Below are 230,686 nucleotides of genomic sequence, written 5' to 3'. Positions count from 1 at the left end.
CCAGGGGAGGCACCGTCGTGGTACGCCAGGTACTCACCGTCGATCACAACGGCTCCGGCGAGTACCGGACCATCAAGGAGGCCCTTTCCCACGCCCGCACGGGCGCGGTGATCAGCGTGCAGCCCGGTCGGTACGTGGAGAACCTGCTGGTGACCACGCAGGTCACCATCGTCGCCGACGGCCCCAAGGGGAGCGTGGAGATCACCCCGCGCCGCGACACCGCGATCACCCTGGCCGCCGAAGCGGTGATGCTCACCGACCTGCTGCTGCGCGGCGGGGAGAGCGACGTGCCCGTGGTCCATGCCGCCCGGGGCCAACTGGCCATGCGGGACTGCGAGGTGGTCGGCAAGGGCTGGACGGCCGTATCGGCCTCCGACGCCGGCTCGCTCGCCCTGCGGGACTGCCGGATCACCAACCCCGACGGGGCGGGCATCGTGGTGACCTCCGCCCAGCCGAGCGCGGTGGAGGACTCCGTCATCGAGCACTTGGGGACCTCTGCGGTCGTGGTCGTGGACCAGGGCCGGGTCAGCGTGCGCGGCTGCCGGCTGCGCGACGCGCGGGGCAACGGGATCCTGACCAACGGAGAGGCCCGTGGCACCGTCGAGAACTGCGAGATCTCCTCCACGGACAAACCGGCCGTGGCGCTGGAGGGTTCCAGCAGCGTCACCGTGCAGGACGTCACCGTCACCGGGGTGACCGTGGGGGTATACGTCACCAGCACCTCCCGCACCGTCCTGGAGAACATCCAGGTGACCGACACCACCGGTCACGGCATGGTCGTCGCCGCGGGCTCGGACCCCCTGCTGCGCCGCTGCGGCACCGCCGACACCCGGGGCAGCGGCCTGCTCGTCACCGGCAAGTCCCGTGGCACGTACGAGGACTGCGTCTTCCGCACCTCGGCGCAGGCGGCCGTACGGGTCGCCGAGTCCAGCAGTCCGGTCCTGACCGGCACGACCGTACGGGACACCGAAGACGTCGCCGTACTCCTCGTGGACGAGTCGGTCGCGGAGATCGACCGGCTCGACGTCCTTGACGTCGGCGGCCACGGCATCTCGGTACGTTCGGGGGCCAACCCGCTGCTGCGGCGGGTGCGTGTCAACGGCACGAAGGGCTACGGGATCGAGGTCGCCGAGGACGGCCGGGGCCGGCTCGAACACTGCGAGATCGAGAACACCGGTTCGGCGGCCCTGCGCATCGAGGGGCACGGCAACCCACACGTCGGCAACACCACCATCCGCGGCTCCAAGCAGGCCGGGGTGTCGGTGGGATCCCTCGGCCGGGGTTCCCTGCGGGACTGCGAGATCAGCGGGACGGGTACCGAGGGCGTGTCGGTTGAGGACGGCGGCGAGCTGTCCATGACTCGGGTGAACGTCAAGGAAGCCGGCGCCCACGGCATCCTGGTCGCGGCCGGCGCACGGGCCGCCCTCAACTCCTGCGGGTTCGCCGACAGCACCGGCGACGGCATCCGGGTCGACAGCGCCGAACAGGTCACCATCACGGGGTGCGCGGTCCGCACCAACCGGGGCGCCGGGCTGCGGCATTCACGTCCGGGCACCCGGCTCTCGGTGGACGGACTGGTGAGCACGGGCAACGGCGCCGCGGACATCTGGGAGGGCGCCCCGAAGCAGGAGATCCCCGCGGGCGGCGGGAACGGGGGCCGGGCGGAGGCCGTCCCGGGTGGCGCGACCCCGGACACGACGCCGAAGGGACCGCTCGGCGAACTGGAGGCCCTGGTAGGGCTGGAGGGCGTCAAGCACCAGGTGAGTACGCTGATCAACCTCAACAGGCTGGCCCAACAACGCGCCAGCCTGGGGATGCCCGCACCGCCCATGAGCCGCCACCTCGTCTTCGCGGGCCCGCCCGGCACCGGCAAGACCACCGTGGCCCGGCTGTACGGCAGCATCCTCGCCGAGCTGGGCTCGCTCCCCTCGGGCCACATCGTGGAGGTCTCCCGGGCCGACCTGGTGGCCCAGATCATCGGCGGTACCGCCATCAAGACCACCGAGACCTTCGAACGGGCCCTGGGTGGAGTCCTGTTCATCGACGAGGCCTACACCCTGCTCTCCGACAGCAAGGGCTCGGGGGCCGACTTCGGCCAGGAGGCCATCGACACCCTGGTCAAGCTCATGGAGGACCACCGCGACGAGGTCGTCGTCATCGTCGCCGGCTACTCCAAGGAGATGCAGGCCTTCCTGTCCGCCAACCCCGGACTCGCCTCCCGGTTCACCCGGAGCATCGAGTTCATCAACTACACCGTCGACGAACTCGTCACGATCGTCGAGAACATGTGCGTCGCCCACGGCTACCAGCTGGCCCCGGCCGCGCGCGAGGCCCTCGCCCTGCACTTCACCCGGATGCCCCGGGACGCGAGCTTCGGCAACGGCCGTGCCGCGCGCAAGGTGTTCGAGGAAATGGTGGACCGGCAGGCCCTCCGGCTCGCGTCCCGCTCCCAGATCAGCCAGGCCGACCTGGCGCAGCTCGTCGCGGAGGACGTGGGCGAGGAGGAGGCGGCCATGATCAGCTCGGGCGGCGAGGACCGGCCCGCGGACTCGGAGGTACTGGCGCGCCTCAACGACATGATCGGTCTCTCCGCCGTGAAGGAGGAGGTCGCGGGCATGGTCGACCTCCTCGCGGCGACCCGGCAGCGCCAGGCCGCCGGACTGGCCGCGCCCAGGATCAGCCACCACCTCGTCTTCGCCGGACCTCCCGGCACCGGCAAGACCACCATCGCCCGTCTCTACGCCGACCTGCTGTGCTCCTTCGGGGTGCTGCCCCGCGGCCAGCTCGTCGAGGTGGCCCGCGCCGACCTCGTCGGCCGGTACATCGGCCACACCGCGCAGCTCACCCGCGAGGCCTTCGAACGCGCCCTTGGCGGGGTGCTCTTCATCGACGAGGCCTACACCCTCACCCCCCTCGACTCTCCTTCCGACTTCGGGCGGGAGGCGGTGGACACCCTGCTCAAGCTGATGGAGGACCACCGCGACGAGGTGGTGGTCATTGTCGCCGGCTACACGGACGAGATGGGCCGGTTCCTGGACTCCAACCCCGGTCTCGCCTCCCGCTTCTCACGGCACGTCACCTTCGAGGACTACACCACCGCCGAACTGGTGACCATCGCCGACCGGCACACGCTCGAACTCGGCTACCAGTGCGCCCCCGAGACCCTGGAGGCGCTGCGCCTGCTCTTCGAGACGACTCCCCGCGGCAAGTCCTTCGGCAACGCGCGCCTGGCCCGCCAGCTCGTGGAGACCATGATGACCCGGCAGGCCGGCCGGCTGAGGGGCCTCACCGACCCCAGCCTGGAAGCCCTGAGCCGACTACTGCCGGAAGACCTGCCGTTGGACACCCCCGCCGCGCGCGGTGACCGGCAGAAGGTCCTCCAGCACGACGGGGGTGCCCGCTCATGAGCCTGTGGCAGAGCTTCCTCGGCCGACGGGTGGCCGGCAGCGGCCGGAACACCCCGACGGCCGGCGCCCAGAACCCGCCCGGGCCCGAAAGCGCCCCCGGCGTCCACCTCTTCCACCTCACGAAGCAGGCGCCCCAGTACCTGACCGACGCCGCCCATTGGCTGGGCCCCATGGCCCAGGACCACCTGGTGTTCCTGGTGGACAGCGGGGTCGAGGACACCTCCACGCTCCTCGACCAGTTCACCCCCATCCTGGCCGCCGCAGTAGGCCACCGGTTCGGCCGCGTGGCACTGGTCATGGCAGACGGCGCGGGCTCCGGCATCGCCGGGCGGATCACCGAAGCCTGGCCGGTCGAGGTGCTGGCCTGCCACGGCGTGCCCGTCGTCGGACCGGACGGCACCCTCTTCTCCCACCACGGCTGGCTGCGCTTCACCGCCGGCCGCGCCCCCGAGGTCGTCGGCCGCCGCTTCCCGGCGCCTGTCTGGCAGGCGGCGTTCTCCCGGCTGGCCGCCGACACGGCCGAGGGACACCGCATCGACCACATCCCGGCCGGGATCATCCTGCGCCCCGACCGGTACGCGGCTCCCCCGGTGCCGGCGCTCGCGCACACGGTGCCGATGGAGGCGACCAGCGCGGTCCTCCTGGTCGGCGGTCCCGGCGCCGGCGGCACCACCGCCGAGGCCGTCGCCAGCGTGCTGGCCGCCCTGCCGGACCGGATCCGCCGGGCGACCCGGCTGATCCCCTGGTCCGGGGACCTGCTGCCGGTGGCCAAGGCGGTCGCCCACCTGCTCGACACGGAGGTGGAGGTTTCGGGGGGACTGCCGCTGCTGCTCGACGCGACGGACGGCGAGCCGCCCGAGTCGCGGACCCTGCTGATCTCCTCCGAAGGGGACCCGACCTGGCACTCGTACGTGGAATCGGTCGTCTACGGGCCCCTCGACGGCCCGGTCGGGCGCCTCAAGCGCTGGCGGCCGCCCCTCGCCGGCCTCGCCCCCGGGAAGCAGGACGGGACGTACCGGCTCTCCGACGACTGGCAGGTGGCGGTGACCCGCGCGGGGCTGTGGGTGGGCCCCACCGGCCGGGTCACGAGCGCGTGGGAGCGCCCGGTCGAGGCCGAGGTCCTGGCCATCGACGTCGGACTGCCCGGCGTCGCCACGGACGACTCGCTGCTGCCCGCGCTGGACGGCATGCTCGCCGAGCTGGAGACGTCGGACCGCGAGCGCGCCATGCTCCAGATCCACGCGGACTGCACCGACGACCAGCTGACGCAACTACGCCGGATCACGGTCCGGCACGGCATCGGCCTGGCCCGCCGGGGCTGGCTGCCCGGTGTGGGCGCGAACGCGTACCTGCCGGGCCACGCCCCGGCCGTCGCGGAGCCGCCTCAGCAGCAGCCCGCGGCCGCCGTCGCCTCGGCGCCCGCCTCCCTGATGTCCTCCACAGCCCCTTCGCTGGCCCCGGCCGGGCCCCAGCCCGTGCCCGAGGCGGAGAATCCGGAGACCACGCAGGTACTGGCCCTGCCGCAGATCGACATCGCCGAGGGGCCGGGCGCGGCCGCCTCAGCCGGCGCCCTGCCGGGCTGGCTGACCTACGGCACCCCGCTCCCGGCGGCGGAGCCTGCCGGGCAGGCGGCGACAGCAGCGACAGCGCAGGCGGAGCCGGCATCGGCTCCCACCCCGGCCCCGGCGGCCGTCGAGGTCCCCGAACCGGAACCCGTGGTATCTATACCCGCACCGGAACCCGTGGTGCCTGCACCCGCACCAGAGCCCGTGGTGCCTGCACCCGCACCCCCGCCGCCGGCGCCCGCCGCCGGCCCCACCGACCTGCACACCCTCCTCGGCCCGGCGTGGGAGCGGCACCACCAGGCCGTGGTCCGCGCGCTGACCCATTTGCCGTCCGTGCGCAGCCGCGCCGACGACGCGATGCGGTCCGACCTCGTCGCCCTGCACCTGTACCTGACGGGTGAGGCGGCCGTCCTGCCGGAGGGCCGGCGCCGAGCGGCGGTCAACGCAGGCCTGCGCCGGCTCCCCTCCTACCGGGGGCCCGCGCTGCGGAGTACAGGCCCGGGCGCCGGGGCGGAGGATCCCGTACCGGGTACGGAACTGAGTTCCGACGCGCCGATCAGCGCGCTCGCCGCCGACCGGCCGCTGCCCCAGGCCGGCGGCGACCGGTACCTGATCTGGTCGGCGACCGCACGCCGGATCCGGCCGCTGCTCGATGGCGGGGCCGCGGGCGCCGACGCCGTCGAGGAGGTCGTATTCGGCGCGGGGACCCGGCTGCGCGTCCTCGGGGTACGGGACGGCTGGGCCGGTGGCCGACTGGTCCTGCTCCGGGAGCTGCCCGACTCCGCTCCACCGGCCGCACCCGGTGAACTCGACCCCCAGGACGCGCTGTTCCAGGAACGACTGCTCACGTGGCTCGCGGACTCCGAACCGCGGTGGGACGAGGCGGCCGCCTGGCCCGACCGCTGCGTCGGCCGGCTGACGGAGCGGCCCGGTGCCCGGGAGTCGGCAGCCGGTCCCGCACCAGTCCTGTCCTGAAGGGCAGGCCCGACATCCATCGACAGAGGAGATTCCAGTGGCACAAGAGGAACGGACCATGAGCCAGGGCCCTCCGGGCTCCCGGTCCGAGAGCACGGAGCGGCTGAGGATACGGCAGGCGGTGGCCCTGCACGACGCCACCGCGTCCGAACGGACCGCCTCCGGGCCGGTGTTCGTTTCGCAGCCGGCCCCTGCCGAACCCGCACCGCGGCCGGCCGCGGCCGAGCCGGCTCCCACCCGCCTGACAAGGCGCGCCAACCGGCGCTCCCGGTCCACCGCGGAGGCCCGCCCGGCGCCCCCCACGGCGACGCCGGTCGCACCGGCCTCGCCGGCTACGGCCGAGCGGGCGGACGACGACGGCTCCGCCCCCACGGGCACGGCGGCGGCCGCTCCCACGGCGGCGCCCCCGCGCGCCGCGGCGGACAGCTCGACGCCGCCGGCTCGCCAGTCCGCGGGCGGGAGCGGCGGCCAGGGCGGTCGTCCGCTGATGGCCGCGGCGGCCATCGCGGGAGCCGTACTGGTCTCCGTACCGCTGGTGGTGAACCAGCGCTCCAATGCCGAACAGGCGACGCGCGCGGTCGGCGACATCCCCGCCTCCGCCCCCGCCGCCACGCTCGGGGAGCGCGGCGGCGCCACCTGGCCCAGCGTGCAGGGCGGTACGGGCAAGAAGTTCCCGGAGCCCGCCGAACGGCTTCAGCAGCCTCCGGGGGTCCTGCCGTCCAAGACCGCTCCCGGCCTGCCGGATCCAGTGGACACCTCCGGCTACCAGCCGCCGCTGATCAGGCCCACCGACGAGAAGGCGACCGGGAAGGACAGGGCAAAGGACCGGAAGGCGGACGACGCACGGCCGGACAGACCGCTCGGGGCGATCCCGCGGCCCGTCTGGAGCAACCACGTCGACAGCAGCAACCGCCCCGACACCACGACCCTGGACTCGGGCAGGACGCCCAGGACGGTCTTGGCGGCCTCGGACACGACGGCCGACCCGAAGCCGCGTCCCGCGGTCCGGCGCACCGCTCGATCCGACTCCGGGACGAGGACCGCGACCCCGCGGGCTGCCGCTCCGCGGGTGAAGGCCGCCGCTCCGGCCCCCGCCCCGGCCCCGGCACCGGCCCCGAAGAAGAAGACCACGGCCGTACGCGCCACGCCGACGGCGAAGGAGGGTCAGACCAAGGTCCTGCACGGCACCTACGTGATCGGGCGTGGCCAGTCGGTCACCACCAACCGCATCTCGCTGACCATGCAGCAGAACGGCAGTCTGGTCATCCTCGACAGCAACGGCCGTGCCCGCTGGTCCTCGGGCACCTCCGGTCGCGGAGACCGCGCGGTGTTCCAGGGCGACGGCAACCTGGTTGTGCTGGCGGCCGACGGCACGGCCGTCTGGTCGTCCCGCACGGACGGGAACCCGGGGGCCGAACTGGTCCTGCAGAACGACGGCAACGTCACGATCCAGGCGGCCGGCGGCAGGTTCCTCTGGGGCAGCGGCACCCAGTACTGATCGCGGCGCTCACCCAAGGAAGGAAGAAGGCCTCCGTCCGGCAGCAGTTGCCGAGCGGAGGCCTTCGTGCTGTGCGCGCTGACGCACCGTCACAGGAGCTTGCGGCGCAGCGCGTACGCCACGGCGTGCGAGCGGTTGCGCAGGCCCAGCGGGTTCATCATGCTGGTGATCACGCTCTTGATGGTCCGCCCGGAGTAGTAGAGCCGGCAAGCCACTTCGACCATGTCCCATCCGCCGGCGAGGAGCCGCGGTACGTCGATCTCGCGCGAGGAGAACGCGCTGGGGGCCGACGAGGGCCCGCGCGGCGCGAGGCCGCCTTGTTGCGCCGTGTGTATCCGGTCGATGAGGGAGCGGATGCAGCTGCCCGGCAGTTCCGCCCGTCCGACCCTGCTCGACGGCATGGTGTCGCGCACCTGGGCCAGGATGACGGCGCCCCGCCTTGCATAGATGCACGTTAGGCATGGGGAACCACCTGAACCATGCGCGATCCCAGCCAACTGGCCAGATGTGTGCGTATGTGTTGGCTAATCAAATCGGTCCTCCGAACCCTCCCGCTGCCCGGGTGGACACACGTCCTGCACAAAGGGGACGGACTCGGGCCGCCGGTGCGGGGATCCCCGGATCCGCGTGCTGTGCTGAACGACGAACCGACAGGAACACGAGGCAAGGGGGCGAACACGATGGAGTCCGCTGAGGCGAGGCCCCCCCGGCAACTGGTCGGCAGAGAGAAGGAGACGGCCCGGCTGGACGCCCTCGTACACGGGCTGCCGCACGAGGACGCCGGCCAGGTGTTGACGCTGCACGGCCGGCCGGGCATGGGCAAGACCGCTCTTCTCGACGGCTGCGCGGCCGAGGCCCGGGCCACAGGGGCACTGGTGCTCCGGGCAGCGGGCGTGCGAACGGAGGTGTCCTTGCCGTACGCGGCACTGCACCAGGCCCTCTGGTCCGTCCAGGACGAGCTGGACGAGCTTCCCTGCGCGCAGCGCACCATGCTCCGGTCCGCCCTCGACACCGGCAACACCTCCTGCGCCGATGTCTTCCGCCTCTCCACGGCGGTCCTCGCCCTGCTCCGGCACTCGGCCCGGGAGCGGCCCGTACTGCTGGTACTCGACGACATCCACTGGTTCGACCCCGAGAGCCGCGCGGTGTTCGGCTTCCTCGCCCGCCGGCTGACCAGCACGCGGATCTCGCTCGTCGCCGCCACGGCGGACAGCGCCCGCCCCTTCCTCGACGACGCACGGACCGCCGCATGCCCCGTGGGCCCGCTGCCTGGGACCGACGCGGCGGCGCTGCTCGACGCGCGGCACCCCGCGCTCGCCCCCGAGACACGGCGCAGGATCATCGAGGCCGCCGACGGCAGCCCGCTGGCGCTGGCCGAACTGCCCGGGGTCCTGTCCGAGGCGCAGTTGGCGGGGCGCGAGCCGCTGCCCGCCCTCCTGCCCCTCAGCGAGCCCCTCCGCAGGGTGTACGGGCCCCCGGTGGAGGCCCTCCCCGAGGAGGTACGGGAGCTGCTCCTGCTGGCTGCCCTGGAGGCGCACGGCAGCACGCGCACGGTGTGGGCCGCCTACCGCCACGGCTGGGAGGCCGCGGGCGAGGCGCTGGTGACCGCCGAGAACGCCGGCGTCCTGCGGGTCGCCGGGGAGCGGGGGCGGCTCGTGTTCACCGAACCCCTGCTGCGTGCCGCGGTGGTTGCAGCGGCGGCGCCCGACCGGCTGCGGGCCGCGCACCGGGCTCTGGCATCCGTACTCGACGATGAACCGGATGAGCAAGTACGGCACTTGGTGGCATCGGCCGTAGGGCTCGATCCCGCCGCGGCGGGCGCGCTGGCGGCCGGTGCGGCCCGCGCGGCCCGGCACGGCTTCGAACACCTGGCCCTCACGGCGCACAGCCGGGCGGCCGACCTGTGCGGAAGCTCCCCCGAACGCGCCGAACTGCTGGCGCTCGCCGCCCACAGTGCCGGGCGCGCGGGGCGGCTCGCGCTCGCGGCAGAGCTGCTGGGTCAGGCCTCGGCGGGGGCGGCCCGGCCGGAGGGCCCGGCCTTCGCCCTCGCGCAGGCGCAACTGCTGGCCGAGCGGGACGGCGACAGCCGGGCCTCCTTCCACCTGCTCCTGGGCGCCTTCGACTCGTGCGGGGACGCGCCGGGCGCCGACTCCGGCCCCCGGGGCGCCTGGCGCGACGAGCTGCTCACCCGGCTCTTCTCCCTCGCCATGGTCTCGGGCGACGCGGAGCAGTGGCACGCGATCGCCTCCAGGCTGAGTACGGGGCCCTCCTGGGCCCGTCTCGCCAAGGAGCTGTCCGCGCCGCTCACCGACGGGGGCCCGCGGACCCCGGCGCGGCTGGACGCGGCCGTCAAGGACCTCCCCCCGGACGCCGGCAGCGCCGAGGTGCTGCGGCTCGCCCACCTCGCGCTCGCCCTGGACGGACTCGGCCCGCTCCAGGACCGGCTGCGGCGGGTGGTCGAGGCGAGCGACGAGGGCGGTGCCGTCATCGACTGCGCCGACGCACTCGGCGTCCTCGGGCTCGACCTCCTCCTGGGCGGCCTCCGGGACGCTGCCGAAGAGGCGACCTCGCGCATGCTGCGGCTCGCCGAGGAGCACGGACTCGCGCTCACGGCCCGGCGTGCCAAGGCACAGTCGGCCCTGATCGCGGCGGCCCACGGTGACGCGGGGACGGCGCGCGCGCTGATCCGCGAGTTGACCGCGGTAAACGGTCTTTCGGGGCTCACGTCCCTGATGGTTCATCAGGCGAGCGCCTGGGCCGCCCTGTCCGAGGGCGCGTACGCCGAGGCCTACACCCATGCCCTGCGGGCCTCCGGGGCGGCGGCGGACAGCGCTGCCCTGTCCCCCCTGCACCCCTGGGTGTTCCTGACCCTGGTGGAATCGGCCGTACTGACCGGCAGGGCCCACGAGGGGCACATGCACCTGGCGGCGGCCCAGGCCGCGGGACTCCCCCACCGCTCGGGCCGGCACCTCGTCCTGGTCGCGGGCGCGCGTGCCCTGCTCGCCCCGCCGCAGCAGGCGGAGTCTCTCCTCGAGGCATCGGTGGGCTCCCCTGAGCGGGAGCGGTACCCCTTCGAATTCGCCCGCCTACGCCTGGCCTTCGACCGCAAGCGCCGCACCCCCGGCGGCGGTGGCAGCGGCGTCCTGCAGGCCGAGGTGCGCACCGCTGCGGTCCGGGCCGTCATCCGCCGACCGCAGCGGGAGCACGAGCGTGCGGGGGTGGCCCCGCTGCTGCCGGTACCCGCGGGTCCAGCCGACAATCCGGCCGACCTCACCCGGCAGGAGCTGCAGATCGGCCGGCTGGCGGCAACAGGCCTGTCCAACAAGGAGATCGGCCGCCGGCTCTACCTCTCCCCGCGCACCGTGAGCACCCACCTGTACAACCTGTTCCCCAAGCTCGGCATCACCTCCCGAGCCTCCCTGTACCAGAAGCTCTCCGAGCTGGGCTACCACGAGGAGACCCGGCCGGCCTGACTGGTCACTTCGGAGTGAGGTGGTGAGGCGTCTCAAGCAGATGATGCCGGCGACGAGTTGGAGCCCGAGGTGGAGGTCGGCGTGTCGTAGCCGTAGCCGCGGTCGGCGAACAGCCGGCGAGGCCGATGGTGAGGCCGTCCTGAGCGCCGCGGATGCGGGGTATCGCGTCGAGCAGCGGCATCAGCTGGGTGACGTCGTGCAGGTTTCCGCTGGTCAGCGAGATGGCAAGGGGTGTGCTATGCCGGTCGATGATCGGGTGGTGCTTGCTGCTCGGACGTGCGCGGCCGACCGGCGAAGGCCGGGGTAAGCCCCCCTCTGAGCCGACTGGCCCACCCCAACGGTGACATCGCGCGCAGGTCATGCGTTCGACGGGGAGAGAAAGTCATGCCACCTCTGGAGGCCGGGCGCCCCATCGCGGGGCCACCGAGAAGGTAATGGGCGGTCAGCGCATGTGGGTGCCGCCGTTGATGTCGAACGTGGTGCCGGTGACGTATCCGCTTTCCTCGCTCACCAGATAAGCCACGAGCGCGGCCACCTCCGACGGCCTGCCCACGCGGCCCACGGGGATACTCCGCGCCGCCTCGGACGCCGCCGACGCGCCGAGTTGTGTCACCGCGGGGGTATGGACGCCGGCCGGGGCGACCGCGTTAACGGTCACGCCGTGCGCCGCCAGCTCGCGGGCGAACACCTTGGTCAACACGAGGACTCCCGCTTCGGCGGCGGAGTAGTGGGGGCCGGTGAGCGTGCCGCCCTGCTGGCCCGCCAGCGAGGCGAGATTGACCACGCGGCCCATCCAGCGCGGCGCATCGCGGGCGCGCACAGCCGGGTCAGGGTGAGGACGCTGCGCAGATTGGTCGCCATCACGGCATCCCACTCGTCCGGCTCGATGTCCCACACCGAGCCCGGGGAGGTGCGGGCGGCGTTGTTGACCAGGACGTCGGATGCGTGCCATCTGCCGGAGACCTCGCGCGGCCCGGACCGCGTCCGTGTCGTCCACGTCCACCCGGAGCGGCAGCGCAGTGCCCGCGTCGGGGTCGAGCGTGCCGGACAGCTCGGTCACGGCGTCACCGTCCCGGTCCAGCAGGGCCACCCGGTGTCCCAGCCCGTGCGGCCGGGTGGCGATCGCGGCGCCGATGCCGCGTCCCGCGCCGGTGACCAGGGCCACCCGGGAGTCGACTGTCGTCATCGTCGGCCCCTCTCAGATGACCGGGCTCGGCGGCAGCGGGGCGCCGCGGAGCGCCGGCCGTAGATCTCCTTGCTGGTCTGGACGCTGAGGGCGGCGTGCCGGGAGGCCGCCTCGATGTCGCGCCAGGGCCGTTGCAGGTCCGAGCCGTCCGCGAAGCTGCCCGCGCCCGCGGTGTCCAGCAGCGGGCTCACGGCGTTCCGGGCACAGCGCATGGCGCGGGCGGCGTCCATGCGCAGCCGGGCCCGCTCGGTGAGCGCGGAACGACGGCCCGCGTGGGCGTGCGTGTCCACCTCGTCGGCGGCGCGACGCAGGTGCAGGCGTGCGGTGTCGATCAGCATCGCGGCGTCCGCAACGTTGAGCTGATGGGCGGGGCCTCGGCGACCAGGCGGTGCAGGGGGGAGACCGCGCGCTTTCCCCGGGCCGCGGCGCTCAGCACCTTCTCCAGCGCTGCCGCGGCGATCCCGACGGCCGTCGCCACCAGGGGCAGGTTGATGGAGAGGTGGAACGTGATCCGCGGCTCGTCGGGATGGCGTTGCCGATAGGCGGCGTTCGCCGTGGCGGTGAGCGAGATCGTGCGGGAGTCCGGCACGTACACCTCGTCCGCGATGGCCGTGTCGCTGCCGGTGCCGCGCATGCCGGCCATGTGCCAGACGTTGTCCGGGAAGTCGCGCGTGGGTGCATGTGTGTCTCCGACGCCTGTCTCCGGATCGGCTCGGCGGTGACTTGAGCGAACTGGGCCGGCCGAGTCGACCCCCTGCGTCGTGGGCGAGCGACATCAAGCTGTCCGTCTCTGCCGGCCGTCCCCCCTGATCTCCGAATGGTCCACGCTCGATGTCCGCGTTCGCCGCAGCCGCTGGGGTGGTTGGCCCATCGCGTGATTGCGACGGGTTACCGGTGAAGAAGGTCGACGCGATGGGCGCCGCGCAAGAAGCACGACCGCCGAGCACCAACACCTCAACCTCAAAGCGACATTGGGTTTCTTCCATCACCCGGTGTCGCTACGGAGATTCTCAGCGGCACCGGGCAGGAACACGACTCGACCGCACACAGAGACCGTCTCGGCGCCGGTACACGCCCCGGAGCACAGCAGTCTGCGCGGCTACTTCACTGAGCCGGCCATCACCCCCTGGACGAAGTGCTTCTGGAAGGCAAAGAACACCACGAGCGGTACGACGAGCGACAGGAAGGCACCCGGCGCCAGGACGCCGATGTTGCTGCCGAACTGCCTCATCTGGGACTGGAGCGCCACGGTCAGCGGCTGCGACTCGCTGTCGGCGAACAGCAGTGCCACGAGCATGTCGTTCCACACCCAGAGGAACTGGAATATCGCCAGGCTCGCGATGGCGGGCCGGCCCAGCGGCAGGATCAGCCGCAGGAAGATCCGCCACTCGCTGCCGCCGTCCAGACGCGCTGCCTCCAGCATCTCCTTCGGGATCTCCGCGAAGTAGTTCCGCAACAGGAAGACGGCGAAGGGCAGGCCGTACGCCACGTGGAAGATGATCACGCCCGCAACGGTGCCGAAGAGCCCGACTGCGCCGAAGAGTTTGGCCACCGGAAGCAGGCCGATCTGCACCGGCACCACAAGCAGGCCGACGACCACGAGGAACACGGCGTCCCGTCCGGGGAAGCTCAGCCAGGCGAAGGCGTATCCCGCGAGCGCCGCGATGCCCACGACGAGCACCGTCGTCGGCACCGATATCAGGACCGTGTTCCAGAAGGCCGAGACGAGACCGGATTCCTCGAAGAGCGCACGGTAGTTGTCGACCGACAGTTGGGCGGGGTCGATCAGCGACGTCCACCAGCCGTTCGAGGCGTTGTCCTGCTCCGAGCGCAGCGAGGAGAGGAAGAGCCCGGCAAGCGGTGTGACCCATACGAGGGCGACGAGGACCAGGAACACCTGGACCACGGAGTTGCCCAGCCATCGGGTCCGTCCGGTGTGGCTGCTCATGCTCCGCCCTTCCGGAAGCGCCGGATGTTGAAGATCATCGCCGGTACGACGAGGAGGAGCAGCAGGACGCTGAGCGCGCTACCCAGCCCCTGGTCGTTGCCCCCACCGAAGGAGACCAGCCACATGCGCGTGGCCAGCACGTTGGCCTCCTCCTGCACAGGGCCGGGGGCGATGATGTAGACGAGGTCGAACACCTTCATGACGTTGATGACGAGCGTCACGAAGACGACGGTGAGCACGGGGGCGAGCAGCGGAACCGTGATCTTGCGGAAGATCTGGCCCTCGGTCGCGCCGTCCACGCGGGCCGCCTCCAGGGCGTCGCGCGGGATGGCCGCGAGCCCCGCCCCGATCAGGACCATGGAGAATCCGGTCCAGACCCACAGGTAGGCGCCGATGATCGCCGGTGTGACCAGAGCCGGACCGAGCCAGTCGACCCCCGTGTAGCCGGCGGCGAAGTTGGACGCAGGAACCCGCAGCGTATAGGCGTCGTCGCCGAGGTCACCGAAGCGGAACGAGCCGTTGTCACCCGTTTTCGTGGATGCCACGACCGTGCCTCCTCGCAGTACCTCGACCGTCACGCCGGGAAGGCCGTTCTCCTTCGGGTCGATCTGGCCCTGCCGGCCACCGGCTCCTGGCGTGAAGTCCAGATACACGGCGCCTGACAGGCTCCCCGCCGACGGCTCCGGCGTCCACGCGGGCACTGCCCGATGGGGCACGGCCTCGGGCGCGACGCCGACGAAGGGCAGGACGATGTCGCCCCCGGGGCGGACCTCGACGGTCGTGTAGCCCTCGCCGGGACTGCCGCTCAGACCCTTGCCCTCACGAGCCCGTGCCGTCGGGTAGGGGGACGGTTCGTCGATCGCGTCGTGGACACCGACGATCGCCGCGTTGAGCACGCCCCGGTCAGGGTTCTGTTCATAGGCGAGGCGGAAGATGATGCCCGCGGCGAGGAACGACACGGCCATGGGGAGGAACAGGACGAGCTTGAACGCGGTAGCCCAACGCACCTTCTCGGTCAGGACGGCGAGGACGAGCCCGAGCCCGGTGAGAAGCACAGGCGCAACGACGACCCAGATGGCGCTGTTGCGGACGGCCTTCAGCGTGGCCGGGTCCTGGAACATCTCCATGTAGTTGGCGGCGCCGACGAAACGGTCGCCGCTCGCGTCGAAGAGGCTGCGCCCGACGGAGAACACGACTGGATAGACGACCAGCGCCCCGAGGAGCAGGAGGGCCGGAAGGACGAAGAGCATGCCGAGGAGGCGTCTTCTGCGCAGCGCACGGCGCCGCGGGTCCGCCGCGGCGCTTGCCTTCGGAGTGGGGGCCATGACGGGGGCGGCCTCAGTTCCCGTACGTCTTGGCCGCCGCGGCTTCCAGAGCCACCGCGGTCGCCCTCGGGTTCGACGGATCGCGCAGGAAGTCCTGGAGCAGCTTCCACTCACCGGCGCCCTTGGTGCCGCCGAAGGCCGCGGGGGCCTGGTCGGACATGTCGAAGCGCACCGAGTCGCCGGCGGCGACGAGCGACTCGGCGGTCGCGCGCGTGGTGTCGTCGCCATAGGCCTCCGACTTGACGTTCTTGTTCGGGGAGAGGAAGCCGCCGGCCGCGGCCCACACCTCGCCCGCTTCCGGCGTGGCGAGAAACTCCAGAAGCTTCATGCCGGCCTCGCCGTTCTTGGCGTCCTTCAGGACCACCGCCGCGTCCCCGCCGCTGACCACGGGCGGGGTCCCCGCGCCGACCGCCGGGAACGGGAAGAACTTGGCGTCCTCGCCGGGCTTCTTGCCGAATTCGTCCTTGGCGACGCCGCCGACGAAGTCGCCTTCGTAGACCATGCCGGCCTTGGGCTCCGGACCGAAGACCTTCTCCACGGAGCCAGGGAAGTCGGTCTGCAGGGCCCCCTGGGCTCCGCCGGCCACGAGTTGCTTGTCCTTGAAGACCTCGGCGAGCGTCGTGAGCGCCGCGACGACGCTCTCGTCCGTCCACTTGATCTTGTGCTGGGCGAGCTGGTCGTACTTCTCCGGTCCGGCCTGGGAGAGGTAGATGTTCTCGAACCAGTCGGTGAGCGTCCAGCCGTCCTCGCCGGCGACCGCGAAGGCGGGTCGTCCGGAGTCGGCGAGCATCCGTCCCGCCGTGAGGAGCTCGTCCCAGCTCTTCGGCTCGTTCACCCCGGCCTGGGACAGTGCCTCGGGGGCGTACCAGATAGTGGATTTATGGGCTGCCTTGAAGTAGAGCCCGTAGTAGGTCCCGTCGACCGTTCCGTAGTTCTTCCAGACGGGGGCCAGGCCTGCGGTGGCGGTCTCTGTGGTCTTCCCGGACAGTGGCTGGAGCCAGCCCGCCTTGGCGAACTGCTGGAGCACGCCGACCTGCGGGACGAGCACCACGTCGGGGGCGTTGCCGCCCTCGATCTTGCTGCCGACGAAGGTGGAGACGTTGTCGCCCGAGGGCACGAAGACGGTCTTGGCGCCGGTCTTCTTGCTGAAGACGTCGAGCACCTTCTTGAAGTTCTTCTGCTCACTGCCGGTCCAGACTCCGGCGACCGTGACCGTCTTGCCGCTGAGTTCGCCGCTGCCGGCGGGTTCGGCGTCTCCGCCGCAGGCGGTGACGGTGAGCGCCAGAGCCAGCACTGTGGAGACGGTGCCGGTGGTACGGAGGGCTATCGTGGCGGATCGTCGCATGACGGTCCATCCTTCCTTTGGGAACGGGGCGGGGCAGGTCAGGAGGTGGGGGTGTCGGTGGACCACCAGGCGGCGGTCGCTCCGGGGAGTTCGCCCGCCGGGCAGGGGCCGCTGGACAACAGCGGCGAACCGGGCACCGGAGCGGGGACGGTTTCGGAACCGAAGTTCACAGCGCAGACCAACCCGTCACCACGCGCCATGGCGAGGACCTGAGGTGGCGCCTCCAGCCAGCGCAGGGTCCCTTCGCCCAGCTGGGGCAGGCTGCGCCGCAGCTGGAGTCCCTCGCGGTAGAGGTGCCAGAACGAGCGGGTGTCGGCGAGGGCGCGATCGGTGGCGTATTCGGCGAACCACTCCGGCTGCGGTAGCCAGGTGCGCACACCGGCCGCGCCGTCGCTGAACCCGAAGGGGGACGCCTGGCCCGACCAAGGAAGGGGGACGCGACAGCCGTCCCGGATCCGCGCGCGACTTCCCGTACGGTGGAAGATGGGGTCTGTGAGCACGTCGTCGGGCAGGTCCAGCACCTCGGGCAGACCGAGTTCCTCACCCTGGTAGACGTAGGCAGCGCCCGGGAGCGCCAGCATAAAGAGCGCCGCCGCGCGGGCCCGCGCGGAGCCCACTTGCTCGGCGCCGGGGCCGCCCGCGTACCGGGTGACGGTGCGGACCTGGTCGTGGTTGTTGAGGACCCAGGTGACCGTCGAACCCGTACCCGCGATGTCACGCAGGGCCTCGTCGATGACGGCGCGGAAGGCGGCGGCATCCCAGGGGGCACTGAGCAGGTCGAAGAAGAAGGCCTGGTGCAGCTCGTCCGGCCGTACGTACAGCGCGTGTTCTCGCGCTCTTGGCACCGACACCTCGCCGACAAGCAACCGCTCGATGCCGTCGCGTGCTGTGTACTCCTCGCACACGGCCCGCCAGCGGCGCCACACGTCATGGACCTCGGGCTGGTTCCAGGCCAAAGGGTTGACCGAGTCACGCGTGCGCTCGTCCGCCGTCGGGTCGTCCGAATCCGGGAGATCGGGATGCTTGAACAAGCCGGCGGCCACATCGATGCGGAAGCCGTCCACGCCGCGGTCCAACCAGAAGCGCAGCACCTGCTCGAAGTGCTCGCCCACTCGGGGGTCGCGCCAGTTGAGGTCCGGCTGTTCGGGCGTGAACAGGTGGAGGTACCACTCGCCGGGCGAGCCATCCGGTTCCGTGACGCGGCTCCAGGCGGAACCACCGAACATGGCGTGCCAGTTGTTCGGGGGCTCCTCCCCGTTCGGGCCGCGGCCCGGGGCGAAGTGGAACCGTGACCGGGGACGGCTCCCCGGGCCTCCGGCCAGGGCCTTCCGGAACCACCGGTGCTCGCTCGAACAGTGGTTGGGAACGATGTCGATCAGCAACTTGAGTCCGAGCCGATGGGCCTGGGTCACCACGCGTTCGAACTCGGCGAGGTCGCCGTACACGGGGTCGACGTTCTGGTAGTCCGCGACGTCGTACCCGTGATCGTGCTGGGGCGAGGGGTAGAACGGGCTCAGCCAGACGCCGTCGACACCGAGCTTCCTCAGATACGGAAGTCCGGCGCGCACGCCGGCGAGATCTCCGACTCCGTCCCCCGTGCTGTCGAGGAAGCTGCGGACGTAGACCTGATAGATCACCGCGTCCCGCCACCAGGGGGTGGCGGAGCGGGTGTGGGGAGGGCGGCCGGCGTGGGCCGCAAGAGTGCTGAGCATCTCGCGTCGACCTGTCTGAAGTGAATGCGAGAGCGCCCGAACGGGAGCCTCTGATGTGCATTCATGTTAAGTACTCATGAAGGCGAGATGTCAACGATGCTGCAGAACTCGCTTGCCCAGATGCCTGATTGGGCAGACTGTATGAGCAAAAGGGAAAGACCACTACCTAACAAGCAAGTAGAGTGGGGAGGGCAGGGAGGAGCGCGGGAGTGTCAAGAGCCGCCCGAGATGGCGCTCAGCTCGCGAGTCAATCGCCGCACGGCTTCCTCAGGGGTCTCGCGCAGCGCCAGCACATCCTGGCTGACGGCCTGGACGGCGAGGCTCACCTGCTCGTACCGCGCGCTCTTGGGGCGGGGCGCGGCCGCCAGCACGCTCTGCCGGAGGATCGGAAGATAGGGATGGGAGGCGACGAGGGACGGGTCGTCGTAGAGCGAGGCTCTCACCGGCGGTAGAGCGCCTCGCGTCAGTACCTGCCGCTGCACCCGCTCGCTCGTCAGGTACGCGATGAAGTCGGCGGCCGTGGCGGCGTTCTTCGAGCGGGCGGACACGGCAAGGTTCGATCCGCCCAACACGCTCGTGCCCGGCCCGTCGAGACCGGGCAGAGGAACAACTCCGAAGCGTCCTGCGACCTTCGATCCCGGGCCGTTGGCGTCCGCGTAGACGTACGGCCAGTTCCGCAGGAAGAGGAGGCGGCCTTCTTCGAAGGCGGCACGGGACTCCTCCTCCTTGTACCGCAGGGCCTCGGTGGGTATCCAGCCCTCGCGCAGCCCGTCCGCGAGGAACGCGAGGCCGGCTCGCGCCGAGTCCGAGTCGACTCCGACCCGCGCGCCCTCGTCACGGAGGACGGTCCCGCCCGCGGACTGGATCGCCTCGGTGACGTTCACGGTCAGCCCTTCGTAGGGCAGGAATTGCCCCGCGTACCCCTCCAGACCGTGCCGCGGGGCGAGGGTGCGCGCCTGGCGAGCCAGCTCGGCCCAGGTCCGCGGCGGCTTCTCGCCGGCCGCGTCCAGCACGTCCTTGCGGTAGTACAGCAGCCCGGCGTTGGTCACGTACGGGACGGCGTACAGCCGCCCTTCGAAGGTGGCCGTGTCGACCACGGGGCGCAGAAAGGCGTCCAGCTCGAATCGTCCGCGGTTCAGGGGGGTGATCAGACCTGCAGCCGCGAACTCCGAGGTCCAGGCCACGTCGATGTTGAGCACGTCGAACCGGCTGCTGCCGGAACGAAGTTCGCTGAGCATCTGCGCCCGGCTCTCGTCCGCCGAGTCCGGCAGCTCGACGAGCGTGACCCGCTCGGCCCGATGGTCGCGGTTCCAGTCGTCGACCAGCGGTGCGAGGTAGTGGGTGAGATCTCCCGCCGTGACGAACGTCAGCGGGCCTCGGTCCCCGGCCGACAGCTCACCGGGACTCTGCGCGACGCCGGAATTCCCGGCCAGCACGATCGCCGCTGCGAGAATCCCCCTCCTCACGGCCCGTATCCACCGCATAGGTTCCTCCTGGACGTGGTCCCGGACGCGACGTGGACCATCGTGGCATATGTCGAGCCCGGGGAATCGGCGATACTGGACCGCCAGATGACACGGCCGTCACCTGGTCCACCGGTCTCAGATCCGGCATCGGGTTCCGGAACGAACGACACAGAAGGGGGAGCGTGTGCGGCAGCAGCTGCTGGCACTCCTCACCCGGGGCCCTGCCCACGGTTACGAGCTCAAGCAGGGCCTTGAACAACTACTCGGCTCCGCATACCCTCAGCCGAACATCGGCCAGGTCTACGTGACCCTCGGGCGGCTGGAGAAGAGCGGTCTGATCGAGGGTGAGGATGTCGAACAGACCGGTCGCCCCAACAAGCGGACGTACCGGTTGACGGAAGCGGGGCGGGACGCCGTCTCCGCGTGGTTCGAGGAAACCGCCGACGAGCCGAGGGTACGCGACGGGTTCTTCATGAAACTCGCGCTGGCCCCAGTGTCGGGACTCGCCGACCCGATCGCCTTGATCAACAGGCAGCGGCGCCAACACCTGAACACCATGCGCACCCTCTCCAAGCTCGCCGCTTCGGAGGACCGTGACAACAAGATCGCCCAACTCCTGATCGAGGGTGCCATGCTGCACCTGCAGGCCGACCTCGACTGGCTGGAGCGTTGTCAGGAGGAGCTGGAATGACCGAAGGTCCCGTCGCACCGCCCCCACAGGAGACGATCGTGCATGCCGAGGGTCTGACGAAGACCCACCACGGCGACAGCGCCCCTGTCCAGGCGGTACGGGGTGTGGACCTGACCGTGCGGCCGGGTGAGTTCGTCGCCGTCACCGGCCCGTCCGGAGCGGGAAAGTCCACCCTGCTCCACCTCGTCGGCGGTCTCGAACGGCCGGACAGCGGGCGCCTGTGGCTGGGCGGAGAGCGGGTCGACGGATACTCGGAAGCCCGCTGGGCGATGCTGCGCCGACGCCACATCGGCATCGTCTTCCAGTTCTTCAATCTGGTCTCCAACCTCACCGTCGCCGACAACATCGAACTGCCGGCCCTCCTCGCCGGGGTCTCGCCCCGGTCGGCGAGGGAAAGCAGAGCGGAACTCCTCGAAGAACTGGGGCTGGAAGGCAGGGACCGGTCGATGCCGGGAGAGCTTTCCGGGGGCGAACAGCAGCGGGTCGCGCTCGCCCGAGCCCTGGTCAACAGCCCGGCGCTGCTGCTCGCCGACGAGCCTGCGGGGAGCCTCGACGGCAAGGGGACCCGCGACGTCGTACGGTTGCTCTCCCGCTTCCACCGGCGGGGCCAGAGCATCCTCATGGTCACCCACGACGCCCGCATGGCCAGTGCCGCCGACCGGGTCATCAGCTTCTTCGACGGACAGGTCGCCGACGACGCGACCCTTGGCAACGGCGGCACGGCACGCCCGGGGGTGTCCGGCGTGCTCAAACTGAGAGACTGAGGCGATGCGTCGTGCGGGCCATTCTGCGGTGGGCTCACTCCGACCTGCGCGCCCATCGGGGCGAGGCCCTGTTCGCCGTGCTCGCCAGCGCCGGCGTGATCGCCTCGCTGCTGCTGTCCGGAGCGCTCCTCAGCTACGCCGTCAACCCCTGGCAGCGTGTGTTCAACCAGTCCCAGGGCGCGCACATCTGGCTTCACACCCGAGGTGACCTCGACGCGGCCGCGCTTACCTCGCTGGACGAAGTCGCCGCGATATCCGGTCCCTTCCGGACGGCCGACGCCACCGTCGAGGTGGCCGGCGCACGGGCGAGGGTCGTCCTACGGGGCATGGGCCCACAGCCGCCGACGGTGGCCCGCCCCCTCGTCACCGAGGGACGCTGGCTGAACTCGGCGACCACCGACGGCCGCCCGGGCGAGATTGTTCTGGAGAGCACACTCGCGCGTGCCCTGTGGGCCGACCCCGGCGAGACGGTGACGGTCACCGGCGAGGACGGCGCACCGTTGTCCCTGCGGATCACGGGCATCGCGGAGAGCGCCGAACCCCTCTACCGGGCCGGTCAGGGAGCAGGCGTCGCCTGGGTGCTGCCCGGGGCACTGGAACGAATGGCCCCGACCGGTGCGGGACAGAGCGTCGGGCTACGGCTCAAGGACCCGGACGACACCGACTACGTCGTCCAGCGAGCCGTGACGCTGCTGGGCGCCGACCGGGTCGACCAGGTGACGAACTGGCAGGAGGCCAAGGCCGACGTGGGAGGCGACGACCGGCTGCTCGGACAGATATTCGCCGCCTTCGGCCTGGCTGCCCTCTTCGCGGCGGCGGTTGCCATCTCCGGGGCGGTCAGGGCACGCGTGCGGGGCCAGCTCAAGGACATCGCGGTGCTGAAGGCCATCGGCTTCACTCCCGGCCAGGTGATACGGGGGTTCCTCGTCCAGCACCTGGGCTTCGCGGTCCTGGGCGCCGGGCTCGGCACGGTGGCGACCCTGACGCTCGGCCGATGGATACCGGGCAGGATCGGAGAGGCGGTGGTCCTGTGGCCGGAGATGCCCGGACACCGGGCGATCGTGGTCGGGCTGCCTGGCACCGCGGTCCTTCTCATCGGTACCGCCACCGGGCTCGCCGCCTGGCGGGCTGGTCGCGTACCGCCCGTCCCCGCCGCCAGGTCGGCGCTCCTCACCGCTGCCCCGCTCACCCTCCTCGGCCGCCGCGCCATCGGACTGCGCCTGTCGCCGGCCCTGGTTCTCGGCTGGCGCTCCGCGTTCTCCGGCCGCGGACGCAGCCTGTTGTCGATCACCAGGCTCGCTCTCCCCGTCGCCCTGATGACCGTGGCCCTCGTCGCCTGGTCGACACTCGACCAGTTCCGCAGCGACCCCGCCCAGATGGGCCGCGCCGCCGCCCTGACCGTACGCGCCGACAAGCCGGGCCCGGCCGACGACCCGGCGCTCGAGCGCGCCCTTGCCTCGGTCCCCGGCGTCGAAGACGCCTTCCCCTGCGTGGAGTTCGTCGCGCTGGTTCCCGGTCAGACCGGGACGATCACTCTGCGTGGCATGGGCAGCCAGGCACGACCGTACCCCCACACCGTCGTCGAAGGTCGTGCACCGACCGGCCCGGACGAGGCGGTCGCCGGGCAGGGGCTGCTGGACCTGCTGGGCGTACGGGTTGGGGAGTGGGTCCGGATGACAGTCGAGGGGCGCCCGCAAATCCTGCACATCGTGGGCCGCGGCGTCGAACCCGACCAGGGCGGCCGGGTGATCTCCACCTCGCTCGACAGCCTCAGGAACACCGCCCCCGCGATGCGGGCACGCTTCCACGCGCTCGTCCTACGACCGGGAGCCGACCCCAGGGAGGTGGCGGCCGCCGTCTCCGAGGCGACCGACGACGCTCTGGAGATTCGCGAGACCCCCACCCCCGCGGACCGGCTGGACACCCCACGCGGAGTCATCGCGGCGCTCATCGCCGTCCTGGCCTTCATCGCCCTCGTCGAACTGCTCACGCTGATCAGTACCGGAGTACGCGCCCGGGTACGCGACCTCCTGGCGATGAAGGCCATCGGCCTCACCCCCCGCCAGATCGGCGCTGTGATAGTGACGGCAGCGGCCCTCAGGACCCTGGTCTCCGCCCTCCTTGGCACCGGGGTCGGAGCGGCGCTCGGACAGTGGCTCGTCGACGAGGAGGGCCGCTCCAGCGGCATTGGCTCGGGTATCGCTCACGTGCCCTCACCGCTCGTCCTGGTGACCCTGGTCGTCACAGCAACCGCGGTCGGCGCCGCGGCCGCACTGGCGCCCGCCGTGAAGACGGCACGTCGCCGCCTCATCGACTCGGCGAGCGAGACCCTTTAGGCTTGCCCGGTCGATCACTCGACAGCTCGTCGGGACAAGGTCCCGACCGGCTCCGAAAAGGGATCTTTCCGCGGCCCCGCAGGAGGCGGCGGTACTTGTCGTAGTCGTAGCCGCGGTCGACGAACAGCCGGCCAGGCCGGTGGCGAGGCCGCCCTAGTGATCTGGTTGTGAGTTGGTCCGGCGTGCTCGCGCACCCCGCTTCCAGCTCCGCTTCACCCCGACCCACTCTTCGTGGACCAACCAGGTCGAGCGGCGGTTCGCCGAGCTGGAACGGCGTTGCCTCGAACGCGGAGTGTTCTGCTCCCCCGACGACCTCAAGGCCGCACTCGAAGAGTGGATCAAGGTCTGGAACGACGAGGCAAACCCCTTCACATGGACCAAGACCGCCGACCAGATCTGCCGCTACTGCTCACGCGTCTCCGAACCAGATCATTAGTTCTTTCCCCTTCAGGCAACAAGAATCCAGTCACCCGTGCTGAGTCGGGACTTTCGGCGCCGCCCCGGCCCGGCTCAGCGGGACACTGCGACGCAGCGCGCGTCCCGCCGTGCTCCAGTCCCCGATCGCAGCAGAGGCATCCCGTGACCGACATCGATTCCCGGCTCACCGACGACATCCCCGCGCCCCACGAACTGGACCTCGGCCGCCCCCTCTACCGCCTCGATCCCCTCGGCCGGGACTTCGCGGCGGAGGGAAGGGCGCTCCAGGGGATAGGCACGCTCGTTCCTGTGGAACTCCCGGACCGCGTGACGGCGTGGGCGGTGACCCGGCGGCGGGTCGCCGACCAGTTGCTGACCCACCCCGACATGCGCAAGAACCCCCGACACTGGCGCGCCTACCAGGACGGCCTCGTACCGGCCACCTGGCCCCTGCTGCAGCTCATCACCACACCGACGATGCTCATCATGGACGGCGCCGACCACACCCGGCTGCGCAAGCCGATCCAGACCGCGTTCACCACGCGCCGGGTCGAGGCGCTGCGCCCGCGTATCGAGGAGATCGTCGACGAGCAGCTCGACGCGCTCGCGGCGGCCGAGCCGGGATCGGTCGTGGACCTGCGCAGCACCTTCGCCTTCCAGCTGCCGGTGACCGTGATCTGCGAGCTGTACGGCCTCGACGACCTGGAGGCGCGACGTCAACTCGCCGTGGACAGCCACCTGTTGCTGAGCGGCGCGACCCCGCCCGATGAGCGGCTGGCTGCGGAGGCCAGCATCTTCGGCAGCATGGCCCAGCTGATCGCCGCCAAGCGCAAGCAGCCCGGTAGCGACCTCACCTCGGCCCTCATCACGGAGTTCGACGCCGGTCACATGTCGGAGGAGGAACTTGCCGGAACGCTGTTCCTCATGCTGCTGGCCGGTCACGAGACCACGCAGGACCTGATCTGCAACGCGATCCAGCGCCTGGCCGAACACCCCGAGCAACTGGCGCGCGTCCTCGACGGAGCCTCCGGCCAGGACCCGTGGCACGGCGTGGTGGAGGAGTCGCTCCGCTTCGATCCCCCCGCCGCCACGACCATGTTCCTGTACACCGAGCGGGATGTCGACGTGGAAGGTGTCACCATCCGGGCCGGTGAACCCGTGCTCCTCCACATCGCGGCGATCGGCCGCGACGACGACGTCTTCGCCGACCCGGACACGTTCCTCCCGGACCGGCGCAACGCCCACCAGCACCGCGCCTTCAGCCACGGTCCGCACCACTGCCTGGGCGCGCCCTTGGCCCGCCTGGAGGCGAGGGTCGCGCTGCCCGCCCTGTACGAGCGGTTCATCGTCACCCCCGCGGAGCCACTGGGGGACATCGAGCGGGTGGGATCGATGTCGACCAACGGCCCCGCCCGGCTGCCGGTCCGCCTCACCGCGCGGTCATGATCCGTGGGCTTCGTCTTCGCCGGCATCTCGGCGGGCGTGTGCACGCGTACGTTGCCCAACAGGTGGCACAACAGCTGGCGCAGCCCGGACTCGTCGGTCCGCTCGAGCAGTGCACCCTCGGCAGCGACGGTGACCGGGCGTTCGGGCTGCTGCACCCGCAGATCCTCGGCGGCCCCACGGGCCGGCCCGGCCGGTCGTGACCGCCCGCCACAGGCACGGCATACCTGCACGGCCGGTCGACGCGCGTCGACCAGCTCGCCGGCGGCAAACGGCGCCGGGAACAGCCCTACGGCTTCGAGAAGGCCACCTACCGCCGGCGCAACGTCGGCGGACGCTGCTTCCAGCGCCTCTAGCAATGGCGCGGCATTGCCACCTGCTGCGACAAGCGACCCGACCGCTACCTCGCCGCCATCACCCGCTGGATGATGATGACCGGGCTGCGCCACATATCCGATCCCTAAGTGGTCAGCTATGCCGTGGGCGCGGTACGCAACGGATTCACCGGTCAGGCGCTCGACATGTCCACGCGCCTCGCCGAAGTCAAGCGGAGTCTGGCGACTGCGTCCCCGGAATCGCGTATCGAATTCTGGAAGTCGGTAGCCGCGCTGAAGACCTTCATGTTGCTCCAATTGCCGGTGAACGCGGCGGCTTTGGTGCTGGACGTCCCCGAGGAGGAGGAGATCGCTCTCGATGAGGGCATGCATCTCATGGGGCTGGCCGGGCAGTTGCTGAACGAATTGGTGGGCGCCGACGGGTGCCGAAGTAATTCGGGTTCGGGCCGGACCGATGTACCTATAGGCACATGCGCTGACCGTTCGTGCATGCGTGGGTACCGCGCCAGGGAAGTCGGTGGCATTGTTTCTCCGAGCGGGCCTCGTGAAACCCTGCCGCGAAGGCACGCACCCTGGCCATGCACTCCCCGATCTGGCATGGCTTCGCCGCCCCTCCCGACTCCCCACGGGAGGGGCGGGCGGGTTAAGGGACAAGTGGCGACACCCTATCCGCCGTCGGAGCGGGGTAGTTCGCCGGGTCCGAACTCTCTGGAGGTGCCTATGAACGACGCCGCGCCGCGGGTGGCCGCTTTCGCCGAAACCCTGCTGGGCGCCCCCCTCCCCGTACGAATACGGGCCTGGGACGGCAGCGAAGCCGGCCCCCCGGGCGGTCCCACCCTGGTCCTGACCCACCGGCGAGCCCTGCGCCGGATCCTGTGGAAGCCGGGCGAACTGGGCCTGGCCCGCGCCTGGGTGTCCGGCGATCTGACCGTCGAGGGAGACCTCTTCGACCTGCTGGACCGGGTCGGCGGGCTGCTCTGGGAGCGCGACCCTGAGCCCGGCTGGGCCGCCAGGAGCGCCGGGCCCGCGGCCCTGCTGCGCGACGCCGACGCCCGTGCCGCCGTACGCGGGCTCGTGGGCCTGGCCCGGCCGTGGCCCGCGCCCGCCCCGCCGCCCGAGGAGGCGGTGCGCCGCCGCGGCCCCCGACGCACCAATGCCAGTGACAAGCAGGCCATCAGCCACCACTACGACGTGGGCAACGAGTTCTACGAGCGGGCGCTCGGCCCCTCGATGGTGTACTCCTGCGCCTACTGGAGACCCGGTGGGAGCCTGGAGGACGCCCAGCGCGACAAGCTCGACCTGGTCTGCCGCAAGCTCGCCCTGCGCCCAGGCGACCGGCTCCTGGAGGTCGGCTGCGGCTGGGGCTCCCTGGCCCTGTACGCGGCCCGGGAGCACTGCGCCAAGGTCACCGGCATCACGCTCTCGCGCGAGCAGGCCACCTACGCCGGCAAGCGGGTCGCCGACGAGGGCCTGGCCGACCTGGTCGACATCCGGGTGCAGGACTACCGGGACGTCCAGGACGGCCCGTACGACGCCATCTCCTCCATCGAGATGGCCGAGCACGTCGGCGCCGAGCGCTACCGCACCTACGCCCATACCCTGTACGACCTGCTGAAGCCGGGCGGAAGGCTGCTGGACCAGCAGAGCGCCCGGCGCCCCTGGCCGGACGAGGAGGCGTACCGGGTCGACGAGTTCATAGACGCCTACGTCTTCCCCGACGGGGAGCTGTCCCCGGTCGGCACCACCGTCGGCGAGCTGGAGCGGGCCGGCTTCGAGGTCCGCGACGTGGAGGCACTGCGCGAGCACTACGCGCTCACCCTGCGGGCCTGGGTGGCGCGGCTGGAGGAGCACTGGGAGGAGGCAGTCCGGCTGACCTCGCCCGGGCGGGCCCGGGTCTGGCTGCTGTACATGGCGGCCACGGCGCTCGGCTTCGAGCACAACCGGCTAGAAGACTGCTGAAAATCTTGTTGAGGGGCTGTTCGGCCGTAGGCCGGGCGGCCCCTTCTTCGTCATGGGGTGGCCGGGGCGAGGTGCCAGGTGGTGTTGGTGCGGGTGAGTCCGAGGTTGATCAGTCGGCGGAGGTTGAGGGCGGCGGCGCGGTGGTGGAGTGCGATGTTGTTGGCGATGACGCCTCGGTAGCGGACTCTGCGGTTGCCGTGGGCGACGAGCCAGGCGATGGCGCGTTCGACCGGGGGCCGCCATCGGCGGTATTCGTCCTGCCAGGCGGTGTCGGTGGCGGCCTGGACGCGGGCTGCGGTCAGCAGTTCGTGCTGAGGGTGGACGTTGATAACCCGTCCGGTCTTGGAGGTTGTGCAGCGTTCCCGCAGTGGGCAGCCGGTGCACAGCCGTTTGAACTGGGCGGTGCGGCCCCCGTCGGCCTTGGTGCGGCCCAGGTTCGCGGTCTGTCCGGCCGGGCAGGTCACGGTGGCGGCGTCGGTGTCGACGTGGAAGTCGTCGATGGTGAAGCCTCCGGGGACGGCCTGCCGCAACGGCGGCGGCTTGACCACCAGGACGTGGCCCTGGGCGGTCAGTTGTTCACGCAGGTCGCCGGTGCCGTAGGCGGAATCGCCGAGCACGGTCAGCGTCTCGCCCTCGCTGTGGTCTTTGTCGGCCAGCAGGTCCAGCGCGACGGCGGCCTCGTGGTTGTCCGGCCCGTAGCCGCTGGTTAACGCGACGGCAGTGAACAGTCCGGCCTCTGGCTCGAAGGACACGTGTCCTTTGAAGCCCTCCTGGTGGCGGGTTCGGTTCTTGTGGATGTGCCGGGCATCGGGGTCGACGGTGGACACCGTCCGGTCGGGCACGGTGCGCCTGGCGATGCGCCAGCGTCCGTCGCGGCCGTCGGAGTCCTCGGCCGGCTCCACGTCCTGGCCTGCGACGAGGGCGAGAAGGCCCACCGCGTTCGCGGCCCGCTCGCCCAGCTCACGCTCGGGCAGACGGCCGAGCATGTTGAGCGCGTCGGTCACCAGGGCGTCGACCAGCGCCTCGCGGGCGGCTTCGTCATTCCAGGCGATCCTGGGTTTGCCGGGGTCGGTGTAGTCGTGAGCAGTACACCACCGGCCGGCGACCTCGCCGGCGCCGGGGACCTCACGGATCACGCGGCGGATCGCGGCCACGATCTGGGTGACGGTGTCCTGAGTGGCCACCGCATCGTCCAGGACGGTGGAGTCCAGCGCCCGGCGCTGCTTTCCTCTGAGGACACCGGTGGCAGTCACCACCTCTTTGACCTTGGTGAAAATCCGCGTCGGGTCGGCCGAGCGGGCGAGCCGGCGCCGGAAATAGGTCAGCAGCGAGGGATCGAAGGCGGTGTCGTACAGGCCCAGCCCGCAGGCGGCCTTCCAGCGCAGGTCACACCGCAGTTCCTGGACTGTCTCGAAGTCCGACAGCCCCTGCAGGCTCTGCAGTACCACCGTCGCGGCCAGCACCTGCGGCGGCAACGACGGCCGTCCGTTGGCCGACGGATACATGTCCGCGAAGAACTCCGGCGGGAACAGCACCTCACGATGCTCGGCCAGGAAAGCGAACACACTCCCTGCCGGGATCAACTCCCGGCAGGTCTCCCACACATCCGGCCCGACCATCTCCCCGGCCCATTCCCCCTGCATGCTCACAAGACTGGCCCCGGACCTGCCGGTCCGGGGCCAGAACGCAAAAGATTTTCAGCAGTCTTCTAGGCGTCAACCAGGTGCTCGCCGTGCGCACCGGGGGCCGGCCGGCCTCCCGGATGCCTCTGCGGGCCCGCGAGTGGCCGGCACAGGACTAACGTGGTCGGCGATTGAGGTCGGGGCGTGCTGGCCTGGCAGCTCGGCTGATGCGTGATCAGCAGACGGTGTCGCGGACGTGGACGAGTACGGTGCTCGTCCGGTGCCGGGTAGGCCGCAGGGCGGCCCGGTCAAGACCAGGGAGGCGATCGCGGCGTGTAGGTCTCGCGGCGGCCGGTGTAACACTGGAGGGGCCTCCACTTCTTCGTCTCGCCGACGACGTGCTGGACGCAGGTCCGGGCGGGAGGACTGGCGGCGCCGGTGCGCGAGTTGCTCGCCCTGCGGGGCGTCCTTGCGCGGCGGGCCGGGCGGCGGGACGGTGACCTGGCCCTGCTACTGCCCGGAGGAAGGTGCGTACGTCCTTGACCGTGAGTCGGACGGCCTTCTTGGTGCCGAGGCCGGGGATGAGGGTGAGGCGGCGCAGCGGGGCGGATGTTCCCCCGAAACCGGCGGCCGGCGACCCCGCCGAGCCCGGCGAGTGCCACGCGAATGTCGCCCTTTGCAGCCCCTCCGTCACTTCTCGTCAGCCATGGGGCCCTCCATCGGGAATGCCCCCGCTGTTAACGGAGGCTTTAACGATGTTTTCGCAGGCCAGGCGGACAAAACCGGCGTAAAACAGATGACCCTAAGATTAGGCCTCCCCAACCAGCACATCGTGGGCTTAACTTAGGTGCCATGACCTCCCCCCGCTCCACCTACGGCGGCGGCTACTACGCCGCACCGTCGTTCCCCGACACTCCGATCTACGACTCCCTGGTCGCGGAGCGGGGTACGCCCCAGATTGCCCCGATCCGGGTGCCGGCCGTGTACGACACCGGAAGCAGCTACCTGCCGGCGCTCCCGTCGGCGCTGCCGGCGCTTCCCGCGGCGCCTTCCCAGCCGAACCCGTCGTACGGCTACCCGCAGCAGATGGCCGCATCGCAGCAGAACTACGCGCCGATGCAGCCGGCTCATCTGCAGCACGCTCCCGCGCCGTACATCCCGCAGCAGCCGACCGGCATGCGGGGCGGCTACCAGACGCCTCAGCCCCAGCAGCAGCGCCCGGCGCCGGGCACGGGGTACGAGTCGATGCGCCCGGCGACGCCGCGGCCCGTCCCCGCGCCCTCTCCGTACGAGGACCCGTACAACCGCCCGTACCAGAGCCGGGGGTACTGAGCCGCCGCGGAACCCGCTGCGCACGGCCGCGGTCCGTCCGGGGCCCGATCTGAAGGACGGGCCCCGGGGGACTGGCAGGATGGGGGCATGCGTCCTCCCGTACTGCGCGCCGTACACATCCATCCGGTCAAGTCGCTGGCCGGATGCGCGCCCGGTGAGGCCGCCGTCGAGCCATGGGGACTCGACGGCGACCGCCGGTGGATGCTGGTCGACACCACGGGCCGGGCCGTCACACAGCGGCAGCAGCCGCGCATGGCGCTGGTCTCCGCCGTGCCGCTGCCCGGGGGCGGCATCGGTCTGTCCGCGCCGGGGAGCGCGCCGCTGGCCGTCGAGGTGCCCGAGCCCGGACACACGGTCCCCGTGGCGCTGCACCGGTCCACCATCGAGGTGGTGGAGGCTGCGGCCGCCGCCCACACCTGGTTCAGCGAGCGCCTGGGCACGGAGGTCCGGCTCGTCCATCTCGACGCGCCCGGGACCCGCCGTCTCATCAATCCCGCGTACGCGCGCCCCGGAGAGACCGTCGGATTCGCCGACGGCTACCCGCTGCTCCTGACCTCCAGCACCTCGCTGGACGCCTTGAACTCACTCATCGCGCAGGGCGACCACGCGGACGAGGGGCCGCTGCCGATGAACCGTTTCCGACCGAATGTCGTCGTGGACGGCACGGCGCCGTGGGCGGAGGACGGCTGGGACAGGATCGCCATCGGCGATGTCCCGTTCCGCGTGGTCAAACCCTGTGACCGCTGTGTCATCACCACCACCGACCAGGCCACGGCGGAGCGCGGCAAGGAGCCGCTGCGTACGCTCGCGCGCCACCGCCGTGCCGGGCAGGACCTGCTGTTCGGCCAGTATCTGATTCCGGACGGGAGCGGAGTGATCCGGGTCGGGGACCCGGTTCGGATTCTCGGCTGACGGCCCGGCCGGGAGGGGAACTCGCGGGACCGGCCCGCGCGTTGGACGGGGTGAGGTAGCTCTCTCTTCGTCTGCTCGGCGCGCGGGCTGTGCCGTATCGGGATATGACGGATGCGGAAGGGGGTGCAGGACTGTGCGAGCGGTATCGGGAGTATGGCGTTGGCGGCACAATCCCCTGCGCCGCGCCACTGACCGGCGCGAGGCGTGGGTGGCTCTGGTGGCGCTGCTGTTGATGACGGTGGCGGCGCCTGCGCTCGGGTGGCTGTGCGGTTCGCTCATGGACGGCGTCCTGCAGGAGTCGGTACGGATCCAGCAGGCGCAGCGGCATGCCACGACGGCGGTTGTGGTGCGCGCGGCGTCGGGGCCGCCGCGTCTGGTCTCCGACCCCGAGGTCTCCTCGGAGCGCACGGCGCAGACGTCGGTGGTGGCGCGCTGGAAGGCCCCGGACGGTACCGCCCGCAGCGGAAGGGTCGAGACCTTTTCGAAGATCACCGATCCTGGCGCCAGGGTGCGGATCTGGACCGATCCGGACGGCCGCCCGGCGCTGCGCCCGATGGATGCCCCCACGGCCCACACCCATGCGGCACTGGCCGGATTCGGGGTGATGCTGCTGGGCATTGCACTGGTCGAGGGCGGGCGGCGCCTGATCGTATGGCGCATGGTGCAACGGCGGTATGCGCGGCTCGACCGGGCGTGGGCCGAGGCCGGTCCGGACTGGGGCAGGACCGGCACCGGCAGCTGATGAGCTGGGATCCCGTCAACTCCCGCCCTCCACGCGCGCTACGGTGGACCGGTCCGCTCACCTCTTCGGCGGACGGACCCGTGACGACCCCTGCCTCAAGGCCGGCCGCACGGGCATCGGACACGCACGAGGTGGGGGCACAACAGCGCCATGGCACAGGGCACGGTCCAGGTGACGCACACCGGCACATCGCGGTGGCGGCGCCGCACTGGCGAATACGCCTCTCTCACCGCAGCCCTCGAGGCCGCCGCGGACGGTGATGTCCTCACCGTCGCGCCGGGCACCTACCGGGAGAATCTCGTCCTGCACCGCGCGGTGACCCTGCGCGGTCCGGAGGGCTCCGTCGGCTCCGTCCGGATCGCGCCGGTCGACGGCGTACCGCTGACGGTGCGCGCCTCCGCCGTCGTCCAGGATCTGCATGTGGAGGGCCAGGACTCGGCGGCCCCCGCACTGCTCGTCGAGGACGGCGCCCCGGAGCTGGCGGATCTGCGGATCGTGACGCGGTCGGCCGCCGGGATAGAGGTGCGCGGTGCGGCCCGGCCGAATGTGCGCCGCTGCACGGTCGACAATCCGGCCGGGGTCGGCATTGCCGTGCTGGACGGTGCGGGCGGGGTGTTCGAGGAGTGCGAGATCGTGTCGGCCGGGCAGTCCGGGGTCTCGGTGCGCGACGGTGCGCATCCGCGGCTGGAACGCTGCCGGATCCATCACTCCTCGGGCGCCGGACTGAGCATCACCGGTGAGGGCAGCGGGCTGGAGGCCGTCGGCTGCGAGGTCTACGAGATCAAGGGCAGCGGCATTCAGGTCACCGCCCGCGCCTCCGCGCACCTCACCGACTGCACGGTGCACCGCACTTCGGCGGACGGGGTCACACTCGACACGGATGCTGTGCTGACGCTCGCCGACTGCGACATCCATGACATCCCGGAGAACGCGGTGGATCTGCGCTCCCGGTCGGTCCTCACCCTGACCCGTTCCACGGTCCGCCGCTTCGGGCGCAACGGCCTGTCGGTGTGGGACCCGGGCACCCGGGTCGACGCCAACCAGTGCGAGATCCACGACAGTACGGGCGACTACCCGGCGGTCTGGGTGAGCGACGGCGCGACCGTGATACTGGACTCCTGCCGGGTCCATGACGTGCCGGACGCGATCTTCGTCCTCGACCGGGGCTCGCGCGCCGATGTCGTCGACAGCGATCTCACCCAGGTCCGCAACACGGCGGTGTCGGTGAGCGACGGCGCGACCGCACAACTCGACGACTGCCGGATCCGGGAGGCGTCCACCGGCGCCTGGTTCCGCGATCACGGCAGCGGCGGCACCCTGAACAACTGCACCATCGACACGGCACAGACCGGGGTCATCGTCACCAAGGGCGCCGACCCGACCATCGAGCGCTGCACGGTCACTTCGCCCGCCGAGGCCGGTTTCTACGTCTCCGCCGAGGGCCGTGGCACCTTCGACAGCTGCCGGGTCACCGGCAGTGACGGATACGGCTTCCATGTCATGGACGGCTGCCGTTCGACGCTGACCCGGTGCCGTACCGAGCGGTGCGCGCGCGGCGGCTACGAGTTCGCCGAGGGCGGCTCGCACGGCGACGGGCAGGGAACGGGCCCGGTCGTCGAGGACTGCACCAGCGACGAGAGCGCACTGCGCACCGCCACTCCCCCACCGCCCACGATGCTGACGGCGGCCCAGTCGGCCCCCGGGCTGCTCGGTGCGGTGCCCGCGCAGCGCCCGGCCGTGCCCGCCGCCGCCGAGGCACCCGCCGAACCGGTGCGGACCTCGGGCGCCGTTCTCGGTGAACTGGACGCGCTGGTCGGCCTGGACAGCGTCAAGCGCGAGGTACGTGCCCTCACCGACATGATCGAGGTGGGCCGCCGCCGCCTGGAGGCGGGGCTGAAGGCCGCGTCGGTGCGACGCCATCTCGTCTTCACCGGCTCCCCCGGCACCGGCAAGACGACCGTGGCCCGCCTGTACGGCGAGATCCTGGCCTCGCTCGGGGTGCTGGAGCGGGGGCATCTGGTCGAGGTGTCCCGGGTCGATCTGGTCGGCGAGCACATCGGATCGACCGCCATCCGTACCCAGGAGGCGTTCGAGCGTGCGCGCGGCGGGGTGCTGTTCGTCGACGAGGCGTACGCGCTGTCGCCCGAGGACTCCGGCCGGGACTTCGGCCGGGAGGCGATCGACACGCTCGTGAAGCTGATGGAGGACCACCGGGACGCGGTGGTCGTGATCGTCGCCGGCTACACCCACGAGATGGAGCGGTTCCTCACCGTCAACCCCGGTGTGGCGTCCCGTTTCTCACGGACCATCACCTTCAGCGACTACGAGCCCGCCGAACTGCTGCGGATCGTCGAACAGCAGGCCGAGGAGCACGAGTACAGCCTCGCCGAGGGCACCGGGGAGGCGCTGCTGAAATATTTCACCGAGCTGCCCAAGGGCCCGGCGTTCGGCAATGGCCGGACCGCCCGCCAGACCTTCGAGTCGATGGTCGAGCGGCATGCCGGCCGGGTCGCCCAGCTCGCCGAACCGAGCACGGACGACCTCACCCTGCTCTACCCGGAGGACCTGCCGGAACTCCCCTGAGAGCCTGTCGGGTGACCTTCGATCGGAGAGCGGACGCGGCATGGTGCGTGCGATTCCAAGGCGCCGGGATGGCCTTGTAGCGGAGCTACCAGGGCATTTCGGCAACGCCGGAAGCGTGCGTGCCAGGGCGTGGCCGCCCGATCAGAGGTCACCCGACAGGTTCTGAGTCTCCCCGGAGCCCCCGTCGGCCTGGCGGGGCAGCACCGGCTCGAGCCGGACGAGCAGCGCCGACCGTTCCTCGGCGAAGACCGGGTCGGCCTGGTAGTCCGAGTGGCCCAGCACCGGTTCGGGCAGCGGGTGCTCCGGCGTACGCCCGTAGACCAGCGGGTCCCGCAGAGGCCCCCGGTCCACTTCGGGCCCGGCACCCACGTCGAGCCGGACCTGGCCACCGATCGGGTCGGTGGCCCGCCACAGGTTGCGCCAGCAGTGCACGGACCGGTGCAGTCCATGCAGCGGTCCTGGACCGAAGTAGGCCGGGAACCAGCGCCCGTACAGCCGCTCGATCGGTGAACCGTAGGTGAGCAGCGCAACCCGCTTCCGGGCCCCGGCGGGCAGCTGCCAGACGGCGGACGCCGCGAGGACGCTGCCCTGGGAGTGCCCGGAGATGACGAGCCTGCCGCGGGTGCGGCCGGTCCAGCCGGACATCCGGGAGGCCAGGTCGGGGACGGCGCGCTCGGCGTAGCAGGGGGGCGCGAAGGGGTGGGCTGCGCGCGGCCAGAACGTGCCGACGTCCCAGAGGATGCCGATGGTGCGCCGGGTGGAGGCGTCGCGGTAGGCGCGCCGGCCACAGGTCACAAAGACGATGAACCCGAAGCCGATCATCCAGGAGCCGGTCGACTGGGCGGCTTCCGCGACCGACTCGATGAACGGGCCGGCACCGTCCAGGGCCAGCCCCGGCACCTCCCCGCTCACCCACGCCCCGGCGACCGCCCCCGCGCCGAGCAGCAGGGTGGCGCCGGAGACCAGCCCGAGGAGCCAGGGCACGGAGTCGGTGAGCCCGGCCAGGGCCCGGGTCCTGGCGATCTGCCGGGTACGGGCGGCGTCCGGCCGCTTCTCCCCGTACTCCTGGTTGACCTCGGGTTCCATGGCGCGGGCGGCGAGCCAGGTGCGTACGCCCAGCACGACGGCGGGAATCAGCAGCAGGGCCAGGAGTACCGGGATGACCGAGGCCTGCCAGCTCAGCAGTACCGGCGGCCCGTCGATGAGGGAGCTCCGGCCCATGCCGGGAGTGCCCGGTCCGTCGAGCCAGTCGGCAACGCGCTGGGCTACCCCGCCGGTCATGACGCCGCCGAGGGCGCAGGCGAGCATCGCGACCGCGGGGCCGCCGAGTCCGTACATGACCGTACGGGGCTCGGGCGTCCGGCGGTACAGGCCGAGCGCGACTGCCGCGAGGGCAACCACGAGCATGCCCTGGCCGACGGTGAGGACACCGAAGGTGACGTCACCGGGGAGCGTGCCGGCGGAGACCCAGCCCGGACGGGACCAGGCCGCGTACACCGCGGTGACGACGAGCAGGGCGAGGGCGGTGCCCGGCAGCCAGCTGATGACGGCGCCGTCGAGCCGGTTGTCGAGCCGCCGCTCGCTGCGACCGCGGCGGCAGACCACCCAGAGCACGACGAGCGTGCCCAGCACGAGCATCGCCTCGATCAGCTGCCCCAGGAACTCGGGGACGGAACCGGTGACGGCGCGGTCGTGACGGGCCGCGGCACCCGCGACGGAGGCCGCCACGGTCAGGAACCCGGCGGCGGTGTGCGCGGCCCGCAGCCGGGCGACGAGCCGTCGGCCGTACCAGAAGCCGGGGCGGCCGAGGGCCGGGCGGACGACGGGCGTTTCGGCAGCGGGGGCTTCGGCGCCAGGGCCCTCGGTCGCGGGGGTGGCCTCGGTCCCGTTGTCGAGGACGTCGTCATCCGGTTCCGCGCCGTTGAGCGGGCGCTGCGACTCGTAGGCGCTCCAGGTCCGGTTGGACAGGAACCAGAGCAGTCCCACCAGCACGGTGGGCACCAGAGCCGCCAGCGCGAGCCGCCGCCCCGGCTGCGACCACCAGCCGTCCTGCGCCGTCGACAGGAAGCCGAGCCAGGACCGTTGGTTCGAGCACTCCGGTACACCCGCGCACTGCCAGGCCACCAGATCCAGCGCGACCTCGCACGCCGCGGCCGTCAGCAGGACGGTCAGGCTGAGGGCGACGAGGCGCACGAGAACGCCGTACAGCCGGACCGCGCGGGTGCGGCCCTTGGCCGTGGGCCGCATCCAGTGGGCCAGGTTGACGACCATGAACGGGAGCAGCAGCAGCCACAGCGCGCGCGAGCCGTTGCCGGAGGTGAGATTGGACCAGCAGTACGCCTCCTCGATGGGCCGGTCCCGGTACCGCTCCGGATGCTGCTCGGCGTCGATGTCCCCCGAGCGCCGGAATATGGCAGCCGTCGCATCACCGGTGACCCGGGCGACGCGCGGATCCCGGAGCATCGACTGGGGGGTGGCTCCGCCGACGCCATGGACCAGGAGTTCCAGCGCGGCCTCCGTGCTGTGCGGGGCCTCGGTGACAGGGGGCACGTGGATGACTCGCTCTCTTGCTGTCGCGGCGTTCCGGTCCGCGTACTGATGCGTAGTCACCAGAATCCCGGAACCCGGGCCGAGCCGGTACCCGGATCACCGAATCTCCCCAGTGCGGCGCCAAACGGAGCTGCGTGGCAGGATGAACCCGTCCGACAGACTGTTGAACCGACGGGCTGCTGTACGGATACCAGAGGGAAGGACCGGACCCGGCGTTGAGCGAGAATCAGAATCTCCTCGCGGAGCAGCGGCGTGCACTGATCCTCGACGAGGTGCGCCGGCGTGGCGGGGTCAGGGTCAATGAGCTGACCCGCAAGCTGAGCGTCTCCGACATGACCGTGCGCCGGGACCTGGACGCGCTGGCCCGTCAGGGTGTCATCGAGAAGGTGCACGGCGGCGCTGTGCCGGTCGTCGAGGCGAGTACACACGAGCCCGGTTTCGAGGCCAAGTCGACGCTGGAGCTGACCGCCAAGGAGGACATCGCGCGGGCCGCCGCGGCGATGGCCGTTCCCGGCAGTGCGATCGCGCTCTCCGGCGGAACGACGACGTATGCGCTGGCCCAGCACCTGCTGGACGTACCGGAGTTGACGGTGGTGACGAACTCGGTGCGGGTCGCCGATGTGTTCCATGCCGCGCAGCGGTCGACGGCGACGGGCGGCCCGCGCGCCGGGGCCGCCACGGTGGTGCTCACCGGTGGGGTGCGGACTCCGTCCGACTCTCTGGTCGGCCCCGTCGCCGATCAGGCGATCGGTTCGCTCCACTTCGATGTGCTGTTCCTCGGGGTGCACGGGATCTCGGTCGAGGCCGGGCTCTCGACACCGAATCTGGCGGAGGCCGAGACCAATCGGCGCTTCGTGCAGTCGGCGCGGCGGGTGGTCGTGGTCGCCGATCACACCAAGTGGGGCACGGTGGGCCTGAGTTCGTTCGCGACGCTGGAGCAGGTGGACACCTTCATCACGGATTCCGGTCTGTCAGCGGGCGCCCGCGAGGAGATCGAGGAACATCTGCCGGGCCTGGTGGTGGCGGGCCAGACCGCGGCCGACCTCTCCGAGAGCTGAGGGAACGGGGATCCCGAGGGTGCGGGCGGCGGCTGCGGCGCGTCGGTCGGCTCCGGGTCCTGGGAGCTGGTGTCCGGAGTCGGGAGCTTGATGTCGATCTTCTGCTGACGGTTGTAGTCCCGGTTCCCCGCGGTGAACCCGTAGTCCTTGATCGGCCCGACGTTGTCGGCGCGGTCGACCGAGCGGGTCTGCATCACATGGTTGCCGTCGTCGGCGGGGGTGGCGCTGAACGAGGCGGTGGTCTCCGCCGCCACAGCCTTCGAGAGCGTGGTAGGTACCGTCGACCAGCCGCCGTATTCGGCTGCGTCGTCCTCGTACGGGGCGAGGCGGTACTGGACGTCGCGCGTGTTGGAGGCGCCAGTGGTGACGTCGAACCTGCCTGCCACTCCGGCGGCGCCGCCGCCCCAGTTCTCTGGGTAGGTAGCCGACGAGATACTCGTCGGTTCGCCGGGTGCAGTGGTGTCCACCACGAACTGGGTCCCTGGAGTCCCGCTCAGGTTGTAGTGGGTGCCGTCGCAGGCGTTCGTACGGAACTTGTACGTCTCGCCGTCCTGGAGCTGCCCGGCCGGGACGGTGACGGAGGCCGGCTTGCCCGAGTCGACGAAGTCCGAGACGAGCAGGCCTTCACCGGCCGGGGTGGTGATGGGGTGTTGGTGGTGGCGTCGTAGACCTGTGCGCCGTCCCGAAAGATCGCAAGCGACCGACGCCGGCAATTACGGTGCGGAGTCACTGCGCACCGACACTCGGATTTGCGCCGGCGCGCTCAGTTCGACCAGAGGGGGGCACCCCTGGCACAAGGACAAGCCTCATGCCAGGGGTGCGGTCAAACAAGTCAGGATCTGCCGCGAGGGTCAGCGTACGGCGTAGGCCCTGATCAGGGTCTGCTCGATCTTGCTGCCGTTGGCGTCCTGTGCCTTGACGCGCAGGGACACGTAGCCCGATGCCGGGTTGCGGACGGATACCTTGTAGTGGCCGTCGGTCTTGGTCTTCACCGTCGCGGGGCTCCAGGTGGCACCGTCGTCGGTGGACGCCTCCACCTCGACCCCGTCGATGTCCGGGGTGGCGCCGGTCTGGAGCGCGAACGCCAGGTCGAAGTCGTCGATGGCGCCACCGACGGCGGTGTTCTCCGCATCCAGGTCGAAGCCGTACTTCGGCCAGAGCAGCGCCAGGTTCTCCTTGCCGCTCGCCGGCCGGGCGGACTTGAACGTCCACGCGGTGCTGGTCTGCGTGGACAGCGGGAACCACGCCGGGCGCTGGGTGTCCAGGGTGACGCGGTAGCTCGCCGGGTCAGAGCTGACCGGCAGCGTGGTGTTCAAGAGCCGCGGCGTCTCCTTGAGGAGCTTCCCGTCCTGGTATATCCGCGCCGTCCGCTTGTCGGCGGGGTGTTCGAAGAAGCCGAAGTGCCCCTGGCTGTCACTCATCTCCGGCACCGTGAGGGTGATGTTGTCACCCTCACGGACCGCCTGGGTGGCCTCCGTTCCGGCCGGGCCGTTTGCCGCGCCCAGCCAGGTCTGCTCGTGCTGCTCGCCCGGCTGGTAGGTGCGGATTACGTCCCTCACACTGCGGGAGATGTCGGTGCGGTCCGGGTAGACGCTGTGCCACCACCGCAACTCGTCCATCATCGGCCGCTTGCTGCCGGTGGAGTACCACTCCTCCCGGTCCACCGGCGCGTCGAAGAAGTCCGGGACGCCGGCGACGAGGGAATCGTCCGGGCGGAACGCCAAGTTGACGTCGCCGATCAGGGTGCCCTTGGTGCTGCGGTAGTGCGACTTCACCACGGCCGAGTTCTCCGCGGTGACCGCGTCGACGGGGTCGGCCGGAATCCTGCCGGGAACCATCGTCGCGATGTTGTACACCTGGGGAACGCCTGTGATCCCCTTCAGGACGATCTGCGTGGGACCGTCGGCCATCCGGCCGAAGAGCACCGCGCCCTCGTCCTGGGTGAGGGACCAGGCCGGGATGGCAGTGCCGGTGCTCTTCGGCACCGTGGTGGCGAAGGGGCCGGGCTTGTCGTTGACGAGGATCACTGCCTTCGCGCCGGCATCGGCCACTGCGGCGATCAGTTCGGCAGACTTCAGGTAGCTGAACGGGGTGCTCGCGCGGGTGACGACTGCGAGCTTGCCACGGAGGTCCTTGCCGGCCAGGTCCTCCGGCCGTGCCATGCCGGCGTCGACCGCCTGGAGCGTGCTGGTGCCGTACAGCCGGGCCGCATAGACCACTGGCTCCAGCGGGAGCGCCTGCCCGTTATAGGTCGCCCGGATCACCGGCGAGTGCCTGCGCTGCTGGAAGTGGAACTCGAACGTGCCGAGCTCCACCGGCTTGGTGGGCACCACATAGGAGTGGTCCCAGAGCGGGCTGAACGCGCCCTTCATGAAGTCGATCCCCAGCTTGCCGGGGAGCCGCTGGCGGTACCCGAGCTTGGCTCCGTTCGTCGCCACGGACTCCTTGGGCGTTGCGACCTTGACCTCCTTGCCCAGCCGGGCATCCAGCGTGATCGTCCGATCCGCCTTCACTTCCACCACGGGCTCACCGGCGAGGGTGTAGTCCGTGACCAGGGACGAGGTCTCGTCCCTCGTGTGGACGACACCCATGACGGAGTAGCGTCCCTGCGGCACCGCGACAGTCTTGGTTCCGCCCTGGGGGAAGACCTGCTGGAGAGCCCCCGTGTCCAGGTTGAACACCGCGAGCTCGCCGGTCGCCGGGTTTCCGTGCCGGTCGATCGTGTCGACGGTGAGGTCGACGGTGGGCACGTCCTTCGTCGCGCCGACGGTGGTGTGGATCGCGGTGCCGTCGGTGGCGGTGGCGGTGATGATGCCGGTGTAGTCGCCCGTGGCGCCGAGCTCGGGGTGGTAGGTCACCGTCACGCTCGCGGTGGAGTTCGCCGGGACCGTCACGCTGTTGGCGCTGAGAGTGAACGTGCCGTCCACCGGGGGCGCGGTCTCCCCGACGGTGAACAGGCGGAGCGACAGCGTGGTGTCCGTCGCGGAGGTGTTCACGTAGCTGATCGTCCTGGTGACCGGGGCGCTCTCGGCCGACTTCTTGCCCATGCTGACGACGGCGGGGCTGGAGTAGACCGTGGCGTCGACCGCCTTGGGCACGTCGACTCGGCCGCCGCCCTGCTGGTAGGCGGTGTACGGGCCCTGCTTGGCGGTGCCGACCAGCACCTGCTTGAGCCGGTCGGCGGTCCAGTCGGGATGGCGCTGGGCGAGGATCGCCGCGGCGCCGGCCACGTGCGGGGTGGCCATCGAGGTGCCGCTGGCCGCGGTGTAGTCGGCGTCGACGGCGGTACCCATCGAGGTGCCAGCGGCGCGCGCGGCGACGATGCCCACGCCCGGTGCGGTGATCTCCGGCTTGACCGCGAAGGTGTCCTTGAGCGGGCCGCGGCTGGAGAAGTTCGCGAGCTGGTCCTGCTTGGACACCGCGCCCACAGTCAGCGCGGCATCGGCGGCACCCGGCGAACCCACGGTCGACTTGCCCGGGCCCGTGTTGCCGGCCGCGATGACGAACAGCGCGCCGGAGGACGCGGTGAGCTGGTTGACGGCCTCGCTGATCGGGTCGGTGCCGTCACTGGGGGCCTCCGAGCCCAGGCTCATGCTGACGACATCCGCACCTTCGGCCACCGCCCACTCCATGCCGGCGATGACCCCCGACTGGGGGCCACTACCGGCATTGTTGAGGACCTTGCCGATGTACAGGTCGGCGCCCGGCGCCACACCCTTGTACTTGCCGCCCGACGCGGCACCCGAGCCGGCGATGGTCGAGGCGACATGCGTGCCGTGACCGTGGTGGTCGACCGCGTCGGGGTCGTCGGTGAAGTTCTGCGTCTTCTTCACCCGCCCCGCCACATCGGGGTGGTTGGGGTCGACACCGGTGTCGAGGACGGCCACCTTGGTGCCGGTGCCGTCGTAGCCCTTCGCCCACGCCTCCGGCGCGCCGATCTGCGGCACACTCTGATCCAGCGTCACCTGCACCGGCCGGTCGAGCCAGAGCTTCTTGATGCCGTCGGCGAGCTTCGGTGCCTTCGTCGCGGCGGCGCTGTCGTCGTCGACCGCCTCCCAGAACGTCGCCGCCTTCTTCTTGCTCGCGCGCAGGGCCACCGCATTGGCGCTGGGCAGCTCGTCGGCCTTCACCGAACCGGCCGGCGCGGCCTGCTTGAGCGCCTTGCCCGCCTTGCCCGGCGCGCCCGCGAAGGTCGCCATCAGCGGCACGGCGCGGCGGTGCGCGTCGTCGTAGCCGTACTCGACGAGCTTGGTGACGTTGAACAGCTCGCGGTCGAGCTCGTTCGCGGCAAGGTACGGCTGTGCCTTGTCCGGGATGACATAGACCTCGTCGCCCACCTTGATGGTGGAGAACGCCGCCGGGGTGCCGTCGGGCGCAGGCTCGACCGTCGCCGCCTGGAGGCCGTTGGCGTGGCGCTCCAGCGTCACGACCTCGCCCGTGACGAGGGTGAGTGTGTGTGTGGCGACGACCGGGCCGTTCTGCTGCGGCTGGCTCGCCCGGGTGGCCGGCGTTTCGGCGGCGGCGATGCTGGAGGTGCCGAGCGTCCCGGCCACACAGGCCGCGGCGAGCAGCGCCGTGAGTGCCCGATGTGAGCGGTGCGGCAGGCGCCGGAGTATGGGGATGGTCAGGTGGGGCGGGAACCTGGTTGCCCCAGCCGGTGGTGACTGTCTCATGCGGCAATGACCTTTTTCTGAGGGGAGAATGCGCGCGGATACCGCGCGGTTGCGGGGATTCGGCATCGCTCCGAGCGGCTGCGATGCATGGGGGTGGTGCCAACCAGTGCTGCTCCAGGCCGATCGGTGGCGCAGCGCCGGACGGCGAACGGCGCGTCCTGCTGCTGCGGCAGTGACCTGGCACCGGTCGGTCAGCCTGCGGGGTTCGCCCCGGAACCTGGTGCCGGGAGGGGCACTAGCTGCGTCGGAGAGCCAGGACGAATGGGCCGGTCGAGGCGGTCCGTCGGATTCGACCGTGCGCCAGAAGCCTTGCGGACGCGGGGGGATGAGTGGCGACAGGCGGAGGTGTTGGTTCCATGCCGTTGAGTGTTGTTCGCGCACCGGCTACCGGACGATTGGGCAGATGACCCAATTTTGCTGCCGCGCCCGCCTAACGGTGGGCGTCGGCCGGGCTGTCGACGACGACGCCGGCTTCGACGACCTTCACGGCCAGCGCCGTCCGGGACGACACCTCGAGCTTGCGCATCGCTGCTTCCACGTGCCGCGCGACCGTCTTCGGCGACAGGATGAGGACACCGGCGATCTCCCGGTTGGTCCGGCCTCCGACGAGCAGCCGGACTACGTCGAGCTCCCGGGGGGACAGTTGATCGCCGTAGCTTCGCCGTCCACCGTGCCACGACGGACGCTTCACCCCGACACCGTATGCACGCAGTGTGTGCATGACGCGCTCGGCGTCGCCACGAGCGCCGAGGGTGGACAACCCCTGGAAGGTTTCCGTAAGAACGGAGAGAGCCGCTTCGGACTGGTCCGCACGGAGCAGACAGCGGGCCTGTCGCTCGCGGCTGAGCAGGGCGTCGTACGGCCGTGGAAGGCCTTGCCACGCGTCGGCCGCACGCGCGAACAGTTCGGCGGCGCCGATTGGATCGCCTTGATGCTGGGCCACGATCGCCCTGCAGGTCGACAAGGCGGCGTGCGGGCCCGGTGCGCGGCGATCACGCACTCCCGCTGCGAAAGCGTCGACCAGGTCGCCGGCTTCGTCGGCGCGGCCGGCCATGAGCAGCGCCTCGGCCCGGACCGGGGCGAGTTCGGTGGCCCAGATCCAGGTGCCCTTGCGTTCCAGGAACCGGATCGGCTCGTCGGTCAGCTGAAGCACGTCGTCGATCCGCCCAGCGCCGAGCCGAAGCCTGGCCAGGGCGCCGGCAGGTTCGATGGAGTACTCCGCCCCGCCATGGCGGACCGCCTGTTCAAGGACGAGCCGCAGGCACTCGTCGGCTCTGTCCTGATCACCGCGGGCCGCATACAGCAAGCCGGTGACCATGGCCGGCGCCAGACGACTTACCGGCTGCAGGAGTTCCTCGTCACCGGCCAGCGATCCTGCCCGCTCGCCAAGCCCGTCCCAGGCTCCGGTGAGCCAGTCCAGGTGGGCCAGCGTCACCTGCCCTATCCCATGGAGCTTCCGGTACTGATACGTGTCGGCCAGCCCTACGGCCAGCGTGAGCACCCGCCTCGCCTCCGGGTACCTCCCCCAGATCAGCGCCATGTGCCCGACGTTGAGTTGGCCGACCGTGATCTGCTGCCTCTCCGCGGCGGTGGACGCGTCATCGGCGATCAACGCCGCCTCCGCCCACCCCTCCTCCTCACCGAGCAGCAAAAGCCCGCTCGCCCGCCCGACCCGGATGTTCAGCCGGTCCCCCGGCGCCATCGAGACCTGCACCCGCGCAACGCGCCGCAGCCACTTGAGGTGTTCGGCCGCCGGTGTCGTCGTCCCGTACGGCAGGCCGAGGAACATCATGGCGCGGGCTGCCTTCGCCGGGTCGTGCCCGAGGTCGGGCAGCGCTCGTTCCATCTCGATCCGGGACTGCTCGAACGCCTCCGTCTGCTGCAGCAGCCGGGCGACATGGAAGCGGATCTCCGCCGCCTCGCTCGGCGCCGGCTCACCGGTGTCCAGCACGAGGCGGAGAGCGTCCATCAGTTCGCGGTAGCGTTCGTGCCCGCTGAGCAGACAGAACGGAACCTTGCCGGTCAGCCGCACCACGTCGGCGGGCGGCAGGTCGGCGTTGGTGAGCAGATCGTGCACCAGGATGACCGCCGTCGCATCGTCACCCGAGCCGAGGGCGAGGTCGGCAGACTGTTCCGCGTAGCGGCACCACGCCGTCGTGTCGCCGGCCTCCCGGAAGTGGCGCGCCAGCTGGGCGACCGGGGACGGGGTGGCGCCTTCGAGGACGTGTGCGGCACGCAGGTGCATCGCCCGCCGCTGCGGCAGAGGAATCGCCTCGTACACCGCGCGGCACGCCAGCATGTGCCGGAACGAGACCAGCCCGCTGGTGTCCTCCCTCAGCAGCCCCGAACCCACCGCCTCCGCCAGGCCCGCCAGCCGACTCGCCGGATCGCCTTCCGGAGCCATCACATCGACGACGGCGTCCTCGGGGGCGGGATCGGTGAGTACGGCGGCCGCGCGCAACGCCGCCTGCGCCGCCGGGCCGAGCCGTGCGCCGCGTTCCAGTACGACGTCCCGCACCGTCGGCGGTACGTCGATCTCACTCAGTCGTTGCCGCGCCCAGGAATCGCCCCGCGGGGTCATATCAGCGCGGTTCCACATCAGCCGGACGGTCTCCTCGACCGCGAGAGGAAGCCCGTCGGTCCGGTCGTGCAGGATGGTCGCGAACTCGTCGGAAACCCGTTCCCCACCCAGCATCGAGGACACCATCTCGGCAGTCCCGGGAACATCCAACGGCTCCAACGACAGCCGCAGCCGCGCCGCTCCCGCCGGTTGCCGCGACGACAACCGCAGCAGCAAGGAGTCCGGCGCGATTTCCTCCGGACGGTAGCTCACGAGCAGACTGATGCGTTGCCGCGGACGTGATGCCAGGAACAGCAGAAACTCCAGGGTGGCCTCATCTGCCCAGTGCACGTCCTCAACCGCGAGCAACCCGATCTCGAGCCGCTCGAGGATCTCCTCGATGGCCCGGAAAAGTCGGTGTCGTGCCGCTGCTGCGTCTTCGGCCGGGTCGGGTGTGGGCGGCAACGCTGATGCCCACTCGGGGAACAACGGCCGGAGCGCCCCCGCCAGTCCGCTCAGGCCGAGCCGGGCGACATCCTCGGTCGCCGGTCGGATCGCGTCCACCACCGGCCCGAGCGTAAAGGGCTGTCGAACAGCCGGGCAGACGGCCAGCAGCACCCGCTGGTGGGCCGGGGCATGCGCCGCGAGTAGCTCCTGGGCCAGTCGGCTCTTACCGATCCCGGCCTCGCCCTCGATCAGCACGACCACCGGCGGGTCGGACAACGCCGCTCTCAGGGCGGCGAGTTCGCGCTCGCGTCCGACCAAGCCGGGTGATGCGATCGCCGGTAGGTCGCGTGTGTCGGAATCGCTGGTAGACATTCGCCCCACCGTTGGAGACAGACGACGGCGTGCCCGAACCGTCGTCTTCCGTGAACAATATGATCAGAGGTTACAAGGCGGGGTGGCAGGGGGATAGGCCACGTTCACAGGCGTGGTGCAGAAGGCGATCACTGTGGAGTCCCGGGGCTGATGTTTGTGTTGCCATCAGCCCGCCCGGGGCAGGGGTCTCCGTGTCACTTGCCTCAGCCTCGCACCGGTCCGCTCTGCCGCCGCGGTGGCTACAGACCGGCGGACGCTGCACCGGCGCCGCATTCTCGCACCGCATGCGCGCGGTTTTGGGCAGCGGGTTCCCCGAAGGGGCGTCACGCGCTCTGCCGAGGCTCAGCAGTTGTCACCGGCAGGGCCGGATGAGCTGAATCGACGAGTTGGTCGGCAGAGCCCAGGCCGAGGGCCTCCAGGCCCTTCGGTAGGAAGTTGAGGGATGCCGCGGTGTCCGGGGCTCGGAACGGGTTTGTCAACCGAGGGAGCGGCGGGCGGCCGCGGCGTCGGTGGGGTTCCAGCGGTGTCGGGGGACGGAGCTGAGCAGCAGACGTGTGTAGGGGTGGTGAGGCGCGTCCAGGATCTCGGCCGTAGGGCCCGCCTCCACCACCTGTCCCTCCCTGAGGACCATCACCTCGTCGGTGATGTGCCGGACGACGGCGAGGTCATGGGTGACGAATAGGAAGCCGATACCGACCTCACGCCGGATGGTGCCCAGGAGTTCGAGGACCTGCGCCTGAATGGACACGTCCAAGGCCGCCACGGCCTCGTCAAGGACGGGGACGCGCGGTTCGGCGGCCAGCGCGCGGGGATCGCCACGCGCTGATGTCGGCCGCCGGCCGCCGGCCGCCGGACAGCTTGCCGGGCAGGGCGGCCGCCTCCCGTTCGCCGAGCCCGACCTGGTCGAGGAGTTCGGCGACGCGCTCCCGCCGGGCCGTCGCCTCCATCGGGAAGTGGAGGCGCAGGACCTCCTCGACGCACCGGCCCACGCTCACCCGCGGATCGAGGGACAGGTACGGATCCTGGAAGACCATCTGGATCTCGCGTGCGCGGGCGAGTCGCTCGGCTCTGCCCCGGGCGGGCGCCGAGCGGTCACGTCCACCGATGCGGATGGTGCCGCCGTCGGGGCGCTCCAGGCCGACGAGCATCCGTACCGTCACGGTCTTGCCGCTGCCGGATTCGCCGACGATGCCGAGGGAGGAGCCCGGAGACAGGGTGAAGGACACGTCCTCCACCGCCGTGTGGTCTCCGTACCGCTTGCGCAGTCTCTGAACGACGAGTTCCTCGGTCGCCCCGGTCATGCACGCATCCCAGCCCCGCTCCTTCACCCACCCCCCAATTGCCGGTCGGTCTTACGCACACTGGTGAGGAACGGCGAGCCAGAGGTTCCGCTCGGCTCGCGCCGTGGCCGGGACGTCCTAGGATCCTGCTGTGGCCGTATTCCGGATCGAGCGATTCACCTCCCTCCCCGCCGCCGAGTCCTGGCGCCGGGTGACCGACTGGGAACGGCACTGCGCACACGTCCCGCTGACCCGGATCACCGTCCCGACCGGACTGCCCACAAGGATCGGGACCGTCTTCGTGGCCCGCACGGGTGTGGGCCCGCTGGCGTTCGACGATCCGATGGAAGTGGTGCGCTGGATGCCGCCGGTGACCGGGCGGGCCGGGCTCTGCCGGTTGGAGAAGCGCGGTTCGGTGGTACTGGGCCGGGCGTCGATCGATGTGTATCCGACGAAGTCCGGGTCCCATGTCGTGTGGGTGGAGGAACTCCGTATCCGGCTGCTGCCACAATGGGGCGATCCGCTGATCGCGGGAACGGGCCGCCGGCTGTTCGGCCGGGTGCTGGACGGTCTGCTCGACGGCACGGTGCGGCCGTAACTCCTGCGGTGCGCGGCTGCCGCCGCGGCCGTGCAACCGACGCGACAGCCGGGCAGCCGTGCATCCGGACCTGCGCCCGATGTGACCGTCACACGATCGACTCGTTTGTCGGTACGACGGTTATCGCCAACGGCTCGGAAGGCACCGATCCCATGCCGATCCACCCATCCCGGCAGCGCTCCACCCGCAGCAGCGAACGCCCCGGCGTCCAGCAGGCCGAAGCCGCGCTCGTGGAACATTACCCACGTCTCGTCCGGCTCGCCTACCTCGTTCTGCCGCCGTCGCTCGGCCGGCACCGACGGGTCCTCGCCGCCCATGCGGCCGTCCAGCGCGCCCTGCCCGGTCGGCGCACCGCCATCGCGGGATCTCCCGAACCGCTCCGGACCCGGGTCCCGGCACAGGGGCGGAGCGTACCGTCCCCGAGGCATCTCGCCGCGGCGCACGGCGCTTCCTCCGCATACGCCTGGGTGCGGCTGCGGGTGCTGCGTACCGCGCTGGCGTACGAGCGGCGGCCCCGCTGGTGGCCCGCGCGGATCCCGGCACCGGCCACGCTGCGCCCCGCGCTCCCCTTCGTCCGGGGGCTGCGGCTCTTCCCGCGCGCCGGTGGCGCGGAGGAACTGGCCCTGGACCGGACACTGTCCACGGTGTCCGCCGCCGTGCGGGCGGCGTTCGCGCTGCGGCTGCTGGAGGAGTTGACCGATCTCGAGGCGACGGTGCTGCTCGCGCGGGCGGGGGCGAGCGATGCGGCGGGCGCGGTACGTGCGGCCGGACGGCTGGGGTCCGCCGACCGGTCGCGGACCGAATCGCTGCTGCGCTCCGCCGAGTTCGACCCGTGCACGCTCCAGACCCGCCCCAGCGATCTGTTGCGGCGCAGGCACCGGCTGCGGGCGGTGGCCTCCGCTGCCGCGCTGTGCGTGATGGCGGGCGGTCTGGTCGTCCTCGCCGCGGAGAACGGTCCGGGCGGCCCGCAGGACGGTCCCGCGCGGGCCGGGTCCGCCGCCGTCGATCCGGCAGCGCTGCTGCGTACGGCTGCCACGGAATGGGCGGACACCTCACGCGTCGACTTCACCGCGTGGCCGGCCCGCGGAGACCGTACCCAGGACCGGGATCTGCTCGGCCGGGCGCTGCGTACCTGGGGGCAAACGCCACGCACCGTCCACGTCTCCACGTCGCCCGGGACGCTCTCCGTACCGCCCGCCCAGCCGCCCCGGCTGCTGTACGCGGGCGAGGTGGACGGTGCGGCCGTGGTGCTGTTCCACGACGGCGGCGTACGCGTGGTGCGTTACGCGGAGCCGCTGACCGGAGCCGGGGCGGCCGCGCTCGACTTCGCCCGGACCGATGACGCGGACGTGACGACGGGGGCAGCCGTCGTGGTCAGCCGCAGGGGGGACGGGGCCCGGTTCCTCCTCGCCCCGTGGGTCTCGGAGACCACCACGCGCGATCTGCTGGCGCCGAACGCTCCGGCGCGGTCGCTGAAGGTGGGCCGCGACGGTGTCACCGCACCCGTATCGAGCCCCTCGCCGGGCGGCAGTTGTGGCTCCTGGCCGGTGATGCAGCTGCGCTCCTCGGAGCACATCGCCGAGAACCACGCTTTCCTCCTCACCGATCTGGGCGATCTCGCTCCGGTCCATCTCACGTACACACCGCTGCCCGGCAAGGGCGCGCCGCCGCGCGGGCCGCGTGAGGCAACGGGTGGTGCGGCCCTGCTGAACTGGGCACGTACGGTGTGCTCGCTGCGGGCGCTGCGGGGCAGCGGCGTCCGTGCGGTCAACAACTGGGCCTTTGCCCGGCAGCCTCTGCCGGAGGCCGGGACACCTGCGGACTGGGTGTGCACCCGGGCCGACACCTGGCAGGGGCCCGGCCGGGTGCTGATCCAGTTCCTGCAGCCCGCCGCGTCGCTCACCGCCCCTGGTGCGGTGGTGGCCGACCGGCCCGATACGGCGCTGTGCAGCCGGTTCGGGCAGCACGTCCTGGCGGGCACGCACTGGAGAGCGCCGTCCGGCCGGTGGTACGTGCTGGCGGCGGGCAGCCGGGCCGTGAACCGGATCGAGGTGACGGGCACCGTGCGCGGGTCGGCGGACGGTACGACGCTGGCGGTACGGGCACCGCAGGACGCGCAGCTGGAGCTGAAGGCCCGGCTGCGCGAGGGCGGGACGCTGCCCGCGGTGCGCTGAGAGGGGCAAACGGGGAAGGGGCGGGGGCCGGGAGAGGCCGTTCGGCGTCTTCCGCCGGGTCGATGCGGCGGTCCGGTGCGAGACTCGGCCGCGTGACCGAATTCTCCGGCTCCGCGTCCCACGCCGACTCCGACCACGGCTCCGGCACTCCCGGTGGTACGCAGCTGCGCTGTCTGGTGACCGGTGCCACCGGCTACATCGGCGGCAGGCTGGTGCCCGCGCTGCTCGAAGCCGGCCACCGGGTCCGCTGTCTGGCCCGCACCCCGCGCAAACTGCGCGACTACCCGTGGGCGGACCGGGTCGAGGTGGTGCAGGGTGATGTCGCCGATGCCGCGTCGGTGCGGGCGGCGCTGGCGGACATGGACGTGGCGTACTACCTGGTGCATGCCCTCGGATCGGGGCGCGGCTTCGAGCAGACGGACCGTCGGTCGGCCCGGATCTTTGGCGAACAGGCGCGCACGGCCGGGCTCCGCCGGATCGTCTACCTCGGCGGCCTCACCCCGGCCGGGGTGCCGGATCGCGAACTGTCACCGCATCTGCGCTCACGGGCCGAGGTCGGGCGGATCCTGCTGGACTCCGGGGTGCCGACGGCAGTGCTGCGGGCCGCGGTCGTCATCGGGTCGGGTTCCGCGTCCTTCGAGATCCTGCGCCATCTGACGGAGCGGCTCCCGGTGATGGTCACCCCGAGCTGGGTGCGTACCTCGATCCAGCCGGTGGCGGTACGGGACGTGGTGCGGTGCCTCGTCGGCTCCGCCTCGCTCCCGGCGGACGTGAACCGCACCTTCGACATCGGCGGCCCGGACGTGATGACCTACCGCGACATGATGCAGCGGTACGCGCGGGTCGCCGGGCTGCCGCACCGGGTGATCCTTCCCGTCCCCGTGCTCACACCGGGGCTGTCCAGCCACTGGATCGGTCTGGTCACACCCGTACCGCGGTCCATCGCCCGTCCGCTGGCGGAGTCGCTGCGCAACGAGGTCGTCTGCCGCGAACAGGACATCACCCGTTACGTGCCCGATCCCCCGGGTGGCCCGATCGACTTCGACCAGGCCCTGCGGCTGGCACTGCAACGGATCAAGGAGGCCAGGGTGGACACCCGGTGGTCGTCCGCCGCGGTACCCGGCGCGCCCAGCGGTCCGCTGCCGACCGACCCCGACTGGTCGGGCGGCAGCCTCTACCGCGACGAGCGCGAGCTGACCGTGCCGGTGGCGCCGGATGCGCTCTGGCGGGTGATCGAGGGCATCGGCGGGGAGAACGGCTGGTACTCGTTCCCGCTCGCCTGGGCGGTACGGGGGTGGCTCGACCGGTTCGTCGGAGGCGTGGGGCTGCGGCGCGGACGACGGGACGCACAACGGCTGCGGGTGGGCGACTCGCTGGACTTCTGGCGGGTGGAGGAGATCGTTCCGGGTCGGCTGCTGCGGCTGCGTGCGGAGATGCGGTTGCCCGGTCCCGCGTGGCTGGAGCTGTCGGTCGGCCGCGACGAGGAGGGGCGGACCGTGTACGGACAGCGGGCCCTGTTCCATCCCCGCGGGCTCCTCGGCCACGCCTACTGGTGGAGTGTGTGGCCGTTCCATTCGGTGGTCTTCGGCGGCATGGCACGCAACATCACGGCGGCCGCCCGGACAGCACCGCGACGGACCGCGACGTAACATCCGTACAGTTGAAGACATCTGATGACGCGACAGATATGGTACGGGTCGCCGCGGACCGGGTGCGTCCGCCGCCGATCGCACGGGAGGTGCGCCCCATGGCACGTCGGCTCCGCTCCGTGGACCTCGGCTTCGTCCGGACCGCCCCGCTACGGCTGGTCTTCGCCGCCGACGCTTCAGCGCCTCCCGCGGTGGTGTACCGGGCGCTCGCCGAGGAAGTCGACGGCTGGCCCGGCTGGTTCACCGCGGTGACGGCGGCCCGGTCCACCGCGGCGGGCGCGGGCCGTGAGATCCGGCTCAAGGGTGGCACGGTGTTCCACGAGACGATCGTCGCGAAGGAACCCGGTGAGCGGTACGCGTACCGGGTCGATGAGACCAACGCACCTGCTCTGCAGGCCCTGTTGGAGGAGTGGCGGCTCACCCCCACGGCAACCGGGACACGCGTGCAGTGGACCTTCGCCGCCGACGGCCCCGCGGCGTTCCGGTTCGTCCTGCGACTGGGCCGACCGGCACTGGGTCGGGCGTTCAGGGACGCGGTGCGCAATCTCGACAAGCGGCTGGCCGCAGCCTCCGCCTGAGAGGGGGGCGGTCACTCCCCCACGTCGCCGTCGACGGCCTCGCCCATCAGGTCGGCCTGCCCGTGGTGACGGCCGGGCTTCAGCAGGGCCAGTTACCGGTGACCAGGAAGCGTCGGATCGTCGCGGCGTACGGGGCGATGTCCAGGCCCTGTTCCGCGAGCCAGTTGTCGGAGTAGTACTTGTCGAGGTAGCGGTCTCCCGGGTCGCAGAGCAGTGTGACGATGCTGCCGGTGCGACCCTGGTCCACCATTTCGGCGACGATTTTGAACGCGCTCCACAGCCCGGTGCCGGTGGAGCCGCCCGCCTTGCGGCCGATGGCCTGTTCCAGGGCGCGCACAGCGGCGACGCTGGCTGCATCCGGCACCTTCATCATCCGGTCGATGGCGCCGGGCACGAAGCTCGGTTCCATCCGGGGCCGGCCGATCCCCTCGATGCGTGAACCGCAGTCGCTGGTGGCGAGGGCGTTGTGGTCGGTCCAGCCGTCGAAGAAACAGGAGTTCTCCGGGTCGGGCACACAGATCCGGGTGTCGTACTGCATGTAGTGCACATAGCGGGCGATGGTCGCCGAGGTGCCGCCCGTCCCGGCGGTGGCGACGATCCAGGTGGGCTCCGGATAGCGCTCCAGCCGCAGCTGCTGGTAGATCGACTCGGCGATGTTGTTGTTGCCGCGCCAGTCGGTGGCCCGCTCGGCGTAGGTGAACTGGTCCATGTAGTGGCCCCCGGAGTCGGCGGCGAGCCTGGCGGACTCCTCGTACAGCTTCTGGGCGTCGTCGACGAAGTGGCACTGACCGCCGTGGAATTCGATCAGCCGGCACTTCTCGAGGCTGGTGGTGCGGGGCATCACCGCGATGAACGGCACCCCGATCAGCTTCGCGAAGTACGCCTCCGAGACGGCCGTCGAACCGCTGGACGCCTCGATCACCGGCCTGCCCGGCCGGATCCAGCCGTTGCAGAGCCCGTAGAGGAAGAGCGAGCGGGCCAGCCGGTGCTTGAGGCTGCCCGTGGGGTGCGTCGACTCGTCCTTGAGGTAGAGATCGATCCCCCAGGCCTCGGGCAGCGGGAAGCGCAGCAGATGCGTGTCGGCGGAGCGGTTGGCATCGGCCTGGACCTTGCGGACGGCCTCCTTCAGCCAAGCCCTGTAATCATGGTCGGTGCGGTCGATGTCGACGGTTGCCGTGACATCGCCGTCGGGCCTGCGCTCACTGGTGTTCATCAGCACGCTCCTGCTCATCGTGACCGGACTTGCGGGCCACCGGCCCCCGCATCCCACGATAGGCCCCCTACCTGCACAAACTTTGACTTTGGGGATCCATAGCACTGCCTTGGTGCGGGGAGCGGGACGACCGCGGCACACCGTGGCGCATTCGCGACATGCTGCCTCGCCGCGACCTGGTGCGCCTGCGGCCGTGTGGGCAGACTGACCGCCAGAAGCGCAACGAAGGGGGCGAACCAGCCATGAAGGAAACGGAGTTCAGCGCGACAGGAGTACGGATCGAGCGGTGGGCCCGGTCGCTCACCAGGGCCGGTCAAGTGATCGTCAAAGACGGCCGGGTGGCACTGCTGACCAGCTACGGGCGGGAGATCGACAGCGCCCCGGCGGGGGCGGTGCGTGCGCGCAGGCCATGGTTCGCCGGAGTCGACTCGACGGTGGCGCGGGTCAACGGGACGTGGTATCGGCTGACCATGGGGCAGCGCGACCGCGGGCCGGCCCGTGCGGGGCCGTCGCGTCGCTTCCTGGAGGCGCTGCGCAGCGCGGGCGCCCGGCCGGGCGGAGAAGCGGGGCCGGCCGAACGGGGCTGACGGTGCGCCACGGCCGGGTCACCGCGAGTTGCGGAGCCCTGACCTCTGAGTGACATTGGAATCGCGTCACTCATGGTTTACCGGCGGTGACACTGTGATCCAGCCCGCCGGACCAGGAACGACAGACGGCCACCGCCGACTCCGTTCCGTCGTCTTCTTCCGGACCTATTTCGGGGAGTCGCAGCCGTGATCAGCGAGCCAAGCAGGCACTGCTCGGTGGAGCTCCAGGCCCTGCCGTCGCGGATCGGTCAGGTCCGCAGAATCATCTCGGCGCAATTGCGCTACTGGCATCTCGACCCTCTGATCGACCAGGCAGCGCTCGGCGTCACGGAGCTTCTGACCAATGTCCACCGGCATGCACAGCCGGACAAGACGTGCACCGTCGAGATAGAGCTGCTGCTCGAACGTCTGACGGTCTCCGTCCACGACCACGACCCGCGGCTGCCGACCGTGCGCGCGGCCGATGCCTCCAGCACCTCGGGGCGCGGACTCGCGATGATCGCCGCAGTCAGCGAGAGCTGGGGTTTCCGGCCGTGGGGCAGGGCCGGGAAGGTCGTCTGGTTCACGCTGTCGGCTCCTTGTGCGACGGTGACTCTGCCGCCGAACTCGCTGTACGGGGCGACGACCGACGGCCCGTTCGGCGCCGTGACCACCACGTCTCCGCTGGAGGCCGTGGCGCACACCGACGCCCGGTCCGCCGTGGTCGGTTAGGGCTTGATCCGAAAGACAGGCCCTGGACTCAGCGAGGAGCGGGGCGCCCGCCGGCGCCCCGCTCCTCGCTGCCCGTGTTCAGTCGGCTGCGATGGCACGGAGCACGTCCAGGCGCGCCGCACGCCGAGCCGGTCGCCAGCCGGCCAGCGCCCCTGCGGTGATCCCCACCAGAGCGATCACCAGCAGCCGCGTGGGCGGCAGCGCGAAGGCGAACGGGGTGTCGCCCGCACCTTCGGACGCCTTCACGAGCACCCAGCCGAGGAAGCCGCCGAGCAGCAGACCGCCTGCTGTGCCGAACGCGGCGACCAGGACGGATTCCCAGCGGACCATGGTCCGCAGCTGACTCCTGGTCTGTCCGACGGCCCGCAACAGGCCCAGTTCCCTGGTGCGTTCATGGATGGCCAGGGTGAGGGTGTTGGCGATCCCGAGCAGAGCGATCAGTACGGCGAGCGCCAGCAGCGCGTAGACCAGCGTGAGCATCATGTCGATGGAGCCGGCCGAGGACCGCGCGTACTCGCCGCGCGTCTGCACGTCCGGACTGCCGTACGCCGCAGCGGTCTTCTCGACTGCCGCCTTTCCGTCGGCGGTCGACACCCCGTCCTTGAACGACACGGCGATGAGCCTGTCGGAGTCCTGTGCGCGGTGCGGCGCCCAGGCCTGCCGGGTGATGACGTAGGTGCCCGCCAGTTCCGACCGGTCGTAGACCGCGCGGACCGTAAAGGTCTGCTGCTTGCCGTCGGTGAAGGTGAGCCTGGCGGTGGAGCCGGTGTGCAGACCGCGCTCGGCTGCCTCCGCGCCGGACACGGCGATGCCGTTCGGACCCAGTCCGTTCATGGATCCGCGGACCGGGCCGAGGTCGAAGACCCTGGCGAGCGCGGCAGGGTCGGTGACGGTCAGGGCCCGTCCCGCGCCGTTGACCTCCGCAACGCCCTTGCCGAGGCCGACCGCGGTGGACACTTCCGGCAGCCGGCCGACGGCGGGCGCGAGTGCGGGGCTGAGACCGCTGCCACCGGCGCCGAACGCGGGTGCGCTGATGGCGACATCACCGGCGAAGGACCGATCCACGGTCTGGTTCATGGTCGCCTTCAGGGAGGCGCCGAAAACGGTGAAGAGCGAGACGACCGCGACGCCGATCATCAGCGCGGTCGCGGTGGCGGCGGTCCGTTTGGGGCTGCGCAGCGCGTTGCGCCTGGCCAGTGCGCCGGTGACACCGCGCAGCCGGCCGAGTGGAGCGCCGAGGATCCGTACGGCGTATGTGGAGGCGGCCGGGCCGAGCACCACGAAGGCGGCGAGCGCCAGGACCGCACCGGCGGCCGACGGCCAGACGGACGGATGGGCCAGGACACCGATCAGGATGGCGCCCAACGCCGCGAGCAGCAGCAGGACACCGGTGACGGCTCGGGTCCGGGAGGCCGCCGAGTCGTCGACGGCGGTCTCGCGCAGGGCCGCGAGCGGTGCGGTGCGCCCCGCGTGGACGGCGGGCAGGAGGGCCGAGCCGAGACAGACGAGTACACCGACGGCGAGCGGAAGCAGCAGCGAGATCCCGCTGATCACGAGCGCACCGTCGGGGAACGGGAAGCCCACGGCGGGGAAGAGCGCTTGCAGTCCGGCGGCGATCCCGATGCCCCCGGCCAGTCCGGCGGCGGAGGCGAGCACGCCGACCGCGGTCGCCTCGACGAGGGTCGAGCCGAGAATCTGACGGCGGGACGCGCCGAGGGCGCGCAGCAGGGCGTTCTCCCGGGTGCGCTGCGCGACGACGATCGCGAACGTGTTGTGGATGGAGAATGTGGCGACCAGCAGGACGATCCCGGAGAACACCAGCAGCAGCGTGGTGAACAGGCTGAGGAACGCACCGGAGATCATGCTCTGGTTCTCGGCGGCGGAGGCCTGTCCGGTGATGGCCTCCGTGTCGACGGGCAGCACGGGAGTAAGCGCGTCGACGAGTTCCTGCTGGCTGGTGCCGGGGCCGGCACGCACCTGGATGCTCGACGCCTCGCCGGGCTTCGGGGTCAGGTACTTCTCGGCGTCGGCCTGCGTCATCCCGGTGTAGGTGGCCTGGCCCATGCCGTCCTCGCCGCCGAAGGTGGCCAGGCCGACGACGGTGACGCGCACGGGGTCGGGGGTGCGCAGTACGGTCGTGTCGCCGATCTTCAACCCTCCCCTGTCGGCGGTGCCGCGGTTGATGACGACTTCGCCGGACCGGGACGGGGCTCGCCCTTCGGCGAGCTTGTAGGGGTTGAGCTTCGGGTCCTGGATCCAGTTGCCGGCGACGGTGGGCGGGCCCTGGCCACCGATGGGCTTGCCGTCGGCGCCGATCAGCTGCCCGGCGCCCTGGATGTCGGGGGCCGCGGCGGCGACGCCCGGCGTCTGCTCGATCGTCTTCACGAGAGCGGTGCTCACCGGCTGCCGGGTGCCCTGCCCTTCACCGGACACGGTCACCGCATTCGTACTGCGGACCACGGCGTCCGTACCGCCGGCAGCGTTCGCGAACATCGTGCCGAAGCTGGCGCGCAGGGTGTCGCCCATGACGAGCGTGCCCGTGAGGAAGGCGACGCCGAGCAGAACGGCCGTGAACGTGCCCGCGAAACGACGCTTGTGGGCACGGAGCGAGGAAACGCCGAGGCGCAGGGAGGCGCGGGCGCCGGTCATGGCGTCACCGCCGTTGCGCCCGGCGACGGGTCGAAGCCCTTGAGCCGGTCGAGCACGCGTTCCGCGGTGGGGTCCTGCATGCGGTCGACGAGGCGCCCGTCCGCGAGAAAGACGACCTCGTCCGCGTGGGCTGCGGCGACCGGGTCATGGGTGACCATGACGACCGTACGGGAGGTCCGGCGAACGGTGCGCCCGAGGAGCCGCAGCACCTCCTCTCCGGCCCGGGAGTCGAGGTTGCCCGTCGGTTCGTCGGCGAAGACGACGTCGGGGTTGCCCGCGAAGGCGCGGGCCACGGCGACGCGCTGCTGCTGCCCGCCGGAGAGTTCGCTGGGCCGGTGGTGCAGCCGGTCCCGCAATCCCACGGTGTCGATGAGCGCGTCGATCCACTCCCGGTCGCCGCGCTCCCCCGCGAGGTCGATGGGGAGGGTGATGTTCTCGGCGACGGTGAGGGTCGGAATGAGGTTGAAGGCCTGGAAGACGAAGCCGATGCGCTGTCGGCGCAGCAGGGTGAGCCTGCGGTCGTCGAGCGCGCTGAGGTCCGTGTCGCCGATGAGTGCGGAGCCGGAGGTGAGGGTGTCGAGTCCGGCGGCGCAGTGCATCAGGGTGGATTTTCCGGAGCCGGAGGGCCCCATGATCGCGGTGAAGCGGCCGGCCGGAAAGTCGACGCTCACCCCGTCCAGGGCCCTGACCTCGGTGTCACCCGTGCCGTAGACCTTCACGGCGTCGACGACGCGGGCGGCGGCGACGACGCCGGTGCGGATGGTCGTGGTCATGCCGCACCTCGCCGGCCCGTACGGCCGAACTGCTCGTCCAGGACGGAGAGCCGGCGCCAGTACTCGTCCTCGTCGATCTCGCCCGCGGCGAAACGGCGGCCGAGCAGAGTGATGGGCGACTGTTCGCCGAGGGCGGCGGGGTCGCTGTGTCCGCCGCGCGGGCCCCAGGGACCGCGTCGGCCGCCTCGCCACACGGTACGGCGCAGGACGGTGAAGACCGTGACGGCGACGGCCGCCCAGACCAGCGGGAAGAGGAGGATCCACGGCCCGGGTCCACCGGAGTAAGCCAGGGTGTTCATCTCGGTCAGCTCCCTCGGTTCAGAGTTCTCGGTCGGCGTTCTTCCGACGCTTCCGAGCCTGGCCCCGGGAGGGGGTCCGAGTCGTCGTACGGTCAGCGGCAGCGCACATACCCCCGCGGGAGTACGCGGCGGTCCCGCGGCTGCTCCCGTTGGCCGGCCAACATTCCCGGTTTCTGTACCTGCTGGTATGTGCAGTGAGCTTCATGAGCACTCCGGATCGTCTGATCGAAGCCACCCAGGAGCTCCTGTGGGAGCGCGGCTATGTGGGCACGAACCCGAAGGCCGTCCAGCAGCAGGCGGGCGCGGGCCAAGGCAGCATGTACCACCACTTCACGGGCAAGCCCGACCTGGCACTGGCGGCCATCCGTCGCACGGCGGCGGCGATGCGGGCCACCGCAGAACAGGTGCTGGGCGGCCGGGGATCGGCGTACGGGCGGATCTCCGCGTATCTTCTGCGCGAGGGTGACGCACTGCGCGGCTGCCCGGTCAGTCGGCTGACGATGGACCCGGATGTCATGGCCGGCGACGAGCTGCGCGCCCCGGTCGACGAGACGATCGGCTGGCTCCGCGGACGGCTCGCCGAGATCGTCCAGGAGGGCCTGGACCAGGGCGAGTTCGACAAGGCGCTGGTGCCCGACGAGATCGCGGCAACCGTGGTCGCGACGGTGCAGGGCGGCTATGTGCTGGCCCGCGCCTCGGGCTCTACGGCGGCCTCGCTGCGCGCGAGGTAGGAGACCTCGACGGTGCCGGTGCCGGTGACCTCGGCGGTGGTGACGGCGCGCGGCTTCGGCTGGTACTCGGTGTTCAGGACGCCGTACAGGACCGGGCCGGTGCACGCGGCGACGACTGCGGCGGCGATGACGAAGCCGCGCCGGTTGTTGCTTGAGCCGTTGCGCGATGCCGCCGCCGGGCCAGCGGGTCCCTTTTCGGCCACATCGGAGGATTCTGCGACTGAAACCGGTTGTCCGGTATTCAACGTCGGGTCTGCTGGTGCACTCACGGCCCCTCCAGGCTGAATTCGCCCGATGCAAAGTCGGGCGGTTATACACCACGGCGAGGCATTGAATCCAACGCTAAGGCAAATCGGCGCATAGTGAGGCCGATTCGGCGTCCAACTATCCTGATATGTCTTGTCGCTTGACGGCGCATCAATTCTCGAACTAGAAACCGCGGCGCTGCGACCGAGAGTCGCCCGGGAGGGGTGAGCTGTCTCTTGACGTTCCGTCGGCGCCGGCGGTTCCTCAAGCATGCCCAGCTCGCAGGGTGGGTCGCGGTGTTGTTCCTCCAGGTCCCCCGGCCTTCCGGGCGGACCACGACGTGCCCGTTTCGATATCTGTGCAACGGGTGCACCATGGAAAGGGTTTGGGGTGAAAGTTCGGTACGGGAGATTCATCTCCTGTCTAGTGGTTTCGGCCGTGGCGAGTTCGCTGCTGCCGCAGATCGCGTATGCCGCACCGTCCTCGTCATCAGACGGCGGTGGGGACAAGGGAATCGTCGACACCGTCAAGGGCTGGTTTTCCGACGAAGATGACAGCGATAATAAGCCGCCCACCGGTGACAAGTTGGAGATACCCAGTCGGCAAAGGCTGCCGAAGGGTAAGAACTCTCCGAAGGCCACTCGGGTCAAGGAGCTGACGGGCAAGCGGACTTCGCAGGCCCGGTTCTGGCAGATGTCGGACGGCAGCGTTGAGGCCGACCTGACGGCCGTGCCCACGAACTACAGGTCCGGCACATCCTGGCTGCCGATCGACACTACGGTGCGGTCCTCACACGCCAAGGGTTTCGACTTCGCCAACACGGCCAACGAGGGCAAGAGCTGGTTCGGTTCGGACGCGGGCAGGCTGCTGCGCTTCCAGTCCCCTGACGGCCGCTCGGTCACCATGGGTCTCGACGCCGACAGAGCGAGCCTCAAGCCCACCGTCAAGGGCGACACCGTCACCTACAGCGACGCCGTCTCCGGCGCGGACCTGGAGTACAAGGTCGGCCGTGGCCAGGTGAAGGAGAACATCGTTCTGGATCAGGCCCCGGCGGGCCCGGTCTCCTACACCTTCACGCTGAACACCGACGGGCTGACTCCCAAGGCGCGTAAGGACGGTTCGGTCGCGCTGTTCGGTGAGCTGCCGAACACCCCGGTGATGGTGATCCCGGCTCCGTATATGACGGACGCGAAGAAGGGTGCGCTGTCGCCGACCGGCGGCACGTACTCCACGAAGGTCACTCAGAAGCTGACCCGGGTCGGCAAGCAGTGGAAGCTGGTCGTCACACCGGACACCGCGTGGCTTGCCGCCAAGGACCGTCAGTACCCGGTCGCGATAGACCCGACGATCACGATCGCGCCGAATGCGGCGACCTCGCAGGACACCATGGTCCTCTCGGATCAGGCGGGGGTGAACTTCAACAACACCTGGAAGCTGTCGGCCGGCAAGACCGACACCGGCATCGCCCGCTCCCTGATCAAGTTCCCGCTCTCCGAGATCCCCTCAGGCACGAAGATCGACTATGCCCGTCTGGGGATGTATTTCGACCAGGCGCACACCACCAACGCCAACGATGTGACCATCGGCGCCTACCGGGCGACCGGCGCGTGGGACGAGTCGACGGCGACGTGGAGCAACACCAACGCCCTGGTCGGCGAGCTGTCCGGCACCACCGTCATGCAGGACGACGGCGATGTGGGCACGGCGGCGGTCGGCTCGTGGCCGGGTGGCACCACCACGGGTGGGGCGGCGACCAACGACGACTTCGTCTACAACAAGACGACCTCCACCGGTCAGTCCTACACCTGGCAGCCCAATGTGGCCGAGACCGCGTCCTACCGGGTGGATGTGCACTACCCGGCGGCCTCCGATGCGGCCACCGCGGCCCCGTACACGGTGACCTACCGGGACGGCACGAAGAACTACACGGTCAACCAGACCGGCACCGCCGGCACCTGGAAGACCCTGGATGCCACCCAGTACTACTTCGCCAAGGGCAACACGGGCAAGATCGTGCTCGGCGGTACGGGATCGGCCACGACCCGAACCCTGGCCGACTCGATCCGGCTGGTGAACCCGGCCTCGATCGTGAAGAACGCCGGCGAGTACAACCAGTGGCATGACTTCGCGGTTACCGACACCGTCCAGAAGTGGGTCTCCGGCACGGCGACCAACTACGGGTTCATTCTCAAGGGCACCGACGAGTCCGGTACGGCCCTGACCGGTGGTCCGCGCTACGAGGCCGGCGACGGCTCCGTCTACGGCGGCGAGACCTCCAGCATCCCGCGGCTGACGGTCACCTACGGCAAGGTCGGCACCACGCTGAAGTCGCCGACCGTGGTGCACTCCACGGGCCCCGAGCTGTCCTGGTCGAAGTACACCAACACCACGGGTGACACGGGTCTGGACATCGCCGAGTACCAGCTGCACCGCTCCACGCAGCAGGTCTTCACCCCGTCCGCGGCGACGCTGATCGCGCCGATCGCATCGGGCGCGACGACCTACACGGACACCACGGCGGTGCCGACCCCCGACTCGTCCTCGGCCGAGATCGGGAAGTCGTACTACTACCAGCTCGCGGTGAAGACGAAGGACGGCCAGCTGCTCGGCTCGCCGACCCGCGTCGTCGGTATCCCCAAGGCCGGCCGCACCATGAAGATCATCCAGGGCAGCCAGGGCGGCGTCACCGATACCACCCTGTCCTCGCAGCAGCCGACGACGAACCAGGACGCCATCCAGTCCTTCGGCGTGGGCCAGAAGTGGCTGAGTGTCGGCAACAACTCCACGACGTACGGCAAGACCCGTGCCGTGTTGAAGTTCCCTACCACGGGCATCCCCACCACCGCCACGGTGCTGGAGAACAAGATGTACATGTGGGGTGCGGAGACCACCACCGGCACCGACGGTGCGATCTATGAACTCCACGGTCTGACCAAGGACTTCGACGAGACCACCGCCACGTGGAACAACCTCAACGCCACCACCGCGTGGACCACGGCGGGCGGCGACATGTCCGCGACCGTCTCCGACACCGTCGCCTCGGTCTCGGAGGTGGGACGGCACTGGTGGGACGCGACCGGCCTGATGCAGTCGTGGGTGAAGACCCCGACCGGCAACCACGGTGTCGCGGTCAAGCTCAAGGACGAGACGACCACCGGTCCACAGGAGCGCACGCTGTTCCTGAACGGCGAGGCCGCCGAACCGCAGTTGCGTCCGTACATGCAGGTGATCTACGTCGATGCGGCGACGGAGGACACCTACTACGCGCCGCAGACGCCGGCCCGTATGACGCCGAACTCCACGTACACGGTGGAGTTCACGGTTACCAACACCACCGCGACGGCGTGGGCGGCCAGCGAGCGCGAGCTCTCCTACACCTGGAAGCTCCCCGACGGCACGGACGTGACGACGGGCGGCAACCAGCTCAAGACCGCCATCCCGGCCCTCCTGCCGGGCAAGTCGGCCACGATCCAGGCCAAGGTCGCCGCCCCGATCAACTCGGACTCCGGCAACAAGCGCAACGAGTACGTCCTCGGCTGGGACATCCGCAAGATCTCCGACGGCACCTGGCTCTCCGCCGGCACCGGCGGCATCCCCTCGCTGAAGCAGAACGTGGCGGTGGAGGACCCGACGTCCAACACACTGGGCATGGAGAAGTTCTACTCCTACACCGGCAAGAACACCGGCGCCGGGTCGAACTTCATGAACAACCTGGCCTCCGGCAACGGCGTGTGGCAGTACAACGCCTTCACCAACCCCGGCCGCGGACTGAGCACCTTCGCCCGCTTCGCGTACAACAGCCAGGACACCTCGGACACCGTCGCCGGCCACGGCTGGTCGTTCCAGTTCGCGGGCCCCATCCGGCTCGGAGCGCCGCTGGACTTCCACCCCAACCCCAACCCGACCGAGATCCGTCTCCCGGACGGCGACGGCACCACGCACGTCTTCCGCAAGCAGGCGGACGGCAGCTGGAAGGCCCCGGCGGGCGTCCACTACAAGGTCACGATGAAGGCCGGCCTGGACTGCAAGCCGACCAAGGACCCGGTCCCGGACGCCTGGACGCTGACCCGTCCCGACGGCACGCGTTTCCTCTTCGGCTGTGACGGCTACATGACGTCCACGGTCGACAAGAACGGCAACACGCAGACGTTCACGTACGAGGAGCGCAAGTCCAACAACAAGCCGACCAAGTTCCTCAAGTACATCACCGACCCGGCCGGCCGGCAGACGCTCACGGTCGACTACTGGACCAAGGGCCAGTCCGGCTACCAGTACGTCAATGACTCCGGGGTCCTCACCACCGACGCCGGTGCGCTGAACAACTCGAAGATCTACGACCACATCCGCTCGGTGACCGACGTCTCCGGCCGGAAGCTCGATTTCTACTACACCACCAAGGGCCTGCTCGGACAGTTCACAGACGGTGTGGGCTCGACGCAGCCGAAGGTCTTCAAGTTCACCTACGACGCCACGCAGGGCAACAAGAACGTCAAGCTCGTCAAGGCCACCGACCCGCGCGGCAACGCCACCAACCTGGCGTACTACGCCCCGCAGGCCGGCGACGACCCGAAGTACCACTGGTGGGCCAAGACGATCACCGACCGTCTGAACGGCAGCACGGGCTTCACGTACAAGGCCAACACGGCGAACCCCGAGTTCACCGACACCAAGGTCACCGACGCCGAGGCTCACGCCACGGACTACGTGACCGACGACTTCGGCCGCCCGGTCCAGACGACCAACGCCAAGTCCCAGACCACCAAGATGTCGTGGGACGCCGACAACAACGTCACGTACCTGGAGGAGGTCAACGGCGCCAAGACCGCGTACTGCTACGACCAGAAGACGGGCTACCCCCTTTGGTCGCGGGACGCGGAGAACAACAAGGGCGGCGTCCCGCCATCCTCGGACTGCGCCCCGGGCACGTACCCGGCGAACTCGCAGCAGTACAGCTACCAGACCCGCCTGGACGGCTTCTCCGCCGACCTGTTCACCAAGACCTCACCCGAGGGCCGCAAGTGGCAGTTCGGCTATGACTCGTTCGGCAACCTGAAGACGGTCACCGACCCCAAGGGCGTCGCGACCACCGCGGTCCCGGACGACTACACCACCACGTATGTCTACGACGCCTATGGCCAGCTGACCAAGGCGACCGACGCCAACGGCAATCCGACGACCAACAGCGACTTCAGCCCCACCGGCTACCCGGCGAAGATCACCGACGCGCTGAACAAGTCCACGGCGTACGTCTACGACGTACGGGGCCAGGTCCGCGAGGTCACCGACGCGTTCGGCAAGAAGACCACGCAGACGTACGACACCTTCGGCCGTCCGATGGACAAGGTGGTGCCGAAGGACCAGGCTGCCGGCGATCTGATCACGTTGGCGGCGCCGGAGTACGACGCCAACGACAACGTCACACAGAAGGTTGCGCCCAACGGTGCGACTTCGACGGCTGTTTACGACGCGGCGGACCAGATCACTTCAGCCACCGCGCCGAAGGACACGGACACCTCTGCCGAGCGCAAGACGGTCTACACCTACGACAAGGTCGGCAACCTCAGGACGACGACCGAACCCAAGGGCGTACTGACCACAGCGGACGCCACCGATCACGTCACCTCCAACGCGTTCGACGAGATCTACCAGCTCACCTCCGTGGTGAACTCTGAGCAGCACAAGATCTCGTATGAGTACGACAGCGTCGGCAACGTCACCCGGATCGTCGATCCGAAGAAGAACGCCACCTCGGACCCGACCGACTACCTGACCAAGACCGCCTACGACCTGAACCACCGGGTCACCGCGGTCACAGACGCAGCCGGCAATTCCATCTCGACCACCTACGACAAGGACTCCTTGGTCACCCAGACCAAGGATGCCGAGGGCAACATCACGTACGTCGACTACGACGAGCGCGGAAAGCAGAAGGAGGTTCGGACCCCCTACGAGGGGACCACGTTCCGCAAGACGCAGTACGAATACGACCAGGTCGGAAGCACCACCAAGGTGATCTCACCGCGTGGTGTGGCCACTGCCGCCACGGATGACTTCACCCAGCGCACCGAGTACGACGCGCTGAACCGTCCGGTCAAGCAGTTCCAGCCGTACGACCCGACCGACGCTCGCTATAACGACCCCAACGTCTACATGCAGACTGTGTACGACGCGGTGGGCCGGGTGTCGAAGAAATCGCTTCCGCCGTCCGAGGGCCAGTCGGTCCGCAATGACACGGTCTACGACTACTTCGACAACGGCTGGGTGAAGAAGTCCACCGACCCGTGGGACATCACCACCACCTACGACTACACCGTGCTCGGGCAGCAGAGGGCCCGCACGTTCACCTCGGCGGGCGGTTCCTCGGACCGCACCATGACGTGGTCGTACTACCCCGACGGCAAGCTGAAGTCCAAGGCGGACGACGGTGTTCCGGCGGGCAAGTCGGTCGTCCTGGTGGACAACTCCGACAGCCAGCACACCTCTGCCACCGGGACCTGGGCCACGGGCGACATCGCCGGGCAACAGGGCTACGACCACCGCACGCATGCGGCCGGTACGGGCACCGACGCCTACACGTGGACGCTGAACATCCCCAAGGACGGCACGTACACCGCGTACGTGAGGTACCCGAAGGTGACCGGCGCCGCCACATCCGCCAAGTACACCCTCACCCAGGGCTCGACGTCGCACCCGTCGGTGACCAAGGACCAGAACGCCGCTACGGGCACCTGGGTCTCCCTCGGCTCCTACAGCCTCAAGCAGGGCAACGACGCCAAGCTGAAGCTGGACCAGAACAGCGCAGGCATCGTCGTCGCCGACAGCGTGAAGCTGGTACGGGAGACCACCGGCGAGACGGACAACGAGAAGAAGTCCTTCGCCTACGCCTACGACGTCAACGGCAACCTGACCTCGATCGACGACACCTCCTCCGGTGCCAAGATCGACGCCTACACGGTCGTCTACACCGGCCTCAACCAGGTGGCCAAGGTCACCGAGGCGCTCGCCGGGACTGAGAAGAAGTCCACGTCGTACACCTACGACAGCAACGGCAAGCCGGACACGATCACCCATCCCGACCAGTTCGCCACGTACACCTACGACCTGCGGGATCTGGTCAAGACGGTCTCGATTGGCAAGTCGTCCTCGGACGCCTCGCCAAAGGTGACGTCGTACACGTACACCGACCGGGGCCTGAAGCTCCAGGAGACAAAGAACAACAAGAACACCGTCGACTACACCTACTACCTCAGCGGTGCGGTCAAGGCGACCACTGAGAAGAAGGCGAACGGCACCCTCGTCTCCTCGCACACCTACGCCTACGACCCCAATGGGAACAAGGCGCAGGACATCGCGAAGAAGATGAACGCCGACAACACGGCGGCCTATCTCGAATCGACCACGGACTACACCTACGACCCCGCGAACCGGCTGGCCAAGTCGGTCAAGACCGGTAACGGCGCGGGCACCGAAACGTACGTCCACGACGACAACGCCAATGTCGTGAGCCAGTCCGTCAAGGGCACGTCCACGACGTACACCTACGACCGCAACCGGCTGGTCTCGGCGACGGTGGGCGGCTCGACAGCCACATACAACTACGACCCGTTCGGTCGTCAGGAATCGGTCACCGGTGGTGGAAAGGTCATCGAGCGGTCGGTGTACGACGGCTTCGACCACGTCGTCGAGTCCCAAAAGGCCGACGACACCGGCGCGTTGAAGTCCACGAGGTACACCTTCGACCCGCTCGACCGCACCGCCTCGAAGACCGCCGACGGCAAGACGACCGATTTCAACTACCTCGGCATGTCCAGCGAGGTACTGGGCGAGGAAGTCGCCGGCGAACTCACCAAGTCCTACCAGTACAGCCCGTGGGGCGAACGCCTGTCCCAGGTCAAGCACAACACCGACGGTACGAGCGAGGACGGCTACTACGGCTACAACTCGCACACCGACGTCGAGACGCTGACCGACAAGAACGGCAACTCCAAGGCCACCTACGGCTACACCCCCTACGGATCGGAAGACGAGTCCGAGTTCACGGGCATCGACAAGCCGGACGCCGGTAACCCGACCAAGGAGGCGTACAACCCTTACCGCTACAACTCGAAGCGGTGGGATGCACACTCCGGCACCTACGACATGGGTTTCCGGGACTACAATCCCGGACTCAACCGGTTCACCAGCCGGGACATGTACAACGGTGCGCTTGCGGACATGGGCCTCGGTTCTGATCCGTACACAGGCAACCGGTACGCCTTCACCGGCGGAAATCCCACGAGCTTCGTCGAGTTGGACGGTCACATCTTTGGCTGTGACTGGTGCGACGACGCCATCGATGCGGTCGGAGACTTCGTCGTAGGCGGTACCAAGAAGGCGAAGGGTGGCTGGACCACCGTCGTCGACACCTTCCTCACGGGGATCGGGTGGTATAACAAGACGGCCCCCAACGGGTACGAGTCCGACTACTCGGGCGACCTCAGCAAGGGCCGGCTCGTCGAGCCCGATGGACAGTGGGACTGGGTTCCGGGAGTATCACGATTCCCGTTCGTACAGGACAGCTGCGCCGACGGCGAGAGCTCGGTGTTCTATCAGCCCCTCGACCAGTACGACCGGGCGCAAGGCGTACGGGCCTGCCTGAACAAGGGTGACTACAGCTGGGTCAGCGGTTCTCGGACGATGGGCAACCCCAACTCCATGATCGCGGGAACTCCGGCTCCACGCCCCATGAGGGATTATCCCGAAACCAGGACCCCGGGTTTCGTGGATGGGAAGGGCATGAACCGTGGCCACCTCCTGGGTAATCAGCTGGGTGGTAGCGGCACGGACCTGCGGAATCTGGTCACGCTGTACGCTAAGCCCAATCAGGTTGAGATGAACGCGGAGGAGAACAAGGTTGCCGAGATGGTGAAGAAGGGGCAGACGGTGTACTACGAGGTCACCGCTGAGTACACCGGCGAAAATGCCGTTCCCGATTATCTGACCATCAATTGGCTGAACCTGGATACTGGGGAAATGCCAGCCGACCCCATTACGATCTGGAACACCCCGTCTGGCCTCGAGCCGTGACCCGGTGTAGCTAGCAGGTTGTCATAGGGTGCGGGCAAATTTCACTTGCGAGATTTGCCCGCGCCCTTCCTCTTGGAAGGTTTCTCTATGTGGGTGCAGCGCCTAGTCGAGTTCACTGGCTGGGAGTCGTCGGTTCACTCCGTCGATTGGGCGAGGGTCGAAGGGGAGTTGCAGGCCCCTCTGCCGGCGGACTTCAAAGAGCTGTGTGAAGTTTTCGGTGGAGGTACGTTCTGTGACTCCGTATCCTTTCTCGGGGACACGGAGGGGTTCTCATTCGACTTTCTCGGACGATGGCGGGTGACTATGCCGGTAGAAGGAGCCGGTGGCTCGTACCCGGTATATACGCCGGGCGGCATTGGTGTTGTCACGTGGGCATCGACGGAATGGGCCGATGAATACTGCTGGCTTATTGACGCGCGGCGACCCGGTGAATATCCCATTCTTGCGCGAGATGACGGCGGCGAGTGGTGCAAGTTCGAGATGTCGACGTCCGAATTCCTCTACCGGGTTCTTTCGGATGAGAATTTCAAACCTTTCGGGATCGCGCAGTACGGCCTTGATCCGACATTCCTGCCGGCCCGCTCGGTCGAAGGGACGTGAGCTGATGCGGCAGCAAAGCGTGGGTCGCGGACTGAGAGTCGCCGGCTGGATACTTGTACCGCTGGGACTGGTGCTGCTGTTGCTGGGAGGGATGGGGTACAGCGGCGGCGCGGCCCATGAGCAGATCACCGTCTCAGGCGATGCGATGCAGCCCACCTATCGTCCGGGCGAGCGGTTGGTCATCGAGCACATCGACCAGGACAAAATACGCCGAGGCGACGTCGTCCTCGTCAGCGTGCCAGGCCGGTATGGGGGTGCACCGGCCCTGCAGCGGGTGATCGGCCTGGGCGGAGACCGCGTGGAGTCCACCGACGGTACGCGGGTCGCCGTGAATGGCAAGCAGATCGACGAACCGTACGTAAGGCGCGACACGTTCGGCCCGGCGGGAGTGCAATATGACGTGACCGTCCCGGAAGGACGGCTGTTCCTGCTCGGCGACCACCGGGCTAGCGCAAACGACTCGCGCTACTTCCTCAGCGAACAGTCGGGCAGCGTTGCGGCCTCCGACGTGCGCGGCCGTGTCCAGGCCGATCGGGCCGTGCCGCTGGTGCTGCCAGCACTGCGGGTCTTCGGAGCCCTGCTGACGCTGGTCGGGATCGGGTTGGGAATCTGGGGGTACGTGACCAGGCGGCGTTCCCGAGACACGGGCGCGGTGGTAACGGCATGGCCTGTGGCTTAGCCTCGATCTTTCGTGAGGGTCCGCCGACGGAGTCGGCGGGCCTTTTCGGTTTTCGGGGCGGGTGGTGGGCAGGCATCCTCCACCTGGACCTAATCGCCTTCAGATGGCGCCTAGCGGCTGGTCGCGGTGAAGCCGGCTCTGCCGCAGCTGCGTTCCGCGCTGCTGACCGCGTTCGATTTGCCCGCCACCGCTTTGACGAACCGTACGGACGCGGCGGACCGCGCGCTGATCGACGCACTGACCTCGATTCGTCTGCGGCCTGACGGCCGTATCTGATCCGGCGGGTTGCCCTGGTTTGTCCTGTCGGTGTGGACGTGGGGCCTTCGCATGCGCTGCGGGGGCGTCGGGCTCCACGGGCCCGAGGGGTGGTGCGGCTACTCCTTCCTGGTCTTCGTCGGGTCGGGGTCCGGTCGTCAGGTGACGTCGGGAAGTTTCATTGCGTGGTGCCAGGCGGTGGTGAACGCGGACGCCCAGGGCCAGGTCTGGTCAAGGTGGAGGGTGCGTCGGCGGGCGTGGGAGGTGAGGCGGGCGGGCAGGTGGTACAGCTTCCTGCGGATCGTCTCTGGTTCGGACTTGGCCAGGCCGGGCTCGTCGTGCAGGAGGAGGAGCCGGGTCCAGGCGTCGAGGTCGGCGGCGAGGGTGGAGGCCAGCACCCAGGCGGCGTTGAGCTGCCAGGACTTCGAGGGCAGCAGCCCGAGACCGATCCGCTTGGTCGCTTTCACCCGGTCCTCCACCTCGGCGTGATCGCGATACAAGGCGTCGAGGAACCACACCTGCCCGGATCCGGGCACGCCGGAGAGTCCCTGGTGGGCGGGGATGTTCGTGGCGACGATCTGGTAGCGCCAGCCGGTGCGCTTCTCGAAGGCGGTCAGCTGCTTCGCGTCCCGGCGCGAAGGCTTGACCCGGCGCACGATCAGCCGCATCCCGGCCGGCCAGCCGGCCAGGTCGCGCACCCCGGTCAGCTCGGCGACCTGGTAGAACAGTCGTTCTCCGTCGGGGTTGTTGATCTCGTGGACCTCGCCGTCCTGTCGCAGCGCGGCCGTCCACACGTGCTCGGGCAGCAGCGCGATCGCGGCCTCGTCCGTGTCGTTGACGGCCCAGCCGGTCACCCACCACACCCGGCGCCGGCTCGTGGTCAGCGACTGCAGGTGCTCGAGAACCCCGTGGCTGAAGGCCGCGCCGTCGATCCGGATCAGCAGCTTCGACCACAGCGGCAGCGGCAGTTGCCGCAGCGCGGCGGCCAGGACGCTCCTGTGATCAGCGACATCGTTCGGAGCGGCATTGCCGGGCCGCAGCAGCATCGCGACGCACTCGCGGGTGTTGGCCACCCAGGCCCCCAGCGGCATGTGACCGAAGGTGCCCTTGAACGTGCCGCCCGCACCCTCCTTCTTGCTGGTGCAGGCGACGATGGTGGCGTCGAGATCGAGGACGTACCAGCCGAGCAGATCCCGGCCGCACACCGTGATCCAGGGAAAGCCGCCGGGGCGCAGGGCGAGCAGTGTCCACACCACGCGACGTATCGCGGCGCGGACCCGCTCGACCCGCACCGCCACCGGGCCGTCGATCGTCTCCAGAGTGCGCCACAGCGTGCTGTCCGAGACGGGATGCGGGAACAACATCCGCCAGTGATGCTGGAGTTGCTCAGCCTCCAGGACGTTCCTGGCCCCGAGCGCGATCGCACAGGCCAGCTGGACCAGCGCCATGCCCCGGTCCCGCCATCCGGGCCCGACACCCTGGGGCAACGCGCGGGTCAACGCGATGGTGAGCCCCACGCGGTCCGCGACCTTCCGCAACAGCACGATGCCCGCATGTCCGACGAGATTGCGATCGTCGGCCCGCACCACGAGCCGCCGATCCCACCCGCTACCCTTCACCTTCTGGGTGCCCCTTGCTCCGCGACGTTCTTGATCTAGTCAATCCAGATCATCGCAGGCCAGGGGCACCCTTCTACTGTCAAGACGTCAGTTCACAGGCGGACAAACGCTATAGCTGAATACATGAGGCTGAAGCTGCTGATGTCCGCTCGGGCCGCGACGATCGCCGAGCAGGCGGAGCGGATCGCGGAGTTGGAGCGGCAGGTCGCTTCGGATTCGCGTAACTCCTCCAAGCCGCCGTCCAGCGATGGGCTGCGCAAGAAGCCGGCGCCGAAGTCGTTGCAGTAGGCCAGTGGCCGCAAGCCGGGCCGGGCGAAGGGAGATCCGGTTGGCCGACTGGAGCAGGTCGCCGATCCCGACGTGATGATCGACCATTGCCCGTCCGTCTGCGGGGGTGCGCGGGGTGCGGGAACGGCCTGGCGGACGTGCTGAGTTCAGGCTATCGCGCCCGGCAGGTCTTGGACCTGGGGCGGGGACCCGATCATCCCCGACCCGGAGAAGCTCGAGTTCAATGTCCAGTACCACGACGGCTCCACGGGGCTCGAGAGCTGGGTGGAGCCTTGGGAATTCGTCAAGGAGCTGTCCGGATTCTCCGACATCCAGGGTTGCTCGAACTCCCCGTCGGCATGGCAGTGCACGATGGCTGCCGGACACGGCCTTCAATAAAAGCGGCTCTCCTGTCGCTTCCGTGGGTAGGTTCATGCAGCTTGACGCCCTGGTAGGTGGGGTCGGTGGCCGCCGAGGCTGAGCATGGCCAGTGCGATGAGCGCTGCGGGGTCCTTGAAGCCGAAGGCCATGCGGGTGATCAGGCGGATCTTGGTGTTGATGCTCTCCACGATCCCGTTGCTCATGGAGTGCTCGGCTGCCGCCGTGATGGCGTCCCAGTGCTTGACGATGGCCCGTTGCAGCTTGACGAAGGGCTCCAGTCGGGAGCGGCGGGCCCAAGACACCCAGTCGAGGAGGGCCTCGGGGGTGTCGGGGCCGGACTTCAACGCCAGGCGAAGGGCCTCCTTGAGCAGGTATGCGCGGTGCAGGACGGGGTGGGCTTTCGCGATGAACTCCAGTTGCGCGCGCTGGTGTTCAGTGAGGTCCTCAGGGCGTTTCCACAGGGCCCAGCGGGCCTTCTTCAGTGACTTCGAGCCCGGGGTGGCGCGGCCCTTGCCGCCGCGCTCGGCGTTCCAGACCTCGCGGCGCACGGTGTCCAGGGCGTCGGTGGCCCACTGCACGACGTGGAACGGGTCCATCACCCGCACCGCCTGCGGGCAGCGCTCGGCGACTACCTTCGCTATCCAGTCGGCGGCATCCGCGGACACGTGGGTGATCTTCGCGGAGCGTTCAGGTCCGAGCAGGTCGAAGAAGGACCGCAGTGTCTCCTTGTCCCGGCCGGCCGCCGCCCACACGAGCCGGCCGCTGTCGTGGTCGACCACCACGGTCAGGTACTTGTGGTGCCGCTTGTAGGAGATCTCGTCGATGCCGACCCGGGTAAGGCCCGCGAGCAGGTCCACGCGCTGTTCGACGTCCGACCACACGCGGGCGCAGATGCCGCCGACCGTGCGCCAGCCGATCCTCAGCAGTTGGACCACCGTGGTCTTCGAGCAGTGCGTGGCCAGCCAGGCCACCGTGTCGTCGAAGGCCAGGGTGTGCCCGGCACCGTGGCGGGCCCAGGGCACGTGGGCGACGACCACACCGTGCTGGGGACAGGATACCCGCGGCGCGTCGGCCTCGATGAACGCCCGGACCACCCCCAGGTCCAGGGCACGCCAGCGCCGGCGGCCCTCGCCGTTGTCGAACCGGGCGCACCGGCGACCGCAGACCCCGCACCGCTGCCGCCGCCTCTTCGCCGGGCGGGCATGGGCCACGATCACCACATCCCAGGGGCCCGCCTCCGCGCCGTTGCCCTCCTCGGCCTCGACCGACGCGACCACCGTGTGTTCGACTCCGAGCAGCCGAGTCCATATGCTTGCAGATCGCACGCCGTATCCAGGTTCTTCCGTTTCGTACTGTCGCAAGTCGAAACGTAGCCGGGCTACGGCGTGTTCTGCGTATCAGCCCTGGTCAGCGACCCACGGAAGCGACAGGAGAGCCATAAAAGCACCACAATTGATCAGGTGCAGCGCCTCTTGGGGTTGAATAACGCCCTGGGTGGCAGGGGTGTCCGGTATGCAGTTTCGAGCCCAGGTGGTGCCACGTTCTATCGGGCGCTCTTCCGGGAGTGGTTCCCGGCGGAGTTGGAAAGCGGTGCACTTGCGGTCCATCATGTTCCTTTCGGAGGGAGAAGCTGATGCTTGATGTCGATTTGGATCACGCTCTCCAGCTCATTGAGCTGGCTGCGCGGTTCGAATCTCCGTGGGATGCGGAGCGGGTTTCCTCTGAACTCGTCCTGTCTGGCTGGGATCCTGCTGGCTCGGTATCTCTGCCGCACCCGAAGCGTTTGACGCGGAATGGCCTCCGCCTGGGAATCGAAGATTACGAGGGCCTGGTGGTGCTCGGCGTCGCATTGCAGGAGTGGCAGGTCGATTGGGGCTCCCCCGATTACGTCAGCGACGTCACTGGGGAGTACCAGGGAAAGATTCGTGATTGTCGCGAGCTGGCAGGTCGGTTTACTTCTCTGATGGGCGAGAAATTCTCAGTGGAGCCAGAAGGCCTGGTGCTCGACGGCGATTACTTCGCATTCGTGTGGGTTGACTGCTGGAGGGTCTCCGATGTGCACGTGATACTGGGTCTCGAGCATCTCGATCCCGATGACACCCCCATCAGGGTTTCTCTGTACCTTTGCCGTGAATCCCGTGCATGAGTTCTCGAGCAAGCACCCGATTCCGGTGTGCTCAGGGGCAGCTGACGACCCTGCAGTAGCTGTGGGATCTTGCAGCGAATAGGCCTCTGGCCGCGGCGAAATGGATCAAGGCGGTGCTGCCGGGCGTTGGTCCGGCAGCACCGCCTGTTACATTCCGTTCCCGCAGTGGCACTTGTGATCTCTGCAGAAGCCAAGGTTGCCGGCGACGCCGAGTTGGCGCTCGATGAGGTTGTGGCGCGATGGACAAGATGGCCTGGCCACGGACCCGTACATGGGCAACCGATTGGCGCTCGCCAGCAGGCGATATGGCTGCTGAGCGCAGCGGACCCGCCGACTCCGGGCGGAGACAGCGGACGTCCCGCTGAAAAGTCAGATCCCGGGCCCGGGGCGGTGGTTCCACGAAGGCGACAATTTTCCGGGGGGACCCGGATCAGGTAGGACGTACGCAACGAGACACGTTGAGGGGAACGCTGCAGGAATCATGCAGAAAATAGGCATCAGCGATGCGGACCTCTACATCAACTACGAGGGGGCCCCTGCGCGGCCGCCGGCTTCCGTAGACACATGCTCCACAAGCTGCTACCCAACGAAGCTACACTCAGAGTCAATTTCCCGGACAACCGAACCACGTCGACCTGGGAATTCACCGGAGGAGTAGGAGGATGGAAGGTGCTGTGACTGCGGAGCAGTATCTCAGGTTCTGGCATCCGACCACAAACCGAGAGACCGGGCTGGAAGTATCTCAGGTCGGGCAGGTAGTAGCGGCCGCGGAGAAGGCTCTCGAACTTTATCGGGAAGCGGGAGTGGAAGACTTTCCAGGGCTCTCCCTCTGGAGAGGGAAGGACATTCCCGAGGACTCGCTGAACATCGGTGTGTCGCTGGACAGTTGGGTTCTCATCCACACCAATGAGGACTTCTGGCAGACCGTGACCAGGTCGACCGATCACCCCGGTGGTCCGTTGCGGCGAGTGATCTTCGACGACTCGCTGGAGATCTCGGCCAGGTGCTTCATCGATCGGGATCTCGCCATCGAGGCGATCGCTCACTGGCTCAATGGGAATGGGCTCCTCGATGCGGCCAACTTCTCGGAGGACCTGGACAGCGAGTAGGAAGTCCGGCCTGAACTCGGCGCGAGGACTATCGTCGAAGTGGCAATCTCACCCCGCGGAGCCATGGCATTCCTGCTCGTCGGGGTGGGCACTGTCTGTGCCGCTGTACGGATTCCGGCGGAGTTCCACCGCCGGATGGCGTGAATCCGCCCGGCCGGGTCGCCCGGACGTTCGCTCTCGTCCCCGAGGCCGCGCGGTAGCGGCGCCGGACCTCACCCGCCGGTTCAGGCGAGTGCGGTCAGCGGATCGTCGAGGACGGGCTGCCAAGCCAGTTCCGCAGCGCCCACGAGGCTGTTGTGGTCGAGGGTGCACGGCAGGATCGGCACGCTGCCGCTGCGACCCCAGAGGCTGCGGTCGGCGACCACCGCGCGCAGTCGCTCCGGATCCGCGTCGAGCAGTGCACGGTGCAGCCCGCCGAGGATGATGCGGTCCGGGTTGAGGATGTTGACCAGGCCGGCGAGGCCGAGGCCGAGCCGGTCGATGAGCTCCTCGGCCGCGTTTCGTACCGCCGCGTCCTCGTACTCGGTGCGCAGCAGGTCACTCGCCTGCTTGAGCAGGGATTCCTCGGGGCCCGGTTCCCGGCGGGCGGCGGTCAGGAAGGCGAGCGGGTCGGTTTCGACGTCGAGGCAGCCGCGCCCGCCGCAGTGGCAGGGACGCCCTTCCGGGTTCACGGTGAGATGGCCGACCTCCAGGGCCAGACCCGAACTGCCGGTGTGCAGGCGGCCGTCGAGGACAAGGGCACCGCCGACGCCGCGGTGGCCCGTGGCCACGCAGAGCAGGTGCTGGGCCCCGCGGCCGGCGCCGTGCCGGTGTTCGGCGAGCGCGGCGAGGTTGACGTCGTTGCCGGTGAACGCGGGTCCGGGGATGCCTGCTTCCCGTACACACGTGGCAAAGATCTCGCGGACCGGAGCGCCTGCCGGCCAGGCGATGTGCAGGGGGTTGAGCGCGGTGCCCTCCGGTTCGGCCACGGCGGAGGGGACGGCGAGTCCCGCGCCGACGCAGCGCAGTCCGCTGTCGTGCAGCAACCGGGCACACGCGTCGACGACTTCGCCCACGACCTGCGCCGGGTCCGATGTGACCGTGACACAGCCGGGGGCGGTGGCGACGAGCCGCCCGCCGAGCCCGACCAGCGCGGCGCGGAACCCGTCGGCATGCACCTGCGCGGCGATGGCGACCGGACCGGACTCCCGGACGGCCAGCCGGTGCGAGGGGCGGCCCTGTGAACCCGCCGCGGAACCGGGGCTGGAGTCGACGCGGATGAGGCCGAGCGCCTCCAGCTCCGCGGCGACCGCGCCGGCGGTCGCGCGGGTGACGCCGAGCTCGGAGGTGAGCACGGCACGGGTGGGCGCGCGTCCGGTGTGGACCAGCTCCAGCGCGGGTCCGAGCGCACTCCGGCCCCTCTCCAACTTCGTCCGGGTGGTGGTCGCCTTGCCGTTCATGGGGCCGAGTCTCCCATGATCCGGAGCCGCTGCCGACGCCCCGGTGGCCGACTTCTGCCCGCTTCGGTCACGGAGGCCGCCCTGCGCAGCCAGGTCGGATGCCGCTGCCCGCTCCGGCAGGAGACCGTCTTGCGTCTGTTGTCCGTGGGCCCCTATGCTGAGTTTGTGCCGCAACTAAACAAACTGCGGACGGCCCTACCGGGGGGACCAGGCGGAGACACCGCCCCACCCTCGTCGGCCCGCCTCCGTACCGCACTGACCGTGTTCTTCGCCCTCGACGGCTTCCTCTTCGCCGGCTGGGTGGTCCGCATCCCGGCCATCAAGCACCAGACCGGTGCCTCCGCCTCCACCCTCGGCCTCGCGCTGCTCGGCGTCTCCGCCGGGGCGGTCATCACCATGATGCTCGCCGGTGGGCTCTGCCGACGATTCGGCAGCCACCCCGTGACCGTGGTGTGCGGAGTGCTCCTCTCACTCGCCATCGCCCTGCCCGCGCAGACGCATTCGGCGCTCGCGCTCGGTTCGGTGCTGCTGGTCTTCGGCGCGGCGTACGGCGCGATGAACGTGGCGATCAACAGCGCAGCGGTCGATCTCGTCGCCGACCTGCGGCGCCCCGTGATGCCCAGCTTCCACGCCGCGTTCAGCCTCGGCGGCATGCTCGGCGCCGGCCTCGGCGGACTGGTCGCCGGCGGGCTCTCCCCCGCCACCCACCTCTTCGTCCTCACCGGGGTGGGACTGCTCGTCACCGCCGCCGCCGGACCGACCCTGCTGCGGCACCGGGCCCCCCGGACCGTATCCGTGGCCGACCGCACCGAGGAGCCGCGCCGGTTGACCGGGCGCGCCCGCAAGGTGGTGCTGCTGTTCGGCGTGATCGCGCTCTGCACCGCGTACGGGGAAGGCGCACTGGCCGACTGGAGCGCGCTCCACCTGGAACAGGACCTGCATGCCCGCCCGGGCATCGCCGCAGCCGGATACTCCCTGTTCGCCCTGGCCATGACCGCGGGCCGGCTCACCGGCACCGCGCTGCTGGAACGACTCGGGCAGACCCGCACGCTCGTCACGGGCGGCGCCACCGGTGCGGCCGGCATGCTCCTCGGCTCGCTCGCCCCGACGGCCTGGCTCGCCCTGCTCGGCTTCGCCGTCGCCGGTCTCGGGCTGGCCAACATCTTCCCCGTCGCCGTCGGCCGGGCCGGCGAGCTGGCCGGTCCGAGCGGAGTGGCCGCCGCGTCGACGATCGGCTACGGCGGGATGCTGCTGGGGCCGCCCGCGATCGGGTTCCTGGCCGACTGGTTCTCGCTGCCCGTCGCTCTGACGACGGTGGCGGTGCTGGCGGGCGCGGCATCCGTGCTGGGCTATGCGGCTCGCCATGCGGTGACCCGCGCCTGATCGACGTACGCACGTCTCACGTACTGATGCCCGATTGAGTAGGTGTACTCAGGCAGGTGCCGCTCCCCGGTCGCACCATGGAAGTGTCAACCGTCTACGGGGAGCAGGCCATGAACAAGCAGCACCTTCGCGCGCTCGCACGACTGACCTTCGGCAATCCCGCCTCGCTGATCTACCTCGGCGTGGTTCTGGCGACAGCGGTGTTCGTCGCCGTGGACACCCTGTTCGTCCAGCACGAGGACGCTTCGTTCGCGGGCGTGTGGCTGTTCCTGCTCGCGGCGCCGACGGTGTTCGTGTTCTTCGTCGGCAGCACACTGTGGGGAGCGGACGCCGCCGGTCCGGCCTGGTTCGTCTATCTCGCCCTCGTCGTGTCCGTCCTGGTGCAGGCGCTCGCCCTCGGCTGGTTCGTCAGGCTGGTGCGCCGTGGCGGCCGGTCCCGTTCCGCCCGTCCCCAGGGTGCCTGAGCCGCTGTCACAATCTCGACCATGGAAAGCATGGAGAGCATGGAGACGACGGGTATCGCCGACCACATCAGGTCGCTCGCCGGCGCGGGACACCTGCTGGCCGCCGCGGCGGAACAGGCGGGGCCCGGCGCACCGGTGCCGACCTGTCCCGGCTGGCAGGTGCGCGATCTGCTCCGGCACACCGGCATGGTGCACCGCTGGGCGACCGCGTATGTCATCGAGGGCCACACCGCGTACCACCCCGACGGCGGGGAGCCCGATCTGGACGGGGGCGCCCTGCTCGACTGGTTCCGCGAGGGGCACGGCCGGCTGGTGGCCGCGTTGGCGGGCGCCCCCGCCGATCTGGAGTGCTGGACGTTTCTTCCCGCGCCGTCCCCGCTTGCGTTCTGGGCCCGACGGCAGGCGCACGAGACGACGATTCACCGGGTGGACGCCGAGTCCGCGCGCGGCGGTCCCCTGTCACCGGTGGCGGCCGCTCTTGCGCTGGACGGGATCGACGAGCTGCTGCGCGGGTTGCACGCCCGCCCGAAGAGCCGGGTGCGCACCGATGTCCCGCGTACGCTGCGGGTGTACGCCGCGGACACGGACACCGCATGGACCGTGCGCCTCTCGGCGGATCCGCCGCAGGCCGTCCGCACCACGGGTGCGGGCGAACCCGAAGACGGGTCCGTGGACTGCGAGTTGAACGGAACGGCCGAGGACCTCTATCTCACGCTCTGGAACCGGAAGCCGCTCACGGCGGTGGCGGTGTGGGGCGACCGGGGGCTCGCACGCCTGTGGTGCGAGAACTCCGGGATCACCTGGTCCTGACCGGCGTACGGGCAGGCGAGGGCCGCCCCCGCCGTGGTCCGCGCCGCACTCAGCCGGTCGCGCCGTTCAGCATCCGGGCGAGCACCGAGCGCTGCAACGGCTTCACCTCGGCATGGCGCGCCCGGCCCTTCGGCGTCAGCTCGACCCGGACGCCTCGGCGGTCCTCGCTGCACATCCCGCGGCAGACGAGATCGTCCTTCTCCAGCCGCGCGACCAGGCGTGACAGCGCACTCTGGCTGAGGTGGACCCGGGACGCCAGCTCCTGTACGCGATAGGCGGCGCCGCCGTCCTCCGACGCACCCTCCGCGAGGACGTCGAGCACCTCGAAGTCACTGGCGCCGAGGCCGTGCCGATGCAGCTCGCGATCGAGTTCGCACAACGTCCTGGCGTGCAGCGCGAGGATGTCCCGCCATTCGTCGACGAGCACGTGCTCGGGCTTGTTCGCGGCCATGTCCGCACGTTAGCAGAGAAGAGGTCGTTTGTTGCATCGGAATTAAATGCACTTGCATTCAATGCATGTGCATGAATTTTCCTCGCCATGACCACTCCGCTTCAACGTCCCTGATTCCCATGCGCACTGGAGCCCGCGGCTGTGGGGCACCCTGCTCGTGCTCTGCGCCGCGATGTTCCTGGACGCGCTCGACGTCTCCACGGTCGGCGTCGCTCTGACGTCCATCGCCGACGATCTCGGTCTGACCACCTCGACCCTGCAGTGGATCGTCAGCGGCTACATCCTCGGCTACGGCGGACTGCTGCTCCTCGGAGGACGTGCGACCGACCTCCTCGGCCGACGCCAGGTCGGCGGGGTGACCTTCCTGGCCGTCGTCGCCGCGGTGATCACGGCGCACGGCAGCGGCGACGGCTCCCCCAGGCGGTCCTCGACAGCTACCGCCCCGGCCTGCTGGTGGTGACGGTGATCGCGTTCATCGGACTGCTGATCACCCTGACCGGCCTGCGCCGCAGCCGGCCCGCTCAGCACACGGTGCTGGTCGCCTCGTCCGCCGGCGACCGGGCGGCCGCGGAGGCGGCAGCCGCCGAGAAGGTGGCGGTCCGGGACTGACCGGTCGGTCCGCTGCCCCGATGACCAACCAGCGCGGGGGGACGGGGCGGTGGGCGGCGCGGCATCCTTGCCCGCGGCCCACCGCCCCTGTGACACTTCGGACATGGGGCGACGAAGTCAGGAAGACCGGGACGCGATGACCGTCGAGATCGTCTTCGCCCTGGTCAGCGGGGCTGTTCTGGCCGCCGCCGCATTCATCGCCGTCGGCGCGGCCACCGTGTACCTCGACCTGTCGCGCACGGCGGAGCGAGTGGTGCTCCTGAGCGGGGCCGTCGTCTCGGCCGTCGTCTTCGTCGCCCGCCTCGTCGATGTGCTGTGGGGATTCCCCCGCCGGGGGCGCGGTCGCCCGACGGCCACGCTCCGCCCGCAGGATCCGTCTCAGCCGAGCCAGCCGGGACGCACGAGGCCCGACTCATAGGCGAGCACCACCAGTTGGGCCCGGTCACGTGCGCCCAGCTTCACCATGGCTCGGCTTACATGGGTCTTGGCGGTGAGCGGGCTGACGACCAACCGGCGGGCGATCTCCTCGTTGGACAGACCGATGCCGACCAGCGCCATCACTTCCCTTTCCCGTTCGGTCAGTTCACCCAGGCCGGCCGCGGCCGCGGGCTCCTTGGAACGGGCCGCGAACTCGGCGATCAGGCGACGCGTCACCCCCGGCGAGAGCAGGGCGTCACCGGCCACCACGGCCCGTACCGCCCGCAGAAGCTCCTCCGGTTCGGTGTCCTTGACCAGAAAACCGGAGGCGCCGGACCGGATCGCCTCGAAGACGTACTCGTCGAGCTCGAAGGTGGTGAGCATGACCACCTTGACGTCGTTCAGCTCCGGGTCGCCGGTGATGGTGCGGGTCGCGGCGAGACCGTCGAGATGCGGCATGCGGATATCCATCAGCACGGTATCCGGGCGCAGCTCACGCACCAGCCGCACGGCTTCCGCCCCGTCGGCGGCCTCCCCCGCCACCTCGATGTCCGGCTGGGCGTCCAACAGGGCGCGAAATCCTGCGCGGACCAGCAGCTGGTCATCGGCGAGCAGTACGCGGATCACGGTCTCTCCTCCGTCGTGTCCTGCACAATGTCCATGGTTGACGCAAAGTCCACGCTCGACGCCGGGTCCCCGTCCGACGCCGAGTGCAGGGGAAGCTCGGCCCGCACCCGGAAACCGCCGTCGGCCCGGGGGCCCGCCTCGATCGTGCCGCCCAGTGCGGCGGCCCGCTCCCGCATGCCGGCCAGCCCGTTGCCGCTGCCGCCCGCCTCGCTGCCGGTGGCGGGGCCGTCGTCGTCGATACGGAGCCGTACGCGGCCAGTCCCGTAGCCGATCCGGACCCGTGCGGTGCGCGAGCCCGAATGCCGCACCACGTTCGTCAGCGCCTCCTGCACTATCCGGAAGGCGGCCAGATCCGTACCGGGCGGGACAGCGCCGCGTACGCCTTCCGACTCCACCGTCACGGCCAGTCCGGCGCTCGCCGCCTGGTCGACGAGCTCGGGCAGCCGGTCGAGTCCGGGGGCCGGGGCCCTGGGGGCATCCCCTGGGGTACGGAGTGTGTCGAGGACTTGACGGACCTCGCCGAGGGCCTCCTTGCTGGCCGTCTTGATCGCGGTGAGGGCATTCCGGGCCTGCTCCGGGTCGGAGTCGAGCAGCGCGAGTCCGACGCCTGCCTGGACATTGATGACGGAGATGCTGTGGGCGAGCACGTCATGGAGCTCCCGGGCCATCCGGAGCCGCTCCTCGTCGGCCCGTCGCTTCTCGGCGGCCGCCCGTTGGGCACGCTGGGTGGCCCACTGCTCACGGCGTACGCGTACGAACTCCGCCGCCGCGACGATCGCCACCACCCAGGCGGCGACGCCCAGTTCCTGCCCCCAGGGTGCAGCCGAGTCGCCGCTCGGCGGCAGCCAGCGGTAGAGCCAGTGCGCCATCAGCAGGTGACCCAGCCACACCATTCCCACGGCCGCCCAGGCCGCCCGCCGGTGCCCCGCGACAACCGCGCTGAAGCAGCCGACGGCGACCGCGAGGAAAACCGGGCCGTACGGATACCCGGCGCCCAGATAGACCGTGGCCGCGGCCGCACTGCCGAAGACCGCCAGGACGGGGTGGCGGTGGCGCAGCACCAGCACGGCGACGGCGATGAAGAGCAGCACCCGGGCGAAGAGGTCCAACGGGGCGCGCTCACCGAGCTGGCCGCGGGCCGCGACGGAAGAGCCGATCATGACAAGGACGCCGAGGAGGAGGGTGGATGGCCAGGGCAGCCGGGCGGCGGACCGCTCACGCATCCCCGTCAGCCAGCGCGGCGGCCCGTCGTGTCCCCAAGGGCCCCAAGGCCCCCGGGGGCCCCCTGGGGCCGCGTGCGCCCAGGGCCGCCGCTGCGGCGGTCCGCCCTGCTCCCAGGGCGGACCGCCGCTTCCGTGTGAGCGCTGCTCTTCCATATCGGCAACGCTAGACCGCGGGCCTCGACAGCGGCGTCAGCCGGGCGTGGTGATCACACGTACTCCCTGCGGAGTACCGTTCCTGGGCAGCGAGCAGGAGTGACTCCTGGCTCACCGGCACGCCCCGAACGGTCTTGGGCGCACTGGTCCTCCGCTTTCGCATCCCGGGCGGCGACGCATATCCCGTATGCGCTCCGTCCCAGGCGGGCGGAATCCCTTACGACCTGGCCATATGGGTGTGGCCAGAGGCGACGGGGAGGCCCCGAACCATCTCGCTGGTGACACGGGGGCCCCGACCGCTGACGCCACACCCCGCGTCCCAGATCGCACCGAGAACGTTACGCACACCCCGCCGGGCATGCCCGCAGCTCGTCGCGCCATTCACCCCATCGTGCCCATGTTCGCCAAAACGATGTGTCTGCCCAGCAGTTGTGAACCCCGGCCGGCGCAGGCGAGATATCGGGCCGGGCCGACGGGCGGACATACGGGCCGGCGGGCTCAGAGCCTGTCGGGTGACCTTCGATCGGATAGCGGACGCGGTCTGGTGCGTGCGATTCCAAGGCGGCGGGATGTCCTCGTAGCGGAGCTACTAGGATATTTCGGCAACGCGGGAAGCGTGCGTGCCAGGGCGTGGCCGCCCGATCAGAGGTCACCCGACAGGCTCTCAGACACCGGCACTGTTGGTGGCCGTGCGGTCGGCCCGGTCGTCGAGGAGTCCGACGTTACGGGCCAGGTCGGCGACCGCCTGCCGGAAGAAGGCCTCCCTGGCTTCGACGATCCGGTTGAACTGGCCGAAGATCTCGAAGGAGATCAGCCCGATGAGCTGTGACCACGCGGCCACGAGAGCGGGGACGACCGCCGGAGGGAGATCGGGTGCGAAGTCGGCGGCCATCCTCTCGGCCTCGGGCCGCAGCTCGGCGGCGAGAGGCGGCACGGCGAGGCCGTCCGTGCGGTGGGCGTCTTCGACGATCCCGATGAAAACGAAGCCGATGCGGGAGGCGGGACCGACGGTCGCCTGGGGTGCCGTGTAGCCGGGCACGGGCGAGCCGTAGATCAGGGCGTATTCATGGGGGTGGGCGAGGGCCCACTCGCGTACGGCGCAGGCGACCGCGATCCAGCGGGCGAGATGGGCGGCGGGTGCGGGTGGAACCTCGCACGAGGCCCGGTGAGCGGTCTCGGCGGCCTCGCCCACGGCGTCGTACGCATCGACGATCAGGGCCGTGAGCAGCTCGTCGCGGCTGGGGAAGTAGCGGTACAGCGCGGACGAGACCATGCCCAGCTCACGTGCGACGGCGCGCAGTGAGAGTTTCGCGGCGCCTTCGGCTGCGAGCTGCTTTCTCGCCTCGTCCTTGATGGCTGCGGTGACTTCGATACGGGCCCGTTCCCTGGCTCCTCGGATGGTGCTCATGGAGCTCAGTCTGCCACGGATTGGAGCACCGACCAACAAAGAGAGCACCGCTCTTGCTTTTGAGCACCAACCCCGTGCAAACTGATCTCGAGCGAGAGCAGTGCTCACACTTTCCAACAAGGGGAATCTCATGTCCGTGCATGTTCAGAAGCCCGGCTGGTTCACGGTCAACGTCTTCAACCGCACCGTCGCCTGGATCACCCGACGCGGCATCAGCGTCTGGGGATCGAGGGTCCTGGCCGTCCGCGGCCGCAAGAGCGGCGAGTGGCGCCGCACCCCGGTCAACCTCCTGACCGTGGACGGGCAGCAGTATCTCGTCGCGCCGCGTGGCCATGTCCAGTGGACGCACAACATGCGGGCTGCCGGCGGCGGTGAGCTCCACCTCGGCAAGAAGACCGACGTCTTCACCGCCGTCGAGATCGCCGACGACGAGAAGCCGGAACTGCTGCGGGCCTACCTCAAGCGCTGGAAGGCGGAGGTAGGGGTGTTCTTCGGCGGCGTAGGCCCGGATTCGTCCGTCGAGGAGCTGCACCGCATCGCCCCCGACCACCCCGTCTTCCGGATCACGATCACATCCTGACCCGGACCGGCACGGAACCGCCTGTGCCCTTGCCGGGCAAGGGCCGACGGCCCCGACAGATCGCCCGCCGCAGGCGTCGCGGCCGGGCCTGCGGCAACCACCGGGGATCGACGGGTTCGCCTCCGACGGGCGCAGCACTGTCTGTCGATGTATCAACCGACGCATTGGACCGCGAGGCCCGGGCCACCCGCCGGGACGGGACCCGTCACCACCCATCGGCCCGAACTCCGTCCCACCGACGTCCTGGTCCGGTCGGCAGGGTGAGCGCCGAGAAACGGGCTAACGATCCATCGCCGACAGGGCCCGCTGCGCCAGCGGGTGAGTACGGACCAGCTCGGCCAGCGAGGTCGTCCCGCGGGTGACCCCGGCGAACGCCTTCCAGGCCGGGCGGAAACCGGTCAGCACCGCGTGCAGAATTCCCGGGCGGCGCTCGAACAGCTTCAGCATGCGCCGACCGACACCCATCTCGACGCCCAGCCCGGCCTTGATGGCGAAGGCGTAGTTGAGCGCCTGGCGGCGGGCGTCCACCGCGTCGTGCGATTCCGCGATCCGGACCGCCCACTCACCGGCGAGCCGCCCGGAACGCAATGCGAACGAGATGCCTTCGCGGGTCCACGGCTCCAGCAGCCCCGCCGCGTCGCCGCAGACGAGCACCCGCCCGCGCGACAGCGGCGAGTCGTCGCTGCGGCAGCGGGTGAGATGACCGGAGGAGATCTTCGGCTCGAACCCGGCGAGACCGAGCCGGGCGATGAAGTCCTCCAGATACCGCTTGGTCCCTGCGCCGTCACCGCGCGCCGAGATCACACCGACGGTCAGGGTGTCGCCCTTCGGGAACACCCACCCGTAACTGCCGGGCATCGGACCCCAGTCGATGAGCACCCTCCCGGCCCAGTCCTCCGCGACGGTGGCCGGGACCGGGATCTCCGACTCCAGACCCAGGTCCACCTGGTCGAGCTTGACCCCGACATGGGCTCCTATGCGTCCCGCACTGCCGTCGGCGCCGACGACCGCGCGGGCCAGGACGGTCTCGCCGCCGGCGAGCACCACGGCGACCGTGCGCCGGTCCGGGACCGAGGCGCCGTGCTGCTCGACCCGGGTCACCGATGCCCCGGTGCGGAGTTCGGCGCCCGCCTTCTGGGCCTCCTCGACCAGACCCGCGTCGAACTCGGGCCGGTTGATGAGCCCGAAGAGCATCCGCCTGGAGCGGCGGGTCCGCGCCAGCCTGCCGTTGAGCGAGAACGTCACCGCGTGGATCCTGTCCTGCAAGGGCAGTTCGAATCCGGGTGGCAGCGCATCACGGGAGTAGCCGATGATGCCGCCGCCACAGGTCTTGTAGCGGGGCAGTTCCGCCTTCTCCAGCAGCAACACCCGCCGCCCGGCGACCGCCGCCGCATATGCCGCGGAGGCTCCGGCCGGTCCGGCGCCGACTACGACGACATCCCACACGGACGACTCTTCAAGCTCACGTCCGGCGTCTGCGTTCTCGCTGCTCACGATGTGCTTCTGCTCCCGATCCCGACCAGTGGCCCAAGCTGCTCACGGCATCCTACGGCGCCTTGCGACCGGTCCCCGCTGTGGGAGGATCGACCGTGGGTTCGCCATACATGCAGCGCCGCACACACGGCGTTCATGCAGACGGATTCGTACACATAACGTCGCACCCACGAGGAGCGTGCCCATGACCGCCCATCCGATTTCCGAGACCATTGCCTCGCTGATGCCCCGTGCCAAAGCGGAGCTGACCGAGCTGGTGGCCTGCCAGTCGGTGGCGGATCCCGCGCAGTTCCCGAAGAGCGAGTGCGAGGCGGCCGCAGCCTGGGTCGCCGACGCACTGCGCGCCGAGGACTTCCAGGACGTCGCCCTGCTCGACACCCCCGACGGCACCCAGTCGGTCTACGGCTTCCTGCCCGGCCCGGCCGGCGCCCCGACCGTACTGCTCTACGCGCACTACGACGTGCAGCCGCCGCTCGACGAGTCGGCCTGGATCTCCCCGCCGTTCGAACTGACGGAGCGCGAGGGCCGCTGGTTCGGCCGCGGCGCGGCCGACTGCAAGGGCGGCTTCATCATGCATCTCCTCGCCCTGCGCGCTCTCAAGGCGAACGGCGGCGTCCCGGTCTCCGTCAAGGTGATTGCCGAGGGTTCCGAGGAGCAGGGCACCGGCGGTCTGGAGCGGTACGCCGAGGCGCACCCCGAGCTGCTGGCCGCCGACACCATCGTCATCGGCGACACCGGCAACTTCCGGGTCGGTCTGCCGACGGTCACCGCGACACTCCGCGGCATGACGATGCTGCGGGTCACCCTCGACACCCTCGAAGGGAACCTGCACTCCGGGCAGTTCGGCGGCGCGGCCCCCGACGCGCTGGCCGCGATGATTCAGCTGCTGGCGTCGCTGCGCGCCGAGGACGGCACCACGACCGTCGACGGGCTCACCACGGACGCCGAGTGGGACGGGCTGCAGTATCCGGAGTCCGACTTCCGCAAGGACGCGAAGGTCCTCGACGGTGTGGAGCTGATCGGCACGGGTACCGTCGCCGACCGCATCTGGGCCCGGCCCGCCGTCACCGTCATCGGGATCGACTGCCCGCCGGTGGTCGGCGCGACGCCGTCGCTGCAGGCGAGCGCGCGGGCGCAGATCAGCCTGCGGGTGCCGCCGGGCCAGGACGCGACCGAGGCGACGAAGCTGCTGACCGCCCATCTGAAGGCGCACGCCCCGTGGGGGGCGAGGGTCTCGGTGGAGCAGGTCGGCCAGGGCCAGGCGTTCCGCGCGGACACCTCCAGCCCGGCGTACACGTCGATGGCGCAGGCCATGGAAGCCGCGTACCCCGGCGAGAAGATGCAGACGTCCGGGATGGGCGGCTCGATCCCGCTCTGCAACACCCTCGCCGCGCTCTACCCGGAGGCGGAGATCCTGCTGATCGGCCTGAGCGAGCCGGAGGCGCAGATCCACGCGGTGAACGAGAGCGTGTCGCCCGAGGAGCTGGAGCGGCTGTCGGTCGCCGAGGCACTTTTCCTGCAGAACTACGCGGAGTCCAAGCGCTCCTGACGTCACATCACCTGTTCCGGGGCGGACGCACCTCTCGTACGCGGGGGGGCACGGCCGCCCCGGAATTCGCCTGTCTGCACCCGGTCCGCAGGATTCCCCCGCGCGGGGTCCGTGCCGGACCGGGCGCGGTCGTCCACCGGCCCGTCCCCGCGCGTTCCTGCGCCCTCTGCCGTGGTGCAATTTCATGTGCGGGCCCGGCCGGCGCGGATCCCGGCCCGCACGCGCACGGCCCACGGTTCTTCCGTGCTACGCGCTGAGCGAAGCTCGCCCAGAGCGTAGATCCGAGCGGCGGACGGACGGGTCTGCGTACGTTCACCCCATGGATCTCGTAGAGGTGCTCCCCCAGCTGCACATGTTCCGCTTCTCTATCGGCCAGGCGTATCTCTGGCGCGACGGCGCGGACCTGACCCTGATCGATGCAGGCGCCATCGGTGCGGCGACCGGCATCGAGGACGCCATGCACGGCCTGGGCCTGGACCCGGCCGGGATCAGCAGGATCATCATCACCCACGGCCACCGCGACCATTACGGCGCCGCTCAGGAGCTCGCCGACCGGTACGGGGCCGAGATCCTGGCCCACCGTCTCGACGCCCCGGCAATCCGTGGCGAGGAGCGGGTCCCCGATCCCGTACTGCTCGACTGGGAACGTCCGCTGTACGAGCGTGCGCTGACCGTGCCCGCGGCCCCGCCGACCCGGGTCGACCGTGAACTGACCGACGGCGACGAACTCCCCTTCGGCGGCGGGGCGCGCGTGGTCCACTCCCCCGGGCACACACCCGGGTCACTCGCCATCCATCTGCCGCACCATGATGTGCTGTTCACAGGCGACTGCGTGGCCGGGGTGGGTCAGGTGATGCTGGGTGTCTTCAACACGGACCGGGCCGAGGCACTGGCCTCGTTCCGGCGGCTGGCGGCGCTGACCCCGTCCACGGTCTGCTTCGGGCACGGTGATCCCCTCACTGTCGACGCCGCCGCCGTGCTGCGGTCGTCAGCCGACCGGGACTCCGGCCTCCAGGTTGAGCACGGTTGACCGCTCGCGGGCTCGCAGCGCCCAGCGGAGCCGCTCGTACCGGTGCGGCGGCAGCATCGTTGCGGCCTCCGCCTCGGTGACGAACCGCCAGCCGCGCAGTTCGGAGCCGGGCAACAGCAGCCGTTCGGCATCCTGGCAGTGCAGCAGCCCGCCGTCGAAGAGCAGCCTCAGCCCTCCGTACCCGGGCGGGTGCGGCGGCTCCCAGTCGACGACGAGCAGGCTCGGGATCCGGTCGAGCTGAATCCCTATCTCCTCGGCCACTTCCCGTATCCCGGCCTGTGCCGGTGCCTCGCCGGGCTCCACCACCCCGCCGGGAAATTCCCAGCCGGGCTTGTAGGTGGGGTCGACGAGCAGGACCCGGTCGTGTTCGTCGAAGAGCAGCACCCCGGCGGCGAGGGTCTCCGAGGCCGGCGCGGGCGTCTGCACGATCTCGCACACGCCGGCGGCCCCGGTGCGTACGGCGTCGGCGATGCGCTCGGCCGTCTCGTACGGGGTCAGCGCGCTGGTGTCGATGGTGTGGGCGTCCGCGGAGATCCAGCCGAGCGCTGTCCGGTAGGGCTCGATGTGTGCGTACGCCCACTGCCGTACCCGCTCGCCGGCTTCCGGGTCGTCCGGTAGGTCCTCACGGTCGGCGATCCGCTGCCGCAGGATCGTTTCCTCAGGTGAGAGCAGTACATGACGCACGGGAATGCGTCTGGAGGCGAGCCCCCCGAACATCTCGTCGCGGTACTCCTGTCGCAGCAGCGTCATCGGCACCACGAGCACCCCGGGCACCTCGGCGAGCAGAGCGGCAGCCGTATCCACCACCAGCCGCCGCCAGATCGGCAGGTCCTGGTAGTCGGTCACCTCGGCGAGCCTCTTCTGGGGCAGCAGGTACCGCAGTCCCCCGCCGATCAGTTCGGGGTCGTAGAAGGTGCTGTTCGGGATCAGATCGATCAGTTCGCGCGCGGCGCTCGTCTTGCCCGCGCCGAACGCGCCGTTGATCCAGACGATCACGGTTCCCCCCTCTTCCGTAGCCCTCTGTGGCTTGCCCGCAACACCCTGCCGCGAAAACCCGGCTGTGGCGATGTTGTTGCACGAAAGCACGTGCCGGACGCCCGTCGGCAGGCGTCCCACCGTACGAGTCGGACGCCCCAGCGGCCGTAACGGGGACGGCGGGGCGTCGTTGGAGCCGACGAGGCAAGGGGGGTGCACGGTGCAGCGCACAGTACTGGAGCGTTTTCCCGCGGGAGGTCCGCGAGGCAGCTGGCCTGCGGAGGAGTTCGCGGCTGCGCGCCGGGGCGAGGGTGTGGCGGCCGAGGTCGTGATGGACCTGAGGAGGACGCGTTCCTGGTGGTCGTACCGCAGCAGGCGGCGGACCGGGTCCGTTGAGCCCGCCCCGCGCCTGCCGCCACGGCCTGCGGCCGGATTCCGGTCGTCGTGTCAGAGCCTGCCGGTGACCTTGACGGGAGAGACCCGCACGACAACCCGCTGACCGTCGTTCTTCGAGGCCGGATTGAACGTTGCGTAGTCCTGACCGGTGTACTTGTGCGCCAGCTCGTTCAACAGCTCGTGGGTGCTGTCGGTCGTGACGGTGGCGGTACCGCGGATCTCTGCATAGGTGTACGGGTTGTCGGGCGGGCTGATCAGCAGGGTGATGCGAGGGTCGCGGGCAGCGTTCTTGCCCTGCAGCCGGTCCACGGTCGTGGAGAACAGCAGGTCATCTCCGTCGCGCGTGATCCAGACAACGGTCAGATGCGGCCGCCCGTCCGGCAGGACGGTGGCTACGGTGGCGAAGGCCTTCGAGTCGTCGAGGTACTTCTTCAAATCATCGGAGAGCTCGGCTGCCACAGTCGGAATCCTTCGGTCGAGGTCGAGGTCGGGGTCATGGATGGTTCGACGCCCCGGGAGTACATCGGGGTCAACTCCCCTCACCGCAACAGAAATTCCGGCGGCGCCCTGTTCACGTGTCGATGCGCAGGTGTCTCGCGACGACCTCGGGCGGCTGATGGACACGCTCCGGCGGGAGCAGCCGCTGGACTTTCGCCCCCTGCCCCCCTTGCACAAGTGCCGCCATTTTGCGGGCCTGTGGGGTGATGTCGGTGAGGTCGACGATCCATTCGTCGACGAAGGTGCGGATCAGCCCGCGGCCGATTCCCACCTGGATGCTGCAGTGGTTGAGCGCCGCTCCCCGTAGGGAGCGCTCGGGATCCCACTGGACGTGGACCGGGGCCTGGGCGAGAGCCGCCGGGGCAGCGGTGGCCAGCACGGCCCGGGAGAGGGCGTCCTCCCATCCCTCCCGGGTGATCCGAACCGCGAGGATACGTTCCTGCCCGGACTTCTGAGCCCAGTTGCTGCGATGCATGAGCCACAGGAACGACGGCTTGATCCACGTCATACGGTTGAACGAGAACGGCGCCACAAACCGTTTGGCCCTGAGAGCCTGTCGGGTGACCTCTGATCGGGCGGCCACGCCCTGGCACGCACGCTTCCCGCGTTGCCGAAATATCCTAGTAGCTCCGCTACGAGGACATCCCGCCGCCTTGGAATCGCACGCACCAGACCGCGTCCGCTATCCGATCGAAGGTCACCCGACAGGCTCTGAGGGCCGGACCGGCGACCGCGGGTGAGTACGCCTGGTAGACGACGATCGTCCGAGCGTCGTAGTGGGCACGGATCCCGTACAGCGGCGACATGCGTTTCACACTGTCATCCGTCGTGCCCCGGCGGCGAACCCTTTTCTTCCTTCTCACGCGTCGCCCGGGCCGCAGGGGCAGCGCGCATCCGTGGAGCTCTGCCAGGACCAAGCCGTCCAGCGGAGGATCGAACACGCCGACACCGAGGGGAGTCCGAGCAGGGACCGCCTCTCACGTTCGATGCGTGCGTACGTCCCCTCGTGGACGTACTCCCCCTGCACACCACCGCTCTTCTCGACCGTAAGGGAAGCCTGACCGCACCATTCGTCCCCGCACTGGTGATCACAAACATCTGGTCAGGCAGGTACCTCGAGGACCCCCGCCGCCGACCATGGGACAGCGGCCGAAGGACGGGGCAACCGGACCACGGCCCTTACCCCTGATCCTCGGGGACCACACATCCGGACCAGCCAGATGCGCGCACACCGGCATCACGCGCCACCCTGGAACCATGTCGACTCCACCGATCATCGTTCACGCCCCCACACCGTCCGGCGCCAGGCTCGTGACCGTCCATATCAACGGTCGCGACGAACAGCTCGGGCTGGCGCACAGCGACCGCGACATCATTGTGTTTCTCGCCGACGCCGGCATGGCGGACCCTGAGCGGGCCCTCGACACCCCCGCCTTGGTGGAATGGCAGGGCGCCGCAGCGCACCAGTACGAGGCCACCTGATTCAGGGCGTGTCTCCCCGCCAGTCCCACTTCAGTGAATCGTCCGCCCGCGGCCCGTACTCCGACCTGCCACCCGGGCCGTGCATGCCGATCTCGGTGATCAGTGCGGCCCCGTCGGCGAGTGCCACCTCCGACCAGCCCGTCACGTCGAGGAGCAGCCCGTCGAGCGGGCCGCCGACCAGCTCGCGGTATGCACGCCCGGGCTGCGGGCCCGGATCAGGATCGTCGTGGTCGGCGCCGTACACCCGCCGTCGCATGATTTCGTCCATGCGGGCAGCATCGCAGCTGCCACTGACAGGGCCCACGCCTCACGGCACAGCGCCGCTCCGGACCCACGTGGACGGATCGCCTTCCTGATGCTGCCGTGGGCCGGCTTCCGCAGTGCCACGCATCCCCGCTGTGACACAAAGCCGCGATCGGCGGCGCCTCGCCGGGGCTCCTGACGCCCGCGGCTGCCGGGGCGCGGATGGCCGGGAACGCTGGAAGCAGCACGGCGGTGGAGCCGCTGTTCAGACGTAGCAGGGCTTCCAGACCGCCCGGCACGCGATGACCGAGAGCGTCAGCGAGGGCCTGGATGTCGGCATCGGTGGCGGGCGGGTTCAGGGCCTCGAAGCCGGCCGGGGCGTTGGTCTCAAGCCAGCGGACGATTCTGGTCCAGGCTGCCGCGACGTCGCATAGGTGAAGCATGGGGTGTTCCTGATCTTTTCGCTCCGGTCAAGAGGCCCCGCGCAGTGGCGCGGTCCTGTGCGGTCAGGTCCCGGGTCTCCGGGCATGCGAATCCAAGGTCCTTCTCGACATGACATCACCTGAGAGGGAGCGCAAGCTAGGAGAGGCAGACCGGGTGGCCCCTTGGCGGCCAATCAGGCGCAGAGAACTGGGCATTGGGCTCCTTGCCAGGGGCTTTGCCACTCTGAACCAGTGCCGATCCGAGGAGAGAATCATGACGGCCAGATGCCTGCTTGCTCGGCTCAGCCCAGCGCTCGTTGTCGCCACTCTCGCGTTCTCGCCGGCGGCTGTCGCCGCCCAAGCCTCAGCCGTGCCGAGTTCTGCAGCGCTGGAGACCGCACGCTATCCAAACCAGGATGGCTACCAGCAGGGTTACCGAGACGGTTACCGAGACGGCTTCAGAGCCGGGTACGCAGACGGTAGGGACAGCTGCCGGGTTGAAACAGGCCTACAGCTACACCAACAGCAACTACGGCTGTTCCCCAACCTCCGCACCCAGGGCTACGCGGATGGCTACGACAGTGGATACACCACTGGCTTCAGCCGGTCCGAGGATCGGTACTGCTAGGGCACATCCGCTTGTGGGGCACCGTTCAGGTTCGCTCCTCAGCGCTCGAACCGTGGTGGGGAGCGCAGCTAGGTGGTCGCGTAGAGCTGGGTGATGGCGTCGACCAGGTCGCCCAGGCCGTTGGGGTGGTGGTCGTGCCACCATGCGAGTCTGACGGGGATGCGGGGGCCGTCCTTGATGGGCCGGTAGGTCACTCCGGGGCGCAGGTGATGGTGCGCGGTGGCCTCGGCTGTGGTTCCCACGCCGCGCCCGGCGGCGATGGCGTCGAGCCAGCTGTCGACATCGGTGGATTCGATGAACTGGGGTGAACGGTCGGCGCCGTTCCACAGCCGGCTGCTGGTGGTCCCGACCCGGGGATCGATGATCACGGTGCGGCCGGCGATCTCGGCCATGCTCAGCCGGCGCCGGCGCGACCACTGCGGGTCGTCGGAGGCGAAGGCGACCAGCCGGCGTTCCAGCCCTACCACGAGGGAGTCGAATCGCTTCTCATCGACTGGTCTTCGCACGATCGCCACATCGCACAGGCCCTCGGCCAGGCCTGCGGTGGGCGAGTTGTGCCGGACCAGCTCCAGCTCGATGGCATCGTGGCGCTGAGCCCAGTCCCTTTGCAGGCGCGCGGTGTGCCGTCCGAGAGCCGCCCACGCATACCCCAGCCGCAGGACGCCGTGGCGCGAGGTCAGGAACTCGGTGAACCTCTCAGCCTCGGACAGCACCCTCCGCGCATGAGGCAGGACCTGTTGTCCGGTAATGGTGAGCTCGCACCCTCGCGGCACCCGCCGCAAGAGCCTGTCCCCGACGGTCTTCTCCAGACCAGCGATCGTGCGCGAGACCGCCGCCTGCGAGACGTACAACTGCGCGGCGGCATCGGTGAACGACCCCGCTTCAGCGGCGGTGACGAAGAACCGCAGCTCCCGAAGACTCCAATCCATAACCCAAGCGTATGGCAAGGCCGCAACATGCAATAGGTTATGCGGCGCAGTGATCCTACCGTGGGCGTATGGACACCCTTGAGACCACAGATCGCACGCACAACGCACCGGCCGGCGGCCGGCAGCTCTCTGCTGCGACGGCGACCTCGCGTCAGCGCGGTGCCGGCATCGTGATGATGCTCACCAGCTCGGCGTCGAACCAGACCGGCGCCGCCCTGGGTGCGTTGGCGTTCCCGGCCATCGGTCCGGTCGGCGTGGTCACGGTCCGTCAATTCGTCACCGCAATCGTCCTGACCCCGATCGTGCGCCCGAGGCTCCGCGGCCTGCGCAAGGACCAGTGGTGGCCGATCCTCGGTCTGGTGGTCGTGTTCAGTGTGATGAACCTCAGCCTGTATGCCGCGATCGACCGAATCGGGCTCGGCCTGGCCGTCACCCTCGAGTTCCTCGGCCCGCTCACCGTCGCCATCGCAAGCTCACGACGTGTGCTCGACATCGCCTGTGCCGTCCTGGCCGGTGTCGGCGTGGTGGTGCTGACCAACCCCGGCCCCACTGCCGACATCATCGGCATCACCCTGGCACTGCTCGCCGCGACGGCGTGGGGCTCCTACATCCTGCTCAACCGCACCCTCGGCCAGCGTCTTCCCGGCCTGCAAGGAACCGCCGTGGCCGGCCTCGTCACCGCCGCCGCCTGGACCCCGATCGCCGTGACCTGGTTCGCCTTCCACACCCCCACCACCGCATCAATCGCCCTCGCTGTCGCCTGCGGGCTGATGTCCTCGATCGTGCCCTACGTCGCCGACCTGCTCGCCCTGCGCCGAGTACCCGCCCGGATGTTCGGCACCTTCGCCAGCATCAACCCCGTCTGGGCGGCTCTGGCCGGCTGGGGCCTGCTCCGCCAAGCCCTCGACCTCAACGAATGGATCGGCATCGGAATGATCGTCATCAGCAATGTCGTGGTCTCCGCACGGGGATTCACCTCGTCCAAGGAACGGGTGCGAGCTGCGGCGCTCCGGGACATCGCGGACTGACCGTGGCTGACAGCAGCCCGGCGGGTCGTGGAGCGTAGGGCGTTTCGTCACCAGCATGTGGCCGGGGCCCGCAAAGCGGGGCCCGGCCGACGGCCCGCACAACCATGGCATGGGCGTACAGGCCGTCGTCGCCGGGCAGGGCGGGCTGTGCCGGGTGACAGGTGTGGTGGGTGTCGACGCTGATCTCATCGCCGTCGCGCGGCCCGCCCTCAAACCTGAGTGCGATCACCCCGGTTCAACGGCGGGCCGCGGGCGACGGCAACCGATCAGCTCTTCTTCGCGGGGCTTTCGACACCGATCCACTTGAGTCGCCTGCCGCGGTTGTTCGCCTCGATCGAGAGCGGCTGCGTCAGCGGTGTTCCACTCTCGATGGCTTTCTGTACGAAGTCGCCGAGCTCTCCGAGGGTCAGTTCCTGTCCGTTCCTGGCGGGCTCTTGGGATATCCATGTGGGTGGCATGAACCGATCCTTCCCAAGGTGCGGCCGAGAATCACCAGCACCTACCGGGCGACCCCGCCGCGTCGGGGGATTGCGCGACGGGGCACTTCTGTGGCACTCAGGTGCGGTGTGCCCAGGTCGGACCTATCCCTTGCTCGATCCCAGGGTGAGCCCCGCGATGAAGTGCCGCTGCAGCAGCAGGAAGACGACAAGCGTCGGCAGGGCGACGATCACCGAGCCCGCTGCGAGGAGGTTGTAGTCCGTGAAGAACTGCCCGCGCAGGTTGTTGAGGGCGGAGGTGATGGGCAGCTTGTCGCCGTCGGAGACGAAGACCAGGGCCCAGAGGAAGTCGTTGTACATCCAGGTGAACTGCAGTGTGCCGAGCGCGGCGAGGGCCGGGCGGCACAGCGGCAGTGTGATCCGCCAGTACTGCGTCCAGACGCCCGCGCCGTCGACGATGGCGGCTTCCAGGATCTCCTGCGGCAGGGTGCGCATGAAGTTGGCGAGGACGAAGACGCAGAAGCCGAGCTGGAAGCCGATCTGGACGACGACGACGGCCCAGTACGAGTCGTACATCGTCATCGAGTCGGACATCCAGTACGGCAGCGGGATGCGATTGAACACGACGTACAGCGGAGTCACGATCACCTGCTGGGGCAGCAGGTTCCCGGCCGTGAAGAGCATCAGCAGCACAATCCCGCCGCGCATCTTCAGCCGGGCCAGGGCGAAGGCCACGAACGAGGCGAGGAAGAGGGTGACGAGCACCCCCGGGACGGCGATGATCATGGTGTTGACGAAGTACTTCGTCATCCCGGAGTCGGCAAACGCCTGCCGGTAGTAGTCGAACGACAGATGTCTCGGCAGCGAGAAGTAACCGTACTGGGAGGTCTCGTCGTACGGTCGCAGGGAGGCGTACACCGCCAGCAGCAGCGGCGCGAGGAAGGCGAGCGAGACCGCCATCAGGAAGGCGTGCACGCCGAGCCGGCCCGGGCGGAGGCCGCGGCGCACCGCAGCGGGTGGCGGGGGCGCGGGCTGTGCAGCGGGGCGGACGGGGGCGGTGTCGACGGTCATCGGTTCTTCTCCCCTCGGAGCTCCTGGACCAGGTACGTCACGACGAATCCGAGGGAAACGGTGAGCAGGACCACGGCGATGGCGGATCCGAAGCCGACGCGGCTCGCCTCACCGATGATGTTGTCGGTGACGAGCACCGAGAGCAGTTCGAGTCCGTTGCGGCCGTGGTTGACGGCGTACACGATGTCGAAGGCGCGCAGGGACTCGATGACGGTGATGACGCCGACGATGACGTTGACCGGCCGCAGCGTGGGGAAGACGATGCGGAAGAAGGTCTGGGCCTCGTTCGCCCCGTCGATGGCGGCCGCTTCCTTCAGCGAGGGATCAACAGCCTTGAGCCCGGCCAGGTAGAGGATCATCACATAGCCGGTGTGCCGCCACGCCGCGGCGAGGAGGACCATCCAGATGTTGAGGTCCGGGTCGCCGAGCCAGTCGATCGGCGACCGGGTATCACCGATGATCGCGTTGAGGGCCCCCTGGTCGCGGGAGAAGATCAGCTGCGCGATGAAGCCGACCACGGCGAGCGAGAGCACGACGGGCATGTACAGCGTCGACTGATAGAAGCGGCTGAACCGCACCCCCCGGTCGATGACTACGGCGAGGAACAGCCCGAACGGTGCGGCGACGAGCCCGAGGAAGGCCAGCCAGAGCAGGTTGTGCCGGGCGGCGGGCCAGAACTGCGGGTAATTGGTGAAGAGGTTCACGTAATTCTGCGTACCGACCCAGTTGATGTCGCCGATGCCGTCCCAGCTGGTGAAGGAGAGCACGATCGAGGCGAGGGTCGGGCCCCACACGATGGCGATGTCGAGCAGGACGGGTATGCCGAGCAGCAGACCGATGACGGCGAGGTCGCGGCCGGTGAATCGCCGCGGGCCCCGCCGTTCGGTGCGCCGCTCCGAGAGGAACGACACGGTCGGTACTCCAGATTCAGTCGGAGGCGAAGATGGTCTTCTTCTGCCGCTCGATATCGTTGACCAGGCCGTCCACGTCGTTCGGGTTGCTGATGAACTTCTGGATGGCCGGAATCATGACGGTCGAGGCGAAGTCCGGCCGGGTGTCGCGGTCCAGGAACTGGGAGATCTGCTTGGCACCGGAGACGAGTTCCACGGCCTTCTTCTGCAGCGCCGAGTACTGGGAGATGTCCGCCTGGTCGTTGACCGCGATGTTGTTGGGGTCGCTCTTGAGGTAGATGTCCTCGGCCTTGCCGGTGGCCAGCCACTTCACGAGGTCCTTGGCGCTCTCCAGCGTCTTCTTGTTCTTGAGGTTCTTCGACTTCTTCGCCAGCAGGAACCCGTCGATCGGTGCCTCGACGGCGTCCTGGCCGTGCTCCGGGTTGATGACCGGGAACGGGAAGAAGTCGATGTCCTCCTGTTCGCCCTTGGGGAACTGGGCGCCGGGGTGCGGCAGCCCGAAGACCGCCATGCCGGCTTCCTTCTTCTGCAGGCTGGTCGCGGCCTCCTGCCAGGTGCGGCCGTTGGCACCCTGCTGGCAGTACGGAAGGAGGCGGCGCCAGGTGTCGAAGACGTCCTTGACGCGCTTGTCCGTCCAGGCTTCCTCGCCGGCCATCAGGCTCTTGTGGAAGTCATAGCCGTTGGTCCGCATGTTGATGTAGTCGAAGGTGCCCATCGCGGGCCAGCCGTCCTTGTCGCAGAACGCGATGGGGTCGAGCTTGTCCTTCTTCATCTGCTTGGCGAGCGCAACGTACTCGTCGAGGGTCTTGGGCGCCTGGTAGCCGCGGTCGGTGAAGAGACTCTTCCGGTGGAAGACGGCCCACGGGTAGTAGTAGTACGGCGTGAGGTACTGCTTGCCGTCCTCACCGGTGGACTGGGCCTTCAGTGCGGACGAAAACCCTTGGTAGTGCTGCCAGTTGTCGCTGATGTCGTGCAGCAGTCCCTTCTTGGCGAAGAACTGCATCCGGTAGCCGGCGAACCACATGAACACGTCGTCCGGATTGCCCTGCAGGTATTTGTTGATGTTCTCCTGGAAGGTGTTGTGGTCAACGGTGTTGACCTCGATCTTCCGCCCACCGGACTGCGCCTCGTATGTCTTGAACGCGTCGGCGAAAGCCTTCTTGGGAATGGGGTCGGACGAATTCGACCCCAGATGGATCGTCTTGCCGTCCCCACCGGGGCCACTGCTGCATGCCGTGAGCAGCGAGGGAAGCGTGATCGCGCCCGCACCAACTGCCGCACCACGCAGGAGATTTCGCCGAGACATCCGATGTCCTGCCACACTGCCGGGCACGCTTGACCTGTCGTACGACGAGTGCGCCATGACCCCCTCCTCCGGGATGCAACCCAACACAACCGAACGTGCGATTGGATCCCACTCCCAAGTCAGGGTGTCGTCAAGGGTTTTGACGAGATACCGAACAACCTTTACCGCACCCCTTCCAACAGACTCCAACACGCCCTAACGTAATCGCGCGCCCTTGGCGTGCACATGATGTCATCCGATCTGACACGAGTGTGGAGGAACGTTACGATGCGTCATCTTCCAACCCGTACGACCCGCACAAGCGGCAGAACAGTCATCGGAGCGCTGGCCGCCGGTCTGCTCTGTGCAGCGGGCGCAACCGCTCCCGCCGTCGCGGACTCACCGACGACGGCGCCTGCCGCAGCGGTCAGCCCACAGTCCGACAACGGGCTCGCACTCACCCCGCCGATGGGATTCAACAACTGGAACTCGACCCACTGCCGGGCCGAGTTCAACGAGGCGATGGTCAAGGGAATCGCCGACATCTTCGTCGAGAAGGGCCTCAAGGACGCCGGCTACCAGTACGTCAACCTCGACGACTGCTGGGCGAAGCCGCAGCGCAACGCGGACGGCAAGCTGGAGGCCGACCCCGTGCGCTTCCCGAACGGCATCAAGGCCGTCGCGGACTACGTCCACTCCAAGGGACTCAAGCTCGGCATCTACACCAGCGCGGGCACAAAGACGTGCGACAGCGTCGGGCTGCCCGGGGCACTCGGCCATGAGTACAGCGATGCACAGCAGTTCGCGGACTGGGGCGTCGACTATCTCAAGTACGACAACTGCAACAACCAGGGCGTCGACGCGAAGAAGCGCTATACGACGATGCGCGACGCACTGGAGGCCACCGGCCGTCCCATCGTCTACAGCATTTGCGAGTGGGGCCAGAACAAGCCCTGGGAGTGGGCCGCCGACGTCGGCAATCTCTGGCGCACGACGGGCGACATCAGCGACAGCTGGGGCAGCATGCTGTCGATCATGAAGCAGAACCTGCCGCTCGCCGCCGCCGCGGGACCGGGGCACTGGAACGACCCCGACATGCTCGAAGTCGGCAACGGCGGAATGACGGACACCGAGTACCGCACCCACTTCTCCATGTGGTCCGTGATGGCGGCGCCGCTGCTCATCGGCTCCGATCTGCGCAAGGCGACTGAAGAGACCTTCGAGATCCTCTCGAACCAGGAGGTCATCGCGGTCGATCAGGACCCGCTGGGAAAGCAGGGCGCCGTGGTCTCCTCCACCGGCGGGCGCTGGGTCGTCGCCAAGGAGATGAAGGACGGCAGCCGGGTCGTGGCGCTCTTCAACGAGACCGGGTCCGCGCAGCGCATCTCGACGACCGCGAAGGAGGCGGGACTGCCGGAGGCCGACGCCTACACGACGCGCGACCTGTGGCAGCACACGACGTACAACACGGCGGGCGGCATCTCTGCGACCGTCCCGGCGCACGGCACGGTACTGCTGCGCGTCGCCGCCGGCAGCAAGTGGGCCGCCTACCCGCCGGCCGTGGAACTCGGCCTGAACGGAAGCCCGTTGGTGGAGGCCGGCCGAAGCGCGCCACTGACGACGACGGTCACCGATCTGGGCCGTACGCCTGCCAGGAACGTCTCCGCGACGCTCACCGGCCCGTCGGGCTGGCAGATCGAGGCGCTGTCGCCGACCGGCACCGGCGTCGTGCCCACCGGCCGTGCGCTGACCACACGCTGGCAGGTGACGCCTCCCGCGGGCACAGCCACCGGTACGTACGATCTGAAGTTCAGCGCCCAGTACTGGTCGCCGACCGGGACGCGCGTGCGGTCCTCGGTGCCGTTCCAGGCGCATGTGGTGGTGGCGCCCCCGGCGGGCAACAGCTATCTGAGCGATCTGCCGCAGCTATCCGCGTCCAACGGCTGGGGTCCGGTCGAGAAGGACACCAGCAACGGTGAGAGCAAGGCGGGCGACGGCAATCCGCTGACCATCGGCGGCACCGTGTTCGCCAAGGGGCTCGGGGCACACGCGGACAGCGCCGTCGAGTTCTACGCGGGCGGTGCGTGCAGCGCCGTGACCGCTCAGGTCGGAGTCGACGACGAGAAGGGTGCCAAGGGGACGGTGGCGTTCGAGATCTGGGCCGACGGCACGAAGGTGGCGTCCACCGGGGTCCTGACCAACGCGATGGCCGCGCAGCCGATCACCGCGGATGTGAGCGGTGCGCAGGTGGTACGTCTGGTGGTCACCGACGGCGGGGACGGGATCGACTCCGACCACGCCGACTGGGCGGACCTGCGGATCGGGTGCTGATTCCGGTACGGGTGCCGGGCCCCGTAGGAGTAGTGCCCGCCCGGTAGGGGCCGGGCGGGCACTGAGCACGGGCCTGAAGCCACTTCCCAGAAGGGCTCCCGGACCGGGGCGCGCGGCCACCGGGCATGCTCGGCCTCCGGATCACCGGTCGGCTGCCGGACGGGACGGGTCGCCGCGCACCGTCCGGCAGCCGGACCGTGTTCAGCCGCTCAGTACGGCCGCGGCCGCCGCCCCGCCCGGCCTGACCGCCGAAGCGGCGGCCGCGGCGCCCACCAGCCCCGCGTCCGTACCCATCACCGCGGATGCCACCGTGAGCTGTTGGACGAACGAGAGGGTGGCGTAACTGCGCAGGGCGCGGCGCAGGGGAGCGAAGAGGACGTCACCCGCACCGGCCACTCCCCCACCGATGACGGCGATGTCGATCTCGACCAGCGTGGCGGTGGCGGCGATTCCGGCGGCCAAGGCCTGCGCGGCGCGCTCGAAGGAGGCGACCGCCACCGGGTGTCCGGCCCGTGCGGCGGCGGCCACGGCGGCGGCCGTGGCGTCGCCGTCCGGGCCGGGCTGCCAGCCGCCCTGCAGGGCGCGGCGGGCGATGTTCGGCCCGCTGGCGATCCGTTCCACACAACCACGCGAACCGCACGGACACGGGTCGCCGTCCAGATCCACACTGATATGACCGATGTGACCGGCGTTGCCGGTAGGCCCCGGGTGCAGCTTGCCGCCGAGCACCAGACCGCCGCCGACCCCTGTCGACACGACCAGGCACAGCGCGTTGTCGTAACCGCGGGCCGCACCGAGCCAGTGTTCGGCCGCGGTCATCGCCACCCCGTCACCGACCAGCTCCACGGGGAGCCCCCCGGCAGCCCTCCGTACCCGGTCCACCAGCGGGAAGTCACGCCAGCCGGGAACGTTGACGGGGCTGACCGTACCCGCCGAGGCATCCACCGGACCCGCGCTGCCGATGCCGACGGCGGTCACCCGGCCCCACAGCGGCGAGGCGGTCAGCTCGGCCAGCACGTCCGTCACCGCGCCCATCACCGACTCGCCGCTCTCCCGGGCGGGCGTCGGCCGCTGCGCCCGCACGAGGAGCGTGCCGCTGCCGTCCACCAGAGCGCCGGCGATCTTGGTGCCGCCGATGTCGAGCGCGGCGACGAGGTCGGTATGCATCGGTGTGGGCTCCGGATGAGTGAGGAGGCGGGGACCTGCAGCTTCAGTAAATAGTCTGCATAGTCTCTATTCAGTTGACAACGTTGTCCAGGGCCTATGCTCGACGGCACAGTCTCCGGCACCTCCGCAGCACCCGTCTGCGACCGGCCGGACAGCCCGCACCCGACGACAGGACAGCGCATCGTGGCAGAGACCGCCCGTCACTCCGAGCCCCGCTACGGCAACCGGCCGACCATGAAGGATGTGGCCGCCCGGGCCGGAGTGGGCCTCAAGACGGTCTCCCGCGTGGTCAACAGCGAGCCGGGGGTCACACCGGACACAGAGCGCCGGGTCCAGGAGGCGATCGATGCGCTCGGCTTCCGCCGCAACGACAGCGCGCGCGTGCTCCGCAAGGGCCGCACCGCCTCCATCGGCCTGGTCCTGGAGGATCTCGCCGACCCGTTCTACGGGCCGCTGAGCCGCGCCGTCGAGGAGGTCGCCCGCGCCCACGGCGCCCTGCTCATCAACGGATCGAGCGCCGAGGACCCGGAACGCGAGCAGGAGCTCGTGCTCGCGCTGTGCGCCCGCCGGGTGGACGGGCTGATCGTGATCCCGGCCGGTGACGACCACCGCTACCTGGAGCCGGAGATAAAGGCGGGGATCGCCACCGTCTTCGTGGACCGCCCGGCGGGCCGGATCGACGCCGACATCGTCCTCTCCGACAGTTTCGGCGGTGCCCGGCAGGGTGTCGCCCATCTCATCGCGCACGGACACCGCAGGATCGGCTTCATCGGTGACCAGCCGCGTATCCACACGGCCACCGAGCGTCTGCGCGGGTATCACACCGCGATGACGGACGCCGGGATCACCGTCGAGGACTCCTGGGTCTCCCTCGGCTCCACCGACCCGGCGCGGGTCAGGGCGGCCGCCGAGGCGATGCTCTCGGGCCCCGAACCGGTCACCGCGCTCTTCGCGGGCAACAACCGGGTGACGGTCACCGTGGTGCGCGTGCTGGCGGAGCGGGAGCGTCCGGTCGCCCTGGTCGGTTTCGACGACATCGAACTGGCCGACCTGCTCGGCATCACGGTCATCTCCCAGGACGCCGCCGCCGTGGGCCGGACGGCGGCCGAGCACCTCTTCCGCCGGCTGGACGGCGCGGACGACGCCCCGGCGCGGGTGGAATTGCCGACGTCCCTCATCGCCCGCGGCTCGGGCGAACTGCCGCCCGCCTGAGCCGGGGCGTCGACGGACCGGCTCGATCAGCTTCCGGCGGGCGTCAGCAGCGCGTCCGCCACTGACGTACGTGCGTAGAGGACCGAGCGTCCGGCGCGGTGGGCGGTCACCAGGCCCGCGTCGCGCAGGGCCGTGAGGTGCTGGGAGACGCCGACCGCGCACAGTCCGGAACGCCGGGCGAGCGCGGTCGTCGACGCGGGGGTTGCGAGCTGCTGTCGGTTTGCTGCATTGAAGTGAGTTGTGGTGAGTGGGAGTGAGTCCTGTCGGTGGGTGTGCGGGGTGGGAACGGGGGTTCTGGGGCCGAATGGGTGACCTTGGCGGCTGCTGCTCGTTGGGCTGGGTGGCAGGTGCCCGGTCGTGAGGGAGGGGGTGATGTGGTGGGTGGTTTACGGGAGTTGGCGGAACCGTTTGTGGTGCCCGGGCCTTGCGGGGTGGCGGTCCGGGACCGTCTCAAGCACCTCACGCCCCAGGACGAGAAAGTCCTCCGCCTGGTCGGTGAGCACCAGGGCCGTCTGGCCGCGCGTGACCTGAAGGCCCGTTGTGCGGATGGTCTGGAGCACGGTCCGGAGACCTGGGCGTCGCGCAAGCGGGACCTGACGAAGGAGTCGTCGTCGCGGATCGCGGGTGCGATCACCAAGGCCACGCACGATCAGTGGGCGCTCGCCCGGCGTTGCCAGGGCGCGCACATCCAGACGCTGGAAGCCGGGATCAGGACGCTGCGGCACCGCCTGTCCCTCCCGATCGGTGCGCCCGGCACCAAGCGGGCCCCGGGCGGCTACCGCTCCCGGGGTGAGTGGTTCCACAAGTCCCGCCGTCTCGCGGCGCTGGAAGCCCGGCACGCCGCCGCGGTCCGTGACCGGCAGGCCGGACGGGTCCGGGTCGTACGGGGCCGCAAGCGTCTCCTCAACACCCGCCACCACCTCACCGACGCCCACCTCACCGAAGATCGGTGGCGGGAACGCTGGGAAGCGGAACGCTGGTTCATCGCCGCCGACGGCGAGTCCGGGAAAAGGTTCGGGAACGAAACCATCCGCGTCACCGACACCGGCGAAGTGTCGATCAAGCTGCCCGCCCCGCTCGCGCACCTGGCCAACGCCCAGCACGGTCGGTACACCCTCGCCTCCACCGTCGCGTTTGCGCACCGTGGCGTGGAGTGGGCCGACCGCATCGCCGCGAACCGGGCCGTCGCCTACCGCATGCACCTCGACGTGGACCGTGGCCGCTGGTACCTCACCGCGTCCTGGCAACGCCCCGTCGTGCAGACCGTCCCGCTGGAGACCGCCCGCGCCCGGGGCATGATCGGCGTCGACACCAACGCCGATCACTTCGCCGCCTACCACCTCGACCCACACGGCAACCCCATCGGCGACCCCCACCACTTCCCCTACGACCTCTCCGGCACCGCCGATCACCGCGACGCCCAGATCCGCCACGCCCTGACCCAGTTGCTGCACTGGGCCAAGCAGACCGGTGTCGCCGCGATCGCCATCGAGGACCTCGACTTCATCTCCGAGAAGACCCGCGAAAGACATGGCCGCAGGAAACGCTTCCGCCAGCTCATCTCCGGCATCCCGACTGGCAAACTCAAGGCCCGGCTGGTCTCCATGGCCGCCGAACAGGGCCTGAGCATTGTCGCGGTCGACCCCGCCTACACCAGCATGTGGGGTGCCCAGCACTGGCAGAAGCCGCTGGCCACCCCGCACCGCAGAATGTCCCGTCACGATGCCGCCGGTATCGCGATCGGACGCCGCGCCCTCGGACACCCGGTCCGGCGTCGGACGGCACCGCCCCCACACGACCGGAGTGATCGTGCGGGGCATCGGACCGCCCAGGCCCCACCAGGCACCCGAGGGTGTGAGGGAACCCGCCCACCCGCAACGGACCGCGTCCCAGGAGATGCGTCGCCGAACGGGACGCGAAAGCGGGAACCCAGCGCATCCCAAACCGTTCGGGATGCGCCCAGTACACATCAGTGGGTCCAGGACTCACTCATGCACACTGGCTAGGAACGGTGTCGAGCTCGGTCAGAAGCAGGGTGCGGGAGCGGCCCAGGACAGCGGCGACCGCATCGGCGGCTGCGGTGCTGCGCGGCTCCCAGGGGGTGCCGATGCCCCGTGCCGGATAGGCGAGTTGCGGCGGATCCGGCGCCACCGAGCGGGTGAGCCCGGCGGTCCTCTGGTGGTCGGCACTGCTGGGCGGTGTCCTCTGCTCGGTCGCGCCGCTCGCCCTCGCGGGCCGCATCACAGGTCGCATGAACCACGAGCTGGCGGCCTGAGACACCGGAGAGCCCGGTCTCAGCCCCTGCTGAGCCGTCCGAGCGCCAGCCCGGCAAGCAGCGCCGCAGCGTCACCCAGTACGGAGTCGTCGAAGACGGCTTCCGGGGAGTGGTTGTAGGGAGCTGCGGCGGGGTCGAGATCGGCCCGGCAGGCACCGAGCATCAGATAGGCGGAGGGGACGTGTTCACCGATGAAGGCGAAGTCCTCGGCCCCGGCGATCGGGTTCGGCAGCTCGAAGCAGCGGTCCGCCCCGAACAGTTGGGCCGCCGTCTCGGCTGCGTACGCCGCCTCGACGGGGTCGTTGACGGTGACGGGGTAGCCCTCGTCGACGACTGCTTCCACGGTAAGCCCGTGGGCCTCCCCGATGCCGCGTACGACCCGGGGCGCTTCCTGGAGCACACGGGCCCGCGCCCCGGCCGAGAAGGACCGGATGCTCGCGGAGAACACGGCCTCGTCCGGAATGACGTTGTGGGCGGTGCCCGCGTGAAAGCTGCCGACGGTCACGACAACCGGGTCGAAGGCGTCGAAGCGGCGCGTCACCATGGTCTGCAGCCCTGTGACGGCTTCGCAGGCGGCCGGGATGGGGTCCAGGGCGCTGTGCGGACTGGACCCGTGCCCGCCGCGCCCGCGCACGGTCACGTCGAGGATGTCGGCGGCGGCCAGGATCGGTCCGGGCCGGGTGCTGACGAAACCGTGCGGCAGCAGGGCGGACGCAACATGGAGGGCGTACGCGGCCACCGGCCTGGTCCCCGCGGCATCGAGCACACCTTCGTCGATCATCACCCGGGCCCCGGCGTCGCCCTCCTCGCCGGGCTGGAACATGAACACCACGGTTCCGGCCAGAGAGTCGCGCCGCTCGCAGAGCAGTCGCGTGGCGCCGACCAGTCCCGCGGTGTGGAGGTCGTGGCCGCAGGCGTGCATCACGCCGGGGACGGCGGAGGCGTACGGCAGTCCGCTGGTCTCCTGCACCGGCAGCGCGTCCATGTCGCCGCGCAGCAGCACCACCGGTCCGGGCAGCGCGCCGCGGAGCACGGCCGTGACCGAGGTGAGCTGCTTGCCGAGGGTGATCTCGAGGGGCAGTCCCTCCAGCGCTGCCAGCACCTTCGCCTGGCTCAGCGGCAGTTCCAGGCCGATTTCCGGCTCCTGGTGCAGCGCGCGGCGCAGCCCGACCAGTTCGGGCAGGAGCGCGGCAGCGGATCCACGGAGGTCGGCGTGGCGGCGAGCGGCATCGGTCATGGCGTCTCCTCACGAGTCGGTCCCGCCATCCTCACCGTTTTCGGCTCCCGCGCCACCCCCCGGTCCTCCCGGCGGCAATCGGCGTACGGACGAGGAGTTCGGCGTAAGAGTGCCCGGCAGTAGGCAGCGCGGGTGAAGGAGCGGGGCTGGGGTGCGTGCATCGCAAGGCGGAGGATTGAGACAACGCGGAGCGTTGGTGATTGACGACAACGCCGCGAGGTGCGTGCCCCGGCCCCACGACGCCGCGAAGCCTACTGCCGGGCACTCTAAACTTGATCTTTAAGCCTCCTCCTCGGCTCCGCCGCATCGGGGTGTGTCCGCTTTACGTTGTTTCTTGCCGACTGGGTGGCGGGGTGCGGGGGTGGAGGTGCGGCCCTTGGGGCGGCCGGGCCCGGGGTGGGTGGCTTTCGGCGTGCTGGCCGGGGTGCCCAGGATCCGCCGGATGCGTGGATAGCCTCGCCGGACCCGGCCGGGGGTCAGCTGATCCGGCGGCAGCGGCTTCTCCCAGGGCCGGCGCAGGTCCTCGGCCAGGGGGCGGGCGAGGCGGAGCTGGGCGTAGGCGGAGAGGATCAGCCACACCCACCGGTCGGCCTGCTCGGGAGTGCGTAGGCGGGGGCGGGTGAGGCCGAGGGTCTGCTTGAAGAAGCGGAATGTGTGCTCGATGTCGAATCTCCTGAGGAAGATCCGCCAGAGGCGGTCGACGTCGTGCGCGGTGGCGTCGGGGTCGCTGTGCCACAGCCATAGCGGCTTGGGGTCGCGGTTTCCGGGTAAGTGCTCGATGGCCAGATGGACCAACGTGCCCTCGACGAGGGGTAGTTCGCCTTCATGGTCGGCCCAGGAGCCGCGCCGGTCCGGCTTGGGGTGCATCCGGCCCCAGCAGCGGGCGAGGACCTGGCCGAAGCGGTCGTGGACGCCGGCCGACTCCTGGACCGGGGCCAGGTGGGTGGCGGGGTCGGCGAGGCGGAACTGTGCTCCGTGGCGGGGCGGGCGTCCGGGGTTGGTTCCGCGGCGCTTGCCAGCCGGTGCATACATCACCCGGTCCGCGCGGATGCGGCCCAGCAGCCGCACCGGTTCTTCGCGCAGCAGCCAGGTCAGGCGCACGAGGTCGTAGCCGGAGTCCAGGACGAACAGGACCGGCGGGTCGCCCGGTCGCCATTGCCCGGCCCGCTGCAGGCGGGCGCGCAGGTCACGGATCTGAGTCGCGGTGACCTCGGTGGGATCGTCCTCGGGCCCCAGCCGCACTGCGTCCAGCGGCCCTGTCCACGAGGAGCGGCCACCGCCCAGGGCCGCGGCCACCTGGTAGGGCCAGCCCGGGATGGTCTGGCGAACCCCGTCGCAGCGACACGGACGGTGGCAGTGCAGGCGCTCCGGCGAGCACTCGGCGTCCGGACGCGGCCATGGAGTGACGTCCAGCGCGATCGACAGCTGCCGGTCCGCCCCGCGCGGCAGCTCAAGGCCTGCCAGCGCCATCCGCAGGCGGGACACGGCGATGTGGCCCTGGGCCAGCGCGTCGTACATCGCCCCGTGCCCACGCCGGTGCACTGCCTCCAGCGACAACTCCGGCAGCGAGACCACCGGCCCGCCGGCACACAGCACCGCGTCCGCCAGCTCGAACAGAGCATCCGCCCGCAGGGTCAGGCACTCGTAGAACTCGCGGCGAAACCGAGATAACCCGGTCAATGCCTCGACGCGCGCAGCGTCGTCTTGCAGACTGTCCATCACGGCCTTTGGATTGATCGACTGTCGACTTCAGCGAGAAGACACGATCACGCAAAGGCCGCCCAGCTGTCAGGCGAACGACGAACCCCACCAAGACACGATCTTGGTGGGGTTAATAGTCAAGCTAAACCGCTTGTTGTGTCCGTCGTACGGTCACCAGGATGACCCCATGCCTGCTTTCACCGCGCCCGACGGAACCGAACTCGCCTATCACCTCGTGGGTGAGGGCGAGCCGGTGCTCGTGCTGCCCGGTGGACCCATGCGCGCCTCCGCCTACCTCGGCGATCTGGGCGGCCTGGCGAGCCGGCGCCAACTGGTCATGCTCGATCTGCGGGGCACCGGCGGCTCAGGCATCCCCGCCGACCCGGCCACCTATCGCGTCGACCGGCAGGTGGCCGATGTGGAGGCGTTCCGCGATCACCTTGGTCTGGACCGCGTGGACATTCTGGCGCACTCCGCGGGCGGCGATCTCGCGATCCTCCACGCGGCCCGGCATCCCTGGCGCATCCGGACCCTCACGCTGATCACCGCCCGTGCGCGTGCCCTCGGTGTCGACTTCACCGAGGAGCATCGCCGCGAGGCCGCCGCGCTGCGCAGGGCCGAGCCGTGGTTCGAGGCCGCGCACGACGCGTACGAGGCCGTCTGGGCAGGCTCCGCCACCGACGCCGACTGGGATGCCATTGCCCCGTTCTTCTACGGCCGTTGGGACACCGCCGCTCAGGCGCACGCCGCAGCCGACGTCGAGCAGAGCAACTACGAGGCCGCGGACGTCTACGCGTCCCTCGATGCCTTCGCCCCTGCCGCGGCCCGCGAGGCCGTTGCCGCGCTGGACGCCCGGGTCCTGGTCCTCGCGGGCGAGCTGGACAGCGGTCCGCTTCCTCGCGTCGCGGCCACCGTCGCAGGGTTGTTCCCCAAGGCCGAACTGGCCGTCCAGCCGGGCGCAGGTCACTTCCCGTGGCTCGACGATCCCGTCCGCTTCAGCGGGACCGTCGAGACCTTCCTGCGGGGCTGACGGTACGGGCCGGGGCCCGCGGCCTACGGCGCCGTCACCGTCAGTCCTCCGCGCCGGGGCGAGGCGAACGCGTCCAGGTCCGCCCGCGTCAGCCCCGTCAGGCGGGCGACCTCGGCGGTGTCGAGTGCGCCGCAGTCGATGCCGCGCAGCAGGTATCCGCTGAGGGCCTTGGCGGTGGCGGGCTCGTCCATGACGTCGCCGCCGGCCTTGGCGACATACGCGGCGAGCCGGGCGGCGGCCTGTTCCAGGCCCTCGCGATAGAAGGTGTAGACGGCCGCGTAACGGGTCGGCAGGTGGCCGGGGTGCATGTCCCAGCCCTGGTAGTAGGCGCGGGCCAGCGCACGGCGGGTGAGCCCGTAGTGGAGCCGCCACGCCTCGTGGACCTGATGGGTGGGGCCGACCGGGAGGACGTTGGTCGAGCCGTCGGAGACACGTACGCCGGTACCCGCGGCGGCCACCTGCATGACCGCCTTGGCGTGGTCGGCGGCCGGATGGTCGCTGGCCTGGTAAGCGGCGCTGACGCCCACACAGGCGCTGTAGTCGAAGGTGCCGTAGTGCAGGCCGGTCGCGCGACCCCCGGCGGCATCGATCATGCGGGCCACGGCGGCGGTGCCGTCGGCGGCGAGGATGGACTGGCTGGTCTCGATCTGGATCTCGAAGCCGAGCCGGCCCGACGGCAGACCGTGGGCCTGCTCGAAGGCGTCGAGCAGCCGGACGAAGGCGGTGACCTGTTCGGGGTACGTCACCTTGGGAAGGGTGAGCACCAGGCCCTCGGGGAGCCCGCCCGCCTGCATCAGACCGGTGAGGAATATGTCCGTGGTGCGGATGCCCCGGTCGCGTACGGCGGCCTCCATGCATTTCATCCGGATGCCCATGTACGGGGCCGCCGTGCCGTTCTCGTACGCCTCCGAGACCAGCCGCGCCGCGCGGGCGGCAGCCTCGTCCTCCTCGGCGTCGGGGCGGGGGCCGTAGCCGTCCTCGAAGTCGATGCGCAGGTCTTCGACGGGCTCGCGCTCCAGCTTGGCGCGGACGCGGTCGTGAACGGGCGCGGCGAGCTCCTCCGGGATGCCGAGAACGGCGGCGAACGAGGCCGCATCGGGGGCATGCTCGTCAAGGGCGCGGAGCGCCTGGTCGCCCCAGGAGCGGATGGTCTCTGCGGCAAAGGTGTCGCCGGGGACGTAGACCGTGTGGACGGGCTGGCGGGTGCCGGGGTCTCCCGGGTAGCGGCGGGCGAGTTCGGCGTCCACCGCGGTGAGGGAGGCGCTGATCTCCTCGCTGACCGCACCGGCGAGGCTCGTTGCCACCTTCTCCTGCTGACCCATGTCCACACCCTCCACAGTGCCGCTGTTTCCGCTTCCCGGAATCAACAATCCGTATAGTGAAGTTATAAGGCCACCGGACCTGCGTCAATGGTGATCAGAAACGGTCCGGGGCCGCGCGGTGAGAACACCACGCGGCCCCGGACCATCGAGAAGGGGTACAGCCCCCGTCAGGTCAGCCCTTGCGGGAGTTGACCTCTTCGGTGAGCTGGGGGACGACCTGGAAGAGGTCGCCGACGATGCCGTAGTCGACGAGGTCGAAGATCGGGGCCTCGGCGTCCTTGTTGATCGCGACGATGGTCTTGGAGGTCTGCATGCCGGCCCGGTGCTGGATCGCGCCGGAGATACCGGAGGCGATGTAGAGCTGCGGGGAGACGGACTTGCCGGTCTGGCCGACCTGGTTGGAGTGCGGGTACCAGCCGGCGTCGACCGCGGCGCGCGAGGCACCCACGGCCGCGCCGAGGGAGTCGGCGAGCGCCTCGATGAGTCCGAAGTTCTCCGCACCGTTGACCCCGCGGCCGCCGGAGACCACGATCGCGGCCTCGGTCAGCTCCGGGCGCCCGGTCGACTCGCGCGGGGTGCGGGAGAGGACCTTCGTGCCGGTGGCCTGCGCGGAGAAGGTGACCGCCAGGGTCTCGACCGCACCGGCGGCCGGGGCCGGCTCGACGGGCGCCGAGTTCGGCTTGACCGTGATGACCGGGGTGCCGTGCGAGACACGGGACTTGGTGGTGAACGACGCGGCGAACGCGGACTGGGTGGCGACCGGACCCAGCTCACCGGCCTCCAGGTCGACCGCGTCCGTGATGATCCCGGACCCGATCCGGACCGCGAGCCGGGCCGCGATCTCCTTGCCCTCCGCGGACGACGGCACCAGTACCGCGGCCGGGGACACCGCGTCGAACGCGGCCTGCAGCGCGTCGACCTTCGGCACGACCAGGTAATCGGCGAACTCCGGCGCCTCGGCGGTCAGGACCTTGACCGCACCGTGCTCGGCGAGCACCGCCGCGGCGCCGGCCGCACCACTGCCCAGCGCGACCGCGACCGGGTCACCGATCCGGCGGGCCAGCGTCAAAAGCTCCAGAGTGGGCTTGCGGACGGCACCGTCCACGTGGTCGACATAGACGAGAACTTCAGCCATGGGACTTCAATCTCCTGCACAAACGAGGGTGAGAGGGACATACGGGGCCGAACAGGCCGACAGGTCAGATGAACTTCTGGCCCGCGAGGAACTCGGCCAGCTGCTTGCCGCCCTCGCCCTCGTCCTTGACGATCGTGCCCGCCGTACGGGCCGGACGCTGCGCCGCGGAATCGACCGCGGTCCACGCACCCGCCAGACCGACCTCGTCCGCCCCGATCTCCAGGTCCTCCAGGTCCAGGGACTGAACCGGCTTCTTCTTCGCCGCCATGATCCCCTTGAACGACGGATACCGGGCCTCACCGGACTGGTCCGTCACCGACACCACCGCCGGCAGCGACGCCTGCAGCTGCTCACTGGCACTGTCACCGTCCCGACGCCCGGTCACCGTGCCGCCCTCGACCTTCACCTCGGACAGCAACGTGACCTGCGGAACACCCAGACGCTCCGCCAGCACCGCCGGCAGCACACCCATCGTGCCGTCCGTCGACGCCATACCGCAGATCACCAGGTCGTAACCCGTCTTCTCGACCGCCTTCGCCAGCACCAGCGACGTACCGATCACATCCGTACCGTGCAGATCGTCGTCCTCGACGTGAACGGCCTTGTCCGCACCCATCGACAGCGCCTTGCGCAACGCGTCCTTGGCATCCTCCGGACCCACCGTCACCACAGTGATCTCCGCATCGTCCGCCTCATCGGCGATCTGCAGCGCCTGCTCCACCGCGTACTCGTCGAGCTCCGACAGCAGACCGTCCACATCCTCACGGTCCAGCGTCAGGTCATCGGCGAAGTGCCGGTCGCCAGTGGCGTCGGGCACATACTTCACACAGACAACGATCCTCAAGCTCACGCCGGCTCTCCTACTGCATCGTCATTTCTGGGCTGCCTTGATGCACGCAGCATAGGCGCCTGATGGGACGGATTCCGGTCGGGGCGACCGATGCTCCGAGCGAAATATTACTCGTCAGTACACCCAGTACGTTACCCATGAGCAAGCGCTTTGCACTGTGACCTGGCCGACGTCCGGTGCCCATGCGCCACCTGGGAACTCTCAGTCCCGCAACGCCGTGAAACGACCCTGGTGATAGAGAAGCGGGCGGCCGCCCCCGGCCGGATCGCCGACGACGGCCTCCGCTATCACGATCCGGTGGTCACCCGCCGGGATGCGCGCCACCACGCGGCAGACCAGCCACGCAAGCACTCCGTCGAGCACCGGGACACCTTCCGGCCCACTGCGCCAATAGGTGGACGGACCGAACCGGTCGGCGCCGCTGCGCGCGAATGTGGCGGCCAGCTCCTGCTGGTGCTCGCCCAGTATGTGAACGCCGATGTGCTCGGCCTCCGCCACGACCGGCCAGCTGGAGGACGAGGTCCCCACGCCGAAGGAGATGAGCGGCGGCTCGGCGGCGACGGAGTTCAGGGAGGTCGCGGTGAAGCCGACCGGTCGGTCACCGGCGGCGGTGATCACCGCGACACCGGCGGCATGCTGCCGGAAGACGGAGCGCAGGAGATCGGGGGAAGCCGTGCGGACGCTGGAGAGCTCGGGCGAAGCCGTCATGGAGATGTCCTTCTGCGAGGGAGGCGTACGGGGCCGTGGGTGCTCAGGCACCCGGACAGCGCGCACTCGCGTTGCGGGCGAGGTCCACGTGGACCCGGCCGTAGAGAAGGAGTTCCGGCGGCATAGCGTCAGACTGACGATGCGTGGTGGGTGCAGTCAAGAGGGTTCCGCAATGTGGGAGATGCATCACGGTCCGTCACATCGCGTGCCCCAGCGCGGCGACAACATCGACGGTGCGGGGCTGCCCGACCGCTCGGCGGACGATCCCGCCGGTCGCGTCGAGAACCAGCACCGTCGGCGTGCGGCTGATGTCGAGCTCGCGAACGAGAGTGAGATGCGCCTCGGCGTCGATTTCGACGTGGGCGACGCCGTCGACCATTCCGGCTACCTCGCCGAGGGTGCGACGGGTGGCCCGGCAGGGCTGGCAGAAGGCGCTGGAGAACTGCACGAGGGTGGCCCGCTCCCCCAATTCCGCGCCGAGTTGGGCCGCATCCAGCCTGTTCGCACGTTCCTGCCCGTCCACCGTCCGCCTCCTGTCAGAGCCCCTCGCAAGGGGTCAGCACCGTCGGGCGCGGAGTCATTCCCGCCGACTCCACGTGACGAGAATCTCGCGCCCCGCGCCCGCCGAGACTGGCCACCGCGACGGACATGGGGCACGATCGGCGCAATGCCGAAAACCTACGGCTGCGTAACTTCCGCCGGGAGAATCCTCCGCAGGCGCTGAAGAAGGGTCTTCTCCAGATGGCAGAACTCGTCTATCGGCCGGTCATCGGCGCCGCTCGCACCATGTTCAAGGCGCTGGACCTGAAGATCGACACTCAGGGTTCGGAGCACATCCCGAAGACCGGCGGTGCGGTACTGGTCAGCAACCACATCAGCTACCTCGACTTCATCTTCACCGGGCTCGCGGCGCTGCCGCAGAAGCGGCTGGTCCGCTTCATGGCGAAGGAATCGGTCTTCCGGCACAAGGTCTCCGGTCCGCTGATGCGCGGCATGAAGCACATCCCGGTCGACCGGAAGCAGGGCGAGGACGCGTATGCCCACGCGCTCGCCTCACTGCGCTCCGGCGAGATCATCGGCGTCTTCCCCGAGGCGACCATTTCGCAGTCGTTCACGCTGAAGAGCTTCAAGTCCGGCGCGGCCCGGCTGGCCCAGGAGGCGGGCGTACCGCTGATCCCGATGGCCCTGTGGGGCACGCAGCGGATCTGGACCAAGGGGCGGCCGCGCAACTTCAAGCGCAGCCACATTCCGGTGACGATCCGGGTGGGTGCGCCGGTGGAGGCCCCCACCGACCAGTACGCGGGTGCGATCACCCGCCGGCTGCGGGAAGGGGTGCAGGAGCTCCTCGAAGCGGCGCAGCGCGCCTACCCGGTGCGACCGAGGGACGCGAGCGACACCTGGTGGGTGCCCGCGCACCTCGGCGGTACGGCTCCGACGCCCGCCGAGGTGCGCGAGGCCAGCTGACCGGGCCCGTTCACCACCACGGCTGAAACGTCACTCCGGGGTGCGCACGGTGATCCGCGCTCCGGGGCTCAGCTTCTCCAGCGTCTCCGCGAGTTCGGCGCCTGCGGCGTCGAGCTCGCGGATCGTCATCGGGGTGAGGCTCTCCAGGAGGAACACGGCGTTGACCGAGTCCTCGGTGAGCCGGGTGCGTACGCCCTGCCGCCAGTTCCAGCGGCGGCAGGTGACGCCCTCGTCGTCGCACCAGACGACTTCGCCGGGCTCCGGGTGCTCCAAGCCCTCCTCGCCGCCCGCGACCGTGAGGAGGGGCTCCTGGCCCGTGGCGCGTACGAGGCGCATGGCGCCCTTGATGCGGTCGGTGTCCTCACCGCCGACCGGGACCAGATGGGCGACGCTGATCGCGTTGTAGGCGTCGACCAGCAGATTGATCCGCGGCAGTCCGGTCTCGGTGAGGGCGCGCCTGGCGAGCGCCTCGGCGGAGTTGCGGGTACGGGGACGGCTTGGCGCCGAAGGCCGCGTACGCGTCCCGCCAGGCGGCGACGTGGGGGTCCTCGTGCGGGTCCCTGCCGTCGAGCCGTTCGACGAGCCGTCGGGTGGCATCGTCCAGCAGAGCCGAACTGTCCTCATTGCTTGGCCCGTTGACGAGCCCGCACGGCTCGACGGCAAGGTGGGTGAAGCCGGGCGCAAGGGTGCGCACGTCGTCGGAAACGGTGAGCGTCAGGGTCATCTGCTGCCTTGCCTCGGGGCGGGTCAGAGCACGGTCGGAAGCCTGCGCCACAGGTGCGCGCGGTCCTCGGCAGTCTGCAGGGCGCGCAGAACCGCCGGATGCGGTGCCGCATAGAGTACTGGATAGTCCACTCCATTGGACTCCGCCCCGATGGGCCAGGCCAGCCGTTCCTCGTCGAGCGAGAACTGGGCGTCGACACCGCGCTTGTTGCCGCGCGGGTCCTGGCGGTCCCAGCGGTCCCGGCCCGGCAGGCGCACGGCGATCAGCCCGTGCAGGACGTCCGGATCCCCGTTCTCGTCGTCGAAGCCCTGGTAGCAGAAGGCCGTCGGGATGCCTGCCGCCCGCAGCAGGGCCGCCAGCGCATGGGATTTGGAATGACAGATGCCGTTACGGGTGGCGAGGACGTCCGAGGCGCGCCAGCTGACCCTGGGATCACCTGAGTCGACGGAGTGGGGAATGGTGTCGCGGACGAACTCATAGGCCGCGAGCGCGTATGAGTATGCGTCGGCACTATCGACGCGAAGGCGATCGACGGTCTGCCGTACGAGCGGATGCTCGTGGTCGATGGCCACATCGGCGGCGAGATAGGCGACCATGTCCGGGGTTTGCTGCGTCAGCTCCATGCGTGCAGAGCGTACGGAAGCGGCCGACCGGAAAGCAATGACTTTCCAGTCGGCCGCATATTCATGCATAGCGTAATGCTACTTGGCGATCTCTTCCTTCAGCGCGAGGACGAACGCGTCCACGTCGTCCTCGGTGGTGTCGAAGGAGCACATCCAGCGCACATCGCCGGCGGTCTCGTCCCAGAAGTAGAAACGGAAGCGCTTCTGGAGCCGCTCGCTCACGTCGTGCGGCAGACGCGCGAAGACGGCGTTGGCCTGGACCGGGTAGAGGATCTCCACCCCGTCCACCGCCCGGACACCCTCCGCGAGCCGCTGAGCCATGGCGTTGGCGTGCCGGGCGTTGCGCAGCCACAGGTCACCGGCGAGCAGCGCCTCCAGCTGCACCGACACGAAACGCATCTTCGATGCCAGCTGCATCGACAGCTTCCGCAGATGCTTCATGGCCCGTACGGCATCGGGGTTCAGGACGACGACGGCCTCACCGAAGAGCGCCCCGTTCTTGGTGCCTCCGAACGAGAGGACGTCGACGCCGACCTCGCTGGTGAAGGTACGCACAGGGACGCCCAGCGACGCCGCGGCGTTGGCGATCCGCGCCCCGTCGAGGTGAACCTTCATGCCGCGCTCGTGGGAGTGCTCACAGATGGCGCGGATCTCATCGGGCGTGTAGACGGTGCCGAGCTCGGTGTTCTGAGTGATCGACACGACCTGGGGCATGGCGCGGTGCTCGTCGTCCCAGCCGTACGCCTGCCGGTCGATGAGCTCGGGGGTGAGCTTGCCGTCCGGGGTCGGCACGGTGAGCAGCTTGAGGCCGCCCACGCGCTCCGGGGCGCCACCCTCGTCCACGTTGATGTGCGCGGACTCGGCGCAGATGACCGCGCCCCACCGATCGGTCATCGCCTGCAGCGAGACGACATTCGCCCCGGTGCCGTTGAAGACCGGGAACGCCTCGGCGGTGGAGCCGAAGTGCCCCTTGACGATCTGCTGGAGGTTCTCGGTGTAGTCGTCCTCGCCGTAGGCGATCTGGTGACCGCCGTTGGCGAGGGCGATGGCCGCGAGGATCTCCGGGTGGGCGCCCGCGTAGTTGTCACTGGCGAATCCGCGTATCTGCGGATCGTGGTGACGTCGCGCGTCGGTCCTTATGGTTGCGGGGTCAGCCACAGACGCTTTCCGTTCACTTCGGAGGCGGGCTTGGACCAGACGCCGGCGATGGCCTCGGCCAGTTCCTTGACGTCGGTGAAGCCCGCGAACTTCGCATTCGGGCGCTCGGCGCGCATCGCGTCGTGCACCAGTGCCTTGACGATCAGGATCGCAGCCGCTGTCTTCGGCCCTTCCTCGCCCCCCGCCTTGCGGAAGGCGTCGGCGAGCGCGAGGGTCCAGGCCTCGGCGGCCGCCTTCGACGCGGCGTAGGCGGCATTGCCCGCGGTGGGCTTGCTCGCCCCGGCCGCGCTGATCAGCAGGTAGCGGCCGCGATCGCTGCGCTGGAGCCCTTCCTGGAAGGCCAGCGAGGTGTGCTGAACTGTGCGGATCAGCAACTTCTCCAGGAGATCCCAGTCGGCGAGGTCGGTCTCGGCGAAGGTGGCGCTGCCGCGCCAGCCGCCCACCAGGTGGACCAGGCCGTCGACCCGGCCGAACTCCTTCTCGGTCTTGTCCGCCCATTCCCGGGCGGCGGCGAGGTCGAGCAGATCGACGGTGTCACCCGTGACGGTGGCGCCGCCATGGGCGTACCGTGCGGCGTCGACAGCCTCCGCGAGTCGGGTGGCGTCCGCGTCCGATGCGACGACGATCGCACCGGCCTCGGCGAGCCTGAGCAGCGTCGCCCGGCCGGCCGGCCCGGCGGCTCCGGCCACGGCGATCACCGCGCCTTCCAGCGCGCCGTTCCCATTGCCCGTGCCGTTTGCGTTCATGGTCACCGCCTCCTTGGAACGAGCGCTCACGCGGCTGCCTGCTCGGCGTCCGCCGCGGTGATCCCCCTGGTGGAGGCGATCACATTCTTCAGCTTCTTGGAGAGCGCCTCATAGAACATGCTCAGCGGAAACTCGTCCGGAAGCACGTCGTCCACCAGCTTGCGAGGCGGCTGCGAGAGGTCCAGGGCGTCCGGACCCTTGGCCCAGCGGGAGCCGGGGTGCGGGGCCAGGTAGGTCGAGACCAGATCGTACGCGGCAAACCAGTGGACCAGTTTGGGGCGGTCGATGCCGTCGCGGTAGAGCTTCTCGATCTCGCCGCAGAGCTGGTTGGTGACCTGCGGGGCCCTGTCCCAGTCGATCTTCAGGGTGTTGTCGGTCCAGCGGATCACATCGTGCTTGTGGAGGTACGCGAAGAGCAGCTGGCCGCCGAGACCGTCGTAGTTGCGGACCCGCTCGCCGGTGACCGGGAAGCGGAACATCCGGTCGAACAGCACGGCGTACTGCACGTCACGGCCCTGCGGGAAGCCGTCGGCCTCCAGCTTGACGGCCTCCTTGAAGGCGGTGAGGTCGCAGCGCAGCTCCTCCAGTCCGTACATCCAGAACGGCTGCCGCTGCTTGATCATGAACGGGTCGAACGGCAGGTCGCCGTGGCTGTGGGTGCGGTCGTGGACCATGTCCCAGAGCACGAATGCCTGCTCGCAGCGCTGCTGGTCGCCCACCATCTCGCGGATGTCCTCGGGCAGCTCCACGCCGAGGAGCTCGACGGAGGCCTCGGTGACGCGGCGGAAACGGGCGGCCTCACGGTCGCAGAAGATGCCGCCCCAGGTGAAGCGCTCGGGGGCCTCGCGCACGGCGATCGTCTCCGGGAAGAGCACCGCGGAGTTGGTGTCGTAGCCGGAGGTGAAGTCCTCGAAGGTGATGCCGCAGAAGAGCGGGTTGTCGTAGCGCGTGGCTTCGAGATCGGCGAGCCATTCGGGCCAGACCATCCGCAGGACGACCGCTTCGAGATTGCGGTCCGGGTTGCCGTTCTGCGTGTACATCGCGAAGACGACCAGGTGCTGCAGACCGTCGGTGCGGTTCTTGGCGGGTTGGAAGGCGAGCAGCGAGTCCAGGAAGTCCGGCACACCGAAGCCGTCCGCCGCCCAGCGGCGCAGGTCCACGACGAGGGCGCGGTGGTACGCGGCATCGTGCGGGAGCAGCGGGGAAAGCTCTTCGATCGCGGCGATCACACGTTCCAGCGTCACCAGGACGGTGGCAGGCGAGGGTGCGCCGTCGGCGTCGAAGTCGATCGAACCGTCCTTCGCCTGCCAGGGCCGGATCTCCTCCACGGCATCCCTGAGCGCGGGCCAGGCAGGCTGCTCGACCACCCGCTGGGCAGTAGCTATCGCGCCGACCTCGGCGTCGTGCACAAGAATTTCCGTCATCACACTTCCTCCACGGGAGAACCTCGCGTCAAGCAACCGTATCCATGTGTGGTTCTTCGAGACAAGTGAGCCTCAGAAAATTATCCTGCCAACCCCCATGGTCACCGCGATTCTTCCTGCCACATTCCGCTTGCGCGACTCCTTCCGTCGGTTCCGGGGGACACCGGACCGCCGACGGTCGCACATCCGGGCGTTCAGGCCGTGCAGGGCGCGCCCACGTACGGGTGACACAGCTCGCGGGGCACCGGCGCTACCGGTAGGACGGGTGCCGTCCGCCTCCCTCCCACCCCTCCGGAGACCATCGCGTGAGTATCCGTGCCGTCCTTGTCGCAGCCGTCATCACCGGATTCCTGCTCGGTGTCGCCGACGTCCCGGGACACGGCGCCATTCACCCTCGCGTTACCGGCTCTCTCCCGGGTCCGGACCACTAGGCTGCCGAGTTGCCGTAAGCCGAGTGCCGAAGTGCCGCGTGGGCAGGAGCAGCACGCGGGGAGACGCCGTCGACGGAAGCGAGATTGCCTTGACTTTTCTCACCATCGGTCATCGCGGGGTGATGGGTGTCGAGCCGGAGAACACCCTGCGGTCGTTCGTCCACGCTGAGCAGGCCGGCATGGACGCCATCGAACTGGACCTTCATCTGAGCAAGGACGGCGCACTCGCCGTCATGCACGACGCCGAGGTGGACCGGACGACCGACGGCACGGGCCCGATCGCCGAGAAGACCCTTGCCGAGCTGCGGGAACTCGATGCCGGGCAGGGCGAACGGGTGCCCGTCTTCGAGCAGGTGCTCGATGCCGTGCGTTCCCCCTTGCAGGCGGAGATCAAGGATGCGGCCGCAGCCCGGGCGCTGGCCGAGGTGATGCGGCGGCGCGATCTCGTCGACCGGGTCGAGGTGTCGTCGTTCCACGACGAGGCGGTCGCCGAGATCGCTCAACTGGTGCCGGGGGTACGGACCGTGCTCATCGCCAGCCGGTGGAAGAGCGATGTGGTGGACCGGGCGAAGGCGGTGGGCGCGGCGACGCTCGCGCTGAACATCCGGCGCCTCACGCTGGAGGTCGTCGAACATGCCCACGCCGAGGGAGTGAAGGTCATCGGCTGGGTGGTGAACACCCAGGATCATCTGCGTCTGGTGCGCGCCCTGGGGCTGGACGGCGCGACCACCGACTTCCCGGAGATCCGCCGCGCCGGCCGCTTCACCGCGTAGGTGCAGGCGGCGAGGCGGCGCCGGAGGCCGACCGCCCGGTGTCGACGCCGAGGCATACAAGCAGCGGAACACTGTCGAACGGTGCATCGACCGCCTGAAGCAATGGCGCGGCCTGGCTATGCGAACCGACAAGCTCGCCATCGCCTACCAGGCCGCGCTCCACCTCGCCGCCATCCTCACATGGGCTCGCCGGTGACCAGGCGTGAGAGGTCAGCCCGCCTCGCAAACCATCCCGACTCATCTCCGGCCAGATACGCCTGCAACGCACCGGAGACGAGCATGAGGCAGACCAGATCACCCAACGCCGATACAGCCAAGCCGACTCGGTCAATCACCTGCGAATTGTCTTGCATCAATCGACTCGTTGCCCAGTACGTGCGACCAGGTTCCACGCGCCTGCGCTGCGGCCACTTCTGAGAGACAGGCCCTGGCTAGTAGCGTGTCGCTGCTAGCCCTCCTTCAGGTCCTTGATCAGCAGTTCGAAGGCGAGATCGTCGCGCTGCGGGACGCCGAAGCGCTCGTCGCCGTACGGGAACGGGCTCAGCTCTCCCGTACGCCGGTAGCCGCGGCGCTCGTACCAGGCGATCAGTTCCTCACGCACCGAGATCACGGTCATGTGCATCTCGGTGGCGCCCCAGCTCTCCCGGACGGTGCGTTCGGCCTCGGCGATGATCAGCTTGCCGAGGCCGCCGCCCTGCAGCTCGGGGCGGACCGCGAACATCCCGAAGTAGGCGGCTTCCCCGCGGTGTTCGAGCTGACAGCAGGCGATCAGTTCGCTGTCCCGCTCCACCACGAGCAGTCGGCTGCCAGGTGCCTCGACCACCGCGCGGACCCCGTCGGGGTCGGTTCGCTGCCCCTGCAGGATGTTCGCCTCGGTCGTCCACCCCGCGCGGCTCGAGTCGCCCCGGTACGCCGACTCGATCAGCGTCACGAGCGCGGGCACATCGGCGTCCGCCGCGTCGCGGAAGGTCAGCTGTCCCGAGTCGCGGGGCGGGGCGGTGTCCATGGTGAGGCTCTCCGTTTCTCTGCTGGGCCGTGCCGCAGCAGAGTAACCCGCTGGTCCGCACCTAATGTCTCGACCATGGTGCATGTGCTGAGCAGTCGGGTCCTGTTGAGCCCCACCGACCCCGAGCGGTCACGGATGTTCTACGGAGAGTCCCTCGGGCTGCCGGTGTACCGGGAGTTCGGTACCGGCCCCGAGCGCGGGACGGTGTACTTCCTGGGCGGCGGCTTCCTGGAGGTCTCCGGGCGCTCCGTCGCGCCGCCCTCGCCCGGGCTGCGGCTGTGGCTGCAGGTCGCGGACGTCCGGGCGGCGTACGAGGAACTGTCGGCCCGGGGCGTCGAGGTGGAACGGCCACCGGTGCGCGAGCCGTGGGGGCTCGTGGAGATGTGGATCTCCGATCCGGACGGCGTGCGGATCGCGGTCGTCGAAGTGCCGGAGGACCATCCGCTGCGATTCCGGCCCTGAGGGCAGCGACCCGCGACGGCGCACAAGTGGCCACACCCTTCTGCGGGTTTCCTCCACGCGCTCCCCTCGTACATCAGTGCGCCGCGTACGACCTGCCGGGCCGGGGCATCGACTAGTCGACACCGACGTCGTACGTCCTGGGGAGGTGCGCTGTGCACGGACCGGCGATGTCCGGCTGGCTGCTGATGGCGCTGTGCGGGGTCACGGGCGCGTACTGCCTGCTGCGGATGCGCAGCGGGTCGGAGGAGGAGCGCAGAACGGCACGCGCCGAGGCGGTCATGGGCTTCGGCATGGCCACGATGGCGGCGCCCGCCGCGGTCTTCCCGCCACCCGTGTGGGGATGGGCTGTGTACGTGGTGCTCTTCGGCGCGGCCGCGTTGCGCGGCCTCTGGTTCGCCCGCCGCAGGGGGCACCATCTGCACCATCTGGTCGGCTCACTGGCCATGGTCTACATGGCGTTGGTGATGGCGCCGGGCAGTGGCGCGGCAGCGCACGGTGCCGGCGGTGCGCACGGTGGACATCAGATGACGCAGGTCGCCGGTGGCGTGCCGCTGCTGACGGGGATGCTGCTGGTCTATTACGCGGCCTATGTGCTGCGGTCCGGGACGCGGCTGATTCCGATCGCCGCCGCGGGTCCGGTCGAGGGGCCGCTCAAAGACGGCTGGGGCGCACGGCCGGAGCTGGCACTGGCCTGCCGGCTGACGATGGGGATCGCCATGTTCGCGATGCTGCTCACGCTGTGAGACAGGGGGTGCGGTCAACCGTGGCGTACATCACTTGCCGAGCGCAGCCATACCCGCGGGTACCGCGCCACTCATAGGCTGACGTCATGTTGGTCTCCCTCGTGCTGCTGCTGCTCGGTGCACTGGCCGCCGTCGTGACCCCGCGGCTGATGGCGCGGGCCGAGTGGCCCGAGCGCGAGCCCGTGGTGGCGCTGTGGGTGTGGCAGTGCGTGGTGGCCGGGGTACTGCTGTCCTTCGGACTCTCCATGACGTTCAGCGCGGCCGCCGCCTGGCAGGCGGTGCGCGGGCAGGTGTTCGCGCCCGCACCGCACGCCGTGGTGGAGGCGTACGCGCTGGCCGCGTACGGGCCCTGGTCCGCCGTCATGGCCGTTCTGCTGGCGCTGGGTGGTATCTGGAGCGCGGCGATGCTGACGCGGGAGATCCGCCGGGCGCAGGTGCGGCGCAGGCGGCGTCGGGCCGAACTGCTGGTCCGTTCCCCGTTGATGCCCGGCGAGGAGCCCGGGGCCGGCCGGCTCGTGGTGCTGGAGGGTGAGCGCCCCGACGCCTGGTGGCTGCCCGGAGCAGCACCTCAACTGGTCATCACCACTGCGGCACTTGGACGACTGAAGGGCCGTCAGCTGGATGCGGTGCTGGCCCATGAGCAGGGGCACGCGCAGGCGCGGCACGACTGGCTGCTGCACTGCTCCGCAGCGCTGGCGAACGGGTTTCCCCAGGTACCGGTGTTCGACGCTTTCCGCGACGAGATGCACCGGCTCGTCGAACTGGCAGCGGACGATGTGGCGTCACGGCGCTTCGGGCGGCTGACGATCGCTCTCGCCCTGGTCGAACTGAACGAGGACCGGGGCGTGTTCGGCCCCTGCCCGACGCCGGACGCGGAGCTGCCACTGCGCGTGAACCGACTACTGTCCCCCGTCGAGCGGCTCACCGCGGGTCGTCGGCTGCGGCTGACCGCGGCGGCTGCCCTGGTGCCGGTGGTGCCGCTTCTGGTGGCCTTCGTGCCGGGACTCAGCGCGCTGGGATAGCCGGTATCGTGGTCCATCCGCAAGGATCACCCCATGCACTCCCCAGCCCCGCCCCCGCCCTTCTCCCCGCCGAGCCGCTCGCCCGTTCTCGGAGTCGGCATCGTGTGCGGATCCCTCGCCCTGGTGCTGCTGGTCCTGGTCGCCCTGCGCTGGTCCCCGCTGATGTCGCTGGACCGTGCGGTCGCCGACGCGCTGCACCGGCGGGCGGTGGCGGAACCGGGCCTCGTCCACATCAACCGGATCCTGACCGACTGGGTGTGGGACCCCTGGACGATGCGCGTCCTGATCGCGGTCGCCGTGGTGGTGCTGTGGTGGCGCGGGGCCCGGATGCTCGCGGGGTGGGTGGCGGCGACGAGTCTGTTCGCCACCCTGTTGCAGCAGGGGCTGAAGTCCGCGGTCGGCCGGGAGCGCCCTCAGTGGCCGAACCCGGTGGACTCCGCCCACTATGCGGCTTTCCCGTCCGGTCACGCCATGACCGCGGTGGTGAGCTGTGGTCTGCTGCTGTGGCTGCTGCACCGGCACGGCGTGCGGCGTCGGGTGTGGCACGTCGCACTCGCGGTGGCGTGGGTGTCGGTGATCGGCGTGGGCGTGACCCGGCTCTATCTGGGGGTGCACTGGATGACCGATGTGCTGGAGGGCTGGCTGCTGGGTGCGGCGGTGGTCGCGTTCTCGATCGCCGGGTTCGCCCGGTACGAGGGACGGCAACAGGCGACCTTGCCGCAACGCTCCTGAACCGGCGAGGATCGGACCCATGGTGATCAAGGGTGTGCTCTTCGACTTCTCCGGGACCCTCTTCTGTATCGAACCCGTCCGGTCCTGGCTTTCGGCGGTCCTCGCCGAGCGGGACATGACCGTGACCGACGCCGACTTCGAGCGGTACGTGGCGGACCTCACGGCCGCCGGGGCGCTGCCGGGCGGCCCGCTGCCGCAGCGCGTGCCCGACCGGCTTGCCGCGGCGTGGGCCACGCGCGACGAGAATGCGGAACGGCACCGTGAGGTGTACACGGGGCTGGCCCGCCAGGTCGCCCTGCCGGATCCGGGGCTGTACGAGGCGCTCTACGACCGGCACATGTCGCCGACGGCGTGGCGACCGTACCCGGACGCGGCGGAGGTGCTGGGGGCGCTGCGTACGGGCGGGATCCGGGTCGGCGTGGTCAGCAACGTCGGCTGGGACCTGCGGCCGATCTTCCGCGCCCATGGTCTCGACGCCCTGGTCGACGCCTATGTCCTGTCGTACGAGCACGGGACCCAGAAGCCGGACCCACATCTTTTTCACACCGCCTGCACACTTATCGGCCAGGATCCGAAAGATGTGGTGATGGTGGGTGACGATCGACACGCGGATGGCGGAGCGGCCGCACTGGGGTGTGACGTGCGCTTCGTCGAGCATCTGCCGGTGGAGGAACGGCCGGGCGGGCTACGGGCGCTCGGACTCATTCCGTGATCCCGCGCAGGGACATGTGAGAGATGTCCCTGACGCCCAATGGGTCCGATTGTCACACCAGGGCCTTAGCCTGGAGGCATGTCCCGTTATCCGCGCTCAGCCGATTCCGTGCGTTCCGCCGCAGTGGTGAACGAAGAGATTCGCGACCTGTGGCAGCGTTCCGGCGGATGCCTGTCCCCGGACGACGAGGAGAAGTACCAGCGACTCCTGGTGGAGTGGGCCGCGGTGACCGGCGGGAGCGCGAGGTCTGCCGCGTAAGCGGTACGGGGCGGAATGCCGCTCCCCGTCCGACTCGGCCATTCCCTGTGCGGCGCCCTCCGGCGCGTCGCACCCTGGAGGCATGACTTCTCCCCCGATCGTGATTTTCCGGCCGTCCCCCTCCGGCGGGCGACGTGTCACTGTGCAGCGTGACGGGCGGGCCCAGATCCTTGGACTCGCCCACTCGGATCACGACGTGATCGTGTTCCTGGAGGCTGCCGGGCTCGACGGTCCCGAGCGGATTCTCGACAGCCCCGACTGGGTCGAGTGGCGGGGTGGCCGGGCCCACCGGTACGAAGCGGCGTAGGAACGGCCGGTTCGGGCGATCCCCCGCGTCGCCGGAACCAGGCAGCCACCCCGCGGGACCTGGCCCGTCGGACATCGGTCGGGGGTTGCACTGATAACGGGCGGCATGGACCGGTCGACGCAGGGGCGTGTGCCCCTGCGTCGACCGGTCCATGAGGCCCTGCACCACGCCGCGCTGCTCGCCGCGCCCCGCCGGGCGAGGTTCCGCCCGGCGGGAACGCGCCGTGAGCGCACGGGTCCGACGAGACCCGCACAGCCGGATCAGTTGTCGAAGTAATCCGGCTGCGTCTGCACATTGAGCTCCGGCATCCGCACGCGCTTCGCCGGGTCGGTCCGCCGGTCGTCGAGCTTCAGGACGTCGAAGCCCTTGGCGATGTCGTTGGAGTAGATGTATCCGTTGTAGTAGTACGCCGACCAGGGGCCGGCCGTGGTGACGGCGTCCAGGCTCACGGGACCGCGCTCGAAGAACGCGATCTCCTTGGGCGCCGAGGAGTCGGTGAAGTCCCATACCGAGACTCCGCCCTGGTACCAGGCCTGGACCATCAGGTCGCGCCCCTTGACCGGGATGATCGAACCGTTGTGGGCGACGCAGACCTCGGTGGCGGCCTGCGGGCGGTCGATCTTGAAGTAGCTGCGGAAGACCAGCTTGCGGTGGTCGCCCTTGCCGACGATGTCGTAGATGCCGTCGGCGCCGCGCTTCGGCCCGATCTCCTTGTTGCAGGTGGCCGCGCCGCCGCCGCCGAGCTCATCGGTGAAGACGACCTTGTCCGCCTTCTGGTTGAACGTCGCCGAGTGCCAGAACGCGAAGTTCACATTGTCCTGAACCTGGTCGATGATCTTCGGGTTCTCCGGGTCCTTGATGGAGAACAGCAGCCCGTCCCCCATGCAGGCACCGGCGGCCAGGTCCTTCGACGGCAGCACCGTGATGTCGTGGCAGCCGGTCGTCTTCGAGACCCCGGGGTTGGTGGGCGCTCCCGGGTTGCCGCCGTCCGGGAAGAGCACCGGGAAGTTCACGACCGCGGCCTTCTCGGGCGCCTTGCGTGGCACCTTGATGACGGAGATCCCGTCGTGCGGCGGCTGGCAGTCCGGGAACGCCTCGTTCGGCGAGTACGAGGAGACGTATATGTATACGCTGCTGCCCTTCGGAACCAGCGTGTGGGTGTGCGAGCCGCAGGCGGTCTCGACGGCGGCGACGTACTTCGGGTTGCGCTTGTCGCTGATGTCGAAGATCTTCATGCCCTCCCAGGAGGACTTCTCCGTGGCGGGCTGGGTGGTGCTGGCGCACGAGTTGTCGTTGCGCGAGGAGTCGGTGGACAGGAACAGCAGGTTCCCGGAGACCGAGACGTCGTTCTGGGATCCGGGGCAGAGCACCTGGGCCACGGTCTTCGGGGAACTCGGGTTGCTGATGTCGTAGATCCGGAAGCCGTCGTAATTTCCGGCGAATGCGTACTTCCCCTGGAAGGCCAGGTCCGTGTTGAGACCCTTGAGTGCGTCCTTCGGGACGTTGGCCAGCGGGGTGATGTTGTCGCTGTGGACGATCTCGTCCACGCCGGGTATCTCGCCGTCCTCGATGGCGGCCGTGGCGGCGGCCTCCTGGCTTGCGGAGAGACCGGTGCGGGCCGCGGGTGAATCACCGGGGTCGGGCGTTGCGGCCGCCGGTCCGGCCGTCAGCAGAGTGGCGAAGAGTCCGGCGGCGGCTGCCGCCACACCCAGACGTCTGCGCCGCACTCGGGTGGTGTGCAACGAAGTCACTGCGTCCTCCCCTGTACCAAAGCGTGGTTGAACGGTTGACTGACCTCGGCAGTATCGTCCTTCCCATGGGTATCCCAACAGATGGCAACAGGAACGTAATGAAAGTTATCGACCCCTGAGGTCGCGGATGTGCGCCAAATGATCCAATACGACCCCATGTGGCATTGGAGGCAGCCTTGTTGATATTCCGTCAGGTCACGCATGTGCACAGATCCGTAGTCGTCGCTGCCGTAGCGACCGCACTGCTCTCCCTCACCGCGTGCGATGCGGGCGGGGGCGGCCATGATGCCAACGCGCGTGCAGGAGGGGGCCCTTCGGTCGTGGCACCGGGGAAGCCGGGAGAGCCCGCGCAGACTCTGTCCGTCGAGGAGGCCGCGAAGGCCGCCGGGACCGACACCCCCAACTCGGCCGATTTCCGCTACGTGCAGATGATGATCCAGCACCACGCCCAGGCACTGGAGTTGACCGCCCTGGTGCCGTCCCGCTCCTCGTCCGCCTCGGTCAAGCGAATTGCCGAGCGCATCTCCGCGGCGCAGAAGCCGGAGATCGGCGCCATGGAGGGATGGCTCACGCACAACGGCGGCGAGAAGCACGCGGGCGGTCACGACCACGCCGGGATGCCCGGCATGGCGACGGAGACGCAGCTGAAGCAGTTGCGGGCGGCAGAGGGCAAGGCCTTCGACAAGCTGTTCCTGCAGCTGATGATCAACCACCACCAGGGAGCGATCACGATGGCGACCGAGGCCCTCTCGGAGGGGAACAACGTTCAGATCGAGGAGATGGCGGGCGATGTGATCGCCCAGCAGACGGTCGAGATCGACCGAATGCGCGCACTGTCCTCCTGACGCGCCGCGCGGCCGCACCTCTCCCCTGCCCCGCCGACCGGTGGGATGCTGGAGTCACCCTCCGGGAAGAGGTGCACCGTGCTCCGTGTCGCCGTCGTCGGCTCCGGACCCAGCGGGGTCTACACCGCTCAGTCTCTGGTCGAGCAGTCCCGCGTGCCCGATGTCCGGGTGGACGTGCTGGACCGGCTGCCCTGCCCGTACGGCCTCGTGCGGTACGGCGTCGCCCCCGACCACGAGAAGATCAAGTCTCTGCAGAACAGTCTGCGGACCGTCCTGGAGCACGAGCGGATCACCTTCCTCGGCCATGTCCAGGTGGGAGGGGACGGGCTGCCACCCGAGCGGCTGAGCGAGCTCTACCATGCGGTGGTCTACTGCGTCGGGGCGGCGACCGACCGCGGTCTCGGCATTCCCGGCGAGGATCTGCCCGGCAGCCACTCGGCGACCGAGTTCGTCTCCTGGTACAGCGCCCACCCCGATGCGGCTGCCAACAGCTTTGCGTTGCAGGCCCGTTCGGCCGTGGTGATCGGGGTCGGCAATGTGGCGGTCGACGTGGCGCGGATCCTCTCGCGCGGCGCCGAGGAGCTGCGGCCCACCGACGTGCCCCACCCGGCGCTCGGCGCGCTGGCCGGCAGCCAGGTGCGCGAGGTGCACATGGCGGGCAGGCGGGGACCGTCGCAGGCCAGGTTCACCACCAAGGAGCTGCGCGAGCTGGGCGGGCTGCCGGGGGCGCGGGTCGTGGTGGACGGGGCGGAGCTTGCCCGCGATCCGGCGTACGCCCCCGTCGGGGCGCCGGCGGATTCACCGGTGCCGCTGCCGGCGGTGGTGCGGCGCAATATCGAGGTGCTGCGCGGGTGGGCCGAGGCCGGCACCCCTGCCATCGGGCCCGACCCGATGCGCACGATCCACCTGCGGTTCTTCCTGCGCCCCGTCGAACTCCTCGAACGGGACGGGCGGGTCGCCGGGGTCCGGTTCGCACGCACCGCGCCGGACGGCAGCGGAGGCGTTCAGGACACCGGTGCGTACGAGGAGATCGGCGCCCAGCTCGTCCTGCGGGCCGTCGGCTATCGCGGGCTGCCGCTGCCCGGTCTGCCGTTCGATCCGGCCCGCGGTACCGTGCCCCACCTGGCGGGGCGAGTGCTGCGGGACGGCGTGCCGTCACCCGGGGAGTATGTCGCGGGGTGGATCAAGCGGGGGCCGACCGGAGTGATCGGCTCGAACCGGCCGTGCGCGAAGGAGACGGTCGCGTCACTGCTGGACGATGCGCCGCTGCTCGAGGGGCGGCCCTTGGCCCCCGATCCGGTGGCCGCGCTGCGGGCGTGGGGGCTACGGCCGGTGGAATGGGACGGGTGGCTGTCGATCGAGCGGGCTGAAGCGGCCCTCGGGCACTCGCTCGGCCGAGGGCCGGTGAAGATCCCGGACTGGACGGGGCTCCTGCAGGCCGCACACGGCGACCGCCGCTGAACCGCTCCGGGTGGCGTCAGTCTTCGCCGAGCCGGTCCGCCTGCTGGTTCGCGGCGGCGAGAATCGCGTCGAGCAGCCCCGGGAAGAGCGTGTCCAGATCGTCGCGGCGGAGCCCGTTCATCTTGGCGGTGCCCCGGTAGGTCTGACTGACGACGCCGCTCTCGCGCAGCACCCGGAAGTGGTGCGTGGTCGTGGACTTGGACACCGGCAGTTCGATACGGGAGCACGTGAGCTCGTCCTCGGCGGCGGCCAGCTCACGGACCACCTGCAGCCTCATCGGGTCGGAGAGCGCGTGGAGCACCGCCTCGATACGGATCTCCTCGCGTGCGGGGTGGGCGAGCACACGGGCCCCGACGCCCGGGGCGGCGGTGACACGAACGGCGGCGGCGCTGGTGGCGGTCACGGTGACTCCCCTTACGTCGTTTCGGACGGGTACCGTATGGTACGAGACTCATCGTACTTTGCCGTAGGGCTGACGCACCACGACAGCTTCCGCCCTGTACGACGCCCGGTGTGACCGTCACGCCCGACACGAGATCCACGACGGCGCGAACGCGGTTCCGTTCCGGAAGCCGGTCAGCCGCTGAGCAGGTCCGGCCTCTCGGCCAGCGAGGCGAGATGCCCGGCCGGGTCGGCGATCAGTTTGCGGGCCGTCAGGTCGAGCATGCCTGCCACGCCCGTCACCTCCGCCGCGACCGTGCCGTCCTCCTTGAGGATCCTCTGCACGACCTCGAAGGTCTTCCCCGCGCCGTACACGAACCGGCACGTCACCCGGACGCGCTCGCCGCCGCGCAGCTCCCGCCGGAACTTCACCGTGACTTCCAGCGCGACCGGCCCCACCCCGCCGGCCAGCAGCTTCTCCTGCGGCAGCCCGGCAGCTCGCAGCAGCTCCCACCGGGCGTGCTCGGCGTACTGCAGATAGACGGCCTGGTTCAGGTGCCCCTGTGTGTCGAGCTCATAGCCGCGCACGGTCACGTCAACGAAGAAGGTCATGGTCGCCGCAACATCGCCGCGCAATCCGCCATTCCCCCACCCGGCGCACTTTCACGCCAACTCCCGCGCACACGCCGCACTGCTGCACCACGGGGCGGAGATCGCGTTGCTTCGCAACCTCTTCCGGGCACGGCAGCCCTGAGCGAACCTCAGACTGCGCGCAGATACTGATCGGGCCTGTGGACCTCACCGCTCAGTTCGCGCGCCGCATGCTGCGCCCATGAGGGGTTCCGCAGCAGCTCCCTTCCGAGGAGCACGGCGTCCGCCTGCCCGTCGGCCACGATCTTCTCCGCCTGCTGCGGCTCGGTGATCAGACCGACGGCGGCGACGGGCAGCGAGGTCTCCTCGCGCACCCGGGCGGCGAAGGGGACCTGGTATCCGGGTCCCGTCGTGATGCGGGCATTCGGAGCGTTGCCGCCGCTGGAGACGTCCAGCAGATCGACGCCGTGCGCCTGCAACTCCTTGGCCAGCCGTACCGTCTCGTCGACGGTCCAGCCCTCACGGCCGTCGTCGTCGTTCTCCGTCAGCCAGTCGGTCGCCGAGATCCGGAAGAAGACGGGCAGGTCCTCGGGCCATACGTCGCGGACGGCGTCGACGACCTGGAGAGCGAACCGTACGCGGTTCTCGAAGCTGCCGCCGTACTCGTCCGAGCGCCTGTTGCTGTGCGGGGACAGGAACTGCCCGATGAGATATCCGTGGGCTCCGTGCACCTCGGCGACGTCGAAGCCGGCCTCGCGGGCGCGGCGGGCGGCCTCGCGGAACTGCTCGACGACGCCGTGGATCTCGTCCACGGTCAGCTCGTGCGGTACGGGGTGGCCCTCGTCGAACGGGAGCGGGCTGGGGGCGACGGGCTGCCAGCCGTGCTCGTCCGGGCCCACGGGCCCTCCGCCCAGCCAGGGGGCAGCCGTCGATGCCTTGCGGCCGGCGTGGGCGAGCTGAATGCCGGCGACGGAGCCCTGGCTCTTGATGAACGCGGTGATCCGCCGGAGGGCGGCCACCTGGGTGTCGTTCCAGATCCCGAGGTCGGCGGGGCTGATCCGCCCTTCGGGGCTGACGGCCGTCGCCTCGGTGAGGATGAGGCCGGTGCCGCCGATCGCCCGCGCAGCGAGGTGGGCGAAGTGCCAGTCGGTCGCGACTCCGGCCTCCGGCCCCACGGGTTCCGCGCTGTACTGACACATGGGCGCCATCCATACTCGGTTGGGTATGACAAGCGATCGCAGGGTGCAGGGCTCGAAAAGGACACTCACGGCAGGCTCCGTTTCGCCGGGAACGGCAGGATCGTTAGTACGATACATCTCGTAGTACGAGATTCGTCAAATTACGAAGGTTCTCGTACAACGAAACACGCGTGCATGAGGCCCCTCCCGGCTTCAGGAGGGGCCTCATGCACCGCGTGGGTCAGTCCTTCAGGATTCAGGCGCGACGCCGAAGCGTGATCTCCGCATCGACGTCGTAACCCTGCGTCCAGCTGCGTCCGGCGCCCGACTTCCAGGTGATGTGAGCCGTGGCCCCGTCGACCCTGACCGCTTCCACGGTCATGACCCGGTCGCCGTCCCGCACATCGCCGCGACACAGCTCCCCCGCCTTGACGGTCACGGGCTCAGCCGACTGCGCGCTCTCCGTCTCGTCCGCCGCACGGGCGAGAGCCGCGGCCAGCTCCCGGGCCCGGGCAGGGGTGCAGATCAGTGAGAGCTCCCCCGACGGACTGGCCACCCGGACCTCGACCCCCGCCCCAACGGGGGTCACGCCCAGGACCGCACCCTGTCCGTCGGTGTCCTCGATCTCACTCTTCATCGCTCTGCTCTCCCCTTGCCCGTGCCACGGCTCACTTCAGCCGGAGGCTCTCCGGCGGGCCCAGGTAGCTGGGCTTGAGGCCGCCGGTGTCGACCACCAGGTTCTGCAGCACCACCGTCGGGTCGACCATCCAGAATTTCAGCACATGCACACCGGCCCGGCCGATGTGGTGCACCGTACGGGTGCGGTTGACGTTGTCGGAGGTGTTGCGCGCCCACTGGACGTTCATCGTGCCGTCGTCCGATCCCGTCACCGCCGTGACGTTCACGCGCTGCGGTACGTCGTCGTCGAAGGAGACGGCGTACGTGAGGCCGTCGGACGCCAGCGTGTTGTTGCGGGGCGACAGGTACGCGTGCACGGTGACCGGCCCGGTGGTGAACAGGCTGACCCGGTACTCCAACCGCGGGCTGCTGCCGCCCGGGCTCTGGCGGTTGGCGGTGACCGGGAAGGGCTCCATGCCGGCGCCGGTCCGTCCGATGCCGGGTATGCGCTGCCAGGTGATCCCGTTGCCGCCGACGGTACGGGAGTAATGGTCCGCCTCGATGGAGACGTACCCGTTGGCCTCGACGAATCCCTCGAGCTGCGAGCGCCGCTCCTTGGGGTGGTCGATCACGGCCTGGACGACGACCTCGCGGCCGTCCGGACCGCTGACCGCGATCGGCACCTCCGTGACACCCTTGGGCGCCCGTGACCAGTCGACGCTGAAAGTGATCCGGTCCTGCTTGTCGACCCGGCCCCGGACGCGGTCGGCGACGAGCCAGGAGGCCCCTGTCCGGATCCGGTAGTCGAACGGGGCGGCGCCCCGGTTGAACACCTCGATGTACTGCGCGGCCTGGCTCTGGTACGGACTGAAGGCCGGCAGCACGGCCGGGGAGCTCTCCTTGGGCCACCACGTGTCCGAGCCGTCGACGGCCACGCCCATCTCGGCGCCGGCCGGGAGGTCGATGCGCTTGACCGCCGGGAACAGCACGTCCTTGATGGCGACGTTGTTGAGCTCGGGCTGCTGCCAGGGGGCGTTCGGCCCGTAGCGGGCCACATCGCCGTAGTCGATGTGCGGCTGGCTCTGGAACCCCTGCCACTTCCCGTCGGCGACCTTCGTGTTGAAGCGGTCCGCCAGCGCCAGGTCGTCTGCGAGCCGGGCCTCGGCGGCGGCCGCCAGATCGTTGGTGAGGGCCCGGCCCTGGGCCGCGTAGTGCAGGTTCTTGAACTCGGCCTCACGCAGGGCGTACAGGTTGGCGGTGGCCTGCACCTCGTAGCCGACCAGTTCGTACCAGGCGTCCTGGGTGGAGGCGGGGAGGCTGCGGCCGATCCGCTCGGCCTCGGCCCCGAGGCGCTGCCACTCCTCGGTGACGCGCTCCAGCTCCCGGTAGTCGGTGAGGCTGAACGGGGTGGCCTGGTCGTCGTAGCTGATCGCCGACGGGTCCTTGGCCGGGTCCTTGGCCGGGTCGAGGGTGATCTTCCGGTTGAGCAGCTCCGGCTTGCGGCGGGACTGCAGCCGGGCATAGGTACGGAGCACCTCGGCCACCTCCTCGGCCTGCTGCTCCCCGAAGTTCTGGCGGGCGTACTGCTCCTCCCACTCCGGCAGCCGGTCGAGGGTCCAGCGGTCGGGGTTCCAGGCGTACTCCAGGAAGAACTGCGTGGGCAGTTCGTTGCCCTTGAGGTCGCCGACGTTGGTGACCCAGAGACCGTGGTTCCCGTAGGCGACGGACTGGTGGAGCTGGTCCCACATGTTCGGCAGCGACGTGGTGTCCACCCACTTGTAGTTGCGGCCCACCCCGACGTAGTCGAAGTGGTAGTAGAGGCCGTAACCGCCTTCGCGGGCATCGTTCTTGAGGTCGGGGAGCTTACGGATGTTGGCCCAGTTGTCGTCGGTGAGGACGACGGTGACGTCGTCGGGCACCCGCAGGCCGCGGTCCCAGTACCGCTGGACCTCCTTGTAGAGGGTCCACACCTGCGGAATCGTGGTGACGTCCTTGCCGGAGACCTCGGCCAGGATCTGCCGCTGGGTGGCGATGATCTCGGTCATCAGCTCGATGCCGTCGCCGTCGGGCAGGCTGACGTCGCCGTTGCCGCGCATGCCGAGGGTGACGACGCCCTCGAAGTCCTCGTCCTTCATCCGGCGGATGCCATCGGCCCAGTACGCCTTGATCGCCTCGGCGTTGCGGCGGAAGGACCACTCGCCGGTGCCGCCGTAGGGGTCGTGACCGGGGGTGGTGATGTTGCCCGCGCTGTCGCGGACGGCGGCGACCGCGTGCCGGTTCCACTCCTCGATGCCGCGCATCATCGGTGCCTCGTGAGAAGTGCCCATGACGACGCCGTACGCCTTCGCGGTGGCGTGGTTCTTCGGATCGTCCTCGGCGAACGCGCGGCCCCACACAGCCGGCCAGAGGTAATTGGCCTTCAGACGAAGCATCACTTCGAAGATCTTGGCGTAGAAGTCGGCGTTGAAGCCGCCCTCGAAGCCGGGGGCCTTGCCAGGTCCGAAGAATGCCGGTGCCCACGTGCCGAGCGCCGGGTTCTCGTCGTTGATGAAGAACCCGCGGTACTTCACGGCCGGGGTGCCCTGGGTGTGGCGGCCGGGCAGGACGTACAGCCCGTCCCGGTGCGCGGGGACGACATCGTCCCACCAGTACCAGGGCGATACGCCGATCCCCCGGGAGACGTCGTACGCACCGTAGATCGTGCCGCGCTGGTCGCTGCCCGCGATCACGAAGGCCCGGTCCACACCAGGCAACGGCTTCTCGACGATGGTCTGGAGGCTGGTCTCCCACTTGCCCTTGATGCCGGAGACGTCGATCTTGCCCGCGGCGATCAGTCCGTCGATCAGCGGGCTGCGGCCGATGGTTCCGACGATGACGATCTCGCGGCCCTTCGGTGTCGCACCCCGTGAGAGAACGGGGCGGACGCCGGTGACGCGCTCGATGTCGGCCTGGAGGTCGCCGGCCACCCGGACGACCCCCGCGTAGTCTCGGTCGCTGACCAGGATCGGGGCCGCCGCACCTCCCCTGACCAGCGGAAAGCTGCCGGAGCGGGGGGCGAAGGAGATGTATGCGCCGGGGTCGGTCGGCAGCCCGGTCGCGCCCGGTGCGGTGGCCAAGGCCTCCGACGAGAGACCGAGCAGTGAGCCGAGAGGTGTTGCCGTCAGGGCGGTGAGCCCCAGTCCGAGCCCCAGAATCGCTCTGCGGCTCGCGTGTTGCGGGAAGTGCCTGTCCATACTGCTCTCCCAGTTTTGTTCACACCCATGACAAATTGGCCGGATGTGCACTTTGACGAGTTGTCGGATAGGGGGTGGGTCAGTCGGAGGTGCCGGGCACGGCGGCCTGCGGCACCGAGGTGACCGCCGGCTCGGCGTCGCTGTCACCGTCGGGGGCGGGCGACACCGCGGCCACGATCGCGTCGGCCGTTGCGTCGGGCTCCGGGCCGAGCAGACCGACCACCACGTACACCACCAGCGAGGTCACCAGCGGGGTCACGATGACGACGGTCTGGTCGGTGCTTTCCAGCACGAACTTCACCAGGACGTAGCCCAGCAGCCCCAGCGCCCAGGAGGACAGGGCGGCGCGCGGCCCGCACTTGCGGAAGAGTGGCAGCAGCCCCAGCAGCATCGGAATGGAGATCGGTCCCATCACGGCCGCGACCAGACCGACGATGATGCCCAGCACCCCGCCGAAGTGATCCGCCTCGATGGCGACGAGCATGCTCACGGTGATGAAGACGACCGTGCACACGCGGGCGATGAGCAGTCCGGTCGCCGGCGGCAGTTCCTTGGCGCGGCGCACGACCGCCGGGATGATGTCCCGGGTGACGACCGCGGAGACGGCGTTGGCGTCGGACGAGGCCATGGCCATGGTGTGCGAGAACATCCCGGCGAGCGTCAGACCCACCAGTCCGGCCGGCAGGTACGACTCCGCCATCAGCGCGTAGACCTTCTGCGGATCGGCGATGTCCGGCAGCAGGACGGCCGCGGCGACGGGCGGGAAGAGCAGTACTGCCGGCCACACCACGTACAGCACCGCGGAGAGCCCGGCCGAACGGCGGGCGGCCTGCGGGGTGTCCGTGGCCATGTAGCGCTGGGCCAGGTTCCACATGCCGCCGTTGTACTCGAAGAGCTTCACCACGACATACGCGCCGAGGAAGGTGGCGGTGTAGGGGCCGACCAGCGGATCGCCGTGCCCCTCGGGCAGCTTGTGCCAGAGCGTGCCCAAGGCCGGAGATGCCGTCGCCGAGGCGGTCCACGACCACCCAGACCATGGCGAGCGCCGCGATGCCCTGGATGACGAACTGGCCGAAGTCGGTGAGCGCATCGGCCCACAGCCCGCCCACGGTGCAGTACAGAAGGGTGACGACGCCGGTGATCAGGATGCCGGTCGTCATCGACATACCGGTGAACACGTTGAGCAGCACGGCCACCGACGCCCACTTGGCGGCCACGTCGAACACCTTGAGCAGGGCGCCGCTCCAGGCGAGAGCCTGCTGGGTCGGCACGTTGTAGCGCTTGGCGAGATATTCGAGCGGCGAGGCGACCGCGTAGCGCTGCCTCAGCCGGTTCCAGCGCGGGGCGAACAGCCAGGCCCCCACACCGGTGCCCAGAGCGAGCGGCAGGAACGCCCAGACGTAGACGGTGATGCCGTAGCTGTACGCGATGGCGGCGTAGGCGACGAACACCGCCGCGCTGTACCCGGACATGTGGTGGGAGATGCCGGACAGCCACCAAGGCATCCGGCCGCCGCCGGTGAAGTAATCGCTCACGTCACCGACGCGTCGGTGCGACCAGAGACCGATGAGCAGCATCACCAGGAAGTAGCCGCCGAGGGCGGCCCAGTCGAGCCAAGCCATGAATGCTCCTTGAAATGCCTTGATACGTGGCCGGAGTACGAAAACCGATGGTCGCCGCGGCTCACCAGCGCGGGGTCTTCTTCTCGTAATGGGGGTCGACCCGCTGCATGTAGCCGGTGTCGTCCCGGTTGCGCAGACCGCAGCTGAGGTACTGCTCGTGCAGACGGGCGAGCGCGTCGCGGTCCAGCTCGACACCGAGCCCCGGCCCCCGCGGAACCCGCACGGATCCGTCGGCGAAGGTGAGCGTGCCCGGCTCCACGACTTCCTCGGTCTTCCACGGCCAGTGGGTGTCACAGGCGTACGTGAGGTTCGGCGTGGCGGCCGCAAGATGGGTCATCGCGGCCAGGCTGATCCCCAGGTGCGAGTTGGAGTGCATGGACAGCCCTATGGAGAAGGTGTCGCAGATGCCGGAGAGCAGCTTGGAGCGGTGCAGGCCGCCCCAGTAGTGGTGGTCGGAGAGCACCACCTGGACCGAGCCCCGTTCGACCGCGGGCGCAAGATGTTCGAACGCGACGACGCACATATTGGTGGCCAGGGGGATCTGCGTCTCCCTGGCAACCCGCGCCATACCGTCCAGATCGGGCGTCGGGTCCTCCAAGTACTCGAGGACACCCTCCAGTCGGCGGGCCACCTCGATCGAGGTCCCGACGCTCCATGCCGCGTTGGGGTCGAGCCGCAGCGGCACCCCGGGAAAGGCATCGCGCAGCGCCAGGACCGCCTCGATCTCCTCCTCGGGCGGCCGGACACCACCCTTGAGCTTGATCGCGGTGAAGCCGTACTCGGAGATCATCCGGCGCGCCTGGGCGACGACGGCCTCCGGATCCAGCGCCGCACCCCAGTCGTCCGGCTCCTGCCCGGGATGCGCGGCCCACTTGTAGAAGAGGTAGGCGCTGAACGGTACGGAGTCCCGTACCGCCCCTCCGAGCAGGTCGCTGACCGGGCGGCCGGCGGCCTTGCCCTGGAGGTCCAGACAAGCCACCTCGAACGGGGAGAACACCCGGTCGACGGCGCTGCTTGAGGTGATCATCCCGGTCAGTCCGGAGCCACCGACTCCGCTGTCTGCGGCCAGGACTTCGGCGACCTTGCGGTGCATCGCACCGAGCGCGCAGACATCCATTCCGATGAGGGCGTCCGCGACGGCCCGCAGCCGGCGCAGATGCCCTTCGTCCGCGTAGGTCTCGCCGAGGCCGACGAGGCCCTCGCCGGTGTCGACCTCGACGATCGCACGCAGGGCGTACGGTTCGTGCACGCCGACCGCGTTGAGCAGGGCCGGGTCACGGAAGGCGACCGGGGTGATCGTCACTGCATGGATCCGGAGGCCGTCCGTCACTGTGCTGCCTCCTCCGCGCTGTTGATCATGTGGGCTTTCAGTCCCTGCCTGCGGCCAGCGTGAGGTCCGCGCTCATCGCGTTGTACGCGGCCTTGGCCTTGTAGTTCTCGTCGAGGATGTTCGCCGCGCCCTCCCCCTTGAAGACGCCGGGAACCCAGGAGTACTTGTCGGTGAAGCCCCACACCGTGAAGTCGGTGCAGTGCTCGGTGAGCAGGCAGCCGCGCAGCAGGACGTCGTAGGCCTCCGCCTGCGCCTCCAGCTTGGTGTTGTCGACGGGCATCGGGATGCGGACGTCGGCCTCGGTGATCGCGGTCTCCAGACCGAGGTCGTCGAAGCGCTTCATGTTGGTGGCAATGTCGTGCGGGGCGCTGTACTGGACGTCCAGGTGCCCCTGGATGCCGACACCGTGAACCGGCACGTGCTCCTTGCGGAGCTGCGCAACGAGGTCGTAGAGGGCGGTGCTTTTCGCGTTGACGCCCTCGATGTTGTAGTCGTTGATGAAGAGCTTGGCCTTGGGGTCGGCCTGGTGGGCCCAGCGGAAGGCGTCGGCGATGTAGCCGGGGCCGAGCTTCTGCAGCCAGATGCTGTTCCGCATGGTGCCGTCGTCGTTGAACGCCTCGTTGACGACGTCCCACTGCCAGATCTTGCCCTTGAAGTGGGTCACCTGGTCGGTGATGTGCTGGTGCAGGATGTCCCGCAGTTCATCGGCCGTGAAGTCGCCGTTGTTCAGCCAGGCGGGCAGCTGGCTGTGCCAGACCAGGGTGTGGCCCCGGACCAGCTGGCCGTTCTCCTTGGCGAAGTCGACCAGCTTGTCGGCGGCGGCCCAGTCGTACGTGCCGCGCTGGGGCTCGACGGCCTCCCACTTCATGACGTTCTCCGGGGTGACGGAGGAGAACTCCCCCGCGGCCTCGGCCCGGTAGGGCGCGTCGGAGGCGAGCGCCGACATGTCGACCGCCGTTCCGATCCGCAGATCGGCGCGCTTGCCCAGAGCGCCGAGGGTCTTGGCCGCGGCGTCGCTCTTCGGCTTGGTGTGCTGGGCGGCGTTCTCGGGGGTGGCGCTGGCGGCGACGGTGAACGTGGAGACCAGCAGGGCTGCGGCGGCGGTGCCGACGACGGCAGCCCGATTTGCCTTGCGCATGACATTTCCCTTCGATGGAAGTACCGCGTCGAAAGTTTCGGGATCCTCCCCGCAGATGGAGCGGGGAGGCCCGGGCCCTCAAGCAAGGGGCAGATTCAGGTCAGTTCGATCGACGTGTCGCAGACGAGCCGGCGCCGGTGATCGACCGTGCGCTCGGGACCGGTGAGTCGCAGCTTCACGGTCTGCTTGACGTCGTCGGCCGCGCTGGATGTCGCGAGCCGCAGTTCGAGATCGCCGGGTTCGACGATCCGTCGGCCGCCGATACCGGTGAAGGACACCAGATCGGCATGGAAGTGGAACCGCACGCGGCGGGCCTGCCCGGCGGCGAGCTGCACTCGGGCGTACCCGATCAGCCGCGCTTCCGGGCGGGTGGTCTGGGCGACCGGGTCGTGCACGTAGAGCTGCACCACCTCGGCGCCTTCGCGGTCCCCGCTGTTGCGGACGGTGAGTTCGATGTCGGTGGAGCCGTCGGTGGGGATCTCGGCCGGGGGCGTTGCGCCGGCCTCCCACTCGAACGATGTGTACGACAGACCGTGTCCGAAGGGGTGGAGCGGCGTCGGGTCCAGGTTGCTGACCCCGCTCGCCAGCCCCAGCGGCGGTTGCAGATAGGTCCACGGCTGACCGCCGGGACCCTGCGGCACACTGACCGGCAGCCGGCCGGAGGGGTTCACCCGGCCGGAGAGCACACCGGCCAGCGCCGGACCGCCCTCCTCGCCGGGGAAGAACGCCTGCACGGTGGCAGCCGTCCGGTCGGCCCAGCAGCCCAGCGCGTACGGCCGGCCGGTCAACAGCACCAGGACCACGGGGGTTCCGGTGGCCAGCAGCGCGTCGAGCAGCTCGCCCTGGACACCGGGCAGGGCGAGGTCGGCGGCGTCGCAGCCCTCGCCGGTGGTGCCACGACCGAACAGCCCGGCCCGGTCGCCCAGCACGGCGACGCACACATCGGCGTGGCGGGCGAGTTCGGCCGCTGCCTCGATGCCGGAGGTGTCCGTGCCGTCCACGTCGCAGCCGGCCGCCGAACCGATGTCCGCGCCGGGGAACTCCGCGCGCAGCGCTTCCAGGACGGTCGGAATCTCGATGCCCATCGGCACCTCGGGGTGCGAGACGCCGACATGGCTGGGGAAGGAGTAGCAGCCGAGCATGGCAAGGGCGTCGTCGGCGCGCGGCCCGACAACCGCGATCCGGCCGTCGCCGCCCAGGGGCAGCGCATCGCCGGGGTTGGCGAGCAGCACGACGGCCTGCTCGGCCAGTTGCCGGGCGAGTGCCCGGTTCTCCGGCGGGTCGAGGTCCACGGTCTCACGCGCCTGATCGGGGTCCGCCCCGGCCAGCACGGCCGGCAGCGGCGACCATTCCGGGTCGAGCAGACCGAGTTCGCACTTCTGCAGCAGCACGCGATGCAGTGCCCGGTCGACCAGTTCCTCGGCCACGGCGCCCTCCTGCACGGCGGCGACGAGCGCATCGCCGTAGCTGCGGACGGTGGGCAGTTCCACGTCGACCCCGGCGGTGAGCGCAAGGCGGGCGGCGCCGGAGCGGTCCGCGGCGACCTTGTGCAGGGTTTCCAGGAAGCCGATGCCGAAGTAGTCGGCGACGACGGTTCCGTTGAACCCCCAGATGTCCCTGAGCAGTTCGGTGAGCAGCGCCGGGTCGGCCGCCGCGGGAACACCGTCGATCTCTGCGTACGAGGACATCACCGAACGGGCGCCTCCCTCGCGCAGCGCCATCTCGAAGGGCGGAAGAGTGACATCGGCCATCTCCCGCGTTCCGGACCGGACCGGAGCGAGGTTGCGGGCGCCGGCCGACGCGGCGTATCCGGCGAAGTGCTTGAGCGTGGCGACGATGCCGGCGGACTCCAGGCCGCGAACGTACGCGGTGCCGATGGTGGCGACCAGGTACGGGTCCTCGCCGATGGTCTCCTCCACCCGGCCCCAGCGCAGGTCGCGCACCACGTCGAGGACGGGTGCCAGTCCCTGGTGGACGCCCACCGACCGCATGTCGCGGCCGATGCGGTGGGCCATCTCGGTGATCAGATCCGGGTTCCAGGCGGCTCCCCAGGACAGCGGGACGGGATAGGCGGTGGCGCCCCAGGCGGTGAAGCCCGCGAGGCATTCCTCGTGGGCGAGCGCCGGGATGCCGAACCGTCCGGCCTCCACGATCCGCTTCTGGGCACGGGCCAGTGAGACGGCGCCGACTCCGGGGTCCACCGGGGCGGTGCCGAACGGTCTGGTCAGTTGGCCGAGCCCGCGGGTGGTGAGCTCGTCCCAGTCGACCGGGTCGACCATGTCGTTCTGGTGCGGTGCGACCCCGTCGCCGTCGGCGTCGGCGCCCACCCAGACTCCGTACAGCTGTGCGGCCTTCTCCTCCAGGGTCATCCGGGCGACGAGGTCGGCCACCCGCTCCTCCGGGGTGAGGGAAGGGTCGCGCCAGGGGCCGTCGACGGCGGTGGCCGGATCGGCTCGGAGTGCGTGCGGGACAGGGTGGATTGCCATGGGGGCAGGGGTTCCTAATTCGTGTGTAGGCGGTTCCAGATCAGCTCGTGGGTGAGCTGCTGGACTGTTGAAGCGGGTTGGGTTCGTAGCGGCCGCGTGGGCACCGGGCAGACTCCTGTCGGTTCCCGGCCCGTCGAGGCCTTATGAGAGAACGGTGGCGCCCGGTGTCTTCGGGCCGCTGCGGAACCCAACCCGGCCTCCCGTACGTAGATCGTTGTGGTGTGAGCCCGTCGCAGGGCGACCTCTTCGCTTCCTCCCGAGCCGCCGAGCTCTTCGTAAGACGGAGGCCCCTGCGGTGCGCTGGTGCCGCGAACGGCTAGTGAGATGGCGGACCGAAGAGTCCTGGAATTAGGTCGCCGCGTGGCCCGCACAGGCTCACCACCTGCGCACACAACAAGTGAATGGAGAACCGTGTGACCGTGTTCTGCGGGATCGACTGGGCCGAGAGTCACCATGACGTGGCTCTGGTCGATGACACCGGACAGCTGCTGGCCAAGCGCCGCATCACGGATGACACGGCGGGCTACCGGCTGCTGCTGGACCTGCTCGCCGAGTACGGCGACACCGCCGAGGAACCGATTCCCGTGGCCATCGAGACCGGGCGGGGTCTGCTCGTTGCCGCCCTGAACACCGGAACACGGCCGATCTACGCGATCAACCCCCTCGCCGCGGCCCGCTATCGCGACCGCCACAGTGTCTCGCGCAAGAAGTCCGACGCCGGCGATGCCCTGGTCCTGGCGAACATCCTGCGAACCGATGGACACGCGCACCGCCAGCTGCCCGCCGACACCGATCTCGCACGGGCGATCACTGTCCTCGCCCGTGCCCAGCAAGACGCGGTCTGGGCGCGTCAGCAGCTGGTCAACCAGGTCCGCTCGCTGCTGCGGGAGTTCTTCCCTGCCGCCCTGGACGCTTTCCTGGGCAAGCAGTACGGCCTGGCCCGCCCCGAGGCCCGCGCGGTGCTGACCTCGGCACCGACCCCGGCCAGGGCCGCCAGACTCACCCCGGCCCAACTGCGGGCGGCACTGAAACGCGCGGGCCGCACCCGGGGCATCGACGCCGAGGCCGATCGCCTGCGAACCATTTTCCGCGCTGACTACGCCCACCAGCCGCAGGCCGTCGAGGATGCCATGGGCTATCAACTTCTGGCATTGATACGCCAGTTGCACGCAGCCTGCCTGGCCGCCGAGGAACTCGCGACGGCGGTGGAGGAACATTTTCGCCGGCACCCGGACGCTGAGATCCTCCTCAGCTTTCCCGGCCTGGGAGTACAGCTCGCCGCCCGGGTGCTCGCCGAGATCGGAGACGACCGCAGCCGCTTCGCTGACGCCCGCGCTTTGAAGGCCTACGCGGGATCGGCTCCCATCACTCGCGCTTCGGGCAAGAAACGCTACGTCGGACGGCGCTTCATCAAGAACGACCGACTGATCACCGCTGGATTTCTCTGGGCCTTCTCCTCGCTGAGAGCCTCTTCTGGGGCTGACACGCACTACCGCCGACGACGCGAGCACGGGGACTGGCATGCCCAGGCCCAGCGGCACCTGTTCAACCGCATGATCGGCCAGCTCTACCACTGCTTGCAGACCGGACAACTCTTCGACGAACAGCATGCCTTCACCTCCTCGGCAGCGGTGTTGACCGTCGCAGCTTGACTTCTTAGGCACGTGAGATGTCTCTCATGAGTGCGGTGGTGCGGGGCGGCGTCGGTGTGCTACTTGCCGCCCACCCCCATCAGTCCGTTGATCAGCGCCTTCCGTGCCACGAGGTACACGGCGAAGATCGGCACGACGGAGAGGACGATCGCGGCCAGCACGGCCGGGATGTTGACTCCGAACTGGGTCTGGAAGTTGAAGAGACCGAGGGTCAGTACGCGGTTCTCCTCCGACTGCGTCAGGATCAGCGGGAACAGGAAGCCGTTCCATGCCTGGAGCGCCGTGTAGATCGCCACCGTGCTGATGCCGCCCTTCGACATCGGTACCGCCAGCTGCCACAGCATCCGCAGGGGCGTCGCGCCGTCGAGCGCCATCGCCTCGTACATCTCCTCGGAGACATCGCGCATGGTGCCGCTGAGAATCAGTACCGCCACCGGCATCGCGAAAGCCGCCGTCGGCAGGATGATCGCGGGCAGGCTGTCGTAGAGCCCCATCTTGCCGATGAGCAGATACAGCGGCACGATCACCGCCTGCGCCGGGATCGCGACGCCGAGCAGGAAGGTCCGGAAGGCGAGCGAGGAGAGCCGGCTGCGGGTGCGCACGGCCACGTAGGCGACGGGCACCGCGAGCACCAGCACGATGGCCACGGTGGAGGCGGCGACGATCACCGTGTTGCCGAGCATCGTGGAGAAGCCGCTGTCCAACACGGTCTTGTAGTTGTCGAGCGTGGGGTTGGTCGGGAAGGCCAGCGGGTCGCCGTTGAGCGCCTCGTCCTGGTGCATCAGGGACGAGGAGATCAGCGTGTAGAGCGGTACGACCACGAGGACGAGCCAGACCAGCGAGCCCAGACCGGCCAGTGGGTTGCCCCACCGCTTCCGGCGGCGGGCTGTGGCCAGGCGGGTTCGGAACGCGGGCGACACGGTCGGCGCCGCGTGGCGGGTGTCGACTGACATCACATACCTTCCCGGGTGGACCGCATGTTCCCGAATCCGCTGAAGCGGACCAGGACCAGCGACAGGGCGGTGGCCACCACGACCAGGGCCGTGGCGATCGCCGCGGCGTAGCCGAGGTCGTAGGTCTGGAAGCCGGTCCGGTACATCAGATACGGCAGGACCGTGGTGTCCGTGCCGGGACCGCCCTTGGTCATGATCAGCACGGTGTCGAAGTACGTCAGCGAGCCGACGATCATCAGGACCGACGAGGTCGTGATGGTGTTGCGCAGCTGCGGCAGCGTGATGTGGAAGAACTGCCGGAACATACCGGCGCCGTCCATCTCGGCCGCCTGGTAGAGCACCTGGGGGATCTGCCGGGTGCCGCCCTGATAGATCAGGGTGTGGAACGGCATGAACTGCCAGCCGCCGACGAACGCCACGGTGAGCAGGGCGCCGGTGGACGATCCCATGACGTTCGGGTCGATCCCGAACCAGGGCCCGATCTCCTTGATCACGCCGAAGTTGGGGTCCAGCAGGGCGTGGAAGAGCATGGCGATGGCGGTGGTGGAGAGCAGCAGCGGGACGAAGAAGACCGCGGAGAGCACGGCCCGGCTGCGCTGGCGACCTGCCGCCCAGACCCCGAGCAGCAGTGCCACGGGGGTCTGGAAGGCCCAGCTGATGGTGGTCAGCAGGAGGCTCAGCCAGGCGGCCTGGCGGACTTCCGGGTCCTTGAACAGCCGGGTCCAGTTGTCCAGGCCGGCCGAGGTCGGGGAGTTCAGCCCGTCCCACTTGCAGAAGGAGAGATACACGGCGATCGCCAGCGGGACGATCGCGAAGACGGCGAAGAAGAGGATGCCGGGCAGGGCCCAGCTGACGGGGGGACGGCCGACGTTGCCGACGGCCGTCTTCCTGCCTCCGCGCATCTTCGGGTGCGGAGTGTGAGCGGACATTCTTACTTGACGGCCTTCATCGCTGCGACGAACTGCTCAGGGCTGGACTTGCCGGCGAACAGCTTGCTGAGCTCCGTGAGCAGCGGGGTGGCGTACTGGGACTCCAGAGCCTGGTCCCACGAGAGTGTGAAGCTGGGCGCCTTCTGGACCAGGCTGTACTGGTCGTTGGCGAACTGCGGGTTGGGCGACGTGCTCAGCATCGAGGCCGCGTTGGAGGTGGTGGGGATGTCCCCGTTGTCGACCAGCGCCTTGGCGTACTTCTGCGAGGCCATCGTCTTGAGGAAGGCGATCGCGGCGTCCTTGTGCTTGGTGCGCCCGTTGATCGACCAGTAGTTGGTGGGGTTGCCCACCACGTCCGCCGCGTCGCCGACCCCGCCGGCCACGGTCGGGAAGGCGGTCCAGCCGAGGTCCTTCTTGGCGAACTCGGGCGCCTTGCCCAGCTGGGTCGAGTACTCCCACGAACCCATGAGGTGCATGGCGGCCTTGCCCTTGTTGAGAAGCGTGGGCGCGCCACCGTTGCCGTAGTCGACGGAGTTGAAGTTCTTGCCGAAAGCACCCTGGTCGACGAGGTCCTTGACGGTCTGGGCCGCCTTCAGTACCGCCGGGTCGCCCCAGCCGGAGCTGTCGCCGTTCTGGATCTTCTTGAAGACCTCGGGTCCGCCGATCCGGTCGAGCAGGTACTCCATCCACATCAGCTCGGGCCACTTGTCGGAACCGCCGAGGGCGAAGGGCGTGATGCCCTTGGCCTTGAAGGTGGTGATGGCCTTCTGCAGGTCCTCCCAGGTCTTGGGGGCCTCGACCTTGTTCTCGGCGAAGAGCGTCTTGTTGTAGAAGAGCATCACGGGCTGCATGCCGCGCATCGGCACCCCGTAGATCTTCCCGTCGAGGCCGCCCGCCGTCATGATCGACGGAAGGAATCCGTCCTTGAGCTCTGCGTCGCCGTTGACGGTCGACGTGAGGTCGACCAGCTGCTTGGCGTCGACGTAGGGCTTGATCGAACCGCCGCCCCAGTTGAAGAAGATGTCCGGGGCGCTCGGCGAGCCCATCGAGCTGCGGAGCTTGTTCACGTAGTCGGTGCCGGGGACCGAGACAAGCTTGACCTTGACCTTGGAGGTCTTGTTGAACTCCGTTACCGCAGCTTGCTGGACCTTGACCGCGTCATCACCGTAGACATAGGCGGTGATGGTTCCGCCGTCGCTGCCGCTGCCGCTGCCGGATCCGCAACCTGCCAGCAGCCCGGCCATGACCATGGCGGCGCCTGCCGCGGTCCATCTCGCCGCACGTGTGCCCTGAGTGAAAATTCCCGACCGCATGACCGCACCTCTGTCGAATGTTTCGGGGTCGCTTTCGAATGTTGCCGGAACGGTACGGTCGTGTTTCGGGCACGTCAAGAGGTTGCCGGAAGGATTTTCCGAACCCTGACCCCTTCCCCGATCGGAGCCACGGGAAGCTACGATTCCCGTATGAGCCCTGCGAAGGTCCAGTCCCCACAGGAGAAGGCGTCTGCCGACGAGCAGTCGGAGAGCACTGCCACGCTGGCGGAGATCGCCCGCGCGGCCGGAGTGTCGGCTCCGACAGTTTCGAAAGTGCTGAACGGCCGCGCCGACGTTGCACCCGGTACGCGCACCAGGGTGGAGGAGTTGCTGCTGCTCCACGGCTACCGCCGCAGGCGGGGTTCCACGGCACAGTCCCACCTGATCGATCTGGTCTTCCACGAGCTCGACAGCAGCTGGGCCATGGAGGTCGTCCGGGGCGTCGAGAACGTCGCCCGGGAGGAGGGACTGAGCCTGGTTCTCTCCGAGAGCGCAGGACGGCTGACCCCCGGCCAGACCTGGGTGGACGGCGTGCTGGCGCGCCGTCCGGTCGGTGTGATCCTGGTGCTCTCGGATCTGACCGCAGCCCAGCGCGCCCAGCTGACCAGCCGAAACATTCCGTTCGCAGTGGTCGACCCCGCGGGCGACCCGGGTGACGACGTGCCGTCGGTCGGAACGACGAACTGGCAGGGCGGACTGGCCGCCACCCGCCACCTGACCGGTCTCGGACACCGACGGATCGGCGTCATCAGCGGCCCGTCCCGCATGATGTGCAGCCGCGCCCGCGTCGACGGCTACCGGGCCGCGATGGAGACAGCGGGTCTGCCCGTCGATCCCGATCTGATCCGGGAGGGCGAGTTCTCGCACGAGGACGGCTACACCGCGGCGCTGGAACTCCTGCGGCTGCCGGAGCCGCCCACCGCGGTGTTCGCCGGCAACGATCTGCAGGCACTCGGCGTCTACGAAGCCGCCCGCGAACTGGGGCTGCGCATCCCGGAGGACCTCAGCGTCGTCGGCTTCGACGATCTGCCGCTCACCCGGTGGATCGGGCCACCGCTCACCACGGTGCGGCAGCCGCTCATCGCGATGGCCGAGACGGCGGCCCGGCTGGTTCTCGATCTCGGCCGGGGCCGGCAGCCGGCGACCACCCGGGTCGACCTCGCCACCAACCTGGTGGTGCGCAGCAGCACGGCGGAACCGAGCCACTGACATTTGTCCCGACCTGCGGCTCCCACCGGTGTGCGTGATTGAGGTCGAGATGTCGCCCGATCTTGATACGGGTGGGACGATCGGCTCGGCGAGGTGAGCATCGCCGTGGGCCGATCGCAGCCCACGGCCTCGTCGGGGGCTGTCCGCGTCCAGGCGACCCGATTCGCGGACAGCGAGCGAGGTCGCCGGGGTCCGGCAGCCGGTCCTCCGTGGCGGGACGCGGTATGGAGGAACCGGCGCGGGGTCTGCGCCCCGCCTCTTCATGTCCTGCCCCCTGCCCCTCGGGCCTGGCGTGCCTGGGCGCAGGCGCTTTCGATCCTTGTCGGTGACGAAGGCAAAGGTGGCGCCGCCCTGTCCGACCCAGGGGTGTCGGGGGGTGGGTCAGCATGCGGATGTCGGCGCTGAAGGGCGGCGGGTCGGGCCGACCGAGTTCCCCTTCGTCGCACATGCGGCGCCCCATGATGAAGGCCGCGGCCTGACCGCGTACCGGCGCTACACGCACGACATTTTGTATGGACATAGCGGGTAAACAGGAGCTATGGGCGGCTTTGGCGCATATATTTCAAGGCTCCGACGATCGAAGTCCGGTCGCTCCCGTGCCCTGCTCGGCGTGCGCAGCGTCGCCGCGGAAGTGCTGCTGCTGGAACTGGTGCTCGTGGTGCTGCTCGTCGCCGCGGCGGCGCTCTCGCTCGTGGTGCAGGGTCGGCGGGCCGCCGTTCACGAAGCCGAGAGAGGTTCGTACGCCGTCGCCCAGGCGTTCGCTCACTCCCCCGGCATCGTCACGGCGCTGGACAGCCCCAATCCCACCGCTGTGCTGCAGCCGCTTGCGGAGAAGATCCGGAAGACCACCCACGTCGATACCGTCGTCGTGACCGACATACACGGTATCCGCTACACCCACCCCGATCCCGCGCTGATCGGCAAGCACATCCTCGGCCCGTACAAGGAGGCGCTTCACGGGCATGGCTTCACCCGTACCTTCACGGGAAGCCGGGGGCCGGCCGTGAACTCGGTGGTGCCCGTGACGAGGGCCGACGGCTCGACCGCCGGCCTGGTGTCCGTGGGCATCAGGGTTACCAACGTGAACAAACTGGCCGACCGCGAACTGCCGGCGCTGGTCGGCGCCGCGGTTGCCACATTTGCCCTCACCGCCGGCGGTGCGGCACTGATCAGCCGACGTCTGCGGCGGCAGACGCACGGCCTCGGCCCTGCCGAGATGACGCGGCTGTACGAGCATCACGACGCGGTGCTGCACTCCGTACGCGAAGGCGTCCTCATCATCGACGGCAATGGGCGACTGCTGCTGGCCAACGACGAGGCCCGGCGACTGCTGCGCCTGCCCGCGAACGCCGAGGGGCTTCCGGTGACAGGCATCGGCCTGCCTCCTCCCCTCGCAGAACGGCTCGCCTCGGGCCGCTCCGTCTCCGACGAGGTGCGCATGGCCGGCGACCGGCTGCTGGCCGTGAATCTGCGGCCCACCGACGAACACGGCGGACCTGCCGGGACGGTCGCGACCCTGCGCGACACGACAGAACTGGCCGCACTGGCCGGCCGGGCCGCCGAGGTACGCGAGCGGCTGCTCCTGCTGCACACGGCCGGTGTGCGCATCGGTACAACACTGGATGTGACCCGGACCGCGGAGGAACTGGCCGAAGTGGTGGTCCCCCGTTTCGCCGACTTCGCCTCGGTCGATCTCGCCGAGCCCGTGCTGCGCGGTGAGGAACCGTCGGTGCCGCTCGGCACCGTGCTGAACATGCGGCGTACAGCCGCGGCGGGCGTGCGCGCAGACCACCCCCCCTTCTACCCGATCGGGCGGGTCGTCGGGTTCGTTCCCACCAGCCCGGCAACCCTGGGACTGATCCATGGACACACCATGCTGGTGCCGGACCTGTCCTCCGAACCTGGCTGGCAGGGGACCGACCCCGAACGGTCGGCGAGGATCCTCGCGTACGGTGTCCACTCCCTGCTCTCCGTTCCGCTGCACGCACGCGGTGCGGTCCTGGGCATGGCGAATTTCTGGCGCTCGGAGAATCCGGACCCCTTCGACGAGGACGATCTGACATTCGCCGAGGAACTGGTCGCCCGGGCGGCCGTCTGCGTCGACAACGCCCGCCGCTACACCCGCGAGCACGAGATGGCGGTGACGCTGCAGCGCAGCCTGCTGCCCCGCGACCTGCCCGAGCAGAACGCACTCGACATCGCTTACCGCTATCTGCCGGCTCAGGCGGGGGTGGGCGGCGACTGGTTCGACGTCATTCCGCTGCCCGGCGCCCGCGTCGCGCTGGTCGTCGGTGACGTCGTCGGGCACGGTCTGCACGCCGCCGCGACGATGGGCCGCCTGCGCACCGCGGTCCACAACTTCTCCGCACTGGACCTTCCGGCCGACGAGCTCCTCGCGCGCATCGACGAACTGGTCGCGCGGACCGACCGGACGGAGAACGCCGACGGCGGGCGCGCGGAGATCACGGGAGCCACCTGCCTGTACGCCGTCTACGACCCGGTGGCCGGCACCTGCTCCGCTGCCCGGGCGGGCCATCCCGGTCCCGTCCTGGTGCTGCCCGACGGCACGGTGCAGTCCCCCCATGTCCCCGCAGGCCTGCCCCTGGGCACCGGCTGGCTGCCCTTCGAGTCGGTGGAGTTGCCCCTGCCGGAGGGGAGCCGTCTGGTGCTCTACACCGACGGTCTCGTCGAGTCGCGCGAGCGGGACTTCGACACCGGACTCGACACGATGCGCACAGCGCTGGCCGGACAGCACCGGACCCCGGAAGAGACCTGCGACGACCTGGTCTCCGCGCTCCTGCCCACCCCTCCGGGTGACGACGCCGTCCTCCTGGTGGCCGCTACGCACACCCTCGACCCCTCCCATGTCGGCGAATGGGACGTCGAGTCCGACCCGTCGGCCGTCGCCGGGGTCCGCAAGGACGTGTCCCAGTGGCTCATCGACCAGGGGCTGGAGGAGGAGACCTTCGCGACCGAGCTGATCCTCAGTGAGCTGGTCACCAACGCCATCCGCTACGGCGACCCTCCCATCCGGGTCCGGATGCTGCACGACCGGGCCCTGATCTGCGAGGTGTCCGACTCCAGCAGCACCGCACCGCATCTGCGCTATGCGTCGACGACGGACGAGGGTGGCCGCGGCCTGTATCTCGTCGCCCAGTTCGCCGATCGCTGGGGCACCCGCTATACAGCCGAGGGCAAGATCATCTGGTCCGAACAGACACCGGGCGCGACTGGAGCGCCGACATTCGCGTGGACCGACGAGACCCTGGACATCTGAGCGCGCCACCAGGACCGCCGTCGCCACGCCGTGGGGCACGACCTCGGCCAGTGCCCCTCCCGGCAGGCTTTGCCCCGTCGCACCGCCCGGCACGCCCTCCCCCAAGGCCTTGAGGGCCAGGGGGGACCCCCTTCCGCGTCGGCCAAAAGCCCTGGTAGTTCCTCCCCCGAACTCTCCACTCCGTTCGAGCAGGGCAGACCCCGTCCAAGGACGTCCGGCCGCCCTGCGATCCCACGCACCGGACGACGCTCCTCATGGCGCAAACATGGCCGGTCACGGCACCAGCATCGCCCGGACCCTTGGCGACACCGCAGCCACCGACGCTCAGCCGCTGTAGACATCGAGACGGCCACACATCCCGAACTTTCCGTACGCCGAAGGCTGTTGGGCATACATGCAGGCAGCCGCGAGGTGGCCGCCGTCCCCCTGCGCCAGGGCGTCCAGCTGGTCGCCGGTTGCCCGGGATGCGGCGGCGGCGCCCTGTTCCCAGCGCCGCCGCCAGTCGTCCGTCCGATGTCTCACGAGCGCGGCGGCCGCCCGGTGGAAGGCGGCGAGCGGCTCGGTGTCGCCCGCCTCCGTGGCCCGGCGCAGCGCGAGAAAGCCCTGGACGGCGAGGTCGCGGCGGGCGAGGGCGGCGCCTTCCTGTTCCGGCTCGGAGCCGTGGACGGGCAGAGCAACGGCCGCGCGATAGGTGTCGGGGTCCGTCAGGAAGCGCGGCGGGAGAGTGAGCACGGCGTCGCCCGCCTCGGGCAGTCCGCTGTTCTGCATGAGAACGACGATGCGCAGGTCCTCGTCGTTGACGAGCCGGTGGATCGTGCCGGGGGTGAACCACACCAGCGCACCGGCGGCCAGGGGCGTCTGCCGGAAGCCGGACACGGTGAGCGTCTGTACCGAGCCCGTGCCCCCGACCACCACATACCCCTCGGAACAGGTGAGATGGAGGTGGGGCGTGCCGCCGCGCAGTCCGTCCTCGGTGGGCCAGTCGTAGACCCTGAGGTGGGAGACGGCTACGGCGCCGGGCAGTCCTTCGAAGGTCACCACGCGCGCTCCTCGGTCCGGTTCGTCGGCTGTTCGTCGGGGGCCCATCGAGGGCCACGGATTGGGCAAGCGCTTTCTACGAGGGAAGTTACGGCCCGCCCCGGACGGCGGTCAAGGGTGCCCCGACGGTGTCGGCGACGACCCGGGTACAGAATCGCCGCCCGCCCCGCACTCGCCGTCCGACCTGCGCAAACGCCTTCTCTGCGAGCCACTGTCAGTGGCCGGGTGCAGACTGACCCGTGTCCGCGACAAAGGCGTTTCGGGAGGTGTCGGCGATGTCCGACGTACTGCTCACTGTGGGAACCCGCAAAGGACTCTTCATCGGCCGCAGACGGGGTGGCACGTGGGAGTTCGGCGACCCGCATTTCAACGCACAGGCGATCTACTCCATCGCCATCGACACCCGCGGCCAGGTCCCCCGGCTGCTGGTCGGCGGGGACAGCGCGCACTGGGGACCCTCGGTGTTCCACTCCGACGACCTGGGCGCCACCTGGGTCGAGCCGAAGCAACCGGCGGTGAAATTCCCCCAGTTCACCGGGGCGTCGCTGGAGCGGGTCTGGCAGCTGCACCCGGCCGGGGCAGAGGCGCCGGATGTCGTGTACGCGGGGACGGAGCCGGCCGCGCTCTTCCGCTCCGAGGACCGCGGGGAGTCGTTCGAGATGGTGCGCCCGCTGTGGGAGCATCCGACGCGCTCGAAGTGGGTCCCGGGCGGGGGCGGCGAGGGGCTGCACACGATCCTGACCGACCCGAGGGACGCGCAGGCGGTGACCGTCGCGGTCTCCACGGCCGGGGTGTTCCGCACCAAGGACGGCGGAGCGAGCTGGGCCCCGTCGAACAAGGGGGTGTCGGCGGTCTTCCTGCCGGATCCGAACCCGGAGTTCGGCCAGTGCGTCCACAAGGTCACCCGGGATGCGGTCGATCCGGACCGGCTCTATCTCCAGAACCACTGGGGCGTGTTCCGGAGTGACGACTCCGGGGACAACTGGACGGATATCGGCGGGGGGCTGCCTTCCGACTTCGGCTTCGCCGCGGCCGCGCATCCGCACCGGGCGGAGACGGCGTACATCTTCCCGATCAACGCCGATGCCGACCGCGTGCCGGCCGAGCACCGCTGCCGGGTGTTCCGTACGAGCGACGCGGGCAACAACTGGGAGCCGCTGTCCGCCGGACTGCCCGAGGAAACGCATTACGGCACGGTGCTGCGCGACGCCCTCTGCACGGACGACGCCGATCCGGCGGGTGTCTATTTCGGCAATCGGAACGGCGAGGTGTACGCGAGCCGGGACGACGGGGACAGCTGGGAGCAGCTCGCCTCGCATCTGCCGGACGTCCTCTGTGTACGGGCGGCAGTCGTCGGCGGTTGATCACCCCGGTCGTATGAGCAGTAGAGTGCGGCCCGTGGCAGCAAGACCGTTGAAAGAAATCATCGAGCCGGGATGGGCGCAGGCCCTGGAACCCGTGGCCGAACGCATCGCCGCGATGGGCGACTTCCTGCGCGCGGAGATCGCCGCTGGGCGCACCTATCTGCCCGCGGGGCAGAATGTGCTCCGGGCGTTCCAGCAGCCGTTCGACGAGGTGCGGGTCCTGATCGTCGGTCAGGACCCGTACCCCACACCAGGACATGCGGTGGGACTGAGCTTCGCAGTCGCGCCGGAGGTCCGGCCACTGCCGGGCAGCCTGGAGAACATCTACCGGGAGCTTCACACGGACCTGGGGCTGCCCCGGCCGTCCAACGGCGATCTGACGCCCTGGACCCGCCAGGGGGTACTGCTGCTCAACAGGGCGCTGACGACGGCGCCCCGTCGGCCGGCGGCGCATCGCGGCAAGGGCTGGGAGGAAGTGACCGAACAGGCGATCCAGGCGCTGGTGGCGCGCGGCACACCGCTGGTGTCGGTCCTGTGGGGGCGCGACGCCCGCAATCTGCGGCCGCTGCTCGGTGAGCTCCCGGCGATCGAGTCCTCGCACCCCTCCCCCATGTCCGCGGACCGCGGGTTCTTCGGCTCACGGCCGTTCAGCCGGGCCAATGAACTGCTGGAACGCCAGGGCGCCGGGCCGGTCGACTGGCAGCTTCCGTGACCGCCTCCGCGGGGTCGTACGTCCTCGGTGTGGACTCGGGCGGTTCCGGGCTCCGGGTGGCGCTCGGCGCGATCGGGGCTGAGAAGCCGGTGGCGACGGCGGTCTGCGCCGAGCCGGTGCGGACCGGCCCGGCCGGGATCGATGCCGGACACCTGCTGGAGCAGCTCCTTCCCGCAGTCGACGAGCTGCGGGCGCAGGCCGGGGAGCGGACGAGGTCGGCCGCCGACTCGTCCGTCGTCGCCGTGGCGATCGGCGCCGCCGGCATGGCGACGCTCGGGGAGCAGCTGCGCGCGGAGCTGCCCGCGGCGCTGGAGCGGGCGCTCGGGGTGCAGCTGCTGGCGCTGGCCGCCGACGCGGTGACGGCGTACGCGGGAGCGGTCGGACAGCGGCCGGGAGCCGTCGTCGCGGGCGGCACCGGCATGATCGCGCTGGGGACGGATCTGACGAGCTGGCGCCGGGCCGACGGCTGGGGCCACCTCCTCGGCGACAGCGGCGGCGGTGCCTGGATCGGGCGGGCCGGGCTCGATGCTGCGATGCGCGCCCATGACGGTCGGCGCGGCGGTTCGGTCGCGCTGTTGGCCCGGCTGGAGGCGGTGTTCGGTCCGGCGCCGGAGCTGCCCGGTCTGCTCTATCCGCGTACCGACCGTCCGGCGCTGCTGGCCTCGTTCGCCCCCGAGGTCGCCGCGTGCGCCGGGGACGATCCGGTCGCCGCGGGCATTCTGCGGGACGCCGCCGGTCATATCGCGGAGGCGGCCGCCGCGGTGTGCCCGGAGCGCGGGGCGACCGACGAACCGTGCGAAGTGGCCCTGACGGGTGGCTTGTTCCGGATGGGTGATCCACTCCTCGTACCCCTGCGTGAGGAGCTCGCCCGGCAACTGCCGCAGGCACGGACGGTCCCCGGTTCGGGTGATCCGCTGACCGGTTCGCTGCGCATCGCCGAGGCGCTGGCCATCGGTGATCTGCGGTTGCCGCTCCACCCGACGCTGCTGTGCGTGCCCGCGTACAGGCCCGGGCGGGGGCGGCCGTAAGGGGCGACAGAGCAGGGCAGTTGTCCGGTAAGCCATTGATCGGATAAAAGCGGACAGATAACGCCCGACTGGGCCCTCCCCGAACAGTGGGGCACCCAAAACCAGTAGCATGCGGCGCCATGAGCACCCCCACTGGGCCCGCTTCCGGCCTGCCTGTACGAATGCCGCGACCTCGCCAGTCCGGACGGCACCGCCGCCCGGAGCCCGTGGTCGCGCCCGAGGGCGCTGCCGCGCTCGTTCTCGCCGTTCCCGGTACCCCCTCTTCGGCCACGCGCAGCCTGGCCGAAGAGGTGATCAGCATTGCCCGTTCCGAGCTGCCCGGTCTCCATGCCCGGATCGGTTACCTCGACGGCGACGATGCCGAGTACCCCACGCTTGTCTCCGTACTCGCGGATTCCGCCGCCGAGCGCATCGCGCGCTTCGAGCAGGCGAAGGCCGCGGGCCGTGAGGTCGCCGAGCCCGAGGGCCCGGCCGCCGTTGTGGTGCCGCTGCTCGCGGGACCGGACAACGCCCTGCTCCGGCGGATACGCCAAGCCGTCATGGACAGCCGTGCACCGGTCGAGCTGACCGATGTGCTCGGCCCGCACCCGCTGCTCGCCGAGGCGCTGCACGTGCGCCTCTCCGAGGCCGGTCTGGCCCGCGCCGACCGTGCCAGGCTGTTCACTGTGGCCACGGCCGCGGACGGGATCGTGCTGGCCACCGTGGGTGGCGAGGAGGCCGTGCAGGCCGCCGGGATCACCGGCATGCTGCTGGCCGCCCGCCTCGCGGTGCCGGTGATGGCCGCTGCTCTCGATGTCGAGGGTTCGGTCGCGTCCATCGCCGACCAGCTGAAGGCCTCCGGTTCGGTGCAGCTGGCCGTGGCGCCGTACCTGGTGGGTCCCGAGGTGACCGAGGGGTTGCTGGACGCCGCCGTGAAGGAGGCGGGCTGCGCGACGGCGGAGCCGCTCGGCGCGTACCCCGCGATCGGCAAGCTTGTCCTGTCGATGTACACGACGGCGCTCGGCATTGCCCCGGTGACGCCGCAGGGGGCCCAGGCCCACTGACCTGATCAGCACAGAGCAGCGGGGCCCGTACCGGACGTTCGACCGGTACGGGCCCCGCTGTGTGCTGTCTCCTGCGCCCTGGGGCCGGACGGTGGGTCGGGTCAGCCGAAGATCACACAGGAGGCGGCAGGAGCCGTCAGCGAGCCCGCGTGGCGTGGGATGCCGGTGCTCGGGTCGACGGCGAACCAGCTGACGTTTCCGGACCGCTCATTGGCCGCGTACAGCCACTGCCCGGTGGGGTCGAGGGCGAGGTCGCGCGGCCAGTGGCCACCGCAGCTCACGGTCGTGACCAGGGACGCCTTCTCGCCCGTCTCGTCGAGGGTGAGGACGGCGATGCTGTCGTGTCCCCGGTTGGCGGCCCAGAGGAACCGGCCGTCGTGCGAGACGACGAGCTCGGACGGGTGGACGACCGCGTCCGCGTCGGCGGCCACGTCCTCGGGCACCACGGTCGTTTCGCCGACCGGTGCGAGGATTCCGGTGGCCGCGTCCCACCGGCAGACGGTGACGGTCGGTTCGAGTTCGTTCAGGACGTAGGCGTGGGTGCCGGCGGGGTGGAAGGCCAGGTGGCGCGGTCCGGTGCCCGGTCGCAGCGCCGTCTCGTCGTGCAGCCGCAGCGTGCCGGTGCTCGTCTCGAGGGCGCAGATCCGTACGGAGTCGGTTCCGAGGTCCACACTCAGCACCCAGGTGCCCGACGGGTCGGGGAGCACCTGGTGGGCGTGCGGGGCCTGCTGGCGGGCCGGGTGCGGACCGCTTCCCTCGTGCCGGAGCACGGACGTCGCGGCGTCCAGCGTTCCGTCGGCGCGCACGGGAAGGGCGGTGACGCTGCCGGAGCCGTAGTTGGCGGTGATCAGGTGTCCGCCGGTCAGTGCGAGGTGGGTGGGTCCGCTGCCGTCCACCGGCCGGATCCCGCCGAGCAGCCGCGGGTCGTCGCCGGTGATGTCAAAAGCGGCGGCCGCGCCGGACTCGGTCTCGCTGACCGTGTAGAGGGTGGTGGAGCCGGGGCCCAGGGCGAGATACGAGGGATCGGGGACGGCGTCCGTGGCGCCGAGGACGGTCAGCGCCCCGGTCTCCCGGTCCATGGCGGCGACGATGACTCCCCGACCGCCCGCCGACGTGAACGACCCTATGAATGCCCGTCCCGCACCGTGGCTGCTCACCGCTTCTGCCCCTCTCCGCCGACTGATCACGACGGTTCGGGCCGCCGTGATCTTCCGGGGCGACGGTAGCAGTGCGCCCTGCGCGGTCTAGACCAGGACCGTGTCACCGCCGCCTGCTGCCGCGGGTCGCGGGTCAGGCCGGGACGAGCGGAGCGCGGGGTGAGGTGCGCAGGGGCGCGGCGAGTTGCGCGAGGGCCCGCTCCAGGGCGTGCAGATGCGCAAGTGCGGCCTCGGCGCCGGGGTGGTGGTGCGCTGCGTGTGCGGGCAGCGCGTTCAGTTCCGTACGGGCAGGTCCCGGCTGCGCCAGGGCGAGCACCGCGGCCTCGACGCGACGGCAGGCCGCTCCGAGCCGGGCATCGTGCGAGGCGTCGGGATCGGCGGCGACCGCGGCGAGACCACGCACCTCGCGGGCGCACAGGTCGAGCAGAGCGAGGACCTGGCGGGCGCGCTCCTTACGGGCCCGCAGCGGGTTGAGCGGATGTACCAGGGGGGCGAGCGAGAGCCTGACCCGGCCGAGCAGCGCCTCCAGTTCGGTCACCTGCGGACCGGGGTCGGCGGTCGGGGAACCCGCCAGGCGGGCGGCGGCCCCGGCGGTGCAGGCGTGTACGCAGCGCAGTGCGCGCTGGATCCAGGCGTCGGTGGTCGCGTGGAGGGTGACGGGCAGTACGAGGAGGACGGCGAGCGCCGAGCCGAGGGCTCCGGCCCCGGTCTCCGTGAGGCGGAGCACGAGCAGCCCCGGATTCAGGACGCCGAGCAGGCCGTACAGCAGTCCGGCCAGCACGGTCACGAAGAAGACCATCCAGCTGTAGGAGACGGCGGCGGTGTAGAAAATGCCGAAGACGCAGACGGCGACGAGGGCCGCGGTGGGAACCGTGTCGCCGTGCAGCGGCACGGCGACCAGCAGCCCTGCGGCGATCCCGGCCACTGTTCCCAGGACGCGGCGGAAGCCGCGGACCAGTGTCTCGCCGCGCGAGGCGGTGTTCACGAAGACCCACCAGACGGTGCCGACGGCCCAGTACCAGCGGTCGGCGGACAGCAGCTGCCCGATGCCGAGCGCGAAGGCGCTGGCGGCGGTTGCCTGGATCGCCTGACGCGTGGTCGTCCGGGCCAGCCCGCGACTGCCCTGGAGTGCGGGTACGACGGGCGTGGGCAGCCGTCGTTCGTAGCACCAGGCTCCGAAGCGGACGGCCGAGGCGGTGATGATCGAGAGCGCGACGGCGGCGTACAGCTCGGGCAGCTGGCCCGGTACGGCGTGCAGGAACTGCGCCATGAAGAACGCCATGAACGCGAAAACCCCCAGGGCATGACCGCGGGGACCCCAGCGGCGCGCGTACACCCCCGCGCAGACGACGGCGAGGAACGCGGCGTCGCGCGCCAGGGGGTAGTCGTGCAGCGCCGTCGCGACTGCCAGGACCGGGAATCCGACGACGGGCAGCAGCGAGGTGGTGAGCCCCTGGTCGCGGACCCGTGCGTCGGTGACCGTGAAGAGTGCGAGCAGAGCGGCGAGGCCGCCGGCGACGGCCGCGGGAAGCGAGTGACTGACCAGGCCCGAAAGGGTCACGGCCAGACCGATGCCGAGAACGGCCCGGGCCGAGCTGCGCAGCCGCAGCCGCCCCGGGTCCGGAGCCACCAACATCCGCTTCAGCACCGATTGCCACTCCCTGTTCTGTCCGGACATGAAAAAGGCGCCGCGGGATCCGCAGCGCCATCGACCGGGTTCATGAGAGCATCTCGCCGCCATCTGGCTCAAGTCGAACCGACACGGCTGCGCCATTGGCACAGCTCAATACGCTTTCGATGTGCCAGGTGAGCGCCAATGGACCATGTCCTGCTGCACCGTCGGGCCAAAGGAAGACCTTCCGGGCGGTTCACGCGCCGGCCTCGGCACGGGCGCGCTTCCAGGCGCCGTCCCGCAGCAGGCGCAGACCGTTGAGGCCGACGATCACGGTGGAGCCCTCATGGCCGAGGACACCGAGCGGAGGCGGCAGAGTGCCGGCCAGGTCCCACACGACCAGCGCGGTGATGAACACCGGGGCGACGACCAGGTTCTGTACGACGAGGCCGCGGGCGCGGCGGGACAGGGCGACGACGACGGGGACGGCGGCGAGTTCGTCGCGGACGATCACCGCGTCCGCGGTCTCCAGCGCGAGGTCGGAGCCCGCGCGGCCCACCGCGATGCCGGTGTGGGCGGCGGCGAGCGCCGGGGCGTCGTTGACGCCGTCGCCGATCACCAGGACCTTGCGGCCCGCGCGCTCCGGGGCCCGGACGGCCTCGACCTTGTCCGGGGGCAGCAGGCCGGCGCGTACGTCGGTGATGCCGGCCTCGGCGGCAAGCCGGGCGGCGGCGCGCGGGTTGTCCCCGGTGAACAGCATCGCGCAGTACCGGTGAGGGCACCGAGGGACATCACCGTGATGGCTGCGTCCGGACGCAGCCGGTCGGAAATACCCAGTACCCCGACCGGTCTGCCATCGGCCGTGACGACGGCCGCGGTGCGGCCGCCGTCCTGAAGCTGCTCGGTGAGCGCGGCGGCGCGGACGGAGGCCGGGTCCGCCGCCCCGTTCAGCGGAGCGGGTCCGGGCCGACCACCATACAGGAATCCATGAACATACATTCATGTATGCATCTCCGTAGGATGAGGCCCATGGGCCACGGATCCGACGGCACGCAAGCCGCCACATCACGCGAACGCCTCGAAACAGTGGGCACCGCCGATGTCGCCGCCACCCTCCAGGCGCTGGCCACTCCGTCCCGGCTGCGGATCCTCGCCCAGCTCCAGGAGGGTCCCTGCGCCGCGACGGAACTCGCCGACGCGGTCGGCATGGAACAGTCCGCCTGCTCCCACCAGCTCCGGCTGCTGCGCAACCTCGGCCTGGTCACCGGTGAACGCCGGGGCCGCTCGGTGATCTACACGCTCTACGACAACCACGTGGCCGAACTCCTGGAACAGGCCCTCTTCCACGTCGAGCACCTGCGCCTGGGGCTGCGCGACACCCCACGGGTGACCGCGGCACCCTGAACCTACGGCAAGGTCAGCCGCGCGCCGGGGGTGTGCGGCGAGCGGCCAGGAGAAGCGGCAGGACGGCGGTCGCCGCGGCGAGTACCGCGAAGCCCCAGGTCAAGCCGGCGGCACTGGCGACGGCGGCGACCAGCAACGGGCCTCCGGCGTCGCCGAGTTCACGTCCGAGTTCGGCCGTTCCCATGGTCTGGCCGAGCCGTTCGTGCGGGGTGGTACCCGCGAGGGCGGCGAAGCCGAGCGGAGTGATCAGCCCGGTTCCGGCCCCGATCAGCACGGCGGCCGAGAGGATGCCGGGCAGGCCGGGCAGCATGGCGGCGGCCAGTCCGCACGCGGTGACCAGCAGTCCGGCCACCAGTCCCCCGCCGACGCCGAGGCGCCCGTCGTCCAGGGCCCGTCCGGCCCACGGCTGCACGAACGCGGCGCACAGGGCGAGGACGGAAACGGCCGCGCCGGTCACCACCGGCGACAGACCGGCAGCCACCCCGGACACCGGCAGGAACCCGACCCCGACGGACAGTGCGGCAGTGGCGGCGGCCAGGGCTGCCACCGGCCGCAGAAAGGCACCGTCGGCCAGTCGCCGGACGAGTCCCAGGACAGTCTGACGCGCCTTGGGCAGAGGCGGGACGGCAGGTACCGCGAACGCGGCCCACAGGGCGACCGCGGTGGCCAGGACTGCCAGCACCGCGAACAACAGCATCAGGCCGCCGGCCCAGACCAGCACGCCGCCGAGCAGGGGGCCTGCGGTGTAGCCGATGCTCTTGAAGAATCCGTACGAGCCGAATGCGCGGCCGTGCCGGGCCTGCGGGTTGAGGCGGGCCACCAGCGCGGAGGCGGCGGGTGAGAACGCGGAGGCGGCCGCGCCCTGTCCCAGCCGGGCGGCCCACAGCCAGCCGGGATCGCGGACCACCACGAAGACCGCGGAGGCGGCGGCGAACGCGATGAGCCCGCCGAGCAGCACCGGCCGGGCGCCGATCCGGTCGGCGAGCGTCCCGAACACCGGCTTGAGCACCACCTCGGCCCCGTCGTACAGCGCGAGCAACAGCCCGAGGTACAGCACCGAACGCGTCAGACCGGCATCCCCCTGGCCGAGGTTGGCCGCGATGCCGTGCGCGCCGAAGGCGGTGGTGAACCCGGCTGCGTACAGCGGCCACATCCGCCGCCGCGACGCCGCGGGCAGAGGCCTCGATTCCTGGGCAGGCCCGGGGGTCACGGCTGCGCGCCTTCGCCGTCCGGACCGAAGGCGTGCAGGTGGGCGAAGACCCTCTCGCTGTAGTCCTCGAACCGCCCAGCGCACTCGGCCAGTTGCCGGTCGCCCGCGTCGGATCCCTGCGCCCCGAACACGTCCCGGGCCTTCAGGTCACGGTGCCAGCGGCGCAGCCGCTCCAGGCTCTGTTCCTCCTCCTCGAGCTCGGCCAGGGTGAACTTGGCATGACGGATCTCCTTGTCCAGCTCCGTCTCGTACTTTCCGCAGTCGGCCAGGAACTCCGCCCAGTCCTCCTCGCGTGCGGCGGTGAACATGGCCTGGAACCGGACGGCGTCGGCCGGTTCGCGCCCGGCGGCGCGCAGCACCACGGCCTCGCCGCCGGCGCGTTCGGTCAGCTGCACGGCCCGCTGAACGCCGTCGGCGAAGACCGGCACCTCCGGTACCGCCCACACGCCCTGCCCGAGGGACAGCGCGCCGACCTTGCGCAGCTCCCGCCATACCGCGACCCGGTGTCGGGAGGGCTGCGTCGGCAGCCGCACGATCAGCACCACCCAAGACAGCGGGGATGTCGGCGATTCCTCACTCATCGAGCGAAAGTAACACTGGTTACATCGTCATGAGGAGCGGGCGTCACATGGTCCGCCTCAGCCGGGCACACCCTGCGCCGCGGACAGGCGACGACGGCGGGCCGGACCCTCCACGGCGACCGATGCGGCGAGCAGCACGGCCGGCGACGTGAGGAGGACGGCGACCGCGACGTGTCCGGTGAGCGGAAACAAGAGGAGTGACGCCGCGGCTGTGAGGAGGCGAATGACGACGACGGTGTCCCGCGCACCGAGGAAGGCGGCCCTGATCGCGGCGGTCGAGACGAGGAAGAGGGCGACCCCACCGACGACACACCCCGCGGGGACCGCGGTGAGGTGCCTTCCGGTCCCCACCACGGCGGCGCCCACCGCGCCACCCGCCAGGGCCAGTCCCAGCTGAACCGGCAGATGCCCGAGGACGTACACGTGCATGAGCCGCCCGCCGGAGGCGAGTTGGGCGTGGCCGCCCGGCCTGCTGCCGCTCGCGCTGAAGTACGACCACCACAGCCCGGCACAGAGCGCGAAGGCCGCGGCGCCCGTTGCCGCGGCGGCGGGCGGGGTGCGGGCCGCGCACCGGACGACGCTCCTCATGGGGCGAACAATGCCGGTCACGGCACTGGCCGCCGGAACGCGGGCGGCGATTTCCTGGTCGCCCCTCACCTGGACAGTCGGTCCGGGCCGGAACCCCCCGCATGCCGCGCAAGGCAAAAATCCATACAACGTGACCGGTTACACGCTGCGCATCCCGTTGCGGCCCGAGCACGGTTCGCCGCACCCGAACCCCTCACCGCCGACTCATATATCAAAGGTGTTGGCGAATACACGCCTTCATTTCGAAGGTCATCAAGGAGGCGAAGACACCGAACCATCAAGTTGTCAATAAGGGGTAGACCCTCACCCAATCTACGAATACCACCGATCGTGCGCTTGGAGACAACGAATTCCGTAGGTAATGGGTGATTGACGTGACGGATCCCACAGGTTTCCATTACGCGCCGGGAGCAGACGAAACCAACAGCGCAGCAAGCCACGGAGGCGATAGCGCTCCCGCCGTCACCCGTCACACCCAGTCGATCGGAACCGCTCCATGACCGACATGCTCAGCCAGCCCGTCACCTCCGGCACCGCACCGGCGGAGGCCGATCCCCACAGCCAGGACGGCCCGCGCAGCCTCAAGCGTTCCATCGGCGTCGTCGGGGGGACCTTGCTGACCCTCTCCTGCGTGACGCCCGCGTCCACGCTCTTCGTGGTCGTGCCCGACCTGTTCGGCGATCTCGGCTCCGCCACCGCGCTCACCATCGCCATCGGTTCGCTGCTCTGTATCGCCGTGGCGTTCTGCTACTCGGAGCTGGGCACCATGATCCCCAGCGCGGGCGGCGAGTACGCCATGGTCACCACCCTGACCGGTCGGCTGGCCGGGTGGCTTGTGTTCGTGCTGTCTCTGCTGGTCGTAATGATCGTCCCGCCCGTGATCGCCATGGGCACGGCGGACTACCTCGCTCCGCTGGTTCACATCCCGGCCGAGGCTGCCGGGGCCGGGGTCATGGTGCTCGCCACCCTGGCCGGTCTGCTGGACCTGCGTGCCAACGCCTGGATCACCGGCGTCTTCCTGGTTCTCGAAGTCATCGCGGCGGCCGTCGTCGCCGTGCTCGGTTTCGCCCACACCGAGCGCGGCGCGGGCAGCCTGATCCATGGTGTGGTCGCGAGCGACAGCGGGGCGTCCCGCCCGGTCACCGCGATGCTGGTGGTCTCGGGTCTGGCCATCGCACTCTTCATCACCCAGGGCTTCTCCACCGCCGTCTACCTCTCCGAGGAGATGGAGAACCCGCGGCGCAACGTCGCCCGCACGGTCCTCGCCACCCTGGCCATCTCGACGGCCGTCATCCTTGTCCCGGTCGTCGCGATCACGATGGGCGCACCCGACCTCGCGGCGCTCACCTCCGGTGACATCAGCGGCATGGTCACCGCCTGGAGCAACTCGGCCGTCGGTACGTTCGTGAGCCTCTGCGTCGCACTCGCGATCATCAACGCGGGCATCGTCATGGTCATCCAGAACTCCCGGGTGCTGTTCGCCTCCGCCCGGGACAAGGCGTGGCCCGGGCCGGTCAACAACGCCCTCGCCCGCCTCGGCCGCTTCGGTTCGCCGTGGGTCGCCACCCTGGTAGTCGGAGTTCCCGGCGCGGCGCTGTGCTTCGTCAACCTCGACACCCTGTACGGCGTGACCGGCGTCTCGGTCACCGGCATGTACCTGCTGGTCGCCGTGGCCGCGCTCGCCGCCCGCCGCACCGGCCACAAGGACCTGCCCGCCTGGCGGATGCCGCTCTGGCCGGCGATGCCGGTGGCACTGATCGTCGTACTCGTCTACATCCTCAGCCAGCAGGAGGCCACGTACCTGCTGTGGACCGGCGGCATCATGGCGGGAGCCACCCTCTACTGGGCCTTCTACCTCCGCCCCCGCCGCAACACCCGCTGGCTGGTCACCCTCCCCGAGGATGCCCGTCCCTGACCCCATGCGGACGGGAACATGCCCATCCACCGGGCCATTGGTACAGTCGGAGTCCCTATCAGCAGACCAGGAAGAGGCCGACGGACCATGGCGGTGGACGCCCTCGACACCCGCATCCTGCGGTTGCTCATCGAGCAGCCCCGGACCAGCGTGCGGGAGTACGCACGGATCCTCTCCATCGCCCGGGGCACCGTGCAGGCCCGTATCGACCGGCTGGAGCGGAACGGTGTGATCACCGGTACGGGCCCGGTCCTCTCCCCCGCCGCGCTCGGCCACCCGGTGCTCGCCTTCGTCCATCTGGAGGTCACCCAGGGGCATCTGGACGAGGTGGGCGAGGCCCTCGCCGCCGTGCCTGAGATCGTCGAGGCGTTCTCGACCACCGGCGGCGGGGATCTGCTGACGCGGGTCGTGGCCCGCGACAACGGGCACCTGGAGGACGTGATCCAGCAGCTGATCCAGCTGCCCGGCGTGGTACGGACCCGCACCGAAGTGGCCCTGCGCGAGCGGGTTCCGCACCGGCTGCTGCCCTTGGTCCAATCCATCGGCCTGGCCACGGCCGGAGCATCGAACTGACCACCGCCTTGGCATGCTGGGTGCCATGAGCACTCGGCCCGGCCCTGCCCCCTCGGTCATCTTCGATCTCGACGGCACACTCGTGGACAGCGAGCCGAACTACTACGAGGCGGGGCGCCGGCTCCTCGTCCGTCACGGCGTGCCGGACTTCACCTGGGAGCACCACACCCGGTACATCGGGATCAGTACCCGCGAGACGCTGACTGCGCTGCGGGCCGAGTACGGGATCGCGACGCCCGTCGACGAACTCCTCGCCGACCAGGACGCTCTCTATCTGGAGCTGGCCCGATCCTCGACGGAGGTGTTCCCCGAGATGCGGAAGTTCGTGGAACGGCTGCATCAGGAGGGGATCGCGACGGCCGTGGCATCGGGTTCGTCCCGGGCCGCGATCGAGGCGGTGCTCGCGGGCACCGGACTCGGCGCATACGTCACGACGTATGTCTCCGCCGACGAGGTGGCGCACGGGAAGCCGGCGCCGGACGTGTTCCTGGAGGCCGCGCGGCGCCTGGGCGCGGCGCCCGGCGACTGCGTGGCGCTGGAGGACGCGGCGCCGGGCGTGGCGGCAGCGCATGCGGCGGGCATGCGCTGCATCGCGGTCCCCTATGTGGCGTCGACGGCCGAAGATCCGGTGTTCACCACGGCGGGGCTGCTCTTCCGCGGCGGTCAGGGCGAGTTCACGGCGCAGACCGCATACGACTGGCTGGCCGGAGCTCAGCCTTCCTGATCTTGCCGGTTGCGGTCATCGGGAAGCTCTCGACGAGCTCGATGCACGGCACCTTGTACGCCGCCATCACCCCGGCCGCCCACTCGCGCAGAGCATCGGCGGTGAGCGCGCTGCCGGGGAGGGTGCGCACGCAGGCGTACGGGAGCCGGCCCCGCTTCTCGTCGTCGACTGCGACCACGGCGCCGATCAGCACCTCGGGATGCCGGGCGAGGAGTGTCTCGGCCCCGGTCGGGAAGACACTCGTCCCGCTCACCTTGATCATGTCCTTGTCGCGGCCCAGGCAGAGGAATGCGGTCGCACCGCCGAGCGCCATGACCGCCGATGGAACTGTGATCCGCCACGACCCCGCCCACCAGTGCCGCAAGCGAGATGGTGGCCTGGAAGGAGGCGGTGAAAAGCACTGACGCCGCCTCCGGTGCGTCGGGGGCCGACCTGAGAGCCTGTCGGGTGACCTTCGATCGGATAGCGGACGCGGTCTGGTGCGTGCGATTCCAAGGCGGCGGGATGTCCTCGGATGGGGTCTCCCCTGCTCGAACGAAGCTGAGAGCTCGGGGAAGGAGCTACTAGGACATTTCGGCAACGCGGGAAGCGTGCATGCCAGGGCGTGGCCGCCCGATCAGAGGTCACCCGACAGGCTCTGAGGAACCAGGTCTGGGAACAGACGGGTACGCCCCCGTATGCGATCCCCCAGACGATCAGCAACGCGGCCGCACCGAACTCCCCGCGTCCGAGGAACGGCACCAGCGGAGTCGCACCACCGATCGCCCCCGCGGCAATTCCGAGCGTGGCACGCGGAAATCGTGCCACCACCGCCCCTCCGGCAAAATTCCCTGAGCGACGGAATCAGGAGACGGTCGCCCGTCCCGGGACGACCCGGGCCGCCAGTTCGTCGCGCAACCGGGTCAGGCGGGCGATCTCCGCGTCGCGGGTGGCGAGTCTGCGCTCGGCGACGCCGAGGCTCTCTGTGCTGCCCTCCCCCGTTCCGAATGCTCCGCAGCGTTGCGGCGGTGCGTCCAGCAGCAGGTCCAGCCGGTCCGCGCAGCCGTGCACGTCCTCGACGGTCAGGCCGAGCGAGAGCAACTCCCGAATGATCCTGACCCGGGCGATGTCGCGCGTACCGTACTGGCGCTGCCCTGTCGCGCTGCGCGCCACCGGGGGCAGCAGTCCCCGTTCCTCGTAGAACCTGAGCGCCCTCGGTGTGGTCCCCGCCGCCGCCGCCGCGTCACCGATCCGCATCCGCCACCCCACAGTTCCCGCTGCCTGTCTCTCCACAGCTCCGCTACAACTCGACGACCACGGCGCCGAGATGCCGCCCCTCGATCATCTCGTTCAACGCAGGCGCGGCCCGGTCCATGCCCGCGATGCGCACATGGGGGAAGGTGATCTCTCCGGCGCGCAGCCACGTCCCGAACCGCCGGCTCCACTCCCGGTGGGTCTCGGGGTGGTCGAGCCCGCTGATGCCCCGCATCGTGATCCGCTTGACGATGAGCTGGAAGGCATCGATCCCGACGAGGGCCGAAGTCCCCGTACCGTGGGCCGAAAGCTGTCCGGACAACGCACCGACCAGGGCGAATCGCGCACCGGGCCGGGCGACGTCGATGGCGGCCCGCAGCTGGTCGCCGCCGACCATGTCGACGAAGACATCGATGCCGTCGGGCGCCGCCTCGGCCAGCCGGGCGGACAGCGATTCGGCGGGCTCCCTGAGGATCACCGCGTCATAGCCGAGGCTCTCCGTCATCCGTCCGGCCTTCTCGGCCGAACCGGTACTGCCGATCACCCGTCCCGCGCCCAGCAGCCGCGCGATCTGCCCCGTCATGGAACCGACGGCGCCCGCGCCGCCCGACACGAACACCGTTTCCCCTGACCGGAGTTCGGCGCCTCGGGTCAATGCCGCGTACGCCAGCGGCCCATGCGAGAGATGGGCCACCGGGTCGGGCAGCGCATCACCGAGCGGGGTACAGGCGCCAACCGGCACCACGGCGTACTCACGCCAGCCGAGCCAGTGCGACACCAGCTCCCCCACCCGCGGCCCTCCACCATCGGAAGCGGCCGTCACCACCTCGCCGACGGCCATCCCGAACAGCGGGTCGCCGGGCTTCGCGCCGGGAAAGGGAGCGCCCTCCACCCCGCCGCCGACGACCGTACGGAGTCCGGGGAACACCAGGAAGTAGCGGTTCCGCACCCGCACTTCGCCCTCCCCCGGTTGAGGCATGGGCTTCTCCACGACGCGGAAGTGCTCCGGCCGCGGCAGCCCGTCCGGGACGGAGAGGAGCTGAACCTCCCGCGACGTAAGGGGCAGAGACCCGGATGATGCGGCTGATGCAGTGGGCATGGGCGAACTCCTCGTCGACGGGGGTTGCTCGGGCCGGACGGCCGAGCGGTTCCGCGACGCTAAACGCTCACCCGCACGTCAAGGGCAAGTCGGACCGCGAAGAGCCCGAAGGGGACAGCCGGCGGCCGCACCCCCTCGCATCGATCGGGACGCACCTGCCGGCAGTCCTCCTGCCTGCTGGTTCGCCTCACCATCCACCTTCCGTAAACCTGCACACCTCATGCCCAGAGCGGTCACCGTCACTCACCCGCGCACCTTGATCCGGACCAACCGCAGGGGAGCTTTAAACACGAGTGTCCCAGTTGAGCAAAAGGGCTTTCAACAAAGAGAATTCAGACAGTGAAGCTTGTGAAGAAGCCGCCGCCGATTCATGAACACATCTGCACCCAGCGCTATTTCGGTACCGACAAAACCCCTGATCAACCCCCGGTTCGATTAGCAGCGCACCGCGTCGACGTGCTTTGATCCTGCCCAATGCGGCAGCCACACCAAGGGGTTACCGCTATGAAATATCAAGCTGAAAGGCAGCCTCCCTCATGAACCACACCCCCCAGGTCGAGACCCTCGAGATTTCCGACAACGACCTCGACAACGTCTCCGGCGGTCTCGTCGGCGGCCTGCTCGGCAACGTCACGGGCACCGCTGACGCCGTCGCCCCGGTCTCCGGCGTCGTGGGCTCGGTCACCGGTCTCGTCACCTCGACCACCGGCGTGAACACCGGTGCCGTCACCGGCCTGGCCACCGGTCTCGTCGCCGGTCTCTGAGACGGCGTGTGAGCCCCGGAACCATGCGGTTCCGGGGCTCACTGCACACACCTGACAGTGAGGGAAGAGTTCCGTGCAGTTCCGCCAACAGGCCCTTTCCAAGCTGCAGTCGCCGGAGGAACTCGACCTGCCGGTACGCTTCGCCCGCCCGCAGGGCCGCCTCGCCCTGGGCGTCACCGTCCTCGTCATGGCCGCTGCCTGCTTCTGGGCCGTGACCGGATCCGTCTCCTCGACACTCCGGGCACCCGGCATCTTCACCCACGCCCAGGGCAGTTACATCCTGCAGAGCCCGGTCGCGGGCCAAGTCACCGCCGTACTCGCCAAGGAGGGCGAGAGCGTGTCCGCGGACACACCGCTGCTCAAAGTCCGTACGGAGCAGGGCGACCGCGTCGTCCGCACGATCGCTGCGGGACGGGTGACCGCCCTGACCGCCACGATCGGTTCGGTGGTCACCACCGGCGCGGACGTGGCGAGCGTTGAGCGGAACCGTGGCGCCGGCGATCCCCTCATGGTGATGCTCTATGTGCCGGGCGACAGCGGGCCGACCGTCCCCGTGGGAGCCTCGGTGGACCTCACCGCCCAGTCGGTGCCGGCCCAGAAATACGGAGTGCTGCGCGGCCGCGTGGCCGCGGTCGGCAGGACGTCCCGGACGAGTCGGCAGATCAGCAGCTTTCTCGGCGACGGCCAGCTGGGCGAGCAGTTCACGCAGCACGGCAGGCCGGTACCGGTCCTGGTGCGGCTCGACCGGTCGTCCGCCACGGAGTCCGGCTACCGATGGTCGTCGGCCCAAGGACCTCCGTACGCGATCGACTCCATGACCCTGGCCACCGGCGCCATCCACCTGGCCGACCAGCGTCCGATCGATTGGCTGCTCCCGTGACCGCACCGCATGCTTCTCCCTCCGCACCGCACCTCCCGTCGTCCGGCCGGGGCCGGCACCGCCCGGACAACAACTTGGACAGCAGGCGCCGTTCGGGACCGCAGCCGACGCCGAAGAGCAAGAAGGCCAGGACCGTACGCAGCCCCACCGTTCTCCAGATGGAGGCGCTGGAATGCGGTGCCGCCTCGCTGGCCATGGTGCTCGGGCACTACGGCCGTCATGTGCCGCTGGAGGAGCTGCGCATCGCCTGCGGCGTCTCGCGCGACGGTTCCCGGGCCAGCAATGTGCTGAAGGCGGCGCGCAGTTACGGGCTGCAGGCCAAGGGCATGCAGATGGAACCGACAGCCCTCGCCGACGTGCAGGCACCGGCCATCCTCTTCTGGGAGTTCAATCACTACGTCGTGTACGACGGCATGGGCCGCCGGTTCGGGCGGCGAGGTGTGCACATCAACGACCCGGACAAGGGCCGCTGTTTCGTGTCGGCCGAGGATTTCGACACCAGCTTCACCGGTGTCGTCCTGGTCTTCGAGCCCGGGGACGGGTTCCGCCGCAAAGGCCGGAAGCCCGGGATCATGGGCGCCCTCCCGGCGCGGCTGCGCGGCACCTCGGGCACGATGCTGGCCGCGCTGCTCGCCAGCCTGCTCCTCGTGGCCGTCGGCGCGACGCTGCCGGCGCTGAGCCGCGCGTACATCGACAGGTTCCTGATCGGTGATCAGACCTCTTTGCTGGGCGTACTGTTCGCAGCGATGGCCACCATGGTGGCCCTCACCGTCGTACTGACCTGGCTGCAGCAGGCGAACCTGCTGCGCGGTCGCATCATCTCCTCCACACTCAGCAGTGCCCGGTTCTTCCGGCATCTGCTCAGGCTGCCGGTCACCTTCTTCGCCCAGCGCAGCCCCGCCGATCTCGTCCAGCGGCTGCAGTCCAACGACGTCGTGGCCGAGACCCTGGCCCGCGACCTCACGGCTGTCGGTGTGGACGGGGTCGTCGTACTGCTCTACGCAGTCCTGCTGTGGACGTACGACCCGCAGTTGACGGTCATCGGCGTGGGGCTGGCGCTGCTCAACGTGGTGGCGATGCGCATCGTCGTGCGTCTGCGGGCCACCCGTGCCCAGAAGTTGCGGGCCGACAGCGCCAGGCTGACCAACACCTCGTACACCGGGCTGCAGCTCATCGAGACGATGAAGGCCACCGGCGGCGAGAACGGAAACTTCCGCCGCTGGGCAGGGCAGCACGCGACCACACTGGAGGAGCAGCAGCGCCTCGGTGTGCCGAGCGCCTGGCTGGCTGTTGTCGCCCCCATGCTCGCGACGCTGAACAGCGCCCTGATTCTGTGGATCGGTGGACTGCGGGCCGTCGACGGCCACATCTCGATCGGTCTGCTGGTCGCTTTCCAGGCGCTCGTGACCCGGTTCACCGCTCCGGTCGCGCGGCTCAATTCGGTGGCGGGCCGGATACAGGACTTCGCCGCCGATGTGGCCCGCCTCAAGGACGTCGAGAACTTCCCGGTGGATTCGCTGTACTCGCGCCGCGAACCGGCTGCGAGCACGCGCCGACTCAAGGGCCATGTGACGCTGGAGGAGATCACCTTCGGGTACAGCCCGCTCGACAAACCGCTGCTCACCGCATTCTCGCTGTCCGTCGGGCCGGGACAGCAGGTGGCACTGGTCGGCGGATCCGGCAGCGGCAAGTCGACGGTTTCCCGGCTGATTTCGGGGCTCTACAGCCCGTGGGAGGGCACGATCCGGGTGGACGGACAACGTCTGAAGGACATTCCCCGCAGTGCGCTGGCCGCCTCGGTCTCCTTCGTCGACCAGGACATCTTCCTCTTCGAGGGCACTGTGCGGGACAACGTGGCGCTGTGGGACCCGTCGGTCCCGGACGACGCCGTCGTCGCCGCCCTGGAGGACGCCGCCCTGTACGAGGTCGTCGCCCGGCGCCCCGGCGGGATCCACAGCCGAGTGGAGCAGGACGGCCGCAACTTCTCCGGAGGGCAGCGGCAGCGTCTGGAGATCGCCCGGGCACTTGTACGCCGGCCGAGCATCCTCGTACTCGACGAGGTGACCAGCGCCCTGGACGCGGAGACCGAGCAGATCATCATCGACAATCTGCGGCGTCGCGGCTGCGCCTGTGTCGTGATCGCGCACCGGTTGAGCACGGTCCGTGACAGCGACGAGATCGTGGTCCTCGACCACGGCTCCGTCGTGGAACGCGGTCGGCACGAGGACCTGGTCGCTGCCGGAGGTCCGTACGCCCAGCTGGTCAAGGAGCACTGAGGTGGAATCCGTTCACCATCTCGCGGGCACGGGGCCTGACTCGTCCGCCGCAGAGCACGACGCGGTCATCGGCGCCCTGGGAGGGCTCGGCGAACAGCTCGACTGCCACGGTCTGCGCAGGCTTTCGCTGGAAGGGCCGCAGGTGCTGTGGCTCGTCGTGGGCGGCGCCCTGGACCTGTTCGCGGTCGACGCGGCGGCGCAGGGTCACTGGCACTTCCTCGGCCGGCTGGAACCCGGGACGCTGCTGCTGGGGCCCGTCGAGGGACCGCGGCACACTCTGATCGGCAGGCCCCTGCAGGAGTGCGTGCTGCGCCGCATCCCGCTGCGTGAGCTGTACCGGCCGGAGTACGCGGATGCGGCGTACAACGATCAGTACCGCAGCTGGTACGACACCGGCGACACAGCTCTGAGCCTGCTGGAGCACGCCGTGGCACTCGGCGTCGGGCGCAGTCGGCAGGTGCTGTTCGAAGCACCGCTGGACGGCCGGACGACGGTCGACGAGACGGTGGCCGACGACGACATCCTGTGGCTGCCGGTGTCCCCCGGCAGTGTGCAGTACGGCGCCGCGTACAGCGCGGAGGCGGCAGGCGATCTGCTCGTCGACGGCGTGCTGTGGCAGGCCATGGTGAACCAGCAGTACCGCCTGCTGTCCGCGCTGGACCGCTGGATCGAACGGCTGGAGCTCGCGCACGAGGACCGCACGGCAGCCGGCATCAAGGCGGGCGAAGCCGTCCGCGACGAGGCCGACCGGACGCTGGTCTCCTCCATCGGGCGTTCCCGGAGAACCCCTTCGCGTGCGGCCGGCGCCGGCGACGACGCGACGTACGCCGCTTGCCGGCTCGTGGCCGAGGCGGCCGGGATCACGCTCTCGGAACCGTCGATGAGCAAAGTGGTGAGCGACCGGGTCGATCCGGTCGAGCGTGTCGCGATCGGCTCGCGGATCCGTACCCGCCCGGTCCGGCTCGACCGGCGCTGGTGGCGGGAGAACACCGGTCCTCTGGTGGGCCACCGGGCCGCGAGCGGGGCGCCGGTCGCCCTGCTGTGGCGCCGGGGCGGGTACGAGGCTGTGAACCCGGTGACCGGCAGGCGCACCCGCGTCGGCGCGGCCAATGCGGAGGAGTTCGAACAGCGCGCGGTCATGCTCTACCGTCCGCTGCCGGAGCGGCCCATGAGCAAGCGGCAGCTGCTGCGGTTCAGTCTGCGCGGTACCCGGGCCGACGTGCGCAACCTGGCGCTGGCGGGAATGGTGACGGTCGCCCTCGGAGCGCTGGTGCCGATCGCGACGGGACAGGTGCTCGGCGTCTACGTACCCAACGCCGAGAAAAGCCTCATCGTGCAGGTCGCGCTGGCCGTCATCGTCACGAGCTTCGTCTCGGCCGTCTTCATGCTGATGCAGAACCTCACCATCCTGCGGATGGAGGGACGCATCGAAAGCACCCTCCAACCCGCCGTATGGGACCGGCTGTTGCGTCTGCCGACCACATTCTTCACCGAGCGTTCCACCGGTGAGCTGGCGAGCGCGGCAATGGGCATCGGCGCCATCCGCCGGGTGTTGTCCGGCATCGGTCCCGTCGCTGTGCAGGCAGGCACGGTCGGGGCGATGAACCTCGTCCTCCTGTTCTGTTTCAGCGTCCCGCTGGCGCTGACGGCGATCGCGATGCTGATCGTCATAGCCGCGGTGTTCCTCGCCATGGGGCTCTGGGAGCTGCGCTGGCAGCGCCGATTGGTCGAGCTCGCCAACAAGCTCAACAACCAGGCGTTCCAGACGCTGCGCGGGCTGCCCAAACTGCGGGTCGCAGCGGCGGAGAGCTTCGCGTACGCGGCGTGGGCGCGGGAGTTCGCCCGCAGTCGCGAGTTGCAGCAGCGCGCGGGCCGGATCAAGAATCTGACGACCGTCCTCAACGCGGTGTATCTGCCGCTGTGTTCACTGGCCATGTTCGTTCTGCTGGCGGGTCCGGCTCGCGGGTCGATGTCCTCCGGCGCGTTCCTGACTTTCAATACGTCCGTGACCATGCTGCTGACGTCGGTCACCCAGCTCACGGGGGCGTTCGTCTCGGCTGCGGCGGCTCTGCCGATGTTCGAACAGATCAAGCCGGTGCTCGACGAAGCTCCCGAGGTGCGCGGGGCCAGCATCCAGCCCGGCGTCCTGTCCGGCGGGATCGAGGCACGAAACCTCTCCTTCCGCTATACCGATGACGGTCCGCTGGTCCTCGACGATGTGTCCGTCCAGGCGCTTCCCGGCGAGTTCGTGGCCATCGTCGGCCCCAGCGGCTGCGGCAAGTCGACCCTGCTGAGACTGCTCATCGGCTTCGACAGGCCACTGTCCGGCAGTGTGCTCTACGACGGCCAGGACCTGGCATCCCTCGACCAGGCGGCCGTACGACGCAGCTGCGGAGTGGTCCTGCAGAACGCCCAGCCGTTCACCGGATCGATCCTGGACTGCATCTGCGGCACCGAAGTCTTCACCCAGGAAGAGGTGTGGGAGGCCGCCGCGATGGCGGGTCTGGCCGAGGACATCAAGCGCATGCCGATGGGTCTGCACACCATGATCGCGGGCGGCGACTCCATTTCGGGCGGTCAGCGTCAGCGCCTGATGATCGCTCAGGCACTCGTACGCCGACCGCGCATCCTGTTCTTCGACGAGGCCACCAGCGCGCTCGACAACGAGACCCAGCGCATCGTGATCGAAAGCACCCGCACGCTGAACGCCACCCGCATCGTGATCGCCCATCGACTCTCGACGGTCCTCGACGCCGATCGGGTGATCGTCATGTCGGACGGCCGCATCGTCCAGCAGGGACCGCCCGCCGAACTCCTCGCGGACACGAACGGGCGGCTCCACGAGCTGGTCCGGCGCCAGATGCGCTGAACGGACCCTTCGAACACAGAGGTTGCGGCGACTTGCCGCAGCCCTGGACTCCCCATACCCGAGTCCTCTCAGGACGCCCGGACAGGCCTGGGCGGCGGGCTCACGACTGCGTCCCCCGGCGCTGACACGCCTGCGGTACGGCCGGCCTCGGGACGGCCACGTCCAGGTCCAGCCGGAAGCGGAGTCGGCAGATCACCGCATGCGTGTCGCGACGTACCGCATGGGCCACCACCGCACCCCGCTGGTTCTGCAGTACGCGCTGCCAGACGTGGGCGGGTTCGACCTCGGGGATCAGGACGGTGATCCGGGTGCCGGGCTCGGCGGCGGTCAGCTCCCGTACATATGAGGCGATCGGTCGGCCCAAGGAACGGCGGTCCGAGTCGACGCGTATCAGGGGCACTCCCGGGTTCCACAGCGCCCAGTCCCGTTCCAGTGCCTCGCTCAGGGCGCGGTCCTCCGGGTCGGGGTGGCAGACCGTGACCGCCCTGACCTCGTCGCCCAGCGACACCGCGGCCGTCAGCGCCTCGCTGGTGAGGCGGGTCAGAGAGGAGACCGGGACGATGATCAACGAACGGTCGCGGTGCGGCGGTTCGGGGATGCGGCCCACCTCGAGCCTGTCGCCGATCTTCCCGTACGCGCGGTGCACGAACTCGAACGCGGCGACCAGCAGGGGCAGCGCGACCATGATCAGCCAGGCGCCGTCGTGGAATTTGGTGGCGGTGACGACGACGGCGGATACGCCGGTGAGGAGGGCGCCGACACCGTTGAGGAGCGCCTTGCCCGCCCAACGCTCGCCGCGCGTCCGGCGCCAGTGCAGGACCATGCCCGTCTGCGCGATGGTGAAGCCGACGAAGACACCGATCGCGAACAGCGGCACCAGGGTGTTGGTGTCGCCTCGGGAGAAGACGAGAAGGGCGGCGGAGACACCGGCAAGGGTCAGCACACCGTGCCGGTGGACCTGACGGTCCGCCTTCAGTCCGAAGACGTGCGGAAGGTAGTTGTCACGGGCCAGCAGCTTCAGCAGCACCGGGAGCCCGCCGAACGAGGTGTTGGCGGAGAGCGCCAGCAGGATCATGGTGGCGAACTGAATGACGTAGAAGGCCCAGGTGTGGCCGACGGACGCGTCCGCGAGCTGCGCGAGCACGGTGACGCCCTCCACGGGCTGCAGTCCGAAGCGGGAGATCAGGACGGACAGTCCGATCAGCATCACGCCGAGCAGTGCGCCGAGGGCGATCTCGGCATGCTGGGCGCGGCGGACGGCCGGGGCACGGAAGGACGGGACGGCGTTCGCGATGGCCTCGACGCCGGTCAGGGCCGAGCAGCCGGATGCGAATGCCTTCAGCAGGAGCAGTGCGCCGACGGTGGTGGCGTTGTCGGCGAGCACGGAGGCGTGACCGGCGGCCGCCTCCGTGGAGACCGGGGCATCGCGGAAGAGACCGACGGCGATGAGCACCAGGATGGAGCCGACGAAGACGGCGGTCGGCACGACGAACGCACGCGCCGAGTCGACGATCCCCTGCAGGTTCACCCCGGTGATCAGAACGAGGACGAGGAGGCACAGCCACACCCGGTCGTCGTACAGCTCGGGGAACGCGGAGGTGAGCGCTGCCACCCCGGCGGTCACCGCGACGGCGACATTGAGCACGTAGTCCAGGACAAGTGAGGCTGCCGCGACCAGGCTCGTGCGGGCACCCAGATGTGCCTTGGCGACCGCGTAGCTGCCGCCGCCGTCCGGGAAGGCGGCGATCACCTGCCGGTACGAGGCGACGAGCACCGCCAGCAACGCGGCGATCGCAAGGGTGACCGGGAGGGTGAAGCCGAGCCCGTGCGCCCCGGCGGCAGCGAGGACCAGGACGATGGCCTCGGGGCCGTACGCCACCGAGGCCATCGCGTCGAGCGAGAGCGCGGCGAGTCCGGTGACGGCGGTGAGCTTGTGCCGCGCGCCGGTATCGGGGGGTTCCTCGACGTCGGGTCGCTCGACGCTCGGTGCGGCCTCGGTGGTCGGAGCGGACATGGAACGGACTCCTTCTGTTCAGGTCCGCTCAGATTGCGCCCTCGCGTGACGGGCTGCGCCCGGTCCTGTCGCCTCCTTGCCGTCGGCAGACCGTGTTTTCACGCTTTCTTGACCCCGCTCGCCGCTGGTCGTCAGACATCCGTCAGGAGACACGGCTCCGGTGTCAGTGGTTCGTCAAGGCGTGCCGACCGCCTGTTCCGCTCTCCATAGCCTCTGCGCCATGCGACGACCCATCCCCGGGGCAGTACCCGACCCCCACGCCGGCCCTGCCGGCCGCATCAGCCATGCCGACCGTGCCGTCCCGTCCCCGGGCGGGACGGCGCACGACCACCAGTGGGCCGGGGACGTCCGCTTCGCGGGCGGCTGCTCCGTCACGCTGCTGAGCCTCCTCCTGGCGGCCGACGCAGCCGCCGGCCGGCTCACCTGGCTTCGTGTCCTGCTGTGGGCGGCGATCGCCGCGGTGCTGTGTGCAGTCCTGGTACCCCCGCGCGTCTGTGCGGGCACCAGGTGGCTCTCCTCCCGCAGTCTGCTGCGCAGAACGACTGTGCGTACGGACCTCCTGGTGTCCGTGCGCTGGTCCGACGGCGTCGCGCAACGCCTCCTGCTCCGCGACGCCGACGGCCGCCGGGTCGAGCTCGACCCCCGGGTGTTCGTCGCCAATCCGGCTCTCTGGCACCGCCTGGACGAGGACGCGCGCACCTGCGTGGAACGCGGGACGCTGCTCTGCGGGGCGACGGCGCTGCGGCAGCTCGGAGACCGTATCGACCGTCGCACGGCCCGGACCGTGTTCAAGGTCTCCGGCCTGGAGTAAGGGCCTCCAGCGCCGCCGTCCCGTCGTCCTGATCCCCGCCCCGCCGTTGGCCCGTCGCCCGAGACCCTCTACGGTGTCGCTGCACATGTGGGGTGAGAGTGATGACTGCGACGGGAGATCGGCGAATGCGACGCGCGGGACGTGGGGTGTTGATCACGGGAGCCGTACTTGCCGTCCTGGGGATCGTGCTGACGGCGGGGACGCTCTGGACCATCCGCAGCGACTACACGATGGTGACACCCAGGGGCGGGTCCATGGAGCCGACATACGTCCCGGGTCACCGGGTCTTCATCGCGAAGACCGGCGGCGAGAAGACACGGAAGGGCGATGTGGTGCTCTTCAGCGTGCCGGACCGTTACAACGGCGAGGCCGTCATGCAGCGTGTCATCGGGCTCGGAGGCGACCATGTGGTCTTTGACGGGACCCGGTTGACCGTCAACGGGACACCGCTCAAGGAGCCGTACCTGAAGGGGGCGGAGGTCGACGGCGGGCACGGCCCGTACGACGTGAAGGTTCCGGCCGGGCGGATGTTCCTCCTCGGTGACAACCGTGCAAACGCCAACGACTCGCGCTACTTCTCCGGCGAGGGCTCCGGAACCGTGCCCGTGACGGCCGTGCGGGGACGGGCACTTGACGATGCCACCGTGCCGATGGTGCTGGGGCTCGGCGCAATCCTCGGTGTGGCTCTCGCCCTGGCGGGTGCCGTCTGCGCGCTGGTGGGCCTGCTGACACGGGGGCGCCGGGCAACGACACCCCCGCCCTTTACCGGGTACGCGGGTGCCGGGTACCCCGCTCCCGGGGTTCCGCCGCCCTTCCAGCGCCCCTGACGCGGCGCGCGGCCCTCAGCGTTCGACACCTCGCGCGGCCGCGCCGAGGCGGCGGGCGCCCTCGGAGGACGAGGTGGACTCGGTCGCCGACACCGTCACCGAGCTCGCCCGTCGTCACCCGGCGGGCATCTGATGGGGGGATCCGCCCGTGGCAGCCGGTCCGGAGGCGCCACCATCATCACTCCGCGGCACACCAGTACGCCGCAGTCAATGATGGGGCGGATGACCGCGGTGTTCCGGACGCTGCTGTTCGGTGGCCGTGCCCAGGGCGGTCTGTCCGCCGGTCTCCTGGCGGGCGCCATCGGTGCCAGGGGCGCTCTGACCGTGGCCGCGATCGGTTCCGCCGCCGTGGTGATCGGGGTCGTCGTCCCACCGGTCAGCAGACTGCCGTCGGCGGTGAAGGACGAGGCTGCTGAGACAGCCACACCCGGAGAGCCGGTCACGCCAACTGGTTGACCAGGGCGGTGAAGACCGCGGGAAGGCGGGTCGCGGCCGGGACGATACGACGGGCGAGCCGCGGGTGCCGCCGGGCCCGGAGCAGCGATTCGGTGAGCAGGCGGTGGCGCCGGGAGACCTTGCGCCACGCCTGCTCGTACGCCAGTGGGCGGTCGTCCCGGACGCAGCGCACCAGTTGAGCCGCACCGGCGAGGGCCAAGGAGATCCCTTCGCCGGTGAGCGCGTCGATGTATCCCGCGGCGTCCCCGACCAGCAGGACCCGCCCGGCCGCCCGGGATCCGACACGCTGGCGCAGCGGTCCGGCGCCGCGCACAGGGGTGGCGGTGCTCGGGGGCAGATGGCGTGAGAGGAGGGGGAAGTGGGCCAGGTGGCTGTCGAACGGGCCGCGTTCCTCGGTAAGGACGGCGACGCCGACCAGGCGCGGGCCGAGCGGCGTGACATAGGCCTCGGCCCGTGCTGACCAGTGAACCTCGACGCAGTCCGCCCAGGGCTCGATCGCGTAGTGGCGGCGCAGGCCGAACCTCGGTGGCCGCGGATCCGGTCGGTCCAGGCCGAGTTGGCGTCTGATCGGTGAGTGCAGTCCGTCGGCGGCGGCGAGGTAGCGGGCGGTGATGCCGGCTGCGCGGACGCTGTCGGCGCTCTGTCGGACTCCACCCACCCGCGCCGGGATCACCGGTACGCCGAGTTCCGCCGCTCGGCGGGCCAGGGCGGCGTGCAGTTCGGTGCGCCGGACGCCGCAGCCGGGGGCAGGTGCGAAGAGGGCTTCGGCACTGTGGTGGTCGTCGACGTACCGGATGCCGCGCAGGGGGTGTCCGGCGACGGTGATGCCGAGTTCGGCCAGGGCGTGCACGGCCCCCGGCATGAGCCCCTCGCCGCAGGCCTTGTCGATCGGGGTGGGGCGCGGTTCGATGACCACCGCTTCGAGCCCGGATCCGGCGGCGTGGATCGCGGTGGCGAGTCCGGCGGGGCCACCGCCGGCCACCAGAAGGTCGATCACGGCGTGCCCGCGGGAGTCGGCGCCGGGGCGGCCCCGGCCAGAGCGGTGTTCTCGCACCGCACGCGGGTCGCGAGAAGCGGCAGATCGAGGAGCGTGAAACCGGTCGCGGTGAGCCAGTTGGTGTGGACGAGCGGCAGCGCGACGCCCTCGACGATCACGGCGACGTAGTTGGGGTGGCCCAGCCATCGGTACGGTCCGGCGGTGACGAGCGGCAGGTCCGGCACCACGATGACGCGGGTGTTCCAGCGTGGCCCCAGCGTGGTGATGCACCACCAGCGCAGCCCCTGAGCACCGAGGGCCAGGGCGAGCATCGGCCAGCCGAGCGCGGGCAGGAAGGGCCGGTCGCCCAGCCAGGTCTCCCCCAGGCAGCCGGCCAGCAGCGCGGTGTGGAGGGCGACCATGACGGGATAGTGCCCGCGCCCGTACTCGGTTCCGGCGTGGCGACGGCTCCAGGCTGCGTTGCGCCGGGCCGTGACGAGTTCGGCGAGGCGCTCGAAGGCGACCAGGAGGATGAGGACGGTGTAGGGGATCACGGGCGGCTACCAGCGGAGGAGGACTTGTTCGGTGCAGAAACCCGGCCCCATCGCAAGGAGGAGACCGGGCGATCCGGGCGGTGGTGGGTGCGGCGCCAGGATGTCCCTGAGGATGTGCAGGACGGACGCGGAGGAGAGATTGCCGACCTCGGCCAGCGAACGCCAGGTCGCTTCCAGTGCGCGGGCGGGCAGATCGAGCGTCTCGCGTACGGCTTCCAGGACCTGGGGACCGCCGGGGTGGCAGACCCAGGCCGTCACGTCCCGCGTCTTGAGGTCGTGGTCGGAGAGGAAGGAGCGCACCTCGTCGCCGAGCGTTTCGCGCACCAGGTCCGGGAGGTCGGCGCCGAGGACGATACGGAAGCCCGCGTCGCCGATGTCCCAGCCCAGGCTGCGTTCGGTGCCGGGGTAGAGCGTGCTGCGGGTCGCGACCACCTCCGGCCCGCGCTGTTGTCCCCCACGGTGCGGGTGGTCCCGGCCGACCGCGAGGACCGCGGCGGCGCCGTCGCCGAACAGTGCGCCCGCCACCAGGTTCGGCACGGACGCGTCGGTACGTTGCAGGGTCAGCGAACAGAGTTCGACCGAGAGCAGCAGCGCGACCTGCCCGGGGTGGCCGTCGAGGTAGTCGTGGACCCGGGCCAGTCCGGCGGCTCCGGCCACACAGCCCAGACCGAAGATCGGCACGCGTTTCACGTCGGGCCGCAACCCGACCCGTCCGGCGAGGCGCGCCTCCAGCGACGGGGCGGCGATACCGGTGACCGAGGTGGAGATGACCAGGTCGATCTCGCTCGCGTCGAGACCCGCCCGGTCCAGGGCGCCGCGCACGGCCTGCTCCCCGAGCGGGAGCGCGGATTCGATGAACGCGTCGTTGGCCTCTCCGAAGCCGCTCAGGGAGGCGTACCGCTCCAGGGGCAGGGCCAGATGGCGGCCGCGTACCGTGGCGGACGTGTGCAGGCGTTCCAGCACACCACGGTCGGCACCGGGTGGCAGGCACATGTCGGCGAAGGCATGGGTGATCTCGGACTGCTCGTACCGGTGCGGCGGGAGCACACCATGGATCGCGATGATTCGCGTCATCTCGTCACCATACGGGCGGATAACGTGTTTTGATCGAACGTCATGAATCACACTTTTCGGGCACCTTCCGTGTCCGCCTCGGCGCCCGCCGCCGTGCCGTCGGCCGCTCCCCGCCTCGGCCGGGTCGCGGTGGCCCTGTTCCTGTCGGCCCACCCGGCCCCCGCACTGGCCGTCTCCGCCCTGATCACCGCGCTGGCAGTGGCCGCGGGCCGCGATGCGTCCGGCAGCTGCCTGGTCGCTCTGGCCCTGCTCACCGGACAGCTCTCCGTCGGCTGGAGCAACGACCGCATCGACATCGCACGGGACACGGCTGCGAACCGGCGTGACAAGCCGCTCGTGGACGGCGCCGTGAAGGCTCGTACCGTCGCGGTGGCGGCCTGCGCCGCACTTGTCCTGTGCGTCCCCCTGTCGCTGGCGAACGGCGCCGCGGCGGGCGGCGCCCATCTGATCGGGGTCGCCGCCGCCTGGTCCTACAACCTGGGCCTCAAACGAACACCGTTGTCCTGGCTCCCGTACGCCGTCGCCTTCGGCCTCCTGCCCGCCTTCGTCACGCTCGCACTGCCGGGCCACCCCTGGCCGGCCGCCACGCCAGTGGTCGCGGGCGCGCTCCTCGGCGTGGGCGCGCACTTCACCAACGTGCTCCCCGACATCGACACCGACCTGACCGCCGGCGTCCGGGGCCTGCCACAGCGGTTGGGCCGACGCCGGACCCGTACCGTCGCGGCATTCGCGCTGCTCGCCGCATCGGTCGTCCTCGTCCTCGGCCCACCGGGGCCGCCGGACGCGACGAGCTGGACCGGTCTCGTCGTGACCGGGACCCTGGCCGTGGCCGTCTGCCTCCCGCTGCGCTCCGCACCCGACAGCCGCCTGCCGTTCCTGGCCACGCTCGGCCTGGCCGGTGCCGACATCGCGCTGCTGCTCCTGCACGGCGCGGCGCTGGGCTGATCGTCTCTCCCCGGATGCCGCAGCCCGCCCGGCTTCTCGTCCGGGGGTGTCCGGCGGATCGGGGTCGGACAGTCGCGGCGTCCGGTGCGGTGCGTCGCAAGGCGGAGGAGCATCCTGATACTGGGCGTACTCGCTGGGGTCCGACACCGCGGCAGCGTGCCGCAGCTGTCGTTGCGCCCGCCAGGGATGACGGGACAGCCCTTGGGCCGGCTCCGGCGAGAGCTACCGGCAACTACGGGAGGGTCACGCATGTCGCGCTATCACGAGATGAAGTTCCGGGCGGTCACGACGTTCCAGCGGCGGATCGGCAACCCGATTATCCGCCGACTGCCGAATCAGACCCTCCTGGAGACCACGGGACGCACGTCCGGACTGCCCCGCCGCACCCCGGTCGGCGGCCGCCGGGTCGGCAGGGAGTTCTGGCTGGTCTCGGAGTACGGCGAGAAGTCGCAGTACGTACGCAACATCCGGGCGAACCCGGAGGTCCGGGTCCGGATCAGGGGACGCTGGCACGTCGGAACGGCCCATCCGGTCCCGCAGGACGACCCGCGCGCCCGGCTCACGACACTGCCGCGCTTGAACAGCGCGGCAGTCCGGGCGTTCGGCACCGACCTGCTGAGCGTACGGGTCGATCTCCGCGACTGACGGCGACCGGCCGGTCCTGCTACCAGCGCTGGTGGACCGCGGCCCGGATGCGGCGGTCGTAGAGGTCCCGTACCGCGTCCAGCGTCTCCTGCGGCAGCGGCGGAAGCGACGCAGCCGCCGCGTTGGCCCGCGCCTGCTTCACGGAACGCGCACCCGGGATGACGCTGGTGACACCGGGCTGCTGAATGATCCAGCGCAGCGCGGTCTGGGCTGCGGTCGCGCCCTCCGGTGCGAGCCCGGCGAACTCTGCGGCCGCCGCCACCCCGGTCGCGTACTCGATGCCGGAGAAGGTCTCGCCCTGGTCGAAGGCCTCGCCGTGGCGGTTGTACGTGCGGTGGTCCTCGGCGGCGAAGACGGTGTCCTCGGTGTACTTCCCGGAGAGCAGCCCGGAAGCGAGCGGCACCCGCGCGATGATGCCCACACCAGCCGCCAGCGCGGCCGGGAGGACGTCGTCCAGCGGCTTGAGACGGAACGGGTTGAGGATGATCTGGACGCTCGCGACCCCGGGCCGGGCAATGGCGATGAGGGCCTCGGCACACGTCTCGACGCTCACCGCGTAGGCGGCGATCCGCTGCTCGGCGACGAGGGTGTCGAGTGCGTCGTAGACCTCGTCCGAGGAGTAGACGGCGGTGGGCGGACAGTGCAGCTGCACGAGGTCGAGGGTGTCGACTCCGAGATTGGCCCGCGAGCGGTCGTTCCAGGTACGGAAGTTGTCGAGGACGTAGTTCTCCGGAACCTGTTCGGCGCGGCGGCCCATCTTCGTCGCGACGAACACTCCGGCGTCCGGGCGGTCCTTCAGATAGCGGCCGATGAGCTGTTCGCTGCGGCCGTCCCCGTACACATCCGCCGTGTCGAAGAAGGTGACGCCCGACTCGACGGCCGCGTCCAGGACACCGAAGGCGTCCGCCTCCCCCACCTCGCCCCAGTCGCCGCCGAGCTGCCAAGTGCCCTGTCCGACGACGGATACGTCCTGTCCGGTCCTGCCGAGTGTGCGCTTTTCCATAGGGATCATGCTACGTCCATCGGCGCAAGAGACCGGGGGCGACAAGGGCGCCCCATCGCCCCGCCCCGTGCGCCCTTTGCGGTACCGGCCGGGGAGATCTGGTCCCGGGCGGGGAATCGGTGCGCGATCACGACGGTCGGGGTGCCGGTCGACGCTGCCGAAGGGGGCTCTTGTGGGTGTGGACGTGGTGCGGGACCTCGGTCTGCCGGATCGGCGCGACGCCGCGGCAGCCGCACTGGTCGCTCTGGGGAGTGATGCGCTACCGCCGCTGGTGGGGGAGCCGATGGACGAGGCCTCCCAGGTGGTCCGGCGGGAGATCACCGCTGTGCTCGGGCGGATCGGGGGTGCGGGGTTCGAAGCCGTGCTCCGGGGCCTCCTCGACGCGCCCACCGAGGAGTCGCGCCACCGGGTCGGCTTCGCGTTCTCCCGGTACGGCGCGGCCGCCCTCGGCCGCTACGTCGACGCCCCGTCCCACCCGTCGCCGCTGGTCTGCCTCCAGGCCGTCCGCGGGATCCGGCAGTGCGACGAGGCCGGTCTGCCGGCCGTCCCCGCATTGCTGCCGCTGCTCGGGGACCCTGTCCGGGAGGTGGCCCAGCAGGCACAGGACACCTGGTCCTCCGAGGCCGGAGCGTGGTGCCGTTGCTGCAGCGCATCCGCCGGGAAGGTCCGGGCCGGCAGCGGGCGGGGCGTTGACCGTCCTTGCCGAACTCGGGGCGAAACCGCCCTGTCCCCCGCGGACAGGGCCGCGGTCGAGCGGCTCATCCACGTCAAGCTCCTGCCGGCCCTGCCGGAATCCGGCGACCACGCCCGGTGTCATGGTGTCTCGTACATTTCCGGGCCAGATGGTTCGATCGGAGTCGGGAAGGGCGAGCGGGCCTGCCGGCCACACGGGCGCCACGCTCGCCCGCTCCGGTCCCGGACTGTTCCACCACTGACGGGAAGTGTCGGGGACGGCCGGGTGCGAAACCCACGGAACGAGGAGTGCTTGCCCTGAACGGACAGCTGCTGGCGGTCAGCGACTTGCACGTCGCCTACGCCGATAACCGTGCCATCGTGTCGTCCCTGCGTCCCGGCACCGACGCCGACTGGCTCGTCGTCGCAGGCGATGTCGCCGAGAAGGTCGCCGACATCGAGCAGGCGCTGAAGATGCTCAGCGAGCGCTTCGCGAAGGTCGTGTGGGTCCCCGGGAACCATGAGTTGTGGACCCACCCGCGCGACCCCGTGGAGCTGCGGGGCGAGGCGCGGTACCTCCATCTGGTCGAGCTCTGCCGGAAGCTGGGCGTCGTCACCCCGGAGGATCCGTATCCGGTGTGGGAGGACGAGGAGGGGCCGGTGACCGTGGCGCCTCTCTTCGTGCTGTACGACTACACGTTCCGCGCACCGGGAACGACCACCAAGGAGGAGTCCCTCGCCTATGCCCACAGGACCGGGGTCGTCTGCACCGACGAGCACCTCCTCCACCCCGACCCGTACCCGACGCGCGACGACTGGTGCCGTGCGCGGGTACGGCAGACCGAGCTCCGGCTGGCCGACGTTCCGGAGAACCACCGGACGGTCCTGGTGAACCATTATCCGCTGGTGCGTGAACCGACCGATGTGCTGCGGTATCCGGAGTTCGCCCAGTGGTGCGGGACGGAACTCACCCGGGACTGGCACCGCCGCTTCCGCGCCGCGGCCGTGATCTACGGGCACCTGCACATTCCGCGGGTGACTCACTACGACGGCGTGCGGTTCGAGGAGGTGTCGATCGGCTACCCGCGCGAATGGCGGGCCCGCCCGCCGCGCACCCCGCTGCGGGTCGTCCCGTTGTCGTCACCCTCGACGGACCGGCGCGCGGCCGGGGAGAACGGGTGATCGCGGAGTGCGAGTGACCGGCGCATGCCGCCGACCGGCCGGACCGGCTCAGCACTCCGGCCTGTGGTGGCGCCGACGGGCCGTCCGGGTAGCGGTGTCCCGGCGTTCGCGAGGCCCCGTACCGAAGTGAACGAGGTCGAGGTGGAACCGGTCGGGCATCCCGTCAGCACGGGCGTCGGCACAGCCCACTGAAACGGACGGACCGTCAGCCCCTGTTCCGCACCGCGAGTCCGGCCGCGCCGAAGGGGCGTCCGGTGCGCATCAATTGTTCAACTCTTGTACTCAACAGGCCCTGAAACAGCTCCCGTTGCACATCTATTGACGTGTCCAAAACATGGGTGAAGTATCTCCCGCAGCCGGAGAGCGCTCTCCGGCCACGTCGTGCACCCGTACCACGACTCAGGAGAAACACCTCCATGTACGCACCCCCCGCATACCGCAGACCTGCCCGCCCGGCGGACGGACGGCGTACCGGCGTACTCGCCGCCGTCGCCGGGCTCCTCCTCTCTCTACTGGCGTTCGTCCCCGCGACGCCGGCGAGCGCGGCACCGTCGCTGCTCTCCCAGGGCAAGACCGTGACCGCATCCAGCGAGGAGAACAACGGCACTCCCGCCGCCTCCGCAGTGGACGGCGACAACGGCACCCGGTGGTCGAGCGCCTTCTCGGACCCGCAGTGGATCAAGGTCGATCTGGGCGTCTCCGCCTCGGTCAGCCAGATCGTCCTGAAGTGGGAGGCGGCCTACGCCAACGGCTACCGGATCGAGTTCTCGACCGACAACAGCACCTGGAGCACCGTCTACTCCACCACCACCGGCCCCGGCGGCACGGAGACTCTGAACGTCTCCGGCGCCGCCCGCTACGTCCGGCTGACCGGCACCGCCCGTGCCACGCAGTACGGCTACTCGCTCTGGGAGTTCCAGGTGTTCGGCACCTCCGGCGACCCCCGGATTCCCGGCGGCGGCGACCTCGGACCCAATGTGCTGGTCTTCGACCCGTCGACGCCCGGCATCCAGGCCAAGGTCGACGAGATCTTCAAGAAGCAGGAGTCGGCGCAGTTCGGTGACGGCCGCTATGCGCTGCTGTTCAAGCCGGGCACGTACAACAACATCAATGCGCAGCTCGGCTTCTACACGTCCATCGCAGGGCTCGGCCTCAAGCCGGACTACACCACCTTCAACGGTGATGTGACCGTCGATGCCGGCTGGTTCAACGGGAACGCCACGCAGAACTTCTGGCGCTCGGCGGAGAACCTGGCGCTCAACCCCGTCAACGGAACGGACCGTTGGGCCGTTTCACAGGCCGCGCCGTTCCGGCGGATGCATGTCAGGGGCGGCCTCAATCTCGCTCCCGACGGCTACGGCTGGGCCAGCGGCGGCTACATCGCCGACAGCAAGGTCGACGGCCAGGTCGGACCCTACTCGCAGCAGCAGTGGTACACCCGCGACAGCTCGGTGGGCGGCTGGACCAACGGCGTCTGGAACATGACATTCTCCGGGGTCGAGGGCGCTCCGGCGCAGACTTTCCCCGACCCGCCGTACACCACGCTGGACACCACTCCGGTCTCCCGCGAGAAGCCGTTCCTCTATCTGGACGGCAGCGAGTACAAGGTGTTCGTGCCGGCCAAGCGCACCAACGCGCGCGGCGTCTCGTGGAGCGGCACGCCGCAGGGCGAGTCCATCCCACTGAGCCAGTTCTACGTGGTCAGGCCCGGCGCCACCGCGGCGACCATCAACGCCGCGGTGCAGCAGGGCCTGCACCTGCTGTTCACGCCGGGTGTCTACCACGTGGACCGGACGATCACCATCGACCGCGCGAACACCGTCGTCCTCGGTCTCGGGCTTGCGACGATCATCCCCGACAACGGCGTGACCGCGATCAAGGTCGGCGACGTGGACGGTGTGAAGCTCGCCGGTCTTCTGATCGACGCCGGTCCGCAGAACTCCTCGGTGCTGCTGCAGGTGGGTCCCGAGGGCGCCTCGGCCGACCACTCGGCGAACCCGTCGACCGTTCAGGACGTGTTCGTCCGGATCGGTGGCGCGGGCGCGGGCAAGGCCACCACCAGCATGGTGATCAACAACAACGACACCATCGTCGACCACACCTGGATCTGGCGCGCCGACCACGGCGAGGGGGTCGGCTGGGAGACCAACCGCGCCGACTACGGCCTCCGCGTCAACGGTGACGACGTCCTCGCCACCGGGCTCTTCGTCGAGCACTTCAACAAGTACGACGTGCAGTGGTACGGCGAGGACGGCAGGACGATCTTCTTCCAGAACGAGAAGTCGTACGACGCACCGAACCAGGCCGCTGTCCAGAACGGCAGCACCAAGGGATACGCGGCCTACAAGGTCGACGACTCGGTCGACACCCATGAGGGCTGGGGCCTGGGCAGCTACTGCTACTACAACGTGGACCCGACGATCCGTCAGGACCACGGCTTCGAGGCGCCGGTGAAGTCCGGGGTGAAGTTCCATGATCTGCTGGTGGTGTCACTGGGCGGCCAGGGACAGTACGAGCACGTGATCAACAACACCGGAGCGGCGACGTCCGGCACCTCGACCGTTCCCTCCACCGTGGTGTCCTTCCCCTGATACGGGACCCCCCGGCCGGGCTGAACGAGGCCGTGGGCCCAGCAGCGACCGCTGCCGGGCCCACGGCTCTCTCGCGGCGCACCCCGCCCAGCGCGACGTCCGAATTGCGCCAGCGGTCAAGGGCCCCGAGGGCCGACTCTCGAAGGTGGGACGACAGGGAAACGGCGGCGCCCCGCCCGCACAGCGAAGGAACCCCACCATGACCACGATCACCACCCGCCCGCCGGGCCGCATCACCGACCGCGTCGCCGCAGCGGACTGGCCCTCGCTCAGCGACGAACTGGCCGAGCACGGCAGCGCACTCACCCACCGGATCCTCACCGCTGACGAGTGCCGTGCGATCGCCGCCCTGTACGACGAGACCGAGCGGTTCCGCTCCACCGTCGACATGGCCCGCCACCGCTTCGGCTCCGGCCAGTACCGTTACTTCACCCACGACCTGCCCCAACCGGTACGCGAGCTGCGCGAGGCGCTCTACCCGCGGCTGCTGCCCATCGCCCGCGGATGGGCCGACAGGCTGGGCGGGGCCGCGCCCTGGCCCGACACCCTTGAGGAGTGGGTGGCCATGTGCCACGACGCCGGACAGTCCCGGTCCGCCCAGATCCTGCTGCGATACGGACCCGGCGACTGGAACGCCCTGCACCGGGACGTGTTCGGCGACATGCTCTTCCCGCTCCAGGTCGTCATCGGCCTGGACGCCCCCGGAGTCGACTACAGCGGCGGTGAGTTCGTCATGACCGAACAGCGTCCGCGTGCCCAGTCGAGAGGATCGTCCACGACACTGCTCCAGGGCCACGGCCTGATCTTCACCACCCGAGACCGCCCGGTGCGGTCCGGCCGCGGTTGGTCGAAAGGCCCCATGCGGCACGGCGTGAGCACCATCCGCTCCGGCCGCAGGCGCACCCTCGGCCTGGTCTTCCACGAGGCGGCCTGATGGTGACCGGCGCTCCGGCACTTGCCGCGCACACCGATGCCGAACTGACGTCGCTGCTCGCTCTGTTGACGTCCATGCGTTCACCTGTCCGGTCGGTCGCCGTGGGGCACGCCCGCGACGGCGCGTCCCGTGCGACGGCTCAAGCGTTCATCCGGGCGTGGGAAGCCCTGGACCGAGACGTGCTGACAGTCGTCGACTGGCCGGAGGAGGCCGCCTCCTGGCTGCGACCGGCCCAACGCCTGACCGCGCAGGCCCCGGACGCCTGGGTGCTGGCAGGCGCCCCGCCCGGCGTCGCGCACCTGCTCCGCCGCCTGCGCCGATCCCTCGGCTGGGATCCGGGGCGCACCTTCGGATTCGCCTCGCTCGCCGACCCGCGCATGGTGGAATTCGTCGGCGTGGATGCCCTGGACGGTCTGCGCGGCGCCTCGGCCGACGGCGGCACATGGGAGATCGGCCGCAACTGAAACCGCTCACCCGCAGCGGCCTGCGCCATGTCGTCGCGGTGACGGGAAGATCCGGAGAGGCCCCCGCCCGGACGGTGGCCGTGTGCAGCGTCAGGACCATGGTGAGTCCGCCGCCGGGTGTGTCCTCGGCGGCCAGTGTGCCGCCCATCGCCTCGGTGAAGCCGCGGGCCACCGCCAGGCCGAGGCCCACACTCGAGCCGCGCGGGACGTCGCCGTGACGCTGGAAGGGTTCGAAGACACGGTCCTTCGCCTCGTCCGGTATGCCGGGGCCGAGGTCCACGACCCGCAGTTCGTCTTCCTCAAGGGGTTCCGTGAGGCGATCGGCATCGCGGTGGTGCTCGTCGCGACGTATCTGCTCCTCAACGTCGTCGTCCTGGCCGGATCCGCCTGGCGAATCCTCACCCACCCGGTCAGGATCGGCGACTGGACGGACGCGATGCCCCTGGAGCACTCCTCACCGCTGGCCATGATCGATGTCGCACTGCTGGTCTTCCCGAAGCTCGCGCTCGGCATGTCCGGATCCGAAACCGGTGTCGCCGTCATGCCCCAGGTGCGCGGCGACGCGACGGACACGTACGAGAATCCGGCGGGCCGGATCCGCGGCACCCGCAAGCTGCTCACCACCGCCGCCGTGATCATGAACTGCTTCCTGCTGCACTATCTGCCGCGCTACGGGATGGCGCCGGAGTGGACGCGTGCGGTGCGGCCACTGGTGCTGGTCTTCATGGCGATCGCGGTGTTCATCACGATCTGGTTCAATGCCAACGTCGACGACCAGAGCGGCGCCTACGCGACCGGTGTGCTGGTGCTGATGCTGTCGGCCTCCTTCGCGTCTGCCGTCGCCGTGCAGCGTCGCGGCAACCGCTGGGCCATGATCGGCTTCGGCGCGATCACCGCGGTCTTCGCATACACCCTGGTCACGAACGTGGTCGAGCGGCCCGACGGCATCAAGATCGCCTCGCTGTTCATCATCGCCATCCTGCTGACACTCTCCGCCTCGCGGATCCACCGCGCCTTCGAGCTGCGCGCCGCGGCGGTGACCTTCGACGAGAACGCGGTCCGGCTGATCGACGAGGCCGCAGCGGCCGGACCACTCCGGATCATCGCCAACGAGCCGCAGGAGCACAGCACGGTCGCGTGTCGTGCGAAGGAGTACAGCCAGCGCGAGCAGACCCATATCCCCGACGGCCGCCCCGTGCTCTTCCTGGAGGTCTTCATCCAGGACTCCTCCGACTTCACCGCCACGGTGGCCGTGCACGGCGACGAGAGGCACGGAGTGCGCAGGCTGCGGATGGAGAGCGCGGTGGTGCCCAACACCATCGCGGCCGTCCTGATGGAGCTGCGCGACCGCACCGGCCAGGTCCCGCACGCCTACTTCAACTGGACCGAGGGCCACCCGGTCAGCCATCTGCTGCGCTTACTCGTCTTCGGCGACGGCGAGGTCGCCCCGGTGACCCGCGAGGTGCTGCGCCGGGCGGAGCCGGAACCCGCTCTGCGGCCCCGCGTCCACGTCGGCTGACGTTGGGCCCGGCGGCTCCCGCGCGTTTCCGACCGCCCCCATACGGCGCCTCGGTGAGAGATTCTGCCCGTGGACGGCGCATTCCCCTGAGCAGTGCGTCGGGACGCCGACGCGCTTCCGGTCGTCCCGACGGCCGACACCCCAGATGATGATAGAGAGGACATGGCGCGAAGTGGGACGGTTGTCCCGACGATTCATTCGCGACAGTGGAGGTGCCATGGACGGCGACACCACGATGGGTGACGAGGTCTACCAGCCGGACGGCTCGGAGGTGCAGGACGACGCCGGGCTGCTGGACCCGGCCGACACCCTTGACGACAGGGCGGGCCAGGACCCGCTCGACACAGGCTATTCACCCCCTGAGCGGCCATGGGCCGTGGAACACCATGGTGTCACTGCGGCTGAGCAGCGAGAGGGAGAAAGTCTCGACCAGCGCCTCAGCGAGGAGGAGCCGGACGTGTACGCCCCGGACGGGGACGGGATCGGTGATGTCACCGACACGGACGGTGAGGTCCGGGACGGGGAGGTCGGTGATCTGCGCGCGGGGCGACTGGTCGCGCCCGACGAGGGCGCGCACGGAGACGATGAGAGGTGCATGATCGCCCTCGACATGGGGATCGACGGCGCGGCGGCCTCCGCCGAGGAAGCGGCGGTCCATGTGGTCCCCGACCAGAACAACCAGTAGGCCCCTCGTAGGGGCAGCCCGAGCGCTGATGCCCGTGCCCGGGCTCTCGGCAGAGTTCGGACCATGCGCGCTCGATCCTGTCGCTATGAAAGAGGGAGACAATCCACGTTCAGTGAACGCGGTCGACGAAATCGGAGCGCAACATCTCAAACCTGTCCTGTGAATCGTCAGTGATTCGCCGATGCGCCTTGCCGCGCACCCTCGCAGCCGTTCCGCCCCGGCCTCCAGGACCGTCAGACTCCGCCCCGGAAAACGGTTGAATCATCGGGCGCGCGGTCACCGAGGACGACCGAGTACGCAATGAGCGCGATGAACGGGAAGACGGTGACGTCCCCCACATCCACGTCCGGACACTGACCGCCATGGCCGGATAATCGCAGTGGCATATGCCAGCGCCATCACCACGCCGAGCAGGAACACCGTCGGCCCGAAACGTCGTGACTTCTTCGCGGGTACGGCTTATCCACGTGGCACACCTGCGTGCCCGCCGCTTGTCGGCCACCTCCGTGCTTCCTCTCGGCACAATCAGCAGCGCCGCCGTTCCCGTATACCCCAGGCCTCCCGCGGCCGCGACCGCCCGATTCCCTCACTCCGCGACAGCAGCAGCCGTCACACCAAGGGACTGGACCTGTGACCGACGAACCGACGCTCACCACGCTGGAACGGCTTCATGCCGTCGACTGGTCCGGTGACTGGGACTACGCCTTCGGGCATGCGCAGTCCCGCCGCCTACTGATGCACGAGTATCTGCGGCGCTCCGCCCTGTGGGCGCAGGCCTACGGTGCGGAAGACGCCTGGCCTTTCTTCGACGTCACCGAGTACCTCGACGCGAGGCTCCCGCTCCCCTCGGAACTCGCCGCAGAACTGGACCAGTTACTCACGAAGGCTGCGTACGGCGCCAGGAAGACCTGCGGGGCCGCCGTACGACTCGCGGAGCTCCGCGCGCAGGGCAACACCGGCCTTGAGAAAGTGGGCGGCGCCGAACTCGATGAGTTGATCCGGGCACGGAACGGGAACGTGAGAGTCGTCGTTCCATGAATTCCTGAGCGCGGCATCGGGCGGTCGGAACCCACCCGTCACGGACCCGCCGGTCGAGGCGGTCGACCGGTCGTTGGTGCGCCGGGCCCACCGCGCACACGCTGACGGGTGCACCCGTGGCCACGACAGCGGGCGCGCAAAATCACCTGCCCCTGCCACCCACGTCGCCTATCGTCAACGTGATTCCTGGCGGAAGCCTCGGCTCGACCAGGACGAGGACCATGACGTGGAGGATGATTGTGCGCTACCGCGAGCTGGGGCGAAGTGGACTGTCCGTGTCCGAGATCGGTTATGGCGCGTGGGGCATCGGTGAGTCCAGCTGGGTGGGTGCCACGGAGGACGAGTCCGTACGGGCCCTGCACCGCGCCATCGACCTCGGTGTGAACTTCATCGATACCGCCCGCGGCTACGGCGAGAGCGAGCGGATCGTCGGCCGGGTAGTCCGCGAGCGGGCCGGCGACGAGGTACGCGTCGCGACCAAAGTGCCGCCGAAGAACGGCACATGGCCGGCGCCCGACGGCCTCGACCCGGCTGAGACGTTCCCGGGCGAGCACATCCGCGCCAGCCTGGAGACCAGTCTGCGCACCAGCGGCCTCGACCACTTCGACGTACTGCAGTTCCATGTGTGGAGCGACGACTGGGTCGGCCGCGGCGACTGGCTGGAGACGATCGCCGCACTGAAGCAGGAGGGCAAGATCCGCCTGTTCGGCGTCTCCATCAACGACCACCAGCCCGACAACGCACTCGCACTCGTACGCAGCGGCGCCGTGGACAGCGTGCAGGTCATCTACAACATCTTCGACCAGGCACCCGCCGACACGCTGCTCCCGGCCTGTGAGGAACACGGCGTCGGTGTCATCGTGCGGGTGGCCCTGGACGAGGGTGGCCTCACCGGTCGGATCACCGCGGGCACCACGTTCCCCGATGGTGACTGGCGCAACCGCTACTTCCGCGACGATCGCCCGGCACAGGTCGAACAGCGGGTGGCCGCGATCGTCGCCGACCTCGCCATCGCCCCCGATGAGATCGCCGAGACCGCGTTGCGGTTCGTACTGAGTTCGCCGGCGGTATCCACCGTCATCCCCGGCATGCGCACCGTACGCAACGTCGAGCGCAACACGGCCCTGAGCGACGGGCGTCCGCTCACCACCGACCAGCTCGCCGTGCTGGCCAAGCACCGGTGGCAGCGCAACTTCTACTCCTGATCCGCAGTCGGGCGTCGCCTGCCCTGACATGCCCCGGCATACGAACCGGCCCGCGGAAGCGATTCCACGGGCCGGTTCGTTCACACCCTGCCCAAACGGTCAGTCGGCCTCGATGGCCGGCGTCGCACCGGGAAAGTCCGGCGGTAGGCCGTCCGGCGGCACCGCCCCGGTGACCAGCCCGGCCAGGTACTCCGTCAGGGTTCCCTTGAATTCACACCAGTCGTCATGGTGACCGCTGCCGAGAATCGTCCAGGACCGCGGGTCCTCGGCCGCATCGTCGACGGCGTCGATGGCCGGCTCGTCGGCCACGGCCACAACGGCAGCTGCTACCACCGCGACCGCGGCGGCCACAGGCACCAGCACGGCGAGGTAGGCGAAATGGCCGTCCAAGGACTTCTTCTCGGTGTCGGAGGGGTCGCCACTTGTGTCGCGTACCAGGTTCGCCCCGTCCGCGACCGCGATACCGCCGCACGACGCAGGTCTCGCCGCCCCAGTCGGCCCCGGGAGAAGTACCGCACTCTCTGGCGCCCCTTCCGCGCCCCGGACCAGGGGCCCTGCGCGACGTGCAACCGCTCCCCCGGCGAATGGCCTGTGGCCGTCCACCAAGCATGTGCTCAGTGGACGGCCACGGGGTGACGCGTCGCGCCGGCCGGCTCCTACCGGTTCGCGGTGTGTGCCGTCGCATACGCGCGGGCCCAGTCGATGAACTCGTCCGCGAGCGGATAGTCCGTCTCGACCTTCTCAAACAGCGGCTCCAGGTCGGCCGGGATCACCTGGTCCACGTTCAGGAGGACCTCGGCCCAGCCCGGCGGACGCCGGCGGCGGATATCCGGCGCTGGGTCCTTGATTTCCGCGAGAAGTGCGGCCCGGTCGAGCAGCCGCCGCATCCGGGGGACGGTCTCCTCGCGCAGCATCCGGGTCAGCTCACGAGCGCAGTCTTCCGGCTCGATCCCCGCCCCGTACGCCCAGTAGCTCCGGGCCGGCATGTCCGCCCCGGGCTCATGCGCGACCGCGACCGGCGGGACCAGCTCCCACTCCGCCACAGCCTCGGCCGGGAGCGCGGGCCGCTCTCGCGCCTGCTCCCAGTGCTTGCGGTACAGCCAACCCCGCTGGGGAGCCAGGACGATGGAAGCTCGGACGAAAAAGACTTCCCGCCGCAGGTCGATGCGGTGCGGATGGAATTCAAGGAGGGCGCAGTCGCCTTCGGCACCTGCGAGGCGGAACACCTGGCCGCCCCGGGTGAGCCCTTCTTCCTTCGCCACCGGCACAACATGACGGCGTCGCCAGGCACTCTGCGAGATCAACTCTTCTCCTTCCGATCCCATGTGCACCCATCGTGCTGCCAGTTCGAACATTGCGGCGGTGACACCCACCATGACCGCGGTGCCGGTCGCGGCGGCGCCGCCCTCCACCCGCAGGGGGAGAGTCAGCACGGCCATCGCCAGGACGCACGTGGTCAGAGGGGCTGGAGCAAGGTGTGCAGGAGGCAGAATTCGTTGCCTTCCGGGTCGGCCAGGACGTGCCAGCTCTCGGTTCCGGTCTGACCGACGTCGACGGGCCTGGCGCCGAGAGCGAGCAGCCGCTCCAGCTCGGCGTCCTGGTCGCGGTCGGTGGCCGGTGGTTCAGGTCGTAGTCGGTCTTGGTGGTGAAGTCGGTGGGGGCGGCGCTCGCGTTCCTCTTCGGGCGTGGCACGCACCGACGTGTCGATCGGCTTTCACGACGTCCCGGACCGGTACGACAGAGGAACCGCCGACAGCTCGGCCTCCACCCGCCCGTCCGACAACTGCCAGAACCGCGCCTGCGACGTACGCCGCCCCGTCAGCTCCTTGCCCCGCTTCGGCTTCGCGAGCTTCTTGCCCTTGGGAAGCTTCTGACGGCTGGGTATCTCCAGCTTGGCGCCGACAGGCGGCTTGCGGTCTTCGTGATCACCGTCGGAGAACCACTCGGCGATGGTGTCCACGACACCTTTGTCATCGTCCTTGGCTGACGACACCGGGGCCGCATACGCGACCTGCGGCAGCAACGTACCTGCCACCGCCGAAACAATCAGACAGGAGAGATATCTCCTGTACAGAACTTTCACGCTTTACCTCGCTGCTTCTTTGCGCATTTCTGCGCATGCGAGCCACGACCGAAAGGAAAAGGCGCACGTTCGGAGCAAACCACTGGTCAGCGGCGCCCCGAGAGACACCGGTCCCCTCGCTCCGACGGAAGTCGACCGCGGCGGCGCGATTCTTATCGGGGGGCCATTCGACCCGTCAACCCTCGTAACATTCCGGACACTTGCCCCTCGGACCGAACGAGATTCGTCCGATATTTCCGTCCGCTCGACTGTGTGGATTCGCATGGTGTATAACCCCGGGTTCTGTACCGAGTGCAATCGCCCAAGGAACACGTACCGACCCGAAAGCCGGACTTCCATGTCAACTACGGAAACACCGAAAGCGACCGCTGGCGCCGAGAACGATGACGCCTCCGGTACTGCCGGGACGGCCGAATCGGCCGGGGCTCCCGCAGTCGTCACTGCTGCGCGGAAGGCGGACCGCGGGGCGATCGCCATCGCGGCCGGCCTATTGCTCGCCTGTGCCGGTCTCGTCGGCTACGGCATCCTGAACACGCAGGACGAGCCGAAGCCGCGCGCCGTCCCCACCGCCGAGGTGACGTACGAGGTTCAGGGCGAGGGCACGGTCGAGATCTCGTATCTCTCGCGCAACGAGGACGGCGACGCCACCGTCGAATCCGGCGTCGAGCTGCCCTGGAAGAAGACCGTCCAGGTCCCCCTGGGCAAGGACCCGTCCGTCAACATCGTCCTCGGTCCAAAGGGCGGCCGGGCCGGCTGCACCCTCGCCATCCAGGGCGAACACGTTCAACGCGCCACCGCCTACGGCAAGTTCGGCCGCGCCACCTGTACCGGCACGCTGCCCGCGCCGACCCCCACGAATGAGAGCACCAACTGATGACCTGTACCCTGCGCATCGTCAACCGCACTGCGCTCGCAGCCGCGGTGGTTCTTGGCGCCATCGGCCTCCCTGCCTCCCCCGCCGCATTCGCCTCCAGCACCCGATCGGGCAGCGTCCGGTCCGTCGCCGTCCCCGGCACCGGACCCGGCCTGCATGCGCTCCCGGCCCGCACGACCGAGCCCTTCAGCATGGTGGGCGTCACCTGGGACGACCGCAACGCTCAACTCGGCGGTGTGGCACAGGTGCGCACCCGGGCCGACGGCACCTGGTCCGGCTGGCGTCCTCTCGACACCGATGTACGTACCCCCGAGGTCGGATCGGAGCACACCAAGGCAGGAGTGCGCGGGGGTACACAGCCGCTGTGGACCGGCCCGTCCGACGGCGTCCAGGTCCGGATCAGCGGCAAACATCTCCCGGCCGGGCTGCGCGTCGAGCTGGTCGATCCGAACAGTGGGGCCCCTACGACGCGTTCGGTCATGTCCGCCACGGGCGCGACCGCCGCCGGGCAGCCGGCCGTCACTCCCCGCTCCGGCTGGGGAGCCGACGAGTCGATGGTCGCCGACCCGCCCACGTACATGACCGACACCAAAGCGGTCTTCGTCCACCACACCGCCGGCACCAACAGCTACACGTGCGCCCAGTCCCCCGACATCATCCGCGGGATCTTCAACTACCATGTGCAGAGCGAGGGCTGGAACGACATCGGCTACCACTTCCTCGTCGACAAGTGCGGCACCGTCTTCGAAGGACGGGCGGGCGGCATCGACAAGCCCGTTCAGGGAGCGCACACGTACGGTTTCAACACGGACACCAGCAGCATCTCCGTCCTCGGCGACTACAACACGGCCACCACCAATCCGGCCGTCCGCGAGTCCATCGCGAAGGTCGCGGCCTGGAAGCTGGGCCTGTACGGGATCAACCCGGCAGGTACCGTCGTGCTCACTGCAGCCGCCGCCAACGGGAAGTACACCGCAGGCCAGAAGGTCACACTGAACCGCATCTCGGGCCACCGGGACGGCTACCCGACCGAATGCCCCGGCAACAATCTGTACGCGGATCTGCCCGCCATCCGCACACTCGCACAAGCCTCGAATTCGCCTGCCCGGCAGGGCGACTTCAACGGCGAGGGCCACGCCGACCTGGCCGTCGGCGTTCCGAAGGCCAACCAGGTCACGGTAGTTCCGGGCGGCCGCAGCGGCCCCTACGCCGCGAACAGAATCGTGCTCGGTCAGGAGACTTCGGGCGTACCCGACGCCACCGAGGCCGGTGACGAATTCGGTGCGGCCACCGCATACGGAGATCTCGACCACGACGGGTTCGCCGACCTTGTCGTGTCGGCGCCCGGCGAGGAACTCAGCGACGGCGCGAACGACGAGGGCGCGCTGACCGTGCTGCGTGGCAGCGCCAATGGTCTGTCCGCGCAGGCGAACCTGATCAGCCCGAAGCGGAGCGGTGAGCGTTTTGGCTCCGCGGTCGCCACCGGCGATTTCAACGGTGACGGCGGAGCCGATATCCTTGCCGTCGCCCCCGGCAGCGGACGCGCATACCCCGTCGACGGGGCCGACCAAACCATCGGCCTCCCGGCAGAGTTGGCGCAGGGAGCAGTCCAGGACGCAGCTGTCGCGACCGGTGACTTCGACCACGACGGCTACGCAGACGCCGCTCTCACCTTCCGAACGGCAGCAGGCACTACACCCCTCGTCGTGCTCAACGGCTCCGCCGACGGCCTGCGCACCGACGCCCCGATCGTCCTCGACAGCTCCGGTGGGCGCTCGTTGGCCACCGGTGATCTCAACGGTGACGGGTTCGCAGATCTCGCCGTCGGCCGCCCCACGGCCGGGATCGGCGGCGAGGTCGCGACGTACCACGGATCGTCCACCGGGCTCACCGCCGCCGGGGGCCCCGTCATCACTCAGGGCACCGGCTCGGGGGACGGCGACGCGTTGGGTACATCGATCGCGGTCGGCGACACCGACGCGGACGGATACGCGGACCTGCTGGCCGGGATTCCCGGTGCGGACCTCTCGGTCGCCGGTGCGGAGCAGGCCGACGCGGGAGCGGTACTGCTCGCGAAGGGCGGCCCCGATGGACTGACCACCACCGCCACGTACAACACCGACCAGCCCGGTGTGGCCGGTGCCGCCGAGGCGGGAGACCGCCTCGGATCCGCCGTGGCGCTCGCAGACTTCACCGGGGACGGGTACGCCGACCTGGGGATCGGGTCCGACGGTGAGAACGCGGGCGACGGCACCGTGCTCACCCTCAACGGCGCGCCGTCCGGCGTCGTCGCGTCGAGCGGCCTCTACTACGGGCCGACTGCGCTCGGCGTCACGACCGGTTCGAACATCGGAGACGTACTGGCCCCGTGACAACCGGGCCGACACGCGGTCCTGAGCCCTCGCGCGCGGCGTGCTCAGGACCGCTCCTGTCATGCAGCCCCGCACCTCAACCCCTGGAATCCGCCCCTGCGGGCCGCCTCCCGGCAGGTCGGCCGCAGGAACACCAGACTCCGCCCGTCGGCCCGCAATGTGGCGGGGGTGTGCAGAGGCCCGAACGACGGAACTCCACGACAGGGCCAGGTGCACGGCGCACGGCGGCGGCGTCGCAACCGGCAAGGGTCCGGCACCATGCCGCTTTCTGCCGCCCGCGGGCGAGACGTCCTCGCCCCCTTCCGCATCAACAGTCGTACGGGGGACCTGACCAGGACCGCCGAAGCAGCTGACTCAGGCACCGTTCGGCGCGTGTCCGGAAGAAGCCCGCCGTTCGACGGCGTCCAACGCCGGGGCGATCACCTTGAAGGCCCGGTCGGTCAGCTCGGCGGGGTCCTCGGCACCCTCGCTGCCGCTCCACCGTTGCAGCACGGCGCCGAAGGCGGTCAGCGCCATCCCGGCGGCCAACTGCGGGTACAGATCGGTGTCGGGGTCGAGCTCCAGGCGACGCGCCAACTCCGCCGTCAGGTCGTCGCGCCACTGCGCCTGGCGCTCCAGAAAGCGTGCGTGCAGAGCGGGGGTACGCAGAATCAACTGCACCACTCGCAGTGCCCGGTCGGAGGGGTCGCCGCAGGCAGCCATGGAGACCCAGACGGCGTGCTGCAGCGCCACGGAGGGCCGCTCCTCGATGGGGCGGGCCGCCAACTCTGCGTGCATGCCGATGCCCATGTCGGCCAGAAACTGGACGACCACGTCCTCCTTGGACGCGAAGTACCGGAAGAAGGTGCGCTTGGACACTCCGGCCGTGGCCACGATCTCGTCGATGGTGACCGCGTCGAACCCCTTCAACGCCAGCAACTGCAGCGCCGCTTCGGTCAGCTCGTTGGCGACGAGCTGACGTTTGCGCTGAGCCAGGCTGACTTCGGGGTGGGCACTCACCTGGCAATTCTAGCGCCACGCCACGCATGACACTAAGTATCACCTTGACACCAAGTGCCATGAACGGCAGCGTATGCCACATGACACAGGAGCAGCGCTGGACTGTCGATCAGATCCCGGACCAGACCAAGCGGGTGTTCGTCGTCACCGGGGCCAACAGCGGCCTCGGTCTGGCGACCACCCGGGCGCTCGCCCGTCAGGGCGGGCACGTGATCCTTGCGGTGCGCGACGAGGGAAAAGGTCACCGAGCGGTCGCGGAAATCACCGCCGCGCAGCCGGGCGCCCGCCTCGAAGTGCGCCACCTCGACCTCGCCGATCTCGACTCGGTCCGCGCCTTCGCCGATCAGTTGCATACCGATCATCCGCGGCTGGATGTGCTCGTCAACAACGCCGGTGTGATGGCGCCGCCTCGATCGCTGAGTGCGCAGGGCCACGAGTTGCAGTTCGCCTGCAACCACCTCGGCCACTTCGCGCTCACCGGGTTGCTGCTCGATCTGCTGACCGTCGGGCGCGACCCTCGCGTGGTCACGGTGAGTTCGATCAACCACCGACAGGGGCGCATCCACTTCGATGACCTCGCCGGTGAGCACAGCTACTCGCCCATGGCCTTCTACAACCAGTCGAAGTTCGCCAATTCCGTCTTCGGGCGGGAACTCCACCGGCGGCTGACCGCGGTCGGCAGCCCGGTGCGCAGCTTGCTCGCCCATCCCGGCTATACCGCCACCAACCTGCAGACGAGTGCGCCGGTCGGCCTGTGGCGGGTGATCCTGGGGCACATGGGCAATCCGCTGTTCGCCCAGACCGCGGCCAACGGCGCGTTGCCACAGCTGTACGCGGCGACCGACCCGAATGCGGAGAGCGGTCAATTCATCGGGCCGGACGGCCTGGCCGAGCTGCGCGGCGGACCGACGCGGGTGCAGTTGTCCCCCGCGGCCGCCGACGCCGAGACAGGCCGCCGTCTGTGGGAACTGTCGGAACACCTGACCGACGTGCAGTTCGTGTTTCCGACTCCCGACTGATCAGTCGGGGCGCTCACTCCGGCCCGCACGAGGAGCGGCGGGCCGGGGCACAGCTCATCGGTGACGGTGCCGGGCTTGCGCCCTCGCCTTCGCGTACGAGGACGTTGCACTCATGAAGATTTTCGCTGGAGGGGATGTCGAGAATCCGGTCCCGGGTCGCTACACACCAGGACGGTCGGGCCCTCGTCCTCCGCGCATGCCGGTCGCCGACCGCGTAGGGGTGGCCTTCGTCTGCGTGGATCTCCGTGCCCGCTGGAGAGCCTGATGGACCGACCAGACGACGGACACGAGCGGAACAACCACCACCGCTCCCAGCACCCCCGCCGCGATCGCGCCGCCGATCACCGAGAGTGCGACCACGACTGGATGCAGACGGACTGCCCAGCTCATCACGATCGGGTGCAGCAGGTGCCCCTCGATCTGGCCGATGACGACGATCAGCGCGATGACAACGACCGCTACGATCGGCCCCTTTGACGCCAGAGCCACGACGGCAGCCACTCCGAGGGCGATGGGTGAGCCGATCAGTGGGACGAAGGCGGCGAAGAACTCCAGCAGCGCCAGCGGAACCGCCAGCGGCACTCCGAGTACGAAGAGGGCAAGCCCCACGAGTACGGAGTTGGTGGTGGCCACCACGACGATGCCGTGGGTGTACCCGGTGAACGTCCGCCACGCCGCTCGGCCCGCGATTTCCGTTCGCTCCCGCGCCGTCGCCGGAAGCTGTTCGCACAACCAGTCCCACTGCCGGTCGCCCGAGAGGATGAAGAAGACCGAGCAGAACAGCGCGAGAGCGAACACGGTCATCACCTCCACCAGTCGGCCCACGCCACTGAGCGCCGTACTGACCAGGGTGGACCGATGGCTGGACAGGTACTGTCCGATCCGGACCTGCAAGTCGCTCAGCGCCCCGGGGTTCAACCGGAAGGGTGGCGCCTCCAGCCAGCGCTCGATCCTCGCGAGGCCCTCTCTGAACTGCCGCTCCAGCCCGGCACGTTCTCCGGCAACCGCCTCGCCGACCAGGGACAGCACGCCGAGGACCAGGACGATACTGCCGAGGAGCGTCACTGCCACGGCGAGTGGCCGAGGCATCACACGAGCCAGGAGGTCAGCCGCCGGGCGCAACAACGCGGTGACGACCAGGCCGAGGAAGACTGCTACCGCAACCTCGTGGAACCGTCCCAGCACGGAAAAGACGGCGTAGACGACAGCTCCCACGACGAGCGTCCGCCAGGCGTAGGCAGCGGCCGTCCGCAGCGCGAGAGGCACATGCAGTTCCCGCGTCGGGCCGGCCGGTGCTCGCTGCGAGCCCAGGCCCCGGGGCTCGGGGCCCCTGATGCCACGCATCGCCTGGCGCGACACCGCACGGCTCGGGTACCTCCGCCTTCCAGGCCGGGAGCCGGGGTCCGGGTTGTCGGGCTGGAGATGCGATCGCCTGGGCATTCCTTGCTGGTACCAGACGGCGCCACATCCTCCCGGCTCCCTCTGCTGCACACTCGTGAAGTCACCCAACAGGCGCAGTCGCTGGTTCCCGGCAGAGATCGTCATCGCCACAGTGAAGCGGGCATCGGCGCGGGCGCACCTCCAGGGCGGCGAGGTCCGCAGGCACAGCTTCACCGGGCTCGCGCCCGTCGTGCACGTGGCGAGCGGCAAGCTCGTCCAGGTCTCGGCCGACGCCCGCGCATCCCCCATGTGGGCCGCTCCGGCCATGCGGCGGCGCTGGACTCGGCCACGTAGAAATGGCCCAGCGGGATGAACTCACCCTGCGATGTGCCATTCCACGAGACGGCGCTCGTAATGGCGGCACGTCTCCTGGTCGTTCAGGGCCTGACCCGGCGCTGCCTCTCATGGCACAGCCCCACCGCGGTCCGCCGGGTGGAGCAATGGACTGGCCTGGTGCCGGATGCCGACCAAGACTGGTCGCGTCAGGGCCGGCCGGTTTCCGGCCCGCCCGGGGGAACCGACCCATCGAGTTTGAGGGAGCGCCCGTGGGCCTCACGATTCTGCGAGCCGGTGGCCAGCCGCTGTTCCTCGTCCTCGCGAGCTGCACGCTCGTACCGCGGAGCGCCCCCCGCGCGCTGTTGACATCCGGGCACGTAACGGCGAACGTCGGGCGCGGAATCGGGCGCATGCAGCCGGCGGAAGCGAGATGAGACCGTGCCCAGGTCCGCGCACACCCGGTTGATCGTGCTGCGGCACGCCAAGTCGGCCTGGCCGGAGGGTGTACCCGACCATGAGCGTCCACTCGCCGGGCGGGGCCGCCGGGACGCCCCGGCGGCCGGACGGTGGCTGCGCGATGCTCGGTGTGTGCCCGACCTGGTCATCTGCTCTACCTCCAGGCGTACCCGTGAGACGTGGGAGCTTGTCGCGGCGGAACTCGGTGCGTCACCGACGGTGGATTTCGAGCAGCGGGTCCATGAGGCGACTGCCTCCGCCCTGCTCGATGTGGTGCGTGCGGTCCCGGTGCGGCGGCGGACCGTGCTGCTGATCGGTCATCAGCCTGGCGTGCAGGACCTTGTCCTGTCCCTGGCCGGAGAAGGCGACGACCAGGCACTCGCACGGGTCCGAGGTAAGTTCCCGACCTCCGGCATCGCCGTGCTCCTGTTCCCGGGCCCGTGGTCCCGGCTCGGACCCGGCACCGCGGCACTCACCGCCTTCGCAGTTCCCCGCGCCTGACCGTCAGGAGTTGACCACCCCCGCCCCCAGCAGGCCGAACACCAGCACTCCGACGACGATCCGGTCGATGACGAAGGCACGGGAGGAGTGCTGGGCAACGAACCTCAACGGCCGGGCGATGGGGGCGTTCTGCGACCACGAGGCCCGGTCGGCCCGCCTCAGCCTGACGCGGCCGGCCGGGGTGTGGCCACCCGGCGGAGAGGCTGAGGCGCGGCCCGCCCCTCCGCACCATCCGCCGTCGCCCGGGGCCCCTGGGCCTTCCTTCCTGCGCGCTGGCCGGGTTCGCCTGACGCACGCGTCCTGCTCACCAACTGGGTGAGCGTGAGCTGCCTGGCCGTTCCCCCCCGGGCCGGCCGACGCCGACGGGGCTGGTGACGGGGGGTGTGGCAGCCCTCCGCCGGGGCGGGCACGTATATGCGCTGCCGTCGGCCGGTGTCGCGGGCGAGCGCGTCGCGGAGCAGGGGCAGGTGCGCGCTTACCGCTGCGAGGCAGTCGTGTTCGTCCCGGCAGGCGGGGCAGGTTGTGAGGTGGTCGCGGACCCGGGTGGTTTCTTCGGAGGCGAGGGCATTGAGTGCGTATCCGGCCAGCAGCTCACGGATCGTGCTGCATTCCTGGGGTGTGGTGAACATGGCGGGTGTCCTCTCGGTGCGGGAGGTCGCGCGGTGGGCGCGGCTATGGGGTTCAGGCGCGGGCGTCATCCTGCGTCCTGCTCGGTGACGTCCATGGTGGATGTGGTCTGTTCGGCGGTGCTGTCCTGGCGGGTGTGGTTCGCCTTCGATCGGCGGGGCCGCCGCTCTGCGGGCCGGCCCGGCAACGGGCGAGGAGGACGAGAGCTGCGAACAGCAGCGGGAAGATCCAGGAGGTTCAGCCGTGGATCGGGGATGCGGTGGGCGGGCTCTGTCCGTGGCATGTCGATCCGGCCGTGGCTCGGAGGTTTGCGCATGCAGTGGCGTCTTCTGGCCTCCTTGCCCTCCGCACCACCGCTTCCTCGGGGCTCTGTGGCGGGCGGCGCGTCCGGGTGTTCCCGAGGCCAGGGCCGCGGCCCGAAAGAGCGGTGACAGCGGTGCGGCTTCGTCCTGCGCCGGTCAGGCGTCGCGTCGCTTGAGGAGCCAGGCGGCGAGACCGAGGAGGGCGGCTGCGTATGCGGCGAAGAGTGAGAGACCTGTCCAGGGGGCCATCGCGGGATCGGGGACGACGGAGAGTACGGCTTGTCCGGCGTTGCTGGGCAGGTAGGGGTCGATGTGCTGAGCCCAGTCGGCCGGAAGCAGGGCGCCCAGTCCGGGCAGGACGAGCAAAATGCCCACCAACGTGGCGATGGCTCCCGCAGAGCTGCGGATGATGGCGCCCAGGGCGACGCCGAACAGTCCGACGACGGTGAGGTAGAGGGCGGTACCGAAAACCACACGCATCACGCCGGGGTCGGACAGATGCGTGGCCAGGTGAGTGTGAGCGGAGGACAGGACAGCCTGGCCACCGAAGTAGGCGGCGAAAGAGGCCGCGGTCATCAGGACGAGGACGACGCCGGTGAATACGGCGGCCTTGGCCACGAGCATGGGCAGCCGCCTGGGGACGGCCGTGAGTGTCGCATGGATCATTCCGGTGGAGTACTCGCCCGTGAACATCAGGACGCCGAGGACACCGACGGCCAACTGCGCGGGCCGGTACATGCTCAGGCTGACCTCGGCTCCGTTGAAGTGCGCCACTGCCCGGGCGTTGAGGTCGCCTGCCCGCAGGTGCGTGACCAGCATGCCCAACCCGACCATCGCGGCCACGGCGGTCAGCAAGGTGATCGACGTGGAGCGCACGGTGCGCAGCTTGATCCATTCGGACCTGAGGACCCGGAGCAGGGTCACCTTGCCGGGGCGCACTGTCGCGCCGAGCGGGCGCGTGAGGATCGTGGTCATGACGCGCTCCTTGCTGCGACCGGTTCCCCGGCGGCGGTGGAGCGGTACTCGACTGCGTCCCGGGTCAGTTCCATGAACGCCTCTTCCAGGGAGATCCGCTGGGGAGAGAGTTCGAGCAGGGTGAGGCCGTGGTCGGCGGCGGTGTAGCCGATCTGGTCAGTCGTCAGGCCGACTACTTCCAAGGTGTAGGGCGCGCAGGCGGTGAGGGTGACGTCCGGACCCGCAAGCAGACCTTTCAAGCGGTCGATGTCCGGGCAGCGTACGCGCACCACGGTGCGGGCCGCGCTGCGGGTGAATTCCTCGACCGAGGTGTCGGCGATGAGCTGGCCGCGGCCGATGACGACAAGATGTTCGGCGGTGAGCGCCATCTCGCTCATCAGATGCGACGAGACGAACACCGTTCGCCCCTCCGCCGCCAGGCTCTTGAGAAGATTCCGGATCCACCGGATGCCCTCCGGGTCGAGGCCGTTGACCGGCTCGTCGAGGATGACCGTGGCAGGGTCGCCGAGTAGGGCGCTGGCGATGCCGAGGCGCTGGCCCATGCCCAGGGAGAACCCGCCGGCCCTTTTACTGGCGACCTCTCGCAGGCCTACGAGGTCGATGACCTCGTTCACGCGCCGGCGGGGGATGCCCGTCGTGGCGGCCAGGGCCAGCAGATGGTGGTAGGCGGTGCGGCCGGTGTGGATGGCGCGGGCCTCCAGCATCGCCCCGACCTCGCGCAGGGGCGCTTCGTGCATTGCGTAAGGGTGGCCGTTGACGGTGACGTGCCCTGCGGTTGGGGCGTCCAGGCCGAGGATCAGCCGCATGGTGGTGGATTTACCGGCCCCATTGGGACCGAGGAACCCCGTCACGATGCCGGGGCGGACCGTGAAGGACAGATCCTCGACGGCTGTCTTGCTGCCGTACCTCTTGGTAAGGCAGTGGGCTTCGATCATTGCGAAACCTCCGTTCACCACCTCACTCTCGCCCGTGACCGGCCCCTCGCACATCGTCCCCGTGCAGCGATTCCCGGCTACCACGTCCGTGGTACCGGGTCCGCCGGCCTACCACGGGGACGGAACGCGATACGTACCCGTGCCGACGATCACGTGGATGTCGCCGGGCGACTCGGCTCCATCGCCGGGCTGACCAGGCCGCTCTGGTAGGCGATGACGACGAGCTGGGCCCGGTCACGAGCCGCCAGCTTGGTCATGGCCCGGTTGACGTGGGTTTTGGCGGTCAGCGGGCTGATGAACAGGCGATCGGCGATCTCTTCGTTCGACAGGCCCAGCGCGACAAGTCCCAGGACATCGCGTTCCCGTGGTGTCAGGCACTCCAGCCGCTGGTGCATGGCTGCCGGGCACGCTTCCGGCTGCGTCAGAAATCGCGTGATCAGCGCTCGGGCGGCAGACGGGCACAGCAGCGCCTCCCCGGCGGCGACCGTGCGGACGGCCTCGAGAAGCTCCTCGGGCCGCGCGCCCTTGCCGAGAAAGCCGCTCGCACCCGCGCGCAGCGCCTCGGCGACGTACTCGTCGTCCTCGAAGGTGGTCAGGATGAGGACCTTCACCCCTGCGAGGTCCTCCGACTCGCCGATCAGCCGCGTCGCGTCGAGGCCGTCCATCTCGGGCATGCGGATGTCCATCAGGAGCACATCCGGGTGCTGTGCATGGGCCAGCTCCACTGCCTCGCGGCCGTTGGATGCCTCGCCCACGGTCTCCATGTCGTCCGCAGCATCGAACAGCATCCTGAAGGTGCCCCTCAGCAGGGCCTGGTCATCGGCGAGCAGTACGCGGATCGTCATACCCATCTCTCCTCGGCGGTCCGTTCGTTGCCGGACCGCCCGTGGCCGTTGCGGCTCGCAGGGGCAGATCGGCAGTCACAGCGAAGCCTCCCTGCGGGCGGGCTCCCGCATACAGCGTGCCCCCGACGATGGCAGCCCGCTCGCGCATCCCGATCAGCCCGTGCCCCGTCCCCTGGGTCGGCTGGTGCTGCGGTCCGTCGCGTCCGTCGTCCTCGACGGTGATCGTCAGCCATTCGGGGCGGTAATGCAGGAACAATCGGGCGTGGTCCGCGCCGGCATGCTTGTGCACATTGGTCAGGGCCTCCTGCACGATGCGGTACGCGGCCAGGTCGACCGCCGGCGCCAGAGGTTCACTGATTCCGCGCTGACTGTGTCTGACCGCCAGGCCGGCGCCTTCGAACGACGCCAGCAGGGCCGGTAGCTGCGTCAGACCCGGCATCGGATCGCGCGGCGCCGCCGGATCACCCGACTGCCGTAGCAGGCCTACGGTCGCGCGCAGTTCATCCAGCGCCGACCCGCTGGTGTCCCGGATGTTCTCCAGCGCGGCGAGTGTCTGCTCCGGCTGCCGCTCCGCAAGATGGACGGCGACGCCTGCCTGAGCGTTGATCAAGGCGATGTGGTGCGCGACGACGTCGTGCAGCTCGCGCGCGATCCGGACCCGCTCGGCCGCCACTCGCTGCTGTGCCTCCTGCTCACGGGTCCGCTCCGCGTTCTCCGCCCGTTCCTCCACGGCTGCCACATAGGCACGGCGTGACCGCACCGCGTCCCCGATGGCGGCCGACAGAGCCGTCCACGCCAGCATCACCGCCTTCTCCGGCTCCAGCCACGATCCCGGGGCAAACGCCACGGCCGCCCCCACCAGGACGGCGGCCGTGACCGCCGTGGTGGTCCAGGTGGTGCGCCGGTCGGTCTGCACCGCCATGGTGTAGACCGACACGTCGACCGGGCTTGCCACCAGCGGGCTCTCCCGGAATCCGAGCACCTGAAAAAACACCCCGCAGCCGACCGCGACAGCCAGTACGCCGAACGGGTGACGCCGTCGCCACATCAACGCCGAGCAGCCGACCGCCGCCAGCACCACGCCCTGCCACCGGAACTCAATCCGGTGCTCGTCCGGCACAACAGCAGAAGCCGCAGCCGACAGCACGAACAGCACGGCCGACATCAGCGCGTCCACCACGCCGGGCCGGGCTCGCGCTTCCCGCCTCCAACCTTTGATCACTGCCATCCCTCCACCGTAAGTGCGGTGACCGGGCCAGGCATCGTGTCGGTTCGGCAGGGCAGTCCCCGGGCACGGGGCTGTTGACCGGGTTGCGCGAGGGCTTGAAGGCCACAGTTCCCGCCACACCGTCCGCTCCTGGCTGCGGGCCATCTTCGAGTTCGGTCCGTTCACCGCCGCGTGCAGCGTCTCCGGCAATCCCGCGATCAGCCTGCCGCTGGGGCAGAGCCGGGAGGGCCTGCCGATCGGGGTGCAACTCGTCGCCGCGCACGGCCGGGAGACCTGCTGCTCCGGGTGGCCGCCCAGCTGGAGCAGACCGTCCCCTGGAAGGAGCGCCGCCCACCGATCCACGCGGACTGACCCCGCCGCCACCACCGGGGCCGTGCTCCGGGAGACGGCAGGCGCGCGCCGTCTGCGACAATGGACGCCCACCTCGGAGCGCGGCGGACCGCCGTGCTCGTCTCGCCACAGGAGAGCACGCAGTTGCCCCAGAAGCACGCGGCCCCGTCCGACGGCAGCGGCCGCAACGATCTGCAGGCCGACTGCGCGAACTGCTTCGGGTTGTGCTGTGTCGCGCTGCCCTTCGCCCGTTCCGCAGACTTCGCGGTGGACAAGGACGCCGGGCAGCCATGCGCGAACCTTCAGGTGGACTTCCGTTGCGGCATCCACACACGTCTTCGGGAGAAGGGCTTCCAGGGCTGCACCGTGTTCGACTGCTTCGGTGCGGGCCAGAAGGTCTCACAGGTCACCTTCGGTGGAACGGACTGGCGGCAGGCGCCGGAGAGCGCCCGCCCGATGTTCGAGGCCCTGCCGGTCATGCGGCAGCTCCACGAACTGCTCTGGTACGTCACCGAGGCCCTCGATCTCGCGCCGGCCCGCCCCGTCCACCCGGATCTGCGCCGTGCGCTGAGGCGCGTCGACGGCCTCACCCGGGGGGACGCTGCATCGCTCATGGACCTCGACGTGGCGGCGCTGCGCGACGATGTGAACGCTCTGCTGCTGCGGACCAGTGACCTGGTGCGGGCCGAGGTGCCCGGCCGCAGGAAGAACCACCGGGGTGCCCAGCTGATCGGGGCCAGGCTGAGCGGCGCCCGGCTGCGGGGGGCCAGTCTCCGCGGGGCCTGCCTCATCGGGGCCGACCTCAAGAAGGCCGACCTGCGCATGGCCGACCTGATCGGGGCGGACTTGCGCGGCGCCGACCTGAGCGGGGCCGACCTCACCGGGAGCATCTTCCTCACCCAGGCCCAGCTCAACGCGGCCAAGGGCGACTCGGCCACCAAGCTGCCTGCCGCCCTCACCCGTCCCGCGCACTGGTAGCCCGCGGCGGGGTCACCGCGACCGCGGTCGCCACGATGCCTGCGCCGTCCCCGGCCAGGGTCTGCCACGTTCCGGACCCCTGTCGCGAGGAGAGCGCCGCCGGCCACTGACAGGAGCGCCGGATGACAGCGGGGGGTCCCGCGGGCGACCCGGCGGCAGAGCACCCGTCCTCTGCCGCCGTTCCCTTCGGTACGCAGTGATGGTGCGTCAGCCGTGGTAGTTGATGTAGCCGTTGCGGTCGGGGTCGGAGCCGGTCTTGGTGTAGGCGTGGACGTCGGCCCGGCTGCCCGACGGCTTGTACAGGTAGATGGTGTCCTTGTCGTTGTTCCAGATGAAGTTGCAGTTCTGGCGGTAGACGACGTTCTTGGCGTCGGAGTCGGTGCCGTGACCTCCCCGCAGCTTCACGTAGTCGCCGGGCTGGAGGTAGTGGCTCGCCGAGAAGGTGAAGCGGTTGCCGGCGGCGTCCTTGACGACGTAGCCCCTGAGATTGACGGTCGCCGTCGACGAGTAGTTCTTGATCGTCAGGTACTCGTCCTTGGTGTTCCCGGTGGAGCACCTGTTGGAGTCCGGGCCCGGCGCGTCGTACTGGACACCCTTGATCTTCAGCGCCGACGAGTACTCGGCTGCCTGTGCCGGGGCGGCAATGACCGTGATGGTTCCGGCAGCGGCGACGGTGGCTATGACATGGCGTATGCGCATGAGGAATTCCCCCCAGTGGTGCGGATGGAGCGCCTGGAGCATACACAATTCATGGTGGGGAGACGAAGAAAAGGTGATGAATGTGTGAAGGCAGCCGTGCGGCACACACCGCAACGACTCAAGTGCGGGGTTTTGCTGATGAATTGACGGCGACGCACACAGGTCGACGCCGGGTAGTCGGTCGACATGCGGACCTCCACCTCGCACCAGGGCGCGACGGCAATCTGAAGGAGTGTTTCGTCTCCTGACCCGCGTCTTCGGTAGTGGCTGCGGCGTGCGGTGGCTTCGTGGTGTCGTCTCCGGGCGGGCCGGATCAATGCGTGGGTGAGGGGGTCGCGAGGCGGTCCCGGCGCCGGCCGGAGAGTCGCCAGAAGGCGCCGATTTCCGCCACGGTGCGCGGGATGAGGCCGGCGAAAGCGTGTCTACGGCCTCCTTGTCGGTGCCGGTGGCCCGGACGGCGAGGAAGGCATGGGCGGGCACGGCGAGGGTGCTGTGCCGCAGGACGTGTACTCCACATGGCGGATCGAAGTTGGTCGGTTGCGCCCGGAAGTCGCAGAGTTGCGCCCAGAGCCCGGCCCGCTGCCCGGTGCCGTGGAGGGCTGATCCATGCCCGACCGACTGGCCGTCGGCCCGCGAGTGGCGCAGACGCGGCTCGCCGGTGTCGGCCACGCGTACGGCCGCCCGTTTCCCTGGCTCGCGGCCGTCGCCGCTGCTTTTGTTTTCGTGCAGTTGGTGCTGGTGGTGCCCGGCTCGGGACTCGGCTGGGACGAGACCGTCTACGTCAGCCAGGTCAGCCGGGACGTCCCGGCCGCGTTCTTCAGTGCGCCCCGGGCTCGGGGGATTTCGTATCTGGTCGCGCCCGTGGCCGCGCTGACGTCCTCGATGGCCGCGCTGCACGTGTATCTGGCGCTGTGCTCCGGATGCGGGCTCTTCCTCGCCCTGCGGGTCTGGCGTCCTCTCCTGCCGCCCGCGGTTCTCGCCGGGGCGGGCGCGATGTTCGCCGGGCTGTGGATCACCCTGTACTACGGCCCGCAGGCGATGCCCAACCTGTGGTGCGCTTTGGGGTCGTTGGCCGCCGTGGGCTGCTTTCTACGAGCCGTCAGGGAAACGACCGACGGAAAGGCGCTCGTCGGCCTTGGTGCCGGTGTGGCCCTGGTCGCCCTCATGCGGCCCCCGGACGCCTGCTACCTGGTCCTGCCTCTGGCCGTGGCAGCCCTGGCGGTCCCGGGCCGGCGACGCCCGGCCGTGCCGGCCGTGCTCGTGGCCGCCCTTCTCCTCGGCTGCGCACCGTGGATCGTCGAAGCCCATCTGCACTACGGCGGCGTTGTCGCCCGGTTGCACCGCGCCGGCGAGATTCAGGGCGGCCTGGGCCGACACCTCGCCGTCGACGATCAGGTTCGAGCCCTCGACGAGCGGACTCTGTGCCGTCCGTGCGAGGTGCCCTGGAAGGACCCGGTCACCGCGGCATGGTGGTTCGCACTGCCACTGCTCACGGCGGGCGGCATCATCGCCGCCCGCGCGCGCCGCCCTGCCGCCGTCCTCGTGACCCTCGTCGCGGCGTCCATGGCGACGCCCTACCTGTTCATGATCGACTACGCTGCCCCCCGTTTCCTGTTCCTGCCTACGCTCTGCTGGCGCTGCCTGTCGCCGAGTGCCTGCGCGCTCTGTTCACCTCCACCCGCCCCGGATGGCGGCCGTCGGTCGGCGTGTTGCTCACGCTCGCCCCGGCCGGACACTTCGCCGTCCAGTACTGGGTACTCGGCCATGCCGTCGCCCGCAGCCGCGTGGCGCGGCAGGAGTACACGGCGATCGCCGACCAGCTACACCTTCTGGGAGTACGCCCACCGTGCACGGTCACCGGTTTCGACGCGGTACCGATCGGCTACTACGCCCGCTGCGCGTCGCGACAGATCGGCGGCCACGACGGGAGTATCACAGCCGACGGTCTGCGCGCGGCAGCGCGTCGCACACCTGTCGCGGTGATCGTGGCTCCCGGGCACAGGCCACCGGCCTACGCCCGTGCCTGGCGGCCCGAATCCCTGCCACCGCTGCGCGGGAACACAGGCCTCTCCGTCTACGTGGCGCCCCCCGAGCCAAGAGACGGCCCGTCAGAAATGCTGCCCCCATGATGCAATTCCTGGGCGCCGAACTGCACTTGCCTCATCTGCCGTAGCGGCGCTCGGTGATCGATCAGGCCGGCGCGTGGCCTCGCAACGGACTCAAGGCCGACGCGAGACCACGCTGAGAGCCACCCTGGGAGGGGGAAGCCGCCGTGACTCCTCCTACTGGATGCCGGGGATCTCGCGGGCCTTGAACGCGGCACGGACCGCGTCCGCCGCGCTCTTGCCGTACATGCGTTGCGCTGTCGCAATCGTCGTCAACGCGGCGTCCTCGAAGCTGGTGTCGGGCGCGAAGCCGAACTGAGCGTTGACGATGATGCGGTCGGCGACCCTGGCGCCGAGCGCCCCCCGGATGTCCAGGAGTGCGCGGGACCAGATCTCACCGTCCGCGTGCACCTCGCCCACCCGGTCCCTGTACACCTTGTTCCCGTCGATCCGGCGCAGGCAGTGCGGGGCAGCGCTGTAGGCGACCGAGTCCCAGTCGGCGACGCACGCCAGGTCGGCCTTCAGGGGCCAGCCGTACCGGGCGTCCGCGTGGGCGCCGACCTCGACTGCCAGGTAGTCGCCGAAGGCCTCACCGATCGCGCCGGCCTCCGGGGAGGTGCCGAAGCCGGGCACCTGGGCGTTGTGCACCGCGTGCCCGTACTCGTGAACGATCACCTCGGCGTCCTCGGCATCGTCCACGCCGCCCTTACCGAAGCGGATCTCGGCCTTCTTGTCGGTGAAGAAGGAGTTGTCCGCGCCCCACTGGTTGATACGGACGGGCTGCGCACGGTTGTTGGCGCCGGGCAGTTCGCTGCCAAAGCCGAGGCCCTGCAGGTACTCCTGTGCCTCATTGACCCAGAAATAGGCCATGACCTGCTCGAACTGGTCGTCGTGCCGGGTGTACGTGCCGACGTCGGCGATCTTCGCGGAGGCGCCGGTGTCCGACCTGATGTAGGCCCACCGTCCGGAGAGTCCGCCACTGCCGTCGAGATTGCGCAACGCGGCGGAGGCATAGCTCGACGCGGGGACCGCGTCGGCCGAGTCCTTGGCGTCGGAGAGCGACTGGTCGCCCGAGGACTGGACGGGGTTGACCATGAATACCCGGGCCTGTGGTTCGGCCGGGGCAGGGACGGCGCCCGAGGCCGAGGCCGCTCCGGCCGGAGCGAGCAGAGCCACGGTGGCGGTGGCCGCGGCGATCAGGCCGCGGGGTGTGCGGCGAGTCATGTACATCCTCCCGTGCTGAGATGTGGTGCGGTCGTGTGTCTAATTGCGGGGGATGGCGTGGTGCGAGCGTGATCCTTGCGCACCGGCCCTTCTTTGGCCAGGCCTTGAACGCGTTTGCGACTCACAGCGGCGAGGGCCCCACCGTGCGGTGGCGCTCTCTTCGTGTGCCGGGACGATGGGCGTCAGGTCGCCGTTGGGAACGACACGCACAAGCGGCGGTCATCGCGGCTCAGTTCCACGAGCATGAGGGTCCGCATCACTGAAGGGCAGGGCTTTTCCGGCGGTGTGTCGGTGGCTCTACGGATCACCGGCGGCCGTCACCGTGTAGGGCCCCGGCACCAGCCGCGTACCGGCGACGGCCCCGCGCGTCACGCTCGACCCCCAACTGCCCGGCACGTTCAGCCGGATCGCGAAGACCGCTGCGTCTGCCGTCCGCCGCGACGATCGCGGCCTCGGCAGCCGGCCAGCCGGGGCCTGGCACGCCACACAACCAGACCCTTCACCCATGCCTGGCCGGGCGAGCACCGCTTCTGGACCGCGCTGCCTCACACACGGCTCACGTGATCGATCACTTCTGTCATGTCGCCGATGCCCTTGATGCGCAAGGAGCCGCGGGACATCGGCTTCCACCATCTGGCCACCGAGGTCCACCACGCCGTCGCGTACGGTGACCTCCACCGTGGTCCCCAGGACGATTCCGGCGCCGAAGCCCGGCGCGATGCTGAGGCAGACCACGGTTTCCGGAGCCTGTGCAGCGCAGAGGGCCGCCTCGCTCAGCGCCGCGAGATCGGCGTCATACCCTCGGCAAACCGGGACGGGAACGCCGCCACCAGGACGACAGGGATGTTCGACGCAGCCCGAGACTGCTGGGACGAGTGGCGCACCCCCTGCAGGTGGTCCACGGGTACGTGCCCTGCGTAGTCGCCGGATCCCCCGGCTGGCGCAGGAGCCGGCCGCAGTGGAGCCGGCTCCGGAACAGCCGGAGCACGGACACCTGGTGCGCAGTCGCTGGGCGAAAGGCTCGCGCAATCGGCCGTACGGTATGCGGTTCGGTCCGGTCTCCCGGTCTCAGATCCCTTCGTCGGCCGGCGGGGGCACAGTGATCACGGGGCAGGCTGCCCTGTGCAGCAGCCCGTGCGGGACTGAGCCCAGCCGCATACCGGTGAAACCCTCCCGGCCACGGCGGCCGACGACCAGAGCGAGCGCATGCTCCGAAGCCTCCGCCAACGCCTCGACGGGATGCCCCCGCAGCACCGCGTGACTCAGGGGAACATCTCGGTAGGCACTGGACCGCGCCGCGGTTGCTTCATGCAGTTGCCTGTGGCACGCCTCGAGCGCAGTGTCCTCGTCGAAAAGCCCTGGCAGCCGCCGCTGCCACACCCACACCGCACGCACGGAGGCGCCTTGCGAGGCAGCGGCCTCCAAGGCGTGATCCAGCGCGGCATCGGCCGACCGGCTCGCGTCCACCCCGACCACCAGGTACGGCGGCTCCTCCTCAGTGCGCCCGGCTTCCGGCACCACGACCACCGGGCAGGCAGCGTGCGCACTGACCGGAACGGTCGTCGAGGCAGCACTGAGCATCTCCCCCAGCCGGCCCAGCTGGCGCGAGCCGAGGACCACCAGCCGCGCGTGAGCGGACCTCCGAACCAGGACCTGGGCCGGATTGCCGTCCGTGATGAAGGTCGTCACCTCAACACCCGGCTGCCGCTCATGGGAACGAGCCGCCGCCTTGTCGAGTGCCTCGTCGCCCAGCTGGCGCAAGGCCTTGTGGTGTGCCGTCTCCTCGACGCCTCGTACGTGATGGGTCACGGGCAACACGGCGTGGACCAGATGAAGGCGCACCCCACGGCGGGCGGCTTCGTCGGCGGCCCAGGCCAGGGCCGCATCGGCCGGCTCCACGGCGTCGATGCCGAGCATGATCGGGAGTGGTTCACTGGCAGCTGTCATGGCTTCCTCCACCTGTCTGCGTGCACGGGGCAGCAGCCGTGGGCTGCGGCCGCAGCTCATACCTGCACGGTACGCACATGGACGGCGAGGCGGAGGACCGAGCGGCCCCCGTTCAGAGAGCTGTTCCCCAGGGAAAGGGTGCGCTCCAGGGACCTTCGGACCCCGTTGCGGACTGTTCGGCCCCTGCGCCCGGGAGCGTGGCGCGGTGGACTGGACACGTCGTAACCGCAGGACCGAGGAGGTCTGGGCATGGCTGTACTCGCACGCAAGCAGAAGTTCCCGTTCCCGGATCTGCCGGACTGGTTCGAGGCCTTCCCCACTCGATTCACCATGCCGGCGATGGCCGATCTGTACACCATGAGGATCGAGGAGTTCACCGAGGACGGCCGGTACGTCATTCGAGCGGAACTCCCGGGCATCGAGGTCAAGGATCTGGACGTCACGGTCGAGGACGGCAATCTCACCATCAGGGCAGAGCGCACCGAGCGCGAGGTGGACAAGAATCGCAGCGAGATCCGCTACGGATCCCTCACCCGCAGTGTCACCCTGCCCAAGAGCGCGGACGAGAACGACGTCCATGCCGAGTACATCGACGGCATGCTGACCGTCAGCGTGGGCCTCGGCGAGGAGAAGGTGGAGGCGAAGCACATCGAAATCAAGCACCCCACGTGACCCGCACCGCGTGGTCGCCCGGGCGGACATTCGCTGCCGTCCGTGCGACCCACGTCGGGCTCGGCCGCAACACGTCCTCGGAGTGGCCTTGGGGTCAGCCTCGACCGACGGGTCCGTCCCGCAACGACCCCGGACGATCCTTTTATCCCCGGGAGTGCAGTGCCTCCCACTGCGCTGCGGCACTGTCCAGCAGCATCTCCAAGGCCGTCGGATAGGCGCTGTCGACCATGCGGGTCGCCAGGAGGTGCGCCGCCTCGGCGATCCGGGGGTGTGTGGTGCGCGGCAGGCGGGCGTACGTCGAGCGCCACATGTCCTCGTCGGCGCTGAGACTTTCGCGTGGCAGGGCCAGCGAGGCGGCGTCGAGCGCGGCGAAGGCCAGGGTCTGGTCGATGAAGGCGTGGTAGATCCGTACCGTGTCCGGCAGCGGGAACCCCGCCGTGCGGAGTACGTCGAGGATGGCCTCGTCGGCCGCCAGCTCGTGGGCCCGGCCGGTGACCCGGTTCGCGGTCAGCAGTGCCGCCTGCGGATGACCGACATACACGGCGTGGATGCGCAACCCGAGGCCCCGCAGATCCGACCGCCACTCCCCCGTGGGCCGCCAGCCTTGCAGGGCCTGCCCGATGAGGGCGTCGCCGATGGCGAGGGTCAGATCGTCCATGCCGCGGAAGTACCGGTAGAGGGTGCTGGGATCGGCGTCCAGGGCCAGGCCGAGACGGCGTGCGCTGAGTCCCGCGCTGCCGTGCTCACGCAGCATCCGCAGGGCGGTCTCGACGATCAGTTGCTCGGACAGCACGGTGCCGCTCCTGGTGGGACGACGCCGCCGCCGTTTCTCCTCGGGCACCACAGCTTTCGCCACTGCCGCCTCCTCGCCGCGCTGCTTATGCCAACACCATTGACCTTATCCGAGCACCCGGCGTTGGATCTCCCGGCAGGGGCGCCGCACCTTCGGTCCGCGCGGGCACGCCCTGTCTCCACAGAGAGGAAGTCCGTGTCATGCGTGTTCTGCTTGTGGGAGCCGGCGGTGTGGGCACCGCGATCACCCGGATCGCGGCCCGGCGCTCGTTCTTCGACGAGATGGTCGTGGCCGACTACGACCTGACCCGGGCCGAGGCGGCGGTCGCTGCGCTCTCGGGCGCCGCGGGCCGCTTCCGTGCCGAGCGCGTCGACGCGTCCGATCAGGCGGCGGTGACCGCGCTGCTGATGCGGCACGGGTGCGACGTCCTGCTCAATGCCACCGACCCGCGGTTCGTGATGCCCCTCTTCCAGGCGGCGCTCGCGGCCGGCGCAACCTACCTCGACATGGCGATGTCTCTGTCGCACCCGCACCCCGCACGGCCGTACGAGGAGTGCGGGGTCATGCTCGGCGACACGCAGTTCGCGCAGGCCGCCGACTGGGAGAAGGCGGGCGCGCTGGCCCTCGTCGGCATGGGTGTGGAGCCGGGGCTGTCCGATGTCTTCGCGCGGTACGCGGCCGACGAACTCTTCGACGAGATCGAGGAGATCGGCATCCGCGACGGCGCGAATCTCACCGTCGACGGCTACGACTTCGCACCCTCCTTCAGCATCTGGACCACCATCGAGGAGTGCCTCAATCCGCCGGTCGTCTACGAGGCGGACCGCGGCTGGTTCACCACCGCGCCCTTCAGCGAGCCGGAGGTGTTCGACTTCCCCGAGGGCATCGGCCCGGTCGAGTGCGTGAACGTGGAGCACGAGGAGGTGCTGCTCGTCCCCCGCTGGATCGACGCACGGCGCGTGACTTTCAAGTACGGCCTGGGCGAGGAGTTCATCCAGACCCTCAGGACGCTGCACCTCCTGGGCCTGGACCGCACCGACCCGGTGACCGTGCCGAGCGCCGCGGGCCCGGTGGGCGTGTCGCCCCGCGACGTCGTGGCCGCCTGTCTGCCCGACCCGGCGACGCTGGGCGAGCGCATGCACGGCAAGACCTGCGCGGGCACCTGGGTGCGCGGTACCAAGGACGGCGCACCGCGCGAGGTCTACCTCTACCACGTGGTCGACAACCAGTGGTCGATGGCCGAGTACGGCTCCCAGGCGGTGGTGTGGCAGACGGCCGTCAACCCGGTCGTCGCCCTCGAACTCCTGGCCACGGGTGCGTGGACCGGTTCGGGAGTCCTCGGCCCTGAGGCCTTCCCCGCCCGCCCCTTCCTGGACCTGCTCAGCGCGTACGGCTCTCCGTGGGGCATGCGGGAGCAGTGACCGTCCCCGGCTCACCAGGGGATCTGACGTCCCTCCTCGGTGAGGGCGAGCGTCAGACAGCCGATCCACTCGCCGCTGTCGGGGTACTCCCAGTTGTCGGCGTCGGCCAGGAGCCTCGGCAGCTCCCCCCGCGCCATGGGCGTGCCGGGCTGGAATCCGTGCCTCCCGTCGGGAGCGGTCCAGGGAATGACACGGCAGACCTCGATCCAGCCCCGGCCGACGAGGGGCGGCAGGACGGCTGCCGGCTCCGCGGCGGGTGCGGAAAGCAGTGGCTCGTCCAGGTCACCTCGTACACCGGGCAGGATGTCGATCTCAAACGCGTTGATCATGAAGGCGCGCTCCGCGTCGGAAAGACGGTCGGGAGGGTTCACCGCGGAATCGTCGCACGCACGGTGAACCCTCCCGGCCGGTGGACCTCCGGGCCATGGAGTTCCGGCCCCGGGCCGGGCGACTGCACGGCCCGGGGCCCGGGCGATCGCCCCCGGAGGGGCTAGGTGATCACGATCAAGAGGTCGCCCGCCTCGACCTGCTGAACGGAGTTGATGGCCAGTCGGTTGACCGCTCCGGCGACCGGAGCGGTGATGGCGGCCTCCATCTTCATCGCCTCGATCGTCGCGATGGTCGCACCTGCCTCGACGCGGTCTCCGGCTGCGACCGACAGCGTCACCACCCCGGCGAACGGCGCGGCAACGTGTTTCGGGTCGGACTTGTCGGCCTTCTCCGCGGCCGGCAGTTCCGAGGCCACCGAGCGGTCGCGCACCTGGATCGGCCGGAGCTGGCCGTTGAGCGTGGCCATCACGGTGCGCATGCCGCGCTCATCCGCTTCACCGATCGCCTCCAGTGCGATGAGCAGCCGCACTCCGGGCTCGAGGTCCACCTCATGCTCCTCCCCCGGCCGCAGACCGTAGAAGAAGTCCTTGCTCGGCAGGACTCCGGTGTCGCCGTAGGCGTCGCGATGCGCCTCGAACTCCTTCGCCGGCCCGGGGAACAGCAGCCGGTTGAGGGTGGCCCGCCGGTCCTTCTCGAGTCCGTCGTGGTCCTCGGCGGACAGTTCGGCGACCGGCCTGGGGGCGGCGCGGCCCTTGAGGGCCTTGCTGCGGAACGGCTCCGGCCAGCCGCCGGGCGGGTCGCCCAACTCGCCGCGCAGGAACCCGATCACGGAGTCCGGAACGTCGTACGCGCCGGGCTCGGCGGCGAACCGCTCGGGTGGGACGCCCGCGCCGACGAGGTGCAGCGCGAGGTCGCCGACCACTTTGGACGACGGTGTGACCTTGACCAGGCGGCCGAGCATGCGGTCGGCCGCGGCGTACATCGCCTCGATGTCCTCGAACCGGTCGCCGAGGCCCAACTCCCGTGCTTGGACACGCAGGTTGGACAGTTGACCGCCGGGGATCCCGTGGTCGTACACGCGCCCGGTGGGCGAGGCCGGGCCGGCCTCGAACGGCGCGTAGATCCTGCGCACGATCTCCCAGTACGGTTCGAGGTCGCCGACCGCCCGCAGGCTCAGTCCGGTCGGCCGCTCGGAGTGGTCGGTGGCCGCGACGATCGCCAACAGCGAGGGCTGCGAGGTGGTGCCCGCCATCGAGGCCACCGCTCCGTCCACGGCGTCGACGCCCGCGTTGATCGCGGCCAGGTAGGTGGCCAGCTGACCGCCGGCCGTGTCGTGGGTGTGGAGGTGGACGGGTAGCTCGAACTCCCTGCGCAGCGCGGCCACCAGCTTCGCGGCGGCGGGTGCCCGGAGCAGCCCCGCCATGTCCTTGATCGCCAGGACGTGCGCGCCGGCCTCGACGATCTGCTCGGCGAGCCGGAGGTAGTAGTCGAGGGTGTAGAGCTTCTCGGCCGGGTCGGACAGGTCCGAGGTGTAGCACAGGGCCACCTCGGCGACGGCCGCTCCGGTCTCGCGTACGGCGTCGATCGCCGGCCGCATCCGGCCGACGTCGTTGAGCGCGTCGAAGATGCGGAAGATGTCGACGCCGGTCCGGGTGGCCTCCTCGACGAAGGCGGTGGTGACCTCCGTGGGGTATGGGGTGTAGCCGACCGTGTTGCGGCCACGCAGCAGCATCTGCAGGCAGATGTTGGGCACCGCCTCACGCAGACGGGCGAGGCGGTCCCATGGGTCCTCGGCCAGGAAGCGCAGGGCCACGTCGTAGGTGGCGCCGCCCCAGCACTCCAGCGACAGCAGCTGCGGCAGAGTCCGGGCCACGGCCGGGGCGACGGCCAGCAGGTCCTTCGTCCGCACCCGGGTGGCCAGCAGGGACTGGTGGGCGTCCCGGAAGGTGGTGTCGGTGACGGCCACCGCGGGTGATGCCCGCAGCCACCGTGCGAAGCCCTCCGGCCCCAGCTCGGTCAACTGCTGCTTCGACCCGGCGGGCGGTACGCCGTTCGCGAAGTCCGGCAGTTTGGTCGTGGGGTCGATCAGGTGCGGGCGCTCGCCGTGCGGCTTGTTGACCGTGACGTCGGCGAGGTAGGTGAGCAGGCGGGTGCCGCGGTCGGCGGAGTGGCGCGAGGTCAGCAGCTGCGGGCGCTCCTCGATGAACGACGTGGTGACCCGGCCCTCCTGGAAGTCCGGGTCGTCGAGGACCGCCTGCAGGAACGGAATGTTGGTGGCCACGCCGCGGATGCGGAACTCGGCCACCGCGCGCCGGGCGCGTCGCACCGCGGTGGCGAAGTCGCGGCCCCGGCAGGTCAGCTTCACCAGCATGGAGTCGAAGTGGGCGCTGATCTCCGAGCCGACGAAGGCTGTGCCGCCGTCCAGCCGGATGCCGGAGCCGCCCGGCGAGCGGTACGCGCTGATGGTGCCGGTGTCCGGCCGGAACCCGTTGGCCGGGTCCTCGCTGGTGATCCGGCACTGCAGTGCGGCACCCCGCAGGGAGATCCTGTCCTGCGCGAGACCGAGGTCGGCCAGGGTCTCGCCCGCGGCGATGCGCAGTTGCGCCTGGACCAGGTCGACGTCGGTGACCTCCTCGGTCACCGTGTGCTCGACCTGGATGCGCGGGTTCATCTCGATGAAGACGTGGTTGCCTTCCCGGTCGAGCAGGAACTCGACGGTGCCGGCGTTGCGGTAGCCGATGCTGTGCGCGAAGGCGACCGCGTCGGCGCAGATGCGGTCCCGGATCGCGGGGTCGAGGTTGGGCGCCGGTGCCAGTTCGACGACCTTCTGATGGCGCCGCTGTACCGAGCAGTCCCGCTCGAACAGGTGGATGACGTCGCCGTGTCCGTCGGCGAGAATCTGCACCTCGATGTGGCGGGGGTCGACAACGGCCTTCTCCAGGAACACCGTGGCGTCGCCGAAGGCTGACTCGGCCTCGCGGGACGCTGCCTCGATGGCTTCGCGCAGGTGCGCGGGGTCGTCCACTCGCCGCATTCCGCGGCCGCCGCCTCCGGCAACCGCCTTGACGAACAACGGGAAGCCGATCTCCTCCGCGGCCGCCACCAGCTCGTCCACGTCGGTCGACGGCTGCGACGATCCCAGGACCGGCACACCCGCCGCACGGGCCGCCGCGACCGCGCGCGCCTTGTTGCCGGTCAGTTCCAGCACCCCGACACCGGGACCGATGAACGTGATCCCGGCGTCCTCGCAGGCCCGGGCCAGATCCGGGTTCTCTGACAGGAAGCCGTACCCGGGGTACACGGCGTCCGCCCCGGCCCTGCGCGCCGCGCCCACGATCTCCTCGACCGACAGGTAGGCGCGCACCGGGTGCCCTCTCCGGCCGATCTCGTAGGCCTCGTCGGCCTTGAGACGATGCAGCGAGCCACGGTCCTCGTACGGAAAAACCGCCGCCGTTCCGGCGCCCAGTTCGTAGGCGGCGCGGAACGCGCGGACGGCGATCTCACCACGGTTCGCGACAAGTACCTTCCGGAACATGCACAGTCCCTTCCTGACGTTCGCGACGTGCGCGCCCGACGGGCGCCCTCGTGACTGATGCCCTGTCTACACCCGTACAAGTGCGGCTCGGGTCGAATCGCCACCGACCGGTCGCTCATCTGCAGGTTCGCGAAGGTCTTCATTGAGCGGTCCGGCAAACCTCGGCTCGGTGTGCACGGTGCTGATCAGCCACGTCCAGCGACCTGCCGCCTGTGGGATGGGATCTCCGGGTGGTTCCGGCCGAGCGTCTGCTTGACCATGCGGAGGGCGTTCCAGTGGGACGGGTCATGCGCGGAGGGTCGTATCCGGCATCCAGGACGACGAGGACGTCCCGATCGCCCTCCGACCGGATTTCCCGGTCGAAGCGAAAGCGGCGGAACTCGTCCAGCAGGGCGATGACGGCTTCGGCGACCCACCGGTGGCCTCCCACGCCGAAGCCGTAGCAAGTGCGGCGGCGGGCAGCGGGCGACAACTGCGCCTGCCCCTGGCAGCTGAAGTCACCCAGGAAGCTCAACCGGACACGACGGTCGCTGGTGGGGACATTCGTGAGCGGAGGCATGCCCCCGTGCCTGTGCCGCCCTCGGCCTGCTGCTGGACGACCTCGCCCGGGCGCGTTCCCTCCTGCTGTTCGGAGCCAGGGGCCGAGGTCTGCGCGGGAGTGGCTCTCTGTGGTGCGTGGACACCGGAGTGCTCCTGCGCCCCGGCCAGGACCAGGGCGCCACGACACGAGACCGAGCACGAGCTCCCGCACCTGACCGGCCTCGAACTCGACTGGGCGGCTCAAGTCACAAAAAGCGCGAACCGCCACGCCGACGACCCGCTCAGCCCGCGAACCGGGCCATCCACACCTCGACTTCGTCCGCTGCGCGCGGCAGGCCGGCCGACAGGTTCTCGTGGCCGCCGTCGGTGACGAGCAGGTCGTCCTCGATCCGGACGCCGATGCCGCGCCATTCCTCGGGCACGGTCAGATCGTCCGCCTGGAAGTACAGGCCTGGCTCGACGGTGAGCACCATGCCCGGCTCCAACACGCCGTCGACGTACTCCTCGTTTCGGGCGCTCGCGCAGTCATGGACGTCCAGACCGAGCATGTGGCCGGTTCCGGCCATGGTGAAGCGGCGCTGCAGGCCGAGTTCGTACGCACGGTCGACGGGGCCGTCGATGAAGCCCCACTCGACCAGCCGCGCCGCCAGGTAGCGTTGCGACGCCTCGTGGAAGTCGCGGTACCGGGCACCCGGCTTGACCGCCGCCATGCCGGCCTCCTGGGCCTCGTACACCGCGTCGTAGATCTCGCGCTGCAGTGGCGTGAAGGTCCCGTTGATCGGAAGCGTGCGGGTGATGTCGGCAGTGTAGAGGGAGTGCGTCTCCACGCCCGCGTCGAGCAGGAGCAGATCGCCCGGGCGCACCGGCCCGTCGTTGTCCGTCCAGTGCATGATCGTGGCATGCTCGCCCGCGGCACAGATCGAGCCGTAGCCGACGGCGTTGCCCTCGAGACGTGCCCGGCGGAAGAAGGTTCCCTCGATCCACCGCTCGGACGACGCGATCGCCCGGGAAAGCTCCCCGATGACGTCGGTGAATCCGCGCACGGTGGAGTCCACAGCCTTGCGGATCTCGGCTGTCTCCCACTCGTCCTTCACGAGGCGGAGATCGCTGAGCGCCTCCTCCAGCGCGGCGTCACGCTCCTCATCAGTGCTGACAGCAGCCTCAAGGGACGGGTCGTGGCCACGGACGATCCGCGTCGGTGCGCCGGAGGCAGCGGCCAGGTCGCGGGCGGCCGTGCGAACGTCTCGGCAGGGCAGTCCGAGCACCCGCTCCGACTCGGTGAGGGAACGGCGCCGGCCCATCCACAGCTCTGCCGTCGCGCCTGTCCAGAAGTCGTCGTTGTCCCTGCTGTCCCGTGGCAGCTGGTAGCAGTACGCGTCGTGGCCACCGTCCGCGCGGGGTTCGAGCACGAGAGCGCCGTCACGGGCCTGGTCCCCGGTCATGTGCACATAGCCCGAGTACGGCCGGAACGGGTAAGTATCATCGTTCGAGCGGGTCTTGAGGTTCCCCGACGGGATCACCAGGCGTTCGCCGGGAAAGCGCTCGGAGAGCGCGACACGACGGCGGGCCGCGTACGGCGCCTGCTCGCTGGGCTGCAGACCGTGCCGCTCGGTGTCCGCCCATCCCGTCCGCATCAGGGCGGACAGCTCCTCGGAGATCCCCTGGTAGAGACCGTTCTTTCGACGTTTCGCCACTTCATACACCTTCTTCTGGCTGGGTTCCTCAGGGGCGACGGGCAGAGAGGCGCGTACGGACAGGCCGAACTCCGTCCCGGTGCAGCACCAGGCCCCCTCGCTGCCACCGATCGTCGGCGGCTCCCGGACGGTACCCCGCACCGCGCTCACCGGGTGCCGAAGACTGCCAGTGGCACAGATCGGCCACCGGGCATCCGCACCGCCTGTCCGGAGCCAACGGGAGCGGTCGATAATGCGACACATGGCGAAAATGCGACACCTGGCGAATGCAAAACTCAGCGAGGCTCTTCGGATTCTGGGTATCGATCACGAGGCAGGCCGCGTCTACATGGCTCTGCTGGACCTGGCGCCCGCTCCGCTGAGCGCGATCGGGGCCGCGGCCGCTTTGGACGGCGCGGAACTCGCCGCGGCGTACGGCAAGCTGGTCGACGCAGGCCTGGCCAGTGCCGCCGTGGAGGGCGGGGATGTGGTGGCCCCGGTTCCGCCCGCCGCAGGGCTGGAGATCCTCGGCCGACACCGGGCGGCCGAGCTCGACGAGTCGCGCATCACCGTCGGGGGCGCGTTCGAGTCGTTCCGGCGGCAGCGGCTCGCCGCGTACAACGACGATCTCGTCGAAGTCGTCACCGGGGAAGCCATCGGCCCCAGGATGCGCCAAGCCTGGGCCAGTGCCCGCGAACAGATCCGGCAGTTCGACTCCCCGCCGTACTTCCCCCTCTCCGGCGCCACCGACGATGCGCTGGCCACACTCGCCCGCGGTGTGACGCAGCGTGTCGTGTACTCGCGGGAGTCGTTGGAGCATCCGGGCCAACTGGAGGCAGTCATCGAACCGTGCATCGAGGCCGGTGAGCAGGCCAGGGTACTGCCGTCGGTGCCGGTCAAGCTCGTGATCATCGACGAGGCGTACGCGCTCGTGTCGTTGTCGATCAAGGAGGCCGATGTGCACAACACCATGCTGGTCGTGCAGCCGTGCGGGCTGCTCTCCGCGCTCGTGGCACTGTTCGAGCAGGCATGGCAGAACGCACTGCCCTTCCATGGCCGCACCGCCCGGCCGGGCGGCCTGCTGCCAGCCGACCGCCGCCTGCTGTGGCTCCTGGCCGGCGGTGCGAGCGACGAGGTCATCGCCCGGGAGATCGGAATCAGCCGCCGCACGCTGTTCCGCCGGGTGCAGATCCTGATGGCCCGGCTGGGTGCCACGAGCCGGTTCCAGATGGCTCTGCAGGCGCAACGTTGCGGATGGCTGTGACTGGAGCATGCCCACCGCCCCGGCAGGGACGGCGCGTCGCCCCTGGTCGGTCACGCTGGTCGTCGGTGGCCGTTCGGCATCGTGCTGAAGCTCCCCGCTGCGTCCGAGTGCATTGCTCGGGACCCTGGCTGGCGGAGCCATCACGGTGCACGTTGCGCGCCGGCAGACCCCAACGTGGGTCATCGCCCGGCCGCGATGACCTGGTCGGTTCCGTCGTCCCGCCATCCGTCCGGTCAACCAGCGAGCAGCGCCTCCAGTTCCGCCTGCGTGGCCAGCGTGTCGGGGTGCTTCTCGCCGAGAACCCGGGCACGGTCGTCCCTGACCCCGCGCAACTGGTCCACGGCTGCGGCCACGTCCCCGGTCATCGCGATGACCCGGGCAATCCCGAACCGGGTCCTGATCATCTCCGGGTGAAACTGATTGCCGTAGCGGGCGGTCCGCTCCCGCAGCAACTCCTCCAGTTCGGCGAGAGCGGTAGCAGGATCGCCCAGCTCGGCCTTGAGTATGGCGATGTTGAATCGGGTGATCATGACGGTCAGGTGATCGGACCCGAGCGCTTCGCGCTGGTCCAAGATGAGCCGCTCCTGCAGTTCCAGAGCTCCCGCCAGGTCACCCAGCTCCCCGGTGTAGCGGGCGATGTTCAACCGCACCAACAGGGTGTTGGGGTGCAGCTCGCCACGGATCCGCCGCACGTCCGGCAACAGCTCCAGATAGCCGTCCAGGGCATCCTGGTGGCGTCCCGACTCGCCGAGGAACTTGCAGATGTTCATACGGCTGAAGACCACCTGCTGGTGATCCTCGCCGAACACC

Annotated in this window: 189 protein-coding genes and 13 pseudogenes (1 of these 202 cut by a window edge); 98 read left to right on the top strand and 104 right to left on the bottom strand. The window is 69.8% G+C overall.

Annotated features, from left to right (window positions below):
- Nucleotides 1-17: 17 nt before the first annotated feature.
- The 3 genes from OG395_RS44065 to OG395_RS44055 are packed head-to-tail and all read left to right on the top strand — an operon-like array spanning nucleotide 18 to nucleotide 7,445.
- Nucleotides 18-3,407: a right-handed parallel beta-helix repeat-containing protein gene (locus OG395_RS44065; RefSeq protein WP_327247916.1), complete on the top strand. Its 3,390-nt coding sequence runs from the start codon at nucleotides 18-20 to the stop codon at nucleotides 3,405-3,407.
- Nucleotides 3,404-5,947: a hypothetical protein gene (locus OG395_RS44060; protein WP_327247915.1), complete on the top strand. Its 2,544-nt coding sequence runs from the start codon at nucleotides 3,404-3,406 to the stop codon at nucleotides 5,945-5,947. Before OG395_RS44065 ends, OG395_RS44060 begins: the two co-directional genes overlap by 4 nt.
- 58 nt (nucleotides 5,948-6,005) lie before the next feature.
- Nucleotides 6,006-7,445 (top strand): hypothetical protein, encoded by a 1,440-nt coding sequence (locus OG395_RS44055; protein ID WP_327247914.1) that lies wholly within the window; start codon nucleotides 6,006-6,008, stop codon nucleotides 7,443-7,445.
- An 89-nt stretch (nucleotides 7,446-7,534) separates the two neighbouring features.
- On the opposite strand, the gene OG395_RS44050 is transcribed toward OG395_RS44055, so the two are convergent.
- Nucleotides 7,535-7,846, bottom strand: coding sequence for a response regulator transcription factor (locus OG395_RS44050; protein ID WP_327247913.1), 312 nt, complete (start codon nucleotides 7,844-7,846; stop codon nucleotides 7,535-7,537).
- Nucleotides 7,847-8,125: 279 nt separating this feature from the next.
- Between OG395_RS44050 and OG395_RS44045 the strand changes: the two genes are divergently transcribed.
- Nucleotides 8,126-10,918, top strand: a complete 2,793-nt coding sequence (locus OG395_RS44045) for a helix-turn-helix transcriptional regulator (RefSeq protein ID WP_327247912.1) — start codon at nucleotides 8,126-8,128, stop codon at nucleotides 10,916-10,918.
- Nucleotides 10,919-11,360: 442 nt separating this feature from the next.
- Here OG395_RS44045 and OG395_RS44035 read toward each other — a convergent pair whose 3' ends face one another.
- From OG395_RS44035 to OG395_RS43995, 8 genes are all read right to left on the bottom strand, one after another.
- Nucleotides 11,361-12,104 (bottom strand): SDR family NAD(P)-dependent oxidoreductase, encoded by a 744-nt coding sequence (locus OG395_RS44035; protein WP_442818663.1) that lies wholly within the window; start codon nucleotides 12,102-12,104, stop codon nucleotides 11,361-11,363.
- Nucleotides 12,101-12,442 carry a hypothetical protein gene (locus OG395_RS44025; protein WP_327247911.1) on the bottom strand — a complete coding sequence of 114 codons (342 nt, stop codon included), beginning with the start codon at nucleotides 12,440-12,442 and terminating at the stop codon, nucleotides 12,101-12,103. Before OG395_RS44025 ends, OG395_RS44035 begins: the two co-directional genes overlap by 4 nt.
- Nucleotides 12,436-12,747 carry a hypothetical protein gene (locus OG395_RS44020; protein WP_327247910.1) on the bottom strand — a complete coding sequence of 104 codons (312 nt, stop codon included), beginning with the start codon at nucleotides 12,745-12,747 and terminating at the stop codon, nucleotides 12,436-12,438. The genes OG395_RS44025 and OG395_RS44020 overlap by 7 nt, the downstream gene beginning before the upstream one ends.
- A 456-nt stretch (nucleotides 12,748-13,203) precedes the next feature.
- The gene (locus tag OG395_RS44015; protein WP_327247909.1) at nucleotides 13,204-14,052 is read right to left on the bottom strand and encodes a carbohydrate ABC transporter permease; all 849 of its coding nucleotides are present in this window, start codon (nucleotides 14,050-14,052) and stop codon (nucleotides 13,204-13,206) included.
- On the bottom strand, nucleotides 14,049-15,377 hold the full coding sequence (locus OG395_RS44010) for an ABC transporter permease subunit (RefSeq protein WP_327247908.1): 1,329 nt from the start codon (nucleotides 15,375-15,377) through the stop codon (nucleotides 14,049-14,051). The genes OG395_RS44015 and OG395_RS44010 overlap by 4 nt, the downstream gene beginning before the upstream one ends.
- Before the next feature lie 13 nt (nucleotides 15,378-15,390).
- On the bottom strand, nucleotides 15,391-16,722 hold the full coding sequence (locus tag OG395_RS44005; protein WP_327247907.1) for an ABC transporter substrate-binding protein: 1,332 nt from the start codon (nucleotides 16,720-16,722) through the stop codon (nucleotides 15,391-15,393).
- A gap of 38 nt (nucleotides 16,723-16,760) precedes the next feature.
- A complete protein-coding gene (locus OG395_RS44000; protein WP_327247906.1) occupies nucleotides 16,761-18,434 on the bottom strand; it encodes a glycoside hydrolase family 13 protein in 1,674 nt (557 codons plus the stop codon).
- A 212-nt stretch (nucleotides 18,435-18,646) separates the two neighbouring features.
- Complete coding sequence (locus tag OG395_RS43995; protein WP_327247905.1) at nucleotides 18,647-19,918, bottom strand: ABC transporter substrate-binding protein; 1,272 nt, start codon at nucleotides 19,916-19,918, stop codon at nucleotides 18,647-18,649.
- A gap of 166 nt (nucleotides 19,919-20,084) precedes the next feature.
- On the opposite strand from OG395_RS43995, the gene OG395_RS43990 reads away from it, so the two are divergent.
- From OG395_RS43990 to OG395_RS43960, 7 genes are all read left to right on the top strand, one after another.
- Nucleotides 20,085-20,591, top strand: a complete 507-nt coding sequence (locus OG395_RS43990; protein WP_266988805.1) for a PadR family transcriptional regulator — start codon at nucleotides 20,085-20,087, stop codon at nucleotides 20,589-20,591.
- Nucleotides 20,588-21,355, top strand: a complete 768-nt coding sequence (locus tag OG395_RS43985; protein WP_266988803.1) for an ABC transporter ATP-binding protein — start codon at nucleotides 20,588-20,590, stop codon at nucleotides 21,353-21,355. The genes OG395_RS43990 and OG395_RS43985 overlap by 4 nt, the downstream gene beginning before the upstream one ends.
- Before the next feature lie 11 nt (nucleotides 21,356-21,366).
- On the top strand, nucleotides 21,367-23,691 hold the full coding sequence (locus OG395_RS43980) for an ABC transporter permease (protein WP_327247904.1): 2,325 nt from the start codon (nucleotides 21,367-21,369) through the stop codon (nucleotides 23,689-23,691).
- Nucleotides 23,692-23,863: 172 nt separating this feature from the next.
- Complete coding sequence (locus OG395_RS43975; protein ID WP_327247903.1) at nucleotides 23,864-24,127, top strand: hypothetical protein; 264 nt, start codon at nucleotides 23,864-23,866, stop codon at nucleotides 24,125-24,127.
- A 143-nt stretch (nucleotides 24,128-24,270) separates the two neighbouring features.
- Nucleotides 24,271-25,554 carry a cytochrome P450 family protein gene (locus OG395_RS43970; RefSeq protein ID WP_327247902.1) on the top strand — a complete coding sequence of 428 codons (1,284 nt, stop codon included), beginning with the start codon at nucleotides 24,271-24,273 and terminating at the stop codon, nucleotides 25,552-25,554.
- A 62-nt stretch (nucleotides 25,555-25,616) separates the two neighbouring features.
- Nucleotides 25,617-25,754, top strand: coding sequence for a hypothetical protein (locus OG395_RS58585; protein WP_442818662.1), 138 nt, complete (start codon nucleotides 25,617-25,619; stop codon nucleotides 25,752-25,754).
- An 852-nt stretch (nucleotides 25,755-26,606) separates the two neighbouring features.
- The gene (locus OG395_RS43960) at nucleotides 26,607-27,845 is read left to right on the top strand and encodes a cyclopropane-fatty-acyl-phospholipid synthase family protein (RefSeq protein WP_327247901.1); all 1,239 of its coding nucleotides are present in this window, start codon (nucleotides 26,607-26,609) and stop codon (nucleotides 27,843-27,845) included.
- 50 nt (nucleotides 27,846-27,895) lie between these two features.
- On the opposite strand, the gene OG395_RS43955 is transcribed toward OG395_RS43960, so the two are convergent.
- On the bottom strand, nucleotides 27,896-29,488 hold the full coding sequence (locus OG395_RS43955) for an IS1182 family transposase (RefSeq protein WP_327247756.1): 1,593 nt from the start codon (nucleotides 29,486-29,488) through the stop codon (nucleotides 27,896-27,898).
- Nucleotides 29,489-30,319: 831 nt separating this feature from the next.
- Between OG395_RS43955 and OG395_RS43950 the strand changes: the two genes are divergently transcribed.
- The 4 genes from OG395_RS43950 (at nucleotide 30,320) to OG395_RS43935 (ending at nucleotide 35,036) form a co-directional block, all read left to right on the top strand.
- Nucleotides 30,320-30,799, top strand: coding sequence for a DUF6643 family protein (locus OG395_RS43950; protein WP_327247900.1), 480 nt, complete (start codon nucleotides 30,320-30,322; stop codon nucleotides 30,797-30,799).
- An 87-nt stretch (nucleotides 30,800-30,886) separates the two neighbouring features.
- On the top strand, nucleotides 30,887-31,711 hold the full coding sequence (locus OG395_RS43945) for an MOSC domain-containing protein (RefSeq protein ID WP_327247899.1): 825 nt from the start codon (nucleotides 30,887-30,889) through the stop codon (nucleotides 31,709-31,711).
- A 133-nt stretch (nucleotides 31,712-31,844) separates the two neighbouring features.
- Complete coding sequence (locus OG395_RS43940) at nucleotides 31,845-32,453, top strand: Rv1733c family protein (RefSeq protein WP_327247898.1); 609 nt, start codon at nucleotides 31,845-31,847, stop codon at nucleotides 32,451-32,453.
- Nucleotides 32,454-32,603: 150 nt separating this feature from the next.
- A complete protein-coding gene (locus tag OG395_RS43935; RefSeq protein ID WP_327247897.1) occupies nucleotides 32,604-35,036 on the top strand; it encodes a right-handed parallel beta-helix repeat-containing protein in 2,433 nt (810 codons plus the stop codon).
- Between the two features lie 141 nt (nucleotides 35,037-35,177).
- Here OG395_RS43935 and OG395_RS43930 read toward each other — a convergent pair whose 3' ends face one another.
- A complete protein-coding gene (locus OG395_RS43930) occupies nucleotides 35,178-37,586 on the bottom strand; it encodes a hypothetical protein (protein WP_442818796.1) in 2,409 nt (802 codons plus the stop codon).
- Nucleotides 37,587-37,801: 215 nt separating this feature from the next.
- Here OG395_RS43930 and OG395_RS43925 point away from each other — a divergent pair, with 215 nt between their 5' ends.
- Nucleotides 37,802-38,644, top strand: coding sequence for a DeoR/GlpR family DNA-binding transcription regulator (locus OG395_RS43925; protein WP_327247896.1), 843 nt, complete (start codon nucleotides 37,802-37,804; stop codon nucleotides 38,642-38,644).
- A gap of 851 nt (nucleotides 38,645-39,495) precedes the next feature.
- Here OG395_RS43925 and OG395_RS43920 read toward each other — a convergent pair.
- The 3 genes and pseudogenes from OG395_RS43920 to OG395_RS43910 all read right to left on the bottom strand — a co-directional run bounded on the left by OG395_RS43920 (nucleotide 39,496) and on the right by OG395_RS43910 (nucleotide 47,997).
- Nucleotides 39,496-43,317 (bottom strand): S8 family serine peptidase, encoded by a 3,822-nt coding sequence (locus OG395_RS43920; protein WP_327247895.1) that lies wholly within the window; start codon nucleotides 43,315-43,317, stop codon nucleotides 39,496-39,498.
- Between the two features lie 430 nt (nucleotides 43,318-43,747).
- The gene (locus OG395_RS43915; RefSeq protein WP_327247894.1) at nucleotides 43,748-46,696 is read right to left on the bottom strand and encodes a helix-turn-helix transcriptional regulator; all 2,949 of its coding nucleotides are present in this window, start codon (nucleotides 46,694-46,696) and stop codon (nucleotides 43,748-43,750) included.
- A gap of 475 nt (nucleotides 46,697-47,171) precedes the next feature.
- A pseudogene (locus OG395_RS43910) lies at nucleotides 47,172-47,997 on the bottom strand (ABC transporter ATP-binding protein).
- A gap of 130 nt (nucleotides 47,998-48,127) precedes the next feature.
- Here OG395_RS43910 and OG395_RS43905 point away from each other — a divergent pair.
- From OG395_RS43905 to OG395_RS43890, 4 genes are all read left to right on the top strand, one after another.
- Nucleotides 48,128-48,574 (top strand): SRPBCC family protein, encoded by a 447-nt coding sequence (locus OG395_RS43905; RefSeq protein ID WP_266988777.1) that lies wholly within the window; start codon nucleotides 48,128-48,130, stop codon nucleotides 48,572-48,574.
- Nucleotides 48,575-48,726: 152 nt separating this feature from the next.
- The gene (locus OG395_RS43900) at nucleotides 48,727-50,748 is read left to right on the top strand and encodes a hypothetical protein (RefSeq protein WP_327247893.1); all 2,022 of its coding nucleotides are present in this window, start codon (nucleotides 48,727-48,729) and stop codon (nucleotides 50,746-50,748) included.
- Between the two features lie 176 nt (nucleotides 50,749-50,924).
- Nucleotides 50,925-52,397: an SDR family oxidoreductase gene (locus tag OG395_RS43895; RefSeq protein WP_327249648.1), complete on the top strand. Its 1,473-nt coding sequence runs from the start codon at nucleotides 50,925-50,927 to the stop codon at nucleotides 52,395-52,397.
- A 98-nt stretch (nucleotides 52,398-52,495) separates the two neighbouring features.
- Nucleotides 52,496-52,975, top strand: a complete 480-nt coding sequence (locus tag OG395_RS43890) for an SRPBCC family protein (RefSeq protein ID WP_327247892.1) — start codon at nucleotides 52,496-52,498, stop codon at nucleotides 52,973-52,975.
- Between the two features lie 79 nt (nucleotides 52,976-53,054).
- Here OG395_RS43890 and OG395_RS43885 read toward each other — a convergent pair whose 3' ends face one another.
- Nucleotides 53,055-54,188 (bottom strand): PLP-dependent cysteine synthase family protein, encoded by a 1,134-nt coding sequence (locus OG395_RS43885; RefSeq protein WP_327247891.1) that lies wholly within the window; start codon nucleotides 54,186-54,188, stop codon nucleotides 53,055-53,057.
- Nucleotides 54,189-54,430: 242 nt separating this feature from the next.
- Between OG395_RS43885 and OG395_RS43880 the strand changes: the two genes are divergently transcribed.
- Nucleotides 54,431-54,775: a hypothetical protein gene (locus OG395_RS43880; RefSeq protein ID WP_327247890.1), complete on the top strand. Its 345-nt coding sequence runs from the start codon at nucleotides 54,431-54,433 to the stop codon at nucleotides 54,773-54,775.
- 186 nt (nucleotides 54,776-54,961) lie between these two features.
- Nucleotides 54,962-55,486, top strand: coding sequence for an ATP-binding protein (locus tag OG395_RS43875; RefSeq protein WP_327247889.1), 525 nt, complete (start codon nucleotides 54,962-54,964; stop codon nucleotides 55,484-55,486).
- Between the two features lie 78 nt (nucleotides 55,487-55,564).
- Here OG395_RS43875 and OG395_RS43870 read toward each other — a convergent pair whose 3' ends face one another.
- The 3 genes from OG395_RS43870 to OG395_RS43860 are packed head-to-tail and all read right to left on the bottom strand — an operon-like array spanning nucleotide 55,565 to nucleotide 59,207.
- Nucleotides 55,565-58,135, bottom strand: a complete 2,571-nt coding sequence (locus OG395_RS43870; protein WP_327247888.1) for an ABC transporter permease — start codon at nucleotides 58,133-58,135, stop codon at nucleotides 55,565-55,567.
- Nucleotides 58,132-58,908 (bottom strand): ABC transporter ATP-binding protein, encoded by a 777-nt coding sequence (locus tag OG395_RS43865; protein ID WP_327247887.1) that lies wholly within the window; start codon nucleotides 58,906-58,908, stop codon nucleotides 58,132-58,134. Before OG395_RS43865 ends, OG395_RS43870 begins: the two co-directional genes overlap by 4 nt.
- Nucleotides 58,905-59,207, bottom strand: a complete 303-nt coding sequence (locus OG395_RS43860; protein ID WP_327247886.1) for an SHOCT domain-containing protein — start codon at nucleotides 59,205-59,207, stop codon at nucleotides 58,905-58,907. Before OG395_RS43860 ends, OG395_RS43865 begins: the two co-directional genes overlap by 4 nt.
- Nucleotides 59,208-59,410: 203 nt before the next feature.
- Between OG395_RS43860 and OG395_RS43855 the strand changes: the two genes are divergently transcribed.
- Entirely contained in the window at nucleotides 59,411-59,938 is a 528-nt protein-coding gene (locus OG395_RS43855) for a TetR/AcrR family transcriptional regulator (RefSeq protein WP_327247885.1), read from the top strand.
- On the opposite strand, the gene OG395_RS43850 is transcribed toward OG395_RS43855, so the two are convergent.
- Nucleotides 59,884-60,141, bottom strand: a complete 258-nt coding sequence (locus OG395_RS43850) for a hypothetical protein (protein ID WP_327247884.1) — start codon at nucleotides 60,139-60,141, stop codon at nucleotides 59,884-59,886. The two genes, OG395_RS43855 and OG395_RS43850, sit on opposite strands and share 55 nt — an antisense overlap.
- Before the next feature lie 1,429 nt (nucleotides 60,142-61,570).
- Between OG395_RS43850 and OG395_RS43845 the strand changes: the two genes are divergently transcribed.
- The 4 genes from OG395_RS43845 (at nucleotide 61,571) to OG395_RS43830 (ending at nucleotide 70,805) form a co-directional block, all read left to right on the top strand.
- Nucleotides 61,571-69,250: a golvesin C-terminal-like domain-containing protein gene (locus OG395_RS43845; protein WP_442818795.1), complete on the top strand. Its 7,680-nt coding sequence runs from the start codon at nucleotides 61,571-61,573 to the stop codon at nucleotides 69,248-69,250.
- Between the two features lie 87 nt (nucleotides 69,251-69,337).
- Nucleotides 69,338-69,850, top strand: a complete 513-nt coding sequence (locus tag OG395_RS43840) for an SMI1/KNR4 family protein (protein ID WP_266993753.1) — start codon at nucleotides 69,338-69,340, stop codon at nucleotides 69,848-69,850.
- A gap of 70 nt (nucleotides 69,851-69,920) precedes the next feature.
- Nucleotides 69,921-70,529 (top strand): signal peptidase I, encoded by a 609-nt coding sequence (gene lepB / locus OG395_RS43835; RefSeq protein WP_327247883.1) that lies wholly within the window; start codon nucleotides 69,921-69,923, stop codon nucleotides 70,527-70,529.
- A gap of 126 nt (nucleotides 70,530-70,655) precedes the next feature.
- The gene (locus OG395_RS43830; RefSeq protein WP_327247882.1) at nucleotides 70,656-70,805 is read left to right on the top strand and encodes a hypothetical protein; all 150 of its coding nucleotides are present in this window, start codon (nucleotides 70,656-70,658) and stop codon (nucleotides 70,803-70,805) included.
- 137 nt (nucleotides 70,806-70,942) lie between these two features.
- Here OG395_RS43830 and OG395_RS43825 read toward each other — a convergent pair whose 3' ends face one another.
- Complete coding sequence (locus OG395_RS43825; protein ID WP_327247881.1) at nucleotides 70,943-72,403, bottom strand: IS1380 family transposase; 1,461 nt, start codon at nucleotides 72,401-72,403, stop codon at nucleotides 70,943-70,945.
- A gap of 42 nt (nucleotides 72,404-72,445) precedes the next feature.
- Here OG395_RS43825 and OG395_RS43820 point away from each other — a divergent pair, with 42 nt between their 5' ends.
- Nucleotides 72,446-72,691 (top strand): DUF6444 domain-containing protein, encoded by a 246-nt coding sequence (locus tag OG395_RS43820; protein ID WP_442818794.1) that lies wholly within the window; start codon nucleotides 72,446-72,448, stop codon nucleotides 72,689-72,691.
- Between the two features lie 410 nt (nucleotides 72,692-73,101).
- Here the strand turns inward: OG395_RS43820 and OG395_RS43815 are convergent, their stop codons facing one another.
- Nucleotides 73,102-74,376, bottom strand: a complete 1,275-nt coding sequence (locus tag OG395_RS43815) for an ISL3 family transposase (RefSeq protein ID WP_327241761.1) — start codon at nucleotides 74,374-74,376, stop codon at nucleotides 73,102-73,104.
- 308 nt (nucleotides 74,377-74,684) lie between these two features.
- Between OG395_RS43815 and OG395_RS43810 the strand changes: the two genes are divergently transcribed.
- The 3 genes from OG395_RS43810 (at nucleotide 74,685) to OG395_RS43805 (ending at nucleotide 76,306) form a co-directional block, all read left to right on the top strand.
- Nucleotides 74,685-75,197, top strand: a complete 513-nt coding sequence (locus OG395_RS43810) for a hypothetical protein (RefSeq protein ID WP_327247879.1) — start codon at nucleotides 74,685-74,687, stop codon at nucleotides 75,195-75,197.
- 361 nt (nucleotides 75,198-75,558) lie between these two features.
- Nucleotides 75,559-75,855: a DddA-like double-stranded DNA deaminase toxin gene (locus OG395_RS58580; RefSeq protein WP_442818793.1), complete on the top strand. Its 297-nt coding sequence runs from the start codon at nucleotides 75,559-75,561 to the stop codon at nucleotides 75,853-75,855.
- Nucleotides 75,856-75,859: 4 nt separating this feature from the next.
- Nucleotides 75,860-76,306: an Imm1 family immunity protein gene (locus OG395_RS43805; protein ID WP_327247878.1), complete on the top strand. Its 447-nt coding sequence runs from the start codon at nucleotides 75,860-75,862 to the stop codon at nucleotides 76,304-76,306.
- Between the two features lie 224 nt (nucleotides 76,307-76,530).
- Here OG395_RS43805 and OG395_RS43800 read toward each other — a convergent pair whose 3' ends face one another.
- Nucleotides 76,531-77,745, bottom strand: coding sequence for an ROK family protein (locus tag OG395_RS43800; protein WP_327247877.1), 1,215 nt, complete (start codon nucleotides 77,743-77,745; stop codon nucleotides 76,531-76,533).
- Between the two features lie 165 nt (nucleotides 77,746-77,910).
- On the opposite strand from OG395_RS43800, the gene OG395_RS43795 reads away from it, so the two are divergent.
- The 3 genes from OG395_RS43795 (at nucleotide 77,911) to OG395_RS43785 (ending at nucleotide 80,402) form a co-directional block, all read left to right on the top strand.
- Entirely contained in the window at nucleotides 77,911-79,128 is a 1,218-nt protein-coding gene (locus OG395_RS43795; RefSeq protein ID WP_327247876.1) for an MFS transporter, read from the top strand.
- 77 nt (nucleotides 79,129-79,205) lie between these two features.
- Complete coding sequence (locus tag OG395_RS43790; protein ID WP_442818661.1) at nucleotides 79,206-79,592, top strand: SCO4225 family membrane protein; 387 nt, start codon at nucleotides 79,206-79,208, stop codon at nucleotides 79,590-79,592.
- Nucleotides 79,593-79,613: 21 nt separating this feature from the next.
- Entirely contained in the window at nucleotides 79,614-80,402 is a 789-nt protein-coding gene (locus OG395_RS43785) for a maleylpyruvate isomerase family mycothiol-dependent enzyme (protein ID WP_327247875.1), read from the top strand.
- 49 nt (nucleotides 80,403-80,451) lie between these two features.
- Here OG395_RS43785 and OG395_RS43780 read toward each other — a convergent pair whose 3' ends face one another.
- Nucleotides 80,452-80,853, bottom strand: coding sequence for a MarR family winged helix-turn-helix transcriptional regulator (locus tag OG395_RS43780; RefSeq protein ID WP_327247874.1), 402 nt, complete (start codon nucleotides 80,851-80,853; stop codon nucleotides 80,452-80,454).
- Between the two features lie 139 nt (nucleotides 80,854-80,992).
- On the opposite strand from OG395_RS43780, the pseudogene OG395_RS43775 reads away from it, so the two are divergent.
- The 3 genes and pseudogenes from OG395_RS43775 to OG395_RS43765 form a co-directional block, all read left to right on the top strand.
- Nucleotides 80,993-81,271, top strand: a pseudogene (locus tag OG395_RS43775) (MFS transporter); the annotation flags it as partial.
- 44 nt (nucleotides 81,272-81,315) lie between these two features.
- Complete coding sequence (locus tag OG395_RS43770; RefSeq protein ID WP_327247873.1) at nucleotides 81,316-81,462, top strand: hypothetical protein; 147 nt, start codon at nucleotides 81,316-81,318, stop codon at nucleotides 81,460-81,462.
- Between the two features lie 103 nt (nucleotides 81,463-81,565).
- A complete protein-coding gene (locus tag OG395_RS43765) occupies nucleotides 81,566-81,880 on the top strand; it encodes a DUF6332 family protein (protein ID WP_327247872.1) in 315 nt (104 codons plus the stop codon).
- Here OG395_RS43765 and OG395_RS43760 read toward each other — a convergent pair.
- The 3 genes from OG395_RS43760 to OG395_RS43750 all read right to left on the bottom strand — a co-directional run bounded on the left by OG395_RS43760 (nucleotide 81,841) and on the right by OG395_RS43750 (nucleotide 85,290).
- Nucleotides 81,841-82,506: a response regulator transcription factor gene (locus OG395_RS43760; protein WP_327247871.1), complete on the bottom strand. Its 666-nt coding sequence runs from the start codon at nucleotides 82,504-82,506 to the stop codon at nucleotides 81,841-81,843. The genes OG395_RS43765 and OG395_RS43760 overlap by 40 nt on opposite strands.
- On the bottom strand, nucleotides 82,503-83,882 hold the full coding sequence (locus OG395_RS43755; protein WP_327247870.1) for a sensor histidine kinase: 1,380 nt from the start codon (nucleotides 83,880-83,882) through the stop codon (nucleotides 82,503-82,505). Before OG395_RS43755 ends, OG395_RS43760 begins: the two co-directional genes overlap by 4 nt.
- A gap of 664 nt (nucleotides 83,883-84,546) precedes the next feature.
- Nucleotides 84,547-85,290 carry a TetR/AcrR family transcriptional regulator gene (locus OG395_RS43750; RefSeq protein WP_327247869.1) on the bottom strand — a complete coding sequence of 248 codons (744 nt, stop codon included), beginning with the start codon at nucleotides 85,288-85,290 and terminating at the stop codon, nucleotides 84,547-84,549.
- Nucleotides 85,291-85,420: 130 nt separating this feature from the next.
- Between OG395_RS43750 and OG395_RS43745 the strand changes: the two genes are divergently transcribed.
- On the top strand, nucleotides 85,421-85,870 hold the full coding sequence (locus tag OG395_RS43745) for a nitroreductase family deazaflavin-dependent oxidoreductase (protein WP_327247868.1): 450 nt from the start codon (nucleotides 85,421-85,423) through the stop codon (nucleotides 85,868-85,870).
- Nucleotides 85,871-86,149: 279 nt separating this feature from the next.
- Here the strand turns inward: OG395_RS43745 and OG395_RS43740 are convergent, their stop codons facing one another.
- Nucleotides 86,150-87,364, bottom strand: a complete 1,215-nt coding sequence (locus OG395_RS43740; RefSeq protein WP_327247867.1) for a geranylgeranyl reductase family protein — start codon at nucleotides 87,362-87,364, stop codon at nucleotides 86,150-86,152.
- Between the two features lie 184 nt (nucleotides 87,365-87,548).
- Between OG395_RS43740 and OG395_RS43735 the strand changes: the two genes are divergently transcribed.
- Together OG395_RS43735 and OG395_RS43730 are read left to right on the top strand one after the other, a co-directional pair.
- Nucleotides 87,549-88,913, top strand: coding sequence for a dipeptidase (locus tag OG395_RS43735; RefSeq protein WP_327247866.1), 1,365 nt, complete (start codon nucleotides 87,549-87,551; stop codon nucleotides 88,911-88,913).
- A 319-nt stretch (nucleotides 88,914-89,232) separates the two neighbouring features.
- On the top strand, nucleotides 89,233-89,943 hold the full coding sequence (locus OG395_RS43730) for an MBL fold metallo-hydrolase (protein WP_327247865.1): 711 nt from the start codon (nucleotides 89,233-89,235) through the stop codon (nucleotides 89,941-89,943).
- On the opposite strand, the gene OG395_RS43725 is transcribed toward OG395_RS43730, so the two are convergent.
- The 4 genes from OG395_RS43725 to OG395_RS58575 all read right to left on the bottom strand — a co-directional run bounded on the left by OG395_RS43725 (nucleotide 89,902) and on the right by OG395_RS58575 (nucleotide 92,618).
- Entirely contained in the window at nucleotides 89,902-90,939 is a 1,038-nt protein-coding gene (locus tag OG395_RS43725) for an NUDIX hydrolase (protein WP_327247864.1), read from the bottom strand. The two genes, OG395_RS43730 and OG395_RS43725, sit on opposite strands and share 42 nt — an antisense overlap.
- 426 nt (nucleotides 90,940-91,365) lie before the next feature.
- Nucleotides 91,366-91,773, bottom strand: a complete 408-nt coding sequence (locus tag OG395_RS43720; RefSeq protein WP_327247863.1) for a PPOX class F420-dependent oxidoreductase — start codon at nucleotides 91,771-91,773, stop codon at nucleotides 91,366-91,368.
- Nucleotides 91,774-91,885: 112 nt separating this feature from the next.
- Nucleotides 91,886-92,395, bottom strand: a complete 510-nt coding sequence (locus OG395_RS43715; RefSeq protein ID WP_327247862.1) for a DUF4291 family protein — start codon at nucleotides 92,393-92,395, stop codon at nucleotides 91,886-91,888.
- A 49-nt stretch (nucleotides 92,396-92,444) separates the two neighbouring features.
- Nucleotides 92,445-92,618 (bottom strand): DUF4291 family protein, encoded by a 174-nt coding sequence (locus OG395_RS58575; RefSeq protein WP_442818660.1) that lies wholly within the window; start codon nucleotides 92,616-92,618, stop codon nucleotides 92,445-92,447.
- A gap of 451 nt (nucleotides 92,619-93,069) precedes the next feature.
- On the opposite strand from OG395_RS58575, the gene OG395_RS43705 reads away from it, so the two are divergent.
- Nucleotides 93,070-93,294, top strand: coding sequence for a hypothetical protein (locus tag OG395_RS43705; protein WP_266988743.1), 225 nt, complete (start codon nucleotides 93,070-93,072; stop codon nucleotides 93,292-93,294).
- Between the two features lies 1 nt (nucleotide 93,295).
- Here OG395_RS43705 and OG395_RS43700 read toward each other — a convergent pair whose 3' ends face one another.
- Both OG395_RS43700 and OG395_RS43695 read right to left on the bottom strand, forming a co-directional pair.
- Nucleotides 93,296-93,562: a hypothetical protein gene (locus tag OG395_RS43700; RefSeq protein ID WP_266988742.1), complete on the bottom strand. Its 267-nt coding sequence runs from the start codon at nucleotides 93,560-93,562 to the stop codon at nucleotides 93,296-93,298.
- A 1,093-nt stretch (nucleotides 93,563-94,655) separates the two neighbouring features.
- Nucleotides 94,656-95,516: a LysR family transcriptional regulator gene (locus OG395_RS43695; RefSeq protein WP_327247861.1), complete on the bottom strand. Its 861-nt coding sequence runs from the start codon at nucleotides 95,514-95,516 to the stop codon at nucleotides 94,656-94,658.
- Between the two features lie 68 nt (nucleotides 95,517-95,584).
- On the opposite strand from OG395_RS43695, the gene OG395_RS43690 reads away from it, so the two are divergent.
- A complete protein-coding gene (locus tag OG395_RS43690) occupies nucleotides 95,585-96,544 on the top strand; it encodes an EamA family transporter (protein ID WP_327247860.1) in 960 nt (319 codons plus the stop codon).
- Nucleotides 96,545-96,810: 266 nt separating this feature from the next.
- Here OG395_RS43690 and OG395_RS43685 read toward each other — a convergent pair whose 3' ends face one another.
- The 4 genes from OG395_RS43685 to OG395_RS43670 form a co-directional block, all read right to left on the bottom strand.
- Nucleotides 96,811-97,002 carry a hypothetical protein gene (locus tag OG395_RS43685; RefSeq protein ID WP_327247859.1) on the bottom strand — a complete coding sequence of 64 codons (192 nt, stop codon included), beginning with the start codon at nucleotides 97,000-97,002 and terminating at the stop codon, nucleotides 96,811-96,813.
- Nucleotides 97,003-97,125: 123 nt separating this feature from the next.
- Nucleotides 97,126-98,052 (bottom strand): carbohydrate ABC transporter permease, encoded by a 927-nt coding sequence (locus OG395_RS43680; RefSeq protein WP_327247858.1) that lies wholly within the window; start codon nucleotides 98,050-98,052, stop codon nucleotides 97,126-97,128.
- Nucleotides 98,049-98,963: a carbohydrate ABC transporter permease gene (locus tag OG395_RS43675; protein ID WP_327247857.1), complete on the bottom strand. Its 915-nt coding sequence runs from the start codon at nucleotides 98,961-98,963 to the stop codon at nucleotides 98,049-98,051. Before OG395_RS43675 ends, OG395_RS43680 begins: the two co-directional genes overlap by 4 nt.
- 16 nt (nucleotides 98,964-98,979) lie before the next feature.
- The gene (locus tag OG395_RS43670) at nucleotides 98,980-100,269 is read right to left on the bottom strand and encodes an ABC transporter substrate-binding protein (RefSeq protein WP_327247856.1); all 1,290 of its coding nucleotides are present in this window, start codon (nucleotides 100,267-100,269) and stop codon (nucleotides 98,980-98,982) included.
- Between the two features lie 267 nt (nucleotides 100,270-100,536).
- On the opposite strand from OG395_RS43670, the gene OG395_RS43665 reads away from it, so the two are divergent.
- Nucleotides 100,537-102,579 carry an NPCBM/NEW2 domain-containing protein gene (locus tag OG395_RS43665; protein WP_327247855.1) on the top strand — a complete coding sequence of 681 codons (2,043 nt, stop codon included), beginning with the start codon at nucleotides 100,537-100,539 and terminating at the stop codon, nucleotides 102,577-102,579.
- 201 nt (nucleotides 102,580-102,780) lie between these two features.
- Here the strand turns inward: OG395_RS43665 and OG395_RS43660 are convergent, their stop codons facing one another.
- Nucleotides 102,781-103,746 carry an ROK family protein gene (locus tag OG395_RS43660; protein ID WP_327247854.1) on the bottom strand — a complete coding sequence of 322 codons (966 nt, stop codon included), beginning with the start codon at nucleotides 103,744-103,746 and terminating at the stop codon, nucleotides 102,781-102,783.
- Between the two features lie 183 nt (nucleotides 103,747-103,929).
- Here OG395_RS43660 and OG395_RS43655 point away from each other — a divergent pair, with 183 nt between their 5' ends.
- Nucleotides 103,930-104,958, top strand: a complete 1,029-nt coding sequence (locus OG395_RS43655) for a LacI family DNA-binding transcriptional regulator (protein ID WP_327247853.1) — start codon at nucleotides 103,930-103,932, stop codon at nucleotides 104,956-104,958.
- 26 nt (nucleotides 104,959-104,984) lie between these two features.
- Here the strand turns inward: OG395_RS43655 and OG395_RS43650 are convergent.
- Nucleotides 104,985-105,170 (bottom strand): annotated as a pseudogene (locus OG395_RS43650) (ArsR/SmtB family transcription factor); the annotation flags it as partial.
- 165 nt (nucleotides 105,171-105,335) lie between these two features.
- Here OG395_RS43650 and OG395_RS43645 point away from each other — a divergent pair.
- Nucleotides 105,336-106,964, top strand: coding sequence for an IS200/IS605 family accessory protein TnpB-related protein (locus OG395_RS43645; protein WP_327247852.1), 1,629 nt, complete (start codon nucleotides 105,336-105,338; stop codon nucleotides 106,962-106,964).
- On the opposite strand, the gene OG395_RS58570 is transcribed toward OG395_RS43645, so the two are convergent.
- From OG395_RS58570 to OG395_RS43630, 3 genes are all read right to left on the bottom strand, one after another.
- Nucleotides 106,948-107,211, bottom strand: coding sequence for a hypothetical protein (locus OG395_RS58570; RefSeq protein WP_442818659.1), 264 nt, complete (start codon nucleotides 107,209-107,211; stop codon nucleotides 106,948-106,950). The genes OG395_RS43645 and OG395_RS58570 overlap by 17 nt on opposite strands.
- Nucleotides 107,212-107,252: 41 nt before the next feature.
- Nucleotides 107,253-108,470, bottom strand: a complete 1,218-nt coding sequence (locus OG395_RS43635; protein WP_327247851.1) for a M20 metallopeptidase family protein — start codon at nucleotides 108,468-108,470, stop codon at nucleotides 107,253-107,255.
- A 279-nt stretch (nucleotides 108,471-108,749) separates the two neighbouring features.
- The gene (locus tag OG395_RS43630; protein ID WP_327241167.1) at nucleotides 108,750-110,189 is read right to left on the bottom strand and encodes an NF041680 family putative transposase; all 1,440 of its coding nucleotides are present in this window, start codon (nucleotides 110,187-110,189) and stop codon (nucleotides 108,750-108,752) included.
- A 169-nt stretch (nucleotides 110,190-110,358) separates the two neighbouring features.
- On the opposite strand from OG395_RS43630, the gene OG395_RS43625 reads away from it, so the two are divergent.
- Nucleotides 110,359-111,201 carry an alpha/beta fold hydrolase gene (locus OG395_RS43625; protein ID WP_327247850.1) on the top strand — a complete coding sequence of 281 codons (843 nt, stop codon included), beginning with the start codon at nucleotides 110,359-110,361 and terminating at the stop codon, nucleotides 111,199-111,201.
- 23 nt (nucleotides 111,202-111,224) lie between these two features.
- Here OG395_RS43625 and OG395_RS43620 read toward each other — a convergent pair whose 3' ends face one another.
- The 5 genes from OG395_RS43620 to OG395_RS43600 all read right to left on the bottom strand — a co-directional run bounded on the left by OG395_RS43620 (nucleotide 111,225) and on the right by OG395_RS43600 (nucleotide 115,739).
- On the bottom strand, nucleotides 111,225-112,523 hold the full coding sequence (locus OG395_RS43620; protein ID WP_327247849.1) for a DUF6986 family protein: 1,299 nt from the start codon (nucleotides 112,521-112,523) through the stop codon (nucleotides 111,225-111,227).
- 172 nt (nucleotides 112,524-112,695) lie between these two features.
- Nucleotides 112,696-113,658 (bottom strand): electron transfer flavoprotein subunit alpha/FixB family protein, encoded by a 963-nt coding sequence (locus OG395_RS43615; protein ID WP_327247848.1) that lies wholly within the window; start codon nucleotides 113,656-113,658, stop codon nucleotides 112,696-112,698.
- Nucleotides 113,659-113,722: 64 nt separating this feature from the next.
- A complete protein-coding gene (locus tag OG395_RS43610; RefSeq protein ID WP_327247847.1) occupies nucleotides 113,723-114,508 on the bottom strand; it encodes an electron transfer flavoprotein subunit beta/FixA family protein in 786 nt (261 codons plus the stop codon).
- 201 nt (nucleotides 114,509-114,709) lie between these two features.
- Nucleotides 114,710-115,216, bottom strand: coding sequence for a flavin reductase family protein (locus tag OG395_RS43605; RefSeq protein WP_327247846.1), 507 nt, complete (start codon nucleotides 115,214-115,216; stop codon nucleotides 114,710-114,712).
- A 196-nt stretch (nucleotides 115,217-115,412) separates the two neighbouring features.
- Nucleotides 115,413-115,739, bottom strand: a complete 327-nt coding sequence (locus tag OG395_RS43600; protein ID WP_327247845.1) for a thioredoxin family protein — start codon at nucleotides 115,737-115,739, stop codon at nucleotides 115,413-115,415.
- 218 nt (nucleotides 115,740-115,957) lie between these two features.
- Between OG395_RS43600 and OG395_RS43595 the strand changes: the two genes are divergently transcribed.
- Complete coding sequence (locus OG395_RS43595) at nucleotides 115,958-116,680, top strand: lysophospholipid acyltransferase family protein (protein WP_327249645.1); 723 nt, start codon at nucleotides 115,958-115,960, stop codon at nucleotides 116,678-116,680.
- A gap of 30 nt (nucleotides 116,681-116,710) precedes the next feature.
- On the opposite strand, the pseudogene OG395_RS43590 reads toward OG395_RS43595, so the two are convergent.
- The 5 genes and pseudogenes from OG395_RS43590 to OG395_RS43570 form a co-directional block, all read right to left on the bottom strand.
- Nucleotides 116,711-117,404: pseudogene (locus OG395_RS43590) on the bottom strand (B3/B4 domain-containing protein).
- Between the two features lie 23 nt (nucleotides 117,405-117,427).
- The gene (locus OG395_RS43585) at nucleotides 117,428-118,027 is read right to left on the bottom strand and encodes a transglutaminase family protein (protein WP_327247844.1); all 600 of its coding nucleotides are present in this window, start codon (nucleotides 118,025-118,027) and stop codon (nucleotides 117,428-117,430) included.
- A gap of 78 nt (nucleotides 118,028-118,105) precedes the next feature.
- Complete coding sequence (locus OG395_RS43580) at nucleotides 118,106-119,167, bottom strand: threonine aldolase family protein (RefSeq protein WP_327249644.1); 1,062 nt, start codon at nucleotides 119,165-119,167, stop codon at nucleotides 118,106-118,108.
- Nucleotides 119,164-119,931, bottom strand: coding sequence for an SDR family NAD(P)-dependent oxidoreductase (locus OG395_RS43575; RefSeq protein WP_327247843.1), 768 nt, complete (start codon nucleotides 119,929-119,931; stop codon nucleotides 119,164-119,166). The genes OG395_RS43580 and OG395_RS43575 overlap by 4 nt, the downstream gene beginning before the upstream one ends.
- Before the next feature lie 26 nt (nucleotides 119,932-119,957).
- Nucleotides 119,958-121,355 carry a DUF6421 family protein gene (locus tag OG395_RS43570; RefSeq protein WP_327247842.1) on the bottom strand — a complete coding sequence of 466 codons (1,398 nt, stop codon included), beginning with the start codon at nucleotides 121,353-121,355 and terminating at the stop codon, nucleotides 119,958-119,960.
- 553 nt (nucleotides 121,356-121,908) lie between these two features.
- Between OG395_RS43570 and OG395_RS43565 the strand changes: the two genes are divergently transcribed.
- A complete protein-coding gene (locus OG395_RS43565; protein ID WP_327249643.1) occupies nucleotides 121,909-122,559 on the top strand; it encodes a glycerophosphodiester phosphodiesterase in 651 nt (216 codons plus the stop codon).
- 7 nt (nucleotides 122,560-122,566) lie between these two features.
- Nucleotides 122,567-122,755, top strand: a pseudogene (locus OG395_RS43560) (transposase); the annotation flags it as partial.
- Between the two features lie 252 nt (nucleotides 122,756-123,007).
- On the opposite strand, the gene OG395_RS43555 reads toward OG395_RS43560, so the two are convergent.
- A complete protein-coding gene (locus tag OG395_RS43555; protein WP_327247841.1) occupies nucleotides 123,008-123,565 on the bottom strand; it encodes a GNAT family N-acetyltransferase in 558 nt (185 codons plus the stop codon).
- Nucleotides 123,566-123,640: 75 nt separating this feature from the next.
- On the opposite strand from OG395_RS43555, the gene OG395_RS43550 reads away from it, so the two are divergent.
- The 7 genes from OG395_RS43550 (at nucleotide 123,641) to OG395_RS43520 (ending at nucleotide 127,801) form a co-directional block, all read left to right on the top strand.
- Complete coding sequence (locus OG395_RS43550) at nucleotides 123,641-124,027, top strand: VOC family protein (RefSeq protein WP_266988717.1); 387 nt, start codon at nucleotides 123,641-123,643, stop codon at nucleotides 124,025-124,027.
- 152 nt (nucleotides 124,028-124,179) lie between these two features.
- Nucleotides 124,180-124,770 carry a DUF5134 domain-containing protein gene (locus OG395_RS43545; RefSeq protein ID WP_327247840.1) on the top strand — a complete coding sequence of 197 codons (591 nt, stop codon included), beginning with the start codon at nucleotides 124,180-124,182 and terminating at the stop codon, nucleotides 124,768-124,770.
- A gap of 86 nt (nucleotides 124,771-124,856) precedes the next feature.
- Entirely contained in the window at nucleotides 124,857-125,792 is a 936-nt protein-coding gene (locus OG395_RS43540) for a M56 family metallopeptidase (RefSeq protein WP_327247839.1), read from the top strand.
- Between the two features lie 33 nt (nucleotides 125,793-125,825).
- Nucleotides 125,826-126,524: a phosphatase PAP2 family protein gene (locus OG395_RS43535; RefSeq protein WP_327247838.1), complete on the top strand. Its 699-nt coding sequence runs from the start codon at nucleotides 125,826-125,828 to the stop codon at nucleotides 126,522-126,524.
- 19 nt (nucleotides 126,525-126,543) lie between these two features.
- Entirely contained in the window at nucleotides 126,544-127,236 is a 693-nt protein-coding gene (locus OG395_RS43530; RefSeq protein WP_327247837.1) for an HAD family hydrolase, read from the top strand.
- A gap of 78 nt (nucleotides 127,237-127,314) precedes the next feature.
- On the top strand, nucleotides 127,315-127,494 hold the full coding sequence (locus tag OG395_RS43525; protein WP_327247836.1) for a hypothetical protein: 180 nt from the start codon (nucleotides 127,315-127,317) through the stop codon (nucleotides 127,492-127,494).
- Nucleotides 127,495-127,576: 82 nt separating this feature from the next.
- Nucleotides 127,577-127,801, top strand: coding sequence for a hypothetical protein (locus OG395_RS43520; RefSeq protein ID WP_327247835.1), 225 nt, complete (start codon nucleotides 127,577-127,579; stop codon nucleotides 127,799-127,801).
- Nucleotides 127,802-128,061: 260 nt separating this feature from the next.
- Here OG395_RS43520 and OG395_RS43515 read toward each other — a convergent pair whose 3' ends face one another.
- Nucleotides 128,062-129,552, bottom strand: coding sequence for an LVIVD repeat-containing protein (locus OG395_RS43515; RefSeq protein WP_327247834.1), 1,491 nt, complete (start codon nucleotides 129,550-129,552; stop codon nucleotides 128,062-128,064).
- 176 nt (nucleotides 129,553-129,728) lie between these two features.
- Here OG395_RS43515 and OG395_RS43510 point away from each other — a divergent pair, with 176 nt between their 5' ends.
- Together OG395_RS43510 and OG395_RS43505 are read left to right on the top strand one after the other, a co-directional pair.
- Nucleotides 129,729-130,397, top strand: coding sequence for a DUF305 domain-containing protein (locus OG395_RS43510; protein WP_442818658.1), 669 nt, complete (start codon nucleotides 129,729-129,731; stop codon nucleotides 130,395-130,397).
- A gap of 78 nt (nucleotides 130,398-130,475) precedes the next feature.
- On the top strand, nucleotides 130,476-131,858 hold the full coding sequence (locus OG395_RS43505; RefSeq protein WP_327247833.1) for an FAD-dependent oxidoreductase: 1,383 nt from the start codon (nucleotides 130,476-130,478) through the stop codon (nucleotides 131,856-131,858).
- A 16-nt stretch (nucleotides 131,859-131,874) separates the two neighbouring features.
- On the opposite strand, the gene OG395_RS43500 is transcribed toward OG395_RS43505, so the two are convergent.
- Nucleotides 131,875-132,261, bottom strand: a complete 387-nt coding sequence (locus OG395_RS43500) for an ArsR/SmtB family transcription factor (protein WP_327247832.1) — start codon at nucleotides 132,259-132,261, stop codon at nucleotides 131,875-131,877.
- A 173-nt stretch (nucleotides 132,262-132,434) separates the two neighbouring features.
- Entirely contained in the window at nucleotides 132,435-132,851 is a 417-nt protein-coding gene (locus OG395_RS43495; RefSeq protein WP_266988707.1) for an acyl-CoA thioesterase, read from the bottom strand.
- Here OG395_RS43495 and OG395_RS43490 point away from each other — a divergent pair.
- Entirely contained in the window at nucleotides 132,850-132,993 is a 144-nt protein-coding gene (locus OG395_RS43490; protein ID WP_327247831.1) for a hypothetical protein, read from the top strand. The genes OG395_RS43495 and OG395_RS43490 overlap by 2 nt on opposite strands.
- 7 nt (nucleotides 132,994-133,000) lie before the next feature.
- Here OG395_RS43490 and OG395_RS43485 read toward each other — a convergent pair whose 3' ends face one another.
- The 7 genes and pseudogenes from OG395_RS43485 to OG395_RS43455 all read right to left on the bottom strand — a co-directional run bounded on the left by OG395_RS43485 (nucleotide 133,001) and on the right by OG395_RS43455 (nucleotide 144,435).
- On the bottom strand, nucleotides 133,001-134,098 hold the full coding sequence (locus OG395_RS43485) for an NADH:flavin oxidoreductase/NADH oxidase (RefSeq protein WP_327247830.1): 1,098 nt from the start codon (nucleotides 134,096-134,098) through the stop codon (nucleotides 133,001-133,003).
- Nucleotides 134,099-134,264: 166 nt separating this feature from the next.
- Nucleotides 134,265-134,645, bottom strand: a complete 381-nt coding sequence (locus OG395_RS43480) for a hypothetical protein (RefSeq protein WP_327247829.1) — start codon at nucleotides 134,643-134,645, stop codon at nucleotides 134,265-134,267.
- 31 nt (nucleotides 134,646-134,676) lie between these two features.
- Nucleotides 134,677-137,859, bottom strand: a complete 3,183-nt coding sequence (locus OG395_RS43475; RefSeq protein ID WP_327247828.1) for a glycosyl hydrolase 115 family protein — start codon at nucleotides 137,857-137,859, stop codon at nucleotides 134,677-134,679.
- 79 nt (nucleotides 137,860-137,938) lie between these two features.
- A pseudogene (locus OG395_RS43470) lies at nucleotides 137,939-139,481 on the bottom strand (sodium:solute symporter family protein).
- Nucleotides 139,482-139,542: 61 nt separating this feature from the next.
- Entirely contained in the window at nucleotides 139,543-140,811 is a 1,269-nt protein-coding gene (locus OG395_RS43465; RefSeq protein WP_327247827.1) for a glucarate dehydratase family protein, read from the bottom strand.
- A gap of 37 nt (nucleotides 140,812-140,848) precedes the next feature.
- Nucleotides 140,849-141,949, bottom strand: a complete 1,101-nt coding sequence (locus OG395_RS43460) for an endo-1,4-beta-xylanase (protein ID WP_327247826.1) — start codon at nucleotides 141,947-141,949, stop codon at nucleotides 140,849-140,851.
- A gap of 95 nt (nucleotides 141,950-142,044) precedes the next feature.
- Nucleotides 142,045-144,435 (bottom strand): glycoside hydrolase family 3 N-terminal domain-containing protein, encoded by a 2,391-nt coding sequence (locus OG395_RS43455; protein ID WP_327247825.1) that lies wholly within the window; start codon nucleotides 144,433-144,435, stop codon nucleotides 142,045-142,047.
- 401 nt (nucleotides 144,436-144,836) lie between these two features.
- Here OG395_RS43455 and OG395_RS43450 point away from each other — a divergent pair, with 401 nt between their 5' ends.
- The gene (locus tag OG395_RS43450; protein ID WP_327241299.1) at nucleotides 144,837-146,087 is read left to right on the top strand and encodes an IS110 family transposase; all 1,251 of its coding nucleotides are present in this window, start codon (nucleotides 144,837-144,839) and stop codon (nucleotides 146,085-146,087) included.
- Nucleotides 146,088-146,146: 59 nt separating this feature from the next.
- On the opposite strand, the gene OG395_RS43445 is transcribed toward OG395_RS43450, so the two are convergent.
- Genes OG395_RS43445 through OG395_RS43435 form a run of 3 tightly spaced genes read right to left on the bottom strand, consistent with a single transcriptional unit; the run spans nucleotide 146,147 to nucleotide 149,219 of the window.
- On the bottom strand, nucleotides 146,147-147,040 hold the full coding sequence (locus OG395_RS43445) for a carbohydrate ABC transporter permease (RefSeq protein ID WP_327247824.1): 894 nt from the start codon (nucleotides 147,038-147,040) through the stop codon (nucleotides 146,147-146,149).
- Complete coding sequence (locus tag OG395_RS43440) at nucleotides 147,040-147,969, bottom strand: carbohydrate ABC transporter permease (protein ID WP_376666796.1); 930 nt, start codon at nucleotides 147,967-147,969, stop codon at nucleotides 147,040-147,042. Before OG395_RS43440 ends, OG395_RS43445 begins: the two co-directional genes overlap by 1 nt.
- Nucleotides 147,970-147,971: 2 nt before the next feature.
- Nucleotides 147,972-149,219 (bottom strand): extracellular solute-binding protein, encoded by a 1,248-nt coding sequence (locus OG395_RS43435; RefSeq protein ID WP_327249641.1) that lies wholly within the window; start codon nucleotides 149,217-149,219, stop codon nucleotides 147,972-147,974.
- 213 nt (nucleotides 149,220-149,432) lie between these two features.
- Between OG395_RS43435 and OG395_RS43430 the strand changes: the two genes are divergently transcribed.
- Entirely contained in the window at nucleotides 149,433-150,491 is a 1,059-nt protein-coding gene (locus tag OG395_RS43430) for a LacI family DNA-binding transcriptional regulator (protein WP_327247823.1), read from the top strand.
- 538 nt (nucleotides 150,492-151,029) lie between these two features.
- A complete protein-coding gene (locus OG395_RS43425; RefSeq protein WP_327247822.1) occupies nucleotides 151,030-153,768 on the top strand; it encodes a SpoIIE family protein phosphatase in 2,739 nt (912 codons plus the stop codon).
- 324 nt (nucleotides 153,769-154,092) lie between these two features.
- Here OG395_RS43425 and OG395_RS43420 read toward each other — a convergent pair whose 3' ends face one another.
- Nucleotides 154,093-154,809 (bottom strand): cupin domain-containing protein, encoded by a 717-nt coding sequence (locus OG395_RS43420; RefSeq protein ID WP_327247821.1) that lies wholly within the window; start codon nucleotides 154,807-154,809, stop codon nucleotides 154,093-154,095.
- A 272-nt stretch (nucleotides 154,810-155,081) separates the two neighbouring features.
- On the opposite strand from OG395_RS43420, the gene OG395_RS43415 reads away from it, so the two are divergent.
- From OG395_RS43415 to OG395_RS43400, 4 genes are all read left to right on the top strand, one after another.
- Entirely contained in the window at nucleotides 155,082-156,170 is a 1,089-nt protein-coding gene (locus OG395_RS43415) for a WD40/YVTN/BNR-like repeat-containing protein (RefSeq protein WP_327247820.1), read from the top strand.
- 34 nt (nucleotides 156,171-156,204) lie between these two features.
- Nucleotides 156,205-156,882: a uracil-DNA glycosylase gene (locus OG395_RS43410; protein ID WP_327247819.1), complete on the top strand. Its 678-nt coding sequence runs from the start codon at nucleotides 156,205-156,207 to the stop codon at nucleotides 156,880-156,882.
- Nucleotides 156,879-157,910: an N-acetylglucosamine kinase gene (locus OG395_RS43405; protein WP_327247818.1), complete on the top strand. Its 1,032-nt coding sequence runs from the start codon at nucleotides 156,879-156,881 to the stop codon at nucleotides 157,908-157,910. Before OG395_RS43410 ends, OG395_RS43405 begins: the two co-directional genes overlap by 4 nt.
- Nucleotides 157,911-158,029: 119 nt before the next feature.
- Nucleotides 158,030-158,953, top strand: coding sequence for a sirohydrochlorin chelatase (locus tag OG395_RS43400; RefSeq protein ID WP_078840297.1), 924 nt, complete (start codon nucleotides 158,030-158,032; stop codon nucleotides 158,951-158,953).
- 101 nt (nucleotides 158,954-159,054) lie between these two features.
- On the opposite strand, the gene OG395_RS43395 is transcribed toward OG395_RS43400, so the two are convergent.
- From OG395_RS43395 to OG395_RS43385, 3 genes and pseudogenes are all read right to left on the bottom strand, one after another.
- A complete protein-coding gene (locus OG395_RS43395; protein WP_327247817.1) occupies nucleotides 159,055-160,110 on the bottom strand; it encodes a lactonase family protein in 1,056 nt (351 codons plus the stop codon).
- Nucleotides 160,111-160,243: 133 nt separating this feature from the next.
- Nucleotides 160,244-161,758, bottom strand: coding sequence for an FUSC family protein (locus OG395_RS43390; RefSeq protein ID WP_327247816.1), 1,515 nt, complete (start codon nucleotides 161,756-161,758; stop codon nucleotides 160,244-160,246).
- 220 nt (nucleotides 161,759-161,978) lie between these two features.
- Nucleotides 161,979-162,664, bottom strand: a pseudogene (locus OG395_RS43385) (HAD-IC family P-type ATPase); the annotation flags it as partial.
- 87 nt (nucleotides 162,665-162,751) lie between these two features.
- On the opposite strand from OG395_RS43385, the gene OG395_RS43380 reads away from it, so the two are divergent.
- Nucleotides 162,752-163,126, top strand: coding sequence for an ArsR/SmtB family transcription factor (locus OG395_RS43380; protein WP_327247815.1), 375 nt, complete (start codon nucleotides 162,752-162,754; stop codon nucleotides 163,124-163,126).
- Between the two features lie 13 nt (nucleotides 163,127-163,139).
- Here OG395_RS43380 and OG395_RS43375 read toward each other — a convergent pair whose 3' ends face one another.
- Genes OG395_RS43375 through OG395_RS43365 form a run of 3 tightly spaced genes read right to left on the bottom strand, consistent with a single transcriptional unit; the run spans nucleotide 163,140 to nucleotide 165,505 of the window.
- Nucleotides 163,140-164,279 carry an MFS transporter gene (locus tag OG395_RS43375; protein ID WP_327249640.1) on the bottom strand — a complete coding sequence of 380 codons (1,140 nt, stop codon included), beginning with the start codon at nucleotides 164,277-164,279 and terminating at the stop codon, nucleotides 163,140-163,142.
- A 53-nt stretch (nucleotides 164,280-164,332) separates the two neighbouring features.
- Nucleotides 164,333-164,917, bottom strand: coding sequence for a Chromate resistance protein ChrB (locus tag OG395_RS43370; protein ID WP_327247814.1), 585 nt, complete (start codon nucleotides 164,915-164,917; stop codon nucleotides 164,333-164,335).
- Nucleotides 164,918-164,974: 57 nt separating this feature from the next.
- Entirely contained in the window at nucleotides 164,975-165,505 is a 531-nt protein-coding gene (locus OG395_RS43365; protein ID WP_327247813.1) for a low temperature requirement protein A, read from the bottom strand.
- 496 nt (nucleotides 165,506-166,001) lie between these two features.
- On the opposite strand from OG395_RS43365, the gene OG395_RS43360 reads away from it, so the two are divergent.
- The 3 genes from OG395_RS43360 to OG395_RS43350 all read left to right on the top strand — a co-directional run bounded on the left by OG395_RS43360 (nucleotide 166,002) and on the right by OG395_RS43350 (nucleotide 168,717).
- A complete protein-coding gene (locus tag OG395_RS43360; RefSeq protein WP_327247812.1) occupies nucleotides 166,002-167,420 on the top strand; it encodes an APC family permease in 1,419 nt (472 codons plus the stop codon).
- Between the two features lie 87 nt (nucleotides 167,421-167,507).
- On the top strand, nucleotides 167,508-167,993 hold the full coding sequence (locus OG395_RS43355; RefSeq protein WP_327247811.1) for an Lrp/AsnC family transcriptional regulator: 486 nt from the start codon (nucleotides 167,508-167,510) through the stop codon (nucleotides 167,991-167,993).
- A gap of 25 nt (nucleotides 167,994-168,018) precedes the next feature.
- Nucleotides 168,019-168,717 carry an HAD family hydrolase gene (locus OG395_RS43350; RefSeq protein ID WP_327247810.1) on the top strand — a complete coding sequence of 233 codons (699 nt, stop codon included), beginning with the start codon at nucleotides 168,019-168,021 and terminating at the stop codon, nucleotides 168,715-168,717.
- On the opposite strand, the gene OG395_RS43345 is transcribed toward OG395_RS43350, so the two are convergent.
- From OG395_RS43345 to OG395_RS43330, 5 genes and pseudogenes are all read right to left on the bottom strand, one after another.
- Entirely contained in the window at nucleotides 168,668-168,979 is a 312-nt protein-coding gene (locus tag OG395_RS43345; RefSeq protein WP_442818792.1) for an AMP-binding enzyme, read from the bottom strand. The two genes, OG395_RS43350 and OG395_RS43345, sit on opposite strands and share 50 nt — an antisense overlap.
- A gap of 21 nt (nucleotides 168,980-169,000) precedes the next feature.
- Nucleotides 169,001-169,145 (bottom strand): annotated as a pseudogene (locus OG395_RS58565) (MFS transporter); the annotation flags it as partial.
- A gap of 205 nt (nucleotides 169,146-169,350) precedes the next feature.
- Nucleotides 169,351-169,551: pseudogene (locus tag OG395_RS43340) on the bottom strand (MFS transporter); the annotation flags it as partial.
- 9 nt (nucleotides 169,552-169,560) lie between these two features.
- The gene (locus OG395_RS43335) at nucleotides 169,561-169,953 is read right to left on the bottom strand and encodes a MerR family transcriptional regulator (protein WP_327247808.1); all 393 of its coding nucleotides are present in this window, start codon (nucleotides 169,951-169,953) and stop codon (nucleotides 169,561-169,563) included.
- 43 nt (nucleotides 169,954-169,996) lie between these two features.
- Nucleotides 169,997-171,049 (bottom strand): MDR family NADP-dependent oxidoreductase, encoded by a 1,053-nt coding sequence (locus tag OG395_RS43330; RefSeq protein ID WP_327247807.1) that lies wholly within the window; start codon nucleotides 171,047-171,049, stop codon nucleotides 169,997-169,999.
- Between the two features lie 536 nt (nucleotides 171,050-171,585).
- On the opposite strand from OG395_RS43330, the gene OG395_RS43325 reads away from it, so the two are divergent.
- The 4 genes from OG395_RS43325 to OG395_RS43310 all read left to right on the top strand — a co-directional run bounded on the left by OG395_RS43325 (nucleotide 171,586) and on the right by OG395_RS43310 (nucleotide 177,838).
- Entirely contained in the window at nucleotides 171,586-171,813 is a 228-nt protein-coding gene (locus tag OG395_RS43325; RefSeq protein WP_327247806.1) for a type A2 lantipeptide, read from the top strand.
- A 73-nt stretch (nucleotides 171,814-171,886) separates the two neighbouring features.
- Nucleotides 171,887-172,693: an HlyD family efflux transporter periplasmic adaptor subunit gene (locus tag OG395_RS43320; protein ID WP_327247805.1), complete on the top strand. Its 807-nt coding sequence runs from the start codon at nucleotides 171,887-171,889 to the stop codon at nucleotides 172,691-172,693.
- Nucleotides 172,690-174,969 (top strand): NHLP family bacteriocin export ABC transporter peptidase/permease/ATPase subunit, encoded by a 2,280-nt coding sequence (locus tag OG395_RS43315; RefSeq protein ID WP_327247804.1) that lies wholly within the window; start codon nucleotides 172,690-172,692, stop codon nucleotides 174,967-174,969. The genes OG395_RS43320 and OG395_RS43315 overlap by 4 nt, the downstream gene beginning before the upstream one ends.
- A gap of 1 nt (nucleotide 174,970) precedes the next feature.
- Nucleotides 174,971-177,838, top strand: a complete 2,868-nt coding sequence (locus OG395_RS43310; protein ID WP_327247803.1) for an NHLP bacteriocin export ABC transporter permease/ATPase subunit — start codon at nucleotides 174,971-174,973, stop codon at nucleotides 177,836-177,838.
- A 100-nt stretch (nucleotides 177,839-177,938) separates the two neighbouring features.
- On the opposite strand, the gene OG395_RS43305 is transcribed toward OG395_RS43310, so the two are convergent.
- The gene (locus OG395_RS43305; RefSeq protein WP_327247802.1) at nucleotides 177,939-179,852 is read right to left on the bottom strand and encodes an APC family permease; all 1,914 of its coding nucleotides are present in this window, start codon (nucleotides 179,850-179,852) and stop codon (nucleotides 177,939-177,941) included.
- 220 nt (nucleotides 179,853-180,072) lie between these two features.
- On the opposite strand from OG395_RS43305, the gene OG395_RS43300 reads away from it, so the two are divergent.
- The 3 genes from OG395_RS43300 to OG395_RS43290 all read left to right on the top strand — a co-directional run bounded on the left by OG395_RS43300 (nucleotide 180,073) and on the right by OG395_RS43290 (nucleotide 181,946).
- The gene (locus OG395_RS43300; RefSeq protein WP_327247801.1) at nucleotides 180,073-180,663 is read left to right on the top strand and encodes a hypothetical protein; all 591 of its coding nucleotides are present in this window, start codon (nucleotides 180,073-180,075) and stop codon (nucleotides 180,661-180,663) included.
- A gap of 146 nt (nucleotides 180,664-180,809) precedes the next feature.
- The gene (gene lepB / locus OG395_RS43295) at nucleotides 180,810-181,490 is read left to right on the top strand and encodes a signal peptidase I (RefSeq protein ID WP_327247800.1); all 681 of its coding nucleotides are present in this window, start codon (nucleotides 180,810-180,812) and stop codon (nucleotides 181,488-181,490) included.
- A gap of 222 nt (nucleotides 181,491-181,712) precedes the next feature.
- Nucleotides 181,713-181,946, top strand: a complete 234-nt coding sequence (locus tag OG395_RS43290) for a hypothetical protein (protein ID WP_327247799.1) — start codon at nucleotides 181,713-181,715, stop codon at nucleotides 181,944-181,946.
- On the opposite strand, the gene OG395_RS43285 is transcribed toward OG395_RS43290, so the two are convergent.
- The 3 genes from OG395_RS43285 to OG395_RS43275 are packed head-to-tail and all read right to left on the bottom strand — an operon-like array spanning nucleotide 181,930 to nucleotide 184,550.
- A complete protein-coding gene (locus OG395_RS43285) occupies nucleotides 181,930-182,943 on the bottom strand; it encodes an NAD(P)/FAD-dependent oxidoreductase (protein WP_327247798.1) in 1,014 nt (337 codons plus the stop codon). The genes OG395_RS43290 and OG395_RS43285 overlap by 17 nt on opposite strands.
- On the bottom strand, nucleotides 182,940-183,476 hold the full coding sequence (locus OG395_RS43280) for an isoprenylcysteine carboxyl methyltransferase family protein (protein WP_327247797.1): 537 nt from the start codon (nucleotides 183,474-183,476) through the stop codon (nucleotides 182,940-182,942). Before OG395_RS43280 ends, OG395_RS43285 begins: the two co-directional genes overlap by 4 nt.
- A gap of 6 nt (nucleotides 183,477-183,482) precedes the next feature.
- Nucleotides 183,483-184,550, bottom strand: a complete 1,068-nt coding sequence (locus OG395_RS43275; protein ID WP_327247796.1) for a type III polyketide synthase — start codon at nucleotides 184,548-184,550, stop codon at nucleotides 183,483-183,485.
- A 42-nt stretch (nucleotides 184,551-184,592) separates the two neighbouring features.
- Between OG395_RS43275 and OG395_RS43270 the strand changes: the two genes are divergently transcribed.
- Both OG395_RS43270 and OG395_RS43265 read left to right on the top strand, forming a co-directional pair.
- On the top strand, nucleotides 184,593-185,495 hold the full coding sequence (locus OG395_RS43270; RefSeq protein WP_327247795.1) for a UbiA family prenyltransferase: 903 nt from the start codon (nucleotides 184,593-184,595) through the stop codon (nucleotides 185,493-185,495).
- 249 nt (nucleotides 185,496-185,744) lie between these two features.
- A complete protein-coding gene (locus tag OG395_RS43265; protein ID WP_327247794.1) occupies nucleotides 185,745-186,140 on the top strand; it encodes a nitroreductase/quinone reductase family protein in 396 nt (131 codons plus the stop codon).
- A 19-nt stretch (nucleotides 186,141-186,159) separates the two neighbouring features.
- Here OG395_RS43265 and OG395_RS43260 read toward each other — a convergent pair whose 3' ends face one another.
- The gene (locus OG395_RS43260; protein WP_327247793.1) at nucleotides 186,160-187,152 is read right to left on the bottom strand and encodes an aldo/keto reductase; all 993 of its coding nucleotides are present in this window, start codon (nucleotides 187,150-187,152) and stop codon (nucleotides 186,160-186,162) included.
- A 163-nt stretch (nucleotides 187,153-187,315) separates the two neighbouring features.
- On the opposite strand from OG395_RS43260, the gene OG395_RS43255 reads away from it, so the two are divergent.
- From OG395_RS43255 to OG395_RS43235, 5 genes are all read left to right on the top strand, one after another.
- Entirely contained in the window at nucleotides 187,316-188,137 is an 822-nt protein-coding gene (locus OG395_RS43255) for a HEAT repeat domain-containing protein (RefSeq protein ID WP_327247792.1), read from the top strand.
- On the top strand, nucleotides 188,125-188,997 hold the full coding sequence (locus tag OG395_RS43250; RefSeq protein ID WP_327247791.1) for a metallophosphoesterase family protein: 873 nt from the start codon (nucleotides 188,125-188,127) through the stop codon (nucleotides 188,995-188,997). Before OG395_RS43255 ends, OG395_RS43250 begins: the two co-directional genes overlap by 13 nt.
- Nucleotides 188,998-189,413: 416 nt before the next feature.
- Nucleotides 189,414-191,588 carry a discoidin domain-containing protein gene (locus tag OG395_RS43245; protein ID WP_327247790.1) on the top strand — a complete coding sequence of 725 codons (2,175 nt, stop codon included), beginning with the start codon at nucleotides 189,414-189,416 and terminating at the stop codon, nucleotides 191,586-191,588.
- 199 nt (nucleotides 191,589-191,787) lie between these two features.
- On the top strand, nucleotides 191,788-192,522 hold the full coding sequence (locus OG395_RS43240) for a 2OG-Fe(II) oxygenase (RefSeq protein ID WP_327247789.1): 735 nt from the start codon (nucleotides 191,788-191,790) through the stop codon (nucleotides 192,520-192,522).
- On the top strand, nucleotides 192,522-192,986 hold the full coding sequence (locus tag OG395_RS43235) for an ABC transporter substrate-binding protein (protein WP_327247788.1): 465 nt from the start codon (nucleotides 192,522-192,524) through the stop codon (nucleotides 192,984-192,986). The genes OG395_RS43240 and OG395_RS43235 overlap by 1 nt, the downstream gene beginning before the upstream one ends.
- Before the next feature lie 139 nt (nucleotides 192,987-193,125).
- Here OG395_RS43235 and OG395_RS43230 read toward each other — a convergent pair.
- A pseudogene (locus OG395_RS43230) lies at nucleotides 193,126-193,266 on the bottom strand (ATP-binding protein); the annotation flags it as partial.
- A 12-nt stretch (nucleotides 193,267-193,278) separates the two neighbouring features.
- Here OG395_RS43230 and OG395_RS43225 point away from each other — a divergent pair.
- The 4 genes and pseudogenes from OG395_RS43225 to OG395_RS43210 all read left to right on the top strand — a co-directional run.
- Nucleotides 193,279-194,505: pseudogene (locus tag OG395_RS43225) on the top strand (amino acid transporter); the annotation flags it as partial.
- 217 nt (nucleotides 194,506-194,722) lie between these two features.
- Nucleotides 194,723-195,190 (top strand): DUF5709 domain-containing protein, encoded by a 468-nt coding sequence (locus tag OG395_RS43220; protein ID WP_327247787.1) that lies wholly within the window; start codon nucleotides 194,723-194,725, stop codon nucleotides 195,188-195,190.
- A gap of 630 nt (nucleotides 195,191-195,820) precedes the next feature.
- Entirely contained in the window at nucleotides 195,821-196,228 is a 408-nt protein-coding gene (locus tag OG395_RS43215; RefSeq protein ID WP_327247786.1) for a hypothetical protein, read from the top strand.
- Nucleotides 196,229-196,467: 239 nt separating this feature from the next.
- Complete coding sequence (locus tag OG395_RS43210) at nucleotides 196,468-197,433, top strand: aldo/keto reductase (RefSeq protein ID WP_327249639.1); 966 nt, start codon at nucleotides 196,468-196,470, stop codon at nucleotides 197,431-197,433.
- Between the two features lie 99 nt (nucleotides 197,434-197,532).
- Here OG395_RS43210 and OG395_RS43205 read toward each other — a convergent pair whose 3' ends face one another.
- The 4 genes and pseudogenes from OG395_RS43205 to OG395_RS43190 form a co-directional block, all read right to left on the bottom strand.
- On the bottom strand, nucleotides 197,533-197,823 hold the full coding sequence (locus OG395_RS43205; RefSeq protein ID WP_327247785.1) for a hypothetical protein: 291 nt from the start codon (nucleotides 197,821-197,823) through the stop codon (nucleotides 197,533-197,535).
- Nucleotides 197,824-198,089: 266 nt separating this feature from the next.
- Entirely contained in the window at nucleotides 198,090-198,872 is a 783-nt protein-coding gene (locus OG395_RS43200) for a hypothetical protein (protein ID WP_327247784.1), read from the bottom strand.
- Nucleotides 198,873-198,889: 17 nt separating this feature from the next.
- A pseudogene (locus tag OG395_RS43195) lies at nucleotides 198,890-199,048 on the bottom strand (VOC family protein); the annotation flags it as partial.
- Nucleotides 199,049-199,147: 99 nt separating this feature from the next.
- Nucleotides 199,148-199,468, bottom strand: a complete 321-nt coding sequence (locus OG395_RS43190; RefSeq protein ID WP_327247782.1) for a hypothetical protein — start codon at nucleotides 199,466-199,468, stop codon at nucleotides 199,148-199,150.
- A 385-nt stretch (nucleotides 199,469-199,853) separates the two neighbouring features.
- On the opposite strand from OG395_RS43190, the gene OG395_RS43185 reads away from it, so the two are divergent.
- Both OG395_RS43185 and OG395_RS43180 read left to right on the top strand, forming a co-directional pair.
- On the top strand, nucleotides 199,854-200,390 hold the full coding sequence (locus OG395_RS43185; protein ID WP_327247781.1) for an MmpS family transport accessory protein: 537 nt from the start codon (nucleotides 199,854-199,856) through the stop codon (nucleotides 200,388-200,390).
- Nucleotides 200,390-202,762 (top strand): FG-GAP-like repeat-containing protein, encoded by a 2,373-nt coding sequence (locus OG395_RS43180; RefSeq protein ID WP_327247780.1) that lies wholly within the window; start codon nucleotides 200,390-200,392, stop codon nucleotides 202,760-202,762. Before OG395_RS43185 ends, OG395_RS43180 begins: the two co-directional genes overlap by 1 nt.
- A 354-nt stretch (nucleotides 202,763-203,116) precedes the next feature.
- Here the strand turns inward: OG395_RS43180 and OG395_RS43175 are convergent, their stop codons facing one another.
- A complete protein-coding gene (locus OG395_RS43175; RefSeq protein ID WP_327247779.1) occupies nucleotides 203,117-203,761 on the bottom strand; it encodes a TetR family transcriptional regulator in 645 nt (214 codons plus the stop codon).
- 80 nt (nucleotides 203,762-203,841) lie between these two features.
- Here OG395_RS43175 and OG395_RS43170 point away from each other — a divergent pair, with 80 nt between their 5' ends.
- The gene (locus OG395_RS43170; RefSeq protein WP_327247778.1) at nucleotides 203,842-204,780 is read left to right on the top strand and encodes an oxidoreductase; all 939 of its coding nucleotides are present in this window, start codon (nucleotides 203,842-203,844) and stop codon (nucleotides 204,778-204,780) included.
- 159 nt (nucleotides 204,781-204,939) lie between these two features.
- On the opposite strand, the gene OG395_RS43165 is transcribed toward OG395_RS43170, so the two are convergent.
- Complete coding sequence (locus tag OG395_RS43165; RefSeq protein WP_327247777.1) at nucleotides 204,940-206,124, bottom strand: AI-2E family transporter; 1,185 nt, start codon at nucleotides 206,122-206,124, stop codon at nucleotides 204,940-204,942.
- Between the two features lie 810 nt (nucleotides 206,125-206,934).
- Between OG395_RS43165 and OG395_RS43160 the strand changes: the two genes are divergently transcribed.
- Nucleotides 206,935-207,453: a SixA phosphatase family protein gene (locus tag OG395_RS43160; RefSeq protein WP_327247776.1), complete on the top strand. Its 519-nt coding sequence runs from the start codon at nucleotides 206,935-206,937 to the stop codon at nucleotides 207,451-207,453.
- Nucleotides 207,454-207,611: 158 nt separating this feature from the next.
- Here OG395_RS43160 and OG395_RS43155 read toward each other — a convergent pair whose 3' ends face one another.
- From OG395_RS43155 to OG395_RS43135, 5 genes are all read right to left on the bottom strand, one after another.
- Nucleotides 207,612-208,082 carry a zf-HC2 domain-containing protein gene (locus OG395_RS43155; protein ID WP_327247775.1) on the bottom strand — a complete coding sequence of 157 codons (471 nt, stop codon included), beginning with the start codon at nucleotides 208,080-208,082 and terminating at the stop codon, nucleotides 207,612-207,614.
- A gap of 456 nt (nucleotides 208,083-208,538) precedes the next feature.
- Nucleotides 208,539-209,357 carry an ABC transporter permease gene (locus tag OG395_RS43150; RefSeq protein WP_327247774.1) on the bottom strand — a complete coding sequence of 273 codons (819 nt, stop codon included), beginning with the start codon at nucleotides 209,355-209,357 and terminating at the stop codon, nucleotides 208,539-208,541.
- Entirely contained in the window at nucleotides 209,354-210,292 is a 939-nt protein-coding gene (locus tag OG395_RS43145) for an ATP-binding cassette domain-containing protein (protein ID WP_327247773.1), read from the bottom strand. Before OG395_RS43145 ends, OG395_RS43150 begins: the two co-directional genes overlap by 4 nt.
- A gap of 149 nt (nucleotides 210,293-210,441) precedes the next feature.
- A complete protein-coding gene (locus OG395_RS43140; protein ID WP_327247772.1) occupies nucleotides 210,442-211,137 on the bottom strand; it encodes a response regulator transcription factor in 696 nt (231 codons plus the stop codon).
- The gene (locus OG395_RS43135; protein WP_327247771.1) at nucleotides 211,109-212,365 is read right to left on the bottom strand and encodes a sensor histidine kinase; all 1,257 of its coding nucleotides are present in this window, start codon (nucleotides 212,363-212,365) and stop codon (nucleotides 211,109-211,111) included. Before OG395_RS43135 ends, OG395_RS43140 begins: the two co-directional genes overlap by 29 nt.
- Nucleotides 212,366-212,498: 133 nt before the next feature.
- Between OG395_RS43135 and OG395_RS43130 the strand changes: the two are divergent.
- Together OG395_RS43130 and OG395_RS43125 are read left to right on the top strand one after the other, a co-directional pair.
- Nucleotides 212,499-212,579: pseudogene (locus OG395_RS43130) on the top strand (hypothetical protein); the annotation flags it as partial.
- Between the two features lie 260 nt (nucleotides 212,580-212,839).
- Entirely contained in the window at nucleotides 212,840-213,673 is an 834-nt protein-coding gene (locus tag OG395_RS43125) for a pentapeptide repeat-containing protein (RefSeq protein WP_327247770.1), read from the top strand.
- Between the two features lie 207 nt (nucleotides 213,674-213,880).
- Here the strand turns inward: OG395_RS43125 and OG395_RS43120 are convergent, their stop codons facing one another.
- Nucleotides 213,881-214,372: a lamin tail domain-containing protein gene (locus tag OG395_RS43120; protein WP_327247769.1), complete on the bottom strand. Its 492-nt coding sequence runs from the start codon at nucleotides 214,370-214,372 to the stop codon at nucleotides 213,881-213,883.
- 606 nt (nucleotides 214,373-214,978) lie between these two features.
- Between OG395_RS43120 and OG395_RS43115 the strand changes: the two genes are divergently transcribed.
- Complete coding sequence (locus OG395_RS43115) at nucleotides 214,979-216,355, top strand: hypothetical protein (RefSeq protein ID WP_327247768.1); 1,377 nt, start codon at nucleotides 214,979-214,981, stop codon at nucleotides 216,353-216,355.
- A 299-nt stretch (nucleotides 216,356-216,654) separates the two neighbouring features.
- On the opposite strand, the gene OG395_RS43110 is transcribed toward OG395_RS43115, so the two are convergent.
- The 3 genes from OG395_RS43110 to OG395_RS43100 form a co-directional block, all read right to left on the bottom strand.
- Nucleotides 216,655-217,701 (bottom strand): M4 family metallopeptidase, encoded by a 1,047-nt coding sequence (locus OG395_RS43110; protein ID WP_327247767.1) that lies wholly within the window; start codon nucleotides 217,699-217,701, stop codon nucleotides 216,655-216,657.
- A 297-nt stretch (nucleotides 217,702-217,998) separates the two neighbouring features.
- Complete coding sequence (locus tag OG395_RS58560; RefSeq protein ID WP_442818657.1) at nucleotides 217,999-218,730, bottom strand: ROK family protein; 732 nt, start codon at nucleotides 218,728-218,730, stop codon at nucleotides 217,999-218,001.
- A 39-nt stretch (nucleotides 218,731-218,769) separates the two neighbouring features.
- Nucleotides 218,770-219,648, bottom strand: coding sequence for a universal stress protein (locus OG395_RS43100; RefSeq protein WP_327247765.1), 879 nt, complete (start codon nucleotides 219,646-219,648; stop codon nucleotides 218,770-218,772).
- A 249-nt stretch (nucleotides 219,649-219,897) separates the two neighbouring features.
- Between OG395_RS43100 and OG395_RS43095 the strand changes: the two genes are divergently transcribed.
- Nucleotides 219,898-220,320 carry an Hsp20/alpha crystallin family protein gene (locus OG395_RS43095; protein WP_327247764.1) on the top strand — a complete coding sequence of 141 codons (423 nt, stop codon included), beginning with the start codon at nucleotides 219,898-219,900 and terminating at the stop codon, nucleotides 220,318-220,320.
- A gap of 142 nt (nucleotides 220,321-220,462) precedes the next feature.
- Here OG395_RS43095 and OG395_RS43090 read toward each other — a convergent pair whose 3' ends face one another.
- A complete protein-coding gene (locus OG395_RS43090; RefSeq protein WP_327247763.1) occupies nucleotides 220,463-221,176 on the bottom strand; it encodes a TetR/AcrR family transcriptional regulator in 714 nt (237 codons plus the stop codon).
- A 137-nt stretch (nucleotides 221,177-221,313) separates the two neighbouring features.
- Between OG395_RS43090 and OG395_RS43085 the strand changes: the two genes are divergently transcribed.
- Complete coding sequence (locus tag OG395_RS43085) at nucleotides 221,314-222,534, top strand: saccharopine dehydrogenase family protein (protein ID WP_327247762.1); 1,221 nt, start codon at nucleotides 221,314-221,316, stop codon at nucleotides 222,532-222,534.
- An 11-nt stretch (nucleotides 222,535-222,545) separates the two neighbouring features.
- Here OG395_RS43085 and OG395_RS43080 read toward each other — a convergent pair whose 3' ends face one another.
- The 3 genes from OG395_RS43080 to OG395_RS43070 form a co-directional block, all read right to left on the bottom strand.
- On the bottom strand, nucleotides 222,546-222,905 hold the full coding sequence (locus OG395_RS43080; RefSeq protein ID WP_327247761.1) for a hypothetical protein: 360 nt from the start codon (nucleotides 222,903-222,905) through the stop codon (nucleotides 222,546-222,548).
- 119 nt (nucleotides 222,906-223,024) lie between these two features.
- On the bottom strand, nucleotides 223,025-226,399 hold the full coding sequence (locus tag OG395_RS43075; RefSeq protein ID WP_327247760.1) for a pyruvate carboxylase: 3,375 nt from the start codon (nucleotides 226,397-226,399) through the stop codon (nucleotides 223,025-223,027).
- An 821-nt stretch (nucleotides 226,400-227,220) separates the two neighbouring features.
- The gene (locus OG395_RS43070; RefSeq protein WP_327249638.1) at nucleotides 227,221-228,633 is read right to left on the bottom strand and encodes an aminopeptidase P family protein; all 1,413 of its coding nucleotides are present in this window, start codon (nucleotides 228,631-228,633) and stop codon (nucleotides 227,221-227,223) included.
- A 250-nt stretch (nucleotides 228,634-228,883) separates the two neighbouring features.
- On the opposite strand from OG395_RS43070, the gene OG395_RS43065 reads away from it, so the two are divergent.
- The gene (locus OG395_RS43065; RefSeq protein ID WP_327249637.1) at nucleotides 228,884-229,876 is read left to right on the top strand and encodes a LuxR family transcriptional regulator; all 993 of its coding nucleotides are present in this window, start codon (nucleotides 228,884-228,886) and stop codon (nucleotides 229,874-229,876) included.
- Nucleotides 229,877-230,109: 233 nt separating this feature from the next.
- On the opposite strand, the gene OG395_RS43060 is transcribed toward OG395_RS43065, so the two are convergent.
- A protein-coding gene (locus tag OG395_RS43060; RefSeq protein WP_327247759.1) for a tetratricopeptide repeat protein crosses the window boundary here: on the bottom strand, nucleotides 230,110-230,686 show its 3' portion. It continues 2,540 nt past the right edge of the window; 577 of the gene's 3,117 nt are visible here — the last part of the coding sequence; its start codon lies off the right edge, out of view — the gene reads right to left on this strand; the stop codon is at nucleotides 230,110-230,112.

This window comes from Streptomyces sp. NBC_01320 (assembly GCF_035974375.1).
GTDB classification, from domain to species: Bacteria; Actinomycetota; Actinomycetes; order Streptomycetales; family Streptomycetaceae; genus Streptomyces; species Streptomyces yanii.
This window is presented reverse-complemented; position numbering and strand designations above follow the sequence as displayed.

Bases quoted from the DNA above. Each gene is read 5' to 3' on its own strand.
- OG395_RS43275 (WP_327247796.1), bottom strand. From the start codon at position 184,550: ATGACGCGAATCATCGCGATCCATGGTGTGCTCCCGCCGCACCGGTAC.
- OG395_RS43900 (WP_327247893.1), top strand. From the start codon at position 48,727: ATGCCGATCCACCCATCCCGGCAGCGCTCCACCCGCAGCAGCGAACGC.
- OG395_RS43375 (WP_327249640.1), bottom strand. From the start codon at position 164,279: ATGTGGCCGCTGTACGCAGCCGGGTTCACCACCGCCTTCGGCGCGCAC.
- OG395_RS43440 (WP_376666796.1), bottom strand. From the start codon at position 147,969: ATGTCCGCTCACACTCCGCACCCGAAGATGCGCGGAGGCAGGAAGACG.
- OG395_RS43860 (WP_327247886.1), bottom strand. From the start codon at position 59,207: ATGAACACCCTGGCTTACTCCGGTGGACCCGGGCCGTGGATCCTCCTC.
- OG395_RS43615 (WP_327247848.1), bottom strand. From the start codon at position 113,658: ATGGCTGAAGTTCTCGTCTATGTCGACCACGTGGACGGTGCCGTCCGC.
- OG395_RS43085 (WP_327247762.1), top strand. From the start codon at position 221,314: ATGCGTGTTCTGCTTGTGGGAGCCGGCGGTGTGGGCACCGCGATCACC.
- OG395_RS43245 (WP_327247790.1), top strand. From the start codon at position 189,414: ATGTACGCACCCCCCGCATACCGCAGACCTGCCCGCCCGGCGGACGGA.
- OG395_RS43565 (WP_327249643.1), top strand. From the start codon at position 121,909: ATGGGTGTCGAGCCGGAGAACACCCTGCGGTCGTTCGTCCACGCTGAG.
- OG395_RS44025 (WP_327247911.1), bottom strand. From the start codon at position 12,442: ATGCTGATCGACACCGCACGCCTGCACCTGCGTCGCGCCGCCGACGAG.
- OG395_RS43325 (WP_327247806.1), top strand. From the start codon at position 171,586: ATGAACCACACCCCCCAGGTCGAGACCCTCGAGATTTCCGACAACGAC.
- OG395_RS43665 (WP_327247855.1), top strand. From the start codon at position 100,537: ATGCGTCATCTTCCAACCCGTACGACCCGCACAAGCGGCAGAACAGTC.
- OG395_RS43840 (WP_266993753.1), top strand. From the start codon at position 69,338: ATGTGGGTGCAGCGCCTAGTCGAGTTCACTGGCTGGGAGTCGTCGGTT.
- OG395_RS43350 (WP_327247810.1), top strand. From the start codon at position 168,019: ATGAGCACTCGGCCCGGCCCTGCCCCCTCGGTCATCTTCGATCTCGAC.
- OG395_RS44045 (WP_327247912.1), top strand. From the start codon at position 8,126: ATGGAGTCCGCTGAGGCGAGGCCCCCCCGGCAACTGGTCGGCAGAGAG.
- OG395_RS43290 (WP_327247799.1), top strand. From the start codon at position 181,713: ATGACCGCGGTGTTCCGGACGCTGCTGTTCGGTGGCCGTGCCCAGGGC.
- OG395_RS44035 (WP_442818663.1), bottom strand. From the start codon at position 12,104: ATGACGACAGTCGACTCCCGGGTGGCCCTGGTCACCGGCGCGGGACGC.
- OG395_RS44005 (WP_327247907.1), bottom strand. From the start codon at position 16,722: ATGCGACGATCCGCCACGATAGCCCTCCGTACCACCGGCACCGTCTCC.
- OG395_RS44000 (WP_327247906.1), bottom strand. From the start codon at position 18,434: ATGCTCAGCACTCTTGCGGCCCACGCCGGCCGCCCTCCCCACACCCGC.
- OG395_RS43495 (WP_266988707.1), bottom strand. From the start codon at position 132,851: ATGACCTTCTTCGTTGACGTGACCGTGCGCGGCTATGAGCTCGACACA.
- OG395_RS43960 (WP_327247901.1), top strand. From the start codon at position 26,607: ATGAACGACGCCGCGCCGCGGGTGGCCGCTTTCGCCGAAACCCTGCTG.
- OG395_RS43735 (WP_327247866.1), top strand. From the start codon at position 87,549: ATGACCGCCCATCCGATTTCCGAGACCATTGCCTCGCTGATGCCCCGT.
- OG395_RS43685 (WP_327247859.1), bottom strand. From the start codon at position 97,002: ATGCCACCCACATGGATATCCCAAGAGCCCGCCAGGAACGGACAGGAA.
- OG395_RS43075 (WP_327247760.1), bottom strand. From the start codon at position 226,399: ATGTTCCGGAAGGTACTTGTCGCGAACCGTGGTGAGATCGCCGTCCGC.
- OG395_RS43360 (WP_327247812.1), top strand. From the start codon at position 166,002: ATGACCGACATGCTCAGCCAGCCCGTCACCTCCGGCACCGCACCGGCG.
- OG395_RS43585 (WP_327247844.1), bottom strand. From the start codon at position 118,027: ATGGAGCTGACGCAGCAAACCCCGGACATGGTCGCCTATCTCGCCGCC.
- OG395_RS43865 (WP_327247887.1), bottom strand. From the start codon at position 58,908: ATGACCACGACCATCCGCACCGGCGTCGTCGCCGCCGCCCGCGTCGTC.
- OG395_RS43220 (WP_327247787.1), top strand. From the start codon at position 194,723: ATGGACGGCGACACCACGATGGGTGACGAGGTCTACCAGCCGGACGGC.
- OG395_RS43800 (WP_327247877.1), bottom strand. From the start codon at position 77,745: ATGAACGGCAAGGCGACCACCACCCGGACGAAGTTGGAGAGGGGCCGG.
- OG395_RS43630 (WP_327241167.1), bottom strand. From the start codon at position 110,189: ATGGACAGTCTGCAAGACGACGCTGCGCGCGTCGAGGCATTGACCGGG.
- OG395_RS43680 (WP_327247858.1), bottom strand. From the start codon at position 98,052: ATGACCGTCGACACCGCCCCCGTCCGCCCCGCTGCACAGCCCGCGCCC.
- OG395_RS43670 (WP_327247856.1), bottom strand. From the start codon at position 100,269: ATGTCTCGGCGAAATCTCCTGCGTGGTGCGGCAGTTGGTGCGGGCGCG.
- OG395_RS43300 (WP_327247801.1), top strand. From the start codon at position 180,073: ATGCGACGACCCATCCCCGGGGCAGTACCCGACCCCCACGCCGGCCCT.
- OG395_RS43635 (WP_327247851.1), bottom strand. From the start codon at position 108,470: ATGACCGATGCCGCTCGCCGCCACGCCGACCTCCGTGGATCCGCTGCC.
- OG395_RS43520 (WP_327247835.1), top strand. From the start codon at position 127,577: ATGACTTCTCCCCCGATCGTGATTTTCCGGCCGTCCCCCTCCGGCGGG.
- OG395_RS43335 (WP_327247808.1), bottom strand. From the start codon at position 169,953: ATGCGGATCGGTGACGCGGCGGCGGCGGCGGGGACCACACCGAGGGCG.
- OG395_RS44055 (WP_327247914.1), top strand. From the start codon at position 6,006: ATGAGCCAGGGCCCTCCGGGCTCCCGGTCCGAGAGCACGGAGCGGCTG.
- OG395_RS43480 (WP_327247829.1), bottom strand. From the start codon at position 134,645: ATGAAGAGTGAGATCGAGGACACCGACGGACAGGGTGCGGTCCTGGGC.
- OG395_RS43435 (WP_327249641.1), bottom strand. From the start codon at position 149,219: ATGGTCATGGCCGGGCTGCTGGCAGGTTGCGGATCCGGCAGCGGCAGC.
- OG395_RS43235 (WP_327247788.1), top strand. From the start codon at position 192,522: ATGGTGACCGGCGCTCCGGCACTTGCCGCGCACACCGATGCCGAACTG.
- OG395_RS43065 (WP_327249637.1), top strand. From the start codon at position 228,884: ATGCGACACCTGGCGAATGCAAAACTCAGCGAGGCTCTTCGGATTCTG.
- OG395_RS43995 (WP_327247905.1), bottom strand. From the start codon at position 19,918: ATGCGGTGGATACGGGCCGTGAGGAGGGGGATTCTCGCAGCGGCGATC.
- OG395_RS43345 (WP_442818792.1), bottom strand. From the start codon at position 168,979: ATGATCAAGGTGAGCGGGACGAGTGTCTTCCCGACCGGGGCCGAGACA.
- OG395_RS43745 (WP_327247868.1), top strand. From the start codon at position 85,421: ATGTCCGTGCATGTTCAGAAGCCCGGCTGGTTCACGGTCAACGTCTTC.
- OG395_RS43110 (WP_327247767.1), bottom strand. From the start codon at position 217,701: ATGACTCGCCGCACACCCCGCGGCCTGATCGCCGCGGCCACCGCCACC.
- OG395_RS43570 (WP_327247842.1), bottom strand. From the start codon at position 121,355: ATGACGGAAATTCTTGTGCACGACGCCGAGGTCGGCGCGATAGCTACT.
- OG395_RS44015 (WP_327247909.1), bottom strand. From the start codon at position 14,052: ATGAGCAGCCACACCGGACGGACCCGATGGCTGGGCAACTCCGTGGTC.
- OG395_RS43355 (WP_327247811.1), top strand. From the start codon at position 167,508: ATGGCGGTGGACGCCCTCGACACCCGCATCCTGCGGTTGCTCATCGAG.
- OG395_RS43870 (WP_327247888.1), bottom strand. From the start codon at position 58,135: ATGACCGGCGCCCGCGCCTCCCTGCGCCTCGGCGTTTCCTCGCTCCGT.
- OG395_RS43240 (WP_327247789.1), top strand. From the start codon at position 191,788: ATGACCACGATCACCACCCGCCCGCCGGGCCGCATCACCGACCGCGTC.
- OG395_RS43430 (WP_327247823.1), top strand. From the start codon at position 149,433: ATGAGCCCTGCGAAGGTCCAGTCCCCACAGGAGAAGGCGTCTGCCGAC.
- OG395_RS43475 (WP_327247828.1), bottom strand. From the start codon at position 137,859: ATGGACAGGCACTTCCCGCAACACGCGAGCCGCAGAGCGATTCTGGGG.
- OG395_RS43805 (WP_327247878.1), top strand. From the start codon at position 75,860: ATGGAAGGTGCTGTGACTGCGGAGCAGTATCTCAGGTTCTGGCATCCG.
- OG395_RS43750 (WP_327247869.1), bottom strand. From the start codon at position 85,290: ATGAGCACCATCCGAGGAGCCAGGGAACGGGCCCGTATCGAAGTCACC.
- OG395_RS43200 (WP_327247784.1), bottom strand. From the start codon at position 198,872: ATGGCCGTGCTGACTCTCCCCCTGCGGGTGGAGGGCGGCGCCGCCGCG.
- OG395_RS43790 (WP_442818661.1), top strand. From the start codon at position 79,206: ATGGAAGTGTCAACCGTCTACGGGGAGCAGGCCATGAACAAGCAGCAC.
- OG395_RS43605 (WP_327247846.1), bottom strand. From the start codon at position 115,216: ATGACGGCTTCGCCCGAGCTCTCCAGCGTCCGCACGGCTTCCCCCGAT.
- OG395_RS43260 (WP_327247793.1), bottom strand. From the start codon at position 187,152: ATGATCCCTATGGAAAAGCGCACACTCGGCAGGACCGGACAGGACGTA.
- OG395_RS43365 (WP_327247813.1), bottom strand. From the start codon at position 165,505: ATGAGGAGCGTCGTCCGGTGCGCGGCCCGCACCCCGCCCGCCGCCGCG.
- OG395_RS43140 (WP_327247772.1), bottom strand. From the start codon at position 211,137: ATGACGATCCGCGTACTGCTCGCCGATGACCAGGCCCTGCTGAGGGGC.
- OG395_RS43380 (WP_327247815.1), top strand. From the start codon at position 162,752: ATGGGCCACGGATCCGACGGCACGCAAGCCGCCACATCACGCGAACGC.
- OG395_RS43535 (WP_327247838.1), top strand. From the start codon at position 125,826: ATGCACTCCCCAGCCCCGCCCCCGCCCTTCTCCCCGCCGAGCCGCTCG.
- OG395_RS43135 (WP_327247771.1), bottom strand. From the start codon at position 212,365: ATGGCAGTGATCAAAGGTTGGAGGCGGGAAGCGCGAGCCCGGCCCGGC.
- OG395_RS43100 (WP_327247765.1), bottom strand. From the start codon at position 219,648: ATGACAGCTGCCAGTGAACCACTCCCGATCATGCTCGGCATCGACGCC.
- OG395_RS43150 (WP_327247774.1), bottom strand. From the start codon at position 209,357: ATGACCACGATCCTCACGCGCCCGCTCGGCGCGACAGTGCGCCCCGGC.
- OG395_RS43270 (WP_327247795.1), top strand. From the start codon at position 184,593: ATGAATCACACTTTTCGGGCACCTTCCGTGTCCGCCTCGGCGCCCGCC.
- OG395_RS43660 (WP_327247854.1), bottom strand. From the start codon at position 103,746: ATGCATACCGACCTCGTCGCCGCGCTCGACATCGGCGGCACCAAGATC.
- OG395_RS43550 (WP_266988717.1), top strand. From the start codon at position 123,641: ATGGTGCATGTGCTGAGCAGTCGGGTCCTGTTGAGCCCCACCGACCCC.
- OG395_RS43955 (WP_327247756.1), bottom strand. From the start codon at position 29,488: ATGCAGGGGGAATGGGCCGGGGAGATGGTCGGGCCGGATGTGTGGGAG.
- OG395_RS43120 (WP_327247769.1), bottom strand. From the start codon at position 214,372: ATGCGCATACGCCATGTCATAGCCACCGTCGCCGCTGCCGGAACCATC.
- OG395_RS43890 (WP_327247892.1), top strand. From the start codon at position 52,496: ATGGCACGTCGGCTCCGCTCCGTGGACCTCGGCTTCGTCCGGACCGCC.
- OG395_RS58575 (WP_442818660.1), bottom strand. From the start codon at position 92,618: ATGTCGCCGCTGTACGGGATCCGTGCCCACTACGACGCTCGGACGATC.
- OG395_RS43445 (WP_327247824.1), bottom strand. From the start codon at position 147,040: ATGTCAGTCGACACCCGCCACGCGGCGCCGACCGTGTCGCCCGCGTTC.
- OG395_RS43305 (WP_327247802.1), bottom strand. From the start codon at position 179,852: ATGTCCGCTCCGACCACCGAGGCCGCACCGAGCGTCGAGCGACCCGAC.
- OG395_RS43765 (WP_327247872.1), top strand. From the start codon at position 81,566: ATGGGGCGACGAAGTCAGGAAGACCGGGACGCGATGACCGTCGAGATC.
- OG395_RS43170 (WP_327247778.1), top strand. From the start codon at position 203,842: ATGACACAGGAGCAGCGCTGGACTGTCGATCAGATCCCGGACCAGACC.
- OG395_RS43885 (WP_327247891.1), bottom strand. From the start codon at position 54,188: ATGAACACCAGTGAGCGCAGGCCCGACGGCGATGTCACGGCAACCGTC.
- OG395_RS43525 (WP_327247836.1), top strand. From the start codon at position 127,315: ATGTCCCGTTATCCGCGCTCAGCCGATTCCGTGCGTTCCGCCGCAGTG.
- OG395_RS43425 (WP_327247822.1), top strand. From the start codon at position 151,030: ATGGGCGGCTTTGGCGCATATATTTCAAGGCTCCGACGATCGAAGTCC.
- OG395_RS43935 (WP_327247897.1), top strand. From the start codon at position 32,604: ATGGCACAGGGCACGGTCCAGGTGACGCACACCGGCACATCGCGGTGG.
- OG395_RS43265 (WP_327247794.1), top strand. From the start codon at position 185,745: ATGTCGCGCTATCACGAGATGAAGTTCCGGGCGGTCACGACGTTCCAG.
- OG395_RS58570 (WP_442818659.1), bottom strand. From the start codon at position 107,211: ATGCGACCTGTGATGCGGCCCGCGAGGGCGAGCGGCGCGACCGAGCAG.
- OG395_RS43695 (WP_327247861.1), bottom strand. From the start codon at position 95,516: ATGGATTGGAGTCTTCGGGAGCTGCGGTTCTTCGTCACCGCCGCTGAA.
- OG395_RS43780 (WP_327247874.1), bottom strand. From the start codon at position 80,853: ATGGCCGCGAACAAGCCCGAGCACGTGCTCGTCGACGAATGGCGGGAC.
- OG395_RS43490 (WP_327247831.1), top strand. From the start codon at position 132,850: ATGGTCGCCGCAACATCGCCGCGCAATCCGCCATTCCCCCACCCGGCG.
- OG395_RS44010 (WP_327247908.1), bottom strand. From the start codon at position 15,377: ATGGCCCCCACTCCGAAGGCAAGCGCCGCGGCGGACCCGCGGCGCCGT.
- OG395_RS43330 (WP_327247807.1), bottom strand. From the start codon at position 171,049: ATGCCCACTGCATCAGCCGCATCATCCGGGTCTCTGCCCCTTACGTCG.
- OG395_RS43915 (WP_327247894.1), bottom strand. From the start codon at position 46,696: ATGTCTACCAGCGATTCCGACACACGCGACCTACCGGCGATCGCATCA.
- OG395_RS43530 (WP_327247837.1), top strand. From the start codon at position 126,544: ATGGTGATCAAGGGTGTGCTCTTCGACTTCTCCGGGACCCTCTTCTGT.
- OG395_RS44020 (WP_327247910.1), bottom strand. From the start codon at position 12,747: ATGGCCGGCATGCGCGGCACCGGCAGCGACACGGCCATCGCGGACGAG.
- OG395_RS43145 (WP_327247773.1), bottom strand. From the start codon at position 210,292: ATGATCGAAGCCCACTGCCTTACCAAGAGGTACGGCAGCAAGACAGCC.
- OG395_RS43555 (WP_327247841.1), bottom strand. From the start codon at position 123,565: ATGGACACCGCCCCGCCCCGCGACTCGGGACAGCTGACCTTCCGCGAC.
- OG395_RS43700 (WP_266988742.1), bottom strand. From the start codon at position 93,562: ATGGACGAAATCATGCGACGGCGGGTGTACGGCGCCGACCACGACGAT.
- OG395_RS44050 (WP_327247913.1), bottom strand. From the start codon at position 7,846: ATGCCGTCGAGCAGGGTCGGACGGGCGGAACTGCCGGGCAGCTGCATC.
- OG395_RS43185 (WP_327247781.1), top strand. From the start codon at position 199,854: ATGTCAACTACGGAAACACCGAAAGCGACCGCTGGCGCCGAGAACGAT.
- OG395_RS43920 (WP_327247895.1), bottom strand. From the start codon at position 43,317: ATGAGACAGTCACCACCGGCTGGGGCAACCAGGTTCCCGCCCCACCTG.
- OG395_RS44060 (WP_327247915.1), top strand. From the start codon at position 3,404: ATGAGCCTGTGGCAGAGCTTCCTCGGCCGACGGGTGGCCGGCAGCGGC.
- OG395_RS43400 (WP_078840297.1), top strand. From the start codon at position 158,030: ATGAGCACCCCCACTGGGCCCGCTTCCGGCCTGCCTGTACGAATGCCG.
- OG395_RS43455 (WP_327247825.1), bottom strand. From the start codon at position 144,435: ATGGCAATCCACCCTGTCCCGCACGCACTCCGAGCCGATCCGGCCACC.
- OG395_RS43450 (WP_327241299.1), top strand. From the start codon at position 144,837: ATGGAGAACCGTGTGACCGTGTTCTGCGGGATCGACTGGGCCGAGAGT.
- OG395_RS43945 (WP_327247899.1), top strand. From the start codon at position 30,887: ATGCGTCCTCCCGTACTGCGCGCCGTACACATCCATCCGGTCAAGTCG.
- OG395_RS43730 (WP_327247865.1), top strand. From the start codon at position 89,233: ATGGATCTCGTAGAGGTGCTCCCCCAGCTGCACATGTTCCGCTTCTCT.
- OG395_RS43855 (WP_327247885.1), top strand. From the start codon at position 59,411: ATGAGCACTCCGGATCGTCTGATCGAAGCCACCCAGGAGCTCCTGTGG.
- OG395_RS43370 (WP_327247814.1), bottom strand. From the start codon at position 164,917: ATGAGTGAGGAATCGCCGACATCCCCGCTGTCTTGGGTGGTGCTGATC.
- OG395_RS43155 (WP_327247775.1), bottom strand. From the start codon at position 208,082: ATGTTCACCACACCCCAGGAATGCAGCACGATCCGTGAGCTGCTGGCC.
- OG395_RS43845 (WP_442818795.1), top strand. From the start codon at position 61,571: ATGGTCCTCTCGGATCAGGCGGGGGTGAACTTCAACAACACCTGGAAG.
- OG395_RS43575 (WP_327247843.1), bottom strand. From the start codon at position 119,931: ATGAACGCAAACGGCACGGGCAATGGGAACGGCGCGCTGGAAGGCGCG.
- OG395_RS43180 (WP_327247780.1), top strand. From the start codon at position 200,390: ATGACCTGTACCCTGCGCATCGTCAACCGCACTGCGCTCGCAGCCGCG.
- OG395_RS43785 (WP_327247875.1), top strand. From the start codon at position 79,614: ATGGAAAGCATGGAGAGCATGGAGACGACGGGTATCGCCGACCACATC.
- OG395_RS43460 (WP_327247826.1), bottom strand. From the start codon at position 141,949: ATGCGCAAGGCAAATCGGGCTGCCGTCGTCGGCACCGCCGCCGCAGCC.
- OG395_RS43115 (WP_327247768.1), top strand. From the start codon at position 214,979: ATGCCCGACCGACTGGCCGTCGGCCCGCGAGTGGCGCAGACGCGGCTC.
- OG395_RS43540 (WP_327247839.1), top strand. From the start codon at position 124,857: ATGTTGGTCTCCCTCGTGCTGCTGCTGCTCGGTGCACTGGCCGCCGTC.
- OG395_RS43595 (WP_327249645.1), top strand. From the start codon at position 115,958: ATGGCAGAACTCGTCTATCGGCCGGTCATCGGCGCCGCTCGCACCATG.
- OG395_RS43880 (WP_327247890.1), top strand. From the start codon at position 54,431: ATGAAGGAAACGGAGTTCAGCGCGACAGGAGTACGGATCGAGCGGTGG.
- OG395_RS43690 (WP_327247860.1), top strand. From the start codon at position 95,585: ATGGACACCCTTGAGACCACAGATCGCACGCACAACGCACCGGCCGGC.
- OG395_RS43985 (WP_266988803.1), top strand. From the start codon at position 20,588: ATGACCGAAGGTCCCGTCGCACCGCCCCCACAGGAGACGATCGTGCAT.
- OG395_RS43705 (WP_266988743.1), top strand. From the start codon at position 93,070: ATGTCGACTCCACCGATCATCGTTCACGCCCCCACACCGTCCGGCGCC.
- OG395_RS43755 (WP_327247870.1), bottom strand. From the start codon at position 83,882: ATGGAAGAGCAGCGCTCACACGGAAGCGGCGGTCCGCCCTGGGAGCAG.
- OG395_RS43625 (WP_327247850.1), top strand. From the start codon at position 110,359: ATGCCTGCTTTCACCGCGCCCGACGGAACCGAACTCGCCTATCACCTC.
- OG395_RS43415 (WP_327247820.1), top strand. From the start codon at position 155,082: ATGTCCGACGTACTGCTCACTGTGGGAACCCGCAAAGGACTCTTCATC.
- OG395_RS43095 (WP_327247764.1), top strand. From the start codon at position 219,898: ATGGCTGTACTCGCACGCAAGCAGAAGTTCCCGTTCCCGGATCTGCCG.
- OG395_RS43950 (WP_327247900.1), top strand. From the start codon at position 30,320: ATGACCTCCCCCCGCTCCACCTACGGCGGCGGCTACTACGCCGCACCG.
- OG395_RS43810 (WP_327247879.1), top strand. From the start codon at position 74,685: ATGCTTGATGTCGATTTGGATCACGCTCTCCAGCTCATTGAGCTGGCT.
- OG395_RS43620 (WP_327247849.1), bottom strand. From the start codon at position 112,523: ATGGGTCAGCAGGAGAAGGTGGCAACGAGCCTCGCCGGTGCGGTCAGC.
- OG395_RS43165 (WP_327247777.1), bottom strand. From the start codon at position 206,124: ATGCGTGGCATCAGGGGCCCCGAGCCCCGGGGCCTGGGCTCGCAGCGA.